The organism is Gimesia algae (assembly GCF_007746795.1).
Classification (GTDB): domain Bacteria; phylum Planctomycetota; class Planctomycetia; order Planctomycetales; family Planctomycetaceae; genus Gimesia; species Gimesia algae.
Window position 1 is genome coordinate 3,325,783 of sequence record NZ_CP036343.1, and the last position, 230,686, is coordinate 3,556,468.

General features: G+C 51.2%; 190 protein-coding genes and 1 pseudogene (1 of these 191 cut by a window edge). 73 read left to right on the forward strand and 118 right to left on the reverse strand.

Going from position 1 to position 230,686, the window contains the following annotated elements; translation table 11 throughout:
* Positions 1-275 precede the first annotated feature (275 nt).
* Positions 276-1,427 (forward strand): hypothetical protein, encoded by a 1,152-nt coding sequence (locus tag Pan161_RS12095; RefSeq protein ID WP_145227119.1) that lies wholly within the window; start codon positions 276-278, stop codon positions 1,425-1,427.
* Positions 1,428-1,511: 84 nt separating this feature from the next.
* Here the strand turns inward: Pan161_RS12095 and Pan161_RS12100 are convergent, their stop codons facing one another.
* Together Pan161_RS12100 and gltX are read right to left on the reverse strand one after the other, a co-directional pair.
* Positions 1,512-3,224: a glutamine--tRNA ligase/YqeY domain fusion protein gene (locus tag Pan161_RS12100; RefSeq protein WP_145227121.1), complete on the reverse strand. Its 1,713-nt coding sequence runs from the start codon at positions 3,222-3,224 to the stop codon at positions 1,512-1,514.
* Positions 3,225-3,287: 63 nt separating this feature from the next.
* Positions 3,288-4,859 (reverse strand): glutamate--tRNA ligase, encoded by a 1,572-nt coding sequence (gene gltX / locus Pan161_RS12105; RefSeq protein WP_145227123.1) that lies wholly within the window; start codon positions 4,857-4,859, stop codon positions 3,288-3,290.
* A gap of 239 nt (positions 4,860-5,098) precedes the next feature.
* Here gltX and Pan161_RS12110 point away from each other — a divergent pair, with 239 nt between their 5' ends.
* On the forward strand, positions 5,099-5,764 hold the full coding sequence (locus Pan161_RS12110) for a hypothetical protein (protein WP_145227125.1): 666 nt from the start codon (positions 5,099-5,101) through the stop codon (positions 5,762-5,764).
* 25 nt (positions 5,765-5,789) lie between these two features.
* Here Pan161_RS12110 and Pan161_RS12115 read toward each other — a convergent pair whose 3' ends face one another.
* Together Pan161_RS12115 and Pan161_RS12120 are read right to left on the reverse strand one after the other, a co-directional pair.
* Positions 5,790-6,167: a DNA polymerase ligase N-terminal domain-containing protein gene (locus tag Pan161_RS12115; protein WP_145227126.1), complete on the reverse strand. Its 378-nt coding sequence runs from the start codon at positions 6,165-6,167 to the stop codon at positions 5,790-5,792.
* Complete coding sequence (locus Pan161_RS12120; protein WP_145227128.1) at positions 6,164-7,297, reverse strand: glycosyltransferase family 4 protein; 1,134 nt, start codon at positions 7,295-7,297, stop codon at positions 6,164-6,166. The genes Pan161_RS12115 and Pan161_RS12120 overlap by 4 nt, the downstream gene beginning before the upstream one ends.
* A 267-nt stretch (positions 7,298-7,564) precedes the next feature.
* Here Pan161_RS12120 and Pan161_RS12125 point away from each other — a divergent pair, with 267 nt between their 5' ends.
* Positions 7,565-8,596, forward strand: a complete 1,032-nt coding sequence (locus tag Pan161_RS12125; protein WP_145227130.1) for an exonuclease/endonuclease/phosphatase family protein — start codon at positions 7,565-7,567, stop codon at positions 8,594-8,596.
* A gap of 7 nt (positions 8,597-8,603) precedes the next feature.
* Here Pan161_RS12125 and Pan161_RS12130 read toward each other — a convergent pair whose 3' ends face one another.
* Positions 8,604-9,776 carry a metallophosphoesterase gene (locus tag Pan161_RS12130; RefSeq protein ID WP_197995842.1) on the reverse strand — a complete coding sequence of 391 codons (1,173 nt, stop codon included), beginning with the start codon at positions 9,774-9,776 and terminating at the stop codon, positions 8,604-8,606.
* A 219-nt stretch (positions 9,777-9,995) separates the two neighbouring features.
* Between Pan161_RS12130 and Pan161_RS12135 the strand changes: the two genes are divergently transcribed.
* The 3 genes from Pan161_RS12135 (at position 9,996) to Pan161_RS12145 (ending at position 13,724) form a co-directional block, all read left to right on the forward strand.
* Complete coding sequence (locus tag Pan161_RS12135; protein WP_145227134.1) at positions 9,996-11,825, forward strand: UbiD family decarboxylase; 1,830 nt, start codon at positions 9,996-9,998, stop codon at positions 11,823-11,825.
* Positions 11,826-12,079: 254 nt separating this feature from the next.
* Positions 12,080-12,757 (forward strand): hypothetical protein, encoded by a 678-nt coding sequence (locus Pan161_RS12140; protein WP_145227136.1) that lies wholly within the window; start codon positions 12,080-12,082, stop codon positions 12,755-12,757.
* Between the two features lie 28 nt (positions 12,758-12,785).
* Positions 12,786-13,724, forward strand: coding sequence for an alpha/beta hydrolase (locus tag Pan161_RS12145; RefSeq protein ID WP_145227138.1), 939 nt, complete (start codon positions 12,786-12,788; stop codon positions 13,722-13,724).
* Positions 13,725-13,753: 29 nt separating this feature from the next.
* Here Pan161_RS12145 and Pan161_RS12150 read toward each other — a convergent pair whose 3' ends face one another.
* Positions 13,754-14,584, reverse strand: coding sequence for a tetratricopeptide repeat protein (locus Pan161_RS12150; RefSeq protein WP_145227140.1), 831 nt, complete (start codon positions 14,582-14,584; stop codon positions 13,754-13,756).
* A 43-nt stretch (positions 14,585-14,627) separates the two neighbouring features.
* Entirely contained in the window at positions 14,628-15,659 is a 1,032-nt protein-coding gene (sppA, locus tag Pan161_RS12155; RefSeq protein ID WP_145227142.1) for a signal peptide peptidase SppA, read from the reverse strand.
* 572 nt (positions 15,660-16,231) lie between these two features.
* Between sppA and Pan161_RS12160 the strand changes: the two genes are divergently transcribed.
* A complete protein-coding gene (locus Pan161_RS12160) occupies positions 16,232-18,040 on the forward strand; it encodes a hypothetical protein (protein WP_145227144.1) in 1,809 nt (602 codons plus the stop codon).
* 1,979 nt (positions 18,041-20,019) lie between these two features.
* Positions 20,020-20,943 carry a hypothetical protein gene (locus Pan161_RS12170; protein ID WP_145227146.1) on the forward strand — a complete coding sequence of 308 codons (924 nt, stop codon included), beginning with the start codon at positions 20,020-20,022 and terminating at the stop codon, positions 20,941-20,943.
* Between the two features lie 215 nt (positions 20,944-21,158).
* On the opposite strand, the gene Pan161_RS12175 is transcribed toward Pan161_RS12170, so the two are convergent.
* The 4 genes and pseudogenes from Pan161_RS12175 to Pan161_RS31370 all read right to left on the reverse strand — a co-directional run.
* On the reverse strand, positions 21,159-21,593 hold the full coding sequence (locus Pan161_RS12175) for a DNA/RNA non-specific endonuclease (RefSeq protein ID WP_145227148.1): 435 nt from the start codon (positions 21,591-21,593) through the stop codon (positions 21,159-21,161).
* Positions 21,556-21,786: a hypothetical protein gene (locus Pan161_RS30530; RefSeq protein ID WP_197995843.1), complete on the reverse strand. Its 231-nt coding sequence runs from the start codon at positions 21,784-21,786 to the stop codon at positions 21,556-21,558. Before Pan161_RS30530 ends, Pan161_RS12175 begins: the two co-directional genes overlap by 38 nt.
* Before the next feature lie 221 nt (positions 21,787-22,007).
* Positions 22,008-22,316 carry a hypothetical protein gene (locus Pan161_RS12180; protein WP_145227150.1) on the reverse strand — a complete coding sequence of 103 codons (309 nt, stop codon included), beginning with the start codon at positions 22,314-22,316 and terminating at the stop codon, positions 22,008-22,010.
* Positions 22,313-22,441: pseudogene (locus Pan161_RS31370) on the reverse strand (cytosolic protein); the annotation flags it as partial. The gene Pan161_RS12180 and the pseudogene Pan161_RS31370, both read right to left, overlap by 4 nt.
* Positions 22,442-22,662: 221 nt before the next feature.
* Here Pan161_RS31370 and Pan161_RS12190 point away from each other — a divergent pair.
* From Pan161_RS12190 to Pan161_RS12200, 3 genes are all read left to right on the forward strand, one after another.
* Positions 22,663-24,141, forward strand: a complete 1,479-nt coding sequence (locus Pan161_RS12190; RefSeq protein WP_232103358.1) for an IS4 family transposase — start codon at positions 22,663-22,665, stop codon at positions 24,139-24,141.
* A 167-nt stretch (positions 24,142-24,308) separates the two neighbouring features.
* Positions 24,309-25,328 carry a leucine-rich repeat domain-containing protein gene (locus tag Pan161_RS12195; protein WP_145225554.1) on the forward strand — a complete coding sequence of 340 codons (1,020 nt, stop codon included), beginning with the start codon at positions 24,309-24,311 and terminating at the stop codon, positions 25,326-25,328.
* A 72-nt stretch (positions 25,329-25,400) separates the two neighbouring features.
* The gene (locus Pan161_RS12200; RefSeq protein WP_145227152.1) at positions 25,401-26,084 is read left to right on the forward strand and encodes a transposase; all 684 of its coding nucleotides are present in this window, start codon (positions 25,401-25,403) and stop codon (positions 26,082-26,084) included.
* 222 nt (positions 26,085-26,306) lie between these two features.
* On the opposite strand, the gene Pan161_RS12205 is transcribed toward Pan161_RS12200, so the two are convergent.
* Positions 26,307-27,152, reverse strand: coding sequence for a leucine-rich repeat domain-containing protein (locus Pan161_RS12205; RefSeq protein WP_145227154.1), 846 nt, complete (start codon positions 27,150-27,152; stop codon positions 26,307-26,309).
* Between the two features lie 258 nt (positions 27,153-27,410).
* Here Pan161_RS12205 and Pan161_RS12210 point away from each other — a divergent pair, with 258 nt between their 5' ends.
* Entirely contained in the window at positions 27,411-27,608 is a 198-nt protein-coding gene (locus Pan161_RS12210) for a hypothetical protein (RefSeq protein ID WP_145227155.1), read from the forward strand.
* 248 nt (positions 27,609-27,856) lie between these two features.
* Positions 27,857-29,125: an NPCBM/NEW2 domain-containing protein gene (locus Pan161_RS12215; protein ID WP_145227157.1), complete on the forward strand. Its 1,269-nt coding sequence runs from the start codon at positions 27,857-27,859 to the stop codon at positions 29,123-29,125.
* A 55-nt stretch (positions 29,126-29,180) separates the two neighbouring features.
* On the opposite strand, the gene Pan161_RS12220 is transcribed toward Pan161_RS12215, so the two are convergent.
* A complete protein-coding gene (locus Pan161_RS12220) occupies positions 29,181-29,843 on the reverse strand; it encodes a hypothetical protein (protein WP_145227159.1) in 663 nt (220 codons plus the stop codon).
* Positions 29,844-30,360: 517 nt separating this feature from the next.
* Between Pan161_RS12220 and Pan161_RS12225 the strand changes: the two genes are divergently transcribed.
* The 3 genes from Pan161_RS12225 to Pan161_RS12235 all read left to right on the forward strand — a co-directional run bounded on the left by Pan161_RS12225 (position 30,361) and on the right by Pan161_RS12235 (position 33,477).
* Entirely contained in the window at positions 30,361-31,596 is a 1,236-nt protein-coding gene (locus Pan161_RS12225) for an MFS transporter (RefSeq protein ID WP_145227161.1), read from the forward strand.
* A 103-nt stretch (positions 31,597-31,699) separates the two neighbouring features.
* The gene (locus Pan161_RS12230) at positions 31,700-31,915 is read left to right on the forward strand and encodes a hypothetical protein (RefSeq protein WP_145227163.1); all 216 of its coding nucleotides are present in this window, start codon (positions 31,700-31,702) and stop codon (positions 31,913-31,915) included.
* A 233-nt stretch (positions 31,916-32,148) separates the two neighbouring features.
* The gene (locus Pan161_RS12235) at positions 32,149-33,477 is read left to right on the forward strand and encodes an outer membrane protein assembly factor BamB family protein (RefSeq protein ID WP_145227165.1); all 1,329 of its coding nucleotides are present in this window, start codon (positions 32,149-32,151) and stop codon (positions 33,475-33,477) included.
* Between the two features lie 31 nt (positions 33,478-33,508).
* Here Pan161_RS12235 and Pan161_RS12240 read toward each other — a convergent pair whose 3' ends face one another.
* On the reverse strand, positions 33,509-33,781 hold the full coding sequence (locus tag Pan161_RS12240) for a ferredoxin family protein (RefSeq protein ID WP_145227167.1): 273 nt from the start codon (positions 33,779-33,781) through the stop codon (positions 33,509-33,511).
* A gap of 183 nt (positions 33,782-33,964) precedes the next feature.
* Here Pan161_RS12240 and Pan161_RS12245 point away from each other — a divergent pair, with 183 nt between their 5' ends.
* Positions 33,965-35,329: a sigma-70 family RNA polymerase sigma factor gene (locus tag Pan161_RS12245; RefSeq protein WP_197995844.1), complete on the forward strand. Its 1,365-nt coding sequence runs from the start codon at positions 33,965-33,967 to the stop codon at positions 35,327-35,329.
* Between the two features lie 85 nt (positions 35,330-35,414).
* Here the strand turns inward: Pan161_RS12245 and Pan161_RS12250 are convergent, their stop codons facing one another.
* Positions 35,415-36,455 (reverse strand): hypothetical protein, encoded by a 1,041-nt coding sequence (locus Pan161_RS12250; protein ID WP_145227171.1) that lies wholly within the window; start codon positions 36,453-36,455, stop codon positions 35,415-35,417.
* Between the two features lie 197 nt (positions 36,456-36,652).
* Here Pan161_RS12250 and Pan161_RS12255 point away from each other — a divergent pair, with 197 nt between their 5' ends.
* From Pan161_RS12255 to Pan161_RS12265, 3 genes are all read left to right on the forward strand, one after another.
* The gene (locus tag Pan161_RS12255) at positions 36,653-37,717 is read left to right on the forward strand and encodes a hypothetical protein (protein ID WP_145227173.1); all 1,065 of its coding nucleotides are present in this window, start codon (positions 36,653-36,655) and stop codon (positions 37,715-37,717) included.
* A gap of 36 nt (positions 37,718-37,753) precedes the next feature.
* Positions 37,754-38,263, forward strand: a complete 510-nt coding sequence (locus Pan161_RS12260) for a sulfatase/phosphatase domain-containing protein (protein ID WP_197995845.1) — start codon at positions 37,754-37,756, stop codon at positions 38,261-38,263.
* A gap of 87 nt (positions 38,264-38,350) precedes the next feature.
* Positions 38,351-38,929: a hypothetical protein gene (locus Pan161_RS12265; RefSeq protein ID WP_145227175.1), complete on the forward strand. Its 579-nt coding sequence runs from the start codon at positions 38,351-38,353 to the stop codon at positions 38,927-38,929.
* 7 nt (positions 38,930-38,936) lie between these two features.
* Here the strand turns inward: Pan161_RS12265 and Pan161_RS12270 are convergent, their stop codons facing one another.
* Together Pan161_RS12270 and Pan161_RS12275 are read right to left on the reverse strand one after the other, a co-directional pair.
* Positions 38,937-39,968, reverse strand: a complete 1,032-nt coding sequence (locus tag Pan161_RS12270; RefSeq protein ID WP_145227176.1) for a N(4)-(beta-N-acetylglucosaminyl)-L-asparaginase — start codon at positions 39,966-39,968, stop codon at positions 38,937-38,939.
* Positions 39,969-40,133: 165 nt separating this feature from the next.
* The gene (locus Pan161_RS12275; RefSeq protein ID WP_145227178.1) at positions 40,134-41,585 is read right to left on the reverse strand and encodes a sulfatase-like hydrolase/transferase; all 1,452 of its coding nucleotides are present in this window, start codon (positions 41,583-41,585) and stop codon (positions 40,134-40,136) included.
* A 195-nt stretch (positions 41,586-41,780) separates the two neighbouring features.
* Here Pan161_RS12275 and Pan161_RS12280 point away from each other — a divergent pair, with 195 nt between their 5' ends.
* Entirely contained in the window at positions 41,781-43,271 is a 1,491-nt protein-coding gene (locus Pan161_RS12280) for a glycoside hydrolase family protein (protein WP_145227180.1), read from the forward strand.
* 29 nt (positions 43,272-43,300) lie between these two features.
* Here Pan161_RS12280 and Pan161_RS12285 read toward each other — a convergent pair whose 3' ends face one another.
* From Pan161_RS12285 to Pan161_RS12300, 4 genes are all read right to left on the reverse strand, one after another.
* Positions 43,301-48,250: a protein kinase domain-containing protein gene (locus Pan161_RS12285; RefSeq protein ID WP_145227182.1), complete on the reverse strand. Its 4,950-nt coding sequence runs from the start codon at positions 48,248-48,250 to the stop codon at positions 43,301-43,303.
* 537 nt (positions 48,251-48,787) lie between these two features.
* A complete protein-coding gene (locus Pan161_RS12290; RefSeq protein ID WP_145227184.1) occupies positions 48,788-49,285 on the reverse strand; it encodes a DUF3592 domain-containing protein in 498 nt (165 codons plus the stop codon).
* Between the two features lie 70 nt (positions 49,286-49,355).
* Positions 49,356-49,643 carry a hypothetical protein gene (locus tag Pan161_RS12295; protein ID WP_145227186.1) on the reverse strand — a complete coding sequence of 96 codons (288 nt, stop codon included), beginning with the start codon at positions 49,641-49,643 and terminating at the stop codon, positions 49,356-49,358.
* Positions 49,644-49,736: 93 nt separating this feature from the next.
* Positions 49,737-50,618, reverse strand: a complete 882-nt coding sequence (locus tag Pan161_RS12300; protein WP_145227188.1) for a phytoene/squalene synthase family protein — start codon at positions 50,616-50,618, stop codon at positions 49,737-49,739.
* 468 nt (positions 50,619-51,086) lie between these two features.
* Between Pan161_RS12300 and Pan161_RS12305 the strand changes: the two genes are divergently transcribed.
* Both Pan161_RS12305 and Pan161_RS12310 read left to right on the forward strand, forming a co-directional pair.
* Positions 51,087-51,989 (forward strand): DUF1559 domain-containing protein, encoded by a 903-nt coding sequence (locus tag Pan161_RS12305; RefSeq protein ID WP_145227190.1) that lies wholly within the window; start codon positions 51,087-51,089, stop codon positions 51,987-51,989.
* Between the two features lie 413 nt (positions 51,990-52,402).
* Entirely contained in the window at positions 52,403-52,663 is a 261-nt protein-coding gene (locus Pan161_RS12310) for a hypothetical protein (protein ID WP_145227192.1), read from the forward strand.
* Positions 52,664-52,669: 6 nt separating this feature from the next.
* Here Pan161_RS12310 and Pan161_RS12315 read toward each other — a convergent pair whose 3' ends face one another.
* Together Pan161_RS12315 and Pan161_RS12320 are read right to left on the reverse strand one after the other, a co-directional pair.
* A complete protein-coding gene (locus Pan161_RS12315) occupies positions 52,670-55,177 on the reverse strand; it encodes a CehA/McbA family metallohydrolase (RefSeq protein ID WP_145227194.1) in 2,508 nt (835 codons plus the stop codon).
* Positions 55,178-55,223: 46 nt separating this feature from the next.
* Complete coding sequence (locus tag Pan161_RS12320) at positions 55,224-56,273, reverse strand: aldose epimerase family protein (protein ID WP_232103710.1); 1,050 nt, start codon at positions 56,271-56,273, stop codon at positions 55,224-55,226.
* 770 nt (positions 56,274-57,043) lie between these two features.
* Here Pan161_RS12320 and Pan161_RS12325 point away from each other — a divergent pair.
* The 4 genes from Pan161_RS12325 (at position 57,044) to dnaA (ending at position 61,173) form a co-directional block, all read left to right on the forward strand.
* The gene (locus Pan161_RS12325; RefSeq protein WP_145227198.1) at positions 57,044-57,676 is read left to right on the forward strand and encodes an RNA polymerase sigma factor; all 633 of its coding nucleotides are present in this window, start codon (positions 57,044-57,046) and stop codon (positions 57,674-57,676) included.
* 6 nt (positions 57,677-57,682) lie between these two features.
* Positions 57,683-58,246 (forward strand): anti-sigma factor family protein, encoded by a 564-nt coding sequence (locus Pan161_RS12330; RefSeq protein ID WP_145227200.1) that lies wholly within the window; start codon positions 57,683-57,685, stop codon positions 58,244-58,246.
* Between the two features lie 125 nt (positions 58,247-58,371).
* A complete protein-coding gene (locus tag Pan161_RS12335; protein WP_145227202.1) occupies positions 58,372-59,307 on the forward strand; it encodes a GNAT family N-acetyltransferase in 936 nt (311 codons plus the stop codon).
* Positions 59,308-59,655: 348 nt separating this feature from the next.
* On the forward strand, positions 59,656-61,173 hold the full coding sequence (gene dnaA, locus Pan161_RS12340) for a chromosomal replication initiator protein DnaA (RefSeq protein WP_197995846.1): 1,518 nt from the start codon (positions 59,656-59,658) through the stop codon (positions 61,171-61,173).
* A 24-nt stretch (positions 61,174-61,197) separates the two neighbouring features.
* Here dnaA and Pan161_RS12345 read toward each other — a convergent pair whose 3' ends face one another.
* The 4 genes from Pan161_RS12345 to Pan161_RS12360 form a co-directional block, all read right to left on the reverse strand.
* Positions 61,198-63,363, reverse strand: a complete 2,166-nt coding sequence (locus Pan161_RS12345; protein WP_232103711.1) for a tetratricopeptide repeat protein — start codon at positions 63,361-63,363, stop codon at positions 61,198-61,200.
* A 468-nt stretch (positions 63,364-63,831) separates the two neighbouring features.
* A complete protein-coding gene (locus Pan161_RS30535; RefSeq protein WP_232103712.1) occupies positions 63,832-64,539 on the reverse strand; it encodes a hypothetical protein in 708 nt (235 codons plus the stop codon).
* Between the two features lie 43 nt (positions 64,540-64,582).
* A complete protein-coding gene (locus Pan161_RS12355; protein WP_145227208.1) occupies positions 64,583-66,814 on the reverse strand; it encodes a type II and III secretion system protein family protein in 2,232 nt (743 codons plus the stop codon).
* Positions 66,815-67,269: 455 nt separating this feature from the next.
* Positions 67,270-67,854 carry a hypothetical protein gene (locus Pan161_RS12360; protein ID WP_145227210.1) on the reverse strand — a complete coding sequence of 195 codons (585 nt, stop codon included), beginning with the start codon at positions 67,852-67,854 and terminating at the stop codon, positions 67,270-67,272.
* A gap of 500 nt (positions 67,855-68,354) precedes the next feature.
* On the opposite strand from Pan161_RS12360, the gene Pan161_RS12365 reads away from it, so the two are divergent.
* On the forward strand, positions 68,355-69,011 hold the full coding sequence (locus Pan161_RS12365; RefSeq protein WP_145227212.1) for a hypothetical protein: 657 nt from the start codon (positions 68,355-68,357) through the stop codon (positions 69,009-69,011).
* A 19-nt stretch (positions 69,012-69,030) separates the two neighbouring features.
* Here Pan161_RS12365 and mtnA read toward each other — a convergent pair whose 3' ends face one another.
* Positions 69,031-70,113 carry an S-methyl-5-thioribose-1-phosphate isomerase gene (mtnA, locus tag Pan161_RS12370; protein WP_145227214.1) on the reverse strand — a complete coding sequence of 361 codons (1,083 nt, stop codon included), beginning with the start codon at positions 70,111-70,113 and terminating at the stop codon, positions 69,031-69,033.
* A gap of 234 nt (positions 70,114-70,347) precedes the next feature.
* On the opposite strand from mtnA, the gene Pan161_RS12375 reads away from it, so the two are divergent.
* Positions 70,348-71,019: a 3-keto-disaccharide hydrolase gene (locus Pan161_RS12375; RefSeq protein ID WP_232103713.1), complete on the forward strand. Its 672-nt coding sequence runs from the start codon at positions 70,348-70,350 to the stop codon at positions 71,017-71,019.
* A gap of 45 nt (positions 71,020-71,064) precedes the next feature.
* A complete protein-coding gene (locus tag Pan161_RS12380; protein ID WP_145227216.1) occupies positions 71,065-72,354 on the forward strand; it encodes a Gfo/Idh/MocA family oxidoreductase in 1,290 nt (429 codons plus the stop codon).
* 105 nt (positions 72,355-72,459) lie between these two features.
* Here the strand turns inward: Pan161_RS12380 and Pan161_RS12385 are convergent, their stop codons facing one another.
* Positions 72,460-73,332 (reverse strand): sugar transferase, encoded by an 873-nt coding sequence (locus Pan161_RS12385; RefSeq protein ID WP_145227218.1) that lies wholly within the window; start codon positions 73,330-73,332, stop codon positions 72,460-72,462.
* A gap of 297 nt (positions 73,333-73,629) precedes the next feature.
* Positions 73,630-75,783, reverse strand: a complete 2,154-nt coding sequence (gene glgP, locus Pan161_RS12390) for an alpha-glucan family phosphorylase (RefSeq protein WP_145227220.1) — start codon at positions 75,781-75,783, stop codon at positions 73,630-73,632.
* Between the two features lie 415 nt (positions 75,784-76,198).
* On the opposite strand from glgP, the gene Pan161_RS12395 reads away from it, so the two are divergent.
* On the forward strand, positions 76,199-77,086 hold the full coding sequence (locus tag Pan161_RS12395) for an NAD(P)H-hydrate dehydratase (RefSeq protein ID WP_232103714.1): 888 nt from the start codon (positions 76,199-76,201) through the stop codon (positions 77,084-77,086).
* Positions 77,087-77,186: 100 nt separating this feature from the next.
* On the opposite strand, the gene Pan161_RS12400 is transcribed toward Pan161_RS12395, so the two are convergent.
* Positions 77,187-78,401, reverse strand: coding sequence for a C45 family autoproteolytic acyltransferase/hydolase (locus Pan161_RS12400; protein ID WP_232103715.1), 1,215 nt, complete (start codon positions 78,399-78,401; stop codon positions 77,187-77,189).
* 346 nt (positions 78,402-78,747) lie between these two features.
* On the opposite strand from Pan161_RS12400, the gene Pan161_RS12405 reads away from it, so the two are divergent.
* Positions 78,748-81,213, forward strand: a complete 2,466-nt coding sequence (locus tag Pan161_RS12405) for an MMPL family transporter (protein WP_232103716.1) — start codon at positions 78,748-78,750, stop codon at positions 81,211-81,213.
* A 227-nt stretch (positions 81,214-81,440) separates the two neighbouring features.
* On the opposite strand, the gene Pan161_RS12410 is transcribed toward Pan161_RS12405, so the two are convergent.
* From Pan161_RS12410 to Pan161_RS12520, 23 genes are all read right to left on the reverse strand, one after another.
* Positions 81,441-82,238 (reverse strand): phytanoyl-CoA dioxygenase family protein, encoded by a 798-nt coding sequence (locus Pan161_RS12410; protein ID WP_145227226.1) that lies wholly within the window; start codon positions 82,236-82,238, stop codon positions 81,441-81,443.
* A gap of 186 nt (positions 82,239-82,424) precedes the next feature.
* Complete coding sequence (locus Pan161_RS12415; protein WP_145227228.1) at positions 82,425-82,826, reverse strand: hypothetical protein; 402 nt, start codon at positions 82,824-82,826, stop codon at positions 82,425-82,427.
* A 39-nt stretch (positions 82,827-82,865) separates the two neighbouring features.
* On the reverse strand, positions 82,866-83,276 hold the full coding sequence (locus Pan161_RS12420; protein ID WP_145227230.1) for a hypothetical protein: 411 nt from the start codon (positions 83,274-83,276) through the stop codon (positions 82,866-82,868).
* A gap of 28 nt (positions 83,277-83,304) precedes the next feature.
* On the reverse strand, positions 83,305-83,706 hold the full coding sequence (locus tag Pan161_RS12425) for a hypothetical protein (protein ID WP_145227232.1): 402 nt from the start codon (positions 83,704-83,706) through the stop codon (positions 83,305-83,307).
* 103 nt (positions 83,707-83,809) lie between these two features.
* Positions 83,810-84,313, reverse strand: a complete 504-nt coding sequence (locus tag Pan161_RS12430; protein ID WP_145227234.1) for an NUDIX hydrolase — start codon at positions 84,311-84,313, stop codon at positions 83,810-83,812.
* A gap of 25 nt (positions 84,314-84,338) precedes the next feature.
* Complete coding sequence (locus Pan161_RS12435; protein ID WP_145227236.1) at positions 84,339-84,797, reverse strand: NUDIX hydrolase; 459 nt, start codon at positions 84,795-84,797, stop codon at positions 84,339-84,341.
* 53 nt (positions 84,798-84,850) lie between these two features.
* Positions 84,851-85,249, reverse strand: coding sequence for a hypothetical protein (locus tag Pan161_RS12440; RefSeq protein ID WP_145227238.1), 399 nt, complete (start codon positions 85,247-85,249; stop codon positions 84,851-84,853).
* A 71-nt stretch (positions 85,250-85,320) separates the two neighbouring features.
* Positions 85,321-85,797 carry an RDD family protein gene (locus Pan161_RS12445; protein WP_145227240.1) on the reverse strand — a complete coding sequence of 159 codons (477 nt, stop codon included), beginning with the start codon at positions 85,795-85,797 and terminating at the stop codon, positions 85,321-85,323.
* A 181-nt stretch (positions 85,798-85,978) separates the two neighbouring features.
* Positions 85,979-86,716 (reverse strand): carbon-nitrogen hydrolase family protein, encoded by a 738-nt coding sequence (locus Pan161_RS12450; protein WP_145227242.1) that lies wholly within the window; start codon positions 86,714-86,716, stop codon positions 85,979-85,981.
* Positions 86,717-86,766: 50 nt separating this feature from the next.
* Positions 86,767-87,483 (reverse strand): DUF4261 domain-containing protein, encoded by a 717-nt coding sequence (locus tag Pan161_RS12455; protein WP_145227244.1) that lies wholly within the window; start codon positions 87,481-87,483, stop codon positions 86,767-86,769.
* A gap of 127 nt (positions 87,484-87,610) precedes the next feature.
* Positions 87,611-88,276, reverse strand: coding sequence for a dual specificity protein phosphatase family protein (locus tag Pan161_RS12460; RefSeq protein ID WP_145227246.1), 666 nt, complete (start codon positions 88,274-88,276; stop codon positions 87,611-87,613).
* A 14-nt stretch (positions 88,277-88,290) separates the two neighbouring features.
* A complete protein-coding gene (locus Pan161_RS12465; protein WP_145227248.1) occupies positions 88,291-88,869 on the reverse strand; it encodes a DUF6000 family protein in 579 nt (192 codons plus the stop codon).
* A gap of 31 nt (positions 88,870-88,900) precedes the next feature.
* On the reverse strand, positions 88,901-89,590 hold the full coding sequence (locus Pan161_RS12470; RefSeq protein WP_145227250.1) for a class I SAM-dependent methyltransferase: 690 nt from the start codon (positions 89,588-89,590) through the stop codon (positions 88,901-88,903).
* A 90-nt stretch (positions 89,591-89,680) separates the two neighbouring features.
* Positions 89,681-90,193 (reverse strand): CYTH domain-containing protein, encoded by a 513-nt coding sequence (locus Pan161_RS12475; protein ID WP_145227252.1) that lies wholly within the window; start codon positions 90,191-90,193, stop codon positions 89,681-89,683.
* A gap of 99 nt (positions 90,194-90,292) precedes the next feature.
* Positions 90,293-90,913: an ankyrin repeat domain-containing protein gene (locus Pan161_RS12480; RefSeq protein ID WP_145227254.1), complete on the reverse strand. Its 621-nt coding sequence runs from the start codon at positions 90,911-90,913 to the stop codon at positions 90,293-90,295.
* Positions 90,914-90,942: 29 nt separating this feature from the next.
* The gene (locus Pan161_RS12485) at positions 90,943-91,377 is read right to left on the reverse strand and encodes a hypothetical protein (protein WP_145227257.1); all 435 of its coding nucleotides are present in this window, start codon (positions 91,375-91,377) and stop codon (positions 90,943-90,945) included.
* Between the two features lie 71 nt (positions 91,378-91,448).
* On the reverse strand, positions 91,449-92,012 hold the full coding sequence (locus Pan161_RS12490) for an HNH endonuclease (RefSeq protein WP_145227259.1): 564 nt from the start codon (positions 92,010-92,012) through the stop codon (positions 91,449-91,451).
* Between the two features lie 108 nt (positions 92,013-92,120).
* Positions 92,121-92,768, reverse strand: coding sequence for a macro domain-containing protein (locus tag Pan161_RS12495; protein WP_197995847.1), 648 nt, complete (start codon positions 92,766-92,768; stop codon positions 92,121-92,123).
* A 153-nt stretch (positions 92,769-92,921) separates the two neighbouring features.
* Entirely contained in the window at positions 92,922-93,404 is a 483-nt protein-coding gene (locus Pan161_RS12500) for a hypothetical protein (protein ID WP_145227261.1), read from the reverse strand.
* Positions 93,405-93,474: 70 nt separating this feature from the next.
* Positions 93,475-93,864, reverse strand: a complete 390-nt coding sequence (locus tag Pan161_RS12505; RefSeq protein WP_145227263.1) for a hypothetical protein — start codon at positions 93,862-93,864, stop codon at positions 93,475-93,477.
* A 70-nt stretch (positions 93,865-93,934) separates the two neighbouring features.
* Positions 93,935-95,443 carry a glutamate synthase subunit beta gene (locus tag Pan161_RS12510; RefSeq protein ID WP_145227265.1) on the reverse strand — a complete coding sequence of 503 codons (1,509 nt, stop codon included), beginning with the start codon at positions 95,441-95,443 and terminating at the stop codon, positions 93,935-93,937.
* A 114-nt stretch (positions 95,444-95,557) separates the two neighbouring features.
* Positions 95,558-100,171: a glutamate synthase large subunit gene (gltB, locus tag Pan161_RS12515; protein WP_197995848.1), complete on the reverse strand. Its 4,614-nt coding sequence runs from the start codon at positions 100,169-100,171 to the stop codon at positions 95,558-95,560.
* Positions 100,172-100,433: 262 nt separating this feature from the next.
* The gene (locus tag Pan161_RS12520) at positions 100,434-101,423 is read right to left on the reverse strand and encodes a LysR family transcriptional regulator (protein WP_145227267.1); all 990 of its coding nucleotides are present in this window, start codon (positions 101,421-101,423) and stop codon (positions 100,434-100,436) included.
* Positions 101,424-102,229: 806 nt separating this feature from the next.
* On the opposite strand from Pan161_RS12520, the gene Pan161_RS12525 reads away from it, so the two are divergent.
* On the forward strand, positions 102,230-103,486 hold the full coding sequence (locus tag Pan161_RS12525) for a hypothetical protein (RefSeq protein ID WP_145227269.1): 1,257 nt from the start codon (positions 102,230-102,232) through the stop codon (positions 103,484-103,486).
* A 108-nt stretch (positions 103,487-103,594) separates the two neighbouring features.
* Here Pan161_RS12525 and Pan161_RS12530 read toward each other — a convergent pair whose 3' ends face one another.
* The gene (locus tag Pan161_RS12530; RefSeq protein WP_145227272.1) at positions 103,595-103,831 is read right to left on the reverse strand and encodes a hypothetical protein; all 237 of its coding nucleotides are present in this window, start codon (positions 103,829-103,831) and stop codon (positions 103,595-103,597) included.
* A gap of 186 nt (positions 103,832-104,017) precedes the next feature.
* Positions 104,018-104,173 (reverse strand): hypothetical protein, encoded by a 156-nt coding sequence (locus Pan161_RS30540; RefSeq protein WP_197995849.1) that lies wholly within the window; start codon positions 104,171-104,173, stop codon positions 104,018-104,020.
* A 172-nt stretch (positions 104,174-104,345) separates the two neighbouring features.
* Between Pan161_RS30540 and Pan161_RS12535 the strand changes: the two genes are divergently transcribed.
* A complete protein-coding gene (locus tag Pan161_RS12535) occupies positions 104,346-104,669 on the forward strand; it encodes an antibiotic biosynthesis monooxygenase family protein (protein WP_145227274.1) in 324 nt (107 codons plus the stop codon).
* A gap of 9 nt (positions 104,670-104,678) precedes the next feature.
* Here Pan161_RS12535 and Pan161_RS12540 read toward each other — a convergent pair whose 3' ends face one another.
* The gene (locus Pan161_RS12540; RefSeq protein WP_145227276.1) at positions 104,679-107,084 is read right to left on the reverse strand and encodes a M1 family metallopeptidase; all 2,406 of its coding nucleotides are present in this window, start codon (positions 107,082-107,084) and stop codon (positions 104,679-104,681) included.
* A gap of 156 nt (positions 107,085-107,240) precedes the next feature.
* On the reverse strand, positions 107,241-108,248 hold the full coding sequence (locus tag Pan161_RS12545) for a glutamate cyclase domain-containing protein (RefSeq protein ID WP_145227278.1): 1,008 nt from the start codon (positions 108,246-108,248) through the stop codon (positions 107,241-107,243).
* 485 nt (positions 108,249-108,733) lie between these two features.
* On the opposite strand from Pan161_RS12545, the gene Pan161_RS12550 reads away from it, so the two are divergent.
* From Pan161_RS12550 to Pan161_RS12600, 11 genes are all read left to right on the forward strand, one after another.
* Positions 108,734-110,089 (forward strand): c-type cytochrome, encoded by a 1,356-nt coding sequence (locus tag Pan161_RS12550; RefSeq protein WP_145227280.1) that lies wholly within the window; start codon positions 108,734-108,736, stop codon positions 110,087-110,089.
* 93 nt (positions 110,090-110,182) lie between these two features.
* Positions 110,183-111,019, forward strand: coding sequence for a cytochrome c oxidase subunit II (coxB, locus tag Pan161_RS12555; RefSeq protein ID WP_145227282.1), 837 nt, complete (start codon positions 110,183-110,185; stop codon positions 111,017-111,019).
* Positions 111,016-112,830, forward strand: a complete 1,815-nt coding sequence (locus Pan161_RS12560) for a cytochrome c oxidase subunit I (protein WP_145227284.1) — start codon at positions 111,016-111,018, stop codon at positions 112,828-112,830. The genes coxB and Pan161_RS12560 overlap by 4 nt, the downstream gene beginning before the upstream one ends.
* Positions 112,831-112,859: 29 nt before the next feature.
* Complete coding sequence (locus Pan161_RS12565) at positions 112,860-113,819, forward strand: COX15/CtaA family protein (RefSeq protein ID WP_145227286.1); 960 nt, start codon at positions 112,860-112,862, stop codon at positions 113,817-113,819.
* A gap of 1 nt (position 113,820) precedes the next feature.
* The gene (gene cyoE / locus Pan161_RS12570; RefSeq protein WP_145227289.1) at positions 113,821-114,753 is read left to right on the forward strand and encodes a heme o synthase; all 933 of its coding nucleotides are present in this window, start codon (positions 113,821-113,823) and stop codon (positions 114,751-114,753) included.
* A 71-nt stretch (positions 114,754-114,824) separates the two neighbouring features.
* On the forward strand, positions 114,825-115,838 hold the full coding sequence (locus Pan161_RS12575; protein ID WP_145227291.1) for a cytochrome c oxidase subunit 3: 1,014 nt from the start codon (positions 114,825-114,827) through the stop codon (positions 115,836-115,838).
* A gap of 18 nt (positions 115,839-115,856) precedes the next feature.
* The gene (locus Pan161_RS12580; protein ID WP_145227293.1) at positions 115,857-116,264 is read left to right on the forward strand and encodes a cytochrome C oxidase subunit IV family protein; all 408 of its coding nucleotides are present in this window, start codon (positions 115,857-115,859) and stop codon (positions 116,262-116,264) included.
* Entirely contained in the window at positions 116,254-117,222 is a 969-nt protein-coding gene (locus Pan161_RS12585) for an ABC transporter ATP-binding protein (RefSeq protein ID WP_145227296.1), read from the forward strand. The genes Pan161_RS12580 and Pan161_RS12585 overlap by 11 nt, the downstream gene beginning before the upstream one ends.
* Complete coding sequence (locus Pan161_RS12590) at positions 117,219-118,070, forward strand: ABC transporter permease (protein ID WP_145227297.1); 852 nt, start codon at positions 117,219-117,221, stop codon at positions 118,068-118,070. Before Pan161_RS12585 ends, Pan161_RS12590 begins: the two co-directional genes overlap by 4 nt.
* 36 nt (positions 118,071-118,106) lie before the next feature.
* Positions 118,107-119,480 (forward strand): DUF420 domain-containing protein, encoded by a 1,374-nt coding sequence (locus Pan161_RS12595; protein WP_145227299.1) that lies wholly within the window; start codon positions 118,107-118,109, stop codon positions 119,478-119,480.
* 84 nt (positions 119,481-119,564) lie between these two features.
* Positions 119,565-119,879, forward strand: coding sequence for a hypothetical protein (locus tag Pan161_RS12600; RefSeq protein WP_145227301.1), 315 nt, complete (start codon positions 119,565-119,567; stop codon positions 119,877-119,879).
* 20 nt (positions 119,880-119,899) lie between these two features.
* Here the strand turns inward: Pan161_RS12600 and Pan161_RS12605 are convergent, their stop codons facing one another.
* A complete protein-coding gene (locus Pan161_RS12605) occupies positions 119,900-120,829 on the reverse strand; it encodes a hypothetical protein (RefSeq protein WP_145227303.1) in 930 nt (309 codons plus the stop codon).
* A gap of 321 nt (positions 120,830-121,150) precedes the next feature.
* Between Pan161_RS12605 and Pan161_RS12610 the strand changes: the two genes are divergently transcribed.
* Entirely contained in the window at positions 121,151-121,471 is a 321-nt protein-coding gene (locus Pan161_RS12610; protein WP_145227305.1) for a Dabb family protein, read from the forward strand.
* 20 nt (positions 121,472-121,491) lie between these two features.
* Here Pan161_RS12610 and Pan161_RS12615 read toward each other — a convergent pair whose 3' ends face one another.
* The 4 genes from Pan161_RS12615 to metE all read right to left on the reverse strand — a co-directional run bounded on the left by Pan161_RS12615 (position 121,492) and on the right by metE (position 126,800).
* Positions 121,492-122,268 (reverse strand): ABC transporter ATP-binding protein, encoded by a 777-nt coding sequence (locus Pan161_RS12615; RefSeq protein ID WP_145227307.1) that lies wholly within the window; start codon positions 122,266-122,268, stop codon positions 121,492-121,494.
* A gap of 14 nt (positions 122,269-122,282) precedes the next feature.
* Positions 122,283-123,320 (reverse strand): FecCD family ABC transporter permease, encoded by a 1,038-nt coding sequence (locus Pan161_RS12620; RefSeq protein WP_145227309.1) that lies wholly within the window; start codon positions 123,318-123,320, stop codon positions 122,283-122,285.
* A 24-nt stretch (positions 123,321-123,344) separates the two neighbouring features.
* Positions 123,345-124,349 (reverse strand): ABC transporter substrate-binding protein, encoded by a 1,005-nt coding sequence (locus tag Pan161_RS12625; RefSeq protein ID WP_145227311.1) that lies wholly within the window; start codon positions 124,347-124,349, stop codon positions 123,345-123,347.
* Between the two features lie 132 nt (positions 124,350-124,481).
* Complete coding sequence (gene metE / locus Pan161_RS12630; RefSeq protein WP_145227313.1) at positions 124,482-126,800, reverse strand: 5-methyltetrahydropteroyltriglutamate--homocysteine S-methyltransferase; 2,319 nt, start codon at positions 126,798-126,800, stop codon at positions 124,482-124,484.
* 860 nt (positions 126,801-127,660) lie between these two features.
* On the opposite strand from metE, the gene Pan161_RS12635 reads away from it, so the two are divergent.
* The 3 genes from Pan161_RS12635 (at position 127,661) to Pan161_RS12645 (ending at position 130,203) form a co-directional block, all read left to right on the forward strand.
* On the forward strand, positions 127,661-128,794 hold the full coding sequence (locus Pan161_RS12635; protein ID WP_145227315.1) for a hypothetical protein: 1,134 nt from the start codon (positions 127,661-127,663) through the stop codon (positions 128,792-128,794).
* 98 nt (positions 128,795-128,892) lie between these two features.
* The gene (locus tag Pan161_RS12640; RefSeq protein ID WP_145227317.1) at positions 128,893-129,609 is read left to right on the forward strand and encodes a hypothetical protein; all 717 of its coding nucleotides are present in this window, start codon (positions 128,893-128,895) and stop codon (positions 129,607-129,609) included.
* A gap of 3 nt (positions 129,610-129,612) precedes the next feature.
* Entirely contained in the window at positions 129,613-130,203 is a 591-nt protein-coding gene (locus Pan161_RS12645) for a hypothetical protein (protein ID WP_145227319.1), read from the forward strand.
* A gap of 287 nt (positions 130,204-130,490) precedes the next feature.
* Here the strand turns inward: Pan161_RS12645 and Pan161_RS12650 are convergent, their stop codons facing one another.
* The 3 genes from Pan161_RS12650 to hpnC form a co-directional block, all read right to left on the reverse strand.
* A complete protein-coding gene (locus Pan161_RS12650; protein ID WP_145232648.1) occupies positions 130,491-131,570 on the reverse strand; it encodes a ribonucleotide-diphosphate reductase subunit beta in 1,080 nt (359 codons plus the stop codon).
* A 72-nt stretch (positions 131,571-131,642) separates the two neighbouring features.
* Positions 131,643-134,489, reverse strand: coding sequence for a ribonucleoside-diphosphate reductase subunit alpha (locus Pan161_RS12655; RefSeq protein ID WP_145227321.1), 2,847 nt, complete (start codon positions 134,487-134,489; stop codon positions 131,643-131,645).
* Positions 134,490-135,296: 807 nt separating this feature from the next.
* Positions 135,297-136,268: a squalene synthase HpnC gene (gene hpnC / locus Pan161_RS12660; RefSeq protein WP_145227323.1), complete on the reverse strand. Its 972-nt coding sequence runs from the start codon at positions 136,266-136,268 to the stop codon at positions 135,297-135,299.
* A 321-nt stretch (positions 136,269-136,589) separates the two neighbouring features.
* Between hpnC and der the strand changes: the two genes are divergently transcribed.
* Positions 136,590-138,023 carry a ribosome biogenesis GTPase Der gene (gene der / locus Pan161_RS12665; RefSeq protein ID WP_145227325.1) on the forward strand — a complete coding sequence of 478 codons (1,434 nt, stop codon included), beginning with the start codon at positions 136,590-136,592 and terminating at the stop codon, positions 138,021-138,023.
* On the opposite strand, the gene Pan161_RS12670 is transcribed toward der, so the two are convergent.
* Both Pan161_RS12670 and Pan161_RS12675 read right to left on the reverse strand, forming a co-directional pair.
* A complete protein-coding gene (locus Pan161_RS12670; protein WP_145227327.1) occupies positions 138,020-138,922 on the reverse strand; it encodes a hypothetical protein in 903 nt (300 codons plus the stop codon). The two genes, der and Pan161_RS12670, sit on opposite strands and share 4 nt — an antisense overlap.
* A gap of 63 nt (positions 138,923-138,985) precedes the next feature.
* Positions 138,986-139,861: an amidohydrolase family protein gene (locus tag Pan161_RS12675; protein WP_145227329.1), complete on the reverse strand. Its 876-nt coding sequence runs from the start codon at positions 139,859-139,861 to the stop codon at positions 138,986-138,988.
* A gap of 161 nt (positions 139,862-140,022) precedes the next feature.
* Between Pan161_RS12675 and Pan161_RS12680 the strand changes: the two genes are divergently transcribed.
* A complete protein-coding gene (locus Pan161_RS12680; RefSeq protein WP_145227331.1) occupies positions 140,023-141,882 on the forward strand; it encodes a MutS-related protein in 1,860 nt (619 codons plus the stop codon).
* A 10-nt stretch (positions 141,883-141,892) separates the two neighbouring features.
* Here Pan161_RS12680 and mgtE read toward each other — a convergent pair whose 3' ends face one another.
* The 13 genes from mgtE to csrA form a co-directional block, all read right to left on the reverse strand.
* The gene (gene mgtE / locus Pan161_RS12685; protein ID WP_232103718.1) at positions 141,893-143,278 is read right to left on the reverse strand and encodes a magnesium transporter; all 1,386 of its coding nucleotides are present in this window, start codon (positions 143,276-143,278) and stop codon (positions 141,893-141,895) included.
* Between the two features lie 174 nt (positions 143,279-143,452).
* Positions 143,453-143,839: a 30S ribosomal protein S9 gene (gene rpsI, locus Pan161_RS12690; protein ID WP_145232650.1), complete on the reverse strand. Its 387-nt coding sequence runs from the start codon at positions 143,837-143,839 to the stop codon at positions 143,453-143,455.
* Between the two features lie 288 nt (positions 143,840-144,127).
* Entirely contained in the window at positions 144,128-144,595 is a 468-nt protein-coding gene (gene rplM / locus Pan161_RS12695) for a 50S ribosomal protein L13 (protein WP_145232652.1), read from the reverse strand.
* A gap of 343 nt (positions 144,596-144,938) precedes the next feature.
* Positions 144,939-147,200 carry a flagellar hook-associated protein FlgL gene (flgL, locus tag Pan161_RS12700; RefSeq protein ID WP_145227335.1) on the reverse strand — a complete coding sequence of 754 codons (2,262 nt, stop codon included), beginning with the start codon at positions 147,198-147,200 and terminating at the stop codon, positions 144,939-144,941.
* A gap of 62 nt (positions 147,201-147,262) precedes the next feature.
* Positions 147,263-148,963, reverse strand: a complete 1,701-nt coding sequence (flgK, locus tag Pan161_RS12705; protein ID WP_232103720.1) for a flagellar hook-associated protein FlgK — start codon at positions 148,961-148,963, stop codon at positions 147,263-147,265.
* A gap of 69 nt (positions 148,964-149,032) precedes the next feature.
* Positions 149,033-149,554, reverse strand: coding sequence for a hypothetical protein (locus Pan161_RS12710; RefSeq protein WP_145227337.1), 522 nt, complete (start codon positions 149,552-149,554; stop codon positions 149,033-149,035).
* Between the two features lie 138 nt (positions 149,555-149,692).
* Positions 149,693-150,067 carry a rod-binding protein gene (locus Pan161_RS12715; protein WP_145227339.1) on the reverse strand — a complete coding sequence of 125 codons (375 nt, stop codon included), beginning with the start codon at positions 150,065-150,067 and terminating at the stop codon, positions 149,693-149,695.
* 51 nt (positions 150,068-150,118) lie between these two features.
* Positions 150,119-151,204 (reverse strand): flagellar basal body P-ring protein FlgI, encoded by a 1,086-nt coding sequence (locus Pan161_RS12720; protein ID WP_145227341.1) that lies wholly within the window; start codon positions 151,202-151,204, stop codon positions 150,119-150,121.
* A gap of 38 nt (positions 151,205-151,242) precedes the next feature.
* On the reverse strand, positions 151,243-152,163 hold the full coding sequence (locus Pan161_RS12725; RefSeq protein ID WP_145227343.1) for a flagellar basal body L-ring protein FlgH: 921 nt from the start codon (positions 152,161-152,163) through the stop codon (positions 151,243-151,245).
* Entirely contained in the window at positions 152,160-153,287 is a 1,128-nt protein-coding gene (gene flgA / locus Pan161_RS12730; RefSeq protein WP_197995850.1) for a flagellar basal body P-ring formation chaperone FlgA, read from the reverse strand. Before flgA ends, Pan161_RS12725 begins: the two co-directional genes overlap by 4 nt.
* Before the next feature lie 72 nt (positions 153,288-153,359).
* Positions 153,360-154,160, reverse strand: coding sequence for a flagellar basal-body rod protein FlgG (gene flgG / locus Pan161_RS12735; protein WP_145227347.1), 801 nt, complete (start codon positions 154,158-154,160; stop codon positions 153,360-153,362).
* Positions 154,161-154,229: 69 nt separating this feature from the next.
* Positions 154,230-155,003 carry a flagellar hook-basal body protein gene (locus tag Pan161_RS12740; RefSeq protein WP_145227349.1) on the reverse strand — a complete coding sequence of 258 codons (774 nt, stop codon included), beginning with the start codon at positions 155,001-155,003 and terminating at the stop codon, positions 154,230-154,232.
* A 398-nt stretch (positions 155,004-155,401) separates the two neighbouring features.
* A complete protein-coding gene (gene csrA, locus Pan161_RS12745) occupies positions 155,402-155,602 on the reverse strand; it encodes a carbon storage regulator CsrA (protein WP_145227351.1) in 201 nt (66 codons plus the stop codon).
* A gap of 441 nt (positions 155,603-156,043) precedes the next feature.
* On the opposite strand from csrA, the gene Pan161_RS12750 reads away from it, so the two are divergent.
* Complete coding sequence (locus Pan161_RS12750; protein WP_145227353.1) at positions 156,044-156,706, forward strand: hypothetical protein; 663 nt, start codon at positions 156,044-156,046, stop codon at positions 156,704-156,706.
* Between the two features lie 268 nt (positions 156,707-156,974).
* On the opposite strand, the gene Pan161_RS12755 is transcribed toward Pan161_RS12750, so the two are convergent.
* The 6 genes from Pan161_RS12755 to Pan161_RS12780 all read right to left on the reverse strand — a co-directional run bounded on the left by Pan161_RS12755 (position 156,975) and on the right by Pan161_RS12780 (position 163,426).
* On the reverse strand, positions 156,975-157,838 hold the full coding sequence (locus Pan161_RS12755; protein WP_197995851.1) for an HDOD domain-containing protein: 864 nt from the start codon (positions 157,836-157,838) through the stop codon (positions 156,975-156,977).
* Positions 157,839-158,071: 233 nt separating this feature from the next.
* Positions 158,072-158,953: an RAD55 family ATPase gene (locus Pan161_RS12760; RefSeq protein ID WP_145227357.1), complete on the reverse strand. Its 882-nt coding sequence runs from the start codon at positions 158,951-158,953 to the stop codon at positions 158,072-158,074.
* Positions 158,954-159,031: 78 nt separating this feature from the next.
* On the reverse strand, positions 159,032-160,147 hold the full coding sequence (locus tag Pan161_RS12765) for a D-TA family PLP-dependent enzyme (protein ID WP_145227359.1): 1,116 nt from the start codon (positions 160,145-160,147) through the stop codon (positions 159,032-159,034).
* Between the two features lie 27 nt (positions 160,148-160,174).
* Entirely contained in the window at positions 160,175-161,014 is an 840-nt protein-coding gene (locus Pan161_RS12770) for an amidohydrolase family protein (RefSeq protein ID WP_145227362.1), read from the reverse strand.
* A gap of 46 nt (positions 161,015-161,060) precedes the next feature.
* Entirely contained in the window at positions 161,061-163,052 is a 1,992-nt protein-coding gene (locus tag Pan161_RS12775) for a sodium:solute symporter family transporter (RefSeq protein WP_145227364.1), read from the reverse strand.
* Entirely contained in the window at positions 163,049-163,426 is a 378-nt protein-coding gene (locus tag Pan161_RS12780) for a DUF997 family protein (protein ID WP_145227366.1), read from the reverse strand. The genes Pan161_RS12775 and Pan161_RS12780 overlap by 4 nt, the downstream gene beginning before the upstream one ends.
* 245 nt (positions 163,427-163,671) lie before the next feature.
* Here Pan161_RS12780 and Pan161_RS12785 point away from each other — a divergent pair, with 245 nt between their 5' ends.
* A complete protein-coding gene (locus Pan161_RS12785; RefSeq protein WP_145227368.1) occupies positions 163,672-164,646 on the forward strand; it encodes a hypothetical protein in 975 nt (324 codons plus the stop codon).
* A gap of 14 nt (positions 164,647-164,660) precedes the next feature.
* Here Pan161_RS12785 and Pan161_RS12790 read toward each other — a convergent pair whose 3' ends face one another.
* Positions 164,661-164,954: a hypothetical protein gene (locus tag Pan161_RS12790; RefSeq protein WP_145227369.1), complete on the reverse strand. Its 294-nt coding sequence runs from the start codon at positions 164,952-164,954 to the stop codon at positions 164,661-164,663.
* 351 nt (positions 164,955-165,305) lie between these two features.
* On the opposite strand from Pan161_RS12790, the gene Pan161_RS12795 reads away from it, so the two are divergent.
* The 5 genes from Pan161_RS12795 to Pan161_RS12815 all read left to right on the forward strand — a co-directional run bounded on the left by Pan161_RS12795 (position 165,306) and on the right by Pan161_RS12815 (position 169,901).
* Complete coding sequence (locus tag Pan161_RS12795) at positions 165,306-165,914, forward strand: sigma factor (RefSeq protein WP_145227371.1); 609 nt, start codon at positions 165,306-165,308, stop codon at positions 165,912-165,914.
* On the forward strand, positions 165,911-167,326 hold the full coding sequence (locus Pan161_RS12800) for a FecR domain-containing protein (RefSeq protein WP_145227373.1): 1,416 nt from the start codon (positions 165,911-165,913) through the stop codon (positions 167,324-167,326). The genes Pan161_RS12795 and Pan161_RS12800 overlap by 4 nt, the downstream gene beginning before the upstream one ends.
* 92 nt (positions 167,327-167,418) lie before the next feature.
* Entirely contained in the window at positions 167,419-168,297 is an 879-nt protein-coding gene (locus tag Pan161_RS12805) for a DUF1559 domain-containing protein (protein ID WP_145227375.1), read from the forward strand.
* A gap of 192 nt (positions 168,298-168,489) precedes the next feature.
* A complete protein-coding gene (locus Pan161_RS12810; RefSeq protein WP_145227377.1) occupies positions 168,490-168,780 on the forward strand; it encodes a hypothetical protein in 291 nt (96 codons plus the stop codon).
* Positions 168,781-168,854: 74 nt separating this feature from the next.
* Positions 168,855-169,901 (forward strand): metallophosphoesterase family protein, encoded by a 1,047-nt coding sequence (locus Pan161_RS12815; protein ID WP_145227378.1) that lies wholly within the window; start codon positions 168,855-168,857, stop codon positions 169,899-169,901.
* A gap of 24 nt (positions 169,902-169,925) precedes the next feature.
* Here the strand turns inward: Pan161_RS12815 and Pan161_RS12820 are convergent, their stop codons facing one another.
* A complete protein-coding gene (locus Pan161_RS12820; protein ID WP_145227380.1) occupies positions 169,926-170,150 on the reverse strand; it encodes a hypothetical protein in 225 nt (74 codons plus the stop codon).
* A 189-nt stretch (positions 170,151-170,339) separates the two neighbouring features.
* On the opposite strand from Pan161_RS12820, the gene Pan161_RS12825 reads away from it, so the two are divergent.
* Positions 170,340-172,043 carry an FHA domain-containing serine/threonine-protein kinase gene (locus tag Pan161_RS12825; RefSeq protein ID WP_145227381.1) on the forward strand — a complete coding sequence of 568 codons (1,704 nt, stop codon included), beginning with the start codon at positions 170,340-170,342 and terminating at the stop codon, positions 172,041-172,043.
* An 18-nt stretch (positions 172,044-172,061) separates the two neighbouring features.
* Here Pan161_RS12825 and Pan161_RS12830 read toward each other — a convergent pair whose 3' ends face one another.
* Positions 172,062-172,721, reverse strand: a complete 660-nt coding sequence (locus tag Pan161_RS12830; RefSeq protein WP_145227383.1) for a hypothetical protein — start codon at positions 172,719-172,721, stop codon at positions 172,062-172,064.
* Between the two features lie 24 nt (positions 172,722-172,745).
* On the reverse strand, positions 172,746-173,603 hold the full coding sequence (locus Pan161_RS12835) for an SGNH/GDSL hydrolase family protein (RefSeq protein WP_232103721.1): 858 nt from the start codon (positions 173,601-173,603) through the stop codon (positions 172,746-172,748).
* Positions 173,604-173,762: 159 nt separating this feature from the next.
* Here Pan161_RS12835 and Pan161_RS12840 point away from each other — a divergent pair, with 159 nt between their 5' ends.
* The 3 genes from Pan161_RS12840 (at position 173,763) to Pan161_RS12850 (ending at position 175,232) form a co-directional block, all read left to right on the forward strand.
* Positions 173,763-174,563: an HpcH/HpaI aldolase family protein gene (locus tag Pan161_RS12840; RefSeq protein ID WP_145227387.1), complete on the forward strand. Its 801-nt coding sequence runs from the start codon at positions 173,763-173,765 to the stop codon at positions 174,561-174,563.
* Positions 174,564-174,691: 128 nt separating this feature from the next.
* Complete coding sequence (locus Pan161_RS12845; protein ID WP_145227389.1) at positions 174,692-174,901, forward strand: hypothetical protein; 210 nt, start codon at positions 174,692-174,694, stop codon at positions 174,899-174,901.
* Entirely contained in the window at positions 174,891-175,232 is a 342-nt protein-coding gene (locus Pan161_RS12850) for a type II toxin-antitoxin system PemK/MazF family toxin (RefSeq protein WP_145227391.1), read from the forward strand. Before Pan161_RS12845 ends, Pan161_RS12850 begins: the two co-directional genes overlap by 11 nt.
* An 84-nt stretch (positions 175,233-175,316) precedes the next feature.
* Here the strand turns inward: Pan161_RS12850 and Pan161_RS12855 are convergent, their stop codons facing one another.
* Together Pan161_RS12855 and Pan161_RS12860 are read right to left on the reverse strand one after the other, a co-directional pair.
* Entirely contained in the window at positions 175,317-177,119 is a 1,803-nt protein-coding gene (locus Pan161_RS12855) for a hypothetical protein (protein ID WP_145227393.1), read from the reverse strand.
* A gap of 285 nt (positions 177,120-177,404) precedes the next feature.
* On the reverse strand, positions 177,405-178,112 hold the full coding sequence (locus tag Pan161_RS12860; RefSeq protein ID WP_145227395.1) for a WD40 repeat domain-containing protein: 708 nt from the start codon (positions 178,110-178,112) through the stop codon (positions 177,405-177,407).
* Between the two features lie 119 nt (positions 178,113-178,231).
* On the opposite strand from Pan161_RS12860, the gene Pan161_RS12865 reads away from it, so the two are divergent.
* The gene (locus Pan161_RS12865) at positions 178,232-179,599 is read left to right on the forward strand and encodes an IS701 family transposase (RefSeq protein ID WP_145227397.1); all 1,368 of its coding nucleotides are present in this window, start codon (positions 178,232-178,234) and stop codon (positions 179,597-179,599) included.
* On the opposite strand, the gene Pan161_RS12870 is transcribed toward Pan161_RS12865, so the two are convergent.
* A complete protein-coding gene (locus Pan161_RS12870; RefSeq protein WP_145227399.1) occupies positions 179,583-180,203 on the reverse strand; it encodes a WD40 repeat domain-containing protein in 621 nt (206 codons plus the stop codon). The two genes, Pan161_RS12865 and Pan161_RS12870, sit on opposite strands and share 17 nt — an antisense overlap.
* A gap of 139 nt (positions 180,204-180,342) precedes the next feature.
* Positions 180,343-180,813 (reverse strand): DUF1569 domain-containing protein, encoded by a 471-nt coding sequence (locus Pan161_RS12875; RefSeq protein ID WP_197995852.1) that lies wholly within the window; start codon positions 180,811-180,813, stop codon positions 180,343-180,345.
* A 226-nt stretch (positions 180,814-181,039) separates the two neighbouring features.
* Between Pan161_RS12875 and Pan161_RS12880 the strand changes: the two genes are divergently transcribed.
* A complete protein-coding gene (locus Pan161_RS12880) occupies positions 181,040-181,549 on the forward strand; it encodes a GNAT family N-acetyltransferase (protein ID WP_232103722.1) in 510 nt (169 codons plus the stop codon).
* 467 nt (positions 181,550-182,016) lie between these two features.
* On the opposite strand, the gene Pan161_RS12885 is transcribed toward Pan161_RS12880, so the two are convergent.
* Together Pan161_RS12885 and Pan161_RS12890 are read right to left on the reverse strand one after the other, a co-directional pair.
* Positions 182,017-182,928 carry a CHAD domain-containing protein gene (locus Pan161_RS12885; protein WP_145227403.1) on the reverse strand — a complete coding sequence of 304 codons (912 nt, stop codon included), beginning with the start codon at positions 182,926-182,928 and terminating at the stop codon, positions 182,017-182,019.
* A 144-nt stretch (positions 182,929-183,072) separates the two neighbouring features.
* On the reverse strand, positions 183,073-184,320 hold the full coding sequence (locus tag Pan161_RS12890; RefSeq protein ID WP_197995853.1) for a multidrug effflux MFS transporter: 1,248 nt from the start codon (positions 184,318-184,320) through the stop codon (positions 183,073-183,075).
* 286 nt (positions 184,321-184,606) lie between these two features.
* Between Pan161_RS12890 and Pan161_RS12895 the strand changes: the two genes are divergently transcribed.
* On the forward strand, positions 184,607-184,876 hold the full coding sequence (locus tag Pan161_RS12895) for a hypothetical protein (protein ID WP_145227405.1): 270 nt from the start codon (positions 184,607-184,609) through the stop codon (positions 184,874-184,876).
* A gap of 126 nt (positions 184,877-185,002) precedes the next feature.
* On the opposite strand, the gene Pan161_RS12900 is transcribed toward Pan161_RS12895, so the two are convergent.
* From Pan161_RS12900 to Pan161_RS12910, 3 genes are all read right to left on the reverse strand, one after another.
* On the reverse strand, positions 185,003-185,902 hold the full coding sequence (locus Pan161_RS12900) for a UbiA family prenyltransferase (protein WP_197995854.1): 900 nt from the start codon (positions 185,900-185,902) through the stop codon (positions 185,003-185,005).
* Between the two features lie 5 nt (positions 185,903-185,907).
* Positions 185,908-187,125, reverse strand: a complete 1,218-nt coding sequence (locus Pan161_RS12905; protein ID WP_145227409.1) for an inositol-3-phosphate synthase — start codon at positions 187,123-187,125, stop codon at positions 185,908-185,910.
* Between the two features lie 276 nt (positions 187,126-187,401).
* Positions 187,402-189,249 (reverse strand): phospho-sugar mutase, encoded by a 1,848-nt coding sequence (locus Pan161_RS12910; RefSeq protein WP_145227411.1) that lies wholly within the window; start codon positions 189,247-189,249, stop codon positions 187,402-187,404.
* A gap of 637 nt (positions 189,250-189,886) precedes the next feature.
* Between Pan161_RS12910 and Pan161_RS12915 the strand changes: the two genes are divergently transcribed.
* Both Pan161_RS12915 and Pan161_RS12920 read left to right on the forward strand, forming a co-directional pair.
* Positions 189,887-191,470, forward strand: coding sequence for an Hsp70 family protein (locus tag Pan161_RS12915; RefSeq protein WP_145227413.1), 1,584 nt, complete (start codon positions 189,887-189,889; stop codon positions 191,468-191,470).
* A 128-nt stretch (positions 191,471-191,598) separates the two neighbouring features.
* On the forward strand, positions 191,599-192,645 hold the full coding sequence (locus Pan161_RS12920) for a GspE/PulE/PilB domain-containing protein (RefSeq protein ID WP_145227415.1): 1,047 nt from the start codon (positions 191,599-191,601) through the stop codon (positions 192,643-192,645).
* Between the two features lie 49 nt (positions 192,646-192,694).
* On the opposite strand, the gene Pan161_RS12925 is transcribed toward Pan161_RS12920, so the two are convergent.
* From Pan161_RS12925 to Pan161_RS12960, 9 genes are all read right to left on the reverse strand, one after another.
* Positions 192,695-193,996: a CNNM domain-containing protein gene (locus Pan161_RS12925; protein WP_145227417.1), complete on the reverse strand. Its 1,302-nt coding sequence runs from the start codon at positions 193,994-193,996 to the stop codon at positions 192,695-192,697.
* Between the two features lie 18 nt (positions 193,997-194,014).
* Entirely contained in the window at positions 194,015-195,757 is a 1,743-nt protein-coding gene (locus Pan161_RS12930; protein WP_145227419.1) for an ABC transporter permease, read from the reverse strand.
* 197 nt (positions 195,758-195,954) lie between these two features.
* Entirely contained in the window at positions 195,955-196,947 is a 993-nt protein-coding gene (locus Pan161_RS12935; RefSeq protein ID WP_145227433.1) for a polyprenyl synthetase family protein, read from the reverse strand.
* A 258-nt stretch (positions 196,948-197,205) separates the two neighbouring features.
* On the reverse strand, positions 197,206-197,685 hold the full coding sequence (gene moaC, locus Pan161_RS12940) for a cyclic pyranopterin monophosphate synthase MoaC (RefSeq protein ID WP_145227435.1): 480 nt from the start codon (positions 197,683-197,685) through the stop codon (positions 197,206-197,208).
* Between the two features lie 57 nt (positions 197,686-197,742).
* Entirely contained in the window at positions 197,743-201,636 is a 3,894-nt protein-coding gene (smc, locus tag Pan161_RS12945; RefSeq protein ID WP_145227437.1) for a chromosome segregation protein SMC, read from the reverse strand.
* A gap of 90 nt (positions 201,637-201,726) precedes the next feature.
* Entirely contained in the window at positions 201,727-203,775 is a 2,049-nt protein-coding gene (locus Pan161_RS12950) for a flagellar basal body P-ring protein FlgI (RefSeq protein ID WP_145227439.1), read from the reverse strand.
* Positions 203,776-204,152: 377 nt separating this feature from the next.
* Complete coding sequence (locus Pan161_RS12955; RefSeq protein WP_145227441.1) at positions 204,153-204,557, reverse strand: hypothetical protein; 405 nt, start codon at positions 204,555-204,557, stop codon at positions 204,153-204,155.
* Between the two features lie 20 nt (positions 204,558-204,577).
* A complete protein-coding gene (locus Pan161_RS30545; RefSeq protein WP_197995855.1) occupies positions 204,578-204,718 on the reverse strand; it encodes a hypothetical protein in 141 nt (46 codons plus the stop codon).
* A 161-nt stretch (positions 204,719-204,879) separates the two neighbouring features.
* Positions 204,880-205,587, reverse strand: a complete 708-nt coding sequence (locus Pan161_RS12960; RefSeq protein WP_145227443.1) for a hypothetical protein — start codon at positions 205,585-205,587, stop codon at positions 204,880-204,882.
* 245 nt (positions 205,588-205,832) lie between these two features.
* On the opposite strand from Pan161_RS12960, the gene Pan161_RS12965 reads away from it, so the two are divergent.
* Positions 205,833-207,869, forward strand: a complete 2,037-nt coding sequence (locus tag Pan161_RS12965) for a prolyl oligopeptidase family serine peptidase (protein ID WP_197995856.1) — start codon at positions 205,833-205,835, stop codon at positions 207,867-207,869.
* Between the two features lie 72 nt (positions 207,870-207,941).
* The gene (locus Pan161_RS12970) at positions 207,942-209,138 is read left to right on the forward strand and encodes a RidA family protein (protein ID WP_145227445.1); all 1,197 of its coding nucleotides are present in this window, start codon (positions 207,942-207,944) and stop codon (positions 209,136-209,138) included.
* An 86-nt stretch (positions 209,139-209,224) separates the two neighbouring features.
* On the opposite strand, the gene Pan161_RS12975 is transcribed toward Pan161_RS12970, so the two are convergent.
* From Pan161_RS12975 to coaD, 8 genes are all read right to left on the reverse strand, one after another.
* The gene (locus Pan161_RS12975; protein WP_145227457.1) at positions 209,225-210,700 is read right to left on the reverse strand and encodes a DUF1501 domain-containing protein; all 1,476 of its coding nucleotides are present in this window, start codon (positions 210,698-210,700) and stop codon (positions 209,225-209,227) included.
* 67 nt (positions 210,701-210,767) lie between these two features.
* Complete coding sequence (locus Pan161_RS12980) at positions 210,768-213,677, reverse strand: PSD1 and planctomycete cytochrome C domain-containing protein (RefSeq protein ID WP_145227459.1); 2,910 nt, start codon at positions 213,675-213,677, stop codon at positions 210,768-210,770.
* A 291-nt stretch (positions 213,678-213,968) separates the two neighbouring features.
* Positions 213,969-215,405 (reverse strand): DUF1501 domain-containing protein, encoded by a 1,437-nt coding sequence (locus tag Pan161_RS12985; RefSeq protein ID WP_145227592.1) that lies wholly within the window; start codon positions 215,403-215,405, stop codon positions 213,969-213,971.
* A gap of 41 nt (positions 215,406-215,446) precedes the next feature.
* Complete coding sequence (locus Pan161_RS12990) at positions 215,447-218,677, reverse strand: DUF1549 domain-containing protein (protein ID WP_197995857.1); 3,231 nt, start codon at positions 218,675-218,677, stop codon at positions 215,447-215,449.
* 78 nt (positions 218,678-218,755) lie between these two features.
* Positions 218,756-220,456: a FecR domain-containing protein gene (locus Pan161_RS12995; RefSeq protein ID WP_145227597.1), complete on the reverse strand. Its 1,701-nt coding sequence runs from the start codon at positions 220,454-220,456 to the stop codon at positions 218,756-218,758.
* The gene (locus Pan161_RS13000) at positions 220,453-221,010 is read right to left on the reverse strand and encodes a sigma-70 family RNA polymerase sigma factor (protein ID WP_145227599.1); all 558 of its coding nucleotides are present in this window, start codon (positions 221,008-221,010) and stop codon (positions 220,453-220,455) included. The genes Pan161_RS12995 and Pan161_RS13000 overlap by 4 nt, the downstream gene beginning before the upstream one ends.
* A gap of 542 nt (positions 221,011-221,552) precedes the next feature.
* Positions 221,553-222,146, reverse strand: a complete 594-nt coding sequence (locus tag Pan161_RS13005; RefSeq protein WP_145227601.1) for a thioredoxin family protein — start codon at positions 222,144-222,146, stop codon at positions 221,553-221,555.
* A gap of 39 nt (positions 222,147-222,185) precedes the next feature.
* A complete protein-coding gene (coaD, locus tag Pan161_RS13010) occupies positions 222,186-222,716 on the reverse strand; it encodes a pantetheine-phosphate adenylyltransferase (protein WP_145227603.1) in 531 nt (176 codons plus the stop codon).
* 282 nt (positions 222,717-222,998) lie between these two features.
* Here coaD and Pan161_RS13015 point away from each other — a divergent pair, with 282 nt between their 5' ends.
* Together Pan161_RS13015 and Pan161_RS13020 are read left to right on the forward strand one after the other, a co-directional pair.
* Positions 222,999-224,327, forward strand: coding sequence for an alpha/beta hydrolase (locus Pan161_RS13015; RefSeq protein ID WP_145227605.1), 1,329 nt, complete (start codon positions 222,999-223,001; stop codon positions 224,325-224,327).
* 497 nt (positions 224,328-224,824) lie between these two features.
* Positions 224,825-225,058, forward strand: coding sequence for a hypothetical protein (locus tag Pan161_RS13020; protein WP_145227607.1), 234 nt, complete (start codon positions 224,825-224,827; stop codon positions 225,056-225,058).
* Between the two features lie 114 nt (positions 225,059-225,172).
* Here Pan161_RS13020 and plsY read toward each other — a convergent pair whose 3' ends face one another.
* Positions 225,173-225,868: a glycerol-3-phosphate 1-O-acyltransferase PlsY gene (gene plsY, locus Pan161_RS13025; RefSeq protein ID WP_145227609.1), complete on the reverse strand. Its 696-nt coding sequence runs from the start codon at positions 225,866-225,868 to the stop codon at positions 225,173-225,175.
* A 301-nt stretch (positions 225,869-226,169) separates the two neighbouring features.
* Here plsY and amrS point away from each other — a divergent pair, with 301 nt between their 5' ends.
* Both amrS and Pan161_RS13035 read left to right on the forward strand, forming a co-directional pair.
* On the forward strand, positions 226,170-229,349 hold the full coding sequence (gene amrS, locus Pan161_RS13030) for an AmmeMemoRadiSam system radical SAM enzyme (protein WP_145227610.1): 3,180 nt from the start codon (positions 226,170-226,172) through the stop codon (positions 229,347-229,349).
* 145 nt (positions 229,350-229,494) lie between these two features.
* Positions 229,495-230,686, forward strand: partial view of a redoxin domain-containing protein gene (locus Pan161_RS13035; RefSeq protein ID WP_145227612.1) — the 5' portion only. It continues 725 nt past the right edge of the window; the window shows 1,192 of its 1,917 coding nt (coding positions 1-1,192); it begins with the start codon at positions 229,495-229,497; its stop codon lies beyond the right edge, outside the window.

Here is a 230,686-nt window from a genome sequence, read left to right on the forward strand (position 1 = left end):
CCTGCTTTAATTTTTTGGAGGCTCCCTCAATCCCATAAAAAGGAAGGAATCTCGTAACTCTTTTGAAAACAGCAGATTAGCACCAATAACCCATTAAACAGAAGCACGGGTATCGGCATTTTGTGGAATCCCACTTGACCCCATTTTCAATATTTCATAAAAAACCTGCCCCATCGCAATGATTCGGCAGCAAGCCTTAGCTGTCAGATGTTGCACACTTCACATTGACTCCATTAAATACCCCCTCTCAAAGACTCTCTTTGTAGGACATGCTCATGTTAAAAAGCGTCATTCGTTCGATTCCCGTAGTGGGAATTACATGTTTTTCATTGGCTGCAGGTACTGCTCAGGCTCAGTGGCTGCCCTTTAACAACTGTAATTCCTGTGCACCACCGCCGGTCGTGCAAAACTGTTGTCCACAACCTGTGGTGCAGTGTCCGATTCCAGTGACCCAGACAACCTATCGTCAGGTTCCTGTCACCGAGTATCGACCTGTCCAGCAGACTGTGATGAAACCAGTCGTTGAAACCAAATACGTCGATCAGCAGGTGACTGCCTATCGTCAGGTGATGGAGCCGAGAACCGTTGATGTTCCCTGCACCACATACCAGAATGTCACCGAGTGCCGCCAGGTGCAGAAGGACATGGGACGCTGGGTTACTCAACGTCAGTGTATCCCTCGTACTACTCCCTGTAACTACGACAACCGCCCGAATTTAATGGGCTGGATGAATCGTACCGGTTACTCGATGCGAATGGCATTCACTCCTCAATACAAGACCACACGTCACTATGTTCCCAACGTTGTTGTGCAGAACGTCCCCGTCACACGACAGGTCGCCGTGCAACAGTCTCGGAAAGTGACATACAATGTTGCGAAAATGGTTCCCTACACCACAACTCGCAAGGTTGCCGTGAACTCAACACGCTATGTGAAAACCACTGTGACGGCAATGAAACCGGTCACCGTCATGCGATCCATACCTACTACTCGGACTGCTTATGTGTATCCATCCAATGGTGGGTTCAATGGAACGACTACCGCTTTACTGCCTTCACCTGAACCTTACATTTCAGCAGAAGCACCACAGCCTGTCCGTCAACGTTCGGCTCTGAACAAGAAAAAATATGATGACTCGTTTGATGCAAACGGGGAACCATACAAACGTGATCCTGCTTCTGATCCTCGACGATCCAGCCTGGATGACGATTCTTCGTTCCGTCGCTCTTCGTACGAAGTTCCTCAGGAATCAACAGCACCGGCCTTCCCTCCCACACGTCGTGCCGGATATGAACCTGATACTACAGAGAGACCACTGCCATCGATCGTTCGTGCCAGTGGCTGGACCCGCCGGGTTCCTCGGCCTGAACAGTCAGCTCCGGTCACTGCGAACAGCGATATTACCGTAGCACAGCGAACACCATAACTCAAAGTTAAAACATGAGCACTTTGAAGTGCATGGGCTCACTCGTCGAACCTCAGTTCGACGAGTGTTTTTTTTTGCGCCTGATTATTTGCCCTTCGGCTGGTTCTCCAACTGTTTTTCCAGTCGGGCCCAGGTATCACGCAGAGTCACCGTACGATTAAAAACTGGCTTTCCGGGGGTGGATTCGCGGGAATCGACACAAAAATACCCCAGTCGTTCAAACTGAAAGCGGCTTCCCGGCTCCGCCTCTTTCAGGCTGGGCTCCAGTTTGCATCCACTCAAAACCTGCAGGGAATGTGGATTCAGATTGGTTTTGTAATCAACGTCTTCAGGAACATCTTCCGGATCAGGCGTACTAAACAGGTGATCGTACAGCCTGACTTCTGCATCCAGCGCGTGTGCTTCTGAAACCCAGTGCAGAGTTGCTTTGACTTTGCGGCCATCGGGAGCATCCCCCCCTTTGGTTTCGGGATCATACGTGCAATGCAATTCAATGACCTCTCCGTTTTCGTCTTTGATCACATCGACACATGTCACGAAATAAGCATACCGCAGTCGTACTTCCTTGCCGGGAGACAATCGAAAGAACTTCTTCGGAGGGTCTTCCATGAAGTCTTCTTTTTCGATGTAGATCACCTTGGAGAACGGCACCTTCCGGGTTCCCGCAGATTCGTCATTGGGATTATTGACCGCATCGAGTTCTTCTGATGTGTCATCCGGATAATTGTCGATCACCACCCGTAATGGATGCAGAACTCCCATCACACGGGGGGCAGTCTGATTCAGATGATCGCGAATGCAGTTTTCCAGTACCACTTTATCGGTCATTGAGTTAAATTTAGTGACACCGATCGTTTTACAGAACGCCCGCAGCGACTCGGGAGTAACACCGCGTCTTCGCATGCCACAAATTGTGGGCATACGAGGATCATCCCAGCCGGAAACATAATCGCCTTTGACGAGTTCCAGCAGCTTGCGTTTGCTCATCACGGTATAAGTCATGTTGAGTCGCGCGAATTCGATCTGCTGAGGATGAAAGATTTCCAGTTCTTCCAGAATCCAGTCGTAGAGTGGTCGATGATCTTCAAACTCCAGCGTACAGATTGAGTGAGTGACCTTTTCAATCGAATCGGAAATACAATGCGTGTAATCGTACATGGGATAAATGCACCACTTATCCCCGGTCCGGTGGTGATGTACATGACGAACGCGATAGATGACAGGATCACGCATGTGAAAATTCGGTGAGGCCAGATCAATCTTTGCTCTGAGTACGTATTCCCCTTCTTTGAATTCGCCATTCTTCATGCGTTCGAACAGCGCCAGATTTTCCTCGACAGACCGTGATCGTCCCGGACTGGGTTTACCAGGTTCGGTAGCGGTCCCGCGGTACTCGCGCATCTTGTCTACAGGCAGGTCACAGGCGTAGGCTTTCCCTTTTTTGATCAGCCTCACGGCGTGTTCAAACAGTTGATCAAAATAATCGGAGGCAAAATATTCTCGATCTTCCCAGTCGAAGCCGAGCCAGCGCACGTCTTCTTTGATAGAGTCAACGTATTCGACATCTTCTTTCTCAGGGTTCGTATCGTCGAACCGCAAATTACAGAGCCCCCCGGGATTTTCATTGGCGATCCCAAAGTTCAGACAGATCGACTTGGCATGACCGATGTGCAGATATCCGTTAGGCTCAGGGGGGAAGCGTGTCATCACACGGCCATCATGTTTGCCCCTGCGGTTATCTTCCTGAATGATCGTACGAATGAAATCGGTTGACTTCGTTTCTTCGGGAGTTGACATCCCTTACTCCTTAATGGAATTCTTCAGTGACAGGCCATGCCTGTATTTTGTTTTCAGCGCGACTCAGACATTCTGCGTGAGACCAATCGCCCGATCGATTCGCCTGAGACAGCTCTCTTTTCCCAGAATCGACAGGCAATCAAACATCCCGATTCCGGTTCCTTTGCCGCTGACGGCAACTCTCAGGGCATGAATGATCTGTCCCATGCCAATTCCTTCGGCTTCCACGAATTCATGCAGCAACTGATCGAGGGCCGACGCAGAGAAATCGTCCGCCTGAGCCAGCTGACCCTTAAACTTTTCTAACAGCGCTACTGCTTCTTCCGATTTCTGAATCCGCTTTTTAAAGGCTTTGTCATCATATTCCAGTTGATCGTCGGCCACAAAAAACTCGTCGAACTCCAGAATATCACTGGCCACTTTCAAACGGTCTTCCATGCCGACAATCACGCGACTGATCCGCTCTTTCACTTCAGGCTGGCTGGCATCTTCTACCAGACCCGCTTTCTCCAGATAGGGACTGCAATGTTCGATTTTTTCTTCCAGTGACAACTGATTCATCCAATGTGACTGAAAGTTGAGTAACTTATCGGGATCCAGACCTGCAGCAGCTTTGACAATCCGATCGAGGGTAAAGTTCTCGACAATCGTCTCTAATGACATAAATTCGGTCTTATCATCCAACGACCAGCCCAGCCGCGCCAGAGAATTCAGAATCGCTTCGGGCAGGTAGCCGATCTTTTCGTAATATTCGACCATTACCGGATCCAGCCCGCCGGCGTTTTCCAGACCAATCCGCGGGAAAACGGCTTCCGCCTTATCGAACATTTTCTTGAACTGCGGGCTCTTGCGGTATTTATCGAGCTTTCGCTTACCCAGTTTTTCTTTCCCACCCGGCGCTGCCACAAACGGGATGTGGGCGAATTGAGGCAACTCGTACCCCAACGCCTGATAAATCAGTACCTGGACCGGAGTATTGGAAAGATGCTCTTCTGCTCGAATGACATGCGAGATCTGCATCTGTGCATCGTCGATGACGGTTGCCAGATTATATAGCGGCGTTCCATTTCCGCGGAGGATGACCGGATCGGGCATCAGTCCGGCATCAAATTCCACTCGACCACGCACGGCATCATCAATCTGAATTTTCTGATCACGGGGAACCAGCAGACGAACTACCGACGGACGCCCTTCCGCTGCATACTGCTCTAGTTCACTCTCGGTCAGTTCCAGGGAACGACGGATATTCAGATAGTTTTTCTTTTCCTGACTGGTGGCTTCGCGGTCGGCCTGAATCTGCTCCGGGGTATCATAATCCCGATACGCTTTCCCGGCTGCCAGTAACTTGTCGACGGCACCGCGATACAGATCATTTCGTTCGGACTGAAAGTAGGGACCATGCGAGCCGCCCACTTCGGGACCTTCATCCCAGTCGAGTCCCAGCCATTTAAAGGCCTGCAGAATGGGACCGAGTGCCTCTGACAGATTACGTTCCTGGTCGGTATCGTCAATGCGGAGAATAAACTGTCCCCCATTGTGTCTTGCCCAGAGCCAGTTGAAGAGCGCGGTCCGCATGCCTCCAATGTGCATATAGCCTGTAGGACTGGGAGCAAAACGCGTTCGAACAGTACTCATAAATAGACTCTTATCATTCGTAGGGAAAGCGATCAGGGTGTAAGAAAGTCGTGGAAAACACCCCAGGCAGCCAGGCGTCTCACGGAAGACTCGATTCAGACGACTGATCATAAAAGACCACCACCCATCCGACAAGTATATTTAGAGATACAACTTACTGCATTTTCACGTTTTCTGGGGTTTCCCCGGATGCTGGTACCGGTCTTGACGCTTTCCGCGACGCCACCTAGCATTCCTGCATGAAACGTTACCTGCTGTTCTTTTTTTTAGTGCTGCTGCTCCTGGGGGGGATTACCGGGGGGCTGTATTGGTCCTCTGCTCAGGTCCCCGATTTTTATCAGGAAGCGCTACAGGAACAGGTAGAACCGGAGGTGCGGCAGGAAGAAGCCAAAGAGTTTGTCCAGCGTTCCATGCAGGTTGTGAACGATGTCCGCAATCACGAGCCCCTCTGGTCACAGGAATTCAGCGAACAGCAGGTCAATGCCTGGCTGGCCGAGGAACTGCATCAGAAATATGATAAATGGGTCCCCAATGGTGTGACCGACCCGCGCATCCGGTTTGAAAAGAATCAGGTCGAGCTGGGATTTCACCTGACACTCTCCAAATGGTCGGGCATCATCAGCCTCAAATTCAAGCCCTGGCTGATGAAAGAAAATCGCCTGGTACTTGAGCTCGAACAGGCCCGCGCGGGTTTGCTCCCCATTCCGATTGATGAAGCCATTACCGAACTGATCCAGGAGGCACGCAAAGATGGCTGGTTCATCGAGTGGGGGCAGATGAACGACAATGATGCCCTGATCGTCTATCTGGATCGGCGCAAACCGGAACTGCCCGAGCTGACTGCGCTAGCCGTGGAAACCGGTCTGTTTCGGATCGCAGGTAAATCGGAATCAGACGCGCAGTAATGTTTTGTGTGGCAGCTGTATGTGATCAGAAAAAAGGGGTATAGTTCAGATCCCACTGGTTTTCCTCATCAGTCTTCTTCAACGTGACGCGTCCGGCAAGTTCTTCACCTGTCAGCAACGCTACGTATAAGCCTGCTTTTTTTTCCAGCAACGTGAACGACCCTTTGTCCCAACGCGCTACTGTGCCCCGATCTCCACTGACGGGTCCTTCGTATTCCAGGTAGACCAGTCGATGATCGGGCAGTGACTCGGCGGTCAGATCCAGTGATGTTTCATCGGAAGCAGGGTCGATTTCAGGTGGCACCGGCAGTCTCCAGGTCTTGAGAACCCCTGCCTCTTCCAGCATCAAATCCCAGTGCACTTCGGGATGGTCGTGGTGGAGAATTACGTATTGTTGCATCATGTTTTACTTTCGGAAATAGCCTGATCAAGCAGTTGCTCCCACTGCAGAAAGTATTTCTCTACAGAAAAACGTTCTGTCACCTGCAAAGCTTCGTTCGCCAGTCGATGGCGAAGTGCCTCATCCCCCAGCAGGCGTTTCAGCGCCTGCGCAAGCTCTGAAACGCTGCCTGCAGGAACGAGTAGACCGTCAGTCTCCGTTCGAATAATCTCTGCAGGTCCACTCTCACAATCAAAACTGATACACGCCAGGCCGCGGGACAGCGCCTGCAGGAGTGCATTAGGAAAACCTTCATACCGGGAAGGTAATACGAAGATCGCTCCCTGATCCAGTTGCAGTTCCGGTTCGGACGTCCAACCCGGTAACTCAACCTGATTCTGTAATCCCAGGTTATTGATTTGCTCTTGAAGAGAATCGCGGAGGGGACCTTCTCCTGCTATCTGTAATTTCCAATCCGGGAATTCAGCAGCCACCTTCGCAAACGCTTCAATCAGTAAATCAAAGCCTTTCTCATGAGAAAGACGCCCCAGGCCAAGAATCACTTTGGAAGGAGTTCGTACAGCAAGTGTTTCAGCCGAAACAGCGGGGACTTCCGGCGAACGAGGTACTGGTGCCGCATTCGGAATCACTTCGATGTGAGTCGATTTCAACCATTGCCTGCAGAAATCAGCCACTCCCTGTGTCTGAACGACCAGGGTACGCGCACGCGGATAAGTTCGTTTGCGCAGGAACGACCAGAGTCTGCCAATCGGATGATGCCGCGGGTCAGAGCGTTCTGAGATAAGCACGGGACAGCGCATCTTTCCGGTCGCCAGCAGCGTCAACACATTTATTCGATCTGTGAGACTGATCACAGCATCCGGTTGGGATCGGGCAATCGCCGACTGCAGAAAATTAATTCTCAACCTGTTATTGGAGATGGCTTGAAACAGATTTTCCGAATCCTGCATGAGGTCGAGCGCGACTCGCTGCACGCCTGCCTCCAGCGTAAAGGTATCGGTTTCTGCAGAATCGAGGGTAATCAGGGTTACTTCATGCCCCTGCTTTGCCCAATGATTGGCCATCATGGCTGCAACTCCCTCGGCACCACCCAGGCTGAGAGAAGGAACGACAATGGTCAAACGACGTGACAAGATCTGCCCCCCCCTTATGTAAGCTATTGTTATCCTGAGAGATACGACATAGCACAAAAACTGCCTCTCAGTCTTAACGCCAGACTACCGCATCAGAGAACTCACAGCAAGCAGAAGCAATTCGTCCCGCTGATCCGATTGAAAATTGCTCTACGCGCTGATTCAGAAATCTGCTAGATTGCGACCCTCTCAACTCTCATCCCTCCCCGGCTCCCCTCCCCAAAATCTCTCGATACTCCCGTCATACGCATTGCCACGGATGGTACTATGGCCGAAAAGTCTAAAAAGAAAACATCTCTCGTTAAATCATGGAAACTGCGCGGACTGGCGCTGCTGCTCATCGGCTTGATGGGTGGAGGCATGTTCCATTTCGATATTGTCAAACCGAAACAGGTTACGCGCTGGGTTTCCGATATTATCTCATCGACGGTCTCCCCGTCGACTCCCTCTGACTGGAATGCGACAGAGATTGACCTGCCCCGATCCGATGAAACCATTCGCATCGCCACCTTTAACATTCAGGTGTTCGGTCAGAGTAAGATGCAGAAACCGGAAGTCCCTCAGATTCTGGCCCGCATCATTCAGCAGTTCGATGTGGTCGCAATTCAGGAAATTCGTGCGTTAGATCAGTCGTTTCTGGATGACTTTCTGAAGATTCTCAATGCGGGAGAACAGCAGTTCGGCTGCCTGGTCGGCCCCCGACAGGGTCGCACGGCCAGTAAGGAGCAGTACGCGTACTTCTATAATACAGCGCGGATTACCGTCAATGAAAAATGGACCTACACGGTCATTGACAAATACGACAAGTTACATCGACCGCCTTATGTCGCTCATTTTCAGACGCTCAGTCCTTCCAGCAGCAATCCCTTTACCTTTTCTCTGATCAATATCCACACCGATCCGGATGAAACCGATCAGGAACTGGATGTTCTGGATGACGTGTATCGTGTCGTCGCCAATGATGGCAGCCAGGAAGATGACGTCATTCTGCTGGGTGATCTGAATGTGGATGATCAGCACCTGGGCGAACTGGGTCGCGTATCTGACATCATGTGGACCGTTTCAAAAACACCAACCAATACCAGAAAATCAAAGCAATACGATAACATTCTATTCAACCGTCGTCGATCTCAGGAGTTTACAGGTCGGACGGGTGTTTATGATTTCCGAACCCGTTTCAAACTGTCAGAGAAAGAGGCACTCACGGTTTCTGATCATCTCCCCGTCTGGGCGGAATTTCATATATCCGAAAACGGTGGGGTGAGACAGGCATCCGCCGCACAGCCTGTAGCACGTTAAGCAGTCACTATTCGCCGGATCGCAGAGTTAACAGGCTAAACTCCGGACGACACAACCATCGCAGAGGATGAATCCCTGAGACGCCCCGGCTGACGTGCATCAATGTCGATTTTCGATAAAACGTACCACTGGTGTAGCGGGTCCCATGCACACTCGGAGCGAAAACCGGTCCGATTAACGGCAATCTGACCTGCCCGCCATGCGTATGCCCGGCGAGCACCAGATCATATCCCTGAGAACAGGCCCAGTAATAGTTATCCGGTGTGTGGCTGATAAGCAGCAGAAAATCAGCTGATTCCCCTCCCAATTGAGAAGGTAATACAGGATGCTGTCCCATCCAGGGGACTTCCGTTCCCGCCAGCAACATCGAATGACCAGCGTGTTCCAGCCGAAGTGTTTGTGAAGAGACATCAATCCAGCCCAGACGAGTCAGCGACATTCGTATCTGCTCACTCAGCTGATTCCAGTCATGGTTCCCCAGGATAAAATACCGTCCCAGGGGAGCCTGCAGCTGCCCCAATGTCTCGTCCAGCCAGTCCAGACAATGCATCTCATCGACCAGATCGCCTGAGAAAATGATGAGATCCGGTTTGGATTCCTGAGCAATCCGACACAGCTCACAAAAATAGTCTCTGGTCAGCGTTCCTGAGAAATGCAGGTCGCTCAAATGCAGGACCTTCAACCCGTCCCAGGCAGTCGGCAGTCGATCAAGCACAAAGGTTTTGCGAGAAAATTCGACACTGAAGATTTCATTTAAGGGCAGACCGGCGAGATAGTGATAAGGCCCGTTACCAATCAAAGTCTGACCCAGCCGTTCACGGACGTTTATGATCTCTGATTGGCTCTCTGTTTGAAGACGGGGAATACGGTAGAACAGATGTCTGAAAACAGAAACCAGTAACCCCAGAAAACCGAGAGTACAAAGCAGAAACACAGGCTTCCACCAGAAGGAGAGCTGACTCCACTCCCCACCGCGCAACACACCCGGGGAGTACAGGCCCACCATAACAAACAGAAATAGCGGAAAGGCCAGAATCATGAAGTAGGTCACGTGCCTTGTTTTTTTGAGCAAGGGCTCATGAACCGGGAGAGCATGCGTACGGTTAATGAATGTGACCCAGAGCTCTGCATGGCCTATTGATAACATGATCAAAATCAGGCCATTGATCCATTCTTCCATGAAACTGATTTCTAACAGAGCTGCTGAACAAGAATAAATGTGAACGAGCGCAATGCGGCGTATCATAGAGAATGAAAGCGGGAATGAAAATAGAAACCAGACACCAGGGTGGTACCAGATTGGCAGTTGCGTGGTATAATTCTTCAGCAAACGCTACGCTTCAGCTTGCAAAACTCAACATATCATCGATGATTTTTTGAAGATTGGAACCGTACCCCGATGGGATACCGTGGACTGCGTGCATGTGTGAACGACCTGGAACGAGCGGGTCAGTTAATTCGAATCGAACAGAAAATCGATGCGAATCTCGAAGCGGCAGAAATTCAGCGTCGCGTCTATCAGGCAGGAGGCCCGGCAGTCTTCTTCGCCAATGTCAAAGATTGCCGCTTTCCCATGGTCAGCAATCTGTTTGGCACGCTGGAACGCACGCGTTATATTTTTCGAGACGCCTTACAGGCCGTCAACCATCTGGTCGAATTGAAAGTTGATCCTTCCCGGTTCTGGAAACATCCCTTTCGATATCGGGATGTCCCCTTTTCCCTGCTCCACATGCTACCCCGCTCACGCAGGACCGGGCCCGTGATGGAGAATCAGATTCGCATCAGTGATTTGCCTCAGCTCAAAAGCTGGCCGAATGATGGTGGCCCCTTTGTCACGCTGCCACAGGTCTATACGGAATCCCCCAAACGGGGTGGGCTGATGAATTCCAACCTGGGAATGTACCGCATTCAACTGGATGGAAACGAATATCAGCCCGACCAGCAGATCGGCATGCATTATCAGATTCATCGCAGTATCGGTGTGCATCATGCAGAAGCGATTGAAAAAGGAGAGCCGCTCAAAGTCAACATTTTTGTCGGCGGTAGCCCTGCGATGACGCTCTCGGCGGTGATGCCTTTGCCGGAAGGGCTCTCCGAACTCACCTTCGCCGGCGCACTGAGCAAACGCGCCATTCGCATGGTGAAGAATAAAAAGGGACTGCCGATTTATGCCGATGCCGACTTCTGCATCACCGGCTGGATCGATCCTGAGAAACTGTTACCGGAAGGCCCGTTCGGCGATCACCTGGGCTACTATAGTCTGGCACACCCGTTTCCCGTGATGAATGTGGAAGCCGTCTATCATCGCAATGACGCCATCTGGCCTTTTACTGTGGTCGGCAGACCTCCACAGGAAGACACTGCCTTCGGTGCCATCATTCATGAGATTACCGGCCCCGCGATTCCATCCGTCATTCCCGGCGTACAGCAGGTCAATGCCGTCGATGCGGCCGGCGTACATCCCTTGCTACTGGCGATTGGCAGCGAACGCTATACACCCTATGACCAGGAACGCAAGCCACAGGAAATACTGACGAACGCCAATGCGATTCTCGGACAGGGACAATTGAGCCTGGCAAAATATCTGATGATTGTGGCCCGGGAGGATCGGCCCGAACTGGATGCCGAAGAGATTGAGGAATTCCTGTCCCATCTGCTCGAACGGATTGACTGGAAACGCGATCTGCATTTTCAGACCTGCACAACCATCGATACGCTGGATTATTCGGGAACCGGTTTCAATACTGGTTCCAAGGTTGTGATGGCGGCAGCCGGACCCGTGAAACGAAAATTACTGACAGAGATTCCGGCTGACTGTTCGTTGCCTGAGGGTTTCTCCCGTCCAAAACTATGTCGACCGGGAATCGTAGCGGTCAAAGCACCCGCGTACCAGGAACAGAATCACGACCTGCGCCGGTTCTCTGCAGAACTGCCTTCCAGCCACTCCCTGAATCAGTTCCCACTGATTGTGATCGTTGATGACAGTGAATTTACCGCGGCCAGCCTCAACAATTTTTTATGGACGGTCTTCACACGTTCCAATCCCGCCAGCGACATTGACGGCATTGATGCTTTTACGGAAAACAAGCACTGGGGCTGCCGTGGCGCTCTGGTGATTGATGCCCGGATTAAACCCTGGCACGCCCCGCCCCTGATTGAAGACCCCGAGATCACCCGACGCGTCGATCAACTGGGCGCCCCCGGCGGCCCATTGCATGGAATCATTTAATCGAGAAGTTCCGAGCAGCATCCTATTTGCTGCTCTATCCATTGATTCATATATACCAGGCATCAGTTAGGAAGACGAATTAATCTGTTTCTCTTAGACACACTGTGCACGTTTGGATACAATCAATCCTGTTTCAGATCCCGTCGCAATGAGGTGATCTTTCAGCTGAAATACAATACACAAATCGATGCATCCACAAACGTCTGTCTTCTGAAGCAGGAAACCGTCGTGGAGAATCGGAGGGAGAACTACTTATGAATCGTCGACTCTTGCTAAGTCTGATCTGTTGTATGCTCTCTTTTTCTGTTGCTTTCGCTGAAGAGGAAAAGACAGAGAAGAAGAAATCTACTCCGGTAGATCTTTCCGGAAAATACACCCAAACCATGCAGAAGAAATTAGCCGAGTACGACAATCCGAGTCTGCCGCCCGGCTTATATAATTTTGGCGATGTCGAGTTTGAACTCGGTAACGGCATTATTCAGCTGGGGAGTCTCTACAAAGAAGAGTGCCCTGACAAAGTCACAAAAATCGAAGTCAATCACAAACTGAGAACGCTGCATATCATTCAAGGCACTGCCTTTGGTGGCGGCCCCAATGTCCTCGGCTCAAAGACTCATGTAGAGGATGGCACCCGAGTGGGAGAATATGTGGTCCACTATGACGACAAAAGCAAAGTAGAAATCCCCATCGTCTATGGCAAAGATGTACGCGACTGGTGGTTTCGTAAAGATGAAAAAGCACCATCAGAGAGCAAAGTCATCTGGGAAAACGACAACAAGGCCGCAGGGCGATATCAATGTCGCGTGCGTCTTTATATGACAACCTGGAAAAACCCTCACCCGGACAGGAAGGTAGTCAGCATCGATTATATCGGTCGCAAAATGGAAACCGCTGCGGCTCCCTTCTGTGTAGCCATGAGCTACGTAAAATAATGCGTCCATCAGAATACGAGACTCTACCATGCAACTACAGCGTTTTCAGCTTAAATCAATTCTGGCAGTTACTTGTGCAATCATGATTCTGTTGGTTCACAGTCAAGGGTCAGCACAAAAACCAAAGCCAAAGAAAAAGCAGCCACCATTCCAGTGGGTCAATGCACTCAAACTGAAACTTCCAGGAGTGAAGCATGCGACATTTCACAGCCCGTCCATGAACGTGGATGTGGGCTACTGCATCTATCTGCCACCCCAGTACAACGCAGCGGGGAATGAACAAAAACGCTTCCCGGTGGTCTACTATCTGCACGGCGGTCGACCCGGCAGTGAAACCAAAAGTGTCCGCCTGGCGCAGCAGATACACGAACATATTTCCAAAGGTGAAGTGGCACCGATGATCTACGTTTTCGTCAACGGTGGTCCCGTCAGTCACTACAATATGGCCGACCAAAATAATGCGATGGGAGAAGATGTTTTTGTGAAAGAGTTGATCCCTCATATCGATGCCACTTACCGCACGATCGCAGACCGAGATGGGCGAGGAATTGAAGGCTTTTCACAAGGAGGTCGCGGCACAACCCGGATCATGTTCAAACATCCGCAACTCTTCTGTTCGGCGGCCCCCGGTGGTGCCGGTCACTCGACGGAAAAGCGAATCTCGGAAGAGAACGGCCAGGAAAGACCCGGACTGGTATTTGCGAAAGGCGATAACACATACGACCTGGCACGGAACTACGCCAGCCATCAGGAACCGGAACTGCCCATCCTGATTCATGTCGGCACAAAAGGCTTTAACTATCAGAACAATCTTGAGTACATGGATTTTCTGAAGTCATTAAAGATTCCGTTCGAAAAACTCATCGTCCCCGATGTCCCTCACAGCGCAGTCAAAATTTACGAAAAAGAGGGATTGAAAATCATGCAGTTCCATGCACAGAATTTTCGCAAAGCGAGCCAGCAGTGAAGGTGGAACGCGGAAGCATTCGATTCTCGCTATGCTTTCGGAAGTTTTTTCAGTAACCGTTTCGCTTTACTTTTCCAGCGCACAAACTTGCGGGCGATTCCCCGCGGGCTGCCGTTGATATCCAGCAGCATCGACTGCAGTGTCTTGCGGGCGGCCTGCTGGTCCCCTGCGTCTGCTTCCAGAGTCGCCAGCATGTATAATGCCTCAGGTTGACGCCAGCGCCGCGTATGAGTCACCAACTGCTCGCGCGCCTTTTCTGGTGTATCCAGTTCGCAGAGTGTTTTGCAATACATCAGAGAAACATCACCAAACTTGTATTCAGGATCAATCGCGAGTACTTTCTGGCAGAGTGAGTGCGCTTCCTGAAAGTCTTTGAACTTCATTTTCATCTGCGCTGCGCCCCACAGTGCCGGCAGGTTGTCGGGTTCTTTAACTAATGCCTGCTGATAAGCAGCCAGACTTTTCTGAAAGACCCCTGCATCTTTCAAAGCATCTCCCCAGCGTACAAACTGGTAGGCATTACCAATCTGCATCGCGGCCGTCTCCAGCTCGTTTAATCGACGCTGCCGCAGCAGAGGTCTGGCAAATTCCGGCAGCTGAAGCTGGTTTGTGGGCAACCAGCGGATAAAGAAATAAATTAGTGCGCCGAAAGGCTGAAAGACCAGGATTACCCAGAACCACAGAAATCGGTCCGGATCTTTTCGGAGACAGTCAACGAGCATCCAGATCCAGAACAGCAGATACAAAAACGTAAACCCGCTCTCCAGAAATGACCAGAGTGGCGAGGGACCTTCATACAGACTCGGGTCATTCAGGAGCGGATCCTGGGGAGCAGAAATGGGGTCTTGTTGTGCAAACATATGCTCTTGATTTCTGGAAGATCTTAGTTAAATCAGGTGCAGCCTACTGCCATCCGGGCATATCACCCAGCCACGAAGAAAAATACATGGCGCGCGGAACTGTGGCATCCAGCAGCGCCTGTTTTCGATTCTCTACCTGACTGGCTTCTGCTGAGCCCAGTAGTATATCAGCCAGTGTAACAGGATGTCTGTATCTTATCACACGCGCTTTCTTGAGTTCTGTGATTTCCAGCAATCGGGTCAGCGCATCTTCCTGATAGCCGATTTCATCGATCAGCCCGTTCTCCTTGGCGTCGGTCGCCGGGTAGATCTGACCTGTGGCCAGTTTCTTCACCTGTTCATAATCAAGATCTTTACGGTTGTCCGTGATGATGTTCAAAAATCGCTGATACGATTCATCCAGAATATGGTCCCAGATGTCCCGCTCCCGTTGAGTCATCTCACGAAACGGATTGAGAGCATCCTTAAATTCCCCCGTTTTCAAAGGGTCAGAGACTACACCCACTTTTTCAGCCAGACCACTCATGTCAAAGCGGGGAATAATCACGCCCAGTGAACCGGTCCAGGTGGTCGGCTCTGCAAAAATGACTCCCTTTTCACCGGCTGCCATGGCAACATAATAGCCGCCGGAAGCAGCCATCCGTTTCATCGAAACAACGATGGGTTTCGTTTTTCGCAGTTCGACCAGGCGATGGTAAATCTGATGGCTGTCCGCGACCAGACCGCCGGGACTGTCAATTTCCAGCAGGATTCCTTTGACATGATCGTCTTCATGCGCGGTTTTGATCGATTCCAGAATCCGCTCGGTAAAAGGCGGCATGATCGTACCCGTAATCGAAATGATTGCGATTTTATCTAAAGCAAACTGATCACCGGTCTCAAACTGCTCTGTCGGCCCCCCTCCAACAGTGAAGTACTCCTGATACCAGGCATAAAAGCCCAGATTCAAAAGCACGGACATCACCAACAGCACAACTAAGCTGCGCGTGATCCAGCGTCTTGCCGGTGATGCTGAGGGACGGCTTTTTCCCGCTTTTTCACCGGGCTTCTCTGGTGATGCCTGTTCTTCCTGCATCGCTGTAACTCCTTTTCATTCCGCTGTTTCGAATCTAGAAACCGCTTACACACATGAACTGATTGCTGATCAGGCCGCTCTGAGAACAGCCTGAGATAAATGTAAAGATAGCAAACCTGCAGCCGATGGCGACCCTGCGGCGAGATTATCGATAAAAACGGTCATTCGGGTCGATACAAAGATCCCGCCAGATTCTAGTTCTACAATCGACATAGACATCAAAACCGGAGCAGATTAACGACGATAGAATTCCCAGCAGGGCTACTCTGCATGATTGTGTCGATTATGTGGAACCAGACAATTGAAAGCAATATACCGATTAATGAAGTCTCGTTGTTTCGAGAAATCATTCACACGGGAACTTTTTTGAGTACTGCTGTGAAACTTTTTTCAACAGGACTCAAGGCTCAGGAACCAGGAGATTTCAGGAGATGATAGCAGGAACTCGCTTCTCCGCTCGCGTTATTTTATTTAGCGCAATTTCTGGCTTAGTGCTTACGAATTTGAATTTTCTTTCTGCGGAGGACTCTCCCGCTGAATTCAATTCAATACCGCGTTCAAGTACCAAGACAGTGCGGAACCCGCAAAGTACATTGAAGAATGCCATTCAACGTGAAATGCATTCAGCACGTCGCAATACCACTCTGCCACGTGTCCGCCTTCTTCAGACAGAACAGCAGCCAGATCAGATACAGCAGACTGGTTTCACGCTGAACCCCAAAGCACTCTTTCAGAAAAAGAGCAGCGAACCGGAACAGAAACGCCAGATCATTGTCAACAGCGCAGCGCAATCATCTGGACCTCAATACAAAACGGCTGTTCCGGTACCCGAAGCGAAACCAGGCCAGAGCGAAATTCAGAGGCAGCTCGAAGCATTATACCGCCGCGATGGCCGTCAGATGCCTCCCATGTCAATGGAGGCACTCCCCAAAACAGCAGGCAATGCCGGTAGCGGAAGGGGAACAGTCAATACAAACCCCGCTCCTCAGCAGACACCAGCGGCCACAGCCACTCCTGCTCCTCAGCAGGCAGCTCCGCAGAACTCTGCACCCAGGAACGTGATCGTTGCACCACAGCAAAACGTGGCACAAGATTCGGAAGACAAGAAAAAATGGTACGAAATGTTCCTGCCATCCAAAACCAAGAAATCTCCCAAACGGCTGCCTAAGTCAAATCAGATTGCGAAAAAAGCACCCGTCGATAATTCCGTAACGGAATCAATCGAACAACCCGCTACGCCAGTCTTGGCTCCTGCTCCCGCACCAGAAAATCAACCAGTGGCAGCAGGGCCAGAACAGCCAGTTGCCACTCCAGAGTCCGTCGCCAAAACCATGACGCCCGCTGTGGGAGAACTGGATGAAGATGAACTCGAAGAACTGCGGGAAGAAGCAGAAGAACGACTGGAAGAGCAGAGAATCGCAGCGGAAAAAAGGTCGAAAGAAGCGGCTGCCGAATTGCCGGCGATCGTCGAAAATACTCCCGAATCCGGGGCTGCCAAAGTAGCTATCAATCCGGAAGACGAATTCGAAGACCTGTTTCCTGAAATGTCTGAAGAAGAAGCCGACAGCATGAAGAAAACCAAAGTGGTTGAAAAAGCAGCCAGCACTCCCTTCAGTGGTCTGGCTCTGGAAGAAGAGGGTCTCAAGAAGACCGCTGAAAAACCAGCCGAAACGGAAACACCAACCCTGGAGAAAACTCCTCAAGTCGCTCAGGAAAAACCGGCCAAAGAATTCAATCCGTTCGAACCACAGCCACAACCAACTGCTCCAAAGGTTGCAAAGGAAGTGAATCCGTTTGAAGTCCCCGTCGAAAAAGTGGTAGACAAACCAGAAATGCCTGCCGAAAATGTCGCGGAGACAGAAAAACCGGCTGCAAAGCCTGAGGAAAAGATTGTAGAGAATACGCCTGAAAAACCAGTCGAAGACAATCCCTTCCAACCTCAAACCGAACAGAAACTGGACACTCCGACTCCTGCTCCTGAAAAACAGATCGCCGCGAGTGAACATGAAAGTTCGATTGATCAGAAACTGGCTCTGATTGCCAGCCGGGGAAATATCAAAGGTCTGAAAGGCTTCTGCCCGGTCGCACTGCGAGACAGTCGACTGCTGGTCGACGCGCGACCCGAATTCAGCTCTTCCTACAAATCGATGAACTATCAGTTTGCCTCTCTGGAAAACAAATTGAAGTTTGACCGGGAGCCTGCCAAATACGCACCAGCCGCTGGCGGAAGTGATCTCGTAATGCTGGTTGACAAGCAGGATGACCAGGAAGGTACTCTGGACTTCGCGTCCTGGTACAAAGGTCGTCTGTATCTGTTCAGCAGTAAAACAACGATGAACGTCTTCATGAAAACTCCAGCCCTCTATGTTGGCGTTGAATAAAAGTGTGAGCATTGTTCCTGCTGCTCCTGGTAAGCTCCCGATGATCTTTATGATGATCGGGAGCTTTCTTTTTTATTGATCAGCAGCCCATCAACCACTGAACCAATCAACCACTGAAAAGATTCGACTTGACTCCCCCTCGCTCCCAGCCAGAATAAGCGTCTAACTGTGTCGCGCGCGTGACCAGTTTACAGTGCACTGAAACACAAGCCACCTGTTCCGGATCTTCACTGAAAACAAGCCTGTTTTTTCCAGATAATCAGTTTGCAGAACCACACCAGTTCTTAATGTATGCCTGCGGGTCGCCACACTTCGCCGCCCATCACGCCGGCACCACCCTGGTACCGCCAGACATCGCGCCCGTGTCGACTCATATCGCCACATCATTCGAAAAACCCCCTTGCTCCCCGCACGCCACTCCCTAAGATAACCCTCGCACAAAAAAACAAACCCGCTTCCTAAAACCCAAAGCATCACTCCCTCCTCTTGCGTATCATTTCGTGTTGTTCGTGGTAGAAAGATAAAACGTCCGACTGTGATTGTGATTGTGATCACGGCTCCCTTATGTAGTTCACAGCGGATAAGCCCGGATGCACATCCGGGCCGCGCGCAGCGAGCAGGAAACAGACAGAGCGATTCTCAAACATAAAGTACGCGTAGCCGACTAAATGTTGAGACTGCCCCATCCGTCAGCCCACAGAGCGAGCATTGATTCTACCCGATCTCCCCCACCCCCACGCAGATGAACATCCCGCACTATCAACACAAATCCGGGTTGCCCCGAATGCAATCCAGGCCGAGCGCAGCGAGCAGGAGGTCGCAGCTCCCGCGTACAATCAATACCAGTCCGTCTCATCCACGAAACTCAATTAGCCGCAGAACGTTAGCTCCGGTTATGTCCCGAACTGCAAAAAACCGTGACGAACCACAAACAGGTGAGATAAAAAGAAAAGGTGCCCCGGATGTAATCCGGGGTTGTCGCAGACAACAGAAAACGGTCAGGCAAACCGCACAACCAGGTTTCACATCGCCGATCTGTCCTGATAGAGGAGCGTGACCCTAGTGCCCGCCCGCCTGGCGAGGTTCGAACCGGATTCGCACCATAACGGGAACTGATGAAACCCTCATATTTTTTTTCTACCACGAAAAACACGAAATGAAACGAAAGCAAGACAGTGGGTGAGCCCGAATGCAATTCGGGCCGAGCGCAGCGAGCAGGAGGTCGCAGCTCCCGCGTACAATCAATACCAGTCCGTCTCATCCACGAAACTCAACTAGCCGCAGAGCGTTAGCTCCGGTTTTGTCCCGAACTGCAAAAAACCGTGACGAACCACAAACAGGTGAGATAAAAAGAAAGGGTGCCCCCGGATGTAATCCGGGGTTGTCGCAGACAACAGAAAACGGTCAGGGAAACCGTACAACCAGGTTTCACATCGCCGATCTGTCCTGATAGAGGAGCGTGACCCTAGTGCCCGCCCGCCTGGCGAGGTTCGAACCGGATTCGCACCATAATGGGAACTGATGAAACCCTCATATTTGTTTTTTCTACCACGAAAAACACGAAATGAAACGAAAGCAAGACAGTGGGTGAGCCCGAATGCAATTCGGGCCGAGCGCAGCGAGCAGGAGGTCGCAGCTCCCGCGTACAATCAATACCAGTCCGTCTCAACCACGAAACTCAACTAGCCGCAGAGCGTTAGCTCCGGTTTTGTCCCGAACTGCAAAAAATCGCGACGAACCACAAACAGGTGAGATAAAAAGAAAGGGTGCCCCCGGATGTAATCCGGGGTTGTCGCAGACAACAGAAAACGGTCAGGGACAATCCCAGAATCCAAGGCAACACTTCCCACACACCTCACCATTTTTCCACTGAAACCTACGAACTGCGCACTCGATCCGTTATCATATCCCCAGAGAGACTCAAGTATTCACACACCCAAATCCGTCACACTTTGACCACAAGAAAACAGAACACAACGATGAATCAACTCCTTTCCGCTGCCTGGCTCACCATCACAGTCCTTTCGGCATTTTCCGTCTCTGCTGCGAACCCGGAAACCACCGACACCCCGGAACGGCTCTACGCTGACGACGTTCCCGAGACCGGTTTTCTGATACTCAAGACAGACAACTACACACTCCCCCTCGACGCCGCCAGCGGCTGGACCATCGAGAAGATGCTCTACGGCGACTACGAATTCGGCCTGAACAACGGCCACTACGGCACCGTGCTCCGCCCCAAAGGTGAACAGTGGTGGGGCACCGGACACAAGGAAGGGGGCCGCGAAGTCGTCCATCAGATCAAACTGATCGTCGACGGCAAAGAGACCCCCATCACAAAGACCGATGAAACCGTCACCGGCACACGGATCGAGTTCATCAAGAAATCCACGATCTGGAAATTCAAAGTCCGCGCCGAGATCATCCTGACCAACTCAGAGATTTTTGAACGCACCCAAATGGAAGCCCTGGCAGACGTCGACCTCGACCTGCTCTATTACTTCATGCACTGCTTCCCGCCCACCTCAACGAAGTGGATGGCCCAGCTCCCCGACGGCTCCATCGAAACCGGCCCCCTCTCCCATTCCAAGAAGATGGCGGTCAGCAAAAACACAACCTGGGTCGCCCAGTATAACCCGGAACAGCAGCTCAGTTCCCTCTGTTACACTCCCCGCGTGATCCGAGGCGAAGGCAGCACCAGCATGATCTGGGACCTCGACCGTTACCACAAATACTACCTCCGCCACAACAACGGCCAGTCCTTCAAAAAAGGGGACCAGCTCGACTTCACCGTCATCGTCAAAGCCATCCCTAATGAAACCGGCGACTGGCAAGCCACAAAAAAAGCCGCTGCGGAATTAATGAAACAGTTCCCAGCGGAGAAACAGACCGGTGAAAAATGAAACGATTTTCAACTGCTAGATTTTTTTGGTTCCTGACACCTTTTTTAATTCTGTCATAAGCAAATTTTCCCTGCAATAGAATTTCAGATTTGACAGTCCCTTCCAGTTGATTGACGAGTGCTCCGGCGGTGAAGAATTTCATTCGGAATTGATTCTGCAATTTTTTGATAATTCTTCTCGATACCTTCAATCATAATTATCCTCTCATTTTCAATTTATTTTGGGTTAGAAAATTTTTCGCTATAAATGGATGTTATACCGGTCTTCGCATCTGTGATTGTGTAATTTACGGTGAAGCTATTAGGCCGCTTCCCCGCTGCGGGCCAGTTAATTTCGATATTCACTGATACCGTATCACCTGTTTTCAAGGCATTATCCCACTGGCGTTCCATGGCAGCCCAAGGTGAGCCTTTACCACGATTGAGTTTCATACCTTGTGGTACCATATGAAGAGGCCCCTCACCGGGTCCATCAAATCGGGTGTCAATCATGAACTCACCGTTTAAGCCACTTCCCCCGCCAAATTTAGCTTTGACGATGAGGACGTAGAGGTTACTGTCGAAGTTCTCACGGAACGCATGACGCGTTCCTGTCTCGGTGGTGACCTCATTTTCAAAGGACAACGGCGAACGGGTGTCGGCAGGAGCCATAAACGGCGCGTGCTTTATATGGCGACCTTAGTGGCGATCCGTTGCCAAAATTGATTTCGTGTTCGTCAAAGACCTGCTGCCAGCGCTGATCGTTGATGACATCAGACAGCGGGAGCGAAGCATCTTGCAGCATTGAGCGTTTGAAAATGGAAAATGATGCTGCATTCACACGGGAAGCTGATATACATGGCATAGGGCCTCCACTGATCACATATCCTCATACACCACCCAGGATAGGCCTTACCAGAACGCAGCATAATGTCAGGAGAGGTTTTGTCAAACTCAACCAGCGAACTGGCAAAAATCGGACTATTAAAAACGTGACTGCGTCACGCTGGGCTCGTTGTGCAGCTACATATAAAAAATCAGCGGCAGTGCCATTCGTCGCTGACCCCTTTTCCCGTTCGCCTACTCTCACGAATCACCATAGGTAAAGGCCACATCTTCAATCGAATCAGCAAGATTAGAGAAATCCGTAGAAATGTTCATTGCAAATGTTCGCAAATAAACCAAGGATTCTGTTTGCAGCTTGACATCACCTGTCTTGATTGCATCCTCAAGTTTATTATAGTGGTGAAGAAAAGACTCAATATCTCCTACAAATACACGATCTTTTTGAGCAACTGCTTTTTTCAGTTTTTGTGGGTTTGCTGTTGACTGTGGATAATTACTAATGGACTGTAATAGTATTTCATAGATACGACCAATAGGAAAAGTCTTCATATCCTTCGACCTTTCGCTGCTTCAGTTTTTGCAGTATTTAATGTACCATCCAAATTTAGAACTGCTCTAAATTTTCCTCTACTGTCGAATACTTCTAAATGATCTTTATGCAGATTGTCAAGGTAGGACAGAAAAAGGTGTCAGGAACGAATGGCACTGCCGGTGTTTTTTTGCTTTGAGTATGCGCAACGGTTCCCATGTGACATCGTCACATGCTTGATTTTCTGATTTTTTTGCCAGTTCGCTGGAAATTGTGTTTGGCAAAACGTCTCCTGGCATTATGCTGCGTTCTGGCAGGGCCTTCCTTGGGTTGGTGTGGGCAAAACATTTGACCAAGGAAGGTCCTATGCCATTTATATCATCTTCCCGAGTGAATGCAGCATCATTTTCTCTTTTCAAACGTTCGATGATGCAGGAGAGCAGCCTGCCGCTAGCCGACGTCCTTGACGATCAACGCTGGCAGCAGGTGTTTGACGAACACGAAATCGACTTTGGCAATGACCCCGATGTCATTTACACACCGGCAATCACTCTCTGGGCGTTAATCTCTCAGGTGTTCTTTTCCGGCGAGCAACGCAGCTGTAAGGCAGCCGTCATTCGTGTTGCCAGCTTATGGGCGGCACTGGGGCGACGGGTCTGCAGTACGAATACCGGTGCTTACTGTCGCGCGCGACTCAAACTATCCTTTACCGTCATCCGCGATCTCGTCCAGCAACTTGCCGCGGATGCCGAAGCGGCCTGTGACCAGAACTGTGTCCAGTCTCGAGAGCAGTCAACGGCGCGCCTCAGTCCTTCCAGCGTCGCCGATGTGAAATCACGGAGTACCGGCGGTCGCATTCTGCTCGTTGACGGCTTCACCATCACGGCCGCCGATACCCCTGAGAATCAGCGGGCCTATCCGCAGAACCCGGCTCAGAAACCGGGGCTCGGGTTCCCCGTTCTCCGCTGCGTTTCTCTGATCTCGATGACCACCGGACTGCTGGTCGATCTGGTGAGCGGGCCTTACAGCGGTAAAGGGAGTGGCGAAACGGCCCTGCTTTGGCAAATGCTCGATGCACTCCGGCCGGGTGATATTCTGGTGGCTGACTCGTATTACTGCACGTACTGGCTGGTGAGTGCGTGCCATGCGCGGGGCGTTCAGATCCTGATGAAGAACCATCACCTGCGTGACAATCATCCACAAACCGCACGTCGACTGAACAAGCGAGAGCGCCTGGTGACATGGTTACGTCCCCCCGTCCGTCCTGCCTGGATGACCCGTCAGGAATTCTGGCGACAACCGCTGACACTCACTCTGCGGCTGGTCGATGTGCAGATCAGTCAGCCGGGGTATCGCGCCAAAACATTTACGATTGCCACCACCATCACAGATCGGAAAGCATGCCCGGCGCGCTGGATCGCCGCCGTGTATCAGAGCCGCTGGCTGATCGAACTGGACATTCGCAGTATCAAGTGCTCGCTGGGGATGGATATCCTGCGGGCGAAGTCTCCGGCCATGGTGCTCACCGAACTCTGGTCATGTCTGCTGGCGTACAATCTGATTCGATTGAAGATGCTGCAGAGTAGCCTGGCGACAGGCCGTGATCCCCGTTCACTCTCGTTTACTACCACGCAACAGATGCTGGCTGCGAATTGGTTGCTGGGCGCGGTTACAAAAACGACTGAGGAATTAGCCACACTCGGACAGCAGGTCCCCTGCAGCGAACGTGTAGGGCATCGCATCGGCCGAACAGAACCCAGAGCCAATAAACGCCGAACCAAAGTGCTGGCTTTGCTGAAGCAACCAAGATACCATTACCATCAACAAAGAAAAGCAACTGTATGAACGCAAACTCTTTCACAACAACAGGCAGTGCCATTCGTTCCTGACACCTTTTTTAATTCGAAGGTGTGAAGTGAAGTTCACGAACATTTCATCCCTGGCGCGCCAGGGATGACTTTAAGTTGGATCTCTAACATTCCAACTGGTACAAGGTTGGGGGCAAGGTCACAATGAAATTAAAGCACAAACCAAAGACTCTTGCCATTCTTTGTGTTTTATTCTCTTTGGTTTTACTCGTTTTCACTTTTAGCTCAAGCATGTTTTCCTACCTAAAGCGTGTCAGAGTTGTAGAAAATTTGACCTCACTTTATAGCATGGGAGCTGTTGAAGAAGAAGGATCTGATTCTTTACCCAGACATTATCTCGTTTATACTCCCAAAACTGGATTACTGAGTCGCCTAAAAATAATGTCACCCATCGGAATGGCTGATACCGTTTCACAGATATCATATGATATTGAGTCTTCAGAAAAAGCCCTTCCAGAGTCGATCGACACTTTTACTGAGGTACAATCTCTTACGCTAAGTAATATTAGCCTCACTTCAAGAGAGGCATTGATTATAGGAAAGTTAAATAATATTTCATCGATCACATTTTATAACTGTGATTTATCAATCCAATTTTGCAGCAACTTTCCAAGTAAGAATAAATTATCCGAAATTAGAATCTACGAATCAACAGCCAGTCCTAGTAGTATGTCCGCCTTATTACGTCGCACCCCTGATTTGAGCACTCTTTCCATTAGTAAGAATAATCAAACATCTGAATTACTAAAGAATGCTCAAGCGCTACCTCTTGAATCATTAAGTCTAAGACGATGCTCAATTGACCAAGAATCTCTATTGTTGATCAGTAAAATTCAAACACTCAAACACTTAGACTTAAGAGACAACAAGTTACCGACTCGCAGTTTCGAATTTCTAGCGACTCTTCCTAAAATATGGGGTATTGATATAAGGAAAACGACATTTTCTCCCAATGAATTAGCTGATCTTTCAACTTCAGAATCACTTACAGCGATTTGGATAAGCGGGCAAAAAATAACCACAAATGATTTGAATTCACTTTTTAAAATCAGAACCCTCCAACAGATAACTGCCGTACTTCCCACTAAAGAGCCTCATCCAAAATCTCACAAAGACGTAAAGGTTATTATTAGGAGATATGATTATGACACTGCTAATGAATAAAAAACGGACAAAATAAGGTGTCAGGAACCTTATATTGACAATTCAGCGAGAGTCCGCTAGTATTCTCTGATTATGGGACGACCAAAACGCGCTGCCCAGGCAGGATATATTTATCATGTGCTGAACCGAGCAAATGCCCGGATGACGATATTTGAGACGGACGAAGACTACGCCGCATTCGAGCGGATCTTGTCGGAAGCGGTCGAGCAGTTCCAAATGCGGCTGCTCAGTTATTGCTTGATGCCCAACCATTGGCATCTGGTCGTTTATCCGAGTGAAGACGGCCAGCTCTCCCGCTTCACAGGCTGGCTCACGTTGACTCATACTCAACGCTGGCACGCCCATCGCAAGAGCACCGGCTCCGGCCACGTTTACCAGGGACGGTTCAAATCATTCCCGATCCAGGAGGACGAGCACTTCTATACGGTGTGCCGTTATGTCGAACGAAATGCGTTAACGGCGAAACTGGTAAAGCGGGCTGAAGACTGGCGTTGGGGCAGCCTGTATCACTGGAATCAGGGAACAACCGAACCGCAGCCTCTGCTATCTCCCTGGCCACAGAGACGCAAACCGGGCTGGCTTGAACATGTTAACCAGTGTCTGACTGATCACGAAGCACAGGCACTGACACGCAGTATCCAGCGCGGCGCCCCGTTTGGAGATAAAGAGTGGACCGAAAAAACAGTCCAACAACTAGACCTGGGAAGTACTTTAAAACCCCGAGGCAGGCCTCGAAAAGCAGATAAAGGTTCCTGACACCTTTTATCTTCCACTAGTAAAATACGAGCTCACCTGAGTGGCTCTAGCGACTGTTCGGGTTGAAAACGATACGGCTCTGCGATCAAGCTGACACACGGTGTTGAAAAGCACCAAGGAACGAACGATCTGCAAAGTCGCAGCAATTCTGTAAGCCTGGTTAAACAGTGCTCGTATCCGAGATACTAGGAACCTTAATTTTAAGGTTCCTGACACCTTTTTCTAATTATGAGAGATTTTGCAATTGGGGAGCAGCTCCTTTAATTTTGCGATTCCAGCGGGAGTGATTGATGTATTATACAAGTTCAAAGTTTCGAGATTCTTCATTGACGCCAGTTTGGGAATGTCTTTGTCGGTGACCATCCTGCATTCTAACAGGTTGAGCTTCGTCAAGGCGGGGAGAGGGGGAAGTTGATCGATTGTCAGGTTGGGGCAACCACTCAGACTAAGGACTTCCAGTTTGTCACAACCTTTCAGCATCCCGAGACTGCTCCCAGTGAGTGGAGCGCTGCTAAATTCAATGGATCTCAATGACTTCAGAGATTTCATATTCGCGAGTTGACCGATCTGCTCATCCGTGACCTCACATTCGTTGAGCGAAAAGTTAATCGTTAACGCATCCATTTCCGAGATTTTTCGTATTACGTCATCTGTGATGATGTATCCCATCAGGGTAAGTGCTTCACACTCGCCTGCATCATTTACTTGTGGTGTCACAAAACTGGGAACTCCTGCTCGGGGTTTGATCCCCAGTTCTTTCTCCAGTTCAGCAGCTGCTTTTCGATTCCTGCTTTGCATTTTAACCCCCGCCCGTATTTCAGCATCGGTTGGTACAGTTCCTGATTTTCCAGGTACAATGAATGATGATTTGGGTTTGGTGACTGATTCTGTCCCTGGTTCCGGGAACTCTGCTTCCGGCATATCGACTTCAACCGTTGGTTCGGTACTCTGACTGGTTTCATTGGCAAGAGGCGCTGTGTTATTTTCAGCAGGCGGTTTTATTTCCTTGCAACTGGTCAGATTGATGAATAGAAGTAAAATTGAAAGCGCAGTCGTGGATCTCATCATCGTTTTTTCCTTATTGAAAAAATGGATTCACTTCACTAGATGCCCCCATACAAGACAGAGCATTCTGCACTGTACAGGTTTCTAACTGACGGATCAAATAATTTATCGCAATTTGAGTCACCTTCCACGGTTTTGTTGATTCCTCCCACTTGCATGATTTTATAGCTGGGAATAAGACATCATGTCTCAATAATCACTTTTTATTCCGTGCTCTAACAGGAATAACCATATCGTTTCAGTGCCGCCTGCTCATGCTGAATGACAACCCTGTGGAAACACAGCTCCCCCTGGGTCCGGCAGCAGAAACAGCACACTCCCGCCTGGCTGGCGACACAGAAGAAAACAGCACTACCACGAAACTGGCGGGCGCTGGTGAATGAACCACAGACCGATGACGAACTGGCAGCCCTGCGAAAAAGCATCGTCCGAGGCACACCCTTCAGCGGAAACAAATGAATCAGTAACACGGCCGCACGACTCTCCCTGGAAAGCACCACCCGCCCCCGTGGCAGACCCGGCTGGAAAAAGAATCCTGGAGCGCATCACATTTAACCATAGCGACTCTCGATCTATTATACTCGGTCCAAATGACTCTGGAGACGCTACAATAAAACTGGACACAGTCTGGTATCTCGAGTACGGGTCGCTTAAAATTGAGTTCTCTCGATTGATTCCCCGAACTCAACAATAACAGAGGAAGAGCCATGTGCGTGCGTCGTCTTGTTTTTGGATTGATTCTCCTGACCTTGTGCATTTCTCCGTCGCCTTCTCTCTGGGCCTGGGGGAAAGGTCATCGGCTGATTCGGCTCTGGGCGGTGGCACGACTGCCGGAATGGCAAACTGAATTGATTGGCCAGGAGAATCTCACCCGTCTCTGTCGGGACTACACGTCGCTGCAGGATAAACATGCCGGCGGAAAAGCGCCCCAGTTGGATCCCTATTGCCTGGTGCCGGGCGTGCGGCTGTCGCTGCATGATGTCAACCCACCGACGCAGAGTGCGACTGCCATTCAATGGTATCTGGAGCAAATCGCCGACAACCTGCAGGCCGGCAAAACGGATGAGGCGATGAAATTCCTGGGAGTGCTCTGCCACTGGAACGAAGATCCCGGTTGTCCCTCTGCGCACAGCAGCCCTGTCACAGAGTTGCAGCTCAAAACGCTGCTGCCCCCTCCGAAAGATAAAGCACGCCTCAATTATCTGTTTGGGGCGGGGGGCTTCATGGATTCCGGCGATTATCAACTGGCGGACGAAAAATACACGCCCCAACTGCTGGGACGGACGCGGAACGAAGCGGCGCTGCGGATCTATGAGCATCAGAAGCTGTTGCGTCATCATGCCGCGGCGCACATCATTCCCATCGTGCAGGACACGATGCAGGGAGACGGGACCAAAGCGGACGAGCACCGGGCGGCAGCGGCCCTGGCCAACGGACGCCACACAGCGGATGTGATCTTTACCGCGATCTGCCTGGCGACCGATCACATTGACGATCAGGAGTTTCACTTCGAGGAACAGCCACTGACCGACTGGCTGCCTGATTTCCGGGGGCGGATGATTCCCCACCCGTATTACGTGAAACCGTTCCTGGTGAATCAGGCGATGGATGCAAAGCGGCAACTGCATCCCCTGAAGATTAACACGACCGAATACGAAACCGGTTATGGAATGGGGACCCCGTTTGAACTGGACTTCGTCCTGGCCCCGGGGAGCGTTTTCTCGCGTTTCACCTGCGACGTCGGACTACATCCCACCGCCGGAAAGAACGGGGCGGTTATATTCGCGGTCGTCGCGAACGGCAAGGAACTGGTGCGCACTAAACCGATTCGCGTGGGTGATGAACCAATCAAACTGGACGTCCCCTTGCCCCCGTCTGAGGTACTGAAACTCTCTTTGAAGACCATCGCGGATGAAAGTTCTGAAGCCAGCCATAACCTGGCCGTCTGGGGGACGCCGATGTTGAAGACTGAGTAAGCTTGTTTAAAGGGTTCAGCAACTGACACACCCTCGGTTGGCGCCGGTCGCTCACTCAGGTTCCATCCCACACAGACACCTCAAGAAACTCCGCAAGGGTATTCGCATCTTCACGAATCTGGTCCAGCTTGCCATGATCGACGACATTCGTACGTACGCCATCCCGGGAGACAAGATTCATTTCATAGCTGTAATACGAATTTTTGCTGCCACTGACATGTTCCGCAATTAACTGAATGGAATGGATTTCCTTGAAAGGCATCAGCAATTCATTAGCAGTCGCATACAGTAATTCGTCGGCCGGTATATTTCCTTTCCAGAAGCAGTCGAACTGCTTATCAAACACAACCGGTTTAGTGCCGTAATAGAACATCAGGCCACAGATCAGCGCAAAGACCAGCCCGAACGCTCCCGGGAGGAGTACATCCGCTGTGAAAATATCTCCGCTTACGATGATTTCAGAGATTGATATTATCGATACTCCCAGCCCGATAAAAAAGAAGATCAGGTAAAACGCTTTCGCGCCCAGCGTGGCGCGAAACTCATAACGATGTGGCGAGACCTGCACCAGCTTTCGCGTACAGAAACTCGCCCCGCCCCCTTTGAGCGGTGACCATTCCGTTTGCATCGCGACCGGATCGTCCAGTGTCGTCGGATCAAAGTGTTCATTGGCCGCTGGTACTAAGCTCTTGAGTTTGTCGACCAGGTTGCGAAACATCGACTGCCAGCCTTATTGGAGAGGTAAATCCATATGAAATGGTGAATCCATTTTTGTGGACATCATATCATCACAACATGTGCATTCAAATGTTTGTCGCAATAAAACCGTACACATTGTTCGACCTCTGCATTCAATCGATCTGACAGTCTGTTGAATTAATTCAATTGATCTCTCGATCACTGTACCATACGAAGAAAAAGGGGATGGTACTCAATAGAAGAAAGGCCTGACCTGCGTTGTAGAGAACTCCCCCCCCGGCTGTCTCTTTTCGGTCTGCAGGGCAATCATCCGCCTGCGGAGACTGGCACGAAACCGGCTGATCTGAAACAATCTCCACTGACGCTAACACTGGCTCGGAAGTCGATTTCCTGAACGTCTGCTTCCACCGGGCTGACACTGAACCTGGAACAGTCAGAGGTGTCCCTCTTTCGAGACGCCCCCGGTTCAGGATCAGCTTCTTCCCTAAATAAAGCGCCCTGCTGAGAGACCGCTTTTCAGATAGATACAACGTGTGATGACGAAAACAACGCAACAGGAGACCCCGCCTGCCGAGATAGACGGAGAGAGACATGCCACTCCTCCCGCTGAACGCTTAAGTAAAAGTATGACGCTGCTCCTGGCGACGACGGTCGGCATGGTGGTCGGCAACATGTATTACATGCAGCCTCTGCTGGGGTTGATCGCCATTGACCTGGGACTGACCGAAGGGGAAGTCGGCAGCGCCGCTACTTTAAGTCTGATTGGCCAGTCCGTGGGGATGCTGCTGATCCTGCCCCTGGGCGATATTTTCAACCGCCGTCCCCTGATCCTGATTTCGGTCTTCCTTTCGATCTGCGCACTGCTGCAGGTCGGGACAGCTCACGGCGTCGTCTCGCTTTCGCTCGCCTGCCTCGCTTTGGGACTGGCGACCACAGGCACGCATATGACGATTTCCCTCGCCGCCAGTCTGGCCAGCCCCGAACAGCGCGGGCAGGTTGTCGGCACCGTGGTCGGCGGACTCCTGACCGGCCTGCTGCTCTGTCGAACCATCAGCGGATTCCTGGGAAAGCTGATCGACTGGCAGTCCATTTATTTCATCGCAGCAGGCATGCTCGTCTGTCTGTTCATTCTACTCTGGCGTTACCTTCCGAGTACCACGCCACAGATCCACATGCCCTACTTTCGCCTGCTGACCTCGATGTGGAAAATCTTCCGTTCGGAACCAGTACTACGTGAATCGTGTCTGTTCGGCAGTATGAGCATGGCCGCGTTCTGTGCCTTCTGGATGACGCTCGCCTTTCACCTCGAACGCCCCCCCTTGAATTACGGCAGTGACGTGACCGGCATGCTGGGACTGCTGGCCATCGGAGGTGCCATCGCCGCCGGCATCACTGGGCGACTGGCGGACCGGTTCGGGGCCCGGCCGATCATCGGTCTGTTCCAACTCTTCACCCTCTCCTCATTCGGCATTTTTTATCTCTGGGGAGAATCTCTGCTCGGATTGGGAATCGGCGTCGTGGTGATGGACCTGGGCATCCAGGCGGTCCACGTGGGCAATCAGTCGCGGATTTACAGCCTGGCCCCGGAGGAGCGCAATCGCCTGGGCACGATCTACATCGTCACCTACTTCGCCGGCGGATCGCTGGGCGCCGCGGGCAGCGTCTGGAGCTGGACCCATTACGGCTGGTCAGGCGTCTGTGCCATCAGCGCCCTGTTTCTGGTGGTCTCCACCCTCTACTGGGGTTTCACGGTACGACGGTATGCTGATTGAAATAGTTTGATAGAAAATAAGAATCGCGTTCTAAAGAAGGTTCTCCAATGAAACCCTCATTAAAATACAAAAATACTCCGGTACTTTGCTCCTCGCATTGTTAGTGACTCCACTCTCTGCAGTCCCTGCCGTTGAGCCTGCTACGCAACCTGCTCGCAGCGGTGTCGAACAGGCGTATGCGGAATTGTGGGGGCGGTTCGTTGATTCGTACGGCATCATTCATGACTTTGTGGGAGATCTGCCGACGCCGGAAGACTGTCGGCTGGGCAAGCCGAACGCCATTGGCTGGTGGAGTCCCATTGAAGACGGGCTGCGGTAATGCATTCTCTATATCCACATCCGGAACTCATTTAAGTAGGCGCGAGGTCAATGTACTATTCTGTGATGGCGTGATAAGATACCACTGTGAGGATCACCGCCTTCAAGCCGGGCAGGCTCCGTGAATCAATTCCGGAGGAAACCATCCGCGCACTCTGATGGACTCTCTGGTCAGCCGACAGAATCGGGGCCGGGAGCGTTTCCCCTGAATTGAATCAAATGAGGATAGATCGAATGAGTCTGCGTATTGTCGTCTTGTTGTTACTGCTGTTCACAATGAACTTATCTGCCCAGGATCGCTGGCCCGGTTTTCTGGGTGCGGGAACCTCCGCCATCAAAGCCGATTCCATTCCCACCAGTTGGTCGCCTGAGAAACATTTGGAATGGAAATCCGACATTCCCGGCTATGGTCAGTCCAGCCCGGTCATCTGGGGAGATCAGGTATATGTCACTTCGGTCGAGGGACCAGAGAAAGAAAAACTGCACGTCGTCTGCTATTCGCTGCAGTCCGGCAAGCAGCTCTGGGATCATATAGAACCTTCGACTAATCCAGAGAAAAACAGCGTGTATATCAGCCGGGCGGCTCCCACTCCGGTTCTGGATGAGAATGGAATTTACGCCTACTTTGAAAGTGGCGATATCGTTGCGTTATCACATGAGGGAAAACGGAAGTGGGCGGCCTCGCTGACAAAACGTTACGGTGCCCCGCAGAATAAATTTGGACTGTCCGCCTCTCCGGTTCAATGGCAGGATCGACTGATGATTCTGATCGACGACGAAGGCCCTTCCTACCTGACCGCGGTCAGCAAAGCAGACGGCAGCGAATTATGGAAAACCGACCGCAAGAGCCGCGCGAGCTGGAGTTCGCCCATGCTGGTTCCGGTGGGCGAGACATTTCAGGTTGTCTGCAGTTCGGCCGGTTCTGTCGACGGCTACGATCCCCAGACGGGCAAACAGTTATGGACCTACGAGCAGGTGGGTGGCAACAACAAGACCAGCCCCGTCCCCGCCGGCAACGGACAATTTCTGATCGGTGCTTCCCCCGGACGTGAAGGCGATAACAACGAACTGGCGAAAAAATCCAACGGCCTGTTTGAAGTCAAACAGCAGGATCAGACCTGGCAGCCTCAGTTCGTCTGGACCAACCCGAGCCCGGTCCCTTCCTGGGCAACCCCCATCGTCTATCGCGGAAATGCGTACTGGGTGAACCGGGTCGGCGTGGTCTACTGCTTCGACGCGATTGACGGCAAGGAAGTTTTTACCAGCCGCATCAAGGAATCCTGCTGGGCCACACCGGTCGGGCTGGGAGATCACATTTACTTCTTTGGTAAAAACGGCGTCACCACCGTCCTGCAGGCGGGCAACGAATTCAAAGTCATCGCAGAAAACGAACTCTGGACCGAAGACGCCCCCCCGGTCAACAACAATCCGACTGCCGCCGAAGATTCAGAAGAACGCCGCCGTTCCGCCGCCATGTTCTCCCGCCCGACCCTCTATGGCGCGGGCATTGTGAACGGTTACCTGGTGCTGAGAACCGGCAGCCAGCTGTATTGCATTCATTAACAAAACTCAACATTGTAACCTTCTTTGTACCTCATTTTAAAGGGGCTTTCCTCTCAGTAATGGGGGGAGTCTTAGCCGCCATCTCTGCATTGAGCTGAATATACTCCCGCAACTGGTCCGGGACATCGTCCTCGTAATAAATGGCATCGACAGGGCATTCGGTGCGGCACGCGTCGCAGTCAATGCACTCCTCCGGATCGATGTAAAGCATCTGGTCTCCTTCGCGGAAGCATTCGCAGGGGCAGACGACAACGCAGTCTGTATATTTGCAGCCAGAGCAGGCGGCGGTCACAACGTAGGCCATTTCAGGTCCTTTCAAAAACGAATTCCGAACTTAATTGATCTTTCAGGAGTCTTTTCTCCCAGGGTGTATCCGGTTTTCGGGTAAGATTGGTCAGAGAATCTTTCAAAAATTCGAGAAATCCTCCCATCTTCTTCTGAAATGAACTTTGTCGATAGTCGGGAATCGTTTACGAAAGTGTCGAACTTGAATTCACAAGAGCTGCTGCAGATGTACCAGGCGGGCCAGAGCGAAGCGGCGACTGCCATTTTTGACCGCTATGTCGCCAGGCTCATCGCCCTGGCGCGCAGCCGCATTGGCTCCAAACTGGGTCGTCGCGTCGACGCCGAGGACATCGTACAATCGGCCTATCGCAGTTTTTTTGTGCATGCCAGTGGTGATGAGTACCAGCTGAAGGAGACAGGTGATCTGTGGCGGCTGCTGGCCAGCATCGCACTTCACAAGCTGTATGGTCAGATTGAAAAACATACGGCGGCCAAAAGAAGCGTCCACCATGAAGATCCCACAGACCTCGCCACTGCAGCAGCGAGGACGCCGGAACCGTCGGCAGGGGAAGTTGTCGCGATCATTGAAGAACTGCACACGGTGATCAGAGATCTTCCACCGGAAGAACGTATGGTCCTGATGGCCAGTCTCCAGGGTCAAGAGAACCCGGAGATCAGTAAATCCGTCAACAGATCAGAAAGAACGGTCCGCAGATTACTGGCAAACGCTCGGCGGAAGATTGAACAACGACTATTGCCTGGTGTCACCACCGATGTTCAATCCTCAACGTCCGTGGTGGAGTACGAGGCTCCCCTGCTCTATTCGGATTATGTTCTGGAGCAGCTTTTGGGTTCAGGTGGCATGGGAAAAGTATTCCGAGCCAGAGTAAAAGGTACAAAACAGAAGGCAGCCATCAAGTCGCTCCACAAATCACGTCAGTCCGATCGCCGCGCGGTGGCCCAGTTCGTCAAAGAGGCACAGCTGCTTACCAGGTTGCATCACGCCAATATTGTACGCGTCGAGGGACTCGGTCGATTCCCGGGAGGTGGATATTTTATGGTCATGGATTATGTGGAGGGCATCGACCTGCAGTCTCAACTGGACGTACAACCGTTTTCCATCAAAGCAGCGCTGGGCATTCTCAAAAATGTGACGGACGCAATCAGCTACGCGCACGACAAGGGAATCATTCACTGCGACCTCAAACCGGGAAATATTCTGCAGGACAAAAATGGTAATGTTCTGGTAACCGATTTCGGGTTCGCATTCCTGATCGCCAATGGTGCTACTGTGGAAAACAGCATTGGAGGCACAGCGGGATTTATCGCTCCAGAGATATTGAGCCACCAGAGTCTGCCCACACCGGCAACAGACATTTACAGCCTGGGCGTACTTTTATGGACGCTGATCACAGGCAGACTGCCCGAGAAACCGTTCATACACCGCAGTAGGGAAATGGAACTGAAACCCGTTTTCCGTGTGGTAAAACGCTGTCTCTCCGATGATCCCCGGAAACGCTATCAGACAATCACCGAATTACAGCAGGAACTGATGGCGATACAATGACGGGAAGAGGACTCATTATCAGTAAACCCTGGCCCTTTATTATCCCTGATACCTGCATTGATTTCTGATGATGCGGAAAGACCAGTCACTTCAGTTCCCCACTCTTTTTTCCACCCACTGTAAACTCCCGGGCGTACCCCAGGTTGCGGGTCTCTTTCAAATCTTTCACCTGTGCAGAAGTCATTTGAGACAAATCCGTGACCTGGGTGCCGGGCGCGAATTCGAAATGGGTATCACGCGAAATATCCTGGTTGACTTTCGCATCCAGGACCTTCATTGTCGTGCGGGTGAGCAACCTGTCGTCCCGAAAAAACTGCTCTTTCACTTCGTAAGGTAGCCAGATATCTTTAGCAGCCTCACGAAAATCGCGACACTCGCAGGAGGAAATGAGCTGCTCCTGGGGCATCAGGTAGAACTTCTCGCTTTTCACCCGGAAGCCGTATTTCTTACTGATCGTGAAAACCTGTCGGGCTGGCTTTCCGCTGGCTGGAATTTTCCCGGTCCAGCTGATAACGAACTCATCCGCGTCTTCTTTGAGCAACTGGAAGTCGCGGAGTTTCAAAGCCTCGGGCAGTGATGACCATTTCGCATTGCTGATGTCCTCCGGCGAAGCCAGTGGATCCTCGACATAGAGGGCGATGGCGCGCATGTAAGTCGATCGTTGAACCAGATTGCGAAAGGGATAATAGTTTTTTCCATACTGCATTCCCACGTTGCCAGGCAGTGGGACATTTCGATTGAGGCCCCCTTCCGTCGCGGTCACCCATTCGTGGCTGCGTATCGTTTCCAGCGTGTAGTTCCCCTGCTCATCTTTTTTCGCGTGCTCCTGTTCATCCCATTGGAATCGTTTGATCTGACGCTCTGCATCAAAGGCGACAATTTCCGTCGCTTTTACGAAGGAAACCCGCCCTGTCATCCTGGCAAGTTCGGTTAACTCGTAAGGGGATGTGGTGTCATTGCGGATTTTGAGATACAGAGACTGGAACCGGTTCCGGGAGGCCTCCCAGGCTTTGATCAGCCGCTCGGGAACCGCGTCCGCACCGCGCGCTGTTCCCTGCCCCGACAGGAGGAGCAACGAACAGGCACAACAGAAAATCAACGGGATTCGTATGTAATTCAGAAGCATGGCGGCAGCCTTTCGCTGAGAAACTGAACTTCAGTATTTGACGCACGTGGATAGAGATGCCACAATGTGCAATTGTACCAAGGCCACCTCTCTGCTGGAATTAATCTTTACCAGAATGCCGTTTTGCTTTGAGTGCAGGCGTTTTTCATTCGAGAGTTGCTGCTCCCTTGCCTGTCCGATTCCCGAGGAGAAGAGTCATGAATTGCAACAATCGCGTCCTCCTGACTGTGCTGACAGTGATGCTGGGTGTTTCTCTGTCAGGTGTTTCTGTCTTGGCAGCCGATCCTTTGAAATGGCCCGAGAAACTGCCCGACTCGATACTCAAACTCAAACAGGCAAAACATCCAGAGATTCCCAGTGAGTCAAACGCTTCCCTGAAAGAGGGTCTGGAGCGGCTCAAGCTAGCGATGCGTCCCGACAGTCACCTCAAATCGGGAACCGTAGTCATCGAAACCGAAAAGTTTCTGCCACCGCGTTTACATCGGGGACGGGTACCGCTCATCCTGACCACGCTCACCTTTGATACCCAGGTCAAACCATCGCTCTGGGCACAGTGGACCAGCACCGCTGAAAAAAACTGTGCCTTTGTCCGATCGACAGAGGATACGTTTCTGTCAGAGAGTTTCCCGACCTATAGTGGCAGACAAAGAATTTTGATCCGAAAGAAAGACTTTATTCCCACATCCAAATATTGTGACCTGTTTCCTGTTTTTTCATTGACCTACATCCCCCATTTCCTGCTGGGCCGACCGCAGATGCATGAAGTTTTTGTCCAGAACTCGGTTTTTAAAAAGGGGCAGTTCTTCGTCGAAAAACAGGCAGACGAACCCTGGATCATTCACAAGGTGATCGAGAATAGTGATCCCAAAAGTATGCATAAAAAATATCATGCGATTTTCGAAGTCACCGCAGACGAACCCTGCTACCTGATCCGAATGATTTTCTGGTCACAGAAAAGGGAGTCGGATGAATGGGAAGTGAATTTGGCACTGCAGAACGATTTTGATGAAGTCGATGGCGTTAAAGTTCCCGGGCAAACCGTTTACTATTCTCGGAGATCCAAGGGGACTGAGGATGATGCACAGCGATTGACTCTCACCTGGAAAGATGTCAACAAGCCCTGCGATCCGAAAACGTTCAGCGAAAAACTACTGGAACCGACGCCAGAGACGGGAATCTTTGATCTTAGACAAATATCGGACGGCGTCGTGGGCGTTCCTTATGGCGAATTTCAAAAGACAAAAGGCCCTTCAGACAAGTAGCATTCATGCAGGGAATTTTCTTTTCCAGTTCCGTTTGTGCCGGTGCTGTTCCGGTTGAATGGACCGGAGCACGCTCAAGGTCGCACTCTCGATACTCCCATCAATTCCGAAGACTTGATGCCGACACTGCTGGGTCTTTGCGAACTCAAGATCCCTGCCAGCGTCGAAGGGCTGGACTATAGCGGTTATCTGCGTGGCGATGAAAATCCTTCCGACGGTGCGACAGTCATCACCTGCCCTGCCCCCTTCGGTGAATGGAAGCGAAGTCGAGGCGGCAAAGAATACCGGGGCCTGCGAACTACCCGATACACTTACGTCCGCGATCTCAAAGGTCCCGGGCTGCTGTACGACAACCAGGCGGATCCTTTTCAGCAACAAAACCTCTGCAACGATCCAGGTATCGCACAAGTCCAGGCCGAACTCAATGCCCTGCTCAACAAAAAACTGGCTGCCCAGAATGACCAGTTTCTACCCGGCAGTAAGTACGTTGCAAAATTCGGAAACAAGGTCGATCCGAAAACAGAAACGGTGCCTAATACGAATTGAGGAGAACACGATCTGCTTTCACTTTCGTGGCGAACACAGTAAACTGAGAATGAACTGATTACACATCATCCTGCAGGAAAAAGAGACGTGAGTTCGACAAAGCTGATATTCCGTTTTTCACAAATCTTCTGGGGCCTGTTCATCGTCATGCTCGATTTTTCGTTCAATGGCTTTGACCTGCTGCCGGATGGCATCGGTTACCTCCTGATGGCAGCAGGCTGTTATGGTCTCGCTTCGCTGTCGCCTCGTTTCCTGATGGCGCAAACGCTGTGCCTGATTCTGGCTCTGCTCTGGCTGATTCATTTCGCCATTGACGGTAGTTCTGCGATTCTATTTAATTTTGTAAGGCAGGTGACGAACTGCGTCATGATCTGGCAGTTGCTCGGCGGGATTCGCGAATTTGCACTCTCAAAAGAACGACCGGACCTGGCCCGGAGGGCTGAAAATCGCCGGCTGGCCTACGTCGCTATCATGGTTGTCACCTTTCTACTCACCCTCGCCATGGAGGGCTCACCTGAGGCGAGCCCTCTGGCCTTCGTCCTCGCCCTCGCCATGCTGATTCTGCTCATCATGATCCTGCATCTGATTCACCGCGTCAAAACAGTACTGGCAATCGCGGAAACAGTAAATCAGGCCGTATCCGAGCAGAGTGATCTTTCCTGCTGAAAAAAGATCAGGTCTCAATCAGGTAAGAACCCTCGATGATTTCGATTCCCGCAGCAGTAATAATGGCCGCTTGGGGTGGCTTGTCTCTCCGACCGCGAATCGCCGCGCAGCCAGCTTCCCCATTTTTATTGATGGCGACGATCTTGTCGTTGAAATCGACTTTGTCTGCGCCGCCGTTGATCTTTACAATCCGCTGGCAAAGTGCCTCGCACGCTTCGCGGGGGCTCTTGCCTGCCCGCATCTGTTCGACGACGAAAAAGCTGCCACACGTCCGCAGGATTTCTTCACCCCGCCCTGTCGCGCCTGCGGCTCCGACTTCGTTGTCCACGTACAATCCCGCGCCGATGATGGGAGAATCACCAATCCGGCCCGGCAGTTTGCCGAACAGACCCGAAGTCGTCGTGCAGCCCGCCAGGTCTCCCGTGTTGTCCAGCGCCAGAATATTGATCGTGCCCGTTGGCCGTTTGTCGAGATCGTAATTCCCGTCTTGGGGAGGCAGCCAGTCGTCTTTGTCGCTCAGGTTCTCCTTCCAGCGGAGCCACATCTTTCGCGATTGATCGGTCAGCAGATTCTCTTCTTTAAATCCGTGTGCCCGGGCAAACTGGCGGGCCCCTTCGCCGACCAGATGAACGTGATCGGTCCGCTCCATCACCAGCCGGGCAACAGAGGACGGCGTCTTGATATTCTCCAGCGCGCCGACAGATCCGCAATTATGGGTCCGGCCATCCATGAACGAAGCATCAAGCTGCACGACCCCGTTTTCATTCGGCAATCCGCCATATCCCACGGACTGATCTTCGGGATCCAGTTCCGTCACCTGGGCCGATTTCTCGACCGCATCAAGAATGTCGCCTCCCGCTTCCAGCACATCCCAGCCAGGCCGGAGCACCTTTTCGGCCCACTCTTCTCCGCGGCTGCAGAGAATCAGAGGACGGCGGGGAGCGGGTCTCTCCTGCGCACGTGCCTTGAAATTAGCGAACAGTGAAAACGAAGCCCCCAGCCCCGCTGCCGATTTGATAAAAGTTCTGCGATTTGTCATAGCTCGATTATACGGTCCTTCTTATTTGCAGAGCAAATACTTCCTGAATGAATCGCCCTGTTTCTACTGACATCAAAAAGGCAGACTCCACTGCAAGAACCCGCCTCTTTCACTTTTCTTTCGTGCCATTTCGTGCTTTTCGTGGTGGTATCAAAGCAACGACGATTACTGCTTCGTTTTCGCTTTTCCCTTCTGCTTTTTCCCCGCTCCCGGAATCCCCGGTTTCTGGTCCCACTTTTGTGGGGGATTCTTCTCGTAAATGGGCGCACCGTCTTTCGCGGGAAACTGCGCTGCAATCGCAGTCAGTCGCTGCAGCGCGGCGGTGACTTTAGGAAGTTGCAAGTCAATCAGGTTCTGCTCTTCCCACTGGTCTCCGGTGATCCTGAACAGTTTGATCGGCTTTCGGTTTGAGTCGATCCACAGTTTATAATGTTTGTCGCGGATCACGCGGTCGTCGTAGTCCAGCGCAGGCTGCACGCGTCCGTCACGCAAAGCTGCGGGGCCGCCTCCCATTGAGAGAATCCACTTGCGCGGCCCCTCTTTCGTATTGCCAAGCATCAGCGGTGCGAACGACTTTCCATCTACGACGCGACCGGCGGGCAGCGTGCCGCCCCCCAGTTCCGCGAACGTGGGCAGAATATCGGTGAAGTCGATCAGCGCGTCGGTCTCCACCCCGCCGGGAACGGTCCCCGGGCAGTTGACGATAAACGGCATCGCGGTCCCGTTGTGTTCCGTCATTTTCGTCTTGCCACCCCGCACGAAGTGGCCGCGAAATTTAATGTTGCTCTGGCCGCCGGTACCGTTGTCTGTGGTGAAGACGATGATCGTGTTCTCGCGGAGGCCCGCTTCGTCCAGAGCCGCCATCAGTCGGCCTAACAGTTTGTCGGCATAGCGTACCATCACCGGAAACAGGCGTAACTTGTCTGTTTCGTCCTTGTTTAACGGCGTCGTAGTCAAAGGCGTGTGCGTCAAAACCATCGGGTAATACAGCAGCATCGGCTGATCTTTATGTTTGCCGATGAAGTCGATCAGGTAGTCACAGAAAATATCGGGGCCGAACTGGCCGGGGTAGCTCTGGCTCCCCTTGCCTTTGATATTGATATAAGGGTCCCAGTAGCGATTCGCACTCGGCGGGTTCTGTGCTTCATAGCCGGTCCACATGCACCAGTCATCAAAGCCCGCTTCCAGCATCGCATTGGGTTCCACGCGGAAATCATCGATCTGCCACTTGCCCGCGGCACACGTTTTGTAACCCGCATCGCGCAGCACATTCGCAAAGGTCGTATTCAACTGCGGATCGAAATGAGCGCCCGCGCCCCAGCGGGGGACATCCCAGTGATTGGTCCAGCCATGCCGAAACGGATACTGCCCGGTGAGCAGTGTCACCCGCGTCGGCGTGCATTGTGGCATGCACCACGCATTCTCGAATTTCATCCCGGTCGCCGCCAGTTCGTCGATCGCGGGAAGTTGTATCCACTCCTGACCGTAGCACCCCATCCATTCCTTGCCCAGATCATCGACCAGAATGAACAGGATGTTCGGCTTTTTAAGCTCGGCAGAAACAGTCGACTGCAGCAACAGAATAAACACGATCACAGACAGCAGGGCACGCAACATGGCAGAAACCTTCCAGCATCAGCGAGGTCATTGGTCAATCAGTCTTTTCTGATTTTAGTCCCTCAACTGTGCCATCACAACAACAAACAGGCATGCGATCGTATCACATGTTGCAATCTACCCGTGGTCAGGCTAACCTGAAGAGTGACCTCAATCCGTCATTCCAATCCCTCAACACACCCGGAAACCAGACTGATGAATATGATGAGAGCATGCTTCCTCTTGATCCTGTCTGTTACTTTCGCCACCACATCCGCTTTCGCAGCCGACGACTGGGTCATCGATACCCTGAAAGAATGGCAGGCTGCCGCAGTCGGAAAAGACAACATGGAAATCCAGAACGGCACGGCGATCCCCACAGACAAAGTCGCCACCTTCACCAGTAAAACCAAACGCTTTAACCAGAAACAAACAGCGAAATCAATCACCATCGAACAGTCACCCGTCTGGCAGAACTGGGAACCGGTTGCCAACCTGGGTCCGGTGAATCTGCAGGACGCGCCCGTCTTTCTGGCGATCGGACCGAACAACTACTGGGTCTTCGGTCGCTACGGCGGCGCTAAGAAAAAGAAAGGCTTCCAGGCAGAGCCTGCGACGCTCGACGGTTTCGATGTGAAACTGCAGACCACTCCCTGGAAACATCAGTTCGATGCACCGGGCGGACTGGAAAAGGGGCTCGGCGGATATCATGGCTGGCAGAGCCGCGACATGGTCAACTGGGTGCATCACGGCCCGGTCACCGAAGGCTTTTCCCGCTGGGTGACCAGTGCCGAGTATAAAGACGGTAAGGTTTATATCTACTATGACTACCCCAACGACCAGGACCCGCATGTCTACATCGACGAAGATCTCACCGACGGCAAACCCGGCAAAAACATGGGGCTGGCAGTCAAAGATCCTTCACACGGTTCCGACGCCGGGTTTATTCGTGACAAAGAAGGGCGCTTTCATGTGATCCTCGAAGACTGGAGTCCCATCAATGCCAGCAAACGCTCGTGGGACTCCCCCCTCGCCGCACATGCTGTCAGCGAAGATGGCGTCAAAGACTGGAAGTTCCTCGCGCCGCCGGTCGACAACCGCACGCAAGATACCGGTAAGATCGCCGAATACAAACACCCACACTGGCTGCAGCATCCGGACTGGAATACCAACATCGGCAAGTACAACGTCCATGAACCCGAACAGGAAGCCTACGGCGACTGGGCCCCGATCTGTGTCGGCTCTCAATACTACCTGTTCGGCGACTACGATCCTGCCGGTGGCGGACACATGAGTGTCGGCTGGTTCACGAGTCCGAACATCGACGGACCTTACTCCTGGTGCGACAAGATCGGCGAAGGACACCCGGACCCCGACATCGGCTTCGCCGAAGGTCGTTTCTACCTGTTCACGCAGCAGCAGACCGACTATGTCAGCCCCGGACCCTGGGTGGAACAGGTGGAAGTCCGCGTGGGCGTCGATACCGACAACGACGGCAAACTCAACCAGTGGTCCGACTGGAACGAAGTCCAAGAGACTTACGAAGACACGCCCGGGCTCTCGAAGCACGTCAAAAAAACGCCTGCGAGGCTCGACCTGAAAGACCTGCCCGCCGGATATGGCTTCGGTTTTGAACTGAAACTGAAAGACACGACCGCCAATAAGTCGAAGCCGATGATTGACAAAGTCACGCTGACGTTTGAGTAAAGAGCCTCCCCGGCAGTGAATGACAGCGTCTACTTGGGCTGCGTTTGATCAATCTTCGTTTCCGTATCGGGACTGGTGTGAACAATAGCCCGACGAAATTCCAGTTGAAGTTCGTTATGGCCGGTTCCCGCGAACTTGACATGGACTGGATCGGGTTTGACCCACTTGGGAAACGTAATCCGCGAGCGAAGTCCCGAGAACAGACCAACGCGGTCTCCGTCCAGGGCAACATCGATGCTGACGTTTTCACCGTGGTGGCGGACTTTCGCCGTCAAGCGCTGCCAGACATTTCTTTTCAACCTGGCGTCCTTGTTGCTGTGCTCTGGAGCAGCGTGTCGATCTTCTTTTCCATCAATTACCATGAGTGCACTGCCGAGTCCGCCTAGATGCAGGCGGATCGCCTGCTTATCGCCCAGCGGTAAGTCAAGCTGTAAAGGTGCGAAGCCCGATTGCTTCAACTCAAGTTCGATGTCAAAATCACCGCTGATTTCCTGTGGAAACGTCGCACCGGCCCAATCTTTTCTCTTCCTGGATGCAGTGCTGTTACCGATAAGTATTCCGTCTTGCATCTGCCATGTCATATTCCTGGAATTCAATGTCGTGGGCACGAGATCAGATAACAGGTCGATTGTCTGAGTCGAGTCATGGTTCACTTTCGCCGACTTCGCCATGTCGATCGTCATCGCCGCCCGGAATCCGATGATAGGAAAACTGCGATCCTGCAGTTCGAAATTGCGATGCGCTGATCGCTGGCGAGATGTAGAGAGGATATAAGCTCCGCCACGATTCACGCGACCAGTTCCCGAAGCGACACCGACTGGATCATCGACAGTTGAGTTTATGGAGTAATCGTCCCTCACTCTCTGAAACTTGTCACGACACCACTCGAGCACGTTTCCATGCATATCGTACAATCCGAACGCATTTGGTTTCAGCTGCCCTGTCGGCTGTGTTATTGAGCGGCTGTTTTTGGAATGCCACGCGAACTGCGACAGATTCTCATCATCATCACCACAATACCACGGGGTGGTTGTTCCCGCGCGGCACGCATATTCCCATTGGGCTTCCGTGGGCAAAACAAATTTCAGGGACGGATCGGTTGTCTGCTTGTTCAACCTGGCGAAAAATAACTGAGTTTCGTCCCAGCTCACCATTTCAACAGGATGAGTCGGATTGCCTGCATGCTTCGACGGATTCGTGCCGACTACCGTCTGCCACTGCGACTGCGTTACCTCGTAAGCTCCCAGATAGAATGGTCGCGTAATCCGAACTCGATGCAGCGGTCCTTCCAGGGGAATTCGCTGGATAGAGTATTTGTCATCTGATGCAATCGCTTCTTTGAGGAATCTGGCTTTCTCTTCTTCCCCCGCTCCCATCATGAATTCACCGGGGGGAATGAGCACGAAGGCCATCTTCTCGCCGCCGGGCAGTTCGACTTCCTTCTCAACCGGCAGGCCGAGATATTCCGCCCATGCTTTCTGATGTGCTTTCCCCTGTACTGCGTCGAACGGGGCGACGGCGGGCAGCGGGGGCGAAGTCGCGCTCCGTTCTGTACCAAGGTAGCGGTCCGTTGCAACGTCGCGGACCATCACCGAGTGAAATGTCATCACGGAGTTGGCACCCAGGGACAGTCGATCAACGTCAGGGGTCTTTAACCACGGGAATGGCGAGAGGAGCTTCGGATCGCCGGCCCAGTGGATGGCGAGTTTGTCGTCCAGGTAGACCTCCAGGCTATCCTTGCGAACGGCGAAACGCACCCGATGGTGGACTCCGGTCTTGAGTGGAATCCCCTCTACATAGGCGGGCGACTCCTGTGCGGTCTTGCCATTGATCATCTCAATGAACCAGGCGCCTTTAGGGAGACCATCCATTGCGAGTGCCGCCTGATAGCCAAACCAACTAAACACCAGATTAGCTCCTCCGGGCCCATCGGCTGACCTTTCAAGGATGATCTCCACATCGTACTCGTCTGGGAGCTCGAACTTCGGAAGTTGCAGTAGTGACATTTTACCCTGGACCCGCTCCGGGTGCAGCACGGAGCCCCTGCCCCGTTTCCAGGTGCCGTGGAGTACATCCTCGTCAAGATTGACCTGGGCGAGCAAATTGGGACCGACTTGTGCGTCATTGTTCGACACACCGTCGACTTTCACCCACTTTGCCCCGACAATTTTCCCGTCGTGCCCGTTGCCGGAAGAATCTTTCAGGATGTCGCCGGAGCCTTCGTTAAAGTGATACAAGGCGAGGGTATGTTGATCATTGGTAAATTCGTCTGGTGGGGTAAATTCCGTCTCATAACGCAGTGTATTTGAGATGCGGATTTCATCAATTTTGCCTTTAAACCGAGCGCCATTATGACCACCGATTTCGAGTATCCCCTGCGGAGAAAAGCTCCCCGTGTTATCCTTCCGTTTGACTGGTTTCCCATCGATGAAGAGTTCCAGTGATTTACCATCCCATTGCCCTGCGACGTGCGTTCGTGTCTCCCACTTGTTGATCTTCGGACCAAAAACTTCGACCCGCCGATCGATGCTTGCCTGTCTTCCCCCAAATTCCCAGCGGCGAATCCCCCCCACTTGAATGGTCAAAGAATCTAACTTGCCGCCATAGAACAAAATGGCATTGGATGTCGACTTTGGAGAAGGCGTCAGCCACCCTTCAAGCGTCAGCGGTGGGGAGCCGGAAAGTTGAAAATCAGGAACTTCAACTCGACTCGTTTTTCCATCGAAATAAAGTGCATCATTTCTCTCAGAATTCTGGCTTGCAACAGTCTGATCTAATGGCACCCACTTGGCTCCTTCGATCTTCCCGTCATATCCGTTACCGGAGGAGTCCTTTAGAACCTCGCCAGAGCCTTCGTTGAAGTGATAGAGAGCAAGGGTGTCGGCATCGTTAGCAAACTGCTGAGGGGGATCAAAGCGTTTGTCAAAGCGGGCAACCTTCGAAATTTTGACCCCGCGAATTTTTCCAGCAAATTTTGGTCCCAGTTGAACTGATTTCCCACTTTTCGCATTGACGTTTCTGGGGAGCTGTTTCAAATCCATCGGCTCCCCGTTCACAAACAGCTGAATTGTACGGTTCTTAATCACTCCCGCTAAATGGACCCAGTCTTCTGGTGCAGGCAGTTGTTTCGATGAGGAAGTACGCACCATTTTCTCATCGTTCTCACCTCCCAGATTAGCCATAAACCCCCATCCATCAATCCAGCGCAGTAAAGCACATGTGTAATTGTGATTGAGGACATATTTCATCCCGCTCTCATGATTGTTGACATCAGAATCCTGGACAAAAACCTCATAGGTCAATTCATCGCGTTCACTCCAGTTGGTATTCGGTATTATCACCACACTTGTACCATCGAACTGGAGAGCATATTTACCTTTCGTTCCAGAAGTCCCTGGAGTCTTGCTACCGTCGCTGTTGGATTTCGCGAAAAAAGGAGTTGCCGTTTTTTCACCGTTCTCACTGGGGTTGATCACGGAATCGGAGGCGGCAGTCTGCTCATCCTGTTTGCCGGGAAGGATGAAAGAAACAACCACAAGCAACAGCAACAGTCCCCCAATTCCGCCAGCGATCAGCAGTTTCTTAGGCGGGCCGGACGAGTTTGACTTAGAAGCGGCAGTTGACTTGCCCGCCGACGATGACTTCTTCCTCTGCTTCGAACGCAGCCTGTCTGCCGAGGATTTGGAACGGTCTATCGAAATCAAAGCCGGGTTCGATTCTTCTTTCGCAGTAGGAAGTGATTTCGGCTTCGGCCCTTTCTTTTTTGCCTGTGCCTGCCTGTGTCTTTCGTCGGGGTTGCGCAGAACTTCCTGCAAGTCCGTCGCGACGTCCGTCATGGACTGGTAACGCTGCTGCTGGTCACCGGCCATCATTTTCAGACAGATGGCCTCCAGGCGCGGATCAATGTCGGGACGCAATTCGGAAGGCTTCGTCGGATTGTTGAGCGCAATCTGCTGCAGCAGCGCCATCAGGTTTCCCTTGAACGGCATCTCACCCGTTATCAGTTCATACATGATGATGCCCAGGGCGTAGATATCGGCCTGATGATCGATGGCGGACTGGTCGCCCGCCACCTGCTCGGGCGCCATGTAGGCCGGTGTCCCGATGATCGCTCCGCTTTGTGTCACCTGCACATCATCACTGGAACTGCGACGGGCGAGACCGAAGTCCATGACGACCGGCTCACCTTTCAGATCGACCATGATATTGGCGGGTTTCAAATCGCGGTGAATCACACCAATCTCGTGTGCTTCAGCCAAACCTAAAGCGAGCTTGCGAATCGTGGTGATAATCTGTTTTTCGGAATGAGTCTTCTTCGACTTCGTGTAATCCTTCAGCGGTCGGCCATCAATGAACGCCATGGTGATATAGTGCTGACCGTCGATTTCACCGACATCGTAGACGGGACAGATATTGGGACTGCGCAGGGTCGCTGCTGCCCGGGCCTCGCGATAGAAGCGTGCGAGCAGTTCTTCGTCATCAACGCCGTTCCCATCACCGAACTTGGGAATTTTCAGAGCGACATCACGATCCAGCTGCGTATCTTTGGCAAGATAGACTGCGCCCATCGCGCCCTGCCCGAGCACCTTTTGAATCGCGTAACGACCGAAGGAATCGGAGATCTCGACACTGGTCGCTGATTCCGCCTCTGACTGATCATAAGCCTGGGTGAGCGACGATTCTGAATCACCTGACACCTGAACAACGGTATGGTCGAACGCTTCCTCGGTTGAGATATTGCCAGAATGGCTGGTTCCCATTGACGACTTATCAGCTCCTGCTTTGTCAGGATGCGATGGAGCTTCTAACTCATTCCACTGTTTGAAATACCGAGTGAGTTCATCGGTATGTTCGGGATGCTCCGCGATGAATTTCTCGAAGGGGAACGGTTCACCAGCGTCGGTGCGAGTTTTGAAATCAGCGATCAACTGATCGATATTCAAACTCTGACCATCAGCATCCAAAGGTTTGTCACTCATACCCGCAGCCTGAATTCCTGTTGTCGTTGATGCTCAATGATGCGCTGATTGACTGTAATCTGGAATTTCACTGCGTTTACAGCCAACCTATTCGTTTCCCAACCTGAAGATAAAATCACAATATCGAAATGGACGAACCAGTGTACGATTAATGAAAATTCCTCTGTGACTTACATTCTGACCATGTTCACAACTGATCACAACCCTAAAAACAGCTCACAAAGGAGCGGTTACAGATCCAACATTTAAAAGCCGCTGCAATCGGCCCTCTTCAAAGACAACAAACTCTGCCAATGACCCGGTGAGACCCCGACTGAGAACGCTGTCGCGAAAGTGAATTGATCAAGAATCACCCGTGGAGTACCTGTGATATGCGAGTCCCCCGTCTCAGTTCCATTGTTCGAGTTGGCCTTTGCTCAGCACTCTTCATTGCCGATGCCGGTGTGACTCTCAAACCTTGACAGCACTGAAAACTGCTGTCTGATGACGTGCGGCGAGTTTCGGCTCTAATGCTGTTTCATTAATCGCCAGCTGATTCTATTTACGGATGGTCGATGACTTCATCCAAAACCAATACTTGATTCGAAAAAACAAAGGGCCCAGAATGCCAATCCCAATACCCAGAACGAGAAACAAATGCCCGTTGCTTGCCGCTCCCGGCTCAAGCACGGCATCAGCAGGATTGTCGGGGTTATAGGCTACGACGACATTCCCGCCTGCCGGATATTGTTCGTGTTTCTCCCTGATTTTTGAAACGGAAGAAGCTTGTCCGTTCGCACCAAACCGATATACGTCGGATGTATAGCGAATTTCATTGACAACAAAATCATAAGCGATGTTGAACTTCGCTGTGTCATTATCAACATCGCTGAGGATCATTTCTGATCGCGAAATTTTTCCGGCTGTAGTCGGCCATGATTCACTCTGCTGGGCGCGTCTGATCAAATAACTGCCATAGCAGATCATAACGAGACCCAGAACCAGAATGAGCAGGCTGAGAGCTTTCAGATTGTCATTTAGCTGATCGTCATACATCTGATTGATCACTCCCCGCTGCTGCAGAATCAGCTTGTATTTACACGCGGTTCAACTCTTTTAGCCGGCCTCACAATTCCTTTGATGCTGATTCCTCTGCATCTTCCTGAATGAGAGGGGCTGAGCCATTCTGGTTCACTTTTTCCTGTTTAAAAACGAAGTAGCTCAATATTACCGTAGTGGTAAGAAAACTGAGAACTGCTAACACAAATTTCATGTAGGTAGGCCAGGGATACATGGGAACCGTATAGGCCATCTCACTGGCATTGTAATACTTCAAATCAAAACCGAGCAGAACAACCAGATAGCTTGATGGAAACACCAGCAGGGACATTAGAAAAGATCTTTTCTTAATCATCGATTCAATTCCTTATGGTAAGGGGGAGTCGATATTGATCAATCAGGATTCAACATGATTGAATGAATTAGATTGTATCATGAGCTCGACTCTTTACGAAAACCAGCGGGCGGCGACGATGGCTTCGCCGGCGATCAGCAGTTTGCGCCAGCGGGGCAGGCCGCAACGGGTGGCGTAGACGTTATAGTCCATGCGTTCCATTTCCGTAAGAATGCCGCCGTAAATGCGGTGCATGGCTTTCAGGATGCGCTGCCCTTCCGGCGAGAGATAATCAAACAGTCGTTCTGAACTCTGATAGTAACTGCGGGCACGGTCGACTTCGAACTGCATCAGTTCGCGAAAACGCTCATCATAAATCTGTGACTGAATATCAGACCGCGTGTATTCGAAGCGGTTTAAATCTTCCTGGGGCAAATAGACGCGGCCCATCTGAATGTCTTCTGCCAGATCGCGCAGAATATTGGTCAGCTGAAATGCAATTCCACATTCGACCCCGGCTGCGAACGCCCGCTCATCATGAAAGCCCCAGATGTGAATGCAGCATAATCCGACCACTCCGGCCACGTGGTAACAGTACTCCTTTAACTGTTCAAAGGTAGCAAACGTGACCGGTTGCAGGTCTGACTCGACGCCGGTGATGACCGCAAAAAAATAATCACGGGGGATCCGATAACGTTGAATCATATCCCGCAACGCCGGGAAACAGGGATGGTACGGCGGCGCATCCGGATCACTTTGATCTTCGAGGACCAGATATAATTCCCGCCGCCAGTTTTGCAATGCGGTCCCACGTTCGTCCAGACTTAATCCCGATTGATCCCCCAGGTCGTCCACCGTGCGCATATAGGCGTAGAGCACACACATCGCCTGGAACTGCTCTTTCCGTAACGCCAGAAACGAATAATAGAAATTCCCCGCAGTCTGTTTTGCCAGCTGCTGGCAATAAGTATACGACTCGGACAGGCGTGTATTCATCGATTCTCTGGGATCGGGTACAAACAGGGGACGGCACTAACGGACTTCCATCTTAACTACACAAACATCAATTTGAAATCCGTCTACCTGCTTCGCCCGAACATCCCTTCATAAATAATTCATGATCCACATTCCCCATGCTGGAAAATGACTGAGCCGACAGCGGGCCTCCCCTGAAAAACCCGTTCTCCTGACCCCGTTCCCTGAAATCCCCCCTGAGTTTTGCCTGATCACTGCGAAAAACAGACAAATCCGGTTCGGTTTGCGTTCTTTCCAGCAGTTCATTTTACGATGACGTATTATAGTTCTCCCGGCGACCACAGTACGTTAGAGATGACCTGTGCCGCACACAGTACTCTTTTACAATTTGTTTGCATTAGACATTGACTTCTGCAATCGTTATGTAATAATGACTGCATTGTCAGTATCCCTATAGAATACCTACCCGCTAAGACCTGGAGTTGCGTGATGCAGAAAATCAAGCCGACACGACGTGGTTTCACCTTGATTGAACTTCTGGTAGTGATCGCCATTATCGCGATCCTGATTGCCTTACTGTTACCGGCTGTCCAGCAGGCACGCGAAGCGGCCCGTCGCAGTACCTGTAAGAACAATCTGAAACAGATCGGACTGGCGTTGCATAACTACCATGAGACTCACAGCATTCTCCCCTCTGGCTGGATTGGTGTGCAACCTGGTGTGGGCGCGAATGTGGAATACGGCAGTGGCTGGGGCTGGGGAGCGATGATACTCCCCTATATGGACCAAAGTCCGTTATACCAAAAGATCAACTTTAATCTCGACATCAACGATGTTGCACAGACCCCGGGTCTGATTGACATCGTTTTACCTGCTTTTCGCTGTCCTTCTGATCCTGCTGACAACGCATTCGATCTGGAAGAAGAAGACAGTCCGGGAACCGTCCTGGCCCGCCTGGCGACGGCCAACTATATCGGTGTATTCGGCAGTGAAGAACTGGACGATTGTGAAATTGTCACGCCGGGAACGAATTGCCAGAGTTCCGGAACATTTTATCAGAACGGTAATACCCGTTTTCGCGATATCACAGACGGCTTGTCCCAGACCCTGTTTGTGGGAGAACGTAAAACCGATGCCACCGCCGGCTGGTATTCCACCTGGGTAGGTGCCGTCCCTGAAGGCGCAGAAACATTTGCCCGCGTGCTCGGCGCCACCGATCATGTACCCAATGATCCCGCTGCCCATTTTGATGATTTCAGCAGCCATCATACGGGGGGCGCGCAGTTTGTATTCGGCGACGGACGCGTGCGGTTCATCTCAGAAAACATTGATAAGAATGTCTACCAGTCACTGTCGAGTATTCGAGGGGGCGAGTTGACCAACTTCGAGTGATCTCAATCTGACATTTGCTACGCGAGTAGAAGGCTCTGCCAGAAACGACCAGTCATTTGCTTATATGACTGGTCGTTTTCTTGTTACCGGAAGATGTGCGCAAGCATTGCAGTCGTCAGGGTTCCTGTCAATTTGCCGATTTTTTTACTTTTTCCGATACCGACAGTTCGCTGCGAATCAATCTGATCTGTTCGCGTCCCTGTATCAGAAATGATCGTATTCCATTGTTTTCAGAGGGTTGACTGTGGCTGTCTGTTGATACTGATCTGGGCGAACTATTCGCTCGACAATGAAAAACTGAGGCGTCAGATTCCAGTTCGGCACTTGAGTCTGAGGCTGGATTCACCTAGAATAACCCGCCAGGCAGTCACCGTGATAATACTGCCGCCTCTGTATTCAGAAAGAGTTTTGAAATGAACCGATTCAAACTGACACTGGTTATGCTGTTCACACTGGTCCAGTGCCCACAACTGTTTGCTCATCCGGGACATGGAGCCCAGGAAACCGTCAATCCCAACGGTATTCTGCATTATCTGACAGAACCGGTTCACGTGATGCCCTTCATCATTATCGCCGTTATCATCAGCCTGCTGATTGGCGGAAAAAAATTCCTGCAGCGGTTACGCGATCAACGTCAGAAAGTGGTTGTTCGCGTGCAGAATCGACGCAAGTAAGCAGCGTCAATTCGCTACTGCTTCTTTCGCACGCTGCAGATAAGTTTGAATGGCCCGCTGATAAGTCTGCTCGGCAGACTTACGTTCTGATTCTGCAATTTTCAGATGGCGATTTTTCCAGAGCAGCTTGATCGTTTCTGCACACCACTGTGCACTTTCGCGCGAGGCGCGAATGGGTTGCTCCGCCACGATGACATTCACCGGATTGGTATGCAGCTGAGGAAACTGACGCAGCGCAATCCAGCTACTGGTTTCGACCGGCACTTCAAACTGCAGGGAATGAATTTTTCCATCGGCGAGAACGGTCTGCTTTGCGATCACTTTTCCATTCACCACGATTTCGACGAGTCGTTTGCCTGCCGTCACATAATCGGAGTTACGCGGCGCATGCAGCACACGCGTGTCACCTGATGCCCGGCGGCCTTCGGGGGGATCGAGCAGACCGTAGGCCACCGCACGGGGGGTTTCGGGAGCGAAGGCCACTTTCGCTGTGATCTTCACCTTGCCCGGTTGATTGAGTTGAATGTCTTCAAAACCGGGCGCAATCTCATTCACCTGGAATTCCAGTGCATGCGCATAGCCGTCCGAAACATAACTGCGGCCTTGTCTGATTCCCTGACACCACTGGCTGAAATCAAGCTCATCCTGCTGACCCAACTGCACATAGACACGCCCCTGTCCGACCCGCCGACTGCTCATGCAGGGAAAGTCGGTTTCGCCACTGACCTTCAAGGGAAAACCGCAGTTTAAAATATGATACCAGGTATTCCATTCCGGTATGCGTTCGGTATCCATGGCACTGATAAAGTCACAAACTCCTTCCGCTGTACTGACACAAATCTCCATCGCACCGCCCCCGTTCATTTCGGGAACCGCCAGGTTCGGCAGCTGGTCGGCGGCTTGCTCTATCGCCTGCGTCAATTCATCCTGCGACAGCTGGCTGTTTCCATCCGCGTCGATTACTTGAAATGAATCTGGCAGGAGCCCTGTTGCTGCTTCCTTGGGATTCAAGGTCTGCGACTGGTTCTGATCCAGCTCTTCTATTAATCGTTGCGCTGCGAGGGGAGGATTGACGCGCAACGCCGAATGCGGAAAACCGGTCACGCCCCCCTGCTCTTTACACCAGCGCAGTACGGGCACGGTCCAGCTGGGCCAGCCTGTCGTAGTTCCCAGTGTGCCCGGATACGTCTGATTCTGTAAATTCAGCAGACAGACATGCCCCAACGCAGCCGAGCCAAAGCCACTGATTTCGAGGTCATATTTGAGCAGCGTCAGGGGCTCGCTGACCCGGTCTGCAGTCGATGCAAAAAACTGACGCTGGACATCAAAGCAGGGGCCCCAGGTCAGAACACAACCCACATTCAAGCCTTCCCCTTTGACCTGATTGAACATGTCCTGAGGCGTGACTCCCTGAGTGGGATGATCATAATGCGCACAGCCGGCGGCATGAATGTGATGATCGCCGGAATAAAACCCGAACACGCGGGGATTCACCCAGCGTTTCAGATTTACTTCCAGTGTCTGCTCTGAGGCTGCCGTGATATTGACCTTGCGAGTCAGTCTCTGATATTCCGGACCGCGACTGAATTCCATCTCCAGTTCCCCGGCAGGCAGCATCACGGTATCCCCGTCCTGCCGATAGATCTGGGGTTGAAAAAAGAAATCGGGAGCCAGCCGCTTGGCCTGTAGGGGATAAACACGTTCCTGTGCATCACGAAACAGGAGTCGCGCGGCTGTGGGCGTTCCGTCAAAGTCTTTGATGGAAAGTTTCACGGGAACCGCAGGTCGCACATCAAACAGGACCGGCACCTCACCTCGAAAACCAAGATCCTGCGTCCCTGCTCCCACATCAAAACCCAGAGTGGCTTCCCGTTTTCCTGGCTCATGACAGTAAATGAGGGCGAGCACGTATTCCACTTCCAGACCACTCAGTTTGACGGTCATCGGACTCGCTTGAAACAGTTCGACTTCCAGGAAGCGATCTGTGGCGCTGGCTTTGTTTTCATTCCGGTTCAATTCCGGTTGTGCCTGCCGCTTGAGGGAATTCAATGCGGCTCCCGAATAGACGGGGCCTGCCTGGGGACTGGAAATCTGCAACTGCCTGGTTACCGTACTCTGATTCACCACCTTCACCACGAACGGCGTAAAGCCACCCTGCTGGAGCACAGCGGCGGCAGGTCCGCGAGCGACTTTCGTCCGTACTTCCGGGTTCAGCGATACGAGGCACAGGACTTCCGCATCGAGCAACTTCTGAATCTTAGCAGCATCTCGTTGATCACAGGCGGTATTGAGTTTCTGAACCAGCGGCGCGGGTAAGGGTGCCCCCAGATAGTCCAGCGCAGCAATGAGCCGTTTCACATTCGCTGCCAGCGGCTGTCCTTCTACTTCTTTCCCAGCCGGTGACTCTGCCAGCAGGTTGCCTGAAGCAAAGGAAAACAACAGACACACGATCAGGAAAACCATGCCTCTCGGGCGTCCTGTCATTCGGTCACCGCAGGTACATAAGTCATTCATGAGAGTCTTCCCGGCAGAGATGCTGCATGGCAGGCTGTTGCGATTTTTATTCTACTGAAAATTTATGGACGGTGGTCTGCTGGTAAACCTGACCCGGTTTGAGGATTGTACTGGGGAACTCCGGCTGATTGGGTGAATTCGGAAAATGCTGAGCTTCCAGGCAGAACCCGCCATTTTTCGGATAGCCGCCACTGGCCGGCGTACCATCCAGAAAGTTCCCCGTGTAGAACTGCACGCCCGGTTCGGTCGTCAATACTTCCATGACACGGCCCGACTCGGGATCTTTAACCCGCGCACAGAAAGTGGGTTGCTTTTCACTTGGATTTACAACCCAGCAATGATCATAACCGCCTGCGACCTGCTCGATCCGCTCACCGATCTTGTGTGCGGACGTAAAATCCATGGGGGTTCCTTTCACCGACTTCAGTTCCCCGGTCGGAATCGCTTCCTCCGTCACCGGCAGATACTGGTCACAGTTCAGAAGCAGTTCATGGTCCAGGATCTTACCTTCACCGGCCAGATTCCAGTAACAGTGATTGGTGACATTGATGGGAGTTTCCTGATCGCTGGTCGCGGTATAATCGATTTTCAATTCGTTATTGTTATTCAGCGAATAAACGACTTTCAAAGTCAGTTTACCCGGATAACCTTCTTCGCCATCCGGACTGACCAGACTCAATCGCACGCCGACTTCTGTTTTGGTACTGAAACTTTCTGCTGCCCAGACCTTTTTATCAAAGCCCGCTTCGCCTCCATGCAGATGATTGGGAGGAATATTCTGAGCCAGTTGATACTCTTTCCCGTTCAGCGAGAATTTTCCGTCTTTGATCCGATTGGCATAACGACCGCAGATCGCACCAAAATACGGGCCTTTATTCTCATAAGCGGCCAGGGAATCAAATCCCAGTGTGATATTTTCTGATTTCCCATCCCGGTCGGGCAGGTAAACCGCAGTTACAATAGCACCGTAGTTGATAATGTTGACGTTCGTCCCTTTATCATTCGACAGCAGGAACTGCGTAATTTCCTGGCCATTGGCGGTGGTTCCAAAAGGTTCACTTTGTACTGTCAACTGGTATTCGTTTCCGGTATTCATGTCTGCATCCTTCGCATGGTTTTGATCTGAAGCGGCCTTTCTGGAATCCGGAGAGGGAGACTTTTCCTCTGAACAGCCTGTAAGCAGAAGCAAAGCACTTGTTATTCCACTCCAATATTTCCATTGCATCATCAAATGGTCCTCTCGCTTTGACGGGATATAAATGACAGGCTCAGTTCTCAGGTCTCAGCGTTCCAGAATAACAAATCCCCCTGCAAATGTAATGCAGAAACAAATTCGCATGCTGCCGCATTTCCCCAGACAAAACTCCGGGCTCCCGAGAAAGAATTACCGCCTGAAAAGCGGCTGCTGACAGAGCGTCGCTGACAGGGGGTCACTGGCGCCGCTCCGAGAGGAGATCACCCGACTAAAATACAAGGTTACTGACGGCGCTGGAAATACCCCACGCGATCTCAAAATAAAAATCCGCTGCGGAGAAAAACTGCAGAATTTATTTCGATTCCGAGAATCCAGAAACAGGGGGAGGCTCATGTATCCGTCCGGACACTAATTTTAGGTTAATATTTCAAGACATTGGCGTTAAACCATGTCATAATTGATTGATATATAATCACTTACGTCATTATTAAATAGATTCGCTGAATCCTCCCCAAAACAAATGAGAGCAAGTTATAATTGAATACTGGCGAATTGATTTGGAGAATATTGGAATCTCTCCCGGAATCTTTACTAAATTCCCATCATTTCTCCCCTCTCTGGCGTAGTAATAGAACAGAGCGTGTCAAATAACGCGGAGAGGGGAGGTAGACATGCAGTTAGAAATGGTCGATAAAAAAATTGAGGAACGAGACTCTTTGCCATCGGGGGGTGTCACCAGTGATGCCCGTCTGGTTGAAGCAGCTCGCAAGGGTGACGACAGTGCATTTGGCGAGTTAGTCCTGCGTTATGAGCGCAGATTAATCCGTGTGCTGATTCAGTTCGTCAAAAGCCCGGACCTGGCAGAAGATCTGGCACAGGATACATTCCTGAAAAGCTATGAGCGGCTCGATCAATTCGATACATCCAGGAGATTTGGTCCCTGGCTGTTCCGGATCGGAGTCAATCAGGCGCTGGATTACCTGCGAAAACAGAAGCGAAGAGGCTGGTGGCTGTTATTCAGTGACAGTCCCTCAGATACTCCTTTCGATCCCTCAGTTCCGGATCCAAGGAATAAAATTGATATTAAACAGGAAGTTCAGGCCATCCTGGAAGAAATTCCTGAGAAGTATCGGACCGTACTCGTCTTGCGTGATCTGGAAAATTTTTCTACTTCGGAAATCGCTGCGATTCTGGACCGCAAAGAAGCTACGATTCGCTGGCGACTGGCAGAAGCAAGAAACCGTTTCCAGAAACTGTGGTCTAATCGTCAAAATGTTGAAAGCTCCATGTCGGGCAAGGAATAACAAGACATGTACTGCGCACAATGTAATGGTTTGAAATCGCGCGTCGCTCTGGCGGTCGGAAACGATCTGTCAGACGACGAGCTCAGACTTCTCGAAAAACAACTTAAAAACTGCGAGCAATGTCGCTCACAATATGATCAGCTGCAAAAAAGCTACGAGGCACTGCAAAATCAGTTTGACAGTGCCCCTGTACCTTCGTTACAGGATAGCGTCTGGCCTCAGGTGTCTGCCAAAATTGCCGCCCGTCGTCGGAAAAGCAGGCCAACCCGTTTTAATGCCCTGCTGCCGATACTTACAACGGTTGCCTGTTGCCTGACTTTACTGCTGGTCACCAACAGCCCGCGACCAGAGCAGCAGCCATTTGGCTCGGCATCGGAATCGATTCATCCTGTCAATCCTCAGGGTAATCTTAATTTTTCGAATGTAAACTTGCGTGATTTTCCTGATCAACAGTGGGATGCATCACCAAAACAAATACTGGATCACCAGATGAATCCTTATGGATACGAGTTACCTCGTCTCAAGCATGATTCTGTAAATACCCACCAGTTACATTCCGTTAAATTCTAAGTTCAACTCCTCATTCCTGAACTGAGGCTGGTCAATCGACCAGCCTTTTTTTTATGATATCAGCAAAGTCACCTCCCCTCATTAAATGGGTGACAAGAATCTGTCTCAGGAAATGAACTCTGCTTATGTCGATCTCCGTCTCCCAAGCGTCACCAGAAGAGTGGCCTGAAGCATCCGCATTTATCTTTGCAGATGCGGCAGCAGATGATCAGGACCTGCAGATCAACGAATTTCTCGAAACCATCAAAACCAATCAATACGGTCAAAAACAGCTGCTGGTCGCCCGCGAAAATGGCATCCTGCTGGGAGCGGGCGTCCTGATATTTACAGATGCGTCCACTGCCTTTTTCTGGCCACCATTTACAACACGTACTGATTGTGCCGCTGCGCTGCTGCAGGAGATGGCGGCCCGCATTGACCAGTCCGAAGTCAGTATCGGTCAGGCGCTGCTCGAACCCGGACAACTGAACCTGAGGCGATTATTGACACAAAATGGATTCCCTCACCTCACGAATCTGCTGTTCATGAGGCACCCCCTGACCGAGATACGCTCTCACGGACTGCTGTCAGCGAATCAGATCCGAAGCGTCCCTTTTGATGAACAGACAAATCGCCACCGTTTTCTGGAACTGCTGGACCTGACGCATCAGTTATCATATGACTGCCCTGCTCTCAATCACTGCCGCACAGCAGAAGAATCCCTGGAATCCCACCGGAGTTCAGGTGATTCTGACCAGAAACACTGGTATCTGTTTCAACATGAAAATACCGACCTGGGAGTCCTGTTATTATCTGAACATCGGTCCGAAAATCTCTGGGAAGTGGTCTACATGGGAGTCGCTCCGGAACAGCGGGGAAAGGGATACGGCGCCGCATTGATCCAATTTGGCTTGCAGCAGGCGCTGGCCCATCATCAATCTGCTTTAATGCTTGCCGTCGATCACAAAAATTCTTACGCGATAAAGATTTATGAAGAATCGGGTTTTATCAGACAGAACACATTAAGCGTGCATGCGCGAATGCGTTCACATTTCTCAGGAAAAAAACCAAAAATTCATTAACATGTTTTGCACAGGCAAAAGATCAGTCTGTTAAATAATTTTTTGACCAAAACTGTGATTTTCTGCTGGTAAAACAGCTTTTGATTTCGGTCTGATAATTCTCTAAATTTTCCGCCGCGTTTCTGTTTGACTCTCTGAGGATTCAAGCTAGTATCAGTCCCACTGAATGAGTAAACGCAGTGTCGACCAAGACCAATGCCTTAAATCTTTTCGGCGCTGCAAACAATGGAGCTTTTTAGCGCATCATTTCTAAATATACCTCACAACCATGATCGATACGGAACGAGCAGGATTTCGCTCCTTCCCGTATTATGGGTGGGAATGTTGCGCGCGGGGGGAGGGTGCAAGATGCAACCCACGTCTTTGGCAGTGGAGGGTACGCTTTGTGCTAAATCAGCCGGGCGACCAACGGAAGCCAAGCTGGGGCCTGTTACAACCGAATCAGACGAGCAAGCAGTCCTTCGATTGCTTGCGCAGCAAGTCGGTCAGCGCAGTTTCCAGAACTGGTTCGCAGGGAAAGTCAGCCTGAAGTTGGAAGCAAATCTCCTCATCATGGGAGTTGCCAGTCCGTTCTTACTGACCTGGATGCAGAAAAAGTTTTCCTCCGAGATCTATGCAACGGCCATCGCCTGTATTGGTCCTGCGGCTGAATATCGGTTTGAGGTCGATCCAGAACTGACCGGCCCGGAAATGAATTCCAAAGGTGCGCCTGACTCTTCCACGGCTACCGCGGAAAATTCCGATCGCCAGCCGCTGGCGAATTCCGACCAGAAATCAGAACGTATCGATGGCGGTCACAAATCGACTCAACCGTCCCCCTACAAGGGAAGACGCTTTGCAGATCTGTCGACCTTCATCACAGGAAAATCGAACCAGCTTGCCTATATGGCAACACTCCAGGCGAGTGAACAACCGGGGGCTTTGTATAACCCGCTGTTCATCCACGGCGGAGTCGGTCTGGGTAAGACGCATCTGCTGGAAGGTTTCTATCGAAAAATCCGACAGCAATACCCTTCTCTGCAGGTTGTGTTTCTGACGGCAGAATCGTTCGGGAATTACTTTTCCAAAGCATTACTTGAACGGTCATTGCCCAGTTTCCGTCAGCGGTTTCGCAACGTGGATGTGCTGATCATTGATGACATCGACTTTTTCGAATCCAAACACAATTTTCAGGAAGAACTGCTACATACGATTAAACACCTGGAAAGCCATGGCAGACAGCTGATCTTTTCCTCCGACAGGCATCCCCGCCTGTTAACGAAAATGAGTGAAGAACTCACCACCCGCTTTCTTTCAGGGCTCGTCTGTCGCGTGGAATCTCCTGAAACAGAACTGCGACTGCAAATTGCCCGCCAGCGGGCCTTACTGCTCAAAACCCCCATTACCGACGGCGCACTGGAGTATGTTGCCAGACGCTTCTCGCATAATGTGCGGGAACTGGAAGGCGCCGTGAACTGCCTGCAGACCTGGCATGTGATGACCAAGCAGAAAATTACCACGACGATGGCGCGTCAGGTTCTGGCCGACCTCGAACGGGACTGCATCCGTATTATTAAAATGGATGACATCAAACAGATCGTCTGTTCCACGTTCGGCATTTCGGAAGCCGATTTGAAATCTTCTCGCCGGTCGAGAAACATCAGCCAGCCTCGCATGCTGGCCATGTTCCTTGCCAGGAAACTCACACAGGCAGCCTACAGTGAAATCGGAGATTTTTTTGGCGGCCGCAACCACAGTACTGTGATGTTCGCCGAGAAAAAAGTGCGCAAATGGCTGGAAAACCAGGATTCGATCCGGGTCGCACTACAGGACTGGTCCACTGAAGAAATTATCGAATCTCTTGAACAGCAGTTGCTCGCCAGTTAATCAGTCGACGTTATGAGTGTAAATTCAGTATTGTCCCTGTGAAGTCGGGTATTGACCTGGCAGCGGGGCAGGCTGAGCGCCCCACTGGAACCGGGAGGGGGCAGGTTGATTCGGATTCATGAGGGACTGCCGATTCTGATCTGCTGCTTGTTGACTTGACTGATATGCACCTTGTTGCATGCCCTGCTGTAAATCGCCAGCTGTGGTCCGCATATTTGCCGGAGCGAAAGCCGGATTCGTAGAGTACATGGCTGATTGAGGAAGTTCTGAAGGGAACTGGGGAAAGCCTCCTGCATTCTGGACGGGCTGCATTCCCTGCCCCTGATATCCATTCTGCGGGACAGACTGGTTCGAGTATTCATATCCCGCCTGACGAACACCGCTGGCTGGCTGCTGCTGTTGCTGCCGTTGATAGGCCGGCTGATCAAACTGCACCTGACGAATATTCTGTCCGCCCGGTTGAAAGACATTCTGCTGCGGAACCTGGGCAGACGCCGGCATCAAGTTTCCGACCTGCATTTGAGAACTCCTTAAGGCCGCATTCCCGTCTGCCTGCTGTTGTTGTTGTTCGGCGACCGGAAACATCTGTCCGGGGCCTGCATTCATTCCCGTGCGTGCCGCTTCTCGCATCTGTGCCTGATCCGCATTCTGCTGCAGGTTTCCTGAATTTTGATTTTCACGGTTCAGATTCTGCTGGGTCGAATTGATGCGATAATCGGGAAACTGTCCCGGTACCTGGTACTGATTACCATACATGGGTTGCCCTGCCTGAGGCATGTTCTGATACTGTCCCTGCTGCGCCTGAGGAAAACCCGGTCCTGCCTGATTCTGTTGATTCTGATACTGCTGATTCTGATTTTGAGGTGCCTGCTGGACTGGCTGATTCTGCTGCTGTTCCTTCATTGCCCAGTAATTGGATGCATCCACGGCTTGACTGATTTCAGGATCTCCCGCTGGCGGCCATGCCTGAATCTGTGCGTCAGGATCTGCATACTGCACAGGAGGAGCAACAGGCTGAGGGGCATGAACCAGATGCTGACGATTTTCCTGATAGGGTAATGTGTTCTGTGGCACGCTGGTAGTTTGTCGCATCAGCGAGGGCTGAGGACTGATGGCAGGCAGTTCCTGGCTGGCATCGCGCGCCTGTACTGCCTTATCCCGTTCGCGTCTCATCATTTCTGCAATCTGCAATGTCGGATTCAGATCTGCCTGATTCATGGCAGGTGCTTGTGGCTGTGACTGGTTTTGCACGAACCCATTCTGGCCCGTCGCATATTGAACTGGCTGTTGCGGTTCTATCTGGACCTGTTCCACTGGTTGAATGCCGGATGACAAATTCGCAGGTGCAACCCGCTGCACATTATGCTGTGATATACCTGATTGAGCGAGATTCTGATCGGGATTCACACCGGGAAACAACTGGGCGAATTTCTGTCGAGCCTGTGCCTCGCCACCAGTCATACGAAACAGAGCCAGCGCCTGGTCATATTGACCTGACCGGCCATAATACCAGCCCAGGTGATCAAGCGAACGCCCATGACGAGGTTGATATTTGAGTGCTTCCCGCAGATATTTTTCACCATAGTCATCGCGTCCCTGCAGCATATAGGAATAACCGATATCACTCAGCAGATTGGCGTTGGCAGGATCCAGTTTTAAGGCTTTCAGGTAATACGCTTCTGCCGCTGGAAAATTTTTGTTTTTATCTTCAATGATTGCCAGACGATGCAAGGCTTCAAAATGACTGCCATCCATCGCCAGCACCCGCTGGTAATAACCCTGGGCTTTTTCCAGATTCCCTGCCCGATCCGCATCGTAAGCCAGACTTAATTCCTGCTGTAACGTCGCTTCATCTACTTGTGTGGTAGCAGTCTGCGGAGTACTGATTGGCAGTGCCCTGGACTCGGCCACCTGCGGAGACGGGCTTGTTTTCTGATCTGGAATCGTAATTTCTGCCAGCTGCTCTGAGTCATCTCCCTGGCTGTTCCGTCTGTGCCGGTCCTGTCTTCCTTTTTTCCGCTCCTCCGCCATGGCGACTCGCAGTTTCTTCTGGATGTCTGACTCTTTCTTTTTCTCTGATACATTCTCAGCCAGATCATCAGAGGATTGTGAACTCCGCGCAAAAGGTCCGGACTGACAGCCATTAAATAAGAGCAAACAGCAGGACAGGACTGCGAGATGTTGAAACATTCGAGCTTTCATCGGGTATCAACCTTGATTCAGCGAGGGAAGATCGCTCAGTTTAATTCGACTCAATTTGAGATGGACTAAGAGCCTTCAATCATGATCAGAATTGGCTAAGGGAATTTCAGAAGTCTGATTGAGAAAAATCAAGACGTGTTCTGACTGAAATACCAGTGAGCAAATTTCTGTCATTCGACTGACAGCTGAGAAATGTGATATTGTGATTTGGTAGGATTAGATCTGAGAGAGAAAGGTATCAGGCGCGGATTCTATGTTGATCGGCAATTCATGTCGATACGAATTTTAGAAACGCTGCTCAGACAGGCAGATCCCCGCGCCCGCTGAAAACTGACCCATAACTAATTATGATAAACCATTATTAAATAAACACTTAAAACGCCGCAGCACAAATCAGCTGCGGCGTTTTCTTTCTGTTTTTCAATGATCTCTGCTGCGAGGCGACGTTAAAATCGATTAAAAACCGACGCCCCCACCACCACCGCCACCGCCGAATCCACCACCCCCGCCGCCACCGCCGCCGAATCCACCACCCAGACCACCTCGGGTCGAGATAAATCGATAGTAGTCGATTTCTGCTTCGCGTGAGTTCAGGGATCGCCCATAAGGCGTCGAGACAATGGTCCGTTGATCAGCGTCCTGATTACCCAGATCGGTCAGAATGCGGGCAATCAGCTGGCGTCGATAGGCGTCCAGTTCGGGAGCATAGTTATTATCACTGCGTTCGACGATCACAGGATAGGGAGCACTTCGCATGCGGGCGCCAATTTCGAGAATATGATCTTTTCCGTTTGTCGTCAGCTCGGCACTGTTTTCAACAAATTCGTTGCGATTAATAATAAAATCAACGGCTTCCGCATTGGATTCCATCGTATGGTAATGCGCACGGTTCACACTGCCCAGAGGATAAACCTCGGGAATGGCATAAGATCGTTTATGCATACCCCAGTTGCCTCCACCACCTCCCCAGCGGCAGCAGCCGGCAACCAGCAGAATACATCCGGATGTCAGAATCAGTTTTTGAATTATGGAAAAACGGGCCATCATGTCCCTCAGTTGTTTTACGACAACGTTGTCACTGCCTGGATATTGAAAGTACGAAAGCTTCTCCTGATAGAAGCCTGTCGTATCTCGCTTATTAAAATTCAATTGATACATCGGCATGCGGTAAACATGCTGATGTCAGCCTAAAATCAAAGCTGAATACTTACTCCCCACCAAACAGGGAAAATCTGGATTGAGCAGGTTGCGGTTCCGCTGAGGCACGTCTCATTTTCGGATCGACGTATCCTGCAGGCTGGATAAAGGAATTGTTCTGGTTTTCCGCTGGACCATTCTGGAACCGGTTTTTGATCATTTGTGTAAATCTGCCAGACCGTTGTGGTGTCTGTGCCCCCTGATATTGTCCGGGAGCATAAGCCTGTGGCCCACTCGCCGCAGGTGCTGGTGGCGGAGGCAATGGTTGATGTTGATTCGAGTGTACTGGATTTCGTGGATGCACTGGTTGCGTCGGGAAGGAACTTCGTGGCTGTGGAATCGGCTGTGCTGCAGGTCCCTGCTGGTAAGTCCCGGTAGCCGCCGGTGGATAATAAGGAGAAGCAGGAGCTGGATTGAACGGCTGGTAGCCAACTTCAACTCCCTGGCCAGCACCGCGACCATAAGGCTGCAGTTGATAGACGGCTGTGTCCGGAGCCCCTTCTGTCATCGCATATTTATATAATTCTTTATCCTGAGGCACTGTAACTTCAAAACCTGGATAGGGAGGCACTTCATCCTCTTCCATCGGTCGTACCAGTTGGGGAGTGACTGTGATCAGCAATTCCGACTCTCCCTGACTCGACTGTTTTGAGCTGAACAGGTAACTCCCCACCAGCGGAATTTCTCCCAGCCAGGGAATCCGGGTTACTCCGGTTGAAGAATCATGCCCAAATAATCCAGCCAGGACAATGGTCTGTCCTTCACGTAATTCGACGGTCGTCTGTGCCCGCCGCGAATTCAATCCGGGAATTCCCTGCACTGAATTGCCGTCATTAATCTGGCTGTATTCCGGCACGATTCGCATACGAATCAAATCTTTATCAATCACAATCGGAGTCACAACGATAGAGGTACCAAAGCCGCGGAATGTCGTGGAGGTCCCCTGGGCACCACCGACACCGACAATTGTTGGAACGGCAAATTCCCCCCCGGCCAGAAAGCTGGCCGAGTGACCGCTCAACACCGTTAATGTCGGGCGTGCCATAATTTTGGTGGTACCATTCTGGGCCAATGCGTTGATCAATACATTCACTTCGCCGGCTTCAAAGATACCCGTTAAAGTTGAGGGAACTCCCCCCATTGAAGATCCCAGAAACTGTCGACCACCATCAAACAGGACACTCAAATCCACACCCAACTGTCTCATCATGGTACGGTTCATTTGCGCAATCGTCACATGGATCATCACCTGGAATTCTCCCGGGATCTCTAACATGTTGACGATAAAGGAAGAGGCGTAGCCATTGTTTCCTAACCCATCCAGCAAGCCCCCTCCTCCACCATAACCGCCCCCATAGGCGGCTCCGGCTCCATAAGGCTGAGGTCCCCCCAGGTTTCCTTCATAGTTGATCACTTCACCGCGGATGACTGACAGAATGTTCGCCGCTTCCGTCGCATCAGAGGCCTCGCCTTTGACAATGATTTTCCGCGAGAGAGGAATCAGATATACTTTACTGTTCGGAAAGAGTACCGCGATTTTTCGTTCCAGCTTTCCGTAATCAATCCGTCGCTGGCCTTCCAGGCTGGGGTCCTGAATCGTATGCACGAGATAGGTAATCGGTGTGTCATCACCTTCAAACCACAGCGTTAAAGTCGTCGTTCCCAGTTCCAGACCCACAATTGAGATTTCCGTGGGAGAATAGGTCACGAATTCAATAATCGAAGGATCCGCGATCGCATACCGGCGAATACGTGAATTAGTGATGATCAGCTGACTGCGACGGATGATAATTTCCATCTCATCAAAAATTCCGGGGGTCGACCGGATCTGAGTCGGCAGAGGTTTCCGGGTAATGCGGCCCGTGTCCTGCACCATCTGGATTTGAGGACCGTTCGTCTGAGATCCCGCATCCTGAATAGGAATCACACCCTGGCGCGCAGGGTCATACTGTGTCTGGGATTGGTATTGAGTTTGTGGCAGATATTTCGGGGAGACTCGATGTTGAACTTGTACTGGTGGTTGAGCGTATTGACGTTGGACCTGAGAGGGCGGCGCGGCGTATTGTCCTCCTTGTTGCAAGGCACGCGGTGGCATCTGCAGCATTGCGGGGCCCTGTGCAAGTGCAAGGTGAGCGAGCGACGATAGACTCGCGATGGTAATCGCGATGATTTTAATGGCATTTTGAAAACAAATCGTTTCAAAAATTCGAAATGCCGATCCATGGCAGTTCTGCTTGAACATCCGCTGTCGCTCCCCAATTGCCTGTATTCAGGAAAATGGTAATTTGGCGTTATACTAAGGCTCGTACTCAGGGCTGAATCAGCGCCTGATGTTCTCAACGACATAATTTAGATTTAGTAATAACATGCATTTACTCATAACAGGTTATCCTTAACCTGTTATCCGTTTCTTGATTCAATCATGTATGCACACCACGTTCCAGTTACCAATCGAGGAAAAACCACCGGCTTTTCTAAATTGACGAACGCAATTCGGGTAGATACACACCACTTTGTATTGTTTGTATCGGCTAATCATGAAATCAGGATTAGAGTGGTTCGACTTATTTTTCCTATTTCTATCCTCAAGTTAAGGGTAAACACTTAGTTATGGCAAAAATAAAACCCAGGCGCCGGGCCTGGGTTTGTCACGGAAAAACTTCTATATCAACGTTGATTTATGTTGATCAGGCAGTCTTACCAGCGGTAATTCGTATCTCGGTTATAAGTCGGTGCACCAGGATTATACCAGGGACGTCGATAACTGTAGGAAGGGAAGCGGTAATGGCCATATTCATTCGACCGATAGAATCCGGGACCAAAGTGTTTGGTGTATGGATCTTCCGATAACGCCTGCGTCTGCATGCCTGTATTCGCTTCATTATAGCCACCGAACCAGGTCTGGCCCGCCTGCATTCCCACCTGGGGACTGGTCATTCCATACGTGCCGCCTGCTCCCTGAGTCGCACTATAATAATAAGGCGACCCTACCTGGGGCACGACATTATTGGGCAGCCAGTACTGATTTCCACCTTGGACATAGCCTCCCCCCTGGTAACCGGGAACGGGTCGGGTCAGCGCATCCGGGTTGGCAGCCCCGGGTTGTTGCTGCATCTGCTGTTGCATCTGAGGTTGAATGTTGGCAGCAGGATCGGGCAGCGGTCGAACCGAACTGGGAGGGGGTGGCAGTGTGCCTGATTTTCCCAGATCCGCTCCCGGAATGATCACATCATCTGCATACACGGCGACACAACTGATGACCAGCGGCACCATCACTTGCATGAGTTTTCTATAATTTCCCATTGCTCTCTCACACCTCATGTTAGTATTCAAAAACATCATCTCTGATGAAAAGCAAAATCAATTCGCCGAAAAACGCAGTACGCCTGGCGCCGCTCTGTCAGATCTATATGAAATCACAAATGCTTTCGTTCTCTGGAAACGGAAGTCACTCGCGTTGATACTTAAACCTACAACCTGTTTCTGGTGAGAGACCAGAATCCCTACAAAACTTCATACTTCAAACCGGCTTTCGGCAGTTCCTGCCGGTGCAGTTTGACTGGTTATACTAACCCGATTTAAAAATATGCAGGTTGTAGCGCGCTTATGTGATTTACATCCTGCGATTTTTATGATGAACCTGAAGGAAAGGCGCTTTGATATTCCGATAAATATCATAGCGTGGGAAGATCTCGCGCTCAGGACACAGAGGAAATAGCACGTTTATTCAATTCATCAAACAGATCTGCATTTCTGTTTCATGATCAAGAGGGATTTCGGATATGTCATCTACATTAATTGCCATCGCCATCGCAGCTTCTGTCGGCGGAGATCCGATGTATTCAGACGGCGCGTATGGTGCCGATGCAATCCCTTACGAATCCAGCTATCCCATGACCAGCTCCGGCGTCACAGGCGGAATCTACGGCGACCCACGGTTTCCATTCGATTCACAATACCCCTGGCAGCACGGCTACTTTCAGGAAATTTCTCCGTACAGTGGCTACCACTATTTTAAGCCTTATAACTATCGCCACGTTCTCTCACAAACACAGACAGCCAATGGCTGGGGAATCACTCCGCAACTGGCTTATTCACAACATTTCTGGAACCGCTATCAAGAGCAGGCAACCTGGAAAAATTACGCCCTCCCTCCGCGGGAAGAAGATATCGAAGAAATCCAGCAGCGTAAGCGAGATTTCCAGGAACGCCGGGAAGAGCTGAAGTCATCGTACTATCAACCTCAGCAGACGATGGTACCGGTTGACTATCGACAGCCAGGACAACTGCAGCAGCGTTACCAGCAGCCTCAATATCAACAGCAGCAGTTGCAACAACAGCCCCAGTACCAACAACCCTACCAGCGGCCACAAAGGCAGAACCCCTACCCCAACAACTCTGTGGGTTACGAACAAAGCCCGGTTTATATCAATCGTTGAGGATCCGGTTGTTCGCAAGTTAATCCTGGTCTATTGATAAGACCCGCGCGACTTCTTCGGTTGTCACCGGTTGAATCAAACCCCGCTCCGTGATGATGCCGGAAATATATTTCGCTGGCGTCACATCAAAAGCAGGATTATAAACATCCACTCCCACAGGAGCCGTCTGTGTTCCAAACCCATGGGTGATCTCTTCCGGCAGACGTTCTTCGATGGGAATCTGACTCCCGCTGGTCAGACTCAGATCAAATGTGCTGGAGGGGGCAGCAATATAAAATGGAATATCATGCAGACTCGCCAGCAGCGCCACGGAATACGTTCCGATTTTATTCGCGGAATCTCCATTGGCGGCGATACGATCTGCTCCGGTCACCACAGCCTGGATTTTCTGTTCCTGCATCACCCAGCCTGCCATCGAATCCGTGATTAAAGTCACCGGTATACTACGTCGCATCAGTTCCCACGTGGTCAGGCGGGCTCCCTGCAAGAGGGGTCGTGTTTCATCGGCGTAGACATGGATCTCTTTTCCCTGCCGCGCCGCCTCAAAGAACACGGCCAGCGCGGTTCCGCCTCCAGAAGTCGCCAGACCTCCCGCGTTACAATGTGTGAGCACACCATCGCCTTTGGAAAGCAGTTCTGCACCAACTTCGCCGATTTTGTGACACATCTCCAGATCTTCCTGTTCAATGCGTCTCGCTTCGTCCAGCAGTCGTGCATGCATCTCCGCATTGGAGAGCGTCGGTAAACTCGCTGCCAGATTCTGCAAACGATCCAATGCCCAGAACAGATTCACGGCCGTCGGTCTGCTTTCTGCCAGGTACGTCGCCGCTTCGGTCAAGCGCTGATCAAAGTCCGGACGCTCGGAACCGGTTCCTGTCTGTAACGCAATTACCACACCGTAGGCAGCGGCAATACCAATCGCGGGTGCACCACGCACGCGCAGTTTTTTAATCGCCTCCCAAACCGTCTCCACATCATGACATTCGATTTCGCGAAACTCCATCGGCAACAAAGTCTGATCAATCATCTGCAGATATCCATTTGTTCCGCCAACCCACTGCAGGGTCGCTACATCCGACGCCATTCGATTCTGTAGATTCATATTCGATTCTCTTCCATCTGGGAGAAATGGGAAATTCCGCTTTGCAAGCCAACTCTCATTCTAGCCGAAATCGCCTCAAACAAAAAACCCAACGGATTGACGGGGTTTTCCATTGATTCTGGTAAATGCACTTTGGTATGCTCAAATCTTCACACCTTATTAAAGATCCTTAAATATCACAGGATTTTCCTTCCTGATTAATTGTCAATTGCTGAATATCAAGGAAACAATGTTATGCTCCCAACAACTGCCCGGAAATTATTCTCGCTTGGTCTGATCGCTGTTCTCGGTTTGACTGCCCCGCTGTTCGCCGAAGAACACTGCGACAGTGACTTCAAAAGCATCTTCAACGGTAAAAACCTGGATGGCTGGCAAGGTGCCACCGACGGGTACACCGCGAAAGACGGCATGCTGGTCAGCAAAAAAGACAGCGGAGGAAACCTCTTCACTGATCAGGAATACAAGAACTTTGTTCTACGGTTCGATTTCAAACTGGAGCCAGGCGCCAACAACGGTATCGGATTCCATGTTCCTCTCAACCCCAAAACCAGCCCGGCATATGCAGGTAAAGAAGTTCAGATTCTGGATGACACTGCAGACAAGTATGCCAAGCTGCAGAAATATCAGTATCATGGTTCCCTCTATGGAACGGCCCCTGCCAAACGCGGTCACCTGAAACCTGTCGGCGAGTGGAATACCCAGGAACTGCTGGTGGATGGCAATCAAGTCAAAGTCACCTTGAATGGCACGACCATCGTCGACTTCGATATGACCGATGCCAAGAAAAACGGCACAATCGATGGCAAAGACCACCCCGGTCTGAAACGGGAATCCGGTTACATCTGCCTGTGTGGCCATGGCGCGAAAATCGAGTTCAAAAATCTGCGGATCAAAGAACTCGATTAAGTCCCTCCCCACTTGATTCATACTCTTAGAGACAGGATAAGACTAATGAGTTCAGAACAGAAACCGGCTTCTTCTGAAGTGACGCGTAGAAATTTCCTGCAGACCGGCGGTGCCGTCGCCGCGGGTCTCGCCTGGACTGCCAAAAGTTATGGTAGTATTCTTGGCGCCAACGATCGGATTCGTGTCGGGTTTATCGGCGCGGGTGGCATGGCTAACGCACACATGAGTACGTACAACGCCATTCGTGAAAAAAATAACGTCGAAGCGATTGCCGTTGCCGACTGCTGGACCACTCGCGCCGAGGAAGGAAAAGTGAAGACCGGCGCGCAGCACGCATTTTCCGATTACCGCAAGGTTCTGGAAATCAAAGACATTGACTACGTCACGATCGCCACGCCGGAACACTGGCACGCACAGATGACGATCGATGCCCTCGACGCCGGTAAAGCGGTCTATTGTGAAAAACCGATGACACACAGCATCCCGGAAGCACAGGCCGTCATCAAAAAACAGAAAGAGACAAAGCTGCCGATCCAGGTAGGCGTACAGGGTATGTCTGATGATTCGTATTCCTCCGCTGCCAAAGCCATCGAAGAAGGGGTACTCGGACAGGTCGTACAGGCTCAGATCGAATATGTCCGTCGTTACGGCGAACAGGGTCCCTGGCGTCGTCCCGGCCTGAAAGACGGTGATGCGAAACCAGACGATCTCGACTGGAACGCCTGGCTCGGCCATGCTCCCAAAATCGACTGGAACCCGCACCACTATTTTGAATGGCGAAACTACTCACAGTACTCGGGTGGCATCTGCACTGACCTGTTTATTCATCGTATCACCCGCATCATGAAAGCCTGCAACCTGCTTTACCCCCGTCGGGTCGTCGGCATGGGTGGGATCTGGCAGTGGAATGACGGGCGCAATCTGCCTGACAATTTTGAAATGATCTGCGAGTATCCCCGCGGCATGACGGTCTATGTCCTGGGAACCATGAGCAACCGGGTCGGCATCGATCATCTGATTCGCGGCTATCGTGGCACACTCTACTTCACCCGCGAAGGCTGGGTCGCCAAAGACAAAGATGGCAAAGTACTGGCCGAGCATAAGAAGTCGGGGGCCGAAGACACCAAGCTGCACCACACCAACCTGCATAACCATCTCCGTAACGGCGAAGCATTGAACTGCCCGACCGAACTGGGCCTGGCAGGTGTTGTCGCCGTTAATATGGCTAACGAATCATGGCGATCCGGCCAGATGATGGGCTGGGACACTGAAAAAGAAAAGATGGCTCCCGCCAATACTCTGGAATTGAGCCACTTCCCGGAAGCCAGTTCCTGAGTTCGATTGATCGGTCACGGTATTCATAGTCAAAACAGAAACGCCCTGATTGCAGGGCGTTTTTTTTGCTTATCGTTGCATTAAGGTCTCAGGCAACAGCCGACCTTATAACGCACCACTGCCAGTCAGTATCACGCGGATGGTTTTGAACAGAATTTTGATGTCGTTCCAGATACAGCAGTTCTGTAGATACATCAGATCCAGCGAAACCTTGCGGCGGAAGCTTTCGACATTGTTATCGTAACCGTTCACAATCTGTGCAACACCCGTCAGACCTGGTTTTAATCCCAGGCGATTGATGTAATTGGGAATCTCTTTGCTCAAACCTTCGATGAATTCCGGGCGTTCAGGACGTGGACCGACTAATGTCATTTCGCCTTTGAGCACGTTCCAGAGCTGGGGCAGTTCATCCAGCCGTGTTTTCCGCATGAAGCGGCCCAGTTTCGTCACCCGGGGATCTCCCTGGACGGCGAACTGCGCGCCATTTTTTTCCGCATCTACAGTCATCGTCCGAAATTTATACAGTGTGAACGGCATTCCATAGCCTGATTCATCCCGCCGATCAGAACCAGGCTGACGACGATCCGCCTCCAGGTTCAGCTCAGCTAAATCCACCTGTGACTGACGGCGATCATTCTTGGTCTGAGTTCTCAAGTTCAAACCCACGCGTGTCTGTCTGAAAATTGCCGGACCAGGTGATGTGAGTTTCACCAGCACCACCAGAAACAACAATAACGGTGAGAGCAGTATCAGCATCGTAAAGGAAACAGCGATATCCATTATCCGTTTAAACAGCCGCGTACGTTCGGTCAGATTGCGGACATCCACCCGTGGTTCATCCAGATGCAGTCGTGTCAGCCAGCCGGTTGAACGCCATAGTTCGACATCCATGTATCCTTTCACCAGGTCTGACAACTCTCCTGGTGGAATCATGGCTTTACTTGTCTGACTGGTCTTTCCTGCGATCACTGAGCTCATGACAAACACTTTTCTTCTGTTCTGGGTAATCCGTTTGGGCCCTGGATCGTCAGACGAGAGGCATAGTCTGATGTGTCGGCGATACAGGGGCTGCCTTTTGTTAAGTACTTACACTGAAAGGCTAGCTCGAAAATGACGCCCATGTTTCAGGAAGTCTTCCAGATACTCACAGGTCAGTCGAGTCCCGTTCATGCTGAGACAGGTCGTACAAATAAAAACGGTTACAGGAATCAGAACGAATCTGTTTCCTGTAACCGTCATAACAATTATCAGTACTGACGCAGCTGTGATCTGATCCTACAGGGATGAATCCCCTTTGATCTGACTGGACAATCCACCAGCGGCGGGCAGATACATTTTCTCTGCATAATCCATAACCATCCGGTCGGCGTTAAACCGCCAACCCAATGTGCGGATTCCGTTTTTCATGCGGGCAATCCACTCTAAAGGCAGATCGTCGTAGTTCCGGTCGTAATACAGGGGAATTACTTCCTCCTTCAGAACCTTCATCAGGTTCAGGCCATCACGGTCATCCTGGATCTCCTGGTTCACATGGGTCCGGCCTTCACCAATGGCAAATCCGTTGCTGCCATCAAAGGCTTCCGCCCACCAGCCATCCAGAATAGAGCAGTTCAAGCCACCGTTCAACACCACCTTCTGACCACTGGTACCGGAGGCTTCGAGAGGACGTCGGGGATTATTCAACCAGACATCCACACCCTGTACCAGATGCCGACCAAGGTTGATGTCATAATCTTCCAGAAGCACAATCTTGCCTCGGAACGGGGGTTCCTGGGTCAGTTTGAAGATACGCTGAATGATCTGCTTACCCCGTTCATCCGCGGGATGCGCTTTCCCGGCAAAAATGAACTGCACCGGTCGATCCGCGTCTTCGATGATCTTCAGGAATGTTTCCATATCCTTCATCACCAGGTCGGCGCGTTTGTACGGAGCAAACCGGCGGGCAAAACCAATCAGCAGGGCATCCGGATTCAACGCGGTTTTCAAGTGACCGATTTCGGTTTCCGAACTGCCACGACGCTTGGCCTGTTTTACCAGCAGATCACGGGAAAAATGAATCAAACGATTCTTGAGTGCCTGATGGGTTTCCCACAGATCACCGGGGGTGATCTCTTCAATTCCCGACCAGACATCGGCCTGACCGGTTTTGTAGTACCACTTGGTCGGCAGAACACGGTCATAAATCACACGCATCGGTGCCGCCAGCCAGGTTGGCATATGCACGCCGTTGGTAATGTGACCGATGGGAATTTCTTCCTCGCTCCGCCACGGCCAGAGCGAGGCCCACATCCGACGGCTGACTACGCCGTGCAGACTCGAAACCGCATTGGCCAGGCGGCTCAGTTTAAATGCCAGCACCGTCATACAGAAGGTTTCTCCTTCGTTCTGGGGATCAACCCGGCCCAGGCTCATCAAGGCATGATGATCCAGACCTAACTGGTCGCCCAGGGGCCCCACGTGTTCTTCCAGCAGAGCGGCGTCAAAACGGTCATGCCCTGCGGGCACGGGTGTATGGGTGGTAAACACACAAGATGCTGCGACTTCTCGTAAGGCGTCATCGAATGAGAATCCGTCTTCATGCATCCGGTTCCGCACGCGTTCCAGGGGCGCGAATGCCGAATGACCTTCATTCATGTGAATTACGCTCGGTTCAATGCCGATCGCTTCCAGTGCCTTAACGCCACCAATCCCCAGCATGATTTCCTGCCGGATACGGGTTCGCTGATCGCCGCCATACAACCGCGCGGTCAGATTCCGATCTTCCTGGCTGTTTTCCGGTACATCCGTGTCGAGCAGATACAGAGGCACGCGACCCACGTTAATCCGCCAGACCTTGGCAAAGATTTCTCCCGAACGGGTCGAGACCGAAATCATCACCGGCTTTCCCTCGGGGGTATAGGCCGGAATAATCGGCAGATTTTCTGTCTTGGCTTCCGTATACGATTCCTGCTGCCAGCCTGCTTTATCGATATGCTGTGAGAAGTAACCTTCCCCGTAAAACAGACCGATGGCAACCAGAGGCAGACCCAGGTCCGAGGAACTTTTCAAATGGTCGCCCGCCAGAACACCCAGGCCGCCGGAATAAATGTGTAATGATTCATGAATCCCAAATTCAGCCGAGAAGTAGGCAGCACAGCGATGACCCAGAATGGTCGCGTTGGTCGACCCCCAGGTATCAGAGCGATCCATGTATTCCAGCCAGCGACGATAAGCCACATTCACACGGGAGTGCAGGCTCAGGCTGCTTAATTTATCATCCAGTTGCTCCGGAGAGTATTCTTTCAGCAGCAGTACCGGGTTATGATTCAGTTCAGACCATTTATCGGGATCAATCAAATGAAATATTTGAGTGACATCAGGCTGCCAGCTCCACCAGAGGTTGCTGGCCAGTTCACAAAGTTTCTCATAAACAGTTTTTTTCTTAGCCATTCAAGGTCCATCCAATCCATTGCAGTTGTTTATCGTTCTGTCATTCCTCAGTACCTGTCTGAGGGTGATACTGATGTTGCTCTTGATACCTCTACCTGCTTGATCGCGCAGAAGCGAAGAAATGAGTTCTCTCAATGAAAGAACCGATTCAAAATCAGGCTTTTAAAGTATAATGAACTCGTAGATAAGTTGGAGTCTTCCCAGTCAAACTTTCAACAGGATAAATTGAACTTACACACAATACACAATTTACCAATCAACTTATTTGCCCCAGACTAACTTTTGTAAACCGCACCGATTCTCAGTCCATTCCAGATGGAACACAAACACAGGAATTCAGTGCAGGCCGTCCGAAGTCTGCCGAATCGTTTTCACATTTTAGTGATCTCGAATCAATTTGAAAGAAATTTTTACCATGAATCTTCAACGAATCACCGATCTGCCTTCGCTGCCCCCACGCCCTGTCGATTCACATAAAGGAACGTTTGGAAAAGTTCTGGTGATTGCCGGCAGTGCGGGGATGAGTGGCGCCGCCTGCCTGTCAGGAATGGGGGCACTCAGGGGAGGCGCAGGACTCGTTTTTCTAGCCGTTCCCCAGGAAATTCAATCCATCGTCGCTGCCGTGAATCCCTGCTACCTTACCCTGCCGTTACACGTCGAACCGTCGGGTCACTTGACGGGCCCGTCAGCAAAGTTTCTGCTGGATCAGATTCACGACTTCGCAGCCATCGCGATTGGTCCCGGACTCGGGAAACTTCCCTGGGTGCAGATGCTGATCTGGAAACTCTACGCCGAATTCGAACAACCCCTGATCATCGACGCGGATGCTTTGAACGTGATTGCAGCATCGAACCAGAATCTGCCTGCTGCCGCGGGACCACGCCTGTTTACACCCCACCCCGGTGAGTTCGCACGGCTCACAGGAAAAAGCATCTCCGAAATCAGCGAAGATCGGGAAGCGGTCGCCGTGGAGTATGCACAACAGCAACAGATTGTCTTACTCCTGAAAGGCGCAGACACAGTCATTACGGATGGCTCCCGCATCGCCGTCAACACAACGGGCAACAGCGGCATGTCGACCGGTGGCACAGGTGATGTCCTCACTGGTTTGCTGACCGCATTATGTGGACTGGGTATGTCCGCTTTTGCCGCAGCGCAACTGGCAGCGCACCTGCATGGACTCGCCGGAGATCTGGCGGCAGAGGACCTCTCGCAACCCGCCCTCATCGCCTCGGATCTGCTCGACTATCTGCCTGATGCCTGGTTGCAGTTACAAAATGGACTGAATTCAGAAGACGATTGACCGAGCTATCCAATATTGACAGGGGGGCAATGTCAGGAGAGCACGCCCACGAGCGTGCGAACCATTCCGGCCCACGTGCCATTCCAGGTCTGTTAACACACTATTCGGTTTTCTGAGAAACAGCCTGGCCTGTCGGCATCGGATAAACGGGTGCACTGGAATCCGGTTTGCGTTTCAGCAGTTCTGATAACTGAAAACTGTAGTACTTCTGATTGGCAGCCGGCTTCCCATCGGCACTTGCATTCGCCACCCACAGCTTCGTCGATTTGGGCTCGAACAGCACATTATGCAGATTGGATTTCATCGCCACCGGGCGGCTCATCAACTCAATCGCTGAATCAGCGGTGAATTCACCATAACCCTGTTTGACCCGCTTGGACAGTTCCTGATAACGGTCGCCGGCGGACAGCAGCGCGGCATCTTTCACCGGGTTCGGCAACAGAGGATGCGATTCGCCTGGTTGAATCAGTTCCATCTTTTCCCAGCTGGTCGCCATGCCCACAGAACGGTTTGTTTTGCCATCGGCAATCACATAATAATATTCGCACGTGCGATAGTTATCGCGGAACACCGCGATCGCTTCATCCAGGTCTTTCGCCGTCTCCAGTACTTCGCGGACCAGGAACGCCATCGGAACTCCTGACCAGTGACCCAGACCCCGGCCTCCCATTTCGCCTATCGAAACAGACTGCATATTCATGCCGGTGACGGAGCCAATGAAACCCGCATAGGAAACATTCACAAACGGAATCCCCCCTTTCGGCTCTGCAACGACCAGCACCGCATGATCCTGCAGACCCCAGTCGCAGGCATAATCCAGCACGCGACCATGATACAGGGTCCCGTCTTTGGTCGCAGAATTCGCGAGCGAAAAACCGCTGCAGTGAAACATCTCCGGGATGAAATTGGTCGCTCTCACATCCTCATAAGCAATCTCGGCGCCAGCAGCCAGTCCCCGCATCTCATCGACATATTTTTGAGGCGTGTACGGTTTCTGAATTTGAACAACCGTTTCAATCGCCTGGCGTGGCTTCAGTTTTACCGGCCCCAGATCAACCAGGGTCGTATCCCCTTTTTCATTGAGCAGAGTGTACATGTTCTTCCGAACGTGTTCCTTCAGTAAGACTCCCTGCTGGTAACCCATTTCGTAATGAGTCCCCTTCACATGCAACACGTAATACCCGTCAATCTTTTCCAGCCAGCCTTCACCACAGCGGGCAACCGTCTGGGCCGACGCGACCACCGGAGCTAAACAGACCAGCGTCAGCAGAAGTAAAAAATATAAACCAGAGAAACGGCGAGGGTTACGAAACATAAGAAGATCCTTTTCACTCATCAGAACGATTGGGAAATGGGCTGTGAAATGTTTTCCGATCAGAAACACATTATGACAAATCTAATGGGAGATACAAAATTTAATTTGACCATTGTCATTTAAAATGAACATAAACACACTTTATGAGGCTCGCATTACAATTACAAGTCCCTTAGACTTGCATTCAGTCACTGTAATGTGTGAAGATTGACGGCGCGAAGACCTGAAGTTACTGTAGATACCTCACGCCAATGGATCCGGTTTCAAAGAACTACTTTTGAAACTGTTTAGTGTCTTCCCAGATTGTATTTTACGTCTCTTCATTCGCTCTTTGTTAGCAATCTCTATGTTTCGAGTTTTAGGCAACACTGTAGTCCGTTTCTGGCAAGTCATTCTCGTCTGCTGGGTTTTGGCAGTAGCAGGGATCTCTTACGTCGCACCGGAATGGTCCTCCGTCGTTCAGAACGGCGAATTTGCATTTCTCCCCGCCGACTCTCCCAGTCTGCAAGGTGAGAAACTGTTTAAACGCGCCTTCCCCGATGACCTGCTGGCCAGCAGCATTGTGATCGTGGTCCGTCGCGAACATGGCGACCAGGGACTCCGACCGCAAGACCTCAAATTCATCGAGGACACTCTCAAACCACAGCTCGAACATATTGTGGAAGAACAGGGAGGCTATGCCACCGAAAGCAAAGGGGACGGCGTAGAATCGAATAAGTCGAATATCTCACGCATTCGAACCTATACCGATAAATCGATCGGCGATTTGCTGCAGAGCGAAGATAACAAAGCCTCACTGGTCATCGTAGAACTCTCTACAGAATTTCTTGATCAGAGTAATGCGAAAACCGTCGAGAGCATCGAGAATCTCCTCGGTAACGATGAATTCAAAAAGACGATTGAGCCCGGTCTCGATATCACCCTCAGCGGCATCGCCACTGTCGGCCGCGATATGATCCGGGCGGCGAACCAGAGTGCAGAAGCCACCGAACTCTGGACGGTGCTCCTGGTCATCCTGCTGCTGATCATCATTTATCGCGCTCCCATTCTGGCGTTAATCCCGCTGTTCACGGTGTTCGTCTCGGTCAAAATCGCACTCTCCGTCCTGGCGATTCTGGGAGACTGGGGCTGGGTGGGCCTGTTCTCCGGCATTGAAATCTATGTAACGGTCATTCTCTACGGCGCGGGCGTTGACTACTGCCTGTTCCTGATCGCCCGGCATCGGGAAGAACTGGATAAGGAATGCACCTTCAAAGAGGCCATTTCCAACTCCATCGCCACCGTCGGCTCCGCTTTGGCCGCCAGTGCCGGCACCACGATGTGCGGCATCGGAATGATGTATTTTGCCGAGTTTGGCAAGTTCCAGCAGGCCGGCATCGCTATGGCACTCAGCCTGTTCTTCGTACTGATCGCTTCCCTCACACTTTCACCAGCGCTGCTCTGCCTGGCGGGCCGCTTCGCCTACTGGCCGCAGTCATTCAATGAACGCGTCGCAATTTCCGCCGGCTGGCTGACCCCATCCAGCGTCATGGCCCGCCTGATGCAACGCAACTGGGCCGGTTCCCTCTGGGAATCTGTCTCACTCGCATTACTCAAAAAACCCGGAAAAATCTGGCTCTCCACGTTCCTGATCCTCTTCCCGTTCGTCCTGATCACCCTGGCCTGCTATGGAAATTTAAGTTACGGACTCTTGTCTGAACTCCCCAGCGAAGACCCCAGCGTGGTGGGCACGAAAGCCGTCCAAGGCCATTACCCGGCGGGAGCAACAGGGCCCCTGACACTGCTGTTTGAAAATCCCGACGTCAATTTTTCCGACTCCCAAGGTCGCGAGGCCATCGAAAAGCTGACTGATGACCTCTTAAAAAATAAAGAGGAACTGGGCATCGCCGATATCCGCAATATGACCAAACCATTTGGTATCGGTGCCGCGGATGAAATGGAAAAAGCCAGAGACTTGCGCGGCCTCGCCAAATTACGCGCCATCAGCCGCATTAAAGTCATCAAGAACTATTACGTCAGCTCCGAACCCAAACTGGAAAATCATGTCACCCGCATGGATCTGATCCTCGAAAAAGATCCCTTCTCGCACGACAGCATGATGCAATTGGAACGAGTCAAAAAAGCAGTCAGTAAATCACTGCCCGCTCATCTGCAAGCCAACACGAAACTCTATTACATCGGTGCAACCGCCAGCATTGCCGATCTCAAACATGTAACCGATCAGGATCAGGCCCGCATTGATATCCTGGTACTGGGCAGCGTATTTATCATTCTGGTGATCCTGCTCCGCAGACCTGCGATCTCTGCTTATCTGATCTTGAGTGTCTTCTTCAGCTACCTGGTGACACTCGGAGTGACCTTTACCGTCTTCTGGGCTCTGGATCCTCACAACTTTACCGGCCTCGACTGGAAAGTGCCGATGTTCCTCTTCACGATCCTGATTGCCGTCGGCGAAGACTATAACATCTACCTGATTACACGTATCGACGAAGAACAGAAAACCAAAGACCCCGTCGATGGCGTGATCTCTGCCTTAAAAAGCACCGGCGGCATCATCTCCAGTTGTGGGATTATTATGGCCGGTACCTTTTCCTCACTGATGGCGGGCACCCTGGTTGGCATGCAGCAACTCGGCTTTGCCCTGGCGTTCGGCGTGCTGCTCGATACCTTCATCATCCGCCCCATCATCGTACCCGCCTACCTGATCATGCTCTATCGCGGCTACTTCGGCTCCTGGGGAAAATACCTCGGTGCCGCTCAATTCCTCGATACCAAACCCCAACCCGAACTCGATTCGAGCCACGCAAAATAATTTGCGATCACAGCGGGTGGCCTCGAATGCAATTCGAGGTTGTCGCAGACAACAGGAGGTCGCAGGATACGCGTGGGCTCGTAAGGAACGCACCTCATACGATCAACCTGATCCCACGGTAGACGCACCCTCAACTTGCACGAGCACACCACAACATCCTGCTCGCTCCGCTCGGCCCGAAATCTACTCGGGCCGACCCAGGTAACAGTATAAGTCAAACGCGTGAACTACGGATTCGTATGAATCACCAGTTCCGGCAGACTGGCTGAACGCGTTCCGCTGATCGGCGGATTGTCCGCTGGTCGAAACGTGAAGACCACTGAGAACTTGGCCTGGTCGGTAAAATTGCGGGTTGCTGCATGAAACGTCCGGCAGTGAAACAACAGGATGTCCCCCGGATGCAGTTCTGCAGACACACTGGTCTGAATCAATTCCTGGTTTTCCGGCAGATCGGGTCGCAGGAAAATCCGCTCGTCCAGACGATGCGGTTCAAAAGTCATGCGATGCGTGCCCGGAATGACTTTGAGACAACCGTTATCTGTGTTTTCTTCGCCTAAAGCGACCCAGACGCTGATCAGTTCTCTCCGCTCAAACGACCAGAAGCGGATATCCTGATGCCACATCGTGTCGCTGCTGAATTCCGGCTGCTTGGTCATGATGCAGTTATGATGTGCCAGCGGCATTACATAATCGGGTCCCAGTAACTGTGACAGTCGATTCACCAGCGCCGGATGACTCACCAGTTGGGTAAAGCTCATCCCGCGACTGTGCGACTGTAGCAGCCGCCGCACGGTCTCACCGCCGGCCACATTCCGTGAACTGGGAGAACCGGGATATTCCACGTCCGCTTCATACTCGACTGGCTCCACGACCCGCGACAGTCCGTCCAGTGTCGCCGCCAGCATCTCCTGTCGCAACGCTTCGGGACAGAGATTACGTAAAATCAGGTAGCCGTCCTGCTCGAATTTCTCAACTTCTTCTGCAGACAGCCGCTCCTGCGTCAGGGACTGTGATGATGATGTCATGGTTCTCAACTCTGATCATAAAGACACACGCCGACAACCAGGCTCAAAACGCAAGCCCCGCTCCGGCAGACACGACTATCATACAATTCCAGTTCTGAAAATTAAAGTAGTGAAATTAAGTAATCTTCTGAACTCTTCACGCATGCGGTCTACAGGCAGATATCCGCTTGCTTCATATCATAATATTCAATTAAAGCGTTCAGAAACATCCACAGAGTCGGTCCCGGCCCACTTCTCCCGATAGCGAGCATTCGATTTAATCAACAGAAAGATCGGCCCGTAAAAGATCACATAAGGCACCCACCCCAAGGTAATTACCAGCCCCGACAACATATTATCGACCTGCCCCGGCTGCATGCTCAACTGCTCCCACACAATCTGCGTGCCCCAGAAAAATATGCCCCCGATCAGAAAACCGAGATCATGCCAGACCCCCATCAATATCACAGGGACAGCCAGGAAAGCAATCAGGAACGGCAGGCTTGCCTCGAACAGCAGCCAGAGCGCAACCGGAACTACCAGGGCGAACAGCAGTAGTAATAGCCCGGTTCGCGTTGAGATATTCCTTTCAAGAGAAGTCTTCAACATATCATGTCTCGATTTTTCGAGGTTCGAAGATATAAAGGTTCAGCGATTGTTTGAAAGAATATAAAACCAGCCTTCGTGATTTTTGAAGAAGCCAACTTTCGATTTACTGCAATAACCAAGCACCTCTTCCGTGTGCCATAATTGTGCCTTGATAAATGGTTCCAGAGACTGCTCTGTACCATCATAATCGTCATCATCACTTATGATATAGACTACGTTTTTAACTCCAAGATTTTTGAGCCGATCTATAATCGTCGCTGGACTTTTCTCCTGATTCGTTAATTCTTTACATGACTCCTCATCAAAATAACGTATGTCACGCAGGTCATCAAAAATTTTATTTCGTCGTTTAGGCGACTCCAGCATCCAAAGAAATCGATCCACCTTCTCTTTACGGAGAAAGCGTTGAAATAGTTCTCTTTCGAGTTGCAGGTTCATATCGTCAAGCACTAGCAGATCATCTTAACACATGAAGTGGTTAAATACGCGTTTCAGTTTCCGTTGGGTCATTCACTTCAGTACAACGGTATTCATCGATCAATCGGAAAAATTCCAGTACCGCTTCCTTGTGCAGTTCCGGAGTGACTCCCTGATTGTAATTTTCCCATGTTACATCCTGGGGATTCAGCCCCATTGTTTTCGCCAGGATTAGATTTGGCCAACCCATTGAGGAGCCTGGGAATTGAAATTTATCTCTGACAAATTCATGAAATCCCGAGAAGTCCGGCGTAGATTCATCACGGACTCCCTGTTCCATCATCGCATGTCGATAACCAGCCAGATACAAAATAATTCGTTCCAGCTCAAAAGAGCCAATATACATGGCAGGTCGTTTTTGAATTTGCTCCAAAAGATCATAGATACTATAAGACTCTTTCATCCAGCATCGTTCTCCCGACTTAGCTCTGTATATGGATATTACAGCCAATCCACTTCAATAACTGCACACCAAATCAACCCGCATTAGCAATCATGAATTTTGTCTAGACTGTGTCCCGTTTTACTGTAGCGTCTCCAGGTCCACTTGGACCGGGTATAATAGATCGAGAGACGCTATGGTTAAATGTGATGCGCTCTAGATACAACCCGTCGGCACCATTCAAGGATACCTTCCCGCGAAGTGGAACCCAATACAATTCAAACAGAATCGGCTGACCACTCCCGTCACCGGGCGTCTGTTCTGCATGTCGCCAGCGTTTTTTCCGTTCTCCCTCATACTGCAAGTGGTAAAACCAGGCATCAATGACTTCCTGTTTTCCGAACGGTTCCAGATCCATTTTCTGGCGTGCGATCAATGCAGGCGACGAAAAATCACTCAGCCCTGTCTCCTCGCGTGCTTCCCGCAGCGCCGCGGCTTCCGGTGTTTCGCCCGGATCAATCGTGCCTCCCGGGATCTGTGTCCCCGCGTCCGGGAAATCAACATGGTCAAATACCAGTAGGTGATCCCCGTTCGTGATATAGATAAACACGCGGTTGCGATAGGTCATGCGAACCTGCTTTGTCTGCTGAAATTCATTTGTTCTCTCGATTCACAATCAGTTCCAGTTCCGTTTGCGGATTCAAAATCCGCTGTTTGATCAAATCCGGCTTGAGTACTACATCCCTCAATTCCGCCAGTGAGAACCAGTCGAACTCTTCCTGCACATCATCCACCGTCGCCGCAATCAAACCGCCGTGCCAGGTGACTTCGTAAACCGTACAGATCTCGTGAAACCGCCTCTCTTCCAGATCAAAGAAGTTCTCTACGATCGCAGTCGGTTTCCGCACTTCAAAGCCTGACCCGATCTCTTCGGTCAGTTCCCGCCGTACCGCAGTCAGCGAATCTTCGTTGACCTTGATCCGCCCGCCCGGCAGAAACCACCAGTCATGCCCAGGCGGACGGCACAACAGCACATCCTCCCCCCGCCGCACAATCGCCGCCACGCGCAGATTCACGCGATACTCATTCATATCGAGGCAAATGTCAGTCATGAACTGTTTCCTGATAGGTATTTGGATGTTCTTCAATTTGCATCGTGAAAAAATCACATGAAGCGAAAATGCTGATCTGAATCATCATCCAACAGCGGACTGAACGCACAGGGGTCCGGAAGTTCGAGTGCACAAGCCAGGCGGAAGCCCAGCGGGATCACCCAGAACGGTGCATCACTGTAGAAAGGCGAAGCTGGTTTCGACATATTATACAGCGTTTTCGCACAGCTCTCTTCGAACGCATATTGTGCCAGCGCGCGGCTCTCGTTCTTTTTACGGGCGATCACCGTTTTCTGTCTGATCCGCTCATACAGCGCGTCTGCTTCATCCCAGGGCTCCAGGCACTCACTCATCCTGAGCAATATCTGCAGCGTGATTTTGTCATCACAGAAAGGCAGGAAATAAGCGATCATCTCGCGAATCGAGTCTGACGTTTCATAGTGTCTCATCATCAATCCTCCAGATTTTGAGTGCGACCTGAAGTCAAGTCACCAACACTTCTACAAATCAGCACAATCCAGAATCATTCAAAATGTTCGTGCAGCCGGGATTCTCCATAAACCACATCCGTTTTCGCCAGCATGTCATGCCAGCCGTGTTTCTGCCGTGAACCGGCGATCCAGAAAAAGCCCATCAGAAATGGAATGTAAGAAGTAATCTTCGACAGGTTACGAATGACCGAACAACCAAACGAAATCCGGTTTCCCAGCCGGTCCACTACGCGAATCCCCAGCAGTCGTTTGCCCAGCGTTCCCTGAAAAGAGGAACCTTCCATCAACGCACAATACACGAGCCACACGCCAAACACTGTTTCCCGAATCCAGTTCTGTTCTTTGATGAACTGTACCCGGGCATCCACGTTCATGCGATCCGCCTGATAGGCAAACCACGTTTGTCCAAAGTCGGAATAGAAATAAAAGAGTGTCACCACAATGATACTGATCGGGACGATGTCAATCGCATACGCGGTTGCCCTGACCCAGAACCCTGCATACTTCATCCCTGCTGACTCCCTGCTCTGCGATCCCCGATGGTTTATCGCTGTCGGTTTGAGTTGTTCTTCTTTAATGAGAATACCCGGACGCGGGCCGTAAGTTCAACTCGAATCTGGACTTATTCAACCATTTCCAGTGAAGACCGCAGTCCGTGAAGCGCCAGAATTCTCCTGAGAGTTGTCTCCTCTAAAACGTAATTTCCTGCAGGAGTAACCCTTCTTCCATTAAGGGGACTTGCGCCACCACGGTTCCATCGGGGTCAATCAGCGCGGTCGGGCCATAAGCAATCTGTCCGTCGCGTGCCCCCGTTACATCCGCAGAAATCAGCCAGAGTCCGGTCTCCCGCGTTCGTTCGGCGCGAATTGCATTGTGTCTGTGCTTCCACACTTCCGCATTCTCCGGGTGCAGCATATTGTAACAGGGGCAGACCATCAGTTGTGCCTGCTGAGAGGCAATCGTTGCTGCACACTCGGGAAGATTCAGCTCATAACAGATATTCACACCAAACCGCAGTCCCTCAACTTCAAACGTCGGCGTCTCGGTCCCCGGATCGAACAATCGTTCCCCGGGCGCCAGCCTGGTCTTGCGGTAACAGCCCAGCAGCGTTCCCTGCCTGACAACGGCCGCGGAAATAAACAGTTGCGTGCCTGCTTTCTCAATAAAACCAATCACCAGGGTCGGCTGCAGCGACTCCAGTCGTTTCAAAATATCCGTAAACCTGTCGGAAGAAATATCCAGCGCCCGCTCTCGCGCGAGTATTTCCTTTGTCGTGTAACCCTGCAGATACGATTCGGGAAAGCAGATCAGCGCCGCGCCCTGCTCACTGGCCTGCGTTGCATACTCTTTGATCTTTGTCAGCGACTGCTCCCGATCATTCTGCACATCGAATAACTGACAGGCGGCGACTGTGATTCTGTTTTTCATAGGTTCACCGCTCACACCAGCAGAACAGAGCGAACTTCCGCTTCAGAACGCTAAAGCGGTTCGAGCAGGAATCGTCCATACGGGTTGACGAAACATTCCTGACCCGCATTGATCTCATCCTCTTTCAGATGCAGGCGGAAGTGAGGTGCATCTGCTGCAAGCGAGAAGGTCTGACCATCTTTGATCTGCGCCGCTTCAAAAATGCGGTAATGATTGAACTCAGTCAACAGTTGCGCCGCGGCCTGATTTTCGATTGTCGCAGGTACCGTCGCGTCAGGCAAGCCGAAGATATGCATGCCCGTGCTGTAGAAAAACTGTTCATCGCCGGCCAGCATCACATGCGACTGCAGCAGATCCAGATTGTTCCCGCAAAATTTCTGCTGCTGCCAGGAACTCAGACCGTGTGCCACCCCCGAATTTTCAAACTTCACCCCCAGGCCGCCACACTCCAGCGTAACATCGATAAAGGTGTGCAACTGGTGCAGCTCAGTCAACCCGGTTCGATCAGTGATCAGATACACGACCGATCGATGGGCGGCAATCGCAGCCAGATCATTTTCTGAAATCGTTCCCTGCCCGCCGAGTTCAAATGCCAGCGCCATGTTCGGATCCGCTTCATGAATCTCACACCTGACCGCGGCACTGTTTTCCAGCGACATCAGAATCTGCCCCGCGAACAGAAACCGGTCGCGCGCCACGGACAGTACCTGATCACGAAACGCGTCGTGACTGTCCAGAACAATGGGAATACCGACAACTACTTCCACGGAGCGACTTTCTAAGAGATCAATTGAGATGCATCGAGCCGGCACTCTGCATAGGCTCTTAATCCGCTGGCGGTTTACTCATCATGCAGCATGCCATTTCATTTTGCAACCAGTAACAGGTTACCACTCAATGCCCATTCGAAAAATCTTCTAAGATTTGTTTTTGCTCTCGACTCAATCGCACCAGTGGTCGTTGACTCTGAATAAAGCGCAGTGCTTCTTCCCTGCTCGCTGCCTGTCCGGTATACAGGAGTAGTGCAGCCGTAAACAACCCAGTCCGTCCATGCCCTTCCGCGCAGTGAATCAGAAGCGGCCCCTCCAACACTGCAGTCTGTTCGATCCAGCTGTACAATGAATCGACTGAGGGAGCCGCACGATCCAGTACGGGAAAACAGTGATAACCGCGTGAACGTAGTCCCAGCGGCTCGCTCATCTCACAAGTCAGATCGATGACATGCACGATCTCCGCTGGCAGCTCGCAGGACAAAAGACGCCGACTGATATACAGGTTCTCGGTTAACTGGTGGAGTGGGGGCTCTGCTCGCAACAGCCGTGACAAGTTCCAGATTCCATTCAGATACAGCAGATAAGGCAACAGCAGACACTGATTAAACAACGGAACCAGTCCCTCTTCCGACTTATTGAAGATACGCGGCCCCAAACCAAAATACCCCGCCGAGACCATCGCAAAGCTGAAGGCTGGCCAGAGCAGCAGCCACCACCAGCCCTGATGTATTCCGGCAGCCAACACCAGTAGAAACGCAATGATCAGCAGTAGAAATCCGATTTTCATACAGAGTATTATTGTTATTGAAAATGTGATTTACAGTAATTCATGAGATTCCAGAATTGTTTCTGACAAGTTTGAATGCGCCAGGCCTTTAAGTCTTTGTCTTTGATGAATCGCTCCCAGAGACCATTCGCTTTAAGATATTCTATTGAATGATCTGTCCCATTCACTTCATCAATCCACATCAGGGCCGGCATAGCCCAGTTCTGGTCGTAATAGCAATCTAATTGTCGTAAATATCGGTCTAAATATTGTTTAAGAGCCGAAACCGAAGCATCATTCGCAAAACAGGCCAGAGCAAATGCGTGTGATTGTCCCGCGTAACAGGCTTCTGAGGCAAGCAACCGCCTTGCGATCTGAGTTTGACATTGGGTATATTTCTTCACACCAGCAAACCAGCTACCCGTGATCGCTTCCCGCCAATGTCCGGAAATAAGTGATCTGGCAATCTGCGGAGTCATCTCTGGTAAAACCTCAAACACTCGCTGATTAAACTGATTTCGCTCTTCATCAGTTAAGATGTGTGATACATAGTTCCCATGCAGGATCGCTAAGTAAAATGGCGATACCCACCGCTGAATCTCTAATTCATCCACTCACCTGCCCCCTGCACTATGTATTTGACTACTAATCTTCAGACAATCGCACCATCAGCATTTCGTCTCCCTGTTTCTGAAATTCATAAGGCACACGCCTGATTTGTACATCATAACCCGTTGCACAGAGTTCTGCCATCACCGATTCCCGATGCCGTGATCTGATTGCCCCCAGTTCGAGCAGGGGGAAAATACGGACTTCCCGCGCCACACGACACAGTTCCCTGATCGACGCAACATGAAATTCCGCAGAAAAGTGCGCACTGTAGAGAAACAGAAAATGCGAACAGACCGCAATGTCGAATGCACCGTCGTCGAACGGCAGCGTCGGCAGGCTGGCGGTCCGATAGCGGCCTTCCCGTTTTCCTGCAGCATAGTCGGTCAGAAACTCCTGCATCGCCGCGCTGCGGATCTCTGCCAGTTCGTCCGGCGAACGAATCTGTTCCCAGACGAATTCACTCTGATTCCGCCGCGTCTGTTCTATTACAGTTTCGAAGGTCGTGTCAATCCGCTGACTGATCTCTGCGGCGGAAAAGTAATACAGAGGATCAACAGAAACAACACGTCCGCTCCGCCTGGTCAACTCCGCGTTAAAACACGCAGGCCCATCCCCACAGCCCAGAATCTTCTGCTGCAGATCTTCATTCGTCAATGCGAACATCGCCCGATATTCGTCAAACGAACGTCCCCAGGGGACCACGTTATCCAGAGAAAAAGCCATTATTGATTCCAGTTCTGTGCCTCAAGCTCATTGAATTTGGCCGTCAGCAGAGAGACACACGCCCGGACAACTGGTTCAATTTGAATATGGTCAGTCATCCACCAGCTGGATGGCCTCATATTCCGCTCGACCACTGACTTCCTCAGTACAAAACGGGGGCAGCTCACAGTTCGCGGCCTCCGCTTCACTAGCGAATTCAGACTCCACAATCACAGGAGCCGCCTTGCCCACCACAACATTGATACTGAAAGGAATGTCCTGAAAGAGATATGTAAACCGCTGGCGAATCAGAATCCTGCCCGGCAGTACCGAAAGCAGCTCATACTCTTCTGCCGTGAGATACAGGTTCGTAATCGGCTCAGAGAGCTCGCTGCACTTTCCGTACTTCTTACACAGTTTGAATTGAACTGCGTCTGCCCCTTCGATCTTTCTCAGCCGCAAACGCCCCGCATCCAGATACTTGTCGGTGATGATTCGCACCGGTAACGATGCCAGATCCGGCAGCAGCCGCTCATCTGCCAGCCAGCGACGTTCGATCTCCAGTAGACTGTACTTCGGCTGGCTCGTCAGAGGCTCTGGATCCGCTGGCGGTTTACTCATCATGCTGCCTGTCATTCTATTTTGCAACCGAAGTCAGGAAACCGAAACTACCAGCATTTCGTTTCCCTGTTTCTGAAATTCATAAGGCACGCTCCGGGGCTTTCAAGTCTTTTTGCGGCGCCAGGGGGAGATGTAGTCATTTTCTAACGCTCCCCGGCTGACCAGAAAATCCCGCAATTCGTGATGTCCTTTTTCATTCGCGTAGCTGTAGGCACTTGCGCCCTCTATTGTGACGGCGTTGATGTCAACGCCCCGCTCCAGCAGATATTCCAGCCGTTCCTGGCTGCGATCATTATGGAGCGCAGCCAGCATCAACGTCGTGTGTCCCTCTGGACTTTGATCCAAGACATCAGCGCCGGCCTCAACCAGAATCTGCAGCGTCTCCAGTGTCGCCCAGTTCGCAGCGATCATCACACTGGTATGCCCCTGTTCTGTGCGGTGATGAAGGTTCGCCCCCGCCTTGATCAGACAGGGGATCACATTGACACGCCAGTTCCGGGTCGCAGCCGTCAATGGGGTCACGCCCATTTCGCTGGCACAATTCGGATCAGCGCCCACAGACAACAGATACTCGACGACTTCCAGATGCCCTGCGAACGCCGCGTTTGACAAGGCAGTCATCCCAGAGTCAAACAGGGTATCGACGGCAATCCCCTTCTCCAGAAATCGTTTAACTTCCTTCAGACTTCCATGACCGGCTGCATACAATAAATTCTTTGCCATTGAACCTCAATCTTTTCTCATATATGGAATCAGATATCCTTGCCCCATTCCTGTGCCGTCTCGCGCACATCAATGTCAGTACTCTCACGTCCGCGTTCAATAGCCCATTCAAAATAAGGCGTTCCCAATGCGTCCGCGACTTCCAGAACCCGATGATATTCATAATCGTCGGTCCAGTCGATCAGTTCACTGGTGGTCTTCTTCAAAAATTCATCAACGACATCAGGCGGCAGTGAAAGCAACAGGTATCGGCCTATCAGGATATTTCCGATATTCTGGCAAAGACATGCCAATTCAACGGACTCTGCCACAATGGACCTGCGCGTCTCTGCAGTTAATTTTGCTACTCTTGCCAGATTGAAAGCCAACCCGGCTTCGATCCCTTCCAACCACTGAATGACGACATCATGTTGCCAGACACCAGGTCGAAATTCTTTGATACAAAAATCCGGTTTCTCACTCAACTTGCTTCCTCTCCTGACCGCAATCGGTCCAGTTGCTCGATCCCGGCAAACTCAAAGTGGGGTTAAGACTTCTAATTAATGACATTCTCTGCAGTTCTTAGCCATCCACGGAACCAGGGGTCCGCTTTGATTTCCGCGTGATCATTCGCATAATCCACGTACCAGTGTAGTAGACCATCCCACTCCCGCAAATCACCTGGCGGATGCAGCTCCCAACCTAACTCTTCCAGAAACCAGTTTGCCTTGGCACTGTTTCGTAATTGTGAAGTACAGGCCCAGTTGGATCCCTCATCTGCCCCACCACGCGCGACCGGCACAATATGATCGATGGTGGGTGAGAGCTGCCAGTACGCGATATGACACTCCGACATTTTCCAGTTAGAATGGTAAGGAAATTCATCGGGCATCAGTTTTGACATCAGCCGCAACACGGGAGGAAACACCAGTTTCTCACCAGAATAACGGTCGATAAAACCATCTCGAATAAATATTTGAGTTTTCTGAACGTCAGAATAATTCCTACCCGCGTTTTCGAGAGGTACGAACGGAAAACCTGAAAGGATCCTCAGCCGCGCTGTGTCCAGATCACCCTGAGAAATCAACTGACACGTGTCTCGAATCACCTGGTAACTCAATCTGTTTTCCCTTTATTAAATATCTAAGGATCCGAAGTCAGTTTTTTAGTTCATAGCCATTCATCCTACATAATCAGGAAATCAGATGCATCAAATAATTCAATCTGTTTACTTCCCCAGCAGGCGATCGTGCCGCTTACGGATCTGTGAGGTACTGGCGGGAAACTGAAATCGGTCCAGCAGAACATCCTCAATCGCAGCTCGTACCTGTTTTGCACATTGCACGGCAGGCATGCGCCCCACGCCGGTTGCCAGGCCCGGTACAGTAATGCTTTTCACATGTTCGCGCACCGGCTGACCCGCATACTGTCCGGAAGGAATGACGCCATCGCGAATCAACAGGAAGACCGCGCGAGCCGCCACGAAGGCATTGATCGACGATTCCACCGGCATCGGTACCCGCATCGTGGGTGCGGCGATCAGAAAGGGGAACGCGGCGTCTTCAGTCTCAACAATCGTTGCTGCACCGACCAGCAGTTCTCCGGCATGGTCTGCTTTAATCTGGTTTTGAACACGGTCCTGCAATGACGGTCCAAACCGCTCCAGGTAGAGTCGATCAATGCCGCCATCCATGAACCCGAAACTGTTCGCTGGACTCACAATTGCATCCGCAGGCTTATCGAAGATCGAACCATGGTGCACCTCCACAAACGGCAGATCGCCACACCACCGCTGCCATGCCTGGTAAAGTGGTTCATCGATGGCAGTCAAGCGGATTTGCAGTCGAAGCTTCTTTTGTAAAAGGCCTGGTGACATGAAGACGGTCCCTACCGCTGGGTGAGCTGTGATCTGAATACCATGACTGGCAATTCAGAGCTGACACCAGCAGGACGTTTCAGGTTCGAATCAGATCGTTGTCCTGCCTGAAGCCCTGCAATAGAGAGCGAAGTGGTCATCACGTGGATACTATCAAGTCCGTGTTTGATGATAGAAAACACCAAGGTCATTGGGATTATATTGTTCCCAACTGGCATTCTCGTATCGTACAAAAACCTCGCGCGTCTGTAGCGTGTCCCACCAGAGGTTTAACTTCGATAGAAACTGTTCGATTTTAAAATCTGGTTGTAAGTCATCCGGGAAAAATGAGAGCTCGACAGCACACAGACCTTCTTCCTCCCAATCTAAAAACAGCTTTATTTTTCTAAAAAGAGCCGTTTCTGATTCTAAATCTCCATATACAAATACTGCCCCTCTATCAAGTGAGCTGCATATTGCCTGGGAATTAAATTCAATTCGCATACCGTCCTGGTTAAAGAAAATCCCCTGCTGGTATTCATCAATCAGCAAACGGATCAATAGCCCCACGTTTGCTAATGCTGCGGGAGTAAAAGTGATATCTCTTGTAGTGCTGTCATTATCTAAGAGATATTCTGTGATTTTCTGAAGATCCATTTTGCTTTTACCCTGGCTCGCGCACACTGCATCTCTTTGTTGTTCAATATTGATGTAGCACTTGAATCAACTATGCCTCAAGCTGTTCCAGCCAGTTAGAGAAGTACTCAGCGGGTAACCGGACCTTTGAAAAATCCAGGTTCTGTAGTTCTTCACGGGTGTAGGTGTTGTCCAGATACATCTGCCACTGCAGATGCAGATCAAGGGCCACATCGGCGACGGTTTCATCAAGCGGGTTCTCAAAGTCGAACTGCGCCATATGAAAATTGTCGGCCCACCAGGCGATTTCCTGATGCGTATACGGTGACTTCGCGACATCCAGGGCGCTGCGTAATACCTGCACCAGAGATTCTTTTGTCAGCGGCAACTCGATGACCTGACAGTTCGTTTCCGTCCAGAAGCCCGCAGGCTGATTGCGGCCCGGCTGTTCTGGATCGGGTGGAATATTATCTTGCACCATCCCGGAATTACCTCATCGTCTCACCAGACAGTTCTCTCAAGCTTCACAAGCACACAGGCCGAACCACCACCTATGGCAGTTCGGTGGCTCCCATCAGGTAACGGTCACATTCACGAGCCGCACCGCGGCCTTCGTTGATCGCCCAGACGATCAGGCTCTGACCGCGTCGGCAGTCGCCGGCAGCGAAGACGCCTTCCAGGCTGGTCGTGTACTGCTCATGCTCGGCTTTGAAGTTCGAGCGGCCATCCAGATCCAGACTCAGCTGTTCGCTGATGATATGCTCGGGGCCTAAGAAACCGAGTGCCAGGAAGACCAGGTCACATTCCAGTTCCTGTTCGGAACCGGCAACGAGAGTGAACGGTGCGCCGTTGGCGGCCGGTTTGGACCAGTCGACTTCGCAGATTTTGATCCCTTTCAGATTGCCTTGACCGTCATCGACAAATTCGACGGTCGACATCTGGAACATCCGCGGATCTTTACCGAATGCGGCAGCCGCTTCTTCGTGACCGTAATCGACGCGGAAGATTTTCGGCCATTGAGGCCAGGGGTTACTGGCGGCTCGTTCGTTCGGTGGTTGAGGTACGATTTCCAGGTTGATCAGGCTTGCGCACTTCTGACGCATGGCCGTGCCCAGGCAGTCGTTCCCGGTATCACCACCGCCGATCACAACCACTTTTTTGCCTTCAGCGTTGATAAAGTTTTCGACGGGAGAATTCTGGTAGTGCGTGCTTTCGAGGCCAGACTCCAGCAGGCTCTTTGTATTCTTCGACAGGTACTCCATCGCGAAATGCACACCGTTGAGGTCGCGGCCGGCAATGGGCAGATCGCGGGGTTTGGTCGCTCCCGTGCAGAGCACAACTGCGTCGAAATCTTTCATCAACTGGTCGGCAGTGATGTCGACGCCGATGGATGTGTTGGTGATAAATTCCACCCCTTCATCGGCCAGCAGATCGACGCGACGCTGCACGATCCATTTTTCCAGCTTCATGTTGGGAATGCCATACATCAACAGGCCACCAATGCGGTCATCGCGTTCGTAAACGGTCACGCTGTGACCGGCGGTATTCAGCTGGGCAGCAGCAGCCAGACCGGCAGGACCGGAACCGACGACAGCGACTTTCTTACCCGTGCGCACAGCAGGTGGATTGGCGACGACCCAGCCTTGATCGAAGGCGTGATCGATGATGGAGTTTTCGATGTTTTTAATTGTAACCGGGGGTTCTGTAATTCCCAGCACGCAGGACCCCTCACAGGGAGCCGGGCAGACGCGACCGGTGAATTCCGGGAAGTTATTGGTCTTATGCAGACTGTCCAGCGCATCCTGCCAGCGACCGTGATAGATGTGATCGTTCCATTCCGGGATCAGGTTATTGACCGGACAACCTGTAGCCATGCCGGCCAGTGTTTTACCGGTGTGGCAGAAGGGGATTCCACAATCCATACAGCGGGCGCCCTGGTTCGCCAGTTCTTCGTCTGTCAGGTGATCGTGAAATTCGTTCCAGTCCAGAATACGCAATTCGGGTTTACGGTCTGCACCCAGTTCCCGGGGAAATTCCATGAAGCCAGTTGGCTTGCCCATAATTCTATCTCACTCTAATTAAATGTTAGCTCTGTTGTTCGCTGAAGAAATGCACTCGGAAAGACGTTCCTCTCACCTGATTGGTAAGTTCAAGGAACGCCTGACGAAGCCTGCTTAAACGACGACCTCGGCTTCTTCAGCCGCCATTTCCTCTAAAGCCCGTTTGTAATCGATGGGCATCACCTTCTTGAATGATTCCAGTTCCGATTCCCAGTGATCCAGAATCTTTTTGGCAATCGTCGATCCGGTAAATTTGCGATGGTTATCGATCAACGCTTTCAGCTCTGCGATGTCATCAGCTTCTTCTACCGGGTCCAGTTCAATGGTTTCCAGGTTACTGTTCTGCAGCAGCAAGCCTTCAGGATCGTAGACATAAGCGACGCCTCCGGACATTCCAGCAGCAAAGTTTCTGCCGGTCTCGCCCAGAATGACGGCGCGACCGCCGGTCATGTATTCACAACCATGATCGCCAATCCCTTCGACGACAGCGGAGGCACCCGAGTTACGTACACAGAAGCGTTCGGCCGCCTGACCGCGGATATACACTTCACCCTGGGTGGCACCGTACAGATTGACGTTACCGACAATGATGTTGTCTTCAGGAGCGAAGGTGGAATCTTCCGGCGGATAGATAATGATGCGACCACCGCTCAAACCTTTGCCCACATAGTCGTTGGCATCGCCTTCGTGCTCGATGGTAATCCCGTGTGCCAGCCAGGCGCCCAGACTCTGTCCGGCGGAACCCTTACTGTTAATGTGGATCGTTTCATCGGGCAGGCCGTCGGCACCATGCGCTTTGGAAACTTCGTGGCTCAGCATTGTTCCAAAAGTACGGTCGGTATTCTTGAGTTTGACGTCAATCGTGACCGGCTCCCCTTTTTGGATCGCAGGCTGGGCTTCGCTGATGAGCACATTATCCAATACGATTTCCAGACCATGCTGTTGATCCATCGTGCAATAAGTGCCCACATTCGGATGTGGTTTTTCAGCCAGTCGCAGGATCGGAGTCAGGTCCAGGTGTTTCGCTTTCCAGTGTGCAACTTCTTCGTCCAGCTGCAGCACATCGCTGCGGCCGACCATTTCATCCATGGTGCGGAAACCGAGTTCGGCCATCAGTTCACGGGCTTCTTCTGCCAGCAGGAAGAAGTAATTCACCACGTGTTCCGGCTGACCGGCAAACTTCTTACGGAGTTCCGGATTCTGTGTCGCAATCCCGACCGGGCAGGTATTCAGGTGACACTTCCGCATCATGATACAGCCCATGGTGATCAGCGGGCCGGTCGAGAAACCGAATTCTTCGGCTCCCAGCAGGCTGGCGATCACAATGTCACGACCGGTTTTCAACTGACCGTCGGTCTGCAGACGCACGCGGCTGCGAAGGTCGTTGAGGACCAGGGTCTGGTGGGTTTCGGAAATCCCGAGTTCCCAAGGCAGGCCGGCATGCTTGAGGCTGGTCAGCGGGGATGCCCCCGTTCCGCCGGAAGCACCGGAGATCAGAATATTATCCGCATGTCCTTTGGCGACACCGGATGCAATCGTACCGACGCCGACTTCCGAAACCAGCTTGACGCTGATCCGTGCTTTCGGGTTGGTATTCTTCAGGTCGTAGATCAACTGCGACAGGTCTTCGATCGAATAAATATCATGGTGCGGCGGCGGACTGATCAGCCCGACCCCCGGAGTCGAGTGACGTACCGAGGCAATGATCTTATTGACCTTATGCCCGGGCAGTTCGCCCCCTTCTCCCGGCTTTGCACCTTGAGAAATCTTGATCTGCAGCTCATCCGCATTCGTCAGATACCAGCTGGTCACACCAAAGCGACCGGAGGCAATCTGCTTGATCGCGGAGCGTTTGGAATCGCCGTTTTCCATCGGCTTGAAGCGGGCGGAATCTTCACCCCCTTCACCCGTATTGCTCTTACCGCCCAGGCGGTTCATGGCGATTGCCAGTGCTTCGTGCGATTCGGCAGAAATCGAGCCGTAGCTCATCGCTCCCGTGCAGAACCGCTTGACGATTTCCGTAATCGGCTCGACTTCTTCCAGCGGAATCGACTCCTGCTTCTTGAACTTCAACAGACCACGCAGATGACACTCTCGAGTGGTCTGCTCGTTGACGGCTTTGGCAAATCGCTTGTAGGCTTCTTTATCACCCGTAGAGGCAGCAGCCTGGATGTTGGCGATATTCTCGGGAGACCAGGAATGCTTTTCTCCATTGGCACGCCAGTGGTACACACCGGGGTTCGGCAGCACGGGCAGACGATGCTGTTCCCGATGTGGATAACCGATGTCATGACGCATTTCGCATTCTTTCGCGACGACGTCAAAACCAATCCCCTTGATGCGGCTGGCCGTTCCGGCAAAGCAGGTATCAATGACTTCCTTGTTCAGACCGACGGCTTCAAAGATCTGGGCTCCCTTATAACTCTGCAGAGTCGAGATCCCCATCTTGGCCATGACTTTCAGCATGCCTTTGCTGACACCCTTACGGTAGGCAGCGACGATCGATTCGCGGGTCCACTTGTTCGATTCCAGTTCGCCCACTTCCAGTGAATGCCAGAGTGATTCAAATGCCATGTAAGGATTGATCGCATCAGCACCGTAGCCAAACAGCAGACAGTGATGATGCACTTCGCGGGCTTCGCCGGTTTCCAGGACGATCCCGATCTGTGTACGCTGTTCGTTACGAACCAGATGATGGTGAATGGCACCACAGGACACCATGGTCGGCAGACCGATCCGCTCGCGTCCTACGGCCCGGTCGGAGAGCGTAATCAGACTGAAGCCGTCGGCAATCGCCTGTGACGCTTCTTCCCGGATGCGATCCAGGGCAGCGCGGAAACCGGCTTCCCCTTCTGCTTTGGGGTAGGTCACGTCGATGGTCTTATTCTTCCAGCCACGATAATCCATGACTTTGATGGCTGCCATCTCTTCGTTGCTGATGATCGGTTCCGGAATCAGCAGCCGATGACACTGCGCTTCGGTCGAGTCCAGCAGGTTCCCTTCCGGGCCGATATAGCACTCGAGGGACATGATGACTTCTTCGCGGATCGAGTCGATGGCGGGGTTCGTCACCTGGGCAAACAGCTGATGGAAGTAATCGTAGAGCAGTCGTGACTGATCGCTCAGGCAGGCCAGAGCGGCGTCGTTACCCATCGAACCAATCGGATCTTTTTTCGCTTTGATCAGCGGGATCAGCATGAACTTCAGCGTTTCAAAGGTGAAACCGAAGGCCTGCATGCGTGAGAGCAGTTCTTTTTTGGGAACTTCTTCCAGCTGGCCTTCCAGGGGCAGGTCGCTCAGCAGAATCCGCTGATCCTGCAACCATTCCTGGTAAGGTCGTTTGGTCGCGTATTTTTCCTTGATCTCTTCATCGGGAATCAGGCGGCCTTCTTCGAAGTCGACCAGGAACATTTTCCCGGGCTGCAGGCGGCCTTTTTCTTTGACGATTTTGGGATCGACTTCCAGCACGCCGACTTCACTGGCCATGATCACGCGGTCATCGTGGGTCACATAATAACGGCTGGGGCGCAGACCGTTCCGGTCGAGTACTGCCCCGATGCATTGACCATCGGTAAAGGAAACGGAAGCGGGTCCGTCCCAGGGTTCCTGCAAAGCAGAGTGGTATTCATAGAAGGCCCGTTTGGCAACGGAGATGGAATGGTGATTCTGCCAGGCTTCGGGAATCATCATCATCATAACTTCCGGCAGCGGACGACCAGACATCAGCAGCAGTTCGAGTGCATTGTCAAAGTTTCCGGAATCGGAACAGTGAGGCTCGATGATCGGGAACAGCTTGTTCAAGTCTTCCCCGAACAGGTCGCTGGACATCATTCCCTGCCGGGCATACATCCAGTTCGCGTTGCCCCGCAGTGTGTTGATCTCGCCGTTATGAGCCATGAAACGACAGGGCTGGGCGCGATCCCAACTGGGGAACGTGTTCGTGGAGAAGCGGGAGTGAACCATGGCCAGGTGACTGGTAAAATCCTCAGCCTGCAGGTCGGGATAGAAGGGCATGACCTGATCGGGGGTCAACATCCCTTTATAGACGAGCACCTTACTTGAGAGTGAGCAGAAGTAGAACATGAGCCCCTGGGGCAGATTACTGCCTTCACGCAGCAGGCGGCTGGAAGCTTTCAGAATGATGTAGAGCTGGCGTTCCAGGTGATCCTGGTCAGCGACTTTGCCGTTGGAGGTCGAAATAATGACCTGCTCCATGTGAGGCAGAGCCCGCAGCGCAGAAGGGCCGATATCGGCGACATCGGGACAAACCGGCAGCGGACGCCAGCCTTGCACGACCAGGCCCTGTTGATGGGCAATTTCCTCAACTGCCTGTTTACAATGTTCCCGCTGGGAGACATCGGTGGGCAGGAAGACATTCCCCAGGCCGTAATTGCCTTGTGCAGGCAGCGTCAGGTTCAGATCTTCTTTGACGACGCGCGACAGGAAGTCGTGAGGCATGGAGATCAGAATCCCGGCACCATCGCCGGTATTTTCTTCGCAGCCACAGGCACCTCGGTGAGTCATGTGACGCAGCATTTCATCAGCGTCCAGCACAATCTGGTGCGAACGTTCGCCTTTAATATGGGCGACAAACCCGACACCACAGCTGTCATGCTCGAATTCCGGATCGTAGAGCCCGTGCGCTTCCGGAAGTTGCCCCACCTGAAAAATGGAGCTTCGTGCCTTGTCCTCGGAATCAGTTCCACGCCGAACGGTTCGACTTGTCATCTTACTTCACCATTCAAACTAATGTTTAACAAAATCAATGCCTACCAGGCATCCTGTTATTGCGAACAGACGTCGCACTCTTGTTTCATGCTGGCACCGCGCCCTGGAGAGACGCATGCCCAATTTGTTTCCGGTATGTCACCGGAATATTTTCTGTCAAAGATCAACCATTGTTCTGATTGAGCCATTTTCAGGGAGAGTCCTCTCCTGACTCGAACCGGGTGGATCCATCCAACTAGAAAAACGCAGACAATCAACCTGCTTATTCACGCGCTATCAAAGGACCGAACGAAAACGCATCCATGCTGGGAGGTTTATCACTCCCGGATGCTGACACCTCGGTCGATTCTCTGCGAGCGCTGGAGAAATTCGCGGGGTCTTCATGCAAGACTTCTATGAATTTTGACACCATATCAGGTGTCGTTTTCTGTTTTCTCTGAATGATCCCGATCGGACGGGACCACTCGACTTCTTCCAGACGCACCACTTTCAGCGACTGATCATGAACTTCCTTTGTGACGGTCGGCAAAGGCAGAACTGAAATGCCTGCCCCGGCTTCGACGGCCCGTTTCATATTTTCGATGTTATCAAATTCATGGATCACCTGGACGTGGACGCCGGCTTTTCGCAGCCAGCGATCGATCTTTTGTCGAACGACTAATTCCGATGTGAAAGCCACAAACGGTTCATCTTCGATGGCGCTGACCGAACAGCTCGCGCGTTCCGCCAGGGGGTGACCGGGATAAACGACCAGTACCATCGGCTGTTCCTGCCAGAGGATACTCGTCAGGTCTTTCTCTTCCTTAGGGAAGGAAACCAGTCCCAGATCGGCCTGATTTTCGCAGATTCGCTGATAGACTTCATCGGGATGCAGATAATCAAGGGTCACCATGACGTCCGGATAGAGCTGCTGAAAATGCTCGACATAGTCATGCATCTGAGCCAGTCCGACCGAATAGATGGCGGCAATCCGCACGCGACTGCGTGTCTGGCCGACGGCCCGGCGGACCTGCTCTTCGACCTGTTCAAACGACTTCAGCAACTGCTGACATCCATCAAAATAAATGGCACCGGCGGGTGTCAGTTCAAAAGGTCGCTTGGAGCGATCGATCAACTGGGCTCCCAGACGCTTCTCTAATGCATGCACCGCCTGGCTGGCTGCAGACTGAGACACACGACGAACCTCAGCAGCTTTGGAGAAGCTGCCTTGCACGACGACATCACAGAAAAGTTCAGCATTACGCAGATGCATGGAAGTGAAACCTGTCCTATTTATAAGGAATACTAATAATAGCCGGTCTGCAGTATTTAAAATTCGAATACGGAACAGTGTAGGGTTCAAAGAGTCATGAAGTCAAGCGTTCGACTTTCTGAAAAACGTTGCCCTGCGACTTAGGAAAAACACATTACACGTAAGTCTTTAATAAAAAGACACTTATAACAAATAGACTACACACGCACTGCAAACAAAATAGCTCACCCCCTCGATAGCTGCCTGAGAAACTTCTCCTGATCTCCCTGAATTGAACCCCCAAAATTGGAATTCGTTTCATCCTGACACTTATATTTCACGTTGGTTCTATTCAAATTACTTATAGTAGCAAGAAATACAGGCATCACGCTGATTCTGATCTATGTTTAGCTGTACATGCTCTGTTGGTCTCATCGCTGCCTGCTAGTGGAGTGTCATTTTAAAATTTGGGTTAATAGATATCACGAGAGTGCGACAACGGAGCACGTAAACAACACCCCCAACCCTCAATTTGTAGCTTGACAACGCACTAGAGCGCGTCACAGATAACTATAGCGTCTCTCAATCTATGATACTCGGTCCCAATGGCCCTGGAGACGCGACAGTAAAACGGGACACAGACTGAAATCAAATCTGAGCCGGGAATCACTATTCACATGTTACTTAATTCAGAAATCTGAAGTGACTAATGGGCTGTAAACCTACTCAACTTAATCAAGCAGAGATATGATCATGCTTCTCGACTGTAAAGGAATGCAGCAACACATGCTTACACATCCAATTTTCTCTCACTCAAAGGAAATCTCATGAAGAAACTGACCAAGCTGTTTGCCTTTATAATAATAGTCGGCACCCTTCCCCTGCTCTCCGGGTGTGGTTCCTCAGCCCAACAGGCCGGTCCACCAGAGGGGCCTGCTGGATCGATGCAGTACCTGATACAGGGCGTTGCTGATCAGAAAATGGAAGTCGTCTGGGAATTTCTTCCTGCCAGTTACCAGAGTGATGTCAACGGCCTCGCACATCAGTTTGCGGATAAAATGGATCCGGAAATTTACAATGAGATGTTCGCCATCGCTCAAAGACTGGGCAAACTGCTGCAGGACAAAAAAGAATTCATTCTCAAAAACGAAATGCTTGAGAGCCCTAAGACCTCACCGGAAGAAGTCGCAAAATACTATGATCCCAGTGTCGATATTTTGATTACCCTGGCCAACAGCGATCTGTCTACCCTGGAGAAACTGAAGACCTTTGATGGCGGACAATTCCTCGCCAACAGCGGATCCAAAATCGCCAAAGATTTTAACACTATCTCTGACCTGATGCCTGCAGAAGAGGGCAAGCTCGGCTTCTATGAAAAGCTGAAGCAGGCCAAAGTCACGGTTGTCTCCGAAGAAGGAGATCAGGCCACTGTCAAAATTGAAGTTCCGGGTGAAAAAACCAAGGAAGAGGTCATGGTCAAAGTGGAAGACAAATGGATTCCCCAGACCCTGGCCAAAAACTGGAAATCCAAAATCGAAAGCGCGAAACAAAGCCTGGACAAGTTAAAGCCGGAGGAAATTACCTCGAAAAAAGACCAGGCTCTGGCGGGATTCAAGCGGTTGAACGCAACTCTGGCCCAGTTAGAAAATGCGAAAACGGAAAAAGAATTCAATGAACAGTTCACCAATCAGGTCAGACCATTGGCCCAAATGGCACCAATGCTCATGATGCTGGGAGCTGCAGCCGTTATGGAACAGGGCTTCTCCGAAGCAGCTGCCGCCCGAGGAGGAGTCATGGCAGACAGCCCCGGCGAAGCCAAACCGATTAATCCCAACACGATGATCAGCATCGTTATCAACAAAAAGCTCTCTCCAGGCGAACAGGATCCGATCATTGATGAAATCCTGCAGTCAGCCAACGATACCGAGTCCCTGCAGGTGATTCCGACTGTCGATGGAGAGATCACCACCTTCAAGGTTTACCCGATCGAAGATATCGAAGCATATTCGAAGAAGATCAAGTTCGGTAAGCCGTCCAAGGTCGATTCTAAAACACGGTCGATCACAGTGGAACTTGATGAATAAAGTTTGAATCTCAAACCGAAAAACGAAAAAGGCCACTTCCTGTGAACAAAGGAAGTGGCCTTAAGTTTTGCTGGTTTGCGCAGCAATCAATTGTCTTTCAGGGAAGGATCAGGCAGCTTCAGACAGATCTTCATTGTCTTCGCCGCAGGCTTCCACTTCGGAATCCAACTCTTCTTCGCCTTCCTCATATACGAGATAGTAAATCTCGTTCATCGCTTCTTCCAGATAAGAGCGAATGTTTTCGCTATCGGTTGATTCGATCAGTGCTTCCAGTCGTGCGACAACACGGTCGACTTCTTCACTGGTGATCTCTTCATATTCTTCCTGGTTGTTTTCTTCTGACATCGTTACCTCCATGTCTTGTGTTTGACTACAATAAGCAGGAAAAGCACGAAATTACTTATCGGTTTTCCGGGCTTAAAGCATTAGCACGGCCCTGTGCAAAAATTACCAGGCGAAACTGCAGAACATCCATTTCTGAATTTCGCCTTCCGGATCCATTTTCAACTGACTCTGTCGGAAAAAGAACGACTATTTTTTCTTCTTTTTCGAATCTTTCTTTGCGGTGGTTTTCTTTTTGGCTTTCTTCTTTTTCTTCTCTTTATTGACGGTTTTCTCACCAAAAATGCGGTCCCATCCGCTAGAGAAATCTTCGGTTGAACCTGTGTGGACCGTATAACCCGTCACTTGTACTCCCTCCTCATTAAAAAAACACTGCGAAACTGAATTGATCACAGGATAAATTATTTATGAAAGCAGATTTTGTAGCAAGGCTGAAATTGCCCGACTGCCCTCCAATTCCCTGTTTTCAGACGAAATAACTCCCCAGCAACCGCCCCTTGAAAAGCAGGTTTCCGACATGAATCCAACCCGAAAAATACCCTGTTATGCCGTCATTTTCACTTCGACTCTCTCAGACTCTCACGAGGGGTATCACGTCATGTCAGACCGTATGCTGGAACTGGCAGCCCAGCAACCAGCTTACCTCGGCATAGAGTCTTTCCGTTCACCGGCGAAAAAAGGAGTTGCCATCTCCTACTGGGAGGATCTGGATGCCATCCAGGCCTGGAAACAGAATCCCGAACATCAATCAACACAAGTACTTGGGAAGAAACAATGGTGTCAGAATTATTCGATTGAAATTGCCCGGATCGAGGCCGGTACCCACTTCGAACGGCCCTGAACCTCCCCTTCACTCTTTCTTTTTTGATTCCGGTTTGGGGTCGGCTTTCCCGGCGGCCTTTTTCTTTTCTTCCTGCAGCTTCTGCATTTCGTTCTTCGACTTTTTCGATTTTTCCAGCTGGAAATAAGATTTGCTGATCGTCCGGGGAAACTCATTGTTGGACAGTTGAGTATCCGCTGTCTCCCGATGTGGATCCAATGTGAGACTTTTCAGAGGTTTCTCCGTTAAGATCAGCTTGGAAATACTTTTGTTATTCAGCCGCCAGATTTCTGCAGGAATCCGCAGCATCTCTGAGCTGTCATCATCAAAGGTCAGTTTCAGGATCACCGGCATCACCAGCCCTCCCTGATTTTTGAGATCGATGAGATAAAAGTATTTCTGTGTTTCCAGGAGTTTTTTCTCATCCGCCTTCAGTGCTTTGAGCTGATCCTCAAATTTCTTTCGATCCGCGTCGGTCACGTCCAGATCGTCAAACTCGTTGTAGAAGTCCTTGAGCTCCGGAAAATTGTCAGTGCGTTTTGGCAGACTTTTATTGCGGATATCAGACAGGGACTCCGGTTCTTCCTCCCGCTCTTTTTTGCGGCGGACTTTATCCACATAGGGGTCTCCGGTCTCCAGCAGATACTGCCTGACATTCTCCACTGCCAGATCGGTGTGATCGGTGGTATAGAACCAGCCGCGCCAGAACCAGTCCAGATCGACACCTGAGGCATCTTCCATCGTGCGGAAAAAATCAGCAGGTGTCGGGCGTTTGAACATCCAGCGTCGGGAATATTCCTTGAAGGCATAATCAAACAGTTCCCGTCCGAGGACCGTTTCCCGCAGTACATTCAAGGCAGTCGCCGGCTTGGCGTAGGCGTTATTGCCAAACTGCAGAATCGATTCCGAGTTGGTCATAATGGGAACCTGATAGTCCCCCTTCATGTAACCCACGATGTCCCGGGGCTCTCCCCGCCGCGAAGGATAATCGGGCTCCCATTCCTGTTCCGTTAAAAACTGCAGGAACGTGGTAATCCCTTCATCCATCCAGGTCCACTGGCGTTCGTCACTGTTAACAATCATCGGAAAGTAATTATGGCCCACTTCGTGAATGATCACGGAAATCAAACCATACTTGGTCCGTTTGGAATAGGTCCCGTCCTTTTCCGGTCGAGGGCCGTTAAAGCAGATCATCGGATATTCCATGCCGCCCACCGGACCATTGACTGAAATCGCAACCGGGTAGGGATAAGGAAAGGTGTACTTCGAGAAGACATCCAGGGTATGAATGATGGCATGCGTGGAATACCTGCTCCAGAGAGGCTCCCCCTCATTCGGGTAATACGACATCGCCATCACCGGTTTCTCTTTCCCTTTTAGCTCATGTCCCTGGGCATCCCAGATGAATTTCCGGGAACTGGCAAAGGCAAAGTCACGGACGAACGGCGCCATGAAGACCCAGGTCTTTTTTTCTTTCGAACGGGACGCTTCATTTTTCTTTGCTTCTTCCGGCGTGATGATAAACATCGGTTTCTTCGCCGTTTTAGCCTGTTCCAATCGTTCCCGCTGTGTTTCAGTCAGGACTTTTTTCGGGTTCTGCAATTCCCCCGTCGCTGCCACAACGTGATCGGCGGGTGCCGTAATCTTGACCAGAAAAGACCCGAATTCCAGCGTAAATTCACCCCGTCCCAGAAACTGCTTGTGCTGCCAGCCGGTATTATCCGTGTAGGCCGCCATGCGCGGGTACCAGTGGGCAATCTCGTACAGAAAGTTCTTATCTTCCTCGAAATACTCGTAGCCGGTTCGCGCGGGGCGACTTTGGGAATCATTGATCAGATAACTCCAGTCCACCGAAAACGTCATACTCTGACCACTGCTCAACGACCCGTTCAAATCAATACGCATCATCGTTTTGATGATCTGAAAAGGCAGAGGATCTCCCCGTTCATCCCGGACTGCCGAGATCTTCATTCTGCCGTCAAACGTCTCTTTCGCCATCAGTTGCTGCATCGTTTTATAACCGACTTTTCCCAGATGAGAGCTGGTATCGGTCAGATGCGCGTCAGAGTCAAACGACAGGATATTGGTATCCAGCTGCATCCAGAGATAATTCAACTTGTCGGGTGACTTATTGGTGTAAGTGACTTTTTCCGTCCCGATAATCTTCTGCAGCTTGTCATCCAGTTCGACATCGATTTCGTAATCGACTTCCTGCTGCCAGTATTTTCCTCCCGGTGCGCCGGAAGCCGTACGAAACTCATTCGGGGTCGGCAGCGCTTCTTCCAGTTGACGAAATTTATCTTCCTGTTTGAACTTGTCATTACTGACGACCTGGGCCTGCAGCAGGGAGGTTGAACACAAAAACAGAGCCAGACACAACAGACTCAGGAGGGCCTTTTCGTGAGAACGGAGCACGCTGATTTTCATGAGGTTCATCAAAGTTCGTTTCTGTTGAGGACACGAGAAGAGAGGCGAGCAGTTTTTAAAACAGGTTCAGAAACCCATTTTAACCGCTAAAACAAGTCAGATTGCAAGTCATTTCGAGCCTGCGGGAAGGAGTTTCCCTGGATGTCTTACGCAAAAAACGGGAAATCAGTGAGTCAGAATTGACAGGATTCCTTCCCAGGGCTGCATATACGTCAGGAACGGCAGTCCATCTACGGTCGGTTCCCGCTGTTTTGTAATCCCATCGACGGCGTGGGCTTCCTGAACCATAAATTCGAGGACTTTCAACTGCTCATCCCGCTGCCAGTCAAACAGAACTTCTGTCTGATCATGTAATAACGCGACCGCAGCCGCCAGCGCGCCAGCCCCCCAGTTACTGGTTCCCGCGACAATATTCCAGTCAGTTGCGATACGGCAGGGAATCAGGCCGGAAAATTCGGAAGCAATGCGCCGGTCCAGTTCTTCCCAGGTGATGGCCCCCATTCCGATTTCATTTCCACCATCGCCGATGCCAATGGTAATCGCTGCCGGAAAAAACTCAGACAGCCGCTCAAACAACTGATGCAGGGGCGCCGTAAAAGAATCGATGATTTCCCCACGCATATTGTGACAGCGGTCAAAATGCACTTCCGGTACACGCTGTTGAAACGCGCCGATATCGGCACCACGACCAGAAGCCTGAGACAGCCAGGAATCCGTTGTATGGCTCGGCCCGACCCGCTCGATCGAAATCAGATGACTGATTTTCTGTCGACTGAAAAATGATTCGACCCAGCCCGGCTGGTCCGGATCCAGTACCACGAGCCGGGAACGTGAATAACCAGAGGCATCAACGGTCGCCTTCAGTACGGGGGCACACAACGCATCAGTGACCACCAATGTTTCAATGCCACAGGCTTCCAGAATCAGAGCCAGCAGAACGGCACCAGGAGGCCCATCTGTTTCCGCAGCGGGAATGGGGGCACCCGGTACATAAAACCCTGTGATAATCACAACTTGCGATGCACCAGCTTGAACAGCATGGGCGGCTTGCAGCAGATGGTCCTGACAGAGTGGCCCAAATTGGCTTTCGGAATCAATCAGCCCCCGTTTTCCCGGATCCCTGCGAATCAGCCGGTCGAATTCCCGGATCATGTCTGTTTGTGAGGTGCCCATTCAAGCCTGTATGCACTGGAGCTGTAAAAACAGAGAGTTCGCCTGTCTGGTCACAGTTTACTCAGGATTGTCCTGAAACGACAGCCTCTACTGATTGAAAAAGAGAGTCAAAGAAAATACGATATTATTAAGTGTGATTCCCGCGATTGGGACCTCACCGAGGATGACCTTCCTGCTTGTGAGAAAAGGCTTTCTAAAGGGAAACGCTGGTTGTCAGAACGCCTGAGCATTGCCAGAATTACTGAAGTATTCAGGCTGTTAAGCCTCCCACCCCGCACAAGCAAACCTGTCAGAAAACGATTGCAGACATGAACAGATCAATCTCAGTATTTTTCTCGTGAGTTGAAATATCCGCGTCAGTGCATCGCTTGAGGCATATGGAAAATGAAAACCCCCGGGTTCACTTCAGTTTCCCGGGGAGAGCGGACTCGACAGACTGCGATCGATCAACTGTCAGAATATGTATAAAGTGAGGATTCACTTCCGTGAGATTTGGGTATCGTCATTTCATTTTGTTGCTGTTATTCCCGGTGTTGACCATCGCGGGGTGTGAACAGCCCAAGGTCGAGTTTATCTTCTCAGAGAAGACCAATGAACTCATGCCTGCCGCCGCCAAACCCGTGAAAGAAGCGCTGGTCAGAGAGTTCGGTAATCCACTGGCTCTCACTCAGTTTGAAGGCCTGCCTACAAAATTCGGTGATGTGGAAGGCAAGGTCAAATCAGTCGAAGCCACCGGAGCCGAGGCACCACTGATCCGCTTTCAGGCCACCGGCCTGGAAAACGTATATGACAAACTTCAGGGGCTGCCTCTGGAGTGGACCTCCGGTAAAGCCCAGGGACAGGTTTCACGCATCAAAGAATACAACTTTGAGACAGGTATGATCGCTGTGGAAAAAGCAGCAGACATCGCCCCTCAGCCCGGCGATACCTTCCTGGTCGAATGTACGCGGCTGCAGTTTGGTCGCGATCTTTACAATCGTCACTGCATGCACTGTCACGGTATGTCGGGAGAAGGCACTGGCCCGACGTCCCGCTATCTGAATCCTCCCCCACGCGATTTCCGTTTGGGCATTTACAAGTACACGTCCACCAAATCGACTGACAAAGCGCAGGTACAGGATCTGGAACGAACGGTAAAAGAAGGCATCGCGGGGACGTACATGCCTTCCTTCAAACTGCTGACCGAAGACGAAGTCTCTGCCATTGTCAACTATGTCATCTGGCTCTCCATTCGTGGTGAAACGGAAAAGAAACTGGTCGACGAACTGTTCCTCGATTTTTCCAAAGAGACCTTTGCCGAACGGACCAGCGAAGCGGGAGGCGAAACGCCGGAAGAAATCGATGAAGAACTCAAAGAGTACATGGAACTGGACTTTCCGGATACACTTGATTTCGCCACATCCAGCGTTGCGGAAGCCTGGGAAGAAGCAAATCGGGAAGAGGCACTGGTAATCCCTGAGTCTCCCCGCGTGCCTGACTCCCCGGAATCCCGCGAACGGGGGCGTCAACTGTACCTCAGCAATAAAACCAAGTGTGCCACCTGTCATGGTCCCCAGGGACGCGGCAACGGGTCTGCCACGCATGACTTCTGGACCAACCCGGTTACCAATACAAAATATCCCAATCGAGGGCTGCACGATATCTGGGGAAATCAGTTACCCCCCCGGGATCTGCACCGCGGGATTTATCGAGGCGGACGCCGGCCGATTGACATTTACCGGCGGATCTTTGCCGGCATTAAGGGAACGCCGATGCCGGCCTTTGGCTCCTCTGCTTTGACAGAAGAAGAACGCTGGGATCTGGTCAACTATGTGATGAGCCTGCCTTACAGCAGCAATTAGTCACTTCGATCCGATATGCTGAATATTTTGTTTCTGAACTCATTTAAGACAACCAATTGAATTCTCAATCAAAGACCAAACGGGAGACCTTTCGTGGGTAAAGGATGGTGTTTATTTTTTCTGTTCTGGCCTGTTGCCGCAGTCGTGTCCTGCGCGGCGGCACCTTTCATTGGCTGGTCTTTTCCCTACGACAACGCGCAAGCCGCCAGTAATCTGGGAATTCGTATCGATCACCTGTTTTATTTAATTCTGGCCATTACGGCGGCTGTCTTTATCGGGACTCAGGCGGTCCTCGTCTATGCACTCTGGCGTAGTGCCAACAATCGAGACGAACGAGCTCAGCACACACACGGCAACCATAAACTGGAACTGATCTGGAGCATCATCCCCGGTGCCATCCTGTTATTCCTGGCCCTCTACCAGATGAACCTCTGGGCGGATTTTCGCTTTAAGAATCACTACCCGGAAGCGGCCGTCAAAGATCCCCTGGCAGAAGTCACCGCTCGCCAGTTCGAATGGCGGTTCCGTTATCCTGCGATCGGGAAACAGCTCCAGCCCAAACCACAGCCCGACGATCTCTATACCGTGAATGAACTGCACGTCCCCTTCGGCAAACCGGTGCTGATCCAACTGCGCAGTGACGATGTGCAACACTCATTCTTCCTGCCTGCTTTGCGAATCAAACAGGATGCCCTGCCCGGCCTGCAGATTCCCGTCTGGTTTGAGGCAAACAAACCCGGTGTGTACGATCTGGTCTGTGCTGAACTGTGTGGCTGGGGCCATTACAAAATGAAAGCCCACGTGATTGTGGAACCCGAAGAAGAATACCAGGCATATCTGAAAAACCTGACCCAGCAGCAATCCTATGATGGGCTGGGACAAATTGCCGCCAACGAAAACGGCTCAGAGAGTGAGGCCGCTGAGAAATGAGTGTTTTGAATCCTTCACCCACCGGATTGCAACCCATTACGACTCACCAGTCGCATGAGGGTCCGGGCAACTTCATCACGAAGTATATCTTTTCAACCGACCATAAAATCATCGCGATCCAGTTTCTGTTTACCACATTACTGATGATGATTGTCGGCGGTGCGCTCGCGCTGGCGGTGCGCTGGCAACTGGCCTTCCCCTGGGAATCGATGCCGATTGTCGGACCGTGGCTGTTTGCCGCGGAAGGCGGACAGATCTCGCCTGAATTTTATACGATGCTGTTTACCATGCATGCCACCGTGATGATCTTCCTGGTCATCATCCCGATCCTGGCAGGGACTTTCGGAAACTATCTGATCCCGCTGATGATTGGTGCGGACGACATGGCATTCCCCAAACTGAACATGCTGAGTTACTGGTTCATGTGGCCTGCGATCGCCTGCTTCGGCATGAGCTTCAAGTACGCCGGTGGTCCGGCGGCAGGCTGGACCTCTTATCCCGTACTCGCCGACCTGGCGCAAGCAGCCCCTGGTTCCGGCACGGCACAGACGTTCTGGCTGCTGGGAGTCACCTTTGTCGGTTTCTCATCCATGATGGGCTCGATCAACTATATGACGACGATCATCAACATGCGTGCTCCCGGCATGACCTTCTTCCGGCTGCCTATGACCATCTGGGGTCTGTTTATCACAGCCATTCTACAGGCGTTTGCACTTCCCGTACTGACTGCCGGCGGATTCATGCAGGTAGCCGACCGCTTATTCGGAACCTGTTTCTTCTATCCTTCCGGACTGGTCATCAACAATGCGGCTGCGACGGTGGGCGGCGGACAGCCCCTGCTCTGGCAGCACCTGTTCTGGTTTTACTCACATCCTGCGGTTTACATCATGCTGCTCCCGATTATGGGCATGGTGTCCGACATGTTGAGCTGCATGTGCCGAAAACCACTGTTCGGCTATAAGCCGATGGTCTTCTCCATGTCAGCTATCGCCAGCCTCGGGTTTATCGTCTGGGGACACCACATGTTTACCAGTGGCATGAACCCTGCCGTCGGGATGGCGTTCATGGTTTCCACCATGATGATCGCGCTCCCGTCCGCAATCAAAACGTTCAACTGGACCGCAACGATCTGGGGTGGGAAGCTGGAATTCAATACGGTCACGCTGAACTGTATCGCTTTTCTTTCGATGTTTATCGTCGGCGGTCTCAGCGGAATTTTTATGGCGGCCGTCCCTGTCGACGTCTATTTTCACGATACCTACTTCATTGTCGCTCACTTCCATTACATCCTGTTCGGTGCCACCCTGTTTGGTGTTTTTGCCGGAATCCAGTTCTGGTTCCCGAAAATGTTTGGGCGGATGATGAATGAAAAGCTGGGCAAAACGCATTTCGTGCTGACCTTCATCGGTGCTAATGGCACGTTTTTCCCGATGCACTTCCTGGGAATGCAGGGCATGCCCCGCCGTTATGCTGATCCATACCTGCACGGTTACCTCGAACATCTGCTGCCAATGAACCAGTTCATGACCCTCTCGGCCATCCTGATGGGTGCTGCCCAGATCCTGCTGTTCATCAATATCTTTTACAGCATGTTCTTTGGCCCCAAAGCAGGCCGGAATCCCTGGAATGCGACGACGCTGGAGTGGGCCGCCCCCTCTCCACCGCCGCATGGTAACTTTGATTTTGTACCGATGGTCTATCACGGACCCAATGAATATGCCGTCGTGAATGGCGATAAAGATTTTCTGATGCAGACGGAACAGGAATGTCAGCCGCCCAGGAATATCACCACTTCCGATACCTCAGTCTAAGTTGAAACGTTAAACAAAAGTTATCCCTTATGAACCAGCAACAATACCATCCCTGGCTTTTCAGACTGGCCCTGGCGACCACGGTCGCGACGCTGCCGTTGATGATTATGGGCGGGCATGTCACCACCGAAGAATATGGCATGGCAGTGAAAGGCTGGCCGAGTTCTGACGGACAAAATATGTTTACGTACCCCGTATTCGGTTTACCCGCTGATAAATTTTTTGAGCATGTGCACCGTCTGCTGGGAACGCTGGTCGGTTTTTTATCCATTGTACTCGTGATTGTTGCATTTAAAGTCGAACAGATAAAGTGGATCCGAAACGTCTCGATCGCAGTCCTGGTTTGTGTAATTATTCAGGGCATTCTGGGAGGCACGCGGGTGACCGAAGACAGCAAAGGCCTGGCGATGGCACACGGCTTGTTTGCCGCCTGTGTCTTTACACTGATGGCTTTTCTGACCATGGCCACCGGCAAACGCTGGATTGAGATCGGCAACGATCCCCCTGTTTTAACGGCAGGCTATGGTCGCCGCCTGGCAATCACCGTGCCGCTGCTCGTCCTTTTTCAGTATTTCCTGGGAGGATTCCTCAGCCACTTCAAAGTCGGACTGCATCCCCATATGAGCTTTGCTATTGTGGTGTTGATCTTTGTGATCATCGAATTTCGCAGTGCTCGCAAAACAGGGATCAAATGGTTGAAACGACCGGCGATGGGTATGCTGCATCTCGGTATCTTTCAGATCATGCTCGGCATTGGCGCCTGGCTAACCCGATTTGGTCTCCCCGCTGCCGGGATCGTCGGGGAACCCGGCTCCCTGCAACAATCACTGTTCCGCACCGCGCACCTGATTACCGGAATCCTGTTCCTGATGACCACGGTCCTGTATTCGGTCCGTGTCTTTCGACTCCATCAATTAAATAAAAACAGATCGTCAGAGCAATCTCTCTCTGCTACTGATTCCTTACCGAATGCCGAAGGTAACGTTTGAAATGTCTACAACTCAACAATCCTATATCGCTGTCGAAGAATCGAAAACTGCCGCCAAACCGGTCAGTCTGGCCCGGTTAAGCGATTATCTCGAACTCATCAAACCGAGAATTTCGACGATGGCTCTGATCTCGGTGGCTTTAGGCTACACGCTGGCCAGCGCCCATTCCTGGTCGCTGCTGCCTTTGATCCATGCCCTGCTGGGAATCGGTCTGGTTGCCGTCGGCTGTAACTCGCTGAATCAGATGCTGGAAATGAAGAGTGATGCCTTGATGCCCCGCACGGCCAATCGTCCATTGCCAGCTGGTAAAATTTCATTACCCGAAGTTCTGGTATTCGGAATCGGTGCCGCGCTGACCGGTATTTTTTATCTGGCAACCATGGTCAACCTGCTGACTGCGTTTTTAGCGATGATGACTCTGGTGCTGTACGTGCTGGTTTACACCCCCCTCAAACGGGTGACCTCGCTTTGCACCACCATCGGTGCCATCCCCGGTGCCATGCCTCCCATCCTGGGCTGGACCGCAGCCGGAGGAAATCTGAATACCTCTTCCTTCACGATTTTTGCCATCATGTTCTTCTGGCAGTTCCCGCACTTCCTGGCGATTGCCTGGTTGTACCGACATCAATACCATCAGGCGGGTTTGAAAATGCTGCCAGCCCCCGATCCTGCACCACGCATGATCGGCTGGATGTGTGTGATTTATGCGGTCGCTCTGATCCCCGTCAGTCTGCTGCCTCAATATGTTTCCCTGACGGGGACATTTTACTCTGTGGTCGCGCTGGTCCTGGGAATTGGCTACCTCGCCTTCTCGATTCGTTTCCTGCGAAACGAAACACGCCAGACCGCCCGCCAGTTAATCTGGTTCTCACTGATTTATCTCCCGCTGCTGTTACTCACCCTGACCTGGGATCGACTGCAGCTGTTTAACTGATCAATCCAAGAACGCGTTTTTCAGGATTCAAAAACTGTTTGATTGCCTGCGATGTAAAGTGAAAGATTGCAATGAGTCACGAAAGTAATTCGCCACAATATCGAATGGGGCTTCCCATACCACACTCCAAACTGGGGATGTGGCTTTTCCTGGCGACAGAAATCATGTTTTTTTCCGCCTTTATCGGAGCCTACATCGTACTCCGTGCCGGTTCGCCCGGCTGGCCTGACGATCCGGAAATCACGCACCTGCGTATCTGGGCCGGCGGCTTGAATACATTCGTGCTGATTCTCTCCAGCTACTTTGTCGTACTCGCGCTGGAAGGCATGAAAGTGGAAAACTTCGCCAAAGCGCGACTTTATCTCTGCCTGACGCTGCTGCTGGCCTGTCTGTTCCTGGGCATCAAAGCCTACGAATATTCGGGCAAATTCAAATACGATATTCTGCCTGGACACATTCCGGAAACCCCACGCATGGCCATCGATAAATCCATGCGGGAAATGAAACAGGTCGTCGATCAGCGTACCATCGCGTTAGCAAATGAGAAGCTGCCGGAAAAAACGGAACCGGTAGATCCCGAAGAAACGGTCGAAGTCGCCGGGGTCACTGATGAAAAAACAGAAGAAGTCGAAACGCCTGTCGAGGAACTCCGTCAGCAACTTCAGACAGAACTGGCGGCCGAGGATACCACCGCTGCCCGCAAACAAGAACTGCAGGCCTACTTTGATCTTGAAACGAAATACCGGGATTTAAATCAGCGGGCCCTCGATGAATCCATCAATATGCAGCAGATGAATCAAGAGCTGGAAACGCTGAAACAGAACCCCGCATATGGGTCGTTCCTGACACCGGTCCATTTCCTGCAACCCATTATTTACGGAAACCTGTTTGCCTCGGTTTACTTTCTGCTGACCGGTTTTCATGCTTTACATGTAGTGATCGGGATGCTGCTGTTCATCATTGTTCTGCTACAGGGCAGACGCCTGAGTAAAAAATGGAAAGATTACGTCGAAAACATCGGCCTGTACTGGCACTTCGTCGACCTGGTCTGGATCTTCCTGTTCCCGCTGATTTACATCATTTAACTGAGAGTCACTAATCCGATGTCAGATCAACACGATCACGCTTACGTCAAGTATTCCACCATCTTCTTTGCCCTGTGTATCTGCACGGTGCTGTCGATCATTTTTGACGTCATCGATTTAAAAGAAAAAAACATCATCGGCATGAACGGCGTGGTGCTGTTGACACTGCTGGTTCTGGCCGTCGCCTGCGCCAAAGCACTGTTTGTGATGATTTATTTTATGCACTTGAAATTTGAAGGAAAATGGAAGTACGTGCTGCTCAGTCCCACCATCGTGTTAGCAATGGGCCTGACGATCGCCATTACTCCGGATATCGGCATTCATTATTACACAAATGAAGCCCCTCAGGTGGACTACCTGGAGCAGGCCCGGCAGACCGCTGCCACGACTGATGCCTTGAACCCCGAAAAAAGTCATGCTGAGTAACCCCCTCCCTCAGGAAGCAACGACTGCAGCCCGCATCTGTGTCACTGATATTTCACACCGATACGGCGAACGGCTGGCTTTGAATCATCTGAGCTTTGAAGTCCGGTCTGCAGAAATCTTCGGCCTGCTGGGACCGAATGGCGGCGGAAAGACAACCCTCTTTCGTCTGCTCTCAACGCTCCTGCCCCTGCAATCCGGTCACGCCACGATCGCTGGTCTGGATCTTTCGACGCAAGCCCGGCAAATCCGCACGCTTATTGGAGTCACCTTCCAGTCACCCAGCCTGGATGGAAAACTGACCGTACAGGAAAACCTGAAACATCAGGCCCACCTGTATGGAATTTCGGGAGGATTGATGCGAGAACGGATCGCATCCGTCCTGCAGCACCTGGGACTCACAGATCGCAAAGCGGACCTGGCCGAATCATTGTCGGGTGGATTAAAACGCCGCGTCGAAATTGCCAAAGGCCTGCTGCATGCTCCACAGGTCCTGCTGCTGGATGAACCGAGCACAGGTCTCGACCCGGGTGCACGGCACGATCTCTGGAAATATCTGAAACAACTGCAGCGCGAACAGGGAGTGACCATCCTGATCACCACGCATTTAATGGAAGAAGCGGAACACTGTGACCGGCTGGGGATTCTGCATCAGGGAGAACTCATCTCGCTGGGCACACCAGACGAATTACGGGCTTCGGTGGGCGGAGACTGTCTGACCATTCACGCAGAGCATCCGGAGATACTGCAGAACCAGATCACAGAGAAATTCGGCGTGACGCCTCAAGAGGTCAATCACAGTCTACGTCTGGAACATCCTCGGGGGCATGAATTTCTGAAAGACCTGATCGACGCCTTCCCGGAGCAGGTCACTTCGGTTTCACTCGGGAAACCGACTCTGGAAGATGTCTTCATTCATAAAACCGGACATCAATTCTGGCAGGCGGAGGAAGTCGAATGAATCAGCCTGTAACTGTCACGCCCACCACCCCCTTTGTTCTACCGATCTTAACGCTCGCGCAGCGTGAAGTGGTCCGCTTCGCCCGACAGCGCACCCGCGTGATCGGTGCGCTCATCCAGCCGATCCTGTTCTGGATTCTGTTTGGAGCAGGACTGCGAGGTTCTTTCAAAGCACCCGAATGGGCAACGGCAGGCATGACCTACCAGGAATATTTTTTCCCGGGTGTGGCCGTCATGATTCTGATGTTTACCGCCATCTTTTCGACGATCTCGATCATCGAAGACCGCAAGGAAGGCTTCCTGCAGGGAGTGCTCGTCTCGCCGGTCCCCCGCTCTTCCATTGTACTGGGTAAACTGCTGGGAGGGACAATCCTGGCTGTTTTACAAGCTGTCCTGTTTCTTCTGCTGGGTCCCTTGTTAAAAATTGTCGGATTGGCGCCCGACTTCAACACCGGAGTCACACTGGCAGGCTTCATTCCCCTGCTGCTGTTTCTGTTCCTGCTGGGTTTCAGCCTGACTGCGCTCGGTTATCTGATCGCCTGGCCAATGGAGTCCACACAAGGCTTTCACGCCATCATGTCAGTCTTTCTAATGCCGATGTGGCTGCTCTCGGGTTCGTTTTTTCCGGCGGGAGACTCCGGCTGGCTATCCTGGATCATCCGTGCCAATCCCCTGACGTATGGCGTGACCGGTTTGCGGCGATTGCTGTCTTCAAGCTCTGCGCTACCCAGCGCACCGGGTAATCCCTCCATGATTGTCTGCCTGACTGTCACCGCCGTGGTCTGTATAATTTATGTATCAATTGCGATCTGGTTGACCCGTCAGCGGGCCGCCCGAAATGCCAGATAAATACGATATTATTAAAAGTAATCAAAAGAATTGAACATGACTGAGACAAAACGATCCCGCCGCATTCCCCTGATCCTGATCATCTTGCTCTGGGTGCTCGTCGCCGTGAGTGCATTCGCAACCTGGAAACTGAAAACACAACGCGACCTCGCATTGGAACAGATAAAAGCCAGTAAAGCCGCTGAGAAGCAAGGGGCTGAAGAAGCTGAAATTGAAGAAGTCAAAGTGGATGCTCCGATCTGGCCGGAAACAGGCATCGAAGACTTTTCCCTCACCGAACGCAGTGGTAAAACCGTGACGAAAGAAGACCTGCAGGGGAAACCCTGGGTGGCGTGCTTCGTCTTCACCCGCTGCGCGGGCCCCTGCCCGCGCGTCTCCGGTCAGTTTTATCAACTGCAGAAAGATCTGAAGGATCTGGACTTCCGCCTGGTGACCTTTACCGTCGACCCCAAAAATGACACTCCCGAAGTCTTATCCCGTTATGCAGAATCGGTTGGTGCCGATCCGGAAAAGTGGTTGTTTCTCACCGGCGATCAAAGTGAGATCTTTCATCTGATTGAGAAAAGCTTTCTGATGCCGGTCCAGGAAAACAAAGGCCCTGCCCGCAAGCCCGGCTTTGAAGTGATCCACACCACCAACGTCATGCTGGTCGATAAAACAGGACGCGTACTGGGAAAATATAACGCGGTCGACGATGTCGAGATGGCAGAACTCAGACGCGAAGTTCGCAAGCTTGTCAAAGCAGAGAAACAGAAACCGGATACCCAAAAACCGGAGGAAAAACAAAAGGATACTCCCGCCAACACGAAGCAAGATGAAGCCGCCAAGACAAAAACGCCTGCCAAAGCGGGAATGATCTCCTTGAGTACGACGCTCGTTCCCGGAGTGGTTAATCTGCTGGCGCAAACCGAAGCCGGTTCAGTTACAACAGAACCAGACTCGACAGAGACGGTCAAAACGGCTCCGGACTGGGTGTATCAGCTGCCTGCTGTGAATGCCACTCTGAACGGCCTGGCAACGATTCTGCTGATGGTCGGCTACTGGTTCATTCGGCACGGGGAACAGCAGAAGCATAAAAAAACGATGCTGACGGCCTTTGGAACGTCTGTCCTGTTCCTGGTCTTCTACCTGCTGTATCACTTCGCGTTACAGAGTTACACGGGAACCGCCTCCCGGAAATTTGGCGGAGAAGGCACGATCCGCATGATCTATTATTTTATTCTGATCACGCATGTTGTGCTCGCAGCCGCCGTTCCGGTGCTGGCCTGGGTGACGATCCGGCGAGGATTGAAACAGCAGTGGGAAGCCCATCGTAAAATCGCCAAAATCACGTTTCCGATCTGGCTCTATGTCTCCATCACGGGTGTTGTGATTTATTTTATGCTTTATCATTTGCCCAAAGCCGCCTGAAAATCAGCCCAGAAACGGCTGGAACCCGGATAGATATCTGTTACAATAGAAGCATCTTACTTTGTTCATCAAGTGGTTCGTATCATGTTAAAGCGATTTTCATTCCTTCGATCCTGTGTTCTGACCGCCGCGTTACTCGGTCTGTTTTCCTCCCCCGTTGTCATCAGTCAGGCTGCGGCTTGTCCGATGTGTAAACAGTTGAACGAAACGGATGATTCCAAGCCGCGCGCTTACATGTACAGCATCGCATTTATGCTGGCGATGCCCGCCATGCTGATCTCCGGCTTCGGTATTGCTTTTTTCAAGATGATGAAACGCGAACAGAAGACCGTCCAGCATTACGAAAACAACCGGAACCCGCATCAGAGTGATGCCGATTCCGGTGTGGATGAATCGTAGCAGTTGAGACTCGTTGCCGTTTAATTCAAGCGTTGGCGACGAGGTGTATTCCAGACGGTTGCTGCCGAGGGAGCTGGCACAAATGCCCCTTTGGCAGAGGCTGTACGTGACAGGGAATCATCATAGGTTGACTGATTGGAAACCGCAGTCTGTGTCTGGAAATAAGAGTTCTGAGAAGGAATCGTCTGCCATTCGGAATTCGACTGCAGGTCGGGAACCTGTAAGACTGCCGGGCTGGGAGGCAATGTCGCAGCCATGGTTGAGAAGGCAGGTCCACTGTTTCCGCCCCAGCCAGCCGCTGGTTGGGCACTGATGGTCGGAGCGAGAGTCGGGTAGGCACCCATGTCCAGCGATGTATTAGACATCGGCGTGGGAACAGGGGCACTGGATGGTGTCGGCGTGGATGGCACAATATAAGGCTGCATTGATGGAGACGGACTCATCATGGAAGGTTGTCCGTTCATACAATCGGTGCACGTTGACTGTGGTACCGTCACTTGAACCCGTTTTCTGACCTGAATCGGTGTTCTGACATAGCTGGTCTGCTTCTGGTACTGGGTACATTGAATCTGTTTGGTCACCATTTTGGGAACCCAGACTCGCTGCCAGCAGCCTTCGTCAACGGTGATCTGCTTGTAAGTGGTAACGGGAACATTGGTTGTTCGGGGCACCATACGGTATTCGGTACAAATGATGTCCTGATAGCAGATTTGTGGCGGAGGTGGAGTACACACGCCCGGGCAGCATGAAGTCACGGGAGCACAACGCCGGAAATAGCGGCGGGCCAGTTTTTTACAACGATGACCACAGCGGCCGTGTTGTGGATAACTGCAAGCCATGCCTCCCCGGTTAAATAACCGTTGAAAGATATGAGCTTCCGCAGAATTATCATTCGTCATTATCAGAAACAGCGAAGCAACTACAATACCATTTCGAATCCAGGGGGACATCGAAAAACTCCTTTTTATACTAAGTGTGCTGAATGGCACTCCTTTGATTTCGTTCCCGTTTCAGTCAAACTGAGACGCTGGCTCTACAGGATCAGCCAGAACGAAGAACCCACCTTTCTCATTTATCGGCATAATCGTTAAAGTCGCTTTATTTTATATTTCATAATTTACAAAATTCATTGCCCCCCGGATGTGATGACATTGAGAGCACTTTTTGAGAAGATAGGAAAGCAAGAAGCTGGCTTCCAAAGCACCTTGTATCCACTAAACTCAATAATACAATACACTTAACTCATTACAGCGAGATTAAAGGACATGAACATGGCAGAAGCATCACTGGCACACATGGTTTATTTCACCCTCAAAGACAGTTCCCCCGAAGCCAGCGAAGCGATGGTGAAGGCCTGTCACTTGTATCTGAAGGACCATCCCGGGGTGCTCTACTTCTCCGCCGGGACCCGAGGCACGGAGTTTCAACGACCGGTGAACAATCAGGAATATCATGTCGCATTAAATGTGGTCTTCGACAATAAAGACTCACACGATAAATATCAGGAAGCAGCTGACCACCTGACATTTATCTCAGAAAACAAAGACAAATGGGCCAACGTCCAGGTTTTCGACAGCTACGTTACCAGCTGAATGAAGCTGGGAATTCCCATTCAGAGCACGGGGACAATCAGAGGCGTCTGGTACTCCGGATGCGGCAGCACTTTAACGGGTGTCTGATAAACTTCCGTTAAGCGGGCTTCTGTCAGAACTTCCGCCCCCGTGCCGATCGCTGCGATCTCCCCTTTGTCCAACAACACAATCTGGTCAGCAAAGCTGCTGGCCAGATTCAGATCGTGGATGGTCAGGATTACGGTCAGATTCCGCTCGTGCGCCAGATTACGAATGAGCGTTAGAATCTCGACCTGATATTTGAGATCGAGTCCCGTAGTCGGCTCATCCAGACACAGGATGCTCGTGTGCTGCACCAGGGCGCGGGCAATTAAAGTCCGCCGCCATTCCCCACCCGATATTTCTGTGATCTTCCGCTGACGCAATTCCGTGAGTCCGGTCTGCTGCATCGCTGCTTCCACCTGGCTCGTATCTTCTGCCTGAAACGGTTGTACCCAGCCACGATGAGCACTGCGGCCCAGTTGCACTGTCTCTTCGACCGTCATCGGCCACTGGGGAGATTCCAGCTGCGGTGCCAGTGCCAGTTTCTGCGCCACCTGTTTGCGCGATATCTGAGTCAGCGACTCTCCTTCAATCAGAACGCTGCCTTCTCGGACTTCCACCAGACGAAACAACGCGCGCAGCAACGTGGTCTTACCGGAGCCATTCGGGCCCAGTAAGACCAGTACGGTTCCCGGTGCAATGCCCAGCGAGATCTGCTTCAAAACGTCCTGCCGGGTATATCCGCAAGAGACGTTTTCCAGTTCAATCGGATTCATGCTCATTCCTCTTCTTAACCGGATTGCTGACCGCGACTGAGCAGCAGAAACAGAAAAAACGGACAGCCCATTAACGCCGTCACAATGCCGACGGGAATTTCAGCCGGTGCAATCACAGTCCGGGCCAGCGTATCGGCGATCACCATCAAAGTAGCCCCCAACAGACAGCTGCCGGGAATCAACAGACCATGCCGGGGCCCTAACAGAATACGTGTCATATGCGGCGCCATCAGTCCTAAAAACCCGATCACCCCTGAAACGGCAACACAGGCCGCGGTACAGAACGTGGCGGCAACCAGAATCAGCATGCGGAATTTGCCGATCGACAATCCCAGCGTCTGGGCTGCTTCATCACCGAACGAAAGCAGGTCCAGCGGGCGCGACAGTAACCACAACAGTCCCCCACTACAGAGAATGACCGGCCCCGCCATCATAATTTCATTCCAGTGCCTGCCTGAGAAACTGCCCAGCAGCCAGCTGAAAATGGTGGTCAGCATTTCATGGTTCAGAAACATGATCAGCGAAACGAGAGCCCCGGTAAAACTGCTGAGCGCCATTCCCGCCAGAATCAATGTCAGCAGCGGTGCACTTCGACCAATGTTGCTTAATGATGCGATCAGAAACACGCCACAGACGACGAGCAGCGCCCCGGCGAACGCCGCCAGAATCAACCACGGTATCTGCCAGGTTGCCGTGATGACGGTAATACTCCCTGCAATCAGCAGCAGCGCGAGTGTCGCTCCCAATGCAGCGCCACTCGAGGCACCGATCACAAACGGATCTGCCAGCGGATTGCGAAATACTCCCTGAAAGGCAGCGCCGGCGATCGCCAGTCCCCCTCCCACACAGGCCGCCAGAATCACGCGCGGCAAACGGATCTGCCAGAGTATCGTATTGATGTACGATTCCTCTGCCGGATGCCAGAGTCCCTGCCAGATCTGTTCAAAAGAAAGGGAGACTGCCCCGAAATGGATTCCCACGAATAGCGCAAGCAACAGGCACGCCAGTAAAGGCAGGAAACGCCAGGCCAGAAATTGATTGCGCGGTTGCATGAACGGCAGCGTCCACTCAGAAGGTCAGGGTTTCGGAAACGCGTCAGGATACAATGCCTGCGCCACTTTTTGCAGTCCCTGCACCACACGGGGTCCGGGACGCGAAATCAGATCATCCTCAATAATATAAATCCGCTGATTCTTGACGGCGTTCATTTTTTTCCAGCCCGGCCGCTGTTTCAGAGTGGCAATCGCTTCGCTTGGATCAGCCTGTGGATTATTTTTGAGCCCCGGCAGCAGAATCACATCGGGATTTCGCACAATCAATGTCTCCTCACTGACCTGGGGATAAGCAATTTTCACATCACTGTAAATGTTCTCCCCGCCGACCATGGTGATCAGCTCACCAATGAACGACTCGGGGCCCGCTGTCATCAAAGGCTGATCCCAGACCTGATAAAATACCCGCGGGCGTCCCTGTTCCTGAAATGGTTTGATCTGTTTCTGAAGCGCCTGAATGTCCTTCTTGATAGCCTGAATGATCTGCTTTCCGCGATCTGGGTGTCCGGTCGCTTTTGCGATTCCCAGAATCGATTTCTCGATATCCGCCAGCGACTGAGATTCAAAAGAGAGCACCGGTACTTTGATTTTCTCCAGTTGCTCTGCCAGCAGTCGATGATAATCTCCGCCGAGAATAATCAGATCCGGCTGCAGTTCCACAAGTGCTTCGAGGCTGATACTGCCCGGATTGGCAAACGCGATCTTCTTCAGCGTTTTGGTTTCCGGAGGATAATTACACAGAGACGTACACCCCACCATCTGCTCGCCCGCACCGATCGCAAACAGAATTTCCGTATGGGCTGGCATCAGTGAAATGATCCGCTCAGGCTGTGTCTGTATCGTCACATCCTGACCGCGATAGTCAGTCACCCTGACAGGATAAGCCACCGCATTCTTTGGGTCCCGCGTCTCTTTCGCTTCAGACTGCACCGCCTGCGCAGAACTCGGGCTGGTCGCCTCGGGTCGGCAGCCTGCCATCATCCCCCACAGGAGCAACAGCAGGAACAGTTTGTTGAAATAGGTATTCATAACTTTGTTGGTATCGAATCCTTTCTCAAATTGGAAGCGGCAGACACTGATTCATCAAAAATCAGCCCGGAATGACCGTTTCCAGTCATTCCGCAGCTGAACACAAACAGGCGTCTGTCCTTGTCGGCAGGATTATTCCGTCAGATTCACTTTCGCACGCAGTGACTTGGCTGCGGCAACCATGTTCTGTAAAGCGGGCCTGACTTCGTCCCATTTACGGGTCTTCAGTCCACAGTCCGGGTTGACCCATAACTGTCGCGGCTCCAGCACGTTCAATGCTGTTTCAAGCAGATCAACCATCCATTCCACCGTCGGCACTCTGGGCGAATGAATGTCATACACGCCCGGTCCAATTTCATTGGGATACCGGAATTGAACGAATGCATCCAGCAATTCCATATTACTCCGCGACGTTTCAATCGAAATCACGTCGGCGTCCAAGGCAGCAATCGCTTCGATGATATCATTGAATTCAGAATAACACATGTGCGTATGAATCTGAGTTTCATCTTCGACACCAGCTGCCGACAGGCGAAAACAGTCGACCGCCCATTTGAGATAGGCGCGCCAGTCGGAACGACGCAGCGGCAAGCCTTCGCGAACCGCTGGCTCGTCAATCTGAATGATCCGGATGCCGCCAGCTTCGAGGTCCAGCACTTCATCCCGTATTGCCAGGCCAATCTGCTGACAGGTTTCGCTGCGAGGCTGGTCATCGCGGACGAACGACCATTGCAGAATCGTCACCGGCCCGGTCAGCATGCCTTTCATCAGTTTCTGTGTGCAGGACTGCGCGTACTTGGTCCATTTTACCGTCATCGGCCCCTTGCGCAAAATATCACCGAAAATGATCGGCGGTTTCACACAGCGGGAACCGTAACTTTGCACCCAACCGTTTTTCGTCGCGAGAAAACCTTCCAGCTGCTCGCCGAAATATTCCACCATGTCATTGCGTTCGGCTTCGCCATGCACGAGCACATCCAGGTCGACGGATTCCTGGTACTGAATATCACTGGCGATGCACGCCTGCAGAAACTGCTCGTAAGCCGACTCTGTCAATTCCCCTTTCTTGAATGCAGCACGCGCCTTGCGAATTTCATCCGTCTGCGGAAACGAACCAATGGTCGTTGTGGGAAACAGCGGCAGATCCAGCGTCTTCTGCTGCAAAACGTGGCGTTCTGCATAAGGACTCTTGCGGGTCCGCATCGGTTCCGTCACGGCGGCACTGCGTTCTTTTACCTCGGGACGATGCACGCGCGGCGAATTGCGGCGGGCATTCATCGCGGTCAGATTCGCCGACAAAGCGTCTGCGACACTCTCTCTCCCTGCATTGATACATCGAGTCAGCACGGAGATTTCTTCCAGCTTCTGCCGGGCATAAGCCAGCCACTGCCGGAGCTCAGGGTCCAGATCGGTTTCGTTTTCCAGATCGACGGGCGTATGCAACAGCGAACAGGAAGGGCCGATCAGAATTCGATCCGCGCCAATCCGGTCGACGGCTTTCTCGATCAACGCCAGCGACTGCTCGAAATCGTTCTTCCAGATATTACGCCCGTCGATGATGCCCAGCGACAACGCCACTTCTGCCGGCAGTTGTTCCAGCACGTCATCCAGCTGCTCAGGAGCGCGGACCAGATCAATGTGCAACGCAGCCACCGGCAATGCAACCGCAGTCGACAGATTTTCCGCGAGGGGACCAAAGTAGGTCGTCAACGCGATCTGAATTCCGCCCGCGATCATCGAAAGCGGATCGTAGGCCCGCTGAAAGGCGACGCGCTGCTCAGCCGTCAGATCGAGTACCAGACAGGGTTCGTCGATCTGAATCCACTTTGCACCGGCGGCTGACAGGCGGGTCAGCACTTCCACATATACGGGCAGCAGGCGATCGAGCAGACTTAAGCAGTCGAAGTCAGCGGTACCCGACTTCCCCAGCAGCAGAAAGGAGACAGGCCCCAGAATGACCGGACGGGTTTCGATGCCTAACGCTTTCGCTTCCAGGAATTCGTCGATGACTTTAGTCGAAGCCAATTGGAACTGCTGTTCGGGTTCAAACTCGGGCACCAGGTAATGATAGTTGGTATCAAACCATTTGGTCATCTCCAGCGCGGCGACACCGGCAGTAGTCGCGTCGACCGACTTGCCCCCCTTTCCGCCTCGCGCCATTGCGAAATAGGTTGTCAAATCGACGGCACCGCCCGTCCATTGAAAACGGTCCGGGATCGCGCCGACCATGGCTGTCGTATCCAGCACCTGATCGTAGAGGGAGAAATCATTCGACGGAATCTGTTCGATTCCTGTTGCCTGTTGCAGCTTCCAGTGTGTTTCACGCAGGTCGCGACCGATCTGCTGCAGTTCTGCTTCGCTGATTTTTTCAGTCCAGAACTTTTCGACCGCTCGTTTCAGTTCACGATGCGCACCAATACGGGGGAATCCAAGATTCGTAGCAATAGCCATTCAGAGGCTCCTTTTATTTTGAAATGAACAGGTTTGTTAAATAGACTTTGGTGCGCATACCGTCTCCAGAAGCTGTGCGCACCGGTAGCGTAACCGTGTTTGTGAAGCGTTCCGCGATTCGAGCGCAAGTTGTGCGCAGACCGGAAGTGTGTTCACAAACCGTGATCAAATAATAAGGGGGTCGATGAGTTTAATGGTCCGAAACGGGACACGATGAGTAGACAGAGCCAGCTGGCTGCGCGCAGGCGGAGACGTTCTTCCAATCAAAGAACGCAGCAGGGCAGACATCTGCGCAGAGGGACTCTGATAGTACTCGCGCAGTGAAAGACGCATGCATCACAGCAGGCGCGCAACGGCAGTGTCCGTTTCAGACCCGGGGCATGTCAGATTCGTCGGCGTCTCCCACCCGTCTGTATTCGGGCGAGACATACAGCCGGTCACACCAGTGCACACGCTGCATATAAAGGGTCATACCTGTTTTCCTGTGAAAACCAAAAGGACGCTGGAAGAAAAGCCGCAATCAAGGCGTCTTCTCAATTCCAGAGACAGAGCTTAACAGCCGCCGGCCATTGCGTCAACTTGAAAATCAGTCAAAACGATCATTGGGTGGGGTAGTAAAAATGGATTGTTAATTGGCAGTGACTCAAAGTTGGATTTGAATCACTGATGTTTTTAGTCATCGATGTTATTACCTATGACATCATCTCATCTTTCTCGGTTCATTTGTCTTATTCAGAAAGAATTTATTCAACTCTATCATTTCCATCTTTTACAATTCAAACCATCATTATCGAACCACGGTAAAGCAAGTTGTGTCTGAAACACATTGAGTTTTGTTTTTATCGAAGAGGAATTATTTTATGAATTCACCACTGCCACTTGAACGCTCACTGACTATTTGCAAGGAATATTACGAGAAGCATCTTGAGCAAGAGGTGAATAAAAAGATCACTCCTAAATACTGCTTAGTTTTCGCGGTACCACTTCGTTTCCAATTACCATTCAAAAATGAAACACTTTTTTTCACGACTTTTAACAATCAAGTCACTGCTTTTATTTTTGATAAATACGAGACACCTCAACATGAAGCGATCTTTCCAGACAGTGCTCTTAATTCACCTGAACTCCGCACTCGTGTAGAAGCAATGTATTTTATGCCTGAATGTGATGAATTAGCTTCAATTGTTAATACAGAAAACGAGGAGTCGCATTTATTACAATATAGTTTTTTGTCACATCTACTAAATCGACTTAATAATTATGTAAATGCTTACCGCATGATGTTTGAAGACTGCAAGGCGTTTCCTGTATCTCCAGAACAATATTTCTACATCTTTTCTAGAGTTTATGATCTAACAGACTGGAAGACTCTGATGTCTGGTCCAGTTTTTACAAGTTCTAATCCTTTCAATTATGAAAAGATCATGTTCAACGTCCAAGGCAATGCCCTTCATGCAATTGAAGGTCTTGGTATGTATGTCGATCAGAAACAAAACAAATTCGTGGCAGCTTCACAATTTTTTGCTGAGTCTCGTCGTTATCTTTATACCGGATACCCACGCGAGACAATTGTTTTTCTCGGGATGTGTTCAGAGACAATGTTAAATGGTTTATTTCACCATATTCGTAAGATAGATGGATTAACAGAATTAGAGATCAATACTGAATTTGATGAAGTCCCATTTATGCGTCGAATTAAAAATCATATTAGTCATTCTTTGGGTGGCAGTTGGGATATGTCAAAAGATATGTCTATCGTTGGTAAATGGAAGAAAAATGTGTACGACCTTCGGAATCGAGTCGTACATGCGGGATATTTTCCTCATTACCATGAAGCTGCTAACGCATTTCAGACTATGGTAAAATTCTCTGAATTTATTCGTGAAAGAGTAGATACGAAGAAATCTCTGCTTCCAAACGCCTATAAGGAATTGAAAGCACTTCCTGAATTTTTTGTTCAAGGAGTTAGAGAGAGTACTTTTGACATCTCATAGTCATGACTTACGAGACGATAGAAAATAGTGAGATCAATAGGATCCTCTTTCTTCAGATGTTTAAGAAACACAAGAGTCAATAATTTAAGAGGTGCAAAATGAAATATGGAGCAGTAGTGATGGGGGACCCTAGAGAACTCTTAAGGAGAGGCCCCGGAGAGATTAAAGATGCTTCTGAATTCTCAAAAGATGATTCAAATATATTTGCTCATTTCATTCAGGTTCAAAGCCAAATAAATAAAAGCAAATGGAAGAAGTCTGATATAAAATTTCAGGAACATGGCTCGAATTTAATTGATGCTTCAGTTCCTGGATTTGAGGATTTTATTTTTGTTGCAGCATATTTTCGCCAATTATTTATGGAACGCAAAGACTATTTACTAAAGGATGCAGCAGATAGATATTGCAAGCACAGTTCGTGTGATATACGGAAAGCATGGATTCATAATGAAGTGAAATCATTTTATAAAATTTTAGACTCTCCGACTCATCCATTTTCAATTAATGATTACACACTTAAACAAATATTTTATGCCTTTATTTATGGGGCAGGAATTATGCACAAGATTCCAAAAGATAAAGACACAGCGCTGAAAAGATTTCTGGACATTTATGATAACTACCCAACACACAGAGTACTTTATGCTCTTAATGTTCAACTAAGAGTTATTATGAATCATGTTAATAACATAGCATGCATTATTTATCAGGATTTCTCATATTGGCAATCCAAATATAATTTAGTCCTCCCAGATGTGCGTTGGCATCAACGCTTATTTGAAATCAATAAATCTAATAATTCAGTTCAAGAGTAAAATATGAATATCCTATCCTGGGTGTGTATTGTATTAGCTTTTATTTTAATAATAGCCGGTTTTTGCTGGACCTTTCTTTATGAAATGCCATCGGCACCAATTAACAAAGAAGCATGGCAAGAAGGTGCTTTAAGAGGGGACTTTTGGGGAGGACATCTTACAGCTATTACATCCTTTGCTGGAACATTGCTATTTTTAGCAGGTTTATTGTTCCAAACAAGCGAACTAAAATTACAGAGAGAAGATATAAATCTTAGCCGTAAAATCAGCGAGAAGCAGGCTACTGAACTAGAAAAACAAACCAAGATCGCTAAACATCAATCAATCGTTTCTCAAATTATTGAGATAGCCAACTACTGTAATAATTTAAAAAAAGAAGTTGATGTTTTATTGGACGAGTTGCCTACTATGCAAGACAAAGCTTCTCATATTAAAAGAATAAGCTCTCTCAAATATAGAATTTTAGCTTGCGATTTTTCACATCGAAGACTTCTTCAAAGTGATGTTCTAACAGAGTCAGAAAAAGAACTATTTGCAGATATGGTTGACTCAGGAAAAGCGGGAGATGATTATGAACTTACTTTGAAAGAATAATAAATTCGACTAGCTAAAATTTCAGAGTTGGTCTCTCCATCCATTCACCATCCCTACTTCATAAAAGTGACGGATAATGAAATAGAAGGCGAATGAGGGGTCAGGTCCATACAACTCTTGTAACTCTCACCCACAATTATTCCCTTTATCAGTCTTTAGCATTCGTCTCTGAATATTAGTAACGATCTACCAAAATAAGTTACTCTACTCAGACCTCCCCACACAAAAAAGGGACCACCAATCGGTGGTCCCTGCGAGGGTGCCTTTGTCTTTTAGTCGCGGACGAATCAGTCCCAGTTTAATGAACCGGAGCTCTGGTATTCGGTCACGCGGGTTTCGAAGAAGTTCTTTTCCTTCGAAAGGTCCATCGTTTCACTCATCCAGGGGAACGGATTCGCAGAACCGTACTGGGCGGGCAGGCCGATGCGTTCCAGGCGACGGTCAGCGATGTGCTGCACGTATTCGCGGAACAGATCGCCGTTCAGACCGAGAATACCGGTCGGCAGGCAATCTTTGGCGTATTCGATTTCCAGTTCGGCGGCATACTTCATACGGTCAACAATCAGCTGCTGGAATTCGGGAGTCCAGAGTTCCGGATTTTCCTGTTTAATTCCATTGATCAAGTCGATACCGAAGTTCAAGTGAATCGTTTCATCCCGCAGGATGTATTGAAACTGTTCACCGATCCCGGTCATCATGTTGCGACGATGGAAGGAAAGCACCATCACAAAACCGGTATAGAAGAACAGCCCTTCCATGATGAGGTAGTAACCGATCAGGTTTTTCAGGAAGGCCTGTGCCCCTTCGAAGGTATCGGTGGTGAAATCGGGATCCAGAATTTCCGAAGTCAGCTCCATTTCCAGCTGATCTTTTTTCGCAATCGCGGGAACTTCATGATACATGTTGAAGACTTCCGACTCATTGAGCCCGAGGCTTTCGACGATGTACAGGAAGGTATGCGAATGCACGGCTTCTTCAAATGCCTGTCGCAACAGGTACTGACGACTTTCCGCATTGGTGACATGCTTGAAAATGGCCAGCACAATATTATTGGCTACCAGGCTCTCGGCTGTCGCAAAGAAACCCAGGTTTCGCATAATCACAAACCGCTCGCCATCGCTGAGCTTATTGGAACGCCACATCTCGATGTCTTTGGTCATGCCGACTTCCGTTGGCATCCAGTGATTCGCACAACCATTCAGATAATGTTCCCAGGCCCAGTGATACTTGAGTGGCATCAACTGGTTGACGTCGACCTGAGAGCAGTTAATCAAACGTTTTTTATCTGCGTTGAAACGACCCTCGGGAGTATCTTTCAGGGGGGCATTTTTTTTGGTTGAAGCTGAGTTTGTATTAAGAATTGTCATCATAACACCTCTTTGAAATCCATTTTTAAATTTAAAGTGAGCATAATTTACAACAGGATAAAAACGTCGTGACTACTGGCACGCTTCACAGTCGCCATCCAGATTGCAGCTCTCACCTGGGGTAACCAGTGTGGCTGCAGTCCGCTCGACCTGAATATCACCAGAGGCACTTGCGTTTTTCATCCAGCGAGGCTGAATTCCAAACTTATTGACGTCCACGGTTGATTTCTCAACCTGGGTGGCTGCCAGAGTTCGCAGATAATAGGTGGTCTTCAACCCGCGTTCCCAGGCCAGCATATACATATCATGCAATTTTTTGCCGGAAGGTTCTGCTAAATACAGGTTGAGTGACTGTCCCATATCGATCCATTTCTGGCGATGGGCGGCACATTCAATGGTCCACTTGGGTTCCACTTCGAATGCCGTCAGATAACGGGCCTTCAAGTCATCGGGAATCCGATCAATCTCCGTGACCGAACCATCATAATACTTGAGGGCTTCCAGCATATCTGCATCCCACAGACCCAGGGCTTTCAAATCATCCACCAGTAAGAGGTTGACCTGGGTAAACTCGCCGGACAGGTTGCTCTTCACATACAGATGCTTATAGGAAGGCTCAATCGATTGAGACACACCAATGATGGTCGAAATCGTCGCCGTGGGAGCAATTGCCATCACGTTGCTGTTACGCATACCGTTCTGTGCAATCGAATCCCGCACGACCTGCCAGTCCAGGCGGGTCTGTCGATCCACTTCAATCGGAACCCCCCGTTCTTTTTCATGCAGATCCAGCGTATCAATGGGCAGTAAGCCACGGTCCCACTTGGAACCAGTATAAGATTCATATCGACCACGCTCACGAGCCAGTTCAGAAGAAGCCAGGATCGCGAAATACGAAATCGCTTCCATGCTGGCATCAGCAAATTCTACAGCCTGCATGCTGGCATAGCTGATTCCCTGAGCCAGGAGAGCATCCTGAAAACCCATCAGGCCTAGACCAACGGGGCGATGCCGGGTATTCGAATTACGGGCTTCTGCAGTGGGGTAGTAATTGATATCAATTACGTTATCCAGCATTCGCATGGCAGTCCGAACGGTCTCTTCCAGCATTCCCAGATCAAGCTGACCATCAACAATGTGCAGCTTGAGGTTGACGGAACCCAGGTTGCAGACAGCCGTCTCATTCCGTGAGGTATTCAACAGAATTTCGGTACACAGATTACTGCTGTGCACAACGCCGGCATGGTCCTGAGGCGAACGCAGATTGGAAGGATCTTTCCAGGTAATCCAGGGATGACCGGTTTCAAACAGACGAGTCAACATCTTACGCCACAATTCGACGGCTGAAATACGACGGAAGAGTTTGAGCTCACCGGTTTCGGTCATCTTTTCGTATTCGGCATAACGCTGTTCGAATGCCTGACCGTAAAGATCATGCAGATCGGGAACATCATTCGGGCTGAATAAAGTCCACTCGGCATCTTCGCGAACACGACGCATAAACAGGTCGGGAATCCAGTTCGCCGTATGCATGTCATGGGTCCGTCGTCGGTCATCGCCTGTGTTTTTACGCAGGTCGAGGAACTCTTCGACATCCATGTGCCACGTTTCGAGGTACGAACAGACGGCTCCTTTGCGTTTACCGCCCTGGTTCACAGCAACAGCAGTATCGTTGACCACTTTCAGGAACGGAATCACGCCCTGGCTCTGGCCGTTGGTACCACTGATGTGGGAGTTGGTGGCCCGGATCTGTGTCCAGTCGTTACCCAGTCCGCCGGCCCACTTGGAAAGCTTGGCGTTGTCGGCTACACATTTGAAAATGTGGTCCAGATCGTCGTCGACTGTCGAGAGATAACAGGAACTCAACTGAGGATGCAGGGTGGCAGAGTTAAACAGCGTCGGCGTTGCCGATGTAAATCGGAACGTGGAAAGAATGTTATAGAACTCAATCGCCCGTCCGGTGACATCACCGGCTTCCTGAATCGCCAGTCCCATGGAAACACGCATCCAGAAATACTGAGGTGTTTCAATGCGGCGGCCATCAATGTGCAGCAGATAACGATCGAAAATGGCCTGCAGTCCCAGATACTGGAACAGGTGATCCCGCTCTGGTTTGAGAGCCAGAGCAATTCGATTCAAATCGTACTTGTGCAGATCGGGAGTCAATCGTTTGGCTTCAATTCCATCACTGAGGAACTGTGGAAAACGATCCACATACAGTTGATTCAATTCATTGACGTCAGAGGGCGCATTTCCCAAAGCGTCATTATAGATAATCTTGAGCATCAGGCGCGAAGCAACGGTATCGTAGGCAGGATCGCGTTCAATACGGGTCCGGGCTGCCAGAATCATGGCACGATACAATTCTTCGACAGATATACCATCGAAGATCGAACGCATGACTTCTTCCAGCAGCGCTTCCGCAGAACAGTCACCTTCCAGTCCGCGACAGGCGTCGGAAAGTCGCGCCAGAATGCGGGCTTCATCGAAGGGTGTCTTAGTCCCATCGGTCAGAATCACATGAAACCGGGGCGTTGTCGATTTGATCGTGTCAGACTCATCCGCCAGATCAGTAGAAGCGCGTAAAGCACGAAGCTTGGCACGATCTGCACGGTAGACAATATAACGGCGTGCAATACGGTAGTGACCGCGACGCATCAGCATCATCTCAACAACGTCTTGAATTTTTTCCACTTCAATACCAGCATCACTACTGGCTGCGGAAGCAATTTCATTGGCCACCGACTCGACCATTTCCGGAATTTCCATCCGAATTTCATCATCGAGTGGCTGATTGTCTGCGAGATTGAGTTCCGCGCGGAAAGCGTTAGAGATTGCACGACCGATCAACGAAGCATCAAAGGAGGCAGTTCTACCTCCACGCTTAGTGACGATCCATTCTGTTTGCGCTCGAATCATTCGATTGCCTCCTTTAAATGGAATGCTAAAAATCCGGCTGTGTCCATGCCGACAGCAGCTTGTGTATCAATTAGAAACGTTGTGATGAGACCGCAGTTGCACGCACAGTGCCCCACACATAGTGAGCTCACAGGAGAGGGCCAGAAATGTAAGAACAGACAAGACAGGAAACATGAAGAGACGGGAGCAGGCAGGCAGCATTGTTATGGTGCATGAACTGGCAACTCCATTTGCTCTTACGAAACCCTCACTGATCTGAAATTCGATTTCTAAAACCATCTGAATGTGAGAGCTGAGGCTCCACCAAACCCCTGAGAGACAGGTTTCATGAGCAGGTCGCAGGCATTTTGTGCGGTCTGGAGAGAGACTGGAGCACGGCCCGGAACTATTCAAAAAAACACTGTCGGAAGACTTGGTAAAACCACCTTTTTTTTGACCCACACCGAAACACCCGTTTAGTAATTTGTGTGAGTCACTCACTCATAACACCCAATATAGTGTGTATATTTCAGTAGTCAATACTAAATGTTGGACATCGTCCAAAGATGTCAAGATTCATTAGCGAGACTCTGCAAAACACTGTATTTGTAGAAACTACACACAAATTTCATCCAAATCCAATCTTCAGATCACCGAAAAACACAAAAGATTTTTTTTCTGAATCAGCTGACCGGCAAACTTCGCAATGCCCCCGCATCTTGCAAAATGCGACCAGCTTAAAAGAGGGCAAAACATCGAAATGTGTGATTCTTCATCAAAATTTCATGCTTGCTGCGACCTGGAACAAAATGCTGAGGGTCCTGCAAATCAACGATTCCTGCCAGCAAAACGCCGCAGCAGACTCTGTATCAGCAGTACGCCGAACTCGAAACGGGATACTTTGGGGCGCTGCTTCCAGACATTGAACTGCTGCTGTTCGATGTGATCGAGTATTTTCAATCCCCCCTGGATAAACAGATCGATGTCGACCTGCAGGCGTCCGGGAAGCTGTGCAATCAAAGGCATACCAGCCAGGAGGTACTGCCGCGCGCGTTGCACTTCAAACGCCATCAACTTCTGAAATGATTCGTTGAATTCACTTCGTTCAAACTGCGCTCTGGTATAGCCGAACTGCTCACAATCTTCCCGGGGAATGTAGATGCGGCCGATCTCGAAATCGCGGGCGACATCCTGCCAGAAATTCGCCAGCTGCAATCCGGTACAAATCGAATCGGACCAGGCAACTGTTTCCTCAGTAACAGTCTGACACAGATGCAGTACCAGCCGCCCCACTGGATTGGCGCTTCTCTGGCAGTACGAAAGCAGTTCTGCAAAGGTCTGATATTCGCTGATATGCTGATCCTGTTCGAACGCCTGAATCAGGTCATCGAAGGCGGTTTGAGGCAAATCATATTTAACGATGGTGGGAGTCAGCGCAATAAACACCGGATGCAGACGCGGCATGAACGACGACGGTTCTTCCTCTACAGCGTTCTGAATGTTCTGATAGCAGTCCACCAGTTGCGACCGCCACCAGGCGAGCAGGCGGAGTGACTGGTCGGCGTCTGCGATTTCATCGCTTAGATCGTCGGCCCAGCGGCAGAAGGCATAGACGTTATAAAAGTGCTGCCGCAAGTCCCGCGGCAATGCCCAGGAGACAACGGGGAAATTTTCGTAATGTCCCAAGGCGATTTTACGGCAATACGCTTGGGCCTCAGCCAGGGAGACTGGAGCATCCGTTCCCTGAAAACAGGGGGAATCGGGCCCCCAGGCCGCCAATTCATGCTCAAATGCCGTCATTTAGCCGGAACTTCCCAAACGCATAGCGCCAGTTGATTAACAATCGTCTCCCAACTGGATAATCTATAAGAAATATGACTCAACCGCTTACTATGCCAGCAGCCGTCACAGGCGGCCTGTCGAGTTCTGTTTCATAACCGCCCGGCATCAGCACGCTCTGAATGCCAGCAGAATATACATACTTCGAATCGGCGGGCGCTCAACAGATTCTGATACCAGCAGACTAAAGGGATACAGGTCCCGCCTCTGGAAATCAAGAGAGCCAACCCAATCCTGTTCGATTCACACTGAAAACGCTTTCCAAAGAAAAACGTAAAGACCATGGCCATTCCTAAAATTGCTATCGTAGGGCGCCCCAATGTTGGCAAAAGTTCCATTTTCAACTGGCTCGCCGGACACCGGGTGGCGATTGTCGACCCGACCGCCGGTGTTACTCGCGATCGAGTCACGTACCTGGTCCATGAAAAAGATCGCTATTTTGAACTGGTTGATACCGGCGGAATCGGCATCACCGACAGCGACGACCTCTCAGAAGACATCGAACGCCAGATCCAGGTCGGCATTGATGAAGCCGACCTGATCCTGTTTGTCGTCGACGGCTCCCTGGGTGTGGCGCACCTGGATGAAGAAGTCGCCACGCGATTACGCTTGATTGAGAAACCCAAAATCCTGTGTATCAATAAATGCGATTCCACCAAAACCGATGATGAAGCAGCACAGTTCTTTCGCCTGACGAATTCCCCCGTCGTACTGACGAGTGTCAAAGGGAATCGGAACCGAAATGAATTACTTGATGAGATCATGGATCAGCTGCCCCCGGCAGAAGAGCTGGAAGAATCGGAAGGAGATACGCTGTCGGCGGATCCCGAACTGAAAATTGCGATCGTCGGTCGGCGGAATGTCGGCAAAAGTACCTTCATCAATGCGTTGGCTGAGTCGGAGCGGATGATCGTCAGTGAAGTTGCCGGCACAACCCGCGACAGTGTCGACATCCGGTTTGAATTCGACGACAAATCCTTTCTTGCCATCGATACCCCGGGGGTAAGAAAACGGAAAAGTCTGGCGAACGACATTGAATTTTATGGCTTAACCCGGGCAAAACGCAGCATCCGTCGCGCCAACGTGGTCCTGATGTTTTTTGATTCGCAGGAGACGGTTTCCAAAGTCGACAAACAGCTGGTCGCCGAGATCGATGAAAATCATAAACCCTGTATCTTCGTGATCAATAAATGGGATCTGGGCCGCGAAAAGAAAATGACCTCGGAGAAATGGGATGAATATCTGACGTCCCAGTTCCGCACCATGCGGCACGCTCCCGTGGCGTTTGTCACTGCAAAGGACTCGCGCAACATCAAGCAGGTCATCAACCTGGCACAGACGATTTACAAACAGTCGCGGATTCGTGTCTCGACAGGGCGACTGAATAAAATCGTAAGAGCAGCGATCCAGAACAATCAGCCCCCCTACTCCAAAAACCACCGTCCCAAAATTTACTACGCGACGCAGGTGGCCACCGAGCCGCCGACGATCGTCTTGAAATGTAACGACCAGAAACTGTTTACCGAATCCTGGAAGCGCTACCTGAGCGGCGTACTGCGGGAGGCACTCCCCTTTAAAGAGATCCCGATTAAAATCTATTACCGTCCGAAAGATGCGAAAGACGAATCGAGCCCGAGCCTGGACATGGTCGAGCAGGATGATTTCGAAGTTTTCAGCCCGAACGAGCATCGAAATCAAAAAGGGGACAATGTCTAGTCGAATTTCATTGTCCTGATGTGTGCAGCCGCGGCGTCTGCGAGGACGTCGCGGAACATGCGGTCGGGATTGTCGAAAAAGGCAATGCTGATTCCGCGATCGACCGAGCGCGTGGCCAGCAGGGTCAACATCGGTGTGGGAGGTGCATAACGCTCCATAAAAATGAGCCGCATGCCAGGCCCCTCGAGATTCAGCAGACGTTCAAAGTACTGCATCGCCAGGTTGCCATCGCGGGCCAGCACAGCACCTTTCACCGAGACGCGCAGCTTCTGCCATTCTTCCGGCGTCATTTCCTTTTTCCAGGTCATGACCTGCTCATGCATGGTATCGAGTTGACTCGCCGCGGCTTCGGCAATATTCGCTTGAATCATCGGCAGCATACGGCGTGTGAAAGCCTGCAGCTCTGCGGTGCTGAACTGTTGCCGTTGAATCACCTTTTCCAGGAACTGCCTGGAATCAGCCAGCAGCTGTTTCTGCCGTTTGAGGCTGGTCCGTTCCAAACCCATGTGCTCGATCTGTTTCTCGACCCGGTCGATCTGCCCATGATACTCAGCCAGTTGTTGCAGACGTTGCGTGTCGAGCTTGCCGGCACCGGGTGGGCCGAGCATGAGATAGATCGCGACCGGCATATGCGCAAAGACTTTCACCGTATCGTACCGGGTAAGAATGATCTCCGTCGTCGTTTCCGAACCATTGCGGACCAGAACGAGTTTTCCATCCTCGAGCAGAATGATCGGCCCGCCAGAGGCGAGATCCAACTTTCGGGCGGCCGCGTGCGCATTCATGAACTCCCGATTCAGCTTCATCAGCGCCTCGCTCGCTGCTGCATTGATCTCCTCCGAGTAAGCCGCCTGGGGCAAACTCATCAAGATCAGGCCCGTGAAAATCATTCGTCTCATGTTTCTGCCTCCCTGGTATGGAATAAGCTTTTGGATTTATGCACAGTCGGGAATTAAAAGGTGTCACCCTTTGAGCTGATAAAAGGCTTCCGCGTTATCGTGAAACAGCTTTCGCTGGAACGCTTCTCCGCGATCCTGCACAATCCACCGCAGTGCCTGGTACCAGCTTTCGAAGTCGGCCGTCAGTGTGCAGACGGGCCAGTCGCCGCCGAAGAAGATGCGGTCTTCTCCGAACGTATCCAGGCAGAAGTCGATGTTCTGCTTGAGGTCTGCAGGCTGCCAGGCTCCCCTGGTGGCGGTCGCGACGATTCCCGAGATCTTGCAGAACACCCGTTCGCATTCAGCCATCCGCCGCATCCCCTGTTCCCAGTCCGGGCGGTCCTGTTGCTGATCGGGCTGCACGCTCATATTGCCGCAATGATCGATGATGAAACGTGTCTCCGGGCAGGCGTCGACCAGTTCGACGGCGTCCTGGATCTCGGCGGGTCGCATGCACAGATCAAAGCTCAAACCCAGGTCTCCCAGCAGGCGGATATTTTCTTTGAACTGCGGCGTGAGACACATGCCCGACGGACGGTCGGGATCGTGCAGGATGGTTCTGACTCCTTTCACGAATGGATTGCCGGCAAACTCTTCCAGAAAGTCGGCGAAGCTGCTTTCGCCGGGACAGCCACCGATGACGGCACCGGACATCGGATTATCGTCTGCTTCACATAATGCCAGCACGTATTGTGCTTCCTGTCGCTGCAGATCCGGATGTACATTCACTTCCATGTACACCGATTTTGCGACGGGACAATTGCGGGTTGCCTCAAGATAATCGGCCATACGAAAGCTGTTACGCAGAACGTCCATGCCGGGTAAAGCGAGCCAGGGGAGCTGGAACCGGTCTAAATCCCAGAGATGCTGATGTGTGTCGATAACGGGGATCGAATCCATGTGAGAAGACTCCAGTGGGAACGGAAATGGAAGTCCTGTTTTACCCGGATTTTAGACCCATTGCAAATCAGAATTCGCCTCTGTTTACGCTGGTATTGCGCCTGCTAATAGGTTAGAAGTGAGCTTTAACCAGTCAGAGTTCTCGATAGTTTACCAGTTCGATGCAACCTTCCCCAATTCAACAGAATCCCCGAATCGAGTATGAACGTCGGCTTGAAGACCGGTCGGGCAAGGTACAGGCATTCGTCAGACAAAGCGATCGCTTTTCCACCTTCAGAGGCCTGGTATTTATTGCTGGTATCGCTGTCCTGCTGGCGGCTACGGTCTGGGGTGCTCTCAGCCTGAAATGGATTGCCGCCCCGATTCTGGTATTTGTATTGCTGATCATTTTACATGCCCGCTGTATCCGTCGCCTGAAACGGGCACGCCAAGCGGAAGCTTATTATCGGACCGCGTTGGATCGCCTGAATCACCAATGGATTGATGTCCGACCTGCGGGGGAAGAATATTACGATCCCCAGCATATGTACGCCGGCGACCTGGACTTGCTGGGACGTGGTTCCCTGTTTCAACTGATCTGCTCTGCCCGCACGAAACTGGGTGAAGAGACACTGGCCCGCTGGTTACTGACTCCTGCGACGGCTGAAGAAATCAGGGCGCGGCAACAGTCGGTTGAGGAACTGCGAAACGAACTGGATTTTCGCGAAACCCTCGAACTGCTGGAAGCGGAACAGCACGGCGATATCGAACAGACTCATCTGTCGGACTGGGTCAAACAGCCTCTGATTCAAATTCCCGCCGGCCTGAAATGGGCCTCGATGGTGACCGGGGTCTTCGCCGCACTGGCTGTGATCAGTTGGCTACTGTCCTATTCGGGCATTGCTCCGATCTGCATCGCGATCATCATCCAGGTCTGTCTGTTATTCGGAATTGGCTCACGCATCCGTGAATTGCTGAATCAGACCGATGAAGTCCGCGATGGCCTGTCGGTACTTTCCGATGTGCTCTCATTGATTGAACAGCGTGAGTTTCAGTCTCCGCATTTAACAACGATTATTACCGCATTACAGACCGATGGCGTTCCTCCATCACGCAGTATTGCCCAACTCAGACGGAACATTCAGGGACTGAATAACTGTTTTCGTAATCAGTTTTCGGCTCCCATTACGATCTTACTGGGGATTCCGTTCCACTATATGTTTGCCATCGAGCGTTGGCTGCAGCGGGTAGGACCACACTGTCCCGAATGGCTGGCAGCGGTCGGCGAGTTCGAGGCACTCTGCTCACTGGCCGGTTATGCCTACGAACATCCTGAAGATCCTTTTCCGGAAATTGTTGATACAACCAGTGGTCCACGACTCGAAGGCGTTGAACTGGGACATCCGCTGATTCCCCTCGACCAGGTGGTCCGCAATGATGTCACGCTGAATACAGAACACCGCCTGCTGATGATCAGCGGCTCCAATATGTCCGGCAAAAGTACTTTGATGCGGACGGTGGGAACCAATTTCGTCCTCGCGCTGGCAGGTGCCCCCGTCCGGGCAACACGATTGACGGTGACTCCCATGCAGGCCGGTACCGCCATGCGTGTTCAGGATTCGCTGCAGCAGGGCGCCTCGCTGTTTTATCAGTCGGTGGCGCGACTTTCGGCGGTCGTGCATCTGGCAGACGCACCGGAGCCGGTCCTGTTTCTGTTGGATGAGATTCTGCAGGGAACCAATTCGCATGATCGTCGCATCGGTGCCCAGAGCGTGATTGAAACGTTGATCGAACGGGGTGGCATCGGCATTGTCACCACGCATGATCTGGCGCTCACGGAAATCACGGACCAGTTTGGATCACTGGCAAAGAATGTGCATTTTGAAGATCAGCTGATCGATGGGAAAATGACATTTGATTACCGGATGCGTCCCGGGATTGTGGAACACAGCAATGCCCTGGAATTGATGAAGATGATGGGCATTGAACTGAAAGCACTGGATACCGAACAAGATCCGGAATCGGCGGATCTGAAACAGTAAGCAAGTTCCCTCAGCCGACCAAGTAGAGCGCCACCTGAAAATAAATGATCAGGCCGAGGATATCTACCAGCGCGGTGATGAAAGGATTCGACATCAGTGCGGGGTCCATTCCAAGTTTGCGGAAGCCCATCGGCAGCATGCCTCCTGCGGAAATCCCCATCAAGACCACCAGGAATACCGCCAGACCGACGACCGATGCCTGTATCAACTGCGAAGTGAATGCCCACGAAACCAGGAAACTGATCACCGACAGCATGCTCCCTAACAGCAGACCGAGCTGCAGTTCTTTATGCAGCAGCGCACGTAATTCTTCGCGCTGAATATTTGATTCCAGGGCCATCGCCCGGATGATCAAGGTAGCGGATTGTGAACCAGCGTTACCGCCGCTGGCCAATATCAAGGGGATAAACAGGACCAGCCATTCAAACCTGTCCGATACCCCTTCAAAATGCTCAAGCACTTTCGCCGCCAGAAAGGAGGGCACCAGCAGGAAAATCAGCCAGCCAACGCGTTTTTGAATGACCGTCTTTAATGGCGTGGAAAGATAGCTGTCTTCCAGTGGCTCCACCGCCGCCAGACGATAGGTGTCTTCCGTCGCCTCTTCCTGCATAATATCGATGGCATCATCGTGGGTCACAATACCGACCAGCTGATTCTGATGATCCACAACCGGAATGGCGATAAAGTCAAAGCGGGCCATCTGCTGGGCGACAAACTCCTGATCGTCGTCGACGCGCACCGAAATCACATCGCGATTGGTAATTTCTGAAAGGGGACGCGCCGGGCGGGTGAAGATCAGCTCGCGCAAAGAGACAATTCCCTGCAGACGACGCCCTTCGTCTACTACGTAGATATAGGAAATAATTTCACTGTCAGGTGCCTGTTGACGCAACCGTTCCAACGCCTGAGCGACCGTGATATTTTCAGGTAACGACGCGTATTCGGTCGTCATAATTGCGCCGGCACTGTCTTCGGGATACGAAAGCAGTTTACGGATATCGCTGCGTTCTGCCTGCGCCATCAGGGGCAGCAGTTCTTCCACATGTTCATCATCCATCCGCGAGAGCAGGTCGACACGGTCGTCAGGCGCCATCTCTTCGATCAGTTTGGAAAGCGGTCCCCGCTCGATCACGCCGACAATTTCGATCTGTTGAGGCAGAGGCAGGAACTGAAAAATCTCGGCCTGTTTCTGGGCCTCGCAACAGCTGAGGACACGCCAGACCTTCTGGCTCTCGAGTTCCGCCAGGATCTCTGCGGTCACGGCAGGATAGAGCGCGTCACAGAACTCTTTGACACCTGCGATATCATTTTCTGCCAGCAGTACCTGAAGCTCAGGTAGCAATAATCGCCCATACATGCGGAATGCCTCGTTTGCCTGAGATGTTGATCTGTTCAACAAACCGAATTCTGGTCATACCAGGCAGTAAGAAGGAGCAGATCCACTCTCCTGCCAATCCCGACCCGCTTCTCTGTAAAAAAACACCCTGACCGGAATCAGCGCCAGCCAGGGTGTTGATGATTTTATACAAACAACAGAATCAGGTGTTGTTTGACATTGATCACACGCAGTTTATCGTTTTGAGAACTGGAAACTCTTGCGTGCTTTTTTGAATCCGAATTTCTTGCGTTCTACCATACGACTGTCACGAGTCAGGAAGCGACCGGCACTCAGTGTTTCGTGGAACTGATTATTGTAGGCTTCGAGAGCACGGGCAATACCGAGCACAATGGCACCGGTCTGACCTGTGGTTCCGCCACCGGTGACTCGCACCCAGACATCGACTTTACCGAAGGTCTCAGTTGCTTTCAGAGGCGCTTCGACCATCTGACGATCCCGTTCGACACGCAGATAGTCATTCAGAGACTGGCCATTGATGGTCAGACTTCCGGAACCAGCTTTGATGCGAACCCGTGCGACAGCAGTTTTGCGACGCCCGGTCCCCATAGCCACACCCATTTTATCCAGTTTCCCCCGAATCACAGGCTCTGGTTTGATGACTTCGTCTTCTTCGGTCTCAGCAGGCACGCCGGAACCCAAAGTCAACTCAGGTACACCGGATGTCGTTGTCATTGAGTCAGCGGTCGCTTCTTCTGAAGTGGCTGTTTCACCCTCAACTGGCGTCTGCTGTTCCGGTGTTCCGGTTGTTACTTCTTCTTCTGGAGTCTCATTATCCATGACGGTTAACTACTCTTATCTTATTATTCTGAAAAGGGATAAATAGAAGTTTGTCTGCTTCTGCTCAGATTAAGGCAGCAGGTGAGCTGGCATATCCTGAGGTTGTTGTGACTGTTGTTCGTGTGTAGGGCCTGCATAGAGTTTGAGTTTCTTCAACATGTGGCGGCCCAATTTATTTTTGGGAAGCATGCGGCGGACGGCTTCGGAGAGAACATGAGTCGATTGACCCCGTTCCAGTTTCTTTTCCGCTGTCACTACTTTCAGACCGCTGGGATAACCCGAGTAAGTCGCGTAGCTCTTTTGCAGCATCTTCTGAGAGAAATAGGGGTGTGAGTCGTGGGCAAGTTCCTTACCGGAAAACTTTACCTTATCACAGTTTACGACAATCACATAATCTCCGGTATCCACATGAGGCGTGTAGGTTGGCTTGTGCTTGCCCATCAGAACGGTCGCAATTTTTGCGGCCAATCGACCCACGATCTGATTATCTGCATCGACAACGAACCACTCAGGGTTAACAGTCTTAGCATTTGCCATATAGGTTTTTGTAGTAGACACCGGCTATTCCTCAAACGTAAACGATATAATATTCAATACTTATGTCAATATGCATTTCAAACATGCATCTCTGTTCATAGAGGGAATTCCGCCTCACAGTCTGAAAAACGCCGGTAATGGGAGCGCATACTAACCGCAAGGGAGCGGATAACAGTAACCTTTTTGATCTGCATCTTCAACTTTGGCAGGGCGGAAAATCGGTGCTGGAACACAAAAAAGCAGAGAAAAGTGACTTTTCTGCAGACTGAGCATCTGCCAGCAGGGTCCCGGAATCCTCAATGCCCTGCTGACCAGAGCAACGGCCTTCGAAACAGACACTATTTTACAGATAGGAGAGTAGTGTCAGTTGCAGGGCTGAAGAAGTCACCTGCAGATTTGCCTGAAATGCACTCTGCCTCTGCGTGATTTCCACAATGACCTGGGTCAGATCAGTATCAAATTCGTAGGAAATTGCTTCCTGAATTTTCACTTCCTGATCTTTCAGCCGGTTATTGGATTCTTCCAGGACACTCATGCGACTGCCGATGTCTCCTCGAACCCGGTTCACGCGGGCAATTTCCGTATCCAGTAAACCGCCAATTCGTCCGATTTCCTGATCATCACCGTTTCTCAACGCATTCTCCAGACGTGAGAGCAGGCTGAGGACACCCGTTGATTCTTTCGGATTCGGTTCATCTCCCACTAAGCCCACGAGGGGGTCAGAGCCGGACTCAATCCCGTCAATTCCCAGAGAATAGGCAATCTCGTTCGCGGGAATTTCCAGGGGCCCCGTACCTGAAGCATCGTAGATGGTCAGCCCGTTTCCGGTTGTATTCAGCGTCACCTGCAGTTGAATGGGAACGAAATTTCCCTGGAGCGGCACGCTGTTATCTGTTCCCCCCTCTGTGACTGCGAGCCCCAGTGCATCTGAGACGACATTGCTGGCGATACTCAAAGGCCCAGCGCCGGAATTATCTGTAATCTGGAAGGCATTGGTATCCGGATCGATGCTCGCCACCAGGTTGCCCGGATCGACGGCATTGATCGAATCGAGCACATCCTGCACGGTCGCATCGCCGGCCAGACTCACATTGACCACCGAGCCATCGCGGCGGGTAATATCCAACGTGGTTGCTCCGACGGGAACCCCCTGCCCCAGATTCAGATCTGCCAGCGGGGTCGTTCCATCAAAGTCTTCAAAATCATTGATCCGATCGATTACGTCCTGGACGGTTTTCGTGCCACTCATGTCCAGATTGATCGTGGTACCGTCGCGGCGGATGATCTGTAACTGTTTACCGGAATCCACATCGACGCCCCGCCCGTAATTCAATTCCGAAAGCGGCGTACTGGCAGAGAACGTAGCAATTCCCAGACCGGCGGCATTCGTGCCACCATTGTTTTCACCGATCGAGAAATCCGCTCCACTGATCCGACTGGAGATCTGCAGCCCGTTTTTGGCATCATTCAAGCCAAGATTGAGATCAGGATCGGCAGTTCGTATCAGATTAAAGACATCTTCAATCGTGGTGGCGGTAGAGAGATCAACGGTAAAGGTCTGCCCTCCATTATTAATGACCAGCCCTGTGCCCGCCGTTGTGCCGATTCCGGTACCCCCATTGAGCGAAGCCACTGTGGTCTGCAGTGTGATACCGGGATCAATGTCTCCCCCGTTCACCTGAGCCACGGCGGAACTGGCAATTCCCAGATCTGTCGCCAGTGTGGAACCGGTTACATTGGAGACAGCGATAGTACCGGCGGAGGGAGTGAGCCTCAAACCATTTTCACTGGCAGGGTCGATATCCACAGTCAGAGTGAGCGGCCCACCGGCAAAGGCATTTTCCAGAACCGTTTTCAGATCCTGGATCGTTTCTACACCGGAGAGATTCACGGTCTGGGTTTGTGGAGTCCCGTTATCCAGAGTTACCGAGATCGACCCGAGTTTCACGCCACGTCCGCCGTTCAAGTCAGAAACCCGGGTCTGCAGTGCTAACGCGGGGTTGATGTCGCCCCCAAATTCCGGAGAGCTGGCAGCAAAGGCTGAGATGCCGTCAAAGTTATTGGGAAGCAACGTCTGGGTATTGATGTAAGACTGGATCTGGTGATCATCTCCATGGTAGACCACCAGACCGTTTGCGCCTTCTTCAAAAGGAGCGACATTGGTCTGACTTCCGGAAAAAAGATACTGCCCGCGAAAGGAAGTATTACCGGCGTTGATCACCTGCGTTCGCAGGGAGGCAATCTGATCAGCCAGCGCCACACGTTCGGCGTCGGAAGAAGTCGATCCCACGCCTGATAGCGAAATGGCTTTCGCAGAATTCAGCGCATCACCGACACTGGTCAACGAATTCTCACTCATCGCCAGCATGCTCAGGCTCGTGTTGATATTGGACTGATACTGCTGCTGCCGTTCGAAAGTCGACTGCAGGATAATAGTCCTGAGTGCGGCTCCGGGAGATTCACTGGCCAGTGAAAACTGCTGTCCGGTAGAGACCTGCTGTTGAAGTTTCGCCAGTTCCAGCGCATTGTCATTCAGGGAGACTTTCAACCGCTCTGACAACATACTTGAAGGCAGGCGACCTGGTAATATGGGACCAATCGTCATGACACATCACACCGAAAAACAGGAAATAGAAACAGACCAGTTGAGTTCAAGAAATAAGGCCTTCAGATGTTAAGTAAAATCGTAAATAATTCGTCAATCGTACTGACCAGTCGGGCTGCCGACTGAAATGCTCTCTGGTACGTCAGCACGTTGATGGTTTCTTCATCAATACTCACGCCGGAAAACTGCTCCCGCTGATTGAGTAGCGAATCCCGAAACGTCTGGGCCCCTTCTGCGAGTGCTTCTTCTGAGGCGGAAGACTGTGCCAGATTGGCGACGATTTTCTCGTAATAGTTGTCAATGCTGATGCCTCCCAGTGACTCGACAGGATTTTCAGAGAACGCCGCCAGCAAGATGGCATTGCTGCCATCCGATGGACCTCCCCCCTGACCGGTCGCTAGAAACTGCTGATTCTGACTGACAACGGAGTTGACGGCTATATCGCTGGAATCACCGCCGGTAAATAAGGTATTGATACCGACTGCGGCCAGAGCCCCACTGGTATCATTCGAGAATTTGAATTCGTAATCGGAATCGGCGCTGATCGACAGTCGCCCGTCAGTAGAAACACTGGAATTAAGATTAGCAACGCTATTGATGGAGGAGGACAGGCTGTCGAGAGTCGTATCAGCGCCGATGCCATCCAGGTCCACGTTAATGGTGACGGTATTGGTTACCCCGGTCGACTTATTCGTGACTTTCATCTGAAAACTGCCATGATTCGCCTGGAAGGGTAAACCGGAAAGTTCCGAATTCAGCGTTGCCGTTGAATCCAGTGCCCGCGAAGCAGAAGTCAGCTGTTCGAAGCCCGCAGTTCCCTCACCCGAAGCATGGATCTTGTTGAATTCAAAAATCAGATTCGATGCATACGTATCGAGTTGATCAACGAAGCCTCCCAGGATGTCATCGCGTCCTTCAATGATTCCTTTGAGTTCGCCTCCCGTTCGAGAAATATTACTCTGCGTCTGGGTAAGCAGCACTTCGTGTACAACGACGCCGCGGTCTGTATCTGTATCTAACTGCAGTTTCTGCGAGGTACCCGCCAGAATGAGGTAATCGGAACCGGTAAAGACATCAATGGCACCGTCCGTGCGTTCGTTATAGCGGATCGGTATCAGTTCCGACAGCCGATTCAATGCTTCATAACGCTGTGTACGCAGTGCCCCGGCATCGCTTTGCAGTAATCCCGATGCTTCCAGCTTGGATATCTTGGGATTCAGATTGACGATTTTATCAATCAGTTCATTGGCTTCTGTTACCAGATTTTCCACATTCACTGACTGAACTTCGCGCAAACCGTTGAGTCTTAGACGGAGCGAACTGATATCGGCAGCAAATTTTTCTGCCTCGTTGATGACGAATTCCCGATCTGGAATGGAATTGGGTTGATTGACGACATTATTAATGGTTGACAGAAAATCATTCAGCCCCGTAGAGAGATCCCCGCCAGATAATTCCCGCAACTCGTTTTCCAGTTGCTTGAAGATCGTATTGCGTTCATCAATGGAAGCAAAGTCGGTATTCGCAGAATGGATTCGCGTCTCGAGGAACAGATCGATCTGCTGCTGGATCCCTGAGATTTCCACACCGGTGCCGGTAATCAGCGCGCCTTGTCGATAGGGGGCTGACGGATTAAGTACCAGTTCTTCACGGATATAACCGGGAGTACCCGCATTGGAAATATTCTGGCCGGCGACCTGGATCCCGGTCCCGAAAATTTCCAGTGACTGCTTGGCCATTGATAGGGTAGCGTTAAGTCCCATGACGGTTTTTCCGTAGTAAATGACGTGTTTTCAACACAACAGACGACTCGTATGTCTTACAGTCAAACATTAAGCCGATGCGTCAAAAATCACCCCCCCTGTACTACTTTCATTTTGACCACGTGAATAGGTAGGTACTTTCTGGCCGGCGTGTGCAATCAGTTCCAGTACCTGTGAGTAATGTTGATAAGAGCGTGTGGACACAATCCACTGGACCCAGGTCTCATGTCGCAGCTTTTTGGAACGCTGCTGTGCTGCTTCAATTTTCTGAAAGAGAGGCTCCGCTTCAGGAACGTCCAGTTTCAGCAACAGTGCATGCAGTGAGTCGGCTGGCAGCCCCTGCTGTGCGGCGGCCTGCAGTAACTGCTGTCGTCTGAGCAAAACAAACTGCAGATCACGTGTGAGTTCCGCTTCAACGGCGCCGCATTCATCAATGAGTTTGACATCGATCTGCCTGAGCGCCTGAGATTTCTTCTGATACAGTTCCAGCAACTGGTTTTGCACCGGTTCCAGATCACGCAGGATCCCTGACAACTGGCTGAGTAACTGCCGATGCTGCGTCTGTGCAGACGCACTTTGTGCTTCATGCATAGGAGCCCCCTTTCTCCCGTTTTACATAGTCCGCCCTGTGAGCGGAGAAAATCGCCTATCGTTATAATCGGCATAATCGATCCAGGTCTCGCGTCTGTTTTAACCAGAATCTTTTCTGCCGACTTAACATGATGACTTTTAAGGCGTTATGCCTGCAGCGGCATCAATCGAATCCAGCGAACTGGCATTCAGCTGTCGTGAAAACGAGGAAAACAGCGCATCAGAGAAGCTGCCGCCTTCATTTTTCGCCATGTCTGTTGAGATCTGCTGGTCGAGTTGCGACTGAAACATTTCTTCCGCCTGACCACCATGAAAATAGGCGGGCTTGCCTTGTGCAGACCGCATCGCTTTAAACATCTGCTGGTAAAATGTCCCTGCGACGAACTCCTGGAACTTTTCTTTCAGTTCCGATGCGTCCTGGCCAGGTTGATTTAATTCCGCAGGAGCGCCGCTCACATTGGAGAGCAGCGAGGTCTGGTTCATCGAAGGTTGAATGGCGGAGAGAGAGGTCATCACTGTTAATCCCTGAAAGTGATTTTGAAATGGAACCGGCGTCAACTTAGATCAATGCTCATCATACTCAGCGTGCAGCTTTCCAGAGCGGTGCAACTCCCGGATGATGCTGATGACATCTTCCGTCGGTACACGCAGCTGGTTCAAAGCCTCCACCAGCTGCTGCAGTCGTTGCGTGCTCTGTTGTCCCTGCTCACCCGTGATAGGCACAAAGCCTCCCGGTAGTCCCCCCTCTGCAGGATTTCCGACACCTACAGTTAAATTCTTATGTGAAATCACCACCGGGCTGATTTCCACTTCGCCCGTGACAACCACCGTTTGTGATTTTGGATTGACGACCACCCGTGCCTGCTGATGCGGGCGATCAATGCCCACTTCCATCACGGCAGCCACAAATTCGACCGGCGATTCCATATACTGTTTGGGAATACGGATAAACACCCGGCCGGGTCCCTGTGCAATCGCCAACTGCCGATTGCCGGCTTCGAAACTGAATTCCGAGTTAATCACGCGTGCCACTTCACTGGCAGTATGAAAACCAGCATGATGCCGGTCGACCAGCAGTGTAATGGAACGTGTTCGGCGGTCGATGAACGGGAGATCGAAGTCCCGTTCCATGACCAGGCCGTTAATAATTTTTCCTGTCGCCTGCGAAAGATCGTCTTCCAGGATAATTCCACCTGAGCAGAGACCGGCGCCGATCCCGTTTCCGATTTCCGGAGTGGCCACTGGCGCGACGAGCAGGCGTCCGCCTCGCAGACTTTTGGCACCCAGCATGGAACTGACATAGCAATCCAGCTTCTGCCCTTTGCGGATCCCGCTGGCTGGAATGGTTGCTTCAATCATGACCAGCGCCACATTGTTGGCTGCGGACAGATCTGCCAGATCGACCACCGGGTTATTCAAATGTTTAAGAGCTGCTGCCAGGCTGCGAATGGTCGGCAGGTTTTTGCCGCCATCACCCGTGCCATCCAGACCGACGACCAGCCCCATGCCCGTCAGTTTGATTTCTTTCATACCATATACGCTGCAGATATTTTCCACGCGTGTCCGCGCCTGCAGTTCAGAAACCGAACACGGGAGACAGACGAGGAGTATCATCAGGCTTAAAACAGGTTTGAACAATCGGGCTGGCATAGTAATTTCCCGTCGCAGTTCAGCAAATAGAAATGGAATTAAAAAGGAAAGAACCAGTCGTACAACACCACCCCCCATGGTCGTTTGGTACTCTGATACACTTTACCTCTCTGGTGTTTGACAATATCCAGATTGGCAATATTTTCACTTAACGCCGTGTTATCACGGTTAACATCTTTACTGCGAATTTCACCCGTCAGGCGATACTCCCAGACATCATGATTCGTGCGGATACTTTTTCGGGCTTCCAGAATCAGGTTTCCATTCGGTCGGATATCTACCACGATGGCAGCGATCCGATACTGGATGCCTTCACGGTCCGCTAACTGACCGGTACTCTGCAGACGCCCCTGCAACTGGGTATCAATTTTAGGGCTGTTCAAAGCCGCCGGTGCCAGATTCCCTGCAGAATCGATCCGCATGAACTCTTTCAGTTCGGCTTTCAGTGTTTCGGTTCGATTCCGGTTAAATCGGGAATCAACGGTCACGCTGGACTTTTCATCCACCATAATCGTAATGATGTCATGGACCTTCACCACGATCGGTTCCGGTGCCGGCACATAGATCAGTGAATAATCTCTGATCAGTGGTGGCTTGGGAGAATCTGAATAAAGGTCTCCCTGACCAAATGTGTTTGCCAGAGACGATGTCATCTGCAGCGCTTCGGTCTGAAAGCCGAATTCGTTGATTTGCGCTGACGCCAGACGGGGAACGCGTCGCTCTCTTTTTTCCGCAGGCTCCTGTGCCTGCGTGGTTGTTTCTTCTGCGGAAGTACCCTGGGAGGATCGTATTGCAGTGCTCGAATTGGCCTGCGCGGTTCCCTGCACTGTGGGTTCCTGCGCCTGCACAACAGACGAACAAAACAATACGATACTTCCCAGGGAAATCGCCTCCCGTAACACTGCCAGCAGCTTCGTGCGCTGACAGATTCGCTCACTGTTTCGTGTTATTTTTTTCATTTTCGAATTCCCCCTCTTCGAATCGCATACCCGCCCGCATTTTGAATGTTCCCGGACGGAACATTGCCGACAGCCGCTTCAGAGGAACCGGAAATAAATTGAATCCCGTTCTGTGGCTGAACTTCATTCGTCGGTCGGTAATTCACTTCGGCCTGGTTATAGCCGGTCACGGTTGCCATCAGCCGGTCCCGGCCTTCCAGCGCGATCAGCGTGATCGGATCACCCATTCCTCCTGTGCCCTGGGCCCGCATTTCACGACGAACTGAAATACCGCCACGTCGGGCATAAACAGTCACAATCGCACCGTCGCGGATCAGAGGCACTTCTATTAAATCCTGACTTCGCATCACATGGGACTGATACACGGTCCGCGTCAATTCTCTGCCGATCACCAGGCGGGGATCAGTAATCCCGGTCTGACTTTTCTCCGGTCGCATCCAGACCAGATCATCAGCGCGAACGACGGTGCCTTTGTTTAATGTGTATTTGGCTGCCAGGATCTCAGGGATCCGTTTGAGTTGGCAGATAATGCGCATTTCGTGAACCTGACCTTGTGCATCCAGCAGCTTCATACCGACAGCCTGCTCTGTTTCCAGTAGCTGATCCAGTCCGGCAAAGCGAAACATGTCTGCACGGTTATCGAGTACCTGCCGCACATTATCGCGTGGCAGACGGACTGTGAGAGAAAACTGTTTCGAGTCAGGGTAACTGCTTCTGATCCAGTCAGTCATTGCCTGCTGAATTTTCTGTTCTGCCTGTTCCTGATCCTGCTGCGTGGTCACCGCCTGTGGTCGCGCTGATTCCTGCTCTACTTTCTGTGTACTGACGCGAACCTGACTGCGGCCCGTCAGTTCCAGTTGGCTTAAATCCACACCCAGCGCCTGTAATCGTCCCCGGATCTGTGAAATGGTAATGACCTGAGTCCGCCCCTGCGGAGGAGCCGGCTGCAGGACCATGGCCTGCATGCGTGTGACCTGTTCCGGATCGGCATGCAGCACATCGGCGATATCGCCCAGGCGCACGACGGACGTATTCACCTCTGCGGTCGCTTTCAGACGCAGAATTTCCGCATGCAGACTATCTGTACTGTAGAGATTACAGCAGACCAGCATTGAGAAACTCAAGAACGATTTAATCCAGAAACGAAGCATGTCAGATCGACTTTGTGTAGTAAAACAGGTTATTTCATAGATGAATTAGAAACGACGCAGGTTGGCAACGGTCTGCAGGGTCTGGTCGGCGGCCTGCACGACCTGGCTGTTGAGTTCAAAGTTACGCTGCGTTTTAATCAGCTCGACCAGTTCCCGAACCGGTTCCACATTGGACTGTTCCAGAAATCCCTGTCGCAGCTGACCGCGGCCTTCTGTTCCCGGATCACCAAACTGGGAAGGACCGGAACCGGTGGTTTCCAAAAACAGGTTATCTCCCTGACGTAGCAGCCCCTGATTATTGATGAAACGGGCGATCTGAAGATTGCCGGCGGTCTGAATCTGGGTCGATCCCTGCTGCTGATAACTGACAACGCCATCACCGGAGATGGTAACATTGATCGCATCCTGGGGAATCGAAATCGTCGGCTGGAGCTGGTAACCTTTATCAGCGGATGCCATCACCAGGTTTCCATTCGCATTCAATGAGAAGTTACCGGCCCGGGTATAGAGATCCTGGGTCCCATCATTGACGCGGAAAAATCCATCGCCGACGATCGCCAGATCATAAGTTCCATTGGAAGGTAAAATCGAACCCTGTTCAAAATCACCTTCGGTACTCTGGACCCGGGTACCAATACCAAGGGCAATTCCTGTGGGAGTGATATTTCCCTGATTGTCCTGCACGCCAGGCAGCTTGAAATTTTCGTAGAAAATGTCTTCAAAATTGGCCCGGCTCTGCTTGTACGCAGTGGTACTGGAGTTCGCCAGGTTGTTGGCAATGATATCGAGATTAAAGCTGTTCGCAGCCATTCCCGAAGCGCTGGAATACAGGGCTCTTACTGCCATTGGTAGTCTCCTTACTCCCCTAACCTGTTTTAAGAATGAAAGCAGGTTACCATCTAAAAAATTGTTTGCTTAACGTCGTGGCACACTTTGCAGTAAACGCCCGAGTGATTCATCCTGTAACTTGATCATATTAATGTTGGATTCAAACATCCGGGAAGAGGTCACCAGTTCCATCATCTCTTCCACAGAATTAGTGCCGGATGCTTCAATAAAGCCCTGTGCGATATTCGCTGGCCCTTCCAGCGGATTCACACGTCCTTCTGTTGTGTACATGCTCTTCCCGATTTTGACGAGCTCATCCAGCGAGCCTGGCATCACCACAGCCAGCTGGCCCAGTTTCCCCATTGGTTGATCATCCGTATCAAAGGGAGTGACCACACCATCGGGTGTAATGGCCACATGGGTCGCTTCAAGGGGAACTTTGATTTCTCTTCCATCAGTTGTCAGGATGGGCATGCCATGATCGGCTGTGACCAGGCGGCGATCTCCATCCAGTGAGAGTGATCCATTGCGCGTCAGAAATGATTCCTGTGCGCTGCCAACCTGAAAGAAGCCCTGCCCTTTTAACGCCAGATCGAACTCACTGTCTGTAGTGATGAGCGAACCGGGTTCAAAGTCGGTGGTGATGGTTTCCAGAGAAATGCCACCAGAGTGATTTTCCAGATCACCGGGCAATGGATTGAGAGCCCCCTCCTGCTGATCATGGGGGGGATTAATGCGAAAGATGGGAACATCACGTTTAAATGATGTTGTGTTCGCATTGGCCATATTGTTCGAAAGCACATCAAGCCGCACCGAATTTGCTTCGGCGCCTTGCGCTGAGAGGTACATGCCGTAAATCATTGGGATACCTGACTTGAACCCGCTGCTTTTACGGTATTAGAACCATATCACAGCGAGATCAAAGAATTTCGATAGACACTTCCCCCCGTATATCTATCGGATCCCTACAACAGGCATCTTTAATGTAATCGGAAAATACATTCCATTTTATCCAGCCTTCCAGCAGCCACCAGTGATAGCCTGCAATGGACCCCGGACGGAAACCGGATCCTGAGACCTGATACAGTCATAAACTCAGCAATAGAATGGTTTTATGTCTGGAATCGATACAGGAAACGTGAAACAGAAATAATTTCTGTTTAGTGGTGGGGTAGCAGCATGACCTTACTTCATGTTTTCGACATAGGCGAATGCTAACAGATCAACCTGCCTGACATCTCATTGACCAGCCTGGTTGTTTACAGACCACAACCTTGTACGGGAACACATTCGACTTCAAATTGCTGTACCAGCTTTCGAATCTCAGATCGATTCACTGACACATCATCAGGTGCCTCAACACCCAGTCGAACTCGGTTCCCCTTAACAGAGAGGACTTTAATGGAGATATTGTCGTTAATAATGATCTCTTCATCCTTGCGTCTTGTGAGCACTAACATCAGTGGACTCCTTTCTTATGGGATACATTCCTTTGATTAATCCAAACAGGCCCTACAAACTCACGATAGCGTCAAGTCACATCCTTTGTACTTGCATATTATACGTAGCAAACTCGATTCCGGTTTGAAATAAAATCAGAATAATTAAAATTTTTACCATAATCCCTCAAGTTTGCAGTAGCTTTGCGTAATTCTTCTCAATCAGTGCAATTTCACCATTTTAACTTTATTGTTTCGAGCTGGCAGAATTACACACTTTTGTCGCAAAAAAGTGTGGCACTTTGCAACAGTGTGGTAAAGTTGATGTAGTGATCTGTCCAGAATGCATTTGTTTTGAGTTTGACGCAATCACGTAAGTCTGGTCGATAAATTAAATGAGTCAAAGATCCGCCAGGTTCATTTTTCTGGGCGCTCAACAACCAGGAAGGAAGATTGAAAACCATGTCTGCCATTCGAAAGCTGTTTCCTGTTGTCACAATTGTGGCTTGCCTGATTCCCGTGAGCAGAGGAAATGCTCAGGAAGTCAAGGCTCCTGCCGCCGATACCCTACCGGAAATCGTACCTGAGACGGCTGAAAAGAAAAAAATCCCCCCTCTGGATGAAGTCATGCAGATCATTGAGGAGTATTTTTCTGATCGTAAAGGCTACAAATCGGGAGATATGCTGACTCGCGGTCAGATCAAGCCACTGTTTCGGCAACTGCAGCAGGCAGGCTGGTCGGTGAAAGCGGAGAAAGACATCCTCAAACGGCTACATGCGGATTCTGATTTTCTGGTCGCTCAACTCAGCACCCCCAAAGGGGTCATTTTCATGCGTCGCATTGCCCAGATGCCGGGTGGCTATGATCGCCTCGACCATATCCTGGTCATGCCTTATGGGAAGCGACGTATTCGGGAATTCATCAATTCCCCCGGCGGATACACGATGATCGAATATATGACGACTACCAAAGGGGGTAAGAATCTGGGTAAGTACCTGTCCAAAGCAAAAACGGGCAAGGGATTCAACCAGCCAACTCCCTATATATATACTCAGACTGATTTAACGAATGTTCTCAAACAGGCTTATGAAAAAGAAAACGCGAAATCAAAGGGAAAGCGTTAGATTGAATTCCATTTCAGGGCTGTGTCCAGCTTTACTGTAGCGTCTCCAAAGCCATTTGGACCGAGTATCATAGATTGTGAGACGCTATGCTTAAATGTGATGTGCTCTAGACTGTGTCCAGCTTTACTGTAGCGTCTCCAAAGCCATTTGGACCGAGTACCATAGATTGTGAGACGCTATGGTTAAATGTGATGCCCTTTAGTTACTGCAAAACTGAATACAGGTTCCTTTGAAATCGCATTTGATAACAGCCTGTTTCTTTGACAGGTCAGCCCTCCAGATTCACACCAAAAAATGTGGCGCTCTCGGTTATATCCTGTTTACACGATTCAATCATGTTTTCAATCTGCTCTTCATCCAGGTCGAAGTAAGTCTGCATAATCTCTTCTGCTTCCAGATACTCTTCGGAACTGCGATTCCACACAGAACCTGCCAGCAGGCTCCCCGTACGTATCGCCATTCCCAGCGGACAACCATGCTGTCCGTCCCCATGATGCTGTTCAATCGCGGTCACCATTTCCGGAGGCAGTGCCCAGTGATCCAACAGACGGGCTCCGAGCAGTGCATGATCGAATCCAAAGTACTGCTGTTCTCCCTTCAGAAGCTGCTCACCATGGGGGTAACTTTCATAGATCAGACTGTATTGCTCACGTTCCACCTGTGAAAACACCAGAATTCCGACATCCGCCAGAAGACCCGCGGTGTAAGCTTCATCATTTTTCAGGCACTTATGGTGATTTGCCAGATGGGATGAAATGGAAGCAATCGTCAGGGCTCTCTGCCAGTAATCGGCAAAAATTCGCCCCTTGCTGCGTTTGGTCAGCGATTCCACCATGGAAAAGCTGATCGTCAGCATGCGAATCGCATCCTTACCCAGATAGGAGACCGCGTGTCTGATACTGATGATCTGTCGGGAGACGCCGTACTTGGATGAATTCACGACCTGCAGAATTTTCGCTGCCAGCCCGGGATCATGCTCGATACATCGAACAATATCATCAATGCGGCTTTCCGGATCTCGGGTCAGTTGCAGAATCTGTTGTGCAACTTTCGGGGCCGAGTGTAAGCGATCTAAACGTTGAACAAATCGATCTGCCAGATCAATGGGGTCTGCACAATTATCAACTAACATGACCATCCTTCTTTTTGTAGTTTACTGCGTTGCCTTTTAGCCCGTTTAGGGGTTGTCTTCTCCCGAAATCTATCTTTGGAGAACGCAGACACGGTCAATAATTGTGATCCGATAACCAGTTTTCTGATACTTGGAAGCAAGTGTTCCAGAAATGACGGTCGGGACTGTTGTAGTACCGATTGACCCTCGATTCTGAGAACAGATTTCCCTCCTCAGAATATGACTGCCTGACCTTACGCCAACAGTTTGAGTCCTGATTCCTGGATTTCATAGGGAACCAGTGATTCATCGACGGCACTGCCACGATGTTTGGCAACATGCAGTGCCCGGCTCATCCGGTTTCCTTCCTTGATTTTACCCATCAGAATGATGGTATTCGCATTGGAAAGGACATCCCCGCTCTCGATTGGACGTTGTATGAGATCATCCAGCATCACTTCATGCGTCGTCAGCAGCAGCAGACATCCGATCTGCTGAAAATCATAACGATGCTGTTCTACCTCGGCCTGATGACTGCGGAACTGTGCCCGGAACAGATCACGGGCGACCCAGTCATATTCTTTACGGAGGATCTGGTGGTAGACGTATTCAAACGCATGAAACTGGAACGAATCACTGGGGCGGTCCGTCGGTTCGATACCATCGATCACCGTCCGTCGGACGCCATGCACGAAGTTGGAATAAAAAAAGGCAATCGCGGCGTCCAGTTTCTTGACGAATTCCAGTTTCCACTCTTTCCATTCATCCAGTTCCATATCACGGCGCGTCACCCGACGACCACTCTGGCGAAACAGATGCTGGTAGTCGGTTCGCGTCTCAGCATCCCAGATCCGGTCCAGGTCAAAAGGCGCATCAACCAGTTGTTCACGCAGCTTCCATTGGAAAAGTCGCTCGGCGTAATCACTGTGACTTTGGGAATCTCCGCGGGTGGCCATATCAAACAGCACCCCGGTCTGCCCTTCCTGCTGCAAGCCAGCCTCTGCGAACTGCAGACCAAGCTGTGTTTTGCCGATCCCGGTTGCGCCCAGCACCACGGTCAGTTTGCCTGGCAGCAACCCGCCCGAGAGCAGTTCGTCGAGTTCAGGAATTCCCGTTTTTTGTCGCAAGTCAGCCATGATGAATCTTCGTTTCGCGGAAAGAACCTCCGCGCCTTTGTGCTTTTCGGTTAGCGCCAGCCGCTGAGTTGACCAGGATCAGACGGTAATATAGCGGTCACGGGCAGCCACATTCCAGTGGTCAACCACTTTTCCGACACTGACGACCGTCACTGATTTATGCAGAGCTGACGTCGGGCAGACGTGCCGGGGAATCGCCAGTAGTTCATCACCGGGCTGAAATTCGGCAGCCCGTTCACTGATGACGACCAGATGTTCTTCATTCTGCAGTACCGGTTTCGCATCGGGTAGATCGGGGAACCGGCAGCGATTTTCCATCGCAGGGTCAGAAGCAATGGCTTTATAACCCAGATCAAAGGTAATGCGTTCCGGACCGGGGCGGCTGATGACACGCGTTAACACCATCGCTGCCGGAGTAAAATTCAGGTCGGGAAACATTTCCCCATACCCGACATCATGCAGCACACAGGTTCCCGGGCAGACTTCGATATCCGGATCGTCAATGCTGGCAAAGATGGGGAACGAACCGGTCGCACCTGCCACAATCCGCGGGACCGGGAGTCCTTCGGTGACCAGTTGATCCCGCAGACGACTTACGTTGTTCCAGACTTCTTTAACCGCGATTTCCCGTTCATGAAAATCAACCTGATGATTCTGCCCATCATAGGCGTGCAGACCCGCCGCGATTAAACCGGGCGTATTCGCGATCATCTGGTACAGTTCGACTGCATTCTCCCCAGGTGCAATACCGGTTCGATTCTGGCCGGTATTCAGATCGAGCAGGACTTCGATTTCGAGTCCTGCGGCGGACATCGCTTCGCCCAGTAAGTCAACCGGGGCGGGATGATCGGCGGTCACCTGCAGCGACACATCGGGCCAGCGTTTACGAAACTCCACCGCGCGGGCGATGTTGGGGCCGACCAGGTTATAAGCCAGACAGATATCTTTGACACCCGTATCTGCCAGCATTTCGGCTTCCGCAAATGTCGCCGCCTTATGCTTCAGGATTCCCAGTGAAAGTTCCAGTTGGATGATCTCACGCATCTTATGAGTTTTACAATGCGGGCGCAGTCGGGAAGGATCTCCGACCAGCTCAATCATTTTTCGTAAGTTGTCCTCAAGCAGATCCTTGAAGATAATCATTCCCGGTGAAATGATCTGACTTGTATCGTCTATCTGATAGCATGCATCCATGAGCAGACCTGATCGCAGTTTGAAATTTTAAATACCCTGAAAAAAGACCTTTTCCGCCGTCTTTTCCAGAATCCATTCTTTGTCCATCGCAGACAGAAAGGGCAGACCATTCTTGACTAAACCAATGGATGCCTGATACGAATGATCGCCTTGCACCTGGTAAGGACAGTCGGTGGCCCACATCAGACGATTCGCTCCAAAGGCCTGATACACTTTCTGGATCAGTGGCAGCAGATCGTGGTAAGGCATCTTTTTTTTGCCCAGTGCATAGAAGGCGGAGACTTTGACATACACGTTGGGATGCTTGGCCATCTTGCAGAGCATGTCAACTTCTTTCGGATCGATTTCCCCGGAAACACCAATGCGGGCCAGGTGGTCAATAACGACCGTCGTATCGCGATGTTTCTGGCACATCTTATCCAAGGCAGGCAGGCCGACGGCATCCATCAGGCAGCACATGGCCATGCCTTCTTTGGCGCCGGTCTTCCACATCTCTTCCATGCATTCCCCGTCCAGCCATTCATCGACTTTTTTCGACAGAGGACGAATGCGAAAGCCCCGCACGCCTTTCTTTTTCAGAGCCAGCATTTCAGGAGTCGGGTTCTTTCCGTTCTGATCGATCACCGCGACACCTGAAAACATACCCGGATATTTCGCCATGCTGTCCAGCATATAGCTGTTGTCAAAGCCATAAAAGGACATCTGAATCAGCACCACCCGATTCACGCCGACCGGCATCATTTGTGCCTGCAGTTCTTCAGCCGTAAAGCTGGGCGGTACCATATCAGAAACCTGATACCCCGGTGCCAGGGGATATTTTTTGACATCCGGAGTCCAGACATGCGAGTGTGCGTCGATATATTCCATTGCATAAGCCTCTGATAGAAAAGGTTAGCGGGAAAAACAGCCAGAATCAGGAATCGGCCTTATTGATGTAAAAGAATTTGTGCACGAGTTCTTCCGGTGGGGGTGCCGTCATTTTTGTAACAATAAATCCGGAGACAAACGAGACAAACAAGCCGATAATGATCGGATCAAAATCGAATAACTGGTAAGGCTTGAAAAAGCTGCCATTCACAAAATAGCCGGTGATATACATCGCCAGATGCACGGAAAAGCCACCGAGCATGGCCCCCATGGCGCCGGCCGCATTGACGCGTCGCCAGTACAGACCATAGACAATCGTCGCCAGAAAACTGGCAGCCAGACCACTGCCGACATACACGATAATATCCTGCAGGAACTGGGGAGGATTGATGGCGACCACCATCGCAGCGGTACCGACAACAAAGGTCGCCAGGTAACTTAACATCTTGATGGTTTTCTCACTGGCTTCGGGATTGATATTCCGCTGATACACGTCACGCACCCAGGCCGAAGAAATCAGCAGCAGGAAGCTGTCGACGGTCGACATCACCGCGGCAAAAGGAGCCGCCACCAGCAGACCTGCCAGCCAGCCCATGCCGATATGTTCGGTCAGATAAACGGCCATGGCCGGCATGATCCGGTCAGAATCACCTTCCATCCCCGGCAGCAATACGCGGGCACAGCAGAAGATCACGACCAAAGGGAAATAGATCAAAGTGTAATAAATGGCCACCGTACAGATAGAACGCTGCAGGGTTTTTGTATCGCGAAACGCCATCAGACGTACCATATTGGCCGGCTGACCGGTCCCGGAAATCGCCCACATGAAGAAGAACGAAATCGCCAGGCTCAAGGGGAGGAATCCACTGTCGCTGCCGGGACTGGGTCCGGGGCCGACCACATAGGTGCCCTGCTGGCTGCCTTCTTCTCCGTACGCATACGATTTGAGATCGATATTGGAAACACTGACGCCATCGAGAAATTTTTCACTCTCTCGGCGGCCTAAGATTCGCTCGATATCATCCAGTGTGGTCAACTGCAGCACTTTGACTTCATTGACGGTAGTCTCCCCCTTGACTATTTCGTTCTCCACAGTGACACGGAATAACAAAGGCGTTTTATTATCGTCGATCGGGGTATCGGTAATCCAGGTTCCCGCTTCAATCCGCATCGTTTCCGGCGCGGGTTCTGCGAGCGTTAATGTAATCCCCCCCTTGTCCGGATCCGAGATCCGGGGCGGCGTCATTTTTGCCATCAGTTTCGTGGTATTTTCCAGCCCCCCCGCCTGTGAGATGGCTAAAGGCAGCATGATGATCACACCAATGACCATCACAATGCCCTGCATCACATCGGTCCAGACAACCGCATGAAAACCGCCGTAGGTAGTATAGAGAATGACGGCAACACCAAAGACCAGCAGACACAGCAGGTATTCTGGGCTTTCCGATTCTGAAATATAGGGGATACCGGCGACTGCCTGGGACAGTCCGGCTGCAGTACTTTCAAAGATCGTAACGCCATCCAATAGTGTTTGCAGGATCAGGCTGCCCGCTTTGAACTGGGCCACCAGGTTAAATGACATGAAAAACACGATCAGTGAGACCGCCATCAGACCTAATATCGGGCTGTGAAAGCGGTCGCGAACCACATCGGGAACCGTGATCGAGCCGGAGCGGCGTGCCACCTGGTTCAGACGTTTTCCAATCAGGCCCATCGTACAGATGGGAACCACCATGTAGCTGCCGATCCAGAGTGCCAGAATCCAGCCATGCGAATAAATCTTGGAAGGAAAACCGGTAAAACTGCCGCCGGAACTACTGGTCGCGGCAAACGTCAACGCAAACGCCCAGACCCCCAGACCACGACTTCCCAGAAAGTATTCACTGAGAAAGCTTTTGCTTTTGAGCAGTCGATTGGACAACGCGGCAATGACGAAAACCGCTGCCGTGTAGATTAAAAAGGAGACGAGTGCCGCATTCGTGCTGGACTCGGCAAACAATGTCGGCAGACTCAGATTTGTTGTTGATAGAAAGTTCAAGACTCATTCCCCCCGGCAGTTGCTTCATCTTCTGCTGCATGCATCTCTGCAATTTCTTCTGCGAGATCTTCACCTTCGTGAGCTACTCCGAGGTCGTCTTCTTTCATATAAAACAGGCAGAACCAGACAGTAAACAGGTCGGCAACTACCCAGGGGAAAGCAATCCCCCAGAAAACCCAGCTGGGAATACCCATGGTCGTTTCAATATTTTCCGGATCAAGACCCGATTGAAACCCGTTGAGGTAACAGTACGGGACCGACCACAATAATGCGACCACCCATAATCCCAGAATAATCCAGGCTTCACGTTTTGAGTTTAAAAAGACAGGGTCAATCTGCATTGACTCTGTGTCGTTCGATGGTGCGGTACTCATTGCACGGCCCTCACTTCTAAACGAATATCTCTATGTTGAGCGTTAAGCGACCGATTGTACTCTCGATCCTGACGAGACACAAAGGACCTCTACCCGATTGCACAAATTTTATCAGAACTGAATTCACCGTGACACAAACGTGAACAGGCTGTTATACTGTCCCATAGATAAAACCTGTCAGTTTTACCTGTAAAACCAGCGGCGTTTTTCGTGCAAATCAAAATTTTCTCCGGGAGTAAGTCGATATGAATCTGCGTCCGTTATTTCCAGTTAGCGTCTGTACCTTGTTACTGATCTGCTGCACGGGCTGCAGTTCTGCTGATGCTCCTCAGGAACCGGTCGAACAGGTCACGGTCGACCTCGGCGGTGATGGCGTCGATCTGGGAGACGGGGAACCTCTGGAAATGGAAGACAGCTCGGCTGCTCAAACCGGTACAAAGAAAAAGCCGGCGCGTCGCTTCGAACCGATTACGCTGGGAAGTCGTTCGTCAACCGCAGGATCAAAATCAGAAGTCCCGGATGAACAGACGTTTGATAATGTTCTGGAAGCCTTGAAGCCACTGCAGATCATGCTCGGTGACTGGGGCGGGATCACATTCAAAAAAACCGATGGTTTCAGTTCGGTGGAAACACTGGACTGGGTCTGGGATCTGCAGACCAATCCGCTACAACCCGCTCTTGTCATGCAGGCAGACAAAAGCCGCTACTATGAAAATGCCCGCTTAACTTACCTGACAGACAAACAGAAGTATCAATTGACGATCACCAACAAAGACGGAGACCGGCGGATTTACGAAGGCGACTTCTCGGTCCCTGTTACCAAAGTGGAGGGGGATGCCGATCCCAATATTCTGCAGACCACTTACAAACTCAGCCTGTCTCTCGTCGACCCGCCGAACGAACGAAAGCATGCCCAGATCACCTTGAATCAGCAGAACAACGATCGCTACCTGTTTGAAATCTACGATCTCCGCGGCGACAGTGTTGCCCGCGTCGATACGATCACCACAAGACGCAAGGGAACTTCGTTCGCGAAAAGCGATTCCGATTACGGTGACAAAACCTGCGTGATATCAGGCGGCCTGGGAACGTCACAGGTGAATTACCAGGGGAAATCGTTCTGGGTCTGCTGCAGTGGATGTCGCAAGGCCTTTGACGCCGACCCGGAAAAATGGATCGCCAAACACAAAGCCAATAAGAAAAAAGCGATGAACCAGTAGTCGCGAACAACGCATCAGTCTGCTTTCCAGCGAAGCGTGAGTTCCTCCCAGCCAGGCACACTGCTCTCAGGATACTCCTGCAGAAAAGGCACACGTTCCACGACCTGTGTGAATAACGTCGCGATCGCCTCTCCCATTTCCCATAAGGCGTGCCTGAAATTGGCCTGCTCCGCAAGTGCCTGCATGTCGGAATAGGAAAGTCCTCCCGTCAGACGGCTGAGCTCTGCATCACATTCCCACTGCGCCCCCTGCTGTTTGAGTGCATAAAGCTTCATCAGTCGCGGAAACGGATTTGATGGAAGCCTCAACGGAAAATCTACGCAAAGATCAGAAGACGTTGACAGATCGACAGCGAACCGTTGAGAACGATGAAGGTTCCGCAAACGGTATATGAAGATTTCATATAGATCATAACAACGTATCATCAGAGCATTTATTTTTATTCTGGCCGAACTAGAGTCCGGTAACGTTCATTTTCTGCAGGACGTCCAGCCAGAATCTCGCCTCCGGATCCCTGTCCTTTTTTCCCTGCTGATCGAAATCAGAATTATTTCAAATTAGCCTGAGAATTTTCTCAGCCCTGCAGGGAAACATCATGTAGACCCAACGGTCCGCAGACACGTTTTCTGGACCCGAATTATTTCACCACAAAGCCTCCCATGGATCGTTCTGACATATTTACGACACCGAATCGAAGCACATTCGATTCGAAACCAGAAAGAGATGCGGACGCCGCACCGCTTCAGAAGACTGCGCAGGACGAACAGTTCATGCGGCTCTACGCCAACTCGTATTCCCGCATTTTCCGCTTTATTCTCACTTTGATTCCCTGCCGTAACGATGCGGACGAAGTCATGCAGGAGACCAGTCTGGTCCTGTGGCGGAAGTTTGATGAATATCAGTCGGAAGGAAATTTCACCCGCTGGGCCTGTGGCATTGCCCGGCTTGAAGTACTGCGACTGATGGAACGTAAAAAGCGATTCGCTGCCCTGTTTGATGAACAGCTTCTCAATCAAATCGCATCCACCCGCGCCCGCTGTGAAGAACTGCTCGAAATCAGAAGAGATTTTCTCGCGATATGCAAACGTCAGTTGCCGGAAAAAGATCTGTACCTGTTGCAGTTGATCTACGAATCGGAACATGGCGCCAAAACCGCATCCAGTATCATGGATCAGCCTTTGAGCACGATCTATCGACACCTGGATCGCATCCGCAATACGCTGTTTCATTGCATTGAGCGAAAAATGAACGCGGAGGATACAGAATGAGATCACTCCAGCGTAAACAGCGGGCCCTCATCAAACTGATTTACGAAGTACAGAACGAAACGGCCAGCAGCAATCAATTAAAAGAACTTTCCGAACGACTGCGCGGCGATGTAGAAGCACAGAAACTGTATGTCTATCTGATGGACATGCACGCCGAACTGATTCTCGAAGAAGAGTTTCTCGCCCCGGAACAATGGGACCTGTTTTCACAACAGACAGAACAGCAACGTACTGTCAGAAAACTGCCTCGCGCGCGAAAACCACTCTCACATTACCTGCTGCTGACGATCTGTTATTTACTCCCCTTCACGGTCCTGGCTTACTTCACCTGGTATGCCGTCCAGCCCGTACCCCACACGCAGGTCGCTGTGCTTGGAGAAATGGACCACGCCATGATCACGGGTGATGCCGAACCGCTGTTGGCACAGGCCCCACTGTTCACCGGCCATACCTATCAGCTGCAACAGGGCATCGCCAGGCTGCTGATGAATTCCGGCGTCGAAATCGTCCTCGAAAGTCCGGCGGCGTTTGAACTGCTCCACCAGAACAGCATTCGACTCTACTCAGGAGCCCTGGCTGCAGAGGTCAATTCTGAAGCCGTCGGCTTCGTGGTGGAAACTCCATCCCAGCGTGTAGTAGACCTGGGAACCCGCTTCGGCGTGCACGTGGAACAGGATGGCTCTTCAGAAACGCATGTGTTTCAGGGAAAAGTGGTCTGCGCTGAAAAACAGAATCAACAGACAAAAGGGAACACCCACTTTCTGACAGCCGGACAGGCAATTCAACTGAAAGGGGATGGCAGTCCGGCTGTCACGCTCCGGACCGACGAAAGCCGATTCTCACGTGCACTCCGATTTCAGGCACAGATTGAAACCCTCGAAGGCGCGATCCAATACCGACAGGAAATGCCTGCCCGACTGGGAGCCGGTGATTGCTGCAGCAGTGAGCACCTCGCTCTGTTCCAGGAGCAAAAAAACCTGATCCTGCAAGAGGATGTTACCGTCTGGAAGATCCCTGTAGCAGAGGAAGCTGCAACTCAGTTGGAACAGAGACAGACCATCCCCAAAGGCACGAAAGTCAACGTCTTTCTCCTGCATCTGGACGGACCACACAAAGATGCAGCAGGCAAAGATCATCCCAGAGTAGCCGTAAATGGCACGATCCACTTCCGAAACCCGGTTCTGGGGGGATTCAAAATCGATCCGGATTTATATGCCACCGACCAGAGTTTCGGTCGAACTGATATTGAATACGACAACCAGGAATTCGGTCGCAGTGGACGCGGCATTGATCGTAGTGACAAAACCGAACTCTCCCCTTCCGGAAAACAATTGCGCGTGGCCTGGAGCCAGCGTGGCGGAGGAGGAATTGGACGAGACCAGATTCGCATTCTGGTCGCCACGGAAGACTGAAGACAGCCCCTTTTAAATTTCAACTGAAAATGTTCCGGGTCCTGTAACCGGAAAAACGACAAACCCTGTTTTTATCCCAAGTGAGATGAAAGATGAAACTCCACTCCCGTAATCGATCAAACCGCGGTTTCACGCTGATTGAATTACTCGTTGTAATCGCCATCATTGCCATTCTGATTGCACTGCTCCTGCCCGCTGTCCAGCAGGCACGCGAAGCGGCCCGCCGCTCAGAATGCAAAAACAATCTGAAACAGATGGGCCTGGCCATCCACAATTACCATGACACCTACCGCATTCTGCCCCCCGGCTTTAACGTGGACCTGGTCGTCGCGAACACCTCAACCGGAAACGGCGGGCTCGGCTGGAGCGGTTCGATTCTGCCCGGACTCGATCAGGCCAACCTGTATAATACAATCGATTTCAATGCAGACTGGGGCACCGGTGCAAATGAAGACGCCTGTGCGACGTATCTCAGCGCCTATCGCTGCCCTTCTGACACGACCGTCAGTCATCGTAATCATGACGGCATCGATGCCCGCGTCCCCACATCTTATCTCGCCTGTTTCTCAGGAACCCGCGGTTCAGACAGTGAAGCCAATGTGACCGACGCAGACGGCATCTTCTTCCTGAACAGTTCCATCCGTATGCGTGACCTCACCGATGGCTCGTCCAACACGATTGGTGTTGGTGAATGTGTGAATGACTTTGATGCATTTAAAGATCATTTCTACATCGGTTCGACTTCTATCGGCGGCTGGGATGGTGCCCCCCGTGAGTATTCCGAATATCTGGCCAGCACCGATGTCCCCATGAATACGACCAACGAAGTCGCATTCGGCAGCATGCACGTCGGCGGCGCCCAGTTTCTGATGATGGATGGTTCCGTCCGCTTCCTCAGTGAAAACATGAGTCGTACGATTTATTCGTACCTCGGCAGTCGCGCGGACGGCGAAGTCATCGGCGATTTCTAAACGTTTCAATGAATCATACTCCCGAGTTCACTGCAGGAAGGCTGGTGACAGTCGTCCTGCATATGACTCTTACTCCCGAAACCCAAAAGGCAAATTACGACAATGAACGCGTCAACGTTAATTAACCGAGGGAATACAAACAAATTTCAATCTGGTCTGGCATCACTGCTTTGCCTGGTATTGATATCGCAGATGAGCAGCGGCTGTTCCTCTTCGCAGGATCTGGCAGCCAGTCAACCCGCCGCGCAGGTGGAACAGGCGGTCGCGCAGCTCAACGAAAGCGGTGCGGAAATCGTACTCGATGAAGCCGGTGAAGTCGTCGCCGTCAAGTTGCCACAGAAAACCAGCCCCGAGGTCATTGCCACTCTGGCCAGTTTAAGTAAACTCAAACGCGTGGATGCATCCGAAACCGATCTGCAGCAGACAGCTTTCGCGAACTTGAAGTCTGCGAACCCGAATGTCAAAATTGAGTTTCCCTTATAAGCCTGACTGTTTCCCTCTACCCGACTCAGTGATAATATCGAACACACAGCGCTTTGCGTAGAAATGAACGCCCCATGAAACTTGCCTTCATCCTGAACACCATGCTTATGACTGCCGCTTCAGTACTCCCCCTGTCTGCTGAGGAACTGCCTCCCGCTGAAGAGGGAACCTTCAGCATCGCCGTTATTCCTGATACGCAACATTACAAAGGCCAGGGAACCAGTCGTAAATCACAGGCCGATGATCCCACATCAAATCCGGTCTTCACAGCGATCACCGACTGCATCATCGACGAACTGGATCGGCAGAAAATTGTCTTCGTCAGCCATGTGGGTGACATTGTCGATATTAATAACGACGAACAATGGAAGGTCGCACAACAATGCATGGATAAGCTGCATGGCAAAGTTCCCTATGGAATCAGCGTCGGCAATCATGATATGGTGGGCAAGTCTGGTAACTCTTCCCTGTTCCAGAAGTATTTTCCCAAATCCCGGTTCACGGAATTCGACTGGTATGGGGGCTGTTTTGAACCGACCAGTGGAAAACCGGAAGTCTCAGGCAACAATGCCAACAGCTTTCAACTCTTCTCCACAGCCGGCATGGATTTCATTATTGTGCATCTGGAATGTAATGCCCCGGACAATGTTTTAGCCTGGGCCGATCAGGTTCTGGAACAGCATGCGAACCGCAGAGCCATTATCACGACACACATGGATCTCGGACCTCTGGAACACCCCAAAGCGCCACGCGATTATTTCGATGCCCCCAAAGGCCGCATGGTCTGGAAAAAATGCCATGGCACAAATGGCAATACTTCGCAGCAGATGTGGGATAAATGTTTCAGCCAGCACAAAAACCTGTTCCTGATCTGCTGTGGCGACCAGAGCCGCACACAGGCATTGCACCAGACGGTCAAAGGGGAACACGGCAATACCGTACACGAGCTGCTGTCAGATTACGGCGCAGAAGGCTTCCGCCTGATGCGGTTTATCCCGGCTCAAAACAAGATTGAAGTTCGGACCTGGAATCCGGTGAAGAAACAGCTGTGTGAAAAAACGAAAATCGTCCCCGCACGCGACCAGCATCAGTTCACGCTGGATTACCAGATGACGAAATAAGTCAGTGGCATCCGTGCCGGTCTCTCATTTCTCTTTCACAGGTAGAGGAATGATCAGGCCGGCAAAGCGGGTCGCCGTACTGCGGTGATTCGGCAGATGATATTGAATGCACGGGGAAGCCCGGCAGATTGGACCCGCGTGCCGAGATACGCCTTTTTCGATCTGCTTCTGGTCCGTTTTACCCCGCGAAAACGCCTCTGCAGCCAGCTTTTCAGATTCCGCTTCTGGCGCGTGATCGGTAGCAGGCACTTCCGCATTGACGGCGATCCTGTGGAATCATTCGCGACGGAACCCCTCTACTGGATTGAATATGAGATCAGAGTTCCTGTTTCTCCAAAATTCAGATCTCAGCATTCTGTCGTAGAATCTGCTACCCAAATGCTCAGCATATGTATATAATTAAGAACATTTCTCAACGAGTTCTCACTACAGGGTGTTATGCCTAAGCCGCCAGATATAGAGACGTTCCTCAATCTTTTACGGGAGAGCCACCTGCTCTCAGCGGAAGAGGTCCGTACGGTCATTGAGCGGCACGAACTGGAAAATGTGGCTTCACCCAAAGAGGCAGCCCAGCGACTGGTGACTGCGAAAATTTTGACCCGCTATCAGGGCGAGCGTCTGCTGTCAGGCCGTACACGCGGATACTTTATTGACCGCTATAAGATCCTCGAAGTGCTGGGATTTGGCGGCATGGGCAGTCTGTATCTGGCAGAGGACAGGGAAACCCAGGATCCGGTTGCCTTGAAAGTACTCAACGAAAAATGCCGCAATGATGCCGGGATGATGACGCGTCTGAAACTGGAAGCCACTGCCGGTGCTCGACTGCAGCATCCGCATGTCGTGCGTACACTCAGTTATGAAGAAGCGGGCGCCGTCTGTTACATCGCAATGGAATTTATTAAAGGAATCAGCCTGCTCGAACTGGTCCTGCTCAAACAGAAATCTCTGCCCACTCCCCAGGTCTGTGATGTCATCACTCAGGCTGCCCAGGGACTGGCAGTCGCCCATCAGGCGGGAATCATCCACCGCGATCTCAAGCCGGAAAACCTGATTATTAATTCAGAGGGTTATGTCAAAGTACTCGACTTCGGTCTGGCGCTGCTCAAGGATCATCCCGAAGCGGAGTTTTCGCTGGCAATGATCTTTGGTCATGGTTGCGTGGGAACACCGGAATATATTGCCCCGGAACAAACAAAGGACGGTCAGACTGCCGATGCTCGCACCGATGTCTACAGCCTGGGTTGTACGATGTATTTTCTGCTGACCGGCAAACTCCCCTTCCCCACCGGGACCGCGGCTCAGAAAATCCAGGCCCACCGCGAACAGACGCCGAAATCGATCGCGGAAATTGCGCCCAAAATCCCTGCGGAAGTGGTCGCGATTGTGGAAAAGATGATGGCCAAGCAGCCCGATGATCGCTTTCAGTCGATGAAAGAGGTCTCCGCCGCGCTGCAACCTTATGCGAAACGCACCCCGATCGAATTTCGCTTCAATAAAATTGTCTCACAACGCGTGGAGCAGGCGAAAGCCCGTAGCGCCATCGCCCAGTCCAGCATTGTCAAACCGCAACTTTCCTCCCGGATCGCCACTGCCAGCCATGTCGCAGAAATGGCAAAGAAAAAGTCAGACGGCATCGAACGACTGACACGCGGCGAATCAGACATTTCCAAGAGCGGTATTCTGCGGCATTCTGTCCCGACGGAGTCTACAGACGCGATGGCAGAGAAAGCCAGCAGCGCCATGACCGGCGTCCTGCAGCCCATCGATCTGATTGACCTGGATAACAAGCAGCGGTTTCCCATCACAAAAGAACGGGTTGTACTGGGGCGTAACGCCGGCTGTGATATTAAACTGGACCGACCGGGCATCTCGGGAGAACACTGCGCCTTTCATTATGAAAATACCGGCTGGATCGTCACGGATCTCAAAAGCAAAAACGGCACCGAAGTCGAAGGCAAACGCGTTCAGGAACAGATCCTCTTCCCTGGCAACACGCTCTCCCTGGCAGCGACTTACCACTTTCGCGTCGCATCCCCCAATCAATACGTCAGGAAAAACAACAGCAAACCGATGCTCATAGCCGCCTCTGTCCTGGCAGGTATCTGCCTGATCACCGGCATCGGTTACTGGCTGCTGTCGTAGTGCAGCTTTGTTTCGATTTCATCGAGTGATATCCCAGAGTGATACGAAGACGATGTTCTTCTTCGTATTAATGGCAAACAGCTTTCCCTCTGCGTCTAACGTTCCAAGCTTTACAACAGACATCATGTGAGGGCTCTGTAGTTCCGCCATATTATTATGGTCGCGATGATAGGGGTAATCAGAGTTTGAAGCTTTCTTATCCAGTCGCAATAAATTATTTGATTCCGCCGACTCAATTAGTTTTTTCTTTTCGACAGGCAATACAGCCACCGGAAATTCGGGATTGACCCAGCAAGCTCTCGAAAAATTATTGAAATCGTATTCAATCTCATCAGCAACCGGCCCGGCAGCCCACTCTGCTTTATTCCACTGCGGTGGAGCACTCTTCCAGGGTGGATCGCTTGTTAACCATTTTTGTACTGTTTCCGGGTCTGTCTGAAAGATAAGATGATACGCGCCGCCTCCCCGAAAACTGCCGGGATCACGAGTCTCACCGACCGAAATCACTGTTGCCCCTTCAGGCCACGCCAGACCTGTGTATTCTGCGAAATCTTGTTTGACATTCTTGAGTGATCTTTGACTGGGGGAATCCATCAGACAGAAGAGGATGATCAAACAGAGCAGAATGAAGAACACACCTGCTAAAGAGCGAACCCACTTGCGGCTTGATCTCTGCATTCGTCTACCTCATGTTGATCTTATTTATTTCTGATCGCGTTTTTCCAGCGTGCCTTCAATATGCTTCGCGACCTGTTTTCCCAGCATGTTGTAGCCTTTGCTGTTGAAATGCACGTCTTTGGGATTTTGTGTCTCTGACAGATGCGGCAGGATGAAGGCATACAGGTCGTCGATTTCCACGCCGTTAGCTTGCATCACCTTCGCAGCAATCGCGTTCTTCTCTTCCAGTTTCGTTTTCATTTCCGGTCCCTCTTTCCAGTCAGCAGGGATCGGCGTGCTGCTGGCCCAGACGACGGTCGCGCCGGTCTTCTTGAGACGTTTCACAATCTCGTCCAGTCGCTGTTCATAGTCGGCGGCTGGTGTGCGGCGGTCGTGAATCCCGAAGTTGAAGTGAATCACATCCCAGTTACCATCCCCCAGCCAGACATCCAGCTTTTTCAATCCCGTAGCCGTGGGACCGCAGTTGGCCGGCGCCCGATGCACGTTGGCCTTGCCTTTCAATGCTTTGCGGGCCGCCTGCGTGTAACCCCGTGAGACCGAATCACCAATCAACAGCACGCGCGGCAGGTTCGGATCGTCGGCCACATAATCCCAGGCAGTGACGACGCCTTGCACTTTCTGTTTTTTATAGATGGGGAGATAGAAGCCACCCAGGTTTTCTTCCAGGACGGTTTCCCACGCCTGCTGCTCGGGGGAAAGTGTTGTTTTCCAGTCTGCGAACTTTTTATTGATGACCGCTGCCTGCTCGGCTTTCTTCGCAGCCGCTTCTGCAGCGTTCGTCGGCTCGGTTTTCTTGTCATTCGCAGTCAGAGGGGCTACGATGAAAACTGTCATCAGACAGACGAAAAAACAGCAGCGTGTGCAAAGAACGGGTCGGCGCATTTGTGGTTTCCCGGAATCTGGTATGATTTTCTGGTAAGAACGTTCAGAATTCAGGATACCGCAGGCCCCTACCGGACACAATCGCAGGCCACAGATTCTTTGCCCATGACAACTCCAGACGTAAATCTCAACGACAGATAACAGATAAAGGACACAGCCGTGCCAGACAATTTACCAGACAATTTACCAGACAATTTACCAGACAATTTACCAGACAATTTTCGCTCGCAACTCCAACAAGGTAAATTGCTGATCTCCCCGTTAGTCAGCCTCTCCAACCCGGAGGTCGCCGAGATCTTCTCCGAAGTGGGATACGACTGGCTGTTCCTTGATGCGGAACACAGCACTTTATCCACAGCAGATCTGCAGGCAATTATCGGTCGCGTCGGCAATCGGCTGCCCAGCCTGGTGAGACTGCAGGCCCCTGAAGAGGTCTCGGTCAAGAAAGCCCTCGACATCGGCGCCGCCGGAATTATCGCGCCGCAGGTCAATTCAGCGGAACAGGCCGCGAACATCGTTTCCTGGTCCCGTTATTCTCCCGAGGGAACCCGCGGCGTTGGTCTGGGCCGCGCCCACGGATACGGTTTTGCGTTCGACGATTACCTGTCAAAAGCGAATGAAGAGACCACAGTCGTCGTTCAGGCTGAGCACATTGACGCGGTCAACGCGATAGAAGACATCGCCCAGGTCCCCGGCGTCGATGCCGTTTTGATCGGCCCGTATGATCTCTCTGCCAGCCTGAAACGCATCGGCGAAATTGATCACCCCGAAGTCACCGGCGCGATAGACCACGTCACCGAAGTCTGCCAGAAAAACAACATCCCGCTCGGCATTTTCGGCGTGACCGTCGACGCGGTCAAACCCTACATCGAAAAAGGCTTCACCCTGATCACCGTCGGCGTCGATACCGTGATGCTGGGTCACGCCGCCCGCAAAATGCTGGGACAGGTGCGAGGATGATATTGCGTATTCTAAATGATCTTCAGAACTGGCTCAGACCACTCTCAAAATGTGCAGATTTACACTTTTGTTGTTAAATATTCTTGCCTCTCTCAAGTTCAGACGTAACAATTCAAATGGAGGTAAAGATGAAACTGACCCAAGCACAATCAGAAGCCGTTTCCCGCGGTGAAAAAGTTTCCATCAAAATCGGCGAACTGGACTGCATCCTGATCCGAGAAGATCTATTCGAGAAGCATCAGGAGATCCGCGACACTGAGGAAAGCTATTCAGCGGTAATTGAAGCCCTTGATGACGAAAACCCTGATCAGTATCTAGAATATCTCAATGAGAAGTAATCTGGTCATAGTCGATTTTCGCTCTACAATTCCTTCTGCAGGTGTTCGACCTGCGCTTGTTGTCCAAAACAACCGAGACAATACTCGTATGTCAAATACGATTGTGGTGCAGGTCACGACAACCATTCGCCGTAGTATAGAAAACACTCAACTTCTGATCGACCAGCAGCATCCCGACTGGAAACAATCGGGACTCCGCCGCCCCTCAGTGATCAACTGCTCCAACATTTATACAATTCGTCAACAGCATATCGCTAAAGTAATTGGATCTCTTTCCGCTACGACTATGGAGCAGATCAATCATTGTCTGAGAACAGCTTTAGAATTGTGATCACTCTTAATAATCTTCTTTCTCATCATTCACACGCGGTTCCAGAAACCGCAGTTGATGGGAATGCCTTGAGGAAATCGCCTTTCACCACTTAAACATCTCCGCCCCGCCAATGCGAACATGGCTGGCATTCACCTGATACGCGACGTTGGCAGAGATATGACTATCGAACAGGTCGACGCGTTCCAACTGGGAAAAACGATTGAGCATTAAGAGATCGTCATCCTTTGAAACTGAGCTCAACCCCGTTATACGGAACTCTTTCAGTTGAGGGGACTGCTTCGAGATATAATCCAGACAGTCCGCATCCAGATCACAGAATTCAAACGTGATCTGCCTTAAGGACCGGGGAAGAAATTGTACGGGGATACGCGACTTATCACGCAGAAATTGAAAATCGCTCAGCTCAAGTTTCTGCAGTTGAGACAATGGAGGCACGGTTAAAATTTTCCAGGGATCAACCGGATGTTGCTCTGCATATAAACTGGCTCTGAGTGACAGGCTGAGCAGTTCAGGTGGAAGCAATTGATTGAGCATCTCCGGTGCCGGTCCGGGGTAAGTCAGCAGGGAAAGATGTTGTAATTGCGAATTGGCTTTGAGGCGAGGTAACGGCCCTTTTGTTTGCTTCAGATTGGCGCGGTTCATTGACAGTGATCGCAACTTAGGGAGAGCCGCCAGGCTTAGCATAGTACCGCAATCAATAGTACCAGGCAGACGATTCACCAACGTTAACTCAGACATGGTTTTCAACTGGCCCAGCTGCTGCACTTCCGGCACTCCTACTTGCTGAACTGAGTCACCTATCGCGCAGTAAAAACGTTCCAGATAACGGTCTGAGTTCATGCTCCCCAGGGTAACGCGCAGATCACAGTTTAGATTCGCAAACATTTTCAGTTCGGGCAGGGTAACCATTTCCAGATCAATCTGTTTCAGTTTTGAGTCCACAGGGGGTAACCGCTGAGAGATCCTCAGATCCTCGTTTGAGCAACCCAGCACCACCACTTTTTCGAGCGAAGGATGCTGCAGCAGCGCTGCGAACGAAGATGTTTCCAACTGACATTCCCGGATCGTGATCTGTTTGAGTCGAGGCAGATGCAGCAAGCCCGCTGGATCGAACTGCACATTACACAGTGACAATTCCTGCAGCTGGTTAAGTCCGTTGAGTCGGGAAAAGTCAATCCGGGCCGGTTCGACACGAGACTGACCGGGGAACGTGATCAATGTCGGACCGAAAAAAGTGAACGATTCCAGATTGACCTGACGATTGATTTCTTTCAGGTCGTCTACACTGAGCGGGCGACTGTCCCGCGTTAACTGCAAACGCAAGTGCTTCAGTTGCAGTCCGTCCAGTACGGGGAACAGCCGCGATTGCAGATTCACTGCCACATCCAGCTGCAGAATGGGGCTGACCGGTGTCACGGGAAGAGAATTGCCGCCCTCAGTCATCTGCAGGATTTCTACCGTCAGTTTTTTTAAGCGAGGCAAAGTCAGGAGCCGCTGATATTCAGCGAATGTAACTGTGTCCTTCTCCGCATCAGACTGCGGTTCAAGACGGATGCAGAGTTCATTCAGTTTTGGGAGATGGTCTGAAATCGCTTTCGCCCCCAAAACATGGTAGGCTTGCGTCGTCAGCCGCAGGTATTTTAGATCCGGGAGTGTCAGCAGTTTTTCCGAAACGGTTTCCTCCTTGATTCTCGCCAGATTGACGCCAATCACCCGACCATCACGCAATTCAAAACCGCTGTTGATGATACTCCCTGTGTCTGACAGGCACCAGTTCATCTCGACCGGTGCCGGTCTCTGCTCGGAGCAGTTTGTGCTGAGTAACAGCAGGCACACCAGTATGATTAAGTTGTATCCGAAGCGTGGTCGTCGCATCTGCATCATAACAGGACTTTCTGTTACTCAGATCATCTGAAGCGTTGCTATCTCTCATGCAAAGATTCTGGATTCTGTTTCACTTGGGAAATGAAAAGAGCATTCATTCCTCACTATTACAGTTTACACGATCGACTTAATCGATTTCACCCAGAAAATTATTCTTTGCCTCCTGACTCCAGGATTAGGAGGTACTGCGTGTAAGATGAGACCATGCGATCGTCTTGAGAAATAGAACAATCGTTCTTGACTGTGTAGATTTTACTGTTTCAGAAAAGGATCTTTCAGTAGAGCCTATTCTTCCATATGGAAAATATGCACCGCCCCGTCTTCTCCTCCGCCGACTGCAAGTTGTTTTCCATCTGCTGACCAGTCAAAAGTTTGCACCGCACTCAATTTGAAATCCCGCTTTTTATTTAAATCAATCAAGTAGAAGGAGTTCTCACAACCTGCAATGAAAGCGCAGAGTGGTTGTCTGCCTGGTGCAAAATGTATATCTCGAGGTGTTTCTTCATATTTAAGGTTAATTACTCGAACGGTTTGCATATTTTTGCGATTCCAGATTTGGATTATCCCACTCAGAGAACCAGCAGCAATATAGGAACCATCTGGAGAAATACAAACCGTATTCAGCTGACTGAAAATATTGGAAATGCGCTGGTCTTCAAAATTAATTTTCGTAATGGGAAGTGTTTTGATTTTTTCCAATGGGTCAAGTTGGAAGACATCAACGACTCCCGAGATGCTGTTCTTTACTTCGCCAGACTCATCATATTTAAATTCTCCCGAAACACCGCTAACCACTGCGTACTTTTGATCCGCAGATAGATCCAGTATCCCACGATAAATGATAGTGATATTATCGTAGAGCTCCTGTCTCTTTTTACTCGTATTTCTAAGAACTTGTGTTTTCTGAGAACCCAGATTCATATCCCCTTTAAATAATGTGGCATCCAAGTCAGTCAACAGAAATTGCCCATTTTGATAATATTCAACACACATGATGTATCTGGGAGCATCTAGTACTACAGCGCCTGAACGATTGATCTTTTACGCTAAAGTAATTTTGGAGTATAACATCAATCGTTTGACCGGTTTTTCTGTAGCTGGGAGGTTCAAGGATGGACGTGAAAGCGATTGAGTCGCTGATGCCGGAGCTGGAATCTTTTGTGAGCCGCTACCTGTCTCACTTTGGACGGGTGCAGAATCATGCGCATGCGATGACGATCTTGCAGGGACTGCTCGCTGGCGGTGACCGGCGAAACGTGGAGAACATGGCTGAAACAATCGAAGGCGGGGTAGTACGCACATTGCAGAAATTCATTGCCCAGGCCATCTGGTCCGATCAGGATGTGCTTGCAGAACTTCGGCAACATGTCTGCGAAGCCCTGGGAGAAGACGACGGTCTACTGATCGTTGATGAGACTGGTTTCCCCAAGAAGGGCAAACAGTCCGTGGGGGTAGCCCGGCAATATTCGGGAACGCTCGGTCGCGTCGACAATTGCCAGGTGGGCGTCTTTGTGAGTTATTGCAGTTCGCAAGGCGAAACGTTGATCGATCGTCGGCTGTTTCTTCCTGAACAATGGATAATAGATGAGCAGCGTCTCGCGCAGGCCGGTGTTCCCTCCAGCGTCATTTTTCGCAGCAAGCCGGAATTGGCCAGCGAAATGATCCAGCAGGCAATTATTGAGGGCGTCCCGTTTCAATGGGTCTGTGGCGACAGTATTTACGGCACCAGCCCGGTATTTGTGCAAACCGTTCGGGAGTTGGGAAAGTGGTATGTCGTGGAGACATCGTGCGATGCCAGGGTGTGGACCACCAAACCGAAGTTGCGGCCCGTCGGCCAGATAACGCCCCGGGGGGGCCGTCCCACAAAGAACGCCAAGCCCCTGAAGAAACCCCGGCGCGTCGATGAAGTGGTGGCGAACCTTCCTGCGTCTGCCTGGAAACGGATGAGTGTTGCGGAAGGAAGTCAGGGACCACGCCTCTACGAATATGCAGAAATCACAGTCTGGTTTTCCGAACAGTCGCGTCCGACTGATCGGCGGGAACGGCTGCTTGTTCGCCGTTCTGTGGGACAAGATTCGGAATTGAAATATCAACGCTCTAATGCACCCGCTGAGATTCCCCTGAAGAAGTTAGCAGAAGTCGGTGGCAGCCGCTGGTGCATTGAAAAGAACTTTCAGAGTGGTAAAGGCGAATGTGGGCTGGATGAATACGAAACGCGCGGCTGGATCGGTTGGCACCATCACACCTGCCTGTCTATGCTGGCGTTACTGTTTTTAACTTTGCAGAAACAGCGGCTGGGAAAAAAAACATCCGGGCCTGACTGTTCCGGAAGTCCGCAACATTCTCAGGCATCTGCTATATACAAGAGACTGGACCCCGGCAGTACTCGTCGAATGGAGTCAATGGCGAATCGCCCGCAACCAGATCGCAAAACACTGCCACGAACAAAGAAGAAAAAAAGAACTACGAAGACGCACTAGAAAACGTAAACAGGCGCTGTAGTACTAGTGATAATACTTTTTCTGTCTCAATATTGATTTCTTCTAAATACGAGGGAACTGAACCTGACGCCTGCACTTCATCGGTAACATCGATCAGCGGAGATTGTACACGCAGGAGAGACATGCCATCTGGAGAGAGCCTCAGATCTTGAGTTGAACGGTAACGATAGGGAATCGTTCCCTGTAACCCTTTCGATTTTGAAAAGATTGTGGTCTGTTTCATTGAGCGCGGATCTATCACAAACGCACCAACTTTATGAGACCAGATGAGTAACTTCGTTCCATCGGCGTCCCATTCCAGACTAGGCAGATCCCCCATTCCATCTGAAAACTGGACTTTTCCAATCAGTTTTTTCTGGTCTATCTGCCAGATTGCCAGTAATCCTTCACTGTCGACAGCTGCCAGTTGGTTGCCGGATTTTGAAAAGCAGAGAGCAACAACGTCGTTCAATCCCCCGTGCAAGAGAGTCTGCGGGGCTAACTCCTGTGAGGTCTGGCCGTAACTGACATGAATCAAGTTACATAGGAAACTGCCCATCAATACACAAACAGCTACGGGCAGCGAAGAAGAACAGCGATCCATGCCTAAAGCCTTTCCGGGCTTCTGAGTTCATACTTCAAAAGCATAATTTCGAGTCACTATTTCTGCCTTCAGGCGTATTAGTGCTCAGAGCACCTACACTTTGTAGCGCAGACCAGCGAATCTGTCAAGAACCTTTTGATTAAGAGACTTCGACACACGGTTCCAGAAACCGCAGGTGATGGGCGGCGTGGGTGGTATAAACCTTTTCCAGGGTTTCGGGATCGAGGCGGCCGAAACCGGGATGCGGGGCGTAAGGTCCCGGATGGGCTTTATAGCGGGTCACGCTCGCTGCGAAATTTGCTGCTTCTTTCGCGTCATCCAGATCACCGGACGGGACAAAGATCGGAGACGTGGGAATGCCTTGCGGGGAATCGCCTTTCAGCAGACGGGGTAATAGAATGCGTCGCATCAGCGGTCGCAGCGGTGCAAACAGGGAGAGCCAGAGCGGATAGCCGTCGACACCCGGATCCTGCACCAGGGTCAAGTGCCGACAGACCTGTGCCAGACTCCACTTGCCCCGCTGCGTGTAACCGGTCTGCAACAGTGACTGCACTTCTGCTACCGCGTCTTCCAAGTGGTGAAACTGCAACTCCCGCAGGTCGTTGATCATCTGAGTTCTCTCTGGTCTTTTCGCGAAGTGTTCAATATAAAATCAGGTTGGCGACACACATTCCTGGCTACGCTCCGGTTGTGAGTTGTAGTATACTTTTTCGAGCAGTGAGCACAGGCGCCACTGCTTTACATTTTTATTTTTAACCACGAAAAACGTAAAAACACGCGAACATTCGCGCTTCGAAAGCGTGTGCTCTTATCCTTTTCCCTGGATTTTGAAAACCATGTTTACCACTCGTGATGCCACCTTAGACGATCTGCCTGCCATCGTGGATATCTATAATCAGTCGATCCCGGCTGGTACCGCGACAGCGGACACAAAACCGATTACGGTCGAGAGTCGGCTGCCGTGGTTTGCGCAGTTCTCACCAGAGAAGCGGCCGATCTGGGTCGCGGAAGATGAGGCGCGCCAGATCGTGGGCTGCATCTATGTGACTTCGTTTTATGCCGGTCGGCCCGCGTATGACAAGACCGCAGAAGTGAGTCTGTATCTGTCGAATTCCCATCAAAAGCAGGGACTGGGAACGTTTCTGCTGCAGAAGATGATAGATGCCTGCCCGGCGCTCGGAATCACCACTCTGGTGGGCATGCACTTTGATCACAACGAAGGGACGCGGCATCTGAATGAAAAGTTCGGATTTGAAGTCTGCGGGCATCTGCCGGAAATCGCCGAGGTGCAGGGACAGAAACGGGGGCTGCTGATTTCCCTGCTGCGGATCCCGTCAGCGGAGTGATGTTGCTGCGGAATGTTCATCTCGGGGTCGTCCAAGGATTTCTGATAAAATACCGACCGGGAGACTGTCGTCCTTCGAAGTCGGAGGGCGCCAGGCGCTGATGAACTGGTATGAAACGAAACATCATCAGTGGTGGTCTCCGCTGATTCAACCCCATTATCGTATCATTCAGACACACCAGACTGATTAGAGTGAGATAGTGCATGACTGAATGATTAAACTGATTTTAAGTGCGTGAAAGCGTGGCATCGGTGCCTGATCGGGTAGCGAACATGAGTGTATGCCATGAACTACTTTTAGCAATAATGGCCTGAAACAGGGAGGTTTTAAGGTGATCATATTCACAGAACTGATGCGTGGTTACTATCGTAATTCGGTGTCACGCGCGCGACGCATAACCATGGAGTTTCGTCAACGGCGCGTGTGGGTCAAGTCGAATCTGATCGCTGAACATCAGGCAGCAGTGCTCAGCCCACGCGATCCGCTTTCCAGAGCTTCCAATAACGTTTGATGCGGTGGGCAAACGCTTTGGGTTTTTCCGCGAAGATGCGATCGGCCAGTTTGAGTCCGGCTGTCTGCAGGTCGTGTCGCTGCTGGCGAATGAGCGTCAATAACTGTTCGACATCAGCAGCGAGGCCAAAGGTCTCAGGTTCTCCGGTGATGACCTGCGTCATGACCGCGAGATCATGATCGTCACCCAGGTAGTCGTTGAGTTCATCGAGCTCCGCCTGGCGTGCCGAGAGAATCGTCGGCCAGACCTCGTTGAGCAGGCGAATATGATACAGATGATATTTGCTGCGTTTGCGGCATTCATGAAAGAGGTCATCGCTCGGACTCTGATGCAGTTGTGCCAGAGCGTCTGTGCCGCGCTGGTAGTTTTGTTTCAGACCCGCTTTGAGCACTTTGGTAGAGGCGCCTTTGATCTTCCAGTTTTCCACCAGTTGTTTTGACTGCTGCAGTTCAGCGGAAAGCTGTTCCAGTTCCTGATCAAGGTCGACCCATTCATCGACGACTTTCTGTTTACGCGTCTGTAACCGGTTCTCGAATTCTGCAAACAACGCGGAATAAGCGGGGTCAGGAAATCGCAGTTGCAGAGACTGCAGTGATTCCAGTAAGGATTCTGCATCGCGAATCCGAGAGAGTCGGCGGCCGGCATCGCGGTACCAGACATTGATGGCGGAGTACTCATCACCCAGGCCGCTGCGGACCAGGCGAACCAGGCCGCGCAACTTCTTAAAGCGTTTGCGGACTTCATGGATCGCATAATGGCGGTTCTGCTCCGGATCCTGCAGAATCTGAATCGCCTGACTCAGCTGTTCGTCGGCAATCCGACGGACGCCTGACGCCAGCGATTCCTGTTGTTTGAACTGATAACCCATCTCTTAAATCCATATCTGAAGGAATCAGGAAGACCTGAAGTCATCTGTGTTGTTGTGGGTCGTCTCTGTTTGAAAACGCGAGCTAATGATGCTTAATCTATCATAATCGGTCAAAGAATTTAACCGGTGTGGCCCGTCAAGATGTCACTCTGAAAAATCCGATTCGATGGCTGACTTCTGCGGGGCAGATTCAATCCAGTGCATCACGAAGACGATCAGGATGCCGGAAACAGTAAACCCGCTGATCACAGGAATGACGGTGCCGTTATAACTCAGGCCAATCAGAATGCCACAGGGAACCGAAATCAGCGTGGAGAGGGCTCCCATGACGGCCGCTCCCACACCGGCGATATGCCCCAGCGGTTCCATCGCCATCGCGTTCAGATTTCCATACATGATACCGAAACAGAAGAGGATCGCCATCAGATAGGCCATCAAAGTCCACAGCGGAGGCAGACCACCGACGGAGAGTACATACAGAAAAAACAGCAGGGAAAGAACGGTGGAAATCCGCTTCGACCAGCGGGACAGAGCCTGCATACCGAACCGCATCACCAGTCTGCCATTCGCAAAGGAAGCACCGCCGATACAGAGCGCCAGGATGGCAAAGTAAAGCGGAAACAGCGTTCCCAGCTCATACTGTTTCTGAAAGATCTGCTGCGCCGAACTTAAGTAACCCAGAAACGCGCTGGAGATCAGTCCGAGTGAAATCGTATAGCCTATGGAAACCCGATGCGAACAGACTTCCTGAATCGCATTTTTGATTCGAGACAGCGAAAAGGGAATCCGGCGTTCCAGCGGCAGGGTTTCCGGCAGCCTGGCAGCCAGCCAGACCAGAGTAAAGATCCCACAGGCAATCAGCGCCGCAAAGATGGCCCGCCAGTGCGCGACCACGAGAATTCCCTGCCCCAGCGTCGGGGCGATCGCGGGGACGAAAATAAATATCGTCATCACAAACGACATCACGCGTGCCATTTCCGGGCCTTCGTACTGGTCGCGGACGATGGCCACAATTATACAACGGGGTGCAGACAGACCGAGACCCTGGAGAAAGCGACCGGCCAGCATGACTTTCAAATCGGTGGAAAACAGGGAAAGCAGTCCCCCCGCCAGGAACAGAGCAAACCCGAGATACAGGGATGGTTTTCGACCGGTGGTATCAGAGAGAGGGCCGTAGATCCCCTGCCCGAAGGCGAGTCCCAGAAACAGGAATGAAACGATTAACTGGCTGTCGTTGGCCTGTGAGGCACCCAGTTCCTTACCGATCTCCGTTAATGCCGGCAGCATGGCATCAATCGAAAGCGCCACCAACGACTGCATCAATGCCATCATGGCGACAAATTCGCGAAAACCAATCGCCGCGGGTTTCTGTTTAAGTTCGGGAGTCAGCAATGTTCGAAAACAATCTCAACAGTAGTGACGATAGAGTCGGGAGCAACCAGACTGTGTCCAGTTTTACTGTAGCGTCTCCAGAGGTATTTGGATTGAGTCTATTTGTACGAGAGACGCTCTGCTCAAATGTGATGCGTTCCAGAAGAATCATAGCGTGTCCCCCGCCTCGCGGAAACCGCTGCCCCGTTCAGTACTAAAAATGTTCCTCTTGCCGAATTGGAGGGGAAGATTTATCTTTCACTTTCCAAGACCTGTTTTTTCAACCATTAAGATAACGAGAAGTATTATGGATAGTGCAGAAGGTTGGCGTTCGATTCTGGAAAACTGGCCGGCTGCGATTCCCAAAAAGGGGATCGTCGTCACCACCTACCAGGAATCGATTCCATTTCAGAATTTCCTGCTCTCAAGTTCGGTCGTGATGTTCGAACGGGACAAACCCGACTCTCTGGGAGCGCGAAAAGTGATGCTTTCCTACAGCGCAATCTGTGCCATCAAGCTGACCGATCCGGTAGAACTGGCCCGTTACCAGGTAATGGGCTTTCAGCCGTCAACGTAGTGTCTTATCAGACTGGGTATGAAACGCTTCCTGCAATGGTCCGCACGCTCGTTGGCGTGCTCGTCTGGCGTTGATCACCTGCCAATACAGGCGATGCGACCGTTGGCAGACTGCGTTCCTGACTGATCAGGTCACTGACATCCAGCGTGAAAGCAGGATCGTGGGCAGCAGGAGCGCCGCTGTCAGGATGGCGTATTGCGGGTTTGCCGTCCAGACGAAAACCATGATGGCGTTCAGCATCACATAGGACATAAGCATGGTTTTGACGGCGACCTGGACGTTCTGCGGTACAGGATTAAGGATCGCCTGCACGAGGCGGCGATTGATCGTCAGCGCGACAACTCCTAATGCTGCCAGAACCATCGACAGATTAGTTTCCCGAGGCCAGGGATAAGTGGCCAGCATCCAGGCGAGTGCCCCCAGTCCGGAATTGATGACCAGCAGACCGCCGACCAGCTGGCCGCGATTGCTGTTCTTTGCTTCCATGCGGGCAAACCAGGTCAGCCCGACAATGAACAGCCCGAGTGCAGCAGCGATACGCAGTTGTGGTTTGACCCAGAGATTAATTTCCCGGGAAACAGCACTGGCACCCAGCATGACATTCAGGAAACGACAGATGCCCATCATCAGGGGTGCAAGAAACGTTTTTTTTAACAGCATGTCGTAACTGAGAATGGCGACCACCAGCAGACTGGCGACGATCAGACTCTGTGTGCCAACGGTCTGGGCGGCGCCCACACCGGCGAGTATCAACAGGCCGCCGAGTGTTGCTGCTTTCTGAGTCGAGATGCGCCCGGAGGGAATGGGTCGCGAAGGTCGTTCTTCTGCATCCACTTTGCGGTCGAAGACATCGTTGAACACCATTCCCGAAAGATACAAACTGGCCGAAGCGACCAGCAGTAACGCAAACGAGACGGGGGGCGAAAACGAGCCATGTGTCAGTAAAAAGCCGAGAATGATATCCGACAGCGCTGTAAATACAGCGGGTAGACGCATCAACTGAAAGTAAGCAAGCAGAGTTTTCATACGACCTACGATTCTTCCGAAACCGTGTCGGCCCATTGTTCCAGTTGTTGATACTGGCGTTCAAATTCGGGTGTGGTTGCCTGCATCGGGCTTTTGTAAAACGAGCTCAAATGGGTCATGATGCCAGACTTGTTTCCGCGACGCCATTCGCGTTCGGTAAAGCGGACCATGTCGAGCATCAAAGGGGCCGCCAGGATGGAGTCGGTTCCCTGCCAGGTAAACTGCAGAGCCATTTTGGTATCGAGGAAGCCTTTGAAATGGATGTGGTCCCAGGCGGTTTTCCAGTCGCCCATAGATTCAATGTATTCGATCGAAACCAGAGTCTGTGGCTTGTAGCCCAGAATTTCGGTCAGCAGGTGATCTTTGGAGACAACTTTGTTGGATTTGTTGACCGGATCATCCAGCACTTTTCCGTCCAGGTTCCCGAAGATGTTATGTCCGACCCAACTCATGACATTCAGATTGCGATGTGCGAACATGGGAGCGAGCACACTTTTCATCAGAGTCTCACCCGTTTTGCCGTCGCGACCTGCATGCAGAACCTGTTTTTCTTCCGCCAGTTCAATCAGCGCCGGCAGATCGGTGCCTGCGGAAGGGGTGAAGTTCAGATGCGAACAGCCGGCGTTCATGGCGGCAATTGCATACAGGGTGCTGGCGGGAACCGGCGACGTTACCGCAGAGGCAAGCGACTCTTTCAGTTCCGCGAGACTCAGTGATTTGGCAGATTCTTCGACGGGAGGTTCGGTGGAAGCCAGATTGACCACGACGACGTGCGCCAGATCATGCTGTTTCTGGAACTCACTGATGTCGTTGGTTAGTCGCGTCAGTGTTTCCTGCAGAGATTCGGTATCGAATTTTCTGACAGCATCCCCGGCCAGTGAGCGAATCGTATCACCGACATGAATCAAGGTACCTGGCTTGACGTTTTGATCGTACGCTTTGAGGTCTTCTTCAACAGCCTGTAACAGCGCCGGGTGGAAGACACCGGAATTTTCACTGAAATACCGGGCGGCTTCTACAAATGAGGTATCGCGTATTTCGTGTCCACCAACGACAAACTGGTCCCAGTTTTTGAGATTCAGTTTTTCGAAATAGGGATTCTCTGAAACAAGACCACTGGTCCCTGTGAGTCCCTGTTTGAGTGCTGATAATCCGACTGCGGCGGTCGTCGCGACTCCGCCCCATGCGCCGATGATCCAAATCCCGATACGTTGTTGCGTCATGATGTTGCCTGAAACTGATATTTCTGAATTCAATTGAAACGGGTGATTTTCGAAGGTGGGAGCAGACAGATCGCAGTCTGCCTGATTGTCGTTGCACAGACTCCCCCTGCTGCATTCTGTTGAGTTATCTTTCCGGGACCAGTATTCAGGAATAATGGCCGGTCATGGACTATATTAAAATATGTTAATAATTATAGGTCTCTTGTGGCTGTTCACAATCAAAGAAATGGAGATTGCGGAGAAGAATTTCTGTCTCTCTGTGATAAAGTCATCGAATTAAGTGTCAGCGAGGGTCTGGTCGATCCATGCCATCAACGCATCTTTAAAGTCTTCAATTGTCGAGAAGGCTGCGTGTTTGGTCTGATCCAGCAGGCCGGGATCTGTGACTTCTGCCTGCGCGAAGTAATAAAATTTAATTTTAGGCTCGGTACCTGAAGGCCGTACACCCAGTTGGACCGTCAGCGGCGATCCCTCGGCTCTGGCTTCCAACATCAGAACATTTCCCTTTGGTTTCGAAAAGGTCTCGGTCACCGTATTTTCGGGTAATGACCGGATTTCCAGATCCTGATAGTCTCTGACTAATGTAAAGTTGAGATTTCCCATTTTTGCAGGAGGTGTACTGCGAAAGGCCTTCATCAACTGTTTGATCTGTTCGTTACCCGATGACCCTTTGCAGGTTTTGGAGACCTGACCTTCCAGATGAAACCCGTGATCAAGGTAGAGATCGTCCAGGCGATCCAGCAGTGTTTTGCCTTCTGCCTTGAGTTCGGCAGCAAGTTCACAGGCCCAGAGGGCGGCAATCGCCGCATCTTTGTCGCGACAGTATTCACCTGCCAGATAGCCCAGTGACTCTTCCGTTCCGAACACAAATTTGTCGGGTCCTTCTGCGTCCATGGTCTCTGCGATGTACTTGAATCCGACCAGCAGGTTATTGATAATCCGCACATTGGCTTTGCGGGCGATGGCGGCGATCAAGGGAGTGGTCACGATCGTCTCGACCACGAAGTGCTCCGGGGAGAGCGTTCCGGCTGCCTGACGTTTGCGGAGCACATAATCGGCGAGTAAGGCCCCGACCTGGTTTCCCGTCAGATGAATAAATTCACCGGCAGGGTTTTTAACACAGACCCCCATGCGATCGGCATCGGGATCACTGGCAAGAATGATTTCGCCGCCGGTCTGTTTCGCCTGTTCAATCGCCGGTTGATAGACTTCCGTCCGTTCGGGGTTCGGGAGTTGGTCGGGAACATTCGGAAAATTTCCGTCCTGTGCACACTGTGGTTCGTACTTCTGAATTCCTGCAAATCCCGCCTGCTGCAGTACCTGATACACGGACGCTTCTCCCACTCCATGCAGGGGTGTGAAATATCCAGTGATGTCACGATTACCAGAATGGCTATGGCTCACGACCGAACTGCGATATTTGCTGGCGACGTCTTCATCAATAAACTGAATCAGGCCTTGCTCGACCGCCTGGTCAAAATCGAGCAGCGGGATCTCGGCAGCCTGATAGACTTCATCAATAATCCCCTGATCGTGAGGAGGCAGGACCTGTCCTCCGGTAGACCAGTAGGCTTTGAAACCATTATCGGAAGGGGGGTTGTGTGAAGCGGTAATCATTGCACCGACGTCACAACCACACTCGCGGACCGCGAAGGAAAGTTCGGGGGTGGAGCGGGAGGTTTTGAAGAAATAGACGGTCAGGCCGTGCCCTGCCAGTACACTGGCTGCGATGCGGGCAAAATGGGAGGAGTTGATTCGCGAGTCATGCGCAATCGCCGCTTTCCCGGTTTCTTGACCCGAAAACGTTTTGCTGTAGGCAGCCAGTCCGTGCGCTGATTCTGCAATCGTGCGCTCGTTGATGGTGGCGGAGCCGAGTTCGCTCATCAATCCGCGTCGACCGCCGGTTCCGAAAGGAATGACTTCCCAGAAACAGGTATCGAGCTGCTGAAAGTCTTTGTCCTCGATCAGTTTCAGCAGAGCAGGCTGGTAAGGAGCATACTGTGGTTCCGTCACCCAGCGCTTCAGATTTTCGAGGGCAGATTCGGAGAGTTTTTTCTCGGCGACGGCAGTACGCGCGAGTTCCATTGCCTGCGAGGAATCAATAGAGGGAGAAGGCTGATTCATCCTGTGACTTTTTCCGTATTCGAGAGCGCGGGTTCTTGATTCGTGATTGTAACAAACGCGGGTTTGAGTTCCATTTCTGAATAACTCTTTTCCCGGAAGGATTATCTGCTGGAATGTCCGTTTCTGGTAAACAGGTCTGACCTTGAACCAGACTGGGGCGATACGGGTTTTCTCTCCCCAGACAGAATTGAGCCAGAGTGAACTGAAAATATCGCACTTTCCAGACATGCTTCTAGATTGTAGAGTGAAAAACCCTGTGAGCCAACCCTCACGCGAAATCCGGTTCCAGGAGTGCCTGAATCCGCTGAAAAGTCTGATTACAACGAATGTATCAGCTGACGGATTCAACCCGTACAGGCGAACGCACTGAATCTTTGCCCAGAAAGACAATTTCCATCCGTTAAGACTTTGCCAGTTTTTGGTTTCCCACCGATCAAGTCCTTGATTCCCCATCCTAACAGTGGCAGAATAGGTGAATTAAAACGGTATAACACAATTCAGGTTATACCAATCTTGATTTCAGAGTCACGAGAACAGAGGAGGGAATTCTCCCATTTGGTTTCTTGATTCTCTCGATTCCGCTCTAATGTCCTGATCCATGATGAACCTGCATGAATAACGAAATTAAGGTAGTACTATGAAGTTTGTTGAAGGTCATACTGTTGGCGTTGACTTGGGAACCACCTATTCAGCAATTGCACAGCTTGACAGTGAAGGTCAGCCCATATCCCTGAAAAACACGGATGGTCGTTCGATTACTCCGTCGGTTGTTCTGCTGGGTGAAGAGGGGCGCGTTGTCGTCGGGCCCTCTTTCGAAAGAACGGCCATTGAAGAAGATCCTTCTCACATCATTGAAGCGGTCAAACGCCATATGGGAGATGACAACTTTTACGTTGTCTATCAGGAAAAGAAACTGACCGCAGAATTCCTGTCTGCCTTGATTCTGAAAAAGATGAAGCAGGATGCAGAAAAGGAAATCGGTCCAATCGCCAACGCCGTGATCACGGTTCCCTATTACTTCAACGATGTGCGTCGTAAAGCCACTCAGGATGCCGGCCGAATCGCTGGTTTGAATGTCATCGATATTATCAACGAACCAACCGCGGCTACGCTGGCTTATGCCTGGAAACGGGATGAGCTGGGGAACCCCGATGCCATGCCCGATGGCGAGCGTACAATTCTGGTGTACGACCTGGGTGGTGGTACCTTCGACGTCACCATTGTGCGTTATTCTCCCACACAATTCCGCGTGCTCGCCACTGACGGGGATGTGATGCTGGGGGGACTCGACTGGAGCCAGCGTATCGTGGATCATGTCGCAGAGCAGTTCATGAAGAAATTCGGCAGTGATCCCCGTCAGGATCCCGTCACACTGCGAACCTGTGTGCAGGAGTGTGAAGACGCGAAACGAGAATTAAGCCAGAAAGCACAAACTCCCGTTTCCATTTACCACAAAGGCAACACATTGACGGTTGCTTTGACGCGTGGCGATTTCGAACGCATGACCGCGGACCTCTTGCAGCGGACACGTGACACAACCGAATTGGTCATGCAGCAGGCGGGTGTGGAAAAAGGTCAGCTGGACGATGTGGTTCTGGTCGGTGGTTCGACGTTGATGCCTGTGGTCGAAGAAATGCTGAAAAATGTCTGTGGACGCGAACCATCGCGAACCATGAACCCCGAAGAAGCAGTGGCCCAGGGAGCCGCGATCCATGCCGCCATTCTGGAAGCGCGGGCAACTGGCGGCGAAAGCCGTATGGCACAGGCGGTGATCAAACGATTGCGGAGCGTCAGTACTGCTGATGTGAACTCCCACTCGCTGGGCGTCAAAATTACAGACCCCAACGATCGCAGCCGCAAAATCAATCATATTATGATTAAACGTAATACAGAGATTCCCGCGAGCGTCAGTCAGAAGTTTGTCACCACCTCTGATAACCAGCAGCGGATTCACGTCATCATTCTGGAAGGAGAGGCCAGTGATCCTGATGCCTGTTCTACGATCGGTGACTTCCGTATTCTGAATTTGCCATCCAATCTTCCCAAAGGCTCTCCTGTCGAAGTCACTTACCGTTATGATGCCAACGGTCGAATTCATGCTTCGGCACGAGAACTGACAGGTAATAACGAATCGGCCACCGAGATTGTCCGTGACTCTGGTCTGGACATTGCGGGAGTGGATCGCTTTGAAATGCTGGCGAAAGACTACCTGGTTGAGTAATGTTTCAATGCCCGGCAGGGAAACGGTTCCTGTTTCCCTGCTGTGGATGATTTGAATCGCGTCAACGACCGTGTCATACTGAAACTGTTTCACTTCGAATTTGATCTAAGAGCAAGGAGTCCTCTGAGGTGGCAATAGACGTCTATAAGGATTGGCTGGGTATACCGGAAGGAGAGCGACCTCCACATCATTATGACTTACTGCGATTAGTCAAATTTGAGGATGATGAAGAAAAAATCAGGGCGCACTATAAAAAGCTGAATGCCCATGTGCGCAAGTATGCCTCAGGCAAATACTCTAATGAATCCCAGGAACTGTTGAATGAGCTGGCCAAAGCCATGCTCTGCCTGACCGACCCCGAGCGAAAACACGAATATGATGAAAGCCTGGGCCGTGAATTCGGTGAAGATGAAGATACCGGACCCAAATCCGTTGAACAGATCCTGGTGGAACAGGGGCATATCGATAAAGCCCAGGCAGCGGAGCTGAAGGAATTTGCGGAAAAACGGGGACTGACCACCAGGGATGCCGCCGTCCAGATGCGGTTTGTCGACGCTGAGACGGCGACTCAGGCCATGGCCCGCTCAAAGGGAATGCCTTATATCGATCTCGAAGAAACAATTCCGGATAACAGTATTCTCCTGCAGCTTCCAGAACAGATGGCCAAGCGAAATACCATTCTCCCCCTTTTCATCGACGATGATATGCTGCTTGTCGCGTGTGCAGACCAGCCAACCCATGAACTGGAAGATGACCTGCGGATGCGATATCAGGTTCCTTCCCGCTGGGTCCTGGCCATGCCCCGCTCCATTAATACCGGAATCGTAAAATACTATGCGGCTGCTGAGGAGCAGGACGACGAAGAGCCAGCCGCAGAAGAAGCTGCCACGGACTCCAGGTCCAAAAAAGCAGCCAAACCAGCCAAGCCAGTAAAAAAGGTAGAAAAAAAGAAACCGCAGCGGGGTGGGAACCAGCTGACTGCTGAAGAATTGAAAGAGAAAAAAATGCTGGCCTTCATCGTTTGCGGCTGGACTTTCTGCGGGGCGATCCTGATCGATCAGTTCCTCCTCAAGAATTATGTGTTCCCCCAGACCTGGCCGTGGCATTTCATGCTGACGACACTTGTGACACCGTTAATTGCGATCTACCTGATGACCGGGATGTGGAAGAAGTAGATTCCCCCGGCGGCAACCAACCTGCCGACAGTCTTCATTCAGGCCGGTTTTATTCTGCTTCCGGTGTCTCATCGACGGGCGTTTTTTCCCGAAGCTCGGCGATCAGATGCCCGAGCTTGCGGACTTCGATTACTTCAAGTTCAAAACCCAGCCAGTCACAGATCTCGCCGACTTCCGGGATATGTTCCAGTTTTTCGTGGAACATCCCTGCCACAGTCAAAAGTCCATCATCGGCGATTTCATAATCCTGCTGCAACTTACGACACAGATACCGCAGCGTCGTAATCCCCTCGACATGATACACGCCCGGGGCCACTTCGCGTACCGGTTCCCTGCGGAGAATTCGCTTGGCCCGGCTGGGTTCAGGAGAGAGTAGCGTATCAATGATATCGTCGTGAGAAACGATACCGATGGTTTCGCCGTATTCATCTACAACAGAGGCAAAGTAGCAGTCTTCTGCCTGAAAGCGAGAGTACACGTCCGACAGGTTCGCACACCAGGGTACATGAATCACACGCTTCGATTTCTGATTCAGCATTTTTTCTGAAAACGACGAGAGTTCCGTGAGCGAGATAATGCGCTCGATCTCATCGGATTCGGTATCCCGCTTTCTTAAAATGATGTAATCCGTGTTGGGAGTAATTTTTGTAAGGTCTTCCAGTTGCACGGGCATGTTGAACGTGAGATAAGTTCCGCGGGGACGCATCGCTTCTTCGACCAGCATCTCCGACAGATCCAGAATATTATGCAGGATCTGTCGTTCATGGCGGATGACTTCTTCACTGGAGCCTGAAGCATCAACGGCGCGTTCCAGGTCTTCGGAATGCAGGTAGGATTCTTTCTGGATGTGTGGCCAGAAGGTGCGTCGCATCAGGCGGCTGATATTCTGCAGTAACGGGATCACGGGATCCAGCAGCCGGACAGAAGCAGCCAGAGGCCAGCTGACCAGGATTGCAATTTTTTTGCGAAACACAATCGAGAGGCTCTTAGGCAGCACTTCGCCAAACAGAATAATCGCCAGCAGACTGCCTACGGTGAAAATCCCGGCTGCTGCTGTCATCCCCTGATCGGCCAGTCGCCTGGCAATCACTCCGGCGACGGCAAAATAACTCAGGTTGATCAGCAGGTTCCAGAACAGGACTGCTGTCAGCAGACGGTCGGCATCCGCGGCTAAAGCAGCCACGATCTGCTCACTGGGTTTGCCTTTACTGAACTGTCTCAGTTCGCTCCGCGACAGATAAAAAATCGCAGTCTCACTGCCTGAAAAGAACCCGGAAGCAAAAATCAAAGCGAGTAACGCCAGTGATCCTGGAAACCAAATTGCGACGGTATCTATTAATGCGATCATCATGAATCAGGAACAGCCACTCTACCCTTTATCATAAGTGGTTTTTCCCAAGGCAACATCAAATTCAGATACTGCCGGAATATACATGGAAAGAACGGGAAGCCCATAGGCAAACAGAATGGTAACGAGAACTCCCAGGGTTCCCCCCAGCAGAAACGAAGTAATGGCATAAAACGTCAAAAACGGAAGCATCCAGGCTGAGATAGCCAGTGCCCGCGACGGATTTCGGTGTGTGAGCGCTGAATGCAGGGCCGCGCTGCCCACGATAATAAAAACCAGGAAGCTCTGGAGCTGCAGGGCAAATGAAGAGCGGGCCTGTACAAGTAGAATCATGAAAACACCAATCCCGACGAACAGGAAGAACATGGTCCCCAGGCTGGCACCAATGGCGGAACGGCTGTTGTCATACGTGAGTCCCATATGCAGACCCAGCACGATGGAAAAGATCATCAAGGCCAGAAAGCCGATCAGGGCACACAGAAAACCTTCCGTTGAAAATGCTCCCTGGCTGACCAGGTAGAACAAAACCAGAACGGGAATCAGGATCAACTCTTTACTGTTATAGAAGATCCCCCCCAGTTTTCCCAGTACAAATTCTTTGGCAGTGATATCTGTTACCAGCAACAGTTCAAGTGTTTTACTGTCTTTTTCGGTCGTGAGAGAGGTCACAGCCTGCGTATTGGCCAGCACCAGACTCAACCAGGCGATCCCGGCGAACGCCAGTCCCTGTGGTGGAATCACTCCCAGGTACAAAACGCCTTGCGCGACGGCTTCTGAACTCACCGCCGACCAGAGCGTAAAACCAGCCAGCAGAAAATACGCCAGCTTGATCACGAACACTTTTCGCCCGTATGCCTTAGTCATAATCTCGCGCCAGATCACAGGGTTTGACCAGATCACACGAGATTTTTCTTTAACAATCACCGTCTCATTTTCGGTTTTGGCGGTGGATTGATAAACCGAACGGGAAGGGTTCCAGACTCGCAGCCTGAGCACGGTAAATGCTTTCAAAGCGATTCCCAATACAAACAGACTGATCAGGGAAGGCCAGGCACTGACGGTAATCGGATCCAGCCCCGTATGTAAAGTTAGCGGGTTGAGAATTTCATATAGTGATCGAAACGGGTTCAGGCCGGCAATCCAGGGACGCAGGCTGGAACCAGCGGGCATCAGATTCACAATGAGTTCCACCACGCCCAGAAAGACAACCATTCCCAGCACACTGATCGCCAGCGTCTGAAATGTTTTCTCCCTCCAGAAAGCCACTAAAGCGGCCCAACTGCCCGTTGCGAAAACCGTAATCAGACATAACAGTTCCATCCAGAAAATCTGTGAGAGTTCGATGCCCCCCAACAGACGCAGAAATACACAGACCGGAATCGATGATGCCAGCAAGACATAGACGATTAACAGGCTGGACTGGGTTTTCCCACTGACCAGTTCACGGTCTTTCAGCTCGGTCATCAACAGCAGAATCAACGTCCCACGGTCTTTTTCCTGTGCAATACTGCTGGCAGAAAACAGGAGTGTGAAAAACAGAACCAGCAATAACTGCAGAAAAGCGATCATCTGAAAGATCAGATTTCCCAGCCGGGCAAATTCACCGATCGTCGTTGACTGGATCTGTTGTGTGCCCAGGATCGTCTGTCCGGCAGTGAAGATCAGAATGAAGACCGCGGCTACATAACCCGAACGAATCAGGTAATGGTTCAGCTGACGGGGAGAAGTCAACGCTTCCCGAATAAAAATAGGATTGTTAAACAATGCTCTCTGGCCTCTTTATCCGACAGGTGACAGCAGTCAATCAGAGACACCCCTCTCCTCACGACCGATACGTGCACCCTGATAATCTGTTGCTTTCACTATAATATTAGACTGTGCCCGTTTTACTGTAGCGTCTCCCGGGGCATTAGGACCGAGTATATCAGATCCCGTGACGCCATGGTTAATTGTCATACGCTCTAAATCGTTCTCTGAATAGCAAATTCTGTCAGCTCCTCCAGTATCAGTCGAGCCGGAGAAGCGGGACAGTTCTGGAGCGAGTCTCGGGCCTGTTTCGCAAACTCCCGGGCCCGGTTACCGGCGTAATCAATCGCATCACTGTTTTTGATATACTGTGCAAGTCGCTGTTTGGTGTTCGGATCTGGTTGAGACAGAATTTCCTGAATCGCAGCGCCATCTTCCGGGCTGCATTGATCCAGCAGTCGAATCAGAGGCAATGTCAGTTTTTCTTTTTGCAGATCTGACCCCAGTGATTTTCCCATCTGCTCTTCATCGCCCAGCAGGTCCAGCAGATCGTCTGTAATCTGAAATGCGACCCCGAGTGCACGACCATATTCATCCATGGCCTCGACGACGCTCTCATCCGCACTGGCATACAAGGCTCCCAACTGGGTGCTGATGGCGCACAGCTCAGCCGTTTTTCCATTAATGATCTGCAGATATTGTTCTTCAGATAGTTCGTGATTTCCCCGTTCGTAAATCTGAGCCAGTTCGCCTTCACAGACCAGGTTCGTCGCGCGACCAATCAGTCGACAGGCACGGGCATCACCAAGGCTGGCTGTCAGATGAAACGCATGTGTGAACAGGAAGTCGCCTACCAGCACACTGGTCTCATTATTCCAGCGGGAGTTGACCGTCGCGACATGGCGGCGGATGAGGGCATCATCCAGCACGTCATCATGCACGAGCGTCGCCAGATGGATCATTTCCACGACGGACGCCAATACATAGTGGCTTTCGTTTATTCCCCCGGATGCTGCTGCGGACAGCAGTAACAGAATCGGACGCAGTCGTTTGCCTTGAAACCGGGTAATATGCTGCAGAACATCATGCACATAAGGATGCTTCGAGCTGACTTCGCTCAAGAAGACTCGTTCTGCCTGTTCCAGCTCACCGCCAATTAACTCTTCGACACGTGCCAACAGGTCATGTGTCGTAAGATGGTCCCCCATTACAGCCTCACCACAATATCGAATCGTTTATCCAGTTTTCGTCTGGCGGTCGGTTATTCCACAGATACAGAACATATGTGACCCAGAACCCAGCTCACTATTCGCAGCCATTGTAAGCATTCTATCTGCAGATAGGAATGCAAACAGGGGCCGGTGTTGGATTTCGGGGGTTGAAATCAGAGTTTCCCGTCTGCTGGGTAAGATTATCCGGTTCGCCTGCTGGAAATATTGCGAAACTCTCAGAAAGGACGGGGAGAATCAATAAGTCTCCCTGATAAAATGACCGCTCTTTCCACCTGATTTTTCCACGAGCCGGGTCGGGCCGAGAGTCATACCACGATCAGCGGCTTTGCACATATCATAAATCGTGAGGGCGGCGATACTGACGGCTGTCAGTGCTTCCATTTCCACCCCGGTTTTGCCGTCCACTTTCACCGTCCCCAGAATGCGAATTAACGTCTCATTCGGGACTTCAAAATCCAGGCGGACACTGGTAATACTCAACGGATGGCAGAGCGGGATCAGGTCGGCTGTTTTTTTCGTCGCCATAATGCCTGCGATCCGGGCGATTTCCAGGACGTCACCTTTGGAAATCTGGCGATCCAGAATCAGTTTTTGTGTGTGAGGCAGCATGCTCACGAAGGATTCGGCGACGGCGATGCGCGCGGTCACCGCTTTGTCCCCCACGTCAACCATGCGGCTGGCGCCTTCTTCATCAAAATGGGTCAAATCAGACATTGGAACCTCTCTGGAATCCTGGCAAACAGCGGATCCGGGCAGACAAATCCGCAACGATCAGGCAGCCTCGGAGGCATCATCGGCAGTCGCAGACTGTTTGAAGTTCCCGTCTTCACTGATGTCATCAAAGCGGACAGACATCCGTTTGGAGACCCCTGACTGTTCCATTGTAACGCCATACAAGACATTGCCAACAGTCATCGATCGTTTATTATGTGTGATCATAATGAACTGGGTCGTGTCTTTGAAATCGTCAATCAGGCCGGCATAGCGTTCTACGTTGGCTTCATCCAAAGCCGCATCCACTTCGTCCAGAATACAGAATGGACTGGGACGGCTGCGAAAAATGGACATCAGCAACGCGACGGCAGTTAATGTTTTTTCTCCACCACTTAATAAGGTCAGACCGCGGAGTTCTTTTCCGGGAGGCCGGGCGACGATTTCGATACCACATTCCAGCACATCATCCGGGTCTTCCAGAATGATGTCCGCTTCACCTCCGCCAAACAGCTTGCGGAAGATTTCCTGAAAATGTCCTCGAATGACTTCAAATGTATCATGAAACAGGCGGCGGCTCTCCACATTAATTCGGCGGATGATTTCTTCCAGTGATGACTTGGCTTCATTCAAATCATCCAACTGCGATTTCATATACTCGAAGCGGCATTCCAGTTCATCCAGATCGTTCAGACTGTCTGAGTTAATACTGCCCATCATCTTGATCTTCCGCCTCAAGCGATTGACCTGTGCTTCAATCTCCGGACGAATTTCCAGATACAATTCGACATTAAAGCCAGGTTCGGCCGACGCCCCCTCAGTTTCGACCAGTTCGATTTCCACGAATTCCGGCGCGTCCTCACTTTCGGAACCGACTTCAACCTGGTCAGGTGAGTCTGCCAGCTCAGTATCCTGCTCAGTTTCTTCTGCAGTAGCCGCCTCTTCTTCCTCGTATTGTGCCTGCTCTTCCAGATGCTGTTTGAGAACAGATTCCCCTGAAGAAACGATTTCCTCCAGCGTAAGCTGGTATTCCTCTTCGATCCTTTCCGCCAGAGTACTGATCTGGTGATCGATATCGCGGGTTTTGAATTCTACTTCGTGTTTTTGTTCGCTTAATTCGCGACGTTCTTTGCGTAGTGCCGCCTCTTCGGAGCTGAACTGCTTCTTGAGCTGTCGCTTCTGATCACGGGTGGCTGTCAGACTGGAGGTGGATGCGAGCAGGGTCTCCTGAATTAAATATTGTTCATCCAGCACCGCGCGCGTATTGAGGATATGCAGTTTAATCTGCGAATTTTTTTCCAGCGACAGTTCATAACGACGATTGGATTCTTCCTGCTGCTGCTGACGCTGTTCAAAATCCTGCTTAAGCCGGTCGCAACGCTGATTCAGTCCCGCCAGGCGTTCTTCGTGCGTCGCCAGTTCCAGCTTGCGGGCATTCTGCTGCTCCTTCAGTTCCTGGACTTGACACTGCTGATTCAACAGGACTGACTCGTCCTCTTGAATCAGTGTATTCAATGACTGCAGTCTCGCTTCTGTTTCCTGCTTTTCTGTTAAAACAGTTTCCATTTCAGTCTGCAGCTTTTGAGATTGACGCTCCAGATCAAGCAGATCGTTTTTGATAGTCGTCCATTCTTCATCCCACTGCTCCCGCTTCTGCTCGGCGGCAACCTTCGCTGCTTTTTCGATGGAAAGCGCCTCGGAAGCCTCCTGCATCTGACTTTGACAGGCAATCCGTTCTTCGTCTACGGTGGACAGCAGCGCATCCAGTCTTTCCAGAGCGGTTTCGTTATCGCTCAAGGTCCGGTCGATACGAATCAGATCATTTTTGAGTTTTCGCAATTCGCTGCGACGGGTGAAGATGGCAGATTCACCGCCGATGGCACCCACAAAGATCGACTGATTTTCTTCAACCAGTTCTCCCTGCAGGGTAACAAAACGACATTTTTTGCCAGCCCCTTTTGACAGATTGACGGCCGTCTCCAGCGAATCCACAATCCAGGTATCCGCCAGCAGCATTTGTGCCAGCAGTTGATTTTCTGAATTCGGTTTCACCAGTTGATCGGCTCGATAGACAACGCCACGTTCTGCAGACAGATCCAGAACTTCAGCCGCTTGCTCAGTCGTAAAGTCCGCTGGATCGGCTGCCTGACCTTCAAGAGTGAATCCCTGGATTGTCGCAGGCTGTTCGGCCTGTGAAGTCGGTCGGGTAATAAAACCAACCCGGCCTGAGATGGAGTATTTACCCTCTTTCAGAAATTCATAGAGAGGCTCAAATTCACTGATCACCAGCAATTGGGAGCGAATTCCTAACGCCACTTCCAGCAGCGCAGCCTGTTCCAGATCGACATCCAGCAGATCCGCCACACTGCCGATGATGGTATTCCAGGGAGAATACTGCGACGTCTGCGCCCGATTCAGGATCTCCTTCACCCCGATACTGATCCCTTCCTGCCGCCGTTCGAGATCTTCGAGAACGCTTTTCCGTGCCTGGTAAGCACTGCGTCTTTCCCGCAGTTCAGACAACTGCTGTGTTTTCTGATCCTGCTCGCTGAGGAGTGTCTGTTGCTTTTCATCGACGTCTGACAGGCTTTGCGCAAATTCCGCAACCCGTTCGCCGGCGGAACGAAAACGTTCTTCACAGGCTTCGACAACAGCCTGCGCATCGTCGACTTTCGCCTCAAGTTGAAGTCGTTTCTCGTTTGCCTTTCCAATGGAACTGCTGTAGGTTTCCAGTTGGGTCTGCATCGAAAACACACGGTTATCAAGCGTCAGGGATGTCTTGTTCAGCTCGTGCACCTGCTGCTGCTTCTGTTGAATCTGTTCGCTGGTCTGATCCAGTTCAGCAGTGACCGCAGTAATTCTGGCGCGCGTCTCTTCCAGCTGCTGACGCTGTTCCTGAAAACCGGCTTCCGAGTTGATTTTTTCCTGAGTGACAGCCTCCAGATCTTTTTGAATTTCTGAAGTGCGTCGGGCCATCAGGATTCGCTGTTTTCGTAACCGGATAATTTCCGTTTCGAATTCCTGTTTCCGTTCAAGCTGATGTTCTATCGCGGTCTGATTTCCTGCTATCCCTTCACGGTGTGAAGACAGTTTTTTCTCGACGGCTCGTAACTGGTCATCAAATTCAGAGACTTCTGCATCGATAGCCGACAGTTTCTCTTCGTAAGTCTGGTAGTCGGCATTCAGCTCTTCAATGCGTTGCTGGTACTGGCTGATTTTGTCTTTCAGAGTGGACTGCTGCGAAGTCAGATGCCGCCAGTCATCGGCTGCCATCCCCATCCATAGTTTGCGCAACTCGGTAGAAACTTCCCGATATTTGGCTGCTTTCGAAGCCTGGCTGCGTGTGGAATTCAGCTGTGCTTCGACTTCATCGACGATGTCGGTCAAACGCTGAGTGTTCTGGCCGACGCGTTCGAGTTTTCGTTCCGCATCGACTTTTCTGGACTTATAGCGGCTGATTCCCGCGGCTTCTTCAAATACGACCCGCCGGGTGGCAGCGTTGGCCTGCAGGATCTGATCGACGCGGCCTTGTTCGATGATGCTGTAAGCTGAGGTCGCGGCACCGGTGCCCATAAACAGATCGCGAATATCTTTCAAACGGACCGGATTGCGATTGAGCAGGTATTCCGAGTCACCATTTTTCCAGAGTCGGCGGCCAATCTGAACCTCGTCTGCATCCATATCCAGGAAGCCAAGTCGGTTGTTGAAGGTCAGCGTCGCTTCGGCATACGCGTTGGCCTTGCGGCCTGCGGAACCGTTGAAGATCACATCGGTCATGTCTTTGCCGCGGAGGCTCTTAGGGCTCTGGTCACCCAGAACCCATTTGATCCCATCCACAACGTTACTCTTGCCACTCCCGTTGGGGCCGACAACGCAAGTGATGCCATCCGAAAATTCAAAGATGGTCCGGTCGGCAAAACTCTTAAAGCCGAACAGTTCCAATGATTTCAGCATCACTAAACCTTACACGGGTAAACAAACAACAGGAGCCTGACTTGCAATGGTGATACACCATTCAGAATCAATCAAATTAACCAATTGATCTTATTTGGAAAAATAGCGGAACCAACTCTGGAAGGTACTCTGTTTCACGTACTTATCATCTTCCTCTGTTGATTTGGATTTACGTGAATCAACCAGGGTCGCTTTACCTTTACTGTCTGACTCATCCGCAGATTCCAAGTCAGGTTCTTCATTCTCGTTTTCAGATCTCCTGGAAGAACTGGTATGGGGAGCACCTGTTGTGAAGATGTTGGGGACCATATTCTGATTACCAACCCGCGATCCCTTCTTCGGTTTCGGTTTGGAGGATTTCATTTCACCCGACTTCAATGCCAGGAGAGAATCGTCGTGAACCGGGCGATAATACATGCGTCCCCCTTCAGGTAAGGCATCGATCTCCACCTGACCTTCGATATTGCCCTGCTGGTGTGCCTGCAATATCATTTGTGCAATGTCGGGATAGCTGGCTCCCATATCCACTGCGGTCCGAATGACGACCGCAATATTTTTGGAGACCAGTTTACGCTGATCGGGTTCACCCACTTCGTATTTACTGACTGTCAGCTGTTCGACACCAGGCGCTCCCGTGATCAATACTTTGCCGGCGCGAACGGTGAGCGGCACTCGGAATTCCTGTTCGGAACCAAACAGTACCACTTCCGGGTGTTTACGGTGAGTAACATGAATCATCGGGCCACCATTTTTGGGTCCCCCTGGTTTCTTATTCGGATCGTGAGTCGTCACGGTCTCCAGTTCCGTCTGCAGCACGTGCAGCAGAAACTGGTTATTCATATTTTCGCCACGAATAAAGGGATCGTTTTTATCCAGTGTCCACAGTGCGCGGAAGGCACCGTAGCGGGTTTCGGCACTGGTCATACACATCAGTTCCCGCAAATGCAGATGAGCCTCTGGTTCATCGAGGGCCGACATGGCAGCCAGAGCGTACACGCGGAACGCCGGTTCTTCGCGGGCGGCTTCTGCCAGATCCTTGATACCGGAACCATCATCCAGGTAAGCCAGCGCGACCGCCGCATGGAAGCGTACTTCGAGCAGTGGATTCTTCAACGCCGATTTCAGAATCGGAATCGATTTTTTCCCGATCGCCTCCAGTTCAATGGAGGCCCGTTCCGCTTTTTCCGGAATCATAATTTCTTCTGTGAGTTTCTGCATGCGCACCCGTTGTGCCACATCGGTTTCCCGGAAGGCAATATAGCGGACCACCTGCAGGTAGCGTGAATCGTTATGTTTATAGCGTGGCTTCAACTTGAGTACCACTTTTTTATCTGTTTTGGCTTCGGCCAGTGGTTCTTCGATCCCGTATTTATCGAAGTGATGGAAGCGGGTGCCGATACGATTGGCAATACGCTGTGCATTTCGAATACTTTTGAAATCATTACGCAGGTATAAGGCCAGGTCACGATCTTCTGCAACCGAAATTCCCCCAGCCAGAATGCGTCCACGACGCAGGAGTCCGGAGACCCCCTTTTTCCGGTCTTCGTCCGACATGGGAGGAATCAGAATCGAGCCCTCAGCTTTCGCCAGGATATGACCTTTCAACAGTCCACGTCCCTGGATCATCGCCTGTTCGGCCAGATACGATTCCATCAGCCAGCCCCCTTCGAGGCTGGTCGCTTCACTGTTACCGGGCAGGTAAACTTCCACATCGAAGGTCTCCCCTTTGCGGATCAGTGGCGGCAGATAGGCTTTGACAATCACCAGCGCCGTCGAAGGACTGCGCAGAATCTGGTTCGGATTTTTGACATTGCGGCGACGCATCTCCCGCAATAAAGCTTCACGGTGAACCGAAGGAGGCGGGTTGCCGCCAGTCCCGTTCAGTCCCGTCACCAGACCCACGCCTTGCAGCGCGATCAGGTTCTTACCGGTAATCTGAGTGTATTCACCAATGAAGGGGGTTTCGACCTTGGTCTCAAACTTCTCAATTTCCGACGTATCGTCGTCTTCATCCGGACTTTGTGAACGCATACTGGCCGACTTCAACCAGCTCTCCGGATTCAGATTGAGTTTCTGACAGCCCGTAAAACCGGCAGCGACAATGATCACGACGATTAATAAATTGACAGTGTTCTTCACAGTACGACCCCGTTTGTGAGAAAATAGTCTTTTCAGAATGGTTGTTTTGCCACTGTATGCGCTTCCGGACAGACGTTGATTCTCAAGCAGACAGGCATAAGTCTACAACCTGACTGAGTTCAGTTAATTTAACTGAATTGTGTCTTGAGTGATCAAACAGTGCCGGAATCGACACAGCAGAAAACCTGAAGAGAAATTGAGATTTGAATTGAGAGAGATTTGTGGAGATCGGGAGCTTATTGCAATCGGCAAATGGGGTCAATACCGATTTTTTCACCTGCCGGCAGTCACACTGCCGGCAGGTTCCGAAAGGAGCATTTCATACTGAGATAGACCGTATCTGATTTGATCACGCTGATTTACGAATCAGTGAATGATTATGATCCTGAAAACGGTATCGTATTATCCTGAAACACCTTGCCAGCCGGTTTCTTTTTCGATTTGGGAGATCCAAAACTTGCAGGTCCAAACTGATCATCCGTAGAAAACGGCTGATACTGGTTCTTTTTACGAGAACCGGGAAACGAGAACGGATTGGACTGAGCAGCTTTCGTTTCGGTAAAGGTCGCTACCCCCAGTGTTTTCAGTTCCATGCCATTCTGGTCTTTAAATAGAACCTGAATTTCGGTGGCTTCAATCTGGGTATTCCGGGAGCCGACACCGCGAATCAGTTTGACCACATCCTTTTCCGTTCCCTTCAGATTCATTGCCTTCGTCCCAAAATCGAAATGGGCTTCATCAGCAGTCGCATTGATCAGATCGGCACTGCTGATAATTTTCACATTTCCTCTCAGGTCGAGTTTCAGATCAGAATCGGTGGCACAGGGCGCGGCGTATAACTGTTATTCACAAAATACTTGCGACCGGGAACAAAACCATCAGCCAGACAAAGGTCGGTGATTCCGATCATACACAGCAGCAAGGCAACAATTCTGGTTATCATTTTTGAACTCCGTTTCTGATTTTCAAAATGGCTAGACTGTGTCCAGTTTTACTGTAGCGTTCCCAGGTCCATTTGGACCGAGTATATTAGATTGAGAGACGCTATGGTTAAACGTAACGCGATCTAGTTGTGACTTTCACAGACCTGAAGACGGGAGCTATTCAGTTTTTCAGCTGGTTGTTTCTCGGATACTCTTGTATTGGAGCAGTTAATGAATTGCTCCGCACAGGAGTAAACTGCGCTGCTGGAAGTTCAAGAGAAGGAAACGGCGTACTGGGGAGGAGATCGTGACTGACTGCCTGAAGGACCGGGAAATCATCTGCCGGGGTTCGTTTCCGCTCTGAGATTTCAACCGGTCCCTGCGATTTGATCAACATGGCATCCGTTTGTGACAGTTTTATTTGAATCTCCGGGGCGTCTAACTGAGTTACTTTTGAGCTGATATATCGAGTCAACTGCGCGGGTTCCTTTTCACTTCCTTTGAGTGAAAGCGATTTGGCACCAAGATCAAACATGGCTTCCGCTGATCTGGCACGCAGTTGAGAAAGCGGACTGACAATACTGACCTGCCCTTTCAGATCGAGAACCAGATCCTTCGTACTCGTATAGCCTGCCTGAATGAAATCGGCCTCAACTGCGAGCACACCAATTCGCATTTCCGCCTGACCGCGCAAGCTGATTTGATGCCTACCATCCTGCTGAATCTTGTAGTCGATTTCCTCTCCCCTGAGCTCCATGCCTTGGATCTGCAGGGTATGCACTTCGTGTGGTGGGTCAGATTTCGTACTGGAATCTTCTGCCCGACCGGACAGTGTCAGGAGAAGCAGGAACAGCATACTCAAACACGCTGAGAAAACATTGTTACACATGGTTTGTCTCCACGGACTGTATGAAAAGTTTGTTAGAGGCCGGGGCAGGCTGCGCTGGTGTTCTAACAGACAGATTTTCGATCGTCCATGCCAATTGCGACGGATCAGGTCTCTTTGTACGATCGGGGATTATCTTGAGCGTCACAGTTTTCAAATGCCACGCTATCCGACATGATATAAAGAGCAAGCTTAGTCACGACAGTTTAAGAAGTTACACCATTCCTTGTTTCTGTGAGAATCTGCTCATGTTTTTTCTACAAAAATGCATTGTTAAAATTACATTCCCGGCGTTGTGCGCTGTGCTCTGCATCACATCAGTGGCACACGCTGATGGTCCAGCTGATAACAAGCCGGATCAGGTTCGCCGCATCCCCGGCCTGGGAGTCGAAGTTCCTACGGCACAAAAACAGCAACTGGAACAGGGACTGTCGAAACTCAAAGCCTCACTGGACCAACTTAAAAAAAGTAAAGACACCCGGATCAAAGCGTTAATTCCCGATGTGGAAATTTATCATCGCGCAGTCCGGTGTGCTCTCGAATATCAGGAGTTCTTTCACGAACGGGAAATCGGAACGGGGCTGAATCTGCTAAAACAGGGACAGGAACGCGCCGACCAGTTGTTGAAAGGGGAAGCCCCCTGGACGCGTCAGACAGGTCTGGTCGTCCGCGGCTATATTTCCAAGATTGACCAGACCGTACAGCCCTATGGACTGGTCATCCCCGATAACTATACGTTTTCAGGTAAGAGCGACTACCGCTGCGATCTCTGGTTTCATGGGCGGGGAGAACGTTTGAGCGAAGTCAATTTCATTAATCAGCAGCAGCGGTCCCGTGGGCAGTACACGCCCGCGGATACCATCGTGCTGCATCCTTATGGCCGTTATTCCAATGCGTTCAAATTTGCTGGTGAAATTGATGTACTCGAAGCGCTGGAAGCGACAAAGCAAAACTACCGCATCGACGATGATCGTGTTTCTGTTCGCGGCTTTTCCATGGGAGGCGCTGCCTGCTGGCAGTTCGCAGTGCATTATGCCGACCGCTGGTTCGCCGCTAATCCGGGAGCCGGCTTCTCGGAAACACCGCTGTTTCTCAAGGTCTTCCAGGATGAACAACTGAAACCAACCTGGTACGAAAAGAAATTATGGCAGATGTATGACTGTCCCGGCTATGCTCTCAATCTGTTTCAATGTCCCACGGTCGCCTACAGTGGGGAAATTGATCGCCAGAAGCAGGCCGCCGATGTGATGGAACTGGCGCTGCAAAAAGTGGGCATTGACATGGTGCACATCATCGGACCTGACACCGCGCATAAAATTCACCCGGACTCCAAAGTCATCATCGAGGAGAAAATGGATTCGTTGGCGCGGGTCGGTCGACAACGCGTGCCAGCAACCATCCACCTGGTCGCCTATACGCTGAAATACAACCGCATGGCGTGGGTCACGCTGGATGCGATGCAGGAAGAATGGAAACAGGCCCACATCGACGCCCGGCTGCTGAGCGGGAATCGCGTTGAGGTCAAAACGGAAAACGTGACCGCCTTCACCCTGAAAATGGCAGCCGGTGAATCGCCTCTGGATATGACACGACCAGTGACTGTGCAGGTAGATGGAAAAAAACTGGGAGCCCCCCGCCCCAAGTCAGACCGTTCCTGGGAAGTCTCATTTCACAAATCGGGTGACGGCTGGCAGGTGGGGCCTGCCACTTACGAACCCGGACAGCTGGTGAAGAAACATAATCTGCAAGGCCCGATTGACGATGCCTTTATGGATTCGTTTCTCTTCGTCTCTCCCTCGGGAACGTGTGCCTCACCGACTGTTGATAAGTGGGTCAAGTCCGAGATGCAGCATGCGGTCGTGCACTGGCGTCAGCAGTTTCGTGGCGATGCGCGTGTGATGAAAGATGCCGAGATCACCGATAAAGAGATCGCTTCCAGTAACCTCGTACTGTGGGGTGATCCCCAGAGTAACCAGTTCATTAAAAAGATCGCCGATCAGTTACCGATCCGATGGACCGCCGATGCGATCATTGTGGGCGACAAGCAATACCCGACGGATCACCATGCACCGGTGCTGATCTTCCCGAATCCGTTGAATCCTGAGAAATATGTGGTGCTCAACAGCGGATTTACTTATCGTGAATACGCCTATCTGAATAATGCCCGGCAGGTACCGATGCTGCCCGACTGGGCCATTATCGATTTGCGAACTCCCGCGGGTAGTCAATATCCGGGAAAAGTCGTCGATGCGAATTTCTTTGATGAATTCTGGCGTTTAAAATAAAGTGCTTCCGGTTCGAGGCCTTATGCCTTGTAATCATTATAAATCGATCCTTTAAGAATTGTTGACTACACTATGAAACATCTGACGAAATTACTGACCGCTGTTTTTTTCCTGGGGCTGACGGGTTTAATCCAGGCAGAAGTCTCGTATTACAAGCCTTCCTCTAAAACGGGAGCTTCTCTGTGTGTGGTTGTGAAAGACGATGTCCTGGCCCATACTTCTCAAATCCTGCCTTTAAATATTGAAGGAGGCATGATCAGTACGAGTGGTGCCGGCGATCAGACGGCACTGGTACTGAAGAACCTGAGTTATCTATTGAAAAAAGTCGACTGCTCACTGAATAAACTGGTCAAACTGAATATCTATGTCGCCCGTGAAGAACTGGTCGCGGAGGTCCAACAACGACTCACACAGGAACTGGAGCTGATCGCACAACCGGCGTGCACCTATGTGGTGACAAAACTTCCCGATCCGAAGGCCCTCGTGGCAATGGATGCGGTCGCTGCGACAGAATCGTCGAGTAAACTGACTGAAACAAAAGTCTTCAATGACGCCCCTTCCGGTTTTCGTGTCGCTTTGTTACCAGCGGGTCGCACAGCTTATATTTCCGGGCAGGCTGTCAAAGCAGACACTGTTTCGGAAGCCGCTATCAAGACGATGAAAGAATTGTTTGAGACGCTGGAATACCTGGGCGCGAAACCTAAAAACATCGTACACATCAAAGCCTTCATGACTCCCATGAGTCAGGCCAATGAAGTCACTGAAATGATAGACGGTATCTTTCCCGAAGAACGCAGGCCGCCGGTCTCGCTGGTCGAATGGTTTTCGTCGCTACCCATTGAAATCGAAATGATTGTCGCGATGCCTGAAGAAGCTGCCGCATCCCGCCCTGCGGAAACGGTCACCTATAAAACTCCGACCGGCATGAAAGCATCGCCTGTTTACAGCCGGGTGGCAATTGCTGAGGTGAGTGACCGGATTTATGTCTCAGGCATCACATCGAAAGCACCAGGCGACTACCCCACACGAATTCACAGTGTCTTCAATCAGTTAAAAACCATTGTGGGTGAAGCGGGCAGTGATATGCAGCATCTGGCGAAAGCCACCTATTATGTCTCTGAAGATGGCATCAGTGGTGACTTCGGTAAGATCCGCACGGAATACTACGATCCACAGCGCCCGCCGGCTGCTTCCAAAGCGACCGTCAAAAGCGTAGGGGTGCCCAATCGGATTCTGGTGCTGGACATGATTGCGATTCCCGCAAAGTAGTCCTGTCCGATTTTCAATTACCCAATCAAAAAAAACGCCCTGCGAAAAACAGGGCGTTTTTTATTTGACTTACTTTTGAGCAGGCTTCAGGCAATAATTTCTTTCACTACACGGTTTTCCTGACCGTCGATCAGTGTCTGCGGTGCACCGTTGCGGGTGAAGGTCAGGCGTTCGGCATCCAGGCCAAACAGATGCATGAGCGTTGCGTGATAGTCAGACTGGCTGACTTTGTCTTTGATGGCGTGATGACCGAAATCATCGGTTTCGCCGTAGGTCATGCCACCCTTCAATCCACCGCCGGCAAGCCACATGCTGAAGCCATAGGTGTTATGATCGCGGCCCTGCTTGGCGACGCCCGCGTCGTTCTGGATGACAGGCAACCGTCCCATTTCTCCGCCCCAGTGGACGAGAGTTTCATCCAGCAGACCACGCTGCTTGAGATCTTTCACCAGGCCGGCAGCAGGCACATCCACCCGTTTACAGGCACTGGGTAGCGAAGTTCGCATACTGGTATGGTGGTCCCAGGTCTGGTTACCAGTCATGATTTGAACAAAACGTACGCCCCGTTCAATCAGGCGGCGGGAAATCAGACAGCGTTTGCCGAACTCGGCTGATGCAGGCACGTCAATCCCATACATGGCCTGAGTTGCTTTGGTTTCCTTACTCAAATCCAGTGCTTCCGCCGCTGCAGACTGCATTTTGGCCGCCAGTTCATAACTGGCAATCCGCGCCGACAGATCGTCTTCGCCTGGATGCTGGTTCAGATGACGCTGATTCAGATTCCCAAGGAAGTCGAGGTACTTCTCCTGTGCTTTGCCACTCAGGTGAGGCGGGGCATTCAGATTCAGGATGCGTGGTTCTTTGGGACGAATCACGGTTCCCTGATAGAGTGAAGGTAACCAGCCATTGGTCCAGTTATCGACACCAAGCACAGGTGCACCGCCGGGATCGACCATTGCGATATAAGCAGGCAGATTTTCTGACTCGGACCCCAGCCCGTAGGTCAGCCAGCTACCCAGTGTGGGACGTCCGGGCAGGATACGACCACTGTGCATCGCGTAGATTGACTGACCATGGTTGTTCACGCTGGTGTGCATCGATCGCATCAGAACGATATCGTCGACGACTTCAGATAAACCAGGAACGAGTTCTGATAACTCCATTCCACACTCACCGTGTTTGCTGAAATTCCAGGGACTGCCTAATACTTTAGAGCTGGCCTGGGCAGCGTTGTCGTATTTGATGTCTCCGGGAAATTTCTTGCCGTCGTACTTCTGCAGCATCGGTTTGGGATCAAACATATCCAGATGACTGGGCCCCCCCTGCATGAACATGGAGATCATGGCTTTGGCGCGGGGTGGATGGTGCGTTGGTTTGACGGCCAGGTCAAATTGCTGTTTTTCCAGCGCAGGTTGCTTAAGATCAGGTCGCGTGACGGCAGGATTAGCGTGTGCCTGGTCCTGGTTCAACAACCAGGAGAGAGCCACCGATCCGATGCCCATGGAACTGGAAGCCAGAAAGTGTCGTCTGGAGTGAGGAGCTGAAATTGATTGCTTATTCATAATTCGATACCGTTATTCTGCCGGAGTCAAAATCTAATTTTCAGAACGCCGCTTCGATGAAGCCGGGTTAATCTACATACAGGAAGGCGTTACTACTGAGTAACGCCTGACAGAACGTAGCCAGTGCCAGTTGCTCAGGAGTCTTACCTGCATTCTGTGTTTTATCTTTAAATTGAGGCAACTGTGAGTCAATAAATTCGACAGACTGCTGAACTTCTTCCGTCGAGGCCTCTTTACCGAAAGCCAGGATCCAGGCCAGCTTGACCTGTTCTGCTTTATTGCCGGCCTTTTCTTTCAACAGACGTTCTGCGAAGAGTTCGGCATTTTCTACCATGAAAGCGCTGTTCATCATCAGCAGTGACTGGGGTGCGACGGTGGATGAAGAACGTTTCTCACAGTTCGGTTCCATCTTGGGTGCATCAAACATGTCGAGCACAGCCAGCGGTTTGCTGCGACTGACGGTGACGTAGATACTACGACGGAACTTGCGATCATCCATCTTGAGATTTTTTTTCTGACGACCAGCCGAATCAACATTGGCAAGACCCACCACAATCTGCCCGACTTCGTCTTCCTTCACAGGAACCGGTTCGCCGTACAGGTCGGTTTTGAGTTTTCCGGTAACTGCAAGAATGGAATCGCGGATCGTTTCCGCTTCCAGACGGCGGACAGGCATGTGCCCATACAGCAGATTATCCGGATCGGCCACATCGTACTCATCAGAACGTTGTGAACTTTGCATGTATGCAGTCGAGGTCATCAGCATTTTATGCATGCGTTTGATTTTCCAGCCGTGGGTCACAAAGTCATTCGCCAGCCAGTCCAGTAATTCCAGATGAGTCGGCGGAATTCCCAGTTTTCCGAAATCGGTGGGAGAGGCCACGATACCTTTTCCGAAGTGATGCAGCCAGAGACGGTTCACAAATACGCGTGCCGTCAGTGGATGCTGACCATTGGTAATGTAATTGGCATACGCCAGCCGTCGTCCGGTAGTTGGCAGGTCTTTATTGACAGGGGGAATCTCAACCGGCGTTTTCAGGTTGGATTTAATCACGGTCAGGCCGGCGGGTTCCAGTTCATGTTTGGGTTGTTCGAAATCCCCACGGTTAAAGAAGAAGGTTTTCGGGACTTTTCCCGGAACTTCTGTCAGCACGCGGATGAATTCTTCTTTCGGCTTTTTATCCCGAATCGCAGTTGCTTTATCACTGTACTCTTTCAGGATTTTTGTTGTTTTGAGTTCAGCCAGTCGCTTGGATTCGTCTTTAAGATGCTGGATTTCTGCTGCGCCTTTGGGGTCGAATTTTTCCAGATTGGAAACGGAAACCAGCAATGCCGGAAATGCGGCCAGAAGTTGTTTCTGTTCTTCCGTCTGGTTTTTGACTTCTGCTTTTTTCGCAGCCAGCGCTAATGCTTTCTGATCAGCGGGTATTTTCTCCAGCGTTTCTTTTTCGATTTTCTCTACCAGCTGTTTTGCCAGTTCTTTCGCTTTCTGAGCTGCTTTGTTCGACTGTTCCACCAGTGTGCGATCGTAAAGATACAGCGAACCGGCTGACAGGCGATTGATGCGGGGATACTCTTTGAGCATCGCCACCTGGTCTTTGGTACGTTTTTTACCCGAAGTTTTATAAGCCGTTCGCATGGCGTCCCGCTTGTCTTCCGGCACATCCATCAACTCACGTTCCAGAGTCCGGTCGATAAACTTGTTGACCAGCTCTGTGCGTTCAGCGAGTACTTTTTTCGCTTCGACTTCCAATTCATTGGCTACTTTGCGATCTTCGTCCGACATGATCGAAATCCGCCGCGCAGCGGGGGTTCGCCAGCTTTTCCAGTCGAGAGCTGGTTCAAAAATGGCACGGAACCGATAGTAATCATTCTGGGGAATCGGGTCGTATTTGTGATCGTGACACTGGGCACAGGCGATGGTCATTCCCAGAACCGAAGACGAAACAATATCAACAGTATCGATAATCACCTGATTTTTAGCGACTTCTCTTTCAGCCGGGTTGCTGCCTGTTCCATCGGGGGCCATGCGGAGAAATCCGGTGGCGACCAGTTTTTCCATCTCTTCCGGGCTCAGTTTGTGATAAGGAGGTTTGACCATCTCATCACCGGCCAGCTGTTCTTTCAGAAACTGATCGTAAGGTTTGTCATTATTGAAGGCACGGATGACATAATCGCGGTAACGGAATGCCCAGGGACGATCCTGATCCTTATTGTTGTAGCCTTCGGAGTCGGCATAGCCAGCCACATCCAGCCAGTGTCGGCCCCAGCGTTCGCCATAATGCGGGGAGGCCAGCAGACGATCGATCATTTTTTCATAGGCATTCGGACTTTTGTCATCCAGAAACTGTTTGAGTTCTTCCGGCGTAGGAGGCAGGCCAATCAGATCATAAAACGCACGACGGGCCAGGATTGTTTTATCTGCCTGCGCAGTGAATGTCAGACCTTTTGATTCCAGCTTGGATAATAGAAACGCATCAACGGGCTGTTTGACCAGAGCCGGTTGTTTGACTTTGGGGAGCGGACTGTTATTCACTGGTTGAAAGGACCAGAATGCCTGCTCATCAGGGGGCACGTAGTCGGCTCCGATGCTTTCCGGTTCGGGTCTGAGATTGTGAGCCCCCTGATTGACCCACTGTTTCAGAATTGCCAGTTCCTCATCAGGCATCGGCTTGCCTTCGGGAGGCATTTCTTTGGCTTCGATGCGGGCAATCAATTCACTCTGAGCGCTTTTACCAGGCACAATCGCCGGGCCACTGTCGCCCCCTTTCACCATAAAGCGTTTCAGTCGCAAGTCCAGGCTGCCTTCCATCTCGCCATTCTCGCCATGACAATGCAGGCAGTGAACTTTGAGGATTTTGCGCACATCGTTTTCAAACGAAAGTTTCTCTGTCTGATCCGCAGACTCAACAGCTGATGCTGAGTTCAGACAGATAGTAGCGGCAAACAAATACGCCAGGGAAAGTCGCCTGATCATAGAAGAAGACTCTCTTGGTAATGGTTACAGTGAGGACTATTCATGTTTGATGAATAGTATGTATGGAGGGCTCATCGCAGCATTTAAGATCAATAATATCTAAAAGTTGCTTATATATTATGGTATCGGTTTTAGACCGAAGTGCAAGAGAGGATTTTCACCGGAGTTTGATTAATAGAAAAGAGTCAAACTCTCAGGATTGTCACAGACAGAGGGGTTCTGCGCAGTATCGATGCATGGAACAAGAATCATTTACGTAAGCCATTACTTTATATAAAGTTACAACCGAACCTAGCCAGTCACCAGTTTTTTCATGAATTCCCCTTCGTTGAGGGTCGGGCGTTCAGGGCTGCCTTTGTGGCGATATTCGAGTTTCAGATTACTGAGCCCGAGCAGATGGTAAATGCTGGTGTGAATATCGCGAACATGCATACGATCCTCAACCGCGTAGAGCCCGAGTTCGTCTGTTCCGCCAATCGTCTGGCCTCCTTTGACGCCGCCTCCAGCCATCCACATGGTGAAGCCGGTCGGGTTATGATCACGGCCATCCCCCTTTTCACTCATCGGGGTACGACCAAACTCGCCACCCCAGACGACCAGGGTGGAATCGAGCAGGCCACGCTGCTTGAGATCCTTCAACAGACCGGCGACACATTTATCCATCCCCTTACAGAGGCTGGCGTGACGTTTTTCAATGCCGGAATGCGAATCCCATTTGCTGCCGGCTCCGTTGTAGAGTTGAACGAAGCGAACACCCCGCTCCACCATGCGACGCGCCAGCAGACAGTTCGTGCCGTAGACCTTGGTTTCCTTCTGATCCATGCCGTACAGTTCCTGGGTCTCTTTGGTTTCCTGAGACAGGTCAATCGCTTCCGGAGCAGCGGCCTGCATCCGAAAGGCGAGTTCGTATGATTCAATCCGGGCATCGAGTTCGGACTGCTGTTTACGTGAAGCAGCATGACGCTGATTCAGTTTCGCCAGCAGATCCAGTTTGCCGGCTTCCTGTGTCGGGAAAATATCTTCCGGTCGATACAGGTTGGAGATCGGTGTTTTGCCCGTATTGAGTCGTGTGCCCTGATAGACGGCGGGAATGAAAGCAGTCCCCCAGTTACGAGGCCCGTTGACCACGGTGCCGTTATTATCCTGAATCACAACAAAAGCTGGCAGGCTATCATTTTCCGTTCCCAGCCCATATGTCACCCAGCTGCCCAGCGAAGGCCGACCGGCCAGTGGAATGCAGGTATTCATCTGGCAGACCCCACCGGCGTGATTGATGCCGTTCGTCCAGCAGCCACGCAGGACGGCAATGTCATCGACGCAGGTCGCGGTGTGCGGCAACCAGTCTGAGACCCAGGTGCCCGCTTCGCCATGCTGCTTCCATTTTCGTTGGGATGGCAGCAGGGGAGAGTTGACTTCCCCCATGGCAGTAATCGGTTTTTTGAAACTCTCCGGCAACGGTTTGCCAGCCAGTTTCTGCAGCTCCGGCTTCGGATCGAACATATCGATATGGCTGGGGCCCCCTTCCATGAACAGGAAGATCACACTTTTCGCTGTCGCTGGAAAGTGGGTCTGTTTCGAAGCCAGGGGAGAGAACGACTGACGGTCCGGGATGGCTGCACTCTGGGCCTGTTGCGCCATTAATGCATTCAAGGCGATCCCGCCGAAACCTGCGCCGGCCTGAAAAAGGAGCTGACGTCGATTGATATTCTGTTGAGTTTGATTGCTCATAAGATTGTCTTTCTACTCTTGCTGTCGTAAGTCTCGACTGATTAATCCAGGTAGAGGAATTCGTTGGAGTTTAACAGCACATGACATAAATCGGTCAAAGCCTGTTGACGTGCGTTACTGGCTCCCAGTGAAGTTTCTGAAGGAGGCAGAATCTTCAGTGCACCAGCGACCTGGTTTTTCAGCAGGCTGTTCTGATCATTGAACTGCCAGAAGCCAACGGTGGTATCAGACAGCTGATCGGGCTGATTGACAAGCAGCTGCTGCTGCGTCAAAGCAGCCTGGGAAAGCCGGACATTGTCCAGCAGGCCGTTCCATCTGCTGCCCGACGTTTTCTCACGCCCCCCCAGTACAAAATTGTAATCGGGACGATAGTTACCCACGACAGAATGCTTGACGGATACAGTCTGCAGCGGTTTCTCTGAGAAGAGCTCTTTCACATAGAACGTAATTCCCTTCTCACTGGTATCAGCAATATTGATTGCCGCTGCAACGTAATAAGGTTTATGCAGTTCCAGATGGAGATTGGAAGCGACCACTTCGTAGGTCAGTTTTCCGTCTTTGTTATCGCCGACCAGTTGCAGAATCAGGTTCCGCGGTTTGTAGGCGGATTTCTGACTGGTGACACCAAACGACCAGCCCTGCTGTTTTGAATTGCCGGTCCAGTGAGCTGCGATTGTATTGACGGAAGCATTTTCATAAATGGAATCCAGCTGCACAACGGCTTCGATCGTGAGATCTGCAGCCGGCAGTGCTTTGGCAGGCCCGACATTCAGACTGGAGAGTTTCGAGCCTTTCCCCAATTTGATGGCGTCACCTGTCGTCTGTGTAATTTGCCCTATGAAAGTCTGCTTGTGGCTGTCAGTTTCGGCTGCAATACGCTTTTGTTGTGTGTTGAGAAATTCAGAAAACAACTTCAACTCAGCTGATTCCGGTTTTTTCCCGAATGCCTTCTGGTGCAGATGCGTAATCAATTCTGCTTCGTCATTAAATGATTCTGATTTGAGAGAACGGGCCATGGCGTTCGCTCGTTTCAGGAACCAGTCGCCGTTAATCATCAGTAAGGCCTGGTTCGCAGTGGTGGTGACATCGCGCTGAGCGACACTTTTAATACCGCCGGGCAAATCGAAGGCACCTAAAACCGGATCCTGCACATTGCGTTTCATAATCGTGTAAATGCTGCGGCGTGGCTGATTCGCGCTGACGGAAGGACCACCCAGTTTTGTATCCAGTTCCCCGGACAGGAACAGAGCGGAATCGCGAATGTCTTCCGCATCGAGGCGGCGGATATTGGCCCGCCAGTGCAATCGGTTTGTCGGATCCTTGAGTTTCGCCTGTTGTGGTGCCGGATGAAAGGCTGACAGACGATAAGTCGTAGAATTCATAATCAGGCGGTGCAGATTTTTGATGCTCCAGCCATTCTCTACGAAATAAGTCGTCAGCCAGTCAAGCAGTTCCGGATGACTGGGGGCCTCTCCCATATGACCGAAGTCGTTGGCAGTCGCTACCAGCCCGGTACCGAAATGGTACTGCCAGACGCGGTTGGTGATCACACGCGTCGTCAGACGATTTTGTGGATTGACCATCCAGTTCGCCAGCGCCGTACGACGACCTGTGGAATGTGGTGCGGTCGAGATGGGGACGATCTCCGCTTCCCCCGGCTTCAACAGGGACAGAAAGCCGGGCACAATGGGTGTATGATTGGGGTCATCGGGAATTGTGGTGATGGGCGTTGCACCTTTGGAATCGGTCACGCTCATCCCGGTGGGTAACGGTTTGGGTTTCAGATCATCAAAGGCAGCCAGCTGCTTGAGGAGTTCCTGATACTTTTTCCCATGGGGCTTATCACTTTTTTTGAGGGAAGCCAGTGAGGATCTTTCCTTGATGCTCACCTGTCGATTTACGAGGTCAGCCAGCTGATGCTCATGAGCGGTCCGTTGATCTTCCGGCTTGTCCATGATCTCCTGGATGTCGGCAGGGAACATTTTGATCTGACTGTGGGCTGCTCCTGCAAGTGTTTTCTTTGTCACTTCATCAATCTGGGCGCGAATGTCAGCCGTTTTCTTTTCCCAGATATCAAGCTTCTGATTATATGCAGCAAGTTCCTGCGGCGTCACAAAGGGAACATCATCACGAGGCATCATCGGTGCAAAAAATGCCTGCAGGCGGTAATAATCCTGATGCGAAATCGGGTCGAACTTATGATCGTGGCAGCGGGCACAGCCCATACTCATGCCCATAAAGACATCGCCGGTCGCATCAGTAATGTTGTCGAGAATATCATTCCACTGTGTGCGGGCATCGCGTTGGTTGTATTCATACAGATAATGCCTGAGGAAACCGGTCGCAGCGAGTGCTTCCGGATCTTCTGGTGCAATTTCATCGCCGGCCAGCTGTTCTTTCACAAATTGCGAATAAGGTTTATCGCTGTTGAAAGCACGAATGACATAATCGCGGTACCGCCAGATTTCCGGACGAAATGCATCCTGGTTGAACCCGTCTGATTCGGCATAACGAACCACGTCCAGCCAGTGTCGAGCCCATTTTTCGCCGTAATGCGGATTTTCCAGCAGTTCTTCAATTAAGCGAGGCCAGGCATCGGGAGAGGGATCATTCACGAACGCGTTAATCTGCTCGACCGTGGGAGGCAAGCCGATCAGATCGTAGTAGGCACGTCGAATCAGCGTAGTACGACTGGCTTCGCCGGCGGGTTTCAGCCCTTCTTTTTTCAGTCGGTTAAAAACAAAAGCGTCGACCGGATTTTTCGACCAGTCCTGCTCTTTGACCTCGGGAATATCCGTCTGTTTGACGGGTTGAAATACCCAGAAGTTGCGGTCCTCTTCAGTAAAGAACGTTTCCAGCTTACGCTGTTTGATGACATAGTCTGCGTTATCGGGCCAGTAGGCTCCGGTATCGACCCAGCGTGTGAGTGCGGCGATTTCTTTGTCGGACAGTTTTTCATCCGGCGGCATTTCATACGATTCATAGTTGATCGCTTCGACCAGCAGGCTTTCATGCGATTTACCGGGAACAATAGAAGGACCGCTCTCTCCGCCGGTGAGCATGGCTTTGAGTGAATCGAGGCGCAGTTCCCCTTTCTGTTTTTTATCGCCGTGGCATTCCAGACAATGTTTGATCAGCAAGGGGCGAATTTCTTTTTCAAAGAAATGCAGCTGCTGTTGATTGGCGTTCGGATCCGCCGGCTTTGTTTTTTCTGCTGCCACAACCAGATTGGCAGACATTAAAAGTAACAGACTGACTTGCAGGAATCTCATGAACCATTCCTCTTTCATTTATCGACGCTGAAAATAAAAGGGTATCTATCTTCGAATCGGATCAGATGTTATTACAAATTATTTGTGTGTTTGTTTTAAGGGGGGGAGGCCGCCGATAAAGACGGGGTCAATCACATCGCCGTCATCCTGCACATCCTGGATGAACAGACCTTCGACGGATTCACCTTCTGCAAAACCGAGGTCCGACAGATCAATGCCAGTCGCGAGTGCTTTGGCACCCACGACATGCCAGTTCCCGCCATTGCCTTTGGCTGTTTCCAGCTCGGCACGGGAACGGATGCCTGTTTTCTGATTGAAAATGTGCAACCAGAATTTCTCGAGCGGTTTTGCTTCCGGCGAAGCGAGATCGATATCAAATTTTTGAATCAGGTGGGTTTTGGATTTTTCGGTGAATGGCAGTGGCGATGCATAAAAGGCATCTCCGGTAGTCGAGTGCACAATGACCTGTAGATCGAACAGAATAATATCCGGTCCGAGATCATTGATCACTGGCTCACGAAAGCGGATGGCCATTCCGGGAGTATTGGGGTGAGCGGGATCTTCCTGTTCATTCATGACGGGTGCCGCAGTCAAAGGCGACGTGGATCCGCCGGGATTGACGACACCGGTCAGCAGACAACGATCCTGTTCGATCAGATGCCGACGTAATGTCTTTGGATTTCCATCATTGCCGGGATCAATTCCATCGTTGCGGGTCAGGAAGGATTTTCCGTTATAATGGGTGAGTTCGATTCCAATCAGATCTTCGACTTCATATTGATAGGATTTTCCGCCACGCTGCACAGTGACGCATTTCAAATCTTCCGCGCGTTGTTCGGGACCCAACGTCGTCGAATAAGTGACCACGCGGTCGGGTAACTGTGACACATACTGTTTGTGATCGAAGGGGATGTCATCAATGACAACGCCATTATTCGTGGTTAACCGCTGGGCCATGCCGCGAGTCAATCGCTGTGCCTTGACTTGACTGTCGGACTTGAGTTTCACAGGCCGCACGTCGGTTTCGCCTTCGACGACCTGCACATCGGTGTTACCCGCTTCCGAGACATTCACAGAAAACCGGGTACCATAATCAACCACACTCGAGAGTGGTGTTTCCACGGTAAAACCTTCGGCACCATCGGGAGCATATACAGAGCAGGCACCGTAGCGAACCGCCAGATGTTCTGCGTCCTGGCATTCAAAGACGGCAGGACCGGTCAGAATGACTTCGGCACCATTTGAAAAAATCAGTTGCAGTTGTCCAGCCGAGATCGCATATTCCTGATAGTTCACAATGGGAGAACCGACTTTCAGAAAGGGAGACCCCTCGGCAAACCGTACGGCTGCGGTCTGAGTGACTGCGGCTACGGGAGGTGCCTGTATTTCAGAGGGAGGAACGACCTGACTGAGCTGTGGTGTCGCTGGAGGTATCTGATTAAAGACTAAAAAACCAGCAACCAGAACCAGGCAGGCAGCAGAAACTAACAGCCACAACGCGGTCGATGTTTTCACAGGCTGTCCGGGTGGTGCCTGCGTAGGGGCAGAAGTAGCCAGGGGTGCCTGAATCTGAAACTCGAAATCAGAAACAGGCTGCTCGTCGTGCATTCGTTCCAGATTCAGATGCAGGTCGAGATAGTTAAAGTATTTCTGTCTGGCATCTGCGTCGGTAGAGAGAATGTCTTCGAGTTGCTGATGCTGCTCTGCGGTGATACTATGGTTACAAAGCGCCCCGAAGAGTTCGTAAAGCAATTCATTATGTTTATTGTCTTGATTCATTTTCCCTCTCCTGTATAAGAGACATTACGTTCTATACAGTGAGTTAATTGACGTCGAATCTGATTGAGTCTGTTATACAAGGTCTGTATCGCAGCCCCGGTGGCCTCTGCTAAATCTTTAACGGGAACCTGATCACGATAGACCTGATTCACCAGTTGACGGTCTTTTTCTTTCAGCTTCTGCATACACTCTTCTAACGCGGTAGCACGCAGGTCCAGTTTGAACTGTGGAATCTCAGCACGCTCATCCGCCAGTTGTTGAATCACATCATCTCTAAACTGCAACCGCTTTCTCTGAGCCACACGCATGAAGTTTTTGACTTCATAAAAAGCAACGCCGCAGGCCCAGGAAAAAAAACTGCAGGTTTCATCATAGTCTGCAAACTTTTTCCAGAGAATCAGGCTGGTTCTCTGAAAAACATCTTCAGCATCATCCCGATTGGGCAGTAACGAAAAGATATACGAATAGATCTGATTTCGATGCTGCGTAAAAACATGAAGAAATTTCACATGTAATTCGTCGGGCAGGGCTGTCGGTTCCTGTTCAATGCTCATGCAGATGATTTCATTCAACCGGTGGTAAGTATGATAAATCTTCCTGACTTCAATTACAAAAACAAAGTCTCCTTCTAAGACAATCGTACACAGAATATGTGAATTACCCCTTCAATTTGATGAATTCGATAGAGATTTCAGGATCCATCCTTTCCTGACCAGAATTCACAATCAAATCCCCTCAAACTGACCGAAACCATATCCATAAGTATACATCAATCTAGGTTTTGCTTCCAATTCCAGTTTTCCGAGAAAACAGGGGGAAATGGCAGTAGTTGCGAATAACTGCATTTTCAGGGCAACTACCGCCTTGACCGTCTGCATTCAGGCTGGCGAAGCCATTACCGCACACCCGAACACCTGGTTTATATGGGAGATACAAGAGACACCAAACTGGGAACACATACAATCAGCATCACTATAAACTGAATCACCACCTGAAAGCGATTCACCTCAAAGGCTGCTCCTCCTGAAAACAGCGCATTAAAAAAGCTCTCTTCGCTAAAAAACAAAGAGAGCTTTTTTGTAGAAAGACTGATGCCTTAGACGGCAGGCTGACCGGTGAAGTATTCGGGTTCTTTACCTTCCTGCCATTTGATGTTGCAGCCGATGCTCGGCTTCTGATCTTCGGTCACTGGTGATCCCGCCAGGACGGCATCACAGGCGGTTTTCAGATCCGCGCCGGTAATCGGTTTGTCGCCGCCTGGTCGACTGTCATCGAATTGCCCGCGATACACGAGTTTCTGCTCCTGATCAAACAGGAAGAAATCGGGGGTGCAGGCCGCCTTGTAGGCTTTGGCGACTTCCTGAGTCCCATCGTAAAGATAGGGGAAGTGATAGCCGGCGGATTTGGCTTCCTCTACCATTTTCTCCGGACTGTCATCGGGGTGCGTGGCCACATCGTTGGAACTGATACCAACAACGCCCAGACCTTTTTCCATGTACTCATCTGCAAAGGCAGCCAGTGCCTCGCGCAGGTGAATCACAAACGGGCAATGATTGCACATGAAAATGACCAGCAGCCCCTTGGAGTCACTGAAGTCGCTGAGGGAAACAGTTGATCCGTCGACATTCTTCAATGAAAAGTCGGGAGCCTGTGTTCCCAATGGAAGCATTGTGGATGCGGTTTTAACCATGATGTAATCTCCTTTTTCGAACAACCAGTCCAGCAGACGTTAAGACTGGTTTGAAGTTTTTAAAGCGAATTTTTCAACCAGTGGACCGACCACCTGTCGGGGCACGAAGTCTTTGAGTTTTTCTTCTGCCACATCTCCACCCAGTTGTGCGATCTGCTTGATCAGTGAGCTGGAGATATGCGTGTATTTTTCACTGGCCATCAGGAAGACCGTTTCGATTTCTGATGCGAGAGTGCGGTTCGCCAGTGACATTGTGAACTCCGCTTCCACGTCGGTTAATGTCCGCAGTCCACGAAGCATGACGCCGCCGCCGCACTCCTGTACGAAATTGACCGCCAGTCCCTGAAAACATTTAACCTCAACATTAGCATAAGCGGACAGTAGCCCCTCCAGCATCTGCTGTCGTTCTTCTGGTGAGAAGAGGGGACGTTTATCGGGATTGATCCCGATACCGACAGTGATTTTTGAATAAATTGCCGCACCGCGTTCCACAATATCCAGATGCCCCAGCGTGGGAGGATCGAAACTGCCTACATAAACAGCATGTTGTGGATTGAGCGTCTGCGACACGAAACTGCCTTTCGGGATAAATGACTGTGAACCACTTAATATGATTGTAGCTGGAAGCGGGAATGATCCAAACGGACACAATCCAATTTCTGAGACGAATCGTAAGATTTGAAGATCGAGAGTTCCCGGAATTGCAAATCGCTTAGCCAGCCATTGTAATACAGGGAGTGAAAAACGAGTCAGAGAACTCAGGTAATTCAAGTAATCCTGATGCAACACGTAACTGAATCTAATACGTAATTGACTTAATTGACCAGAATCCTGCTACTGGAGCTTCCTGCAATGAAATATTTTCATCTCCGCGCCGCTATTGTGCTGACCACAATCATGTTATCGCTGCTATCAATGACCTGTACGCTGCTGGCCGCCCCGCAAAATCTGGTTGATGCTTCGAAATTACTCAAAGCACCGGTCAGCAAAGAAAATCAGCAACAGGTTCTGGACTACTTCAAAAAGCGGTATCAGAAAGAAAAAGATTTATCACAGGGTCTGCATAAGACATTGATTGACAAAACCGACGATGGTGGCGGCTATGCCGGCTGGTTTCTCAAAGCAGCACCTGGAGACGAAGTGATTGTCTTTGCAGAGAAGGGACGACAGTGGCCGATGATTGAACTGGGTGATTCCGGCTATTTCGCCTGGGTGGAGAAATTCCCTAACTTTTCTTCTGCCCACTATCATTTCAGTGTGAATGGAAAACGGTTGCAGACAGGCCGCTATAACCGGTTTGGTTTTGAAAGCTACGAATGGGCTCCGGAAAGCCTCAAACAGGCTGGAGTTCCCCAGGGAAAACTCATCCAGATGCCCGCCTTTAAGAGTACGAAACAGTACCCGGGCACCGTTCGCGACTGGTGGGTCTATGTGCCGGCCCAGTATTCCAAAACAGGTCCTCCGGCAAAACTGATTGTGTTTACAGATGGTAGCAATTATTGCCATGGCGACGGCAACGCCACGATCGTTCTGGATAACCTGATTCATGCGAAAAAGATTCCGGTTTCGATTGCCGTCTTCATCAATCCCGGCGTGATCCCCGCTAGCGGAAAAGGGAAATCGGAAAGCCGAAACCGCAGCAATGAGTACGATACCTGTACCGCCCAGTATGCGACTTTCCTGGATCAGGAAATGTTGCCCATAGTGCGTCAGCAGTACCGTATTTCTGAAAAGCCGGAAGATCATCTGATCTGTGGCGCTTCTTCGGGCGGCAGTTGTGCTTTCACTGCGGCCTGGCATCGGACCGACCTGTTCCAGAAAGTCATTTCCTTTGTGGGCAGCTTCTGCGATTTCCGGGGAATCAATGATTATCCATCCCGCAAGAAGAACACAATTCCCCTCGACCAGTTTGGTCCCTGGAAAACAGCACACGACTATCCTGGTCTGATCCGCAAAGAGTATCCTCCCAAACCACTTAAAGTCTTTTTACAGGACGGCGATAATGATTTAGACAATAAGCTGGGTAACTGGTTTCTGAATAACGAGCGGATGGCAGCCGCCCTGGCTTATAGTGGTTACGACCACTGGTTTGTCACCGGCCATGGGATTCATAGCAGCCGCCACGGGAAAGCGGTTTTGCCGGAAGCACTGGTCTGGATCTGGAATTCAGACCAGAAGTAAACAGGGGCCGCCCGCCTTCCCAGAATGTTATTTCTGCCGAATCGAAATATTCGTTGAGAATTTTGTTTGACGAACGGGAAGCGGGCGGATAAATTTACATCATTAAGAATTCAGATGGGACTAAATTGAAATTGCACTCTCAAGCGAGAGGAACCTTGAGTCGACGATTTGCTTTTTTTCAAGTTCCAGCGTAGAGTTCACCGACTGAGATTTGCCATACCAGAAAATGGAGTTGTGTTCTGCCGGATGCGGAACGGTGTTTGTCACTTGTCGTTCTTGAATTTCAAGAGTCTGCTGCTTTAGAGCCACCCGCCTTGAATGCCACGACTGTCCAGCATCAACTTGCTGGCTGCAACACAAAAAGTTGTCTGATGGTAATTTGCCAAGGGCGTATCCAGGGAAACGACCGTAGTTCTGTCGAATTAAAACTACGATCCGATTGATCCTGGTGTCGCTATCACAAACCTGAATACAGGTTCTATTCAAGGAGGATTTTTATGACTGTAGAGACCTATTCGCAGAAAGCAAAACAGCTTTCCCGGAAAATTGAGCAGACAATCACATTTCGGACCGGCAGCCAGGTGCAGTCGCTGAAAGTTGATATCCTGGGAGAGATCGTGGTCCTTTCCGGACGCACTGATTCATTTTACCACAAACAACTGGCCACTCATGCTGCATTGAGTGAAATCGATCAATATGCCCTGACCAACAATATCCGTGTGGAATCCTGACGGAATTCCCCTGTTCTACATGATGTAGAAATCTCCAAAGAGCAAACCACTGCCTGCGATTAAATCAGGATGATTTGATCGCTGTGGCAAACTCTCTCCCCCCGCTCCTGTTGCTTATGAACCGCTTTCACCGCTGTTTGATTCGGGATCTGCAGTCTCCGTTTGCTTGCGACTGCCAAACGAGAATTTCTTCTCTTCTCCCCGCATGATCCTCCCCATGTTGCTCCAGTGTCGGACAATAATCAATAGTGGGACCGCGATACTGAAAGCCGCCAGACTCCATTTTTGCTGCATGAAAGCGGTGGACCCCAGTTGCATAAACTGCGCGACACCAAATGCAATCGCAGCGACAATCGAACTCAAGGCGACAATCCTTGTCAGCAGAAATGTTGAAGCGAAGCCGATGACGGCAACCAGCGTCGACCACGGGCCCAGTACCAGAATCACACCCAGGCTGGTCGCCACACCTTTGCCGCCTCGAAAGCCCAGCCAGAGGGGAAACATATGCCCCAGAATGGTCGCGACACCACTTAAGACGCGGGCATGATCGAAAGCTGGGGATTCGGGATTCACGAACAGAGGTGGAATCAGTAAGACGGGCAGCAGGCCCTTTAAAGCATCCAGCACGAGCACGAGGATGCCCCATTTCGCACCCAGGGTACGAGCCACATTGGTGGCGCCAATGTTTCCGCTGCCCACTTTTCGGATGTCTGTACCAGTAAACAGCTTTGCGACCAGCAGACCAAAGGGGACAGAACCAGCCAGATAAGAGCAGGCCGCCACAAAAAACCAAAAATAATCTGCAAACATCGAGTGGACAGTTTCGTATAATAGAAGTAGAGACATGGCAGTTGATCAACGAGCTGTGATAATACCTGACTTGAGCCAGAAAATACAACAACAGGCACCTTTACCTGTTGAGACGACTTTTACGGACGAATCCTGCCGACTTGCGAGGAGAGGTGGTTCTCATCGCCTCAAAAGTCTAAAAGTTGGAACTTACTATTGGCCCTGTCCTTGTGAATAAATTATTCTGAAGGTCAGGGCTCCCTTCCTTGTTATCCCCTGACACGGTGATATCGACTTATCCGATTATACTTTTGTTAGAGCCATGGCAGACAAAACGCTACCCATACTCACGCCGACAGCAGATCAGTCCGATCTGGATCAGGGGCTTTACCCCGCACGCTGGTGGCATACGGAAGGTGAGAAAATCATCTGCGATCTCTGTCCGCGCGCCTGCGCGCTGTCAGAAAATGACCGTGGATTCTGTTTTGTCCGCCAGAACATAGGCGGTGAGATGGCATTGACCACCTTTGGCCGCAGTACCGGCTTCTGTGTTGATCCCATCGAGAAAAAGCCATTGAACCATTTTTATCCCGGTTCCAGTGTGCTGTCCTTCGGGACCGCGGGCTGTAATCTAGGCTGTAAGTTTTGCCAGAACTGGGATATCTCCAAATCGAGAGAAATCGAACGCTTAAGCGCCCGGGCCCTGCCAGATGAAATAGCCGAAGTCGCGGCCCAGTTGGGCTGCCAGAGTGTCGCGTTCACATACAACGATCCAATCATCTGGTCGGAATACGCGATTGAAACATCCAAGGCCTGCCATGCTCGTGGAATCAAAACCGTCGCAGTCACAGCCGGCTATATTACCGAACAGGCGCGGGCGGATTTCTTCGAGCACATTGACGCTGCGAATATTGATCTGAAAGCGTTTACCGAAGAATTTTACTATCGCATCACCCTCTCACATTTACAGCCGGTCCTCGATACCCTCAAATGGCTGAAACAGGAAACGGACGTCTGGTTTGAAATCACGAATCTGGTGATTCCCGAGGCGAACGATAACGACAGCGAATTCCAACAGATGTGCGACTGGATCCTGAACGAAATCGGCCCCGATGTCCCGCTGCATTTCTCTGCCTTCCATCCTGATTTCCGCATGCGCGATCGCGGGGGCACACCACCGGAAACACTGGTCCGCGCCCGCGAGATTGCGATCGCCGCCGGTCTCAAATATGTTTACACTGGAAATGTCAATGATGTTGCCCGGCAAAGCACCTATTGCCCGGAATGTCAGCAGACACTCATCGAGCGCAACTGGTACCAGCTGGGAAAATACGCGTTGCAGAGCAATCACTGTGGTTATTGTGATGCGGAAATTGCGGGCCATTTCAGTGACAAACCGGGCAACTGGGGCCAGAAAAGACTGCCCGTTGATATCCAGGCCGCCTTAAAAAACAGCACTCTTTCGCGATCAAGCAATAGCGTCCCTCAGAAAGGTCCTTCGACAATGCAGACCAACCAGACACCGCAGGTCATGGAACTCAGCACTGATCAGGAGCAGGCACTTCTGCAACAGGCGGCTGCCATCGTTGCTGGTACGGCCAGCCGAAACAGGCCTGTGGAGGTCCCCCTGGGAGACCTCCAGAACAGAACCGTCAGTGGGGCCTTTGTCAGCCTGAAACGTCAGGGGCAACTGCGATCCTGTTGTGGCAGCTTTGGTCAGCCACTTCCCCTCGCTCAGGCTTTACAGCAGGCAGCGGTCCGCGCGGCGAAAGATGACCCCCGCTTCCCTCCCATTTCTCCGAGTGAACTGGCTCATCTTGATCTGGAAGTCTGGTTGCTGTCCGGGCTGGAAACAGTCCCCGAACAGGGAGCCGACCGCGTTGCTGCCGTCATTGTCGGACAGCATGGCCTGCAGATTCGCGCCGATGGTCACAGTGGATTACTGCTGCCTGGAGTGCCCCTCGATCATGGCTGGGACGCGGAAGAATTTCTGAATCAAACCTGTATCAAAGCGGGACTTCCACCGACTGCCTGGAAAGACCCGGGCACTACTTTATTGCGGTTTCAGGGAATCTCAAGTGCTGCCAGATTCGCAGAGCTTGTCGATCTCTCTACTGAGGAGCAGGCGCAGGCCATCCTGGGGCCACGCGAATTTGCCCAGTATCTGCAATACATTCAGTCGACTGTCGACGCCTTACTCAAAGGTCAGGTGCCCTCCTATTATTGCGATGCAGTCTCCGATACAAATCTGCAGGGAGTCGCACTGCTGTTGACGCGGACGGACACCGAAGAGGAACTGATTCTTTCAAAGTGGACCTTGAAGCAGACATTCCCCATGCAATCCACTGTTTTTTCACTCTGTCAGCAACTGGCACAGATTATCGCCAGACTCAATCTGAAATCCGGAGAGTTCCAGATTAAACTGGTACTGGCTTCTGACCCGGCCATGCATGGCACACTGTCTCAGAATGATTTGCAGGAATTTGTATTCCAGCAACGCAGTCTGCTATTAATTGACGGACAGAAATCAGCCTGGTGTTACGATCGTGATCAGGACGCTTCCAGTCTGCTGGAACAGGCGCAGCAGGCCCTTTGTAGTGCTCAGCCGGAAACTGCACAGGTTCTCAGTCTGGCTGTGCAGACCATAACATCCCGTTTTCAGATTGTGAACCGCCCCCGTGCCGAACTCGGGACGGAAATCAGACCGGCGGGCGTCGCAGGAACTTTTTATCCCGCTGACCCCGCCAGGATGACCGCTCAGCTGGATGATCTGTTCACTGAAACAGTCGAGGCTCAATCCTGGGCTGCAGCCATGGTGCCCCATGCGGGCTGGAAATACTCAGGCAAAATCGCGGCCAGCGTCCTGAAGCGTATCCAATTCCCGTCCACGATTATCGTCATTGGCCCCAAGCACACTCGCGAGGGTGTCGACTGGGCGGTCACACCACATCAGGTCTGGCAGCTTCCCAACGGTAATCTGGATTCCGATCGAGGGCTGGCACAACAGCTTGTGGAACAGATCCCGGGACTGGAACTGGATGCCGCCGCACATCGCAGCGAACATGCCATTGAAGTAGAGCTTCCGCTCATACAACGTCTGGCACCCCAGTCAAAAGTCGTCGGGATTGTGATTGGCAGTGGTAATCTGCCACGCTGCGAGGAGTTTGCTGAGGGGCTGGCGCGCGTCATTCAGGGGATGGCAGAACCGCCGCTGTTATTGATTTCGAGTGACATGAATCATTTTGCCACTGATACGGAAAATCGCCGACTGGACGAACTGGCACTGGAGAAAATGCGATCGCTTGACCCCGATGGCCTGCTGGAAACGGTTCGCGAGCACCATATTTCCATGTGTGGCGTCCTGCCTGCAGTAATGGTCATGAAAACGCTGCGAAAACTGGGCAAATTGAACCAGATAGAACAAGTGGGGTACGCCACGTCGGGTGAGGTGACCGGCGATTCATCCCGAGTGGTCGGCTATGCCGGCCTGTTGATCAACTGAAATACAAACTCCGCCACTAACTGAGGGGTTTGCCGGGAATTACAGAAATTGATGGTGACCAATTCACCGGTTTTCTATTAAAATCCCGACTCTGTCGTTTTTAAACATTGAAGTATGCGTGCCAGCGGAATCGGAGTCCCGTGATATGTCTATTGGTCGAATCTCTTTTTTAACAGTATTCGCTAACCTCATTCTGTTTTCTCATTCTTTGCTGGCGGCTGATGCGCCCTCGGTGGAACTGGCGTTGACGTTCAAACCGATCCAGGAAGACGTCGACATTGAAATCCCCGAAAAAGCGGAATATGGTCGCTGCAAAGTTGAAGTCGAGCAGAGCAAAAAGAGTTCCGGCTGGATTGTCTACGGCCCGAATGGTCAAGTGCTCAGACGCTTCGTTGATACCAACGGCGACAATGTGGTCGATCAATGGCGTTACTTCAATCGCGGTCTGGAAGTCTATCGCGATATCGATGCCAACTATAATAATAAAGTGGATGCTTCACGGTGGATGAATCTCGCCGGAACCCGCTGGGGTATTGATGTCAATGAAGATGGCGTGATCGATGAATGGAAAATGATTTCCGCAGAAGAAGTCACACGCGTCGCCATGAACGCATTAGCGAAGAATGATACCAAGGCGTTCAAAACACTGATGATCACGGAAGCGGAACTGGCCGACGCCGGGATTCAGAATCCCTTCGCTGACAAGATCCGCGAATCGGTAAATAGCGCCGCGAAAGATATCACGACGATGCTTTCGAAAACCAAAATGATCACACCGGACACCGTCTGGGTCCGCTTTGATGGTTCCATGCCGGGCCTGATTCCTGCAGACGATATTAAAACGAACAAAGATCTGCACGTCTTCGAAAATGTAATGGCGATCGTCGATACCAAAGGAAAAAGCGGACTGATCCAGTTTGGCGAACTGATTCGCGTGGGCAATGCCTGGCGACTGACACAGGTCCCACTGCCGATTGAAGGCGAATCCATTCAGGTGACCGAAGGCGGGATTCTGATGCAGCCGGTCGCAGGCACGAATACGTTACCAACCAATTCCACAGTCGGTCTCTCCAAAGAGATGCAGGGACTGCTGGATGAATTACAGAAACTGGATCAGAACGGTCCGACTCCGGACCAGGGACCACAGGCGGTCGCCCGCTACAATACCGAACGGGTTGCGATTATCGAAAAGCTGATCGCTGCTGCGAAAAATGAAGATGACCGATCCCAGTGGACCCGACAAATGGTCGACGGACTCGCAGCCGCCGTGCAGACAGTGGGCTACAAGGATGGACTTAAGCAGTTGCAGGCCATTCGAGATCAGGTTCAGAAAAAAT

What these genes read in the sequence shown, in the direction of transcription:
- Pan161_RS12095 (WP_145227119.1), top strand. Translation starts at nt 276, where the DNA reads ATGTTAAAAAGCGTCATTCGTTCGATTCCCGTAGTGGGAATTACATGT.
- Pan161_RS12100 (WP_145227121.1), bottom strand. Translation starts at nt 3,224, where the DNA reads ATGTCAACTCCCGAAGAAACGAAGTCAACCGATTTCATTCGTACGATC.
- gltX (WP_145227123.1), bottom strand. Translation starts at nt 4,859, where the DNA reads ATGAGTACTGTTCGAACGCGTTTTGCTCCCAGTCCTACAGGCTATATG.
- Pan161_RS12110 (WP_145227125.1), top strand. Translation starts at nt 5,099, where the DNA reads ATGAAACGTTACCTGCTGTTCTTTTTTTTAGTGCTGCTGCTCCTGGGG.
- Pan161_RS12115 (WP_145227126.1), bottom strand. Translation starts at nt 6,167, where the DNA reads ATGATGCAACAATACGTAATTCTCCACCACGACCATCCCGAAGTGCAC.
- Pan161_RS12125 (WP_145227130.1), top strand. Translation starts at nt 7,565, where the DNA reads ATGGCCGAAAAGTCTAAAAAGAAAACATCTCTCGTTAAATCATGGAAA.
- Pan161_RS12130 (WP_197995842.1), bottom strand. Translation starts at nt 9,776, where the DNA reads ATGGAAGAATGGATCAATGGCCTGATTTTGATCATGTTATCAATAGGC.
- Pan161_RS12135 (WP_145227134.1), top strand. Translation starts at nt 9,996, where the DNA reads ATGGGATACCGTGGACTGCGTGCATGTGTGAACGACCTGGAACGAGCG.
- Pan161_RS12140 (WP_145227136.1), top strand. Translation starts at nt 12,080, where the DNA reads ATGAATCGTCGACTCTTGCTAAGTCTGATCTGTTGTATGCTCTCTTTT.
- Pan161_RS12145 (WP_145227138.1), top strand. Translation starts at nt 12,786, where the DNA reads ATGCAACTACAGCGTTTTCAGCTTAAATCAATTCTGGCAGTTACTTGT.
- Pan161_RS12150 (WP_145227140.1), bottom strand. Translation starts at nt 14,584, where the DNA reads ATGTTTGCACAACAAGACCCCATTTCTGCTCCCCAGGATCCGCTCCTG.
- sppA (WP_145227142.1), bottom strand. Translation starts at nt 15,659, where the DNA reads ATGCAGGAAGAACAGGCATCACCAGAGAAGCCCGGTGAAAAAGCGGGA.
- Pan161_RS12170 (WP_145227146.1), top strand. Translation starts at nt 20,020, where the DNA reads ATGAATCAACTCCTTTCCGCTGCCTGGCTCACCATCACAGTCCTTTCG.
- Pan161_RS12175 (WP_145227148.1), bottom strand. Translation starts at nt 21,593, where the DNA reads ATGGCTCCTGCCGACACCCGTTCGCCGTTGTCCTTTGAAAATGAGGTC.
- Pan161_RS30530 (WP_197995843.1), bottom strand. Translation starts at nt 21,786, where the DNA reads ATGCCATGTATATCAGCTTCCCGTGTGAATGCAGCATCATTTTCCATT.
- Pan161_RS12180 (WP_145227150.1), bottom strand. Translation starts at nt 22,316, where the DNA reads ATGAAGACTTTTCCTATTGGTCGTATCTATGAAATACTATTACAGTCC.
- Pan161_RS12190 (WP_232103358.1), top strand. Translation starts at nt 22,663, where the DNA reads ATGCCATTTATATCATCTTCCCGAGTGAATGCAGCATCATTTTCTCTT.
- Pan161_RS12195 (WP_145225554.1), top strand. Translation starts at nt 24,309, where the DNA reads ATGAAATTAAAGCACAAACCAAAGACTCTTGCCATTCTTTGTGTTTTA.
- Pan161_RS12200 (WP_145227152.1), top strand. Translation starts at nt 25,401, where the DNA reads ATGGGACGACCAAAACGCGCTGCCCAGGCAGGATATATTTATCATGTG.
- Pan161_RS12205 (WP_145227154.1), bottom strand. Translation starts at nt 27,152, where the DNA reads ATGATGAGATCCACGACTGCGCTTTCAATTTTACTTCTATTCATCAAT.
- Pan161_RS12210 (WP_145227155.1), top strand. Translation starts at nt 27,411, where the DNA reads ATGACAACCCTGTGGAAACACAGCTCCCCCTGGGTCCGGCAGCAGAAA.
- Pan161_RS12215 (WP_145227157.1), top strand. Translation starts at nt 27,857, where the DNA reads ATGTGCGTGCGTCGTCTTGTTTTTGGATTGATTCTCCTGACCTTGTGC.
- Pan161_RS12220 (WP_145227159.1), bottom strand. Translation starts at nt 29,843, where the DNA reads ATGTTTCGCAACCTGGTCGACAAACTCAAGAGCTTAGTACCAGCGGCC.
- Pan161_RS12225 (WP_145227161.1), top strand. Translation starts at nt 30,361, where the DNA reads ATGACGAAAACAACGCAACAGGAGACCCCGCCTGCCGAGATAGACGGA.
- Pan161_RS12235 (WP_145227165.1), top strand. Translation starts at nt 32,149, where the DNA reads ATGAGTCTGCGTATTGTCGTCTTGTTGTTACTGCTGTTCACAATGAAC.
- Pan161_RS12240 (WP_145227167.1), bottom strand. Translation starts at nt 33,781, where the DNA reads ATGGCCTACGTTGTGACCGCCGCCTGCTCTGGCTGCAAATATACAGAC.
- Pan161_RS12250 (WP_145227171.1), bottom strand. Translation starts at nt 36,455, where the DNA reads ATGCTTCTGAATTACATACGAATCCCGTTGATTTTCTGTTGTGCCTGT.
- Pan161_RS12255 (WP_145227173.1), top strand. Translation starts at nt 36,653, where the DNA reads ATGAATTGCAACAATCGCGTCCTCCTGACTGTGCTGACAGTGATGCTG.
- Pan161_RS12270 (WP_145227176.1), bottom strand. Translation starts at nt 39,968, where the DNA reads ATGACAAATCGCAGAACTTTTATCAAATCGGCAGCGGGGCTGGGGGCT.
- Pan161_RS12275 (WP_145227178.1), bottom strand. Translation starts at nt 41,585, where the DNA reads ATGTTGCGTGCCCTGCTGTCTGTGATCGTGTTTATTCTGTTGCTGCAG.
- Pan161_RS12280 (WP_145227180.1), top strand. Translation starts at nt 41,781, where the DNA reads ATGAATATGATGAGAGCATGCTTCCTCTTGATCCTGTCTGTTACTTTC.
- Pan161_RS12285 (WP_145227182.1), bottom strand. Translation starts at nt 48,250, where the DNA reads ATGAGTGACAAACCTTTGGATGCTGATGGTCAGAGTTTGAATATCGAT.
- Pan161_RS12290 (WP_145227184.1), bottom strand. Translation starts at nt 49,285, where the DNA reads ATGTATGACGATCAGCTAAATGACAATCTGAAAGCTCTCAGCCTGCTC.
- Pan161_RS12295 (WP_145227186.1), bottom strand. Translation starts at nt 49,643, where the DNA reads ATGATTAAGAAAAGATCTTTTCTAATGTCCCTGCTGGTGTTTCCATCA.
- Pan161_RS12300 (WP_145227188.1), bottom strand. Translation starts at nt 50,618, where the DNA reads ATGAATACACGCCTGTCCGAGTCGTATACTTATTGCCAGCAGCTGGCA.
- Pan161_RS12305 (WP_145227190.1), top strand. Translation starts at nt 51,087, where the DNA reads ATGCAGAAAATCAAGCCGACACGACGTGGTTTCACCTTGATTGAACTT.
- Pan161_RS12310 (WP_145227192.1), top strand. Translation starts at nt 52,403, where the DNA reads ATGAACCGATTCAAACTGACACTGGTTATGCTGTTCACACTGGTCCAG.
- Pan161_RS12315 (WP_145227194.1), bottom strand. Translation starts at nt 55,177, where the DNA reads ATGAATGACTTATGTACCTGCGGTGACCGAATGACAGGACGCCCGAGA.
- Pan161_RS12320 (WP_232103710.1), bottom strand. Translation starts at nt 56,273, where the DNA reads ATGAATACCGGAAACGAATACCAGTTGACAGTACAAAGTGAACCTTTT.
- Pan161_RS12325 (WP_145227198.1), top strand. Translation starts at nt 57,044, where the DNA reads ATGCAGTTAGAAATGGTCGATAAAAAAATTGAGGAACGAGACTCTTTG.
- Pan161_RS12330 (WP_145227200.1), top strand. Translation starts at nt 57,683, where the DNA reads ATGTACTGCGCACAATGTAATGGTTTGAAATCGCGCGTCGCTCTGGCG.
- Pan161_RS12335 (WP_145227202.1), top strand. Translation starts at nt 58,372, where the DNA reads ATGTCGATCTCCGTCTCCCAAGCGTCACCAGAAGAGTGGCCTGAAGCA.
- dnaA (WP_197995846.1), top strand. Translation starts at nt 59,656, where the DNA reads ATGCAACCCACGTCTTTGGCAGTGGAGGGTACGCTTTGTGCTAAATCA.
- Pan161_RS12345 (WP_232103711.1), bottom strand. Translation starts at nt 63,363, where the DNA reads ATGTTTCAACATCTCGCAGTCCTGTCCTGCTGTTTGCTCTTATTTAAT.
- Pan161_RS30535 (WP_232103712.1), bottom strand. Translation starts at nt 64,539, where the DNA reads ATGCCGATGTATCAATTGAATTTTAATAAGCGAGATACGACAGGCTTC.
- Pan161_RS12355 (WP_145227208.1), bottom strand. Translation starts at nt 66,814, where the DNA reads ATGTTCAAGCAGAACTGCCATGGATCGGCATTTCGAATTTTTGAAACG.
- Pan161_RS12360 (WP_145227210.1), bottom strand. Translation starts at nt 67,854, where the DNA reads ATGCAAGTGATGGTGCCGCTGGTCATCAGTTGTGTCGCCGTGTATGCA.
- Pan161_RS12365 (WP_145227212.1), top strand. Translation starts at nt 68,355, where the DNA reads ATGTCATCTACATTAATTGCCATCGCCATCGCAGCTTCTGTCGGCGGA.
- mtnA (WP_145227214.1), bottom strand. Translation starts at nt 70,113, where the DNA reads ATGAATCTACAGAATCGAATGGCGTCGGATGTAGCGACCCTGCAGTGG.
- Pan161_RS12375 (WP_232103713.1), top strand. Translation starts at nt 70,348, where the DNA reads ATGCTCCCAACAACTGCCCGGAAATTATTCTCGCTTGGTCTGATCGCT.
- Pan161_RS12380 (WP_145227216.1), top strand. Translation starts at nt 71,065, where the DNA reads ATGAGTTCAGAACAGAAACCGGCTTCTTCTGAAGTGACGCGTAGAAAT.
- Pan161_RS12385 (WP_145227218.1), bottom strand. Translation starts at nt 73,332, where the DNA reads ATGAGCTCAGTGATCGCAGGAAAGACCAGTCAGACAAGTAAAGCCATG.
- glgP (WP_145227220.1), bottom strand. Translation starts at nt 75,783, where the DNA reads ATGGCTAAGAAAAAAACTGTTTATGAGAAACTTTGTGAACTGGCCAGC.
- Pan161_RS12395 (WP_232103714.1), top strand. Translation starts at nt 76,199, where the DNA reads ATGAATCTTCAACGAATCACCGATCTGCCTTCGCTGCCCCCACGCCCT.
- Pan161_RS12400 (WP_232103715.1), bottom strand. Translation starts at nt 78,401, where the DNA reads ATGTTTCGTAACCCTCGCCGTTTCTCTGGTTTATATTTTTTACTTCTG.
- Pan161_RS12405 (WP_232103716.1), top strand. Translation starts at nt 78,748, where the DNA reads ATGTTTCGAGTTTTAGGCAACACTGTAGTCCGTTTCTGGCAAGTCATT.
- Pan161_RS12410 (WP_145227226.1), bottom strand. Translation starts at nt 82,238, where the DNA reads ATGACATCATCATCACAGTCCCTGACGCAGGAGCGGCTGTCTGCAGAA.
- Pan161_RS12415 (WP_145227228.1), bottom strand. Translation starts at nt 82,826, where the DNA reads ATGTTGAAGACTTCTCTTGAAAGGAATATCTCAACGCGAACCGGGCTA.
- Pan161_RS12425 (WP_145227232.1), bottom strand. Translation starts at nt 83,706, where the DNA reads ATGAAAGAGTCTTATAGTATCTATGATCTTTTGGAGCAAATTCAAAAA.
- Pan161_RS12430 (WP_145227234.1), bottom strand. Translation starts at nt 84,313, where the DNA reads ATGACCTATCGCAACCGCGTGTTTATCTATATCACGAACGGGGATCAC.
- Pan161_RS12435 (WP_145227236.1), bottom strand. Translation starts at nt 84,797, where the DNA reads ATGACTGACATTTGCCTCGATATGAATGAGTATCGCGTGAATCTGCGC.
- Pan161_RS12440 (WP_145227238.1), bottom strand. Translation starts at nt 85,249, where the DNA reads ATGATGAGACACTATGAAACGTCAGACTCGATTCGCGAGATGATCGCT.
- Pan161_RS12445 (WP_145227240.1), bottom strand. Translation starts at nt 85,797, where the DNA reads ATGAAGTATGCAGGGTTCTGGGTCAGGGCAACCGCGTATGCGATTGAC.
- Pan161_RS12450 (WP_145227242.1), bottom strand. Translation starts at nt 86,716, where the DNA reads ATGAAAAACAGAATCACAGTCGCCGCCTGTCAGTTATTCGATGTGCAG.
- Pan161_RS12460 (WP_145227246.1), bottom strand. Translation starts at nt 88,276, where the DNA reads ATGAAAATCGGATTTCTACTGCTGATCATTGCGTTTCTACTGGTGTTG.
- Pan161_RS12470 (WP_145227250.1), bottom strand. Translation starts at nt 89,590, where the DNA reads ATGGCTTTTTCTCTGGATAACGTGGTCCCCTGGGGACGTTCGTTTGAC.
- Pan161_RS12475 (WP_145227252.1), bottom strand. Translation starts at nt 90,193, where the DNA reads ATGATGAGTAAACCGCCAGCGGATCCAGAGCCTCTGACGAGCCAGCCG.
- Pan161_RS12480 (WP_145227254.1), bottom strand. Translation starts at nt 90,913, where the DNA reads ATGGCAAAGAATTTATTGTATGCAGCCGGTCATGGAAGTCTGAAGGAA.
- Pan161_RS12495 (WP_197995847.1), bottom strand. Translation starts at nt 92,768, where the DNA reads ATGTCACCAGGCCTTTTACAAAAGAAGCTTCGACTGCAAATCCGCTTG.
- Pan161_RS12500 (WP_145227261.1), bottom strand. Translation starts at nt 93,404, where the DNA reads ATGGATCTTCAGAAAATCACAGAATATCTCTTAGATAATGACAGCACT.
- Pan161_RS12505 (WP_145227263.1), bottom strand. Translation starts at nt 93,864, where the DNA reads ATGGTGCAAGATAATATTCCACCCGATCCAGAACAGCCGGGCCGCAAT.
- Pan161_RS12510 (WP_145227265.1), bottom strand. Translation starts at nt 95,443, where the DNA reads ATGGGCAAGCCAACTGGCTTCATGGAATTTCCCCGGGAACTGGGTGCA.
- gltB (WP_197995848.1), bottom strand. Translation starts at nt 100,171, where the DNA reads ATGACAAGTCGAACCGTTCGGCGTGGAACTGATTCCGAGGACAAGGCA.
- Pan161_RS12520 (WP_145227267.1), bottom strand. Translation starts at nt 101,423, where the DNA reads ATGCATCTGCGTAATGCTGAACTTTTCTGTGATGTCGTCGTGCAAGGC.
- Pan161_RS12525 (WP_145227269.1), top strand. Translation starts at nt 102,230, where the DNA reads ATGAAGAAACTGACCAAGCTGTTTGCCTTTATAATAATAGTCGGCACC.
- Pan161_RS12530 (WP_145227272.1), bottom strand. Translation starts at nt 103,831, where the DNA reads ATGTCAGAAGAAAACAACCAGGAAGAATATGAAGAGATCACCAGTGAA.
- Pan161_RS12535 (WP_145227274.1), top strand. Translation starts at nt 104,346, where the DNA reads ATGAATCCAACCCGAAAAATACCCTGTTATGCCGTCATTTTCACTTCG.
- Pan161_RS12540 (WP_145227276.1), bottom strand. Translation starts at nt 107,084, where the DNA reads ATGAACCTCATGAAAATCAGCGTGCTCCGTTCTCACGAAAAGGCCCTC.
- Pan161_RS12545 (WP_145227278.1), bottom strand. Translation starts at nt 108,248, where the DNA reads ATGGGCACCTCACAAACAGACATGATCCGGGAATTCGACCGGCTGATT.
- Pan161_RS12560 (WP_145227284.1), top strand. Translation starts at nt 111,016, where the DNA reads ATGAGTGTTTTGAATCCTTCACCCACCGGATTGCAACCCATTACGACT.
- Pan161_RS12565 (WP_145227286.1), top strand. Translation starts at nt 112,860, where the DNA reads ATGAACCAGCAACAATACCATCCCTGGCTTTTCAGACTGGCCCTGGCG.
- cyoE (WP_145227289.1), top strand. Translation starts at nt 113,821, where the DNA reads ATGTCTACAACTCAACAATCCTATATCGCTGTCGAAGAATCGAAAACT.
- Pan161_RS12575 (WP_145227291.1), top strand. Translation starts at nt 114,825, where the DNA reads ATGAGTCACGAAAGTAATTCGCCACAATATCGAATGGGGCTTCCCATA.
- Pan161_RS12580 (WP_145227293.1), top strand. Translation starts at nt 115,857, where the DNA reads ATGTCAGATCAACACGATCACGCTTACGTCAAGTATTCCACCATCTTC.
- Pan161_RS12585 (WP_145227296.1), top strand. Translation starts at nt 116,254, where the DNA reads ATGCTGAGTAACCCCCTCCCTCAGGAAGCAACGACTGCAGCCCGCATC.
- Pan161_RS12590 (WP_145227297.1), top strand. Translation starts at nt 117,219, where the DNA reads ATGAATCAGCCTGTAACTGTCACGCCCACCACCCCCTTTGTTCTACCG.
- Pan161_RS12595 (WP_145227299.1), top strand. Translation starts at nt 118,107, where the DNA reads ATGACTGAGACAAAACGATCCCGCCGCATTCCCCTGATCCTGATCATC.
- Pan161_RS12600 (WP_145227301.1), top strand. Translation starts at nt 119,565, where the DNA reads ATGTTAAAGCGATTTTCATTCCTTCGATCCTGTGTTCTGACCGCCGCG.
- Pan161_RS12605 (WP_145227303.1), bottom strand. Translation starts at nt 120,829, where the DNA reads ATGTCCCCCTGGATTCGAAATGGTATTGTAGTTGCTTCGCTGTTTCTG.
- Pan161_RS12610 (WP_145227305.1), top strand. Translation starts at nt 121,151, where the DNA reads ATGGCAGAAGCATCACTGGCACACATGGTTTATTTCACCCTCAAAGAC.
- Pan161_RS12615 (WP_145227307.1), bottom strand. Translation starts at nt 122,268, where the DNA reads ATGAATCCGATTGAACTGGAAAACGTCTCTTGCGGATATACCCGGCAG.
- Pan161_RS12620 (WP_145227309.1), bottom strand. Translation starts at nt 123,320, where the DNA reads ATGCAACCGCGCAATCAATTTCTGGCCTGGCGTTTCCTGCCTTTACTG.
- Pan161_RS12625 (WP_145227311.1), bottom strand. Translation starts at nt 124,349, where the DNA reads ATGAATACCTATTTCAACAAACTGTTCCTGCTGTTGCTCCTGTGGGGG.
- metE (WP_145227313.1), bottom strand. Translation starts at nt 126,800, where the DNA reads ATGGCTATTGCTACGAATCTTGGATTCCCCCGTATTGGTGCGCATCGT.
- Pan161_RS12635 (WP_145227315.1), top strand. Translation starts at nt 127,661, where the DNA reads ATGAATTCACCACTGCCACTTGAACGCTCACTGACTATTTGCAAGGAA.
- Pan161_RS12640 (WP_145227317.1), top strand. Translation starts at nt 128,893, where the DNA reads ATGAAATATGGAGCAGTAGTGATGGGGGACCCTAGAGAACTCTTAAGG.
- Pan161_RS12645 (WP_145227319.1), top strand. Translation starts at nt 129,613, where the DNA reads ATGAATATCCTATCCTGGGTGTGTATTGTATTAGCTTTTATTTTAATA.
- Pan161_RS12650 (WP_145232648.1), bottom strand. Translation starts at nt 131,570, where the DNA reads ATGACAATTCTTAATACAAACTCAGCTTCAACCAAAAAAAATGCCCCC.
- Pan161_RS12655 (WP_145227321.1), bottom strand. Translation starts at nt 134,489, where the DNA reads ATGATTCGAGCGCAAACAGAATGGATCGTCACTAAGCGTGGAGGTAGA.
- hpnC (WP_145227323.1), bottom strand. Translation starts at nt 136,268, where the DNA reads ATGACGGCATTTGAGCATGAATTGGCGGCCTGGGGGCCCGATTCCCCC.
- der (WP_145227325.1), top strand. Translation starts at nt 136,590, where the DNA reads ATGGCCATTCCTAAAATTGCTATCGTAGGGCGCCCCAATGTTGGCAAA.
- Pan161_RS12670 (WP_145227327.1), bottom strand. Translation starts at nt 138,922, where the DNA reads ATGAGACGAATGATTTTCACGGGCCTGATCTTGATGAGTTTGCCCCAG.
- Pan161_RS12675 (WP_145227329.1), bottom strand. Translation starts at nt 139,861, where the DNA reads ATGGATTCGATCCCCGTTATCGACACACATCAGCATCTCTGGGATTTA.
- Pan161_RS12680 (WP_145227331.1), top strand. Translation starts at nt 140,023, where the DNA reads ATGCAACCTTCCCCAATTCAACAGAATCCCCGAATCGAGTATGAACGT.
- rpsI (WP_145232650.1), bottom strand. Translation starts at nt 143,839, where the DNA reads ATGGGTGTGGCTATGGGGACCGGGCGTCGCAAAACTGCTGTCGCACGG.
- rplM (WP_145232652.1), bottom strand. Translation starts at nt 144,595, where the DNA reads ATGGCAAATGCTAAGACTGTTAACCCTGAGTGGTTCGTTGTCGATGCA.
- flgL (WP_145227335.1), bottom strand. Translation starts at nt 147,200, where the DNA reads ATGACGATTGGTCCCATATTACCAGGTCGCCTGCCTTCAAGTATGTTG.
- flgK (WP_232103720.1), bottom strand. Translation starts at nt 148,963, where the DNA reads ATGGGACTTAACGCTACCCTATCAATGGCCAAGCAGTCACTGGAAATT.
- Pan161_RS12710 (WP_145227337.1), bottom strand. Translation starts at nt 149,554, where the DNA reads ATGCATGAAGCACAAAGTGCGTCTGCACAGACGCAGCATCGGCAGTTA.
- Pan161_RS12715 (WP_145227339.1), bottom strand. Translation starts at nt 150,067, where the DNA reads ATGACCTCTCTCTCCGCCATTCAACCTTCGATGAACCAGACCTCGCTG.
- Pan161_RS12720 (WP_145227341.1), bottom strand. Translation starts at nt 151,204, where the DNA reads ATGCCAGCCCGATTGTTCAAACCTGTTTTAAGCCTGATGATACTCCTC.
- Pan161_RS12725 (WP_145227343.1), bottom strand. Translation starts at nt 152,163, where the DNA reads ATGAAAAAAATAACACGAAACAGTGAGCGAATCTGTCAGCGCACGAAG.
- flgG (WP_145227347.1), bottom strand. Translation starts at nt 154,160, where the DNA reads ATGGCAGTAAGAGCCCTGTATTCCAGCGCTTCGGGAATGGCTGCGAAC.
- Pan161_RS12740 (WP_145227349.1), bottom strand. Translation starts at nt 155,003, where the DNA reads ATGATTTACGGCATGTACCTCTCAGCGCAAGGCGCCGAAGCAAATTCG.
- csrA (WP_145227351.1), bottom strand. Translation starts at nt 155,602, where the DNA reads ATGTTAGTGCTCACAAGACGCAAGGATGAAGAGATCATTATTAACGAC.
- Pan161_RS12750 (WP_145227353.1), top strand. Translation starts at nt 156,044, where the DNA reads ATGTCTGCCATTCGAAAGCTGTTTCCTGTTGTCACAATTGTGGCTTGC.
- Pan161_RS12755 (WP_197995851.1), bottom strand. Translation starts at nt 157,838, where the DNA reads ATGTTAGTTGATAATTGTGCAGACCCCATTGATCTGGCAGATCGATTT.
- Pan161_RS12760 (WP_145227357.1), bottom strand. Translation starts at nt 158,953, where the DNA reads ATGGCTGACTTGCGACAAAAAACGGGAATTCCTGAACTCGACGAACTG.
- Pan161_RS12765 (WP_145227359.1), bottom strand. Translation starts at nt 160,147, where the DNA reads ATGGATGCATGCTATCAGATAGACGATACAAGTCAGATCATTTCACCG.
- Pan161_RS12770 (WP_145227362.1), bottom strand. Translation starts at nt 161,014, where the DNA reads ATGGAATATATCGACGCACACTCGCATGTCTGGACTCCGGATGTCAAA.
- Pan161_RS12780 (WP_145227366.1), bottom strand. Translation starts at nt 163,426, where the DNA reads ATGAGTACCGCACCATCGAACGACACAGAGTCAATGCAGATTGACCCT.
- Pan161_RS12785 (WP_145227368.1), top strand. Translation starts at nt 163,672, where the DNA reads ATGAATCTGCGTCCGTTATTTCCAGTTAGCGTCTGTACCTTGTTACTG.
- Pan161_RS12795 (WP_145227371.1), top strand. Translation starts at nt 165,306, where the DNA reads ATGGATCGTTCTGACATATTTACGACACCGAATCGAAGCACATTCGAT.
- Pan161_RS12800 (WP_145227373.1), top strand. Translation starts at nt 165,911, where the DNA reads ATGAGATCACTCCAGCGTAAACAGCGGGCCCTCATCAAACTGATTTAC.
- Pan161_RS12805 (WP_145227375.1), top strand. Translation starts at nt 167,419, where the DNA reads ATGAAACTCCACTCCCGTAATCGATCAAACCGCGGTTTCACGCTGATT.
- Pan161_RS12810 (WP_145227377.1), top strand. Translation starts at nt 168,490, where the DNA reads ATGAGCAGCGGCTGTTCCTCTTCGCAGGATCTGGCAGCCAGTCAACCC.
- Pan161_RS12815 (WP_145227378.1), top strand. Translation starts at nt 168,855, where the DNA reads ATGAAACTTGCCTTCATCCTGAACACCATGCTTATGACTGCCGCTTCA.
- Pan161_RS12825 (WP_145227381.1), top strand. Translation starts at nt 170,340, where the DNA reads ATGCCTAAGCCGCCAGATATAGAGACGTTCCTCAATCTTTTACGGGAG.
- Pan161_RS12830 (WP_145227383.1), bottom strand. Translation starts at nt 172,721, where the DNA reads ATGCAGAGATCAAGCCGCAAGTGGGTTCGCTCTTTAGCAGGTGTGTTC.
- Pan161_RS12835 (WP_232103721.1), bottom strand. Translation starts at nt 173,603, where the DNA reads ATGCGCCGACCCGTTCTTTGCACACGCTGCTGTTTTTTCGTCTGTCTG.
- Pan161_RS12845 (WP_145227389.1), top strand. Translation starts at nt 174,692, where the DNA reads ATGAAACTGACCCAAGCACAATCAGAAGCCGTTTCCCGCGGTGAAAAA.
- Pan161_RS12850 (WP_145227391.1), top strand. Translation starts at nt 174,891, where the DNA reads ATGAGAAGTAATCTGGTCATAGTCGATTTTCGCTCTACAATTCCTTCT.
- Pan161_RS12855 (WP_145227393.1), bottom strand. Translation starts at nt 177,119, where the DNA reads ATGATGCAGATGCGACGACCACGCTTCGGATACAACTTAATCATACTG.
- Pan161_RS12860 (WP_145227395.1), bottom strand. Translation starts at nt 178,112, where the DNA reads ATGTGTGTTGAATATTATCAAAATGGGCAATTTCTGTTGACTGACTTG.
- Pan161_RS12865 (WP_145227397.1), top strand. Translation starts at nt 178,232, where the DNA reads ATGGACGTGAAAGCGATTGAGTCGCTGATGCCGGAGCTGGAATCTTTT.
- Pan161_RS12870 (WP_145227399.1), bottom strand. Translation starts at nt 180,203, where the DNA reads ATGGATCGCTGTTCTTCTTCGCTGCCCGTAGCTGTTTGTGTATTGATG.
- Pan161_RS12875 (WP_197995852.1), bottom strand. Translation starts at nt 180,813, where the DNA reads ATGATCAACGACCTGCGGGAGTTGCAGTTTCACCACTTGGAAGACGCG.
- Pan161_RS12880 (WP_232103722.1), top strand. Translation starts at nt 181,040, where the DNA reads ATGTTTACCACTCGTGATGCCACCTTAGACGATCTGCCTGCCATCGTG.
- Pan161_RS12885 (WP_145227403.1), bottom strand. Translation starts at nt 182,928, where the DNA reads ATGGGTTATCAGTTCAAACAACAGGAATCGCTGGCGTCAGGCGTCCGT.
- Pan161_RS12895 (WP_145227405.1), top strand. Translation starts at nt 184,607, where the DNA reads ATGGATAGTGCAGAAGGTTGGCGTTCGATTCTGGAAAACTGGCCGGCT.
- Pan161_RS12900 (WP_197995854.1), bottom strand. Translation starts at nt 185,902, where the DNA reads ATGAAAACTCTGCTTGCTTACTTTCAGTTGATGCGTCTACCCGCTGTA.
- Pan161_RS12905 (WP_145227409.1), bottom strand. Translation starts at nt 187,125, where the DNA reads ATGACGCAACAACGTATCGGGATTTGGATCATCGGCGCATGGGGCGGA.
- Pan161_RS12910 (WP_145227411.1), bottom strand. Translation starts at nt 189,249, where the DNA reads ATGAATCAGCCTTCTCCCTCTATTGATTCCTCGCAGGCAATGGAACTC.
- Pan161_RS12915 (WP_145227413.1), top strand. Translation starts at nt 189,887, where the DNA reads ATGAAGTTTGTTGAAGGTCATACTGTTGGCGTTGACTTGGGAACCACC.
- Pan161_RS12925 (WP_145227417.1), bottom strand. Translation starts at nt 193,996, where the DNA reads ATGATGATCGCATTAATAGATACCGTCGCAATTTGGTTTCCAGGATCA.
- Pan161_RS12935 (WP_145227433.1), bottom strand. Translation starts at nt 196,947, where the DNA reads ATGGGGGACCATCTTACGACACATGACCTGTTGGCACGTGTCGAAGAG.
- moaC (WP_145227435.1), bottom strand. Translation starts at nt 197,685, where the DNA reads ATGTCTGATTTGACCCATTTTGATGAAGAAGGCGCCAGCCGCATGGTT.
- smc (WP_145227437.1), bottom strand. Translation starts at nt 201,636, where the DNA reads ATGCTGAAATCATTGGAACTGTTCGGCTTTAAGAGTTTTGCCGACCGG.
- Pan161_RS30545 (WP_197995855.1), bottom strand. Translation starts at nt 204,718, where the DNA reads ATGATAACCAGAATTGTTGCCTTGCTGCTGTGTATGATCGGAATCACC.
- Pan161_RS12960 (WP_145227443.1), bottom strand. Translation starts at nt 205,587, where the DNA reads ATGTGTAACAATGTTTTCTCAGCGTGTTTGAGTATGCTGTTCCTGCTT.
- Pan161_RS12965 (WP_197995856.1), top strand. Translation starts at nt 205,833, where the DNA reads ATGTTTTTTCTACAAAAATGCATTGTTAAAATTACATTCCCGGCGTTG.
- Pan161_RS12970 (WP_145227445.1), top strand. Translation starts at nt 207,942, where the DNA reads ATGAAACATCTGACGAAATTACTGACCGCTGTTTTTTTCCTGGGGCTG.
- Pan161_RS12975 (WP_145227457.1), bottom strand. Translation starts at nt 210,700, where the DNA reads ATGAATAAGCAATCAATTTCAGCTCCTCACTCCAGACGACACTTTCTG.
- Pan161_RS12980 (WP_145227459.1), bottom strand. Translation starts at nt 213,677, where the DNA reads ATGATCAGGCGACTTTCCCTGGCGTATTTGTTTGCCGCTACTATCTGT.
- Pan161_RS12985 (WP_145227592.1), bottom strand. Translation starts at nt 215,405, where the DNA reads ATGAGCAATCAAACTCAACAGAATATCAATCGACGTCAGCTCCTTTTT.
- Pan161_RS12990 (WP_197995857.1), bottom strand. Translation starts at nt 218,677, where the DNA reads ATGAGATTCCTGCAAGTCAGTCTGTTACTTTTAATGTCTGCCAATCTG.
- Pan161_RS12995 (WP_145227597.1), bottom strand. Translation starts at nt 220,456, where the DNA reads ATGAATCAAGACAATAAACATAATGAATTGCTTTACGAACTCTTCGGG.
- Pan161_RS13000 (WP_145227599.1), bottom strand. Translation starts at nt 221,010, where the DNA reads ATGAGCATTGAACAGGAACCGACAGCCCTGCCCGACGAATTACATGTG.
- Pan161_RS13005 (WP_145227601.1), bottom strand. Translation starts at nt 222,146, where the DNA reads ATGGTTAAAACCGCATCCACAATGCTTCCATTGGGAACACAGGCTCCC.
- Pan161_RS13015 (WP_145227605.1), top strand. Translation starts at nt 222,999, where the DNA reads ATGAAATATTTTCATCTCCGCGCCGCTATTGTGCTGACCACAATCATG.
- Pan161_RS13020 (WP_145227607.1), top strand. Translation starts at nt 224,825, where the DNA reads ATGACTGTAGAGACCTATTCGCAGAAAGCAAAACAGCTTTCCCGGAAA.
- plsY (WP_145227609.1), bottom strand. Translation starts at nt 225,868, where the DNA reads ATGTTTGCAGATTATTTTTGGTTTTTTGTGGCGGCCTGCTCTTATCTG.
- amrS (WP_145227610.1), top strand. Translation starts at nt 226,170, where the DNA reads ATGGCAGACAAAACGCTACCCATACTCACGCCGACAGCAGATCAGTCC.